182 protein-coding genes and 2 tRNA genes (1 of these 184 running past the window's edge) are annotated in these 203,064 nt (G+C 59.6%); 98 read left to right on the plus strand and 86 right to left on the minus strand.

What is annotated here, in order from left to right:
• A protein-coding gene (locus ACW55A_RS15065; protein ID WP_122583368.1) for a hypothetical protein crosses the window boundary here: on the minus strand, window positions 1-196 show its start. The gene continues 215 nt to the left of window position 1, outside the view; only the first 196 of its 411 coding nucleotides appear in the window; the start codon lies at window positions 194-196; the stop codon falls past the left edge of the window.
• 598 nt (window positions 197-794) lie between these two features.
• A tRNA-Thr gene (locus ACW55A_RS15070) sits at window positions 795-870 on the minus strand.
• Between the two features lie 77 nt (window positions 871-947).
• Here ACW55A_RS15070 and ACW55A_RS15075 point away from each other — a divergent pair.
• The 3 genes from ACW55A_RS15075 (at window position 948) to ACW55A_RS15085 (ending at window position 3,410) form a co-directional block, all read left to right on the plus strand.
• Entirely contained in the window at window positions 948-1,217 is a 270-nt protein-coding gene (locus ACW55A_RS15075; protein ID WP_419178207.1) for a hypothetical protein, read from the plus strand.
• 410 nt (window positions 1,218-1,627) lie between these two features.
• The gene (locus ACW55A_RS15080; protein ID WP_498811408.1) at window positions 1,628-2,653 is read left to right on the plus strand and encodes a DnaJ domain-containing protein; all 1,026 of its coding nucleotides are present in this window, start codon (window positions 1,628-1,630) and stop codon (window positions 2,651-2,653) included.
• A 430-nt stretch (window positions 2,654-3,083) separates the two neighbouring features.
• Entirely contained in the window at window positions 3,084-3,410 is a 327-nt protein-coding gene (locus ACW55A_RS15085; protein WP_455808553.1) for a DUF6124 family protein, read from the plus strand.
• A gap of 295 nt (window positions 3,411-3,705) precedes the next feature.
• Here the strand turns inward: ACW55A_RS15085 and ACW55A_RS15090 are convergent, their stop codons facing one another.
• From ACW55A_RS15090 to ACW55A_RS15110, 5 genes are all read right to left on the minus strand, one after another.
• Window positions 3,706-4,923, minus strand: coding sequence for a methyltransferase (locus tag ACW55A_RS15090; protein ID WP_498811409.1), 1,218 nt, complete (start codon window positions 4,921-4,923; stop codon window positions 3,706-3,708).
• Between the two features lie 55 nt (window positions 4,924-4,978).
• On the minus strand, window positions 4,979-5,668 hold the full coding sequence (locus tag ACW55A_RS15095; protein ID WP_003372237.1) for an ABC transporter permease: 690 nt from the start codon (window positions 5,666-5,668) through the stop codon (window positions 4,979-4,981).
• A complete protein-coding gene (locus tag ACW55A_RS15100) occupies window positions 5,665-6,360 on the minus strand; it encodes an ABC transporter permease (protein WP_003434735.1) in 696 nt (231 codons plus the stop codon). The genes ACW55A_RS15095 and ACW55A_RS15100 overlap by 4 nt, the downstream gene beginning before the upstream one ends.
• Window positions 6,361-6,426: 66 nt before the next feature.
• Window positions 6,427-7,191, minus strand: coding sequence for an ABC transporter substrate-binding protein (locus ACW55A_RS15105; RefSeq protein WP_498811410.1), 765 nt, complete (start codon window positions 7,189-7,191; stop codon window positions 6,427-6,429).
• 13 nt (window positions 7,192-7,204) lie between these two features.
• Entirely contained in the window at window positions 7,205-7,978 is a 774-nt protein-coding gene (locus ACW55A_RS15110; RefSeq protein WP_003318317.1) for an ABC transporter ATP-binding protein, read from the minus strand.
• Window positions 7,979-8,502: 524 nt separating this feature from the next.
• On the opposite strand from ACW55A_RS15110, the gene gabP reads away from it, so the two are divergent.
• Entirely contained in the window at window positions 8,503-9,894 is a 1,392-nt protein-coding gene (gabP, locus tag ACW55A_RS15115) for a GABA permease (protein ID WP_248688171.1), read from the plus strand.
• Between the two features lie 57 nt (window positions 9,895-9,951).
• On the opposite strand, the gene ACW55A_RS15120 is transcribed toward gabP, so the two are convergent.
• The 8 genes from ACW55A_RS15120 to ACW55A_RS15155 all read right to left on the minus strand — a co-directional run bounded on the left by ACW55A_RS15120 (window position 9,952) and on the right by ACW55A_RS15155 (window position 17,648).
• A complete protein-coding gene (locus ACW55A_RS15120) occupies window positions 9,952-10,437 on the minus strand; it encodes a hypothetical protein (protein WP_003342242.1) in 486 nt (161 codons plus the stop codon).
• Window positions 10,438-10,580: 143 nt separating this feature from the next.
• Window positions 10,581-11,927 (minus strand): methyl-accepting chemotaxis protein, encoded by a 1,347-nt coding sequence (locus ACW55A_RS15125; protein ID WP_003434729.1) that lies wholly within the window; start codon window positions 11,925-11,927, stop codon window positions 10,581-10,583.
• Window positions 11,928-12,238: 311 nt separating this feature from the next.
• Window positions 12,239-12,517, minus strand: coding sequence for a hypothetical protein (locus tag ACW55A_RS15130; protein WP_498811411.1), 279 nt, complete (start codon window positions 12,515-12,517; stop codon window positions 12,239-12,241).
• Between the two features lie 180 nt (window positions 12,518-12,697).
• Entirely contained in the window at window positions 12,698-13,141 is a 444-nt protein-coding gene (locus ACW55A_RS15135; protein WP_498811412.1) for a helix-turn-helix domain-containing protein, read from the minus strand.
• A gap of 674 nt (window positions 13,142-13,815) precedes the next feature.
• Window positions 13,816-13,891 (minus strand) — tRNA-Phe (locus ACW55A_RS15140).
• 101 nt (window positions 13,892-13,992) lie between these two features.
• The gene (locus ACW55A_RS15145) at window positions 13,993-14,265 is read right to left on the minus strand and encodes an oxidative damage protection protein (protein WP_002555777.1); all 273 of its coding nucleotides are present in this window, start codon (window positions 14,263-14,265) and stop codon (window positions 13,993-13,995) included.
• A complete protein-coding gene (gene mutY / locus ACW55A_RS15150) occupies window positions 14,262-15,329 on the minus strand; it encodes an A/G-specific adenine glycosylase (protein ID WP_455808557.1) in 1,068 nt (355 codons plus the stop codon). The genes ACW55A_RS15145 and mutY overlap by 4 nt, the downstream gene beginning before the upstream one ends.
• 93 nt (window positions 15,330-15,422) lie before the next feature.
• A complete protein-coding gene (locus ACW55A_RS15155) occupies window positions 15,423-17,648 on the minus strand; it encodes an AsmA family protein (RefSeq protein WP_455808558.1) in 2,226 nt (741 codons plus the stop codon).
• A 497-nt stretch (window positions 17,649-18,145) separates the two neighbouring features.
• On the opposite strand from ACW55A_RS15155, the gene ACW55A_RS15160 reads away from it, so the two are divergent.
• The 8 genes from ACW55A_RS15160 to ACW55A_RS15195 all read left to right on the plus strand — a co-directional run bounded on the left by ACW55A_RS15160 (window position 18,146) and on the right by ACW55A_RS15195 (window position 25,369).
• Entirely contained in the window at window positions 18,146-19,807 is a 1,662-nt protein-coding gene (locus ACW55A_RS15160) for an OFA family MFS transporter (protein ID WP_032609691.1), read from the plus strand.
• A 216-nt stretch (window positions 19,808-20,023) separates the two neighbouring features.
• Complete coding sequence (locus ACW55A_RS15165; protein WP_003434710.1) at window positions 20,024-21,223, plus strand: amino acid aminotransferase; 1,200 nt, start codon at window positions 20,024-20,026, stop codon at window positions 21,221-21,223.
• A gap of 93 nt (window positions 21,224-21,316) precedes the next feature.
• Entirely contained in the window at window positions 21,317-21,910 is a 594-nt protein-coding gene (gene hisB, locus ACW55A_RS15170; protein ID WP_002551454.1) for an imidazoleglycerol-phosphate dehydratase HisB, read from the plus strand.
• Entirely contained in the window at window positions 21,910-22,548 is a 639-nt protein-coding gene (gene hisH / locus ACW55A_RS15175; protein WP_003434704.1) for an imidazole glycerol phosphate synthase subunit HisH, read from the plus strand. Before hisB ends, hisH begins: the two co-directional genes overlap by 1 nt.
• 4 nt (window positions 22,549-22,552) lie before the next feature.
• Entirely contained in the window at window positions 22,553-22,813 is a 261-nt protein-coding gene (locus ACW55A_RS15180; protein ID WP_003342219.1) for a DUF2164 domain-containing protein, read from the plus strand.
• An 87-nt stretch (window positions 22,814-22,900) separates the two neighbouring features.
• A complete protein-coding gene (hisA, locus tag ACW55A_RS15185) occupies window positions 22,901-23,638 on the plus strand; it encodes a 1-(5-phosphoribosyl)-5-[(5-phosphoribosylamino)methylideneamino]imidazole-4-carboxamide isomerase (protein ID WP_003372206.1) in 738 nt (245 codons plus the stop codon).
• Between the two features lie 19 nt (window positions 23,639-23,657).
• Window positions 23,658-24,428, plus strand: a complete 771-nt coding sequence (gene hisF, locus ACW55A_RS15190) for an imidazole glycerol phosphate synthase subunit HisF (protein WP_498811413.1) — start codon at window positions 23,658-23,660, stop codon at window positions 24,426-24,428.
• A 185-nt stretch (window positions 24,429-24,613) separates the two neighbouring features.
• Entirely contained in the window at window positions 24,614-25,369 is a 756-nt protein-coding gene (locus ACW55A_RS15195) for a substrate-binding periplasmic protein (protein WP_003372204.1), read from the plus strand.
• Window positions 25,370-25,478: 109 nt separating this feature from the next.
• Here the strand turns inward: ACW55A_RS15195 and ACW55A_RS15200 are convergent, their stop codons facing one another.
• The 5 genes from ACW55A_RS15200 to gpmI all read right to left on the minus strand — a co-directional run bounded on the left by ACW55A_RS15200 (window position 25,479) and on the right by gpmI (window position 30,895).
• The gene (locus tag ACW55A_RS15200; RefSeq protein WP_498811414.1) at window positions 25,479-25,607 is read right to left on the minus strand and encodes a hypothetical protein; all 129 of its coding nucleotides are present in this window, start codon (window positions 25,605-25,607) and stop codon (window positions 25,479-25,481) included.
• Window positions 25,608-25,726: 119 nt separating this feature from the next.
• Window positions 25,727-26,509: a divergent polysaccharide deacetylase family protein gene (locus tag ACW55A_RS15205; protein WP_003434694.1), complete on the minus strand. Its 783-nt coding sequence runs from the start codon at window positions 26,507-26,509 to the stop codon at window positions 25,727-25,729.
• A gap of 3 nt (window positions 26,510-26,512) precedes the next feature.
• Entirely contained in the window at window positions 26,513-27,850 is a 1,338-nt protein-coding gene (locus tag ACW55A_RS15210) for a S41 family peptidase (RefSeq protein WP_455808559.1), read from the minus strand.
• 33 nt (window positions 27,851-27,883) lie between these two features.
• On the minus strand, window positions 27,884-29,209 hold the full coding sequence (locus tag ACW55A_RS15215) for a murein hydrolase activator EnvC family protein (protein ID WP_044310203.1): 1,326 nt from the start codon (window positions 29,207-29,209) through the stop codon (window positions 27,884-27,886).
• A 153-nt stretch (window positions 29,210-29,362) separates the two neighbouring features.
• Complete coding sequence (gene gpmI / locus ACW55A_RS15220; protein WP_498811415.1) at window positions 29,363-30,895, minus strand: 2,3-bisphosphoglycerate-independent phosphoglycerate mutase; 1,533 nt, start codon at window positions 30,893-30,895, stop codon at window positions 29,363-29,365.
• Between the two features lie 156 nt (window positions 30,896-31,051).
• Between gpmI and ACW55A_RS15225 the strand changes: the two genes are divergently transcribed.
• Genes ACW55A_RS15225 through secB form a run of 3 tightly spaced genes read left to right on the plus strand, consistent with a single transcriptional unit; the run spans window position 31,052 to window position 32,248 of the window.
• Complete coding sequence (locus ACW55A_RS15225; protein WP_003318290.1) at window positions 31,052-31,465, plus strand: rhodanese-like domain-containing protein; 414 nt, start codon at window positions 31,052-31,054, stop codon at window positions 31,463-31,465.
• Between the two features lie 2 nt (window positions 31,466-31,467).
• The gene (gene grxC / locus ACW55A_RS15230; RefSeq protein ID WP_002551467.1) at window positions 31,468-31,719 is read left to right on the plus strand and encodes a glutaredoxin 3; all 252 of its coding nucleotides are present in this window, start codon (window positions 31,468-31,470) and stop codon (window positions 31,717-31,719) included.
• Window positions 31,720-31,759: 40 nt separating this feature from the next.
• The gene (gene secB / locus ACW55A_RS15235; RefSeq protein ID WP_003372189.1) at window positions 31,760-32,248 is read left to right on the plus strand and encodes a protein-export chaperone SecB; all 489 of its coding nucleotides are present in this window, start codon (window positions 31,760-31,762) and stop codon (window positions 32,246-32,248) included.
• A 270-nt stretch (window positions 32,249-32,518) separates the two neighbouring features.
• Here secB and trmL read toward each other — a convergent pair whose 3' ends face one another.
• Complete coding sequence (gene trmL / locus ACW55A_RS15240; protein WP_002551469.1) at window positions 32,519-32,974, minus strand: tRNA (uridine(34)/cytosine(34)/5-carboxymethylaminomethyluridine(34)-2'-O)-methyltransferase TrmL; 456 nt, start codon at window positions 32,972-32,974, stop codon at window positions 32,519-32,521.
• Between trmL and ACW55A_RS15245 the strand changes: the two genes are divergently transcribed.
• The 7 genes from ACW55A_RS15245 (at window position 32,973) to ACW55A_RS15275 (ending at window position 39,792) form a co-directional block, all read left to right on the plus strand.
• Window positions 32,973-33,413: a hypothetical protein gene (locus ACW55A_RS15245; protein WP_003372188.1), complete on the plus strand. Its 441-nt coding sequence runs from the start codon at window positions 32,973-32,975 to the stop codon at window positions 33,411-33,413. The two genes, trmL and ACW55A_RS15245, sit on opposite strands and share 2 nt — an antisense overlap.
• A gap of 1,019 nt (window positions 33,414-34,432) precedes the next feature.
• Window positions 34,433-35,791, plus strand: coding sequence for an OprD family porin (locus tag ACW55A_RS15250; RefSeq protein WP_044310201.1), 1,359 nt, complete (start codon window positions 34,433-34,435; stop codon window positions 35,789-35,791).
• A 169-nt stretch (window positions 35,792-35,960) separates the two neighbouring features.
• Window positions 35,961-36,599 carry a peroxiredoxin gene (locus ACW55A_RS15255; RefSeq protein ID WP_455808561.1) on the plus strand — a complete coding sequence of 213 codons (639 nt, stop codon included), beginning with the start codon at window positions 35,961-35,963 and terminating at the stop codon, window positions 36,597-36,599.
• 350 nt (window positions 36,600-36,949) lie between these two features.
• Complete coding sequence (locus ACW55A_RS15260; protein WP_498811416.1) at window positions 36,950-37,915, plus strand: sulfonate ABC transporter substrate-binding protein; 966 nt, start codon at window positions 36,950-36,952, stop codon at window positions 37,913-37,915.
• A 28-nt stretch (window positions 37,916-37,943) separates the two neighbouring features.
• Window positions 37,944-38,741, plus strand: coding sequence for an aliphatic sulfonate ABC transporter permease SsuC (gene ssuC / locus ACW55A_RS15265; RefSeq protein WP_003413534.1), 798 nt, complete (start codon window positions 37,944-37,946; stop codon window positions 38,739-38,741).
• The gene (gene ssuB / locus ACW55A_RS15270) at window positions 38,738-39,550 is read left to right on the plus strand and encodes an aliphatic sulfonates ABC transporter ATP-binding protein (RefSeq protein WP_455808563.1); all 813 of its coding nucleotides are present in this window, start codon (window positions 38,738-38,740) and stop codon (window positions 39,548-39,550) included. The genes ssuC and ssuB overlap by 4 nt, the downstream gene beginning before the upstream one ends.
• 26 nt (window positions 39,551-39,576) lie before the next feature.
• Window positions 39,577-39,792, plus strand: a complete 216-nt coding sequence (locus ACW55A_RS15275) for a TOBE domain-containing protein (RefSeq protein WP_002555770.1) — start codon at window positions 39,577-39,579, stop codon at window positions 39,790-39,792.
• A 513-nt stretch (window positions 39,793-40,305) separates the two neighbouring features.
• Here the strand turns inward: ACW55A_RS15275 and ACW55A_RS15280 are convergent.
• Together ACW55A_RS15280 and ACW55A_RS15285 are read right to left on the minus strand one after the other, a co-directional pair.
• Window positions 40,306-40,938 (minus strand): TetR/AcrR family transcriptional regulator, encoded by a 633-nt coding sequence (locus ACW55A_RS15280; RefSeq protein WP_455808564.1) that lies wholly within the window; start codon window positions 40,936-40,938, stop codon window positions 40,306-40,308.
• Window positions 40,939-41,100: 162 nt separating this feature from the next.
• Window positions 41,101-42,477 carry a glutamine synthetase family protein gene (locus ACW55A_RS15285; RefSeq protein ID WP_003413528.1) on the minus strand — a complete coding sequence of 459 codons (1,377 nt, stop codon included), beginning with the start codon at window positions 42,475-42,477 and terminating at the stop codon, window positions 41,101-41,103.
• A 594-nt stretch (window positions 42,478-43,071) separates the two neighbouring features.
• On the opposite strand from ACW55A_RS15285, the gene ACW55A_RS15290 reads away from it, so the two are divergent.
• From ACW55A_RS15290 to ACW55A_RS15320, 7 genes are all read left to right on the plus strand, one after another.
• Window positions 43,072-44,430, plus strand: a complete 1,359-nt coding sequence (locus ACW55A_RS15290; RefSeq protein WP_002555767.1) for a glutamine synthetase family protein — start codon at window positions 43,072-43,074, stop codon at window positions 44,428-44,430.
• A gap of 68 nt (window positions 44,431-44,498) precedes the next feature.
• A complete protein-coding gene (locus tag ACW55A_RS15295; protein WP_054081343.1) occupies window positions 44,499-45,863 on the plus strand; it encodes an aspartate aminotransferase family protein in 1,365 nt (454 codons plus the stop codon).
• A gap of 141 nt (window positions 45,864-46,004) precedes the next feature.
• Window positions 46,005-47,102, plus strand: a complete 1,098-nt coding sequence (locus tag ACW55A_RS15300) for a polyamine ABC transporter substrate-binding protein (protein ID WP_003382101.1) — start codon at window positions 46,005-46,007, stop codon at window positions 47,100-47,102.
• A gap of 171 nt (window positions 47,103-47,273) precedes the next feature.
• Entirely contained in the window at window positions 47,274-48,368 is a 1,095-nt protein-coding gene (locus ACW55A_RS15305) for a polyamine ABC transporter substrate-binding protein (protein WP_003372164.1), read from the plus strand.
• 55 nt (window positions 48,369-48,423) lie between these two features.
• Window positions 48,424-49,566 (plus strand): polyamine ABC transporter ATP-binding protein, encoded by a 1,143-nt coding sequence (gene potA / locus ACW55A_RS15310; RefSeq protein WP_003372162.1) that lies wholly within the window; start codon window positions 48,424-48,426, stop codon window positions 49,564-49,566.
• A complete protein-coding gene (locus ACW55A_RS15315; RefSeq protein ID WP_003372160.1) occupies window positions 49,563-50,483 on the plus strand; it encodes an ABC transporter permease subunit in 921 nt (306 codons plus the stop codon). The genes potA and ACW55A_RS15315 overlap by 4 nt, the downstream gene beginning before the upstream one ends.
• Window positions 50,480-51,361 carry an ABC transporter permease subunit gene (locus ACW55A_RS15320; protein ID WP_003318275.1) on the plus strand — a complete coding sequence of 294 codons (882 nt, stop codon included), beginning with the start codon at window positions 50,480-50,482 and terminating at the stop codon, window positions 51,359-51,361. The genes ACW55A_RS15315 and ACW55A_RS15320 overlap by 4 nt, the downstream gene beginning before the upstream one ends.
• 343 nt (window positions 51,362-51,704) lie before the next feature.
• Here ACW55A_RS15320 and ACW55A_RS15325 read toward each other — a convergent pair whose 3' ends face one another.
• Window positions 51,705-54,092, minus strand: coding sequence for a penicillin acylase family protein (locus tag ACW55A_RS15325; RefSeq protein ID WP_058416235.1), 2,388 nt, complete (start codon window positions 54,090-54,092; stop codon window positions 51,705-51,707).
• Between the two features lie 270 nt (window positions 54,093-54,362).
• Here ACW55A_RS15325 and bipL point away from each other — a divergent pair, with 270 nt between their 5' ends.
• Window positions 54,363-55,304: a phospholipase BipL gene (bipL, locus tag ACW55A_RS15330; RefSeq protein WP_003372156.1), complete on the plus strand. Its 942-nt coding sequence runs from the start codon at window positions 54,363-54,365 to the stop codon at window positions 55,302-55,304.
• Here bipL and ACW55A_RS15335 read toward each other — a convergent pair.
• Complete coding sequence (locus ACW55A_RS15335) at window positions 55,301-55,492, minus strand: hypothetical protein (protein WP_003372153.1); 192 nt, start codon at window positions 55,490-55,492, stop codon at window positions 55,301-55,303. The two genes, bipL and ACW55A_RS15335, sit on opposite strands and share 4 nt — an antisense overlap.
• A gap of 51 nt (window positions 55,493-55,543) precedes the next feature.
• The gene (locus ACW55A_RS15340; RefSeq protein ID WP_003372151.1) at window positions 55,544-56,302 is read right to left on the minus strand and encodes a DUF2059 domain-containing protein; all 759 of its coding nucleotides are present in this window, start codon (window positions 56,300-56,302) and stop codon (window positions 55,544-55,546) included.
• A gap of 150 nt (window positions 56,303-56,452) precedes the next feature.
• Between ACW55A_RS15340 and ACW55A_RS15345 the strand changes: the two genes are divergently transcribed.
• Both ACW55A_RS15345 and ACW55A_RS15350 read left to right on the plus strand, forming a co-directional pair.
• Entirely contained in the window at window positions 56,453-57,079 is a 627-nt protein-coding gene (locus tag ACW55A_RS15345) for a 2OG-Fe(II) oxygenase (protein WP_498811417.1), read from the plus strand.
• Window positions 57,080-57,216: 137 nt separating this feature from the next.
• Window positions 57,217-57,654, plus strand: coding sequence for a DUF4399 domain-containing protein (locus ACW55A_RS15350; protein ID WP_011269266.1), 438 nt, complete (start codon window positions 57,217-57,219; stop codon window positions 57,652-57,654).
• A 210-nt stretch (window positions 57,655-57,864) separates the two neighbouring features.
• Here the strand turns inward: ACW55A_RS15350 and serA are convergent, their stop codons facing one another.
• Window positions 57,865-59,094: a phosphoglycerate dehydrogenase gene (gene serA / locus ACW55A_RS15355; RefSeq protein WP_002555754.1), complete on the minus strand. Its 1,230-nt coding sequence runs from the start codon at window positions 59,092-59,094 to the stop codon at window positions 57,865-57,867.
• 160 nt (window positions 59,095-59,254) lie between these two features.
• On the opposite strand from serA, the gene ACW55A_RS15360 reads away from it, so the two are divergent.
• The 4 genes from ACW55A_RS15360 (at window position 59,255) to ACW55A_RS15375 (ending at window position 63,522) form a co-directional block, all read left to right on the plus strand.
• Window positions 59,255-60,649 (plus strand): D-2-hydroxyglutarate dehydrogenase, encoded by a 1,395-nt coding sequence (locus ACW55A_RS15360; protein ID WP_074807141.1) that lies wholly within the window; start codon window positions 59,255-59,257, stop codon window positions 60,647-60,649.
• Window positions 60,650-60,697: 48 nt separating this feature from the next.
• A complete protein-coding gene (locus ACW55A_RS15365; protein WP_002555752.1) occupies window positions 60,698-61,363 on the plus strand; it encodes a fumarylacetoacetate hydrolase family protein in 666 nt (221 codons plus the stop codon).
• A 182-nt stretch (window positions 61,364-61,545) separates the two neighbouring features.
• Window positions 61,546-62,490, plus strand: coding sequence for an SdiA-regulated domain-containing protein (locus tag ACW55A_RS15370; protein WP_003372142.1), 945 nt, complete (start codon window positions 61,546-61,548; stop codon window positions 62,488-62,490).
• Window positions 62,491-62,616: 126 nt separating this feature from the next.
• Window positions 62,617-63,522: an SdiA-regulated domain-containing protein gene (locus ACW55A_RS15375; RefSeq protein WP_183132784.1), complete on the plus strand. Its 906-nt coding sequence runs from the start codon at window positions 62,617-62,619 to the stop codon at window positions 63,520-63,522.
• 45 nt (window positions 63,523-63,567) lie between these two features.
• On the opposite strand, the gene rpiA is transcribed toward ACW55A_RS15375, so the two are convergent.
• Complete coding sequence (rpiA, locus tag ACW55A_RS15380) at window positions 63,568-64,239, minus strand: ribose-5-phosphate isomerase RpiA (RefSeq protein WP_455808566.1); 672 nt, start codon at window positions 64,237-64,239, stop codon at window positions 63,568-63,570.
• Between the two features lie 109 nt (window positions 64,240-64,348).
• Here rpiA and ilvA point away from each other — a divergent pair, with 109 nt between their 5' ends.
• On the plus strand, window positions 64,349-65,914 hold the full coding sequence (ilvA, locus tag ACW55A_RS15385) for a threonine ammonia-lyase, biosynthetic (protein WP_498811418.1): 1,566 nt from the start codon (window positions 64,349-64,351) through the stop codon (window positions 65,912-65,914).
• A 286-nt stretch (window positions 65,915-66,200) separates the two neighbouring features.
• Window positions 66,201-66,629, plus strand: coding sequence for a DUF2269 family protein (locus tag ACW55A_RS15390; RefSeq protein ID WP_003343869.1), 429 nt, complete (start codon window positions 66,201-66,203; stop codon window positions 66,627-66,629).
• A gap of 13 nt (window positions 66,630-66,642) precedes the next feature.
• Here ACW55A_RS15390 and ACW55A_RS15395 read toward each other — a convergent pair whose 3' ends face one another.
• Complete coding sequence (locus tag ACW55A_RS15395; protein ID WP_455808567.1) at window positions 66,643-67,299, minus strand: histidinol-phosphatase; 657 nt, start codon at window positions 67,297-67,299, stop codon at window positions 66,643-66,645.
• 142 nt (window positions 67,300-67,441) lie between these two features.
• Here ACW55A_RS15395 and ACW55A_RS15400 point away from each other — a divergent pair, with 142 nt between their 5' ends.
• From ACW55A_RS15400 to ACW55A_RS15425, 6 genes are all read left to right on the plus strand, one after another.
• Window positions 67,442-67,921 (plus strand): RNA pyrophosphohydrolase, encoded by a 480-nt coding sequence (locus ACW55A_RS15400; protein ID WP_002555745.1) that lies wholly within the window; start codon window positions 67,442-67,444, stop codon window positions 67,919-67,921.
• Window positions 67,922-67,942: 21 nt separating this feature from the next.
• Window positions 67,943-70,222, plus strand: coding sequence for a phosphoenolpyruvate--protein phosphotransferase (gene ptsP, locus ACW55A_RS15405; RefSeq protein WP_002555744.1), 2,280 nt, complete (start codon window positions 67,943-67,945; stop codon window positions 70,220-70,222).
• 631 nt (window positions 70,223-70,853) lie between these two features.
• A complete protein-coding gene (lgt, locus tag ACW55A_RS15410) occupies window positions 70,854-71,666 on the plus strand; it encodes a prolipoprotein diacylglyceryl transferase (protein ID WP_003432384.1) in 813 nt (270 codons plus the stop codon).
• 52 nt (window positions 71,667-71,718) lie between these two features.
• Window positions 71,719-72,690 (plus strand): thymidylate synthase, encoded by a 972-nt coding sequence (locus ACW55A_RS15415; protein ID WP_455808568.1) that lies wholly within the window; start codon window positions 71,719-71,721, stop codon window positions 72,688-72,690.
• A 76-nt stretch (window positions 72,691-72,766) separates the two neighbouring features.
• Window positions 72,767-72,964, plus strand: coding sequence for a hypothetical protein (locus ACW55A_RS15420; RefSeq protein WP_003343866.1), 198 nt, complete (start codon window positions 72,767-72,769; stop codon window positions 72,962-72,964).
• Window positions 72,965-72,967: 3 nt separating this feature from the next.
• Window positions 72,968-73,864 (plus strand): hypothetical protein, encoded by an 897-nt coding sequence (locus ACW55A_RS15425; RefSeq protein ID WP_455808569.1) that lies wholly within the window; start codon window positions 72,968-72,970, stop codon window positions 73,862-73,864.
• Window positions 73,865-73,885: 21 nt separating this feature from the next.
• On the opposite strand, the gene cadR is transcribed toward ACW55A_RS15425, so the two are convergent.
• Window positions 73,886-74,332, minus strand: coding sequence for a Cd(II)/Pb(II)-responsive transcriptional regulator (cadR, locus tag ACW55A_RS15430; protein WP_010434512.1), 447 nt, complete (start codon window positions 74,330-74,332; stop codon window positions 73,886-73,888).
• An 86-nt stretch (window positions 74,333-74,418) separates the two neighbouring features.
• Here cadR and ACW55A_RS15435 point away from each other — a divergent pair, with 86 nt between their 5' ends.
• Window positions 74,419-76,677 (plus strand): heavy metal translocating P-type ATPase, encoded by a 2,259-nt coding sequence (locus tag ACW55A_RS15435; RefSeq protein ID WP_498811419.1) that lies wholly within the window; start codon window positions 74,419-74,421, stop codon window positions 76,675-76,677.
• A 157-nt stretch (window positions 76,678-76,834) separates the two neighbouring features.
• On the opposite strand, the gene hutG is transcribed toward ACW55A_RS15435, so the two are convergent.
• The 9 genes from hutG to hutU all read right to left on the minus strand — a co-directional run bounded on the left by hutG (window position 76,835) and on the right by hutU (window position 88,034).
• On the minus strand, window positions 76,835-77,635 hold the full coding sequence (gene hutG / locus ACW55A_RS15440; protein ID WP_455808571.1) for an N-formylglutamate deformylase: 801 nt from the start codon (window positions 77,633-77,635) through the stop codon (window positions 76,835-76,837).
• An 11-nt stretch (window positions 77,636-77,646) separates the two neighbouring features.
• Entirely contained in the window at window positions 77,647-78,852 is a 1,206-nt protein-coding gene (hutI, locus tag ACW55A_RS15445) for an imidazolonepropionase (protein WP_455808572.1), read from the minus strand.
• A gap of 15 nt (window positions 78,853-78,867) precedes the next feature.
• Window positions 78,868-80,244, minus strand: coding sequence for an amino acid permease (locus ACW55A_RS15450; RefSeq protein WP_003432387.1), 1,377 nt, complete (start codon window positions 80,242-80,244; stop codon window positions 78,868-78,870).
• A gap of 102 nt (window positions 80,245-80,346) precedes the next feature.
• Window positions 80,347-81,894, minus strand: coding sequence for a histidine ammonia-lyase (hutH, locus tag ACW55A_RS15455; RefSeq protein ID WP_103736221.1), 1,548 nt, complete (start codon window positions 81,892-81,894; stop codon window positions 80,347-80,349).
• Window positions 81,895-81,948: 54 nt separating this feature from the next.
• Window positions 81,949-83,490 carry an HAL/PAL/TAL family ammonia-lyase gene (locus ACW55A_RS15460; RefSeq protein ID WP_065348863.1) on the minus strand — a complete coding sequence of 514 codons (1,542 nt, stop codon included), beginning with the start codon at window positions 83,488-83,490 and terminating at the stop codon, window positions 81,949-81,951.
• 12 nt (window positions 83,491-83,502) lie between these two features.
• Window positions 83,503-84,333, minus strand: coding sequence for a quaternary amine ABC transporter ATP-binding protein (locus ACW55A_RS15465; protein ID WP_003432397.1), 831 nt, complete (start codon window positions 84,331-84,333; stop codon window positions 83,503-83,505).
• A complete protein-coding gene (locus ACW55A_RS15470) occupies window positions 84,330-85,181 on the minus strand; it encodes an ABC transporter permease (RefSeq protein ID WP_003343849.1) in 852 nt (283 codons plus the stop codon). Before ACW55A_RS15470 ends, ACW55A_RS15465 begins: the two co-directional genes overlap by 4 nt.
• Before the next feature lie 73 nt (window positions 85,182-85,254).
• Window positions 85,255-86,223, minus strand: a complete 969-nt coding sequence (locus tag ACW55A_RS15475; RefSeq protein ID WP_003432399.1) for an ABC transporter substrate-binding protein — start codon at window positions 86,221-86,223, stop codon at window positions 85,255-85,257.
• 113 nt (window positions 86,224-86,336) lie between these two features.
• A complete protein-coding gene (gene hutU / locus ACW55A_RS15480) occupies window positions 86,337-88,034 on the minus strand; it encodes a urocanate hydratase (protein ID WP_455808574.1) in 1,698 nt (565 codons plus the stop codon).
• A gap of 612 nt (window positions 88,035-88,646) precedes the next feature.
• Here hutU and betT point away from each other — a divergent pair.
• Complete coding sequence (gene betT, locus ACW55A_RS15485; RefSeq protein WP_044310459.1) at window positions 88,647-90,641, plus strand: choline transporter BetT; 1,995 nt, start codon at window positions 88,647-88,649, stop codon at window positions 90,639-90,641.
• 69 nt (window positions 90,642-90,710) lie between these two features.
• Here the strand turns inward: betT and ACW55A_RS15490 are convergent, their stop codons facing one another.
• Complete coding sequence (locus tag ACW55A_RS15490) at window positions 90,711-91,757, minus strand: LacI family DNA-binding transcriptional regulator (protein WP_455808575.1); 1,047 nt, start codon at window positions 91,755-91,757, stop codon at window positions 90,711-90,713.
• A 219-nt stretch (window positions 91,758-91,976) separates the two neighbouring features.
• On the opposite strand from ACW55A_RS15490, the gene ACW55A_RS15495 reads away from it, so the two are divergent.
• From ACW55A_RS15495 to mgrA, 4 genes are all read left to right on the plus strand, one after another.
• Window positions 91,977-94,244: a TonB-dependent receptor gene (locus ACW55A_RS15495; RefSeq protein ID WP_498811420.1), complete on the plus strand. Its 2,268-nt coding sequence runs from the start codon at window positions 91,977-91,979 to the stop codon at window positions 94,242-94,244.
• Between the two features lie 34 nt (window positions 94,245-94,278).
• Entirely contained in the window at window positions 94,279-95,604 is a 1,326-nt protein-coding gene (locus ACW55A_RS15500) for an LLM class flavin-dependent oxidoreductase (protein ID WP_455808577.1), read from the plus strand.
• A gap of 90 nt (window positions 95,605-95,694) precedes the next feature.
• On the plus strand, window positions 95,695-96,630 hold the full coding sequence (locus tag ACW55A_RS15505) for a sulfonate ABC transporter substrate-binding protein (protein WP_226439824.1): 936 nt from the start codon (window positions 95,695-95,697) through the stop codon (window positions 96,628-96,630).
• Window positions 96,631-96,711: 81 nt separating this feature from the next.
• A complete protein-coding gene (gene mgrA / locus ACW55A_RS15510; protein WP_003372090.1) occupies window positions 96,712-97,749 on the plus strand; it encodes an L-glyceraldehyde 3-phosphate reductase in 1,038 nt (345 codons plus the stop codon).
• 182 nt (window positions 97,750-97,931) lie between these two features.
• Here mgrA and ntrC read toward each other — a convergent pair whose 3' ends face one another.
• On the minus strand, window positions 97,932-99,368 hold the full coding sequence (gene ntrC / locus ACW55A_RS15515; protein WP_003413458.1) for a nitrogen regulation protein NR(I): 1,437 nt from the start codon (window positions 99,366-99,368) through the stop codon (window positions 97,932-97,934).
• Complete coding sequence (gene glnL, locus ACW55A_RS15520; RefSeq protein WP_002555720.1) at window positions 99,365-100,450, minus strand: nitrogen regulation protein NR(II); 1,086 nt, start codon at window positions 100,448-100,450, stop codon at window positions 99,365-99,367. Before glnL ends, ntrC begins: the two co-directional genes overlap by 4 nt.
• Before the next feature lie 39 nt (window positions 100,451-100,489).
• Here glnL and ACW55A_RS15525 point away from each other — a divergent pair, with 39 nt between their 5' ends.
• Window positions 100,490-100,699, plus strand: coding sequence for a hypothetical protein (locus ACW55A_RS15525; protein WP_455808580.1), 210 nt, complete (start codon window positions 100,490-100,492; stop codon window positions 100,697-100,699).
• A gap of 33 nt (window positions 100,700-100,732) precedes the next feature.
• On the opposite strand, the gene ACW55A_RS15530 is transcribed toward ACW55A_RS15525, so the two are convergent.
• The 4 genes from ACW55A_RS15530 to glnA all read right to left on the minus strand — a co-directional run bounded on the left by ACW55A_RS15530 (window position 100,733) and on the right by glnA (window position 104,103).
• Complete coding sequence (locus ACW55A_RS15530; protein WP_044310463.1) at window positions 100,733-101,350, minus strand: DUF4124 domain-containing protein; 618 nt, start codon at window positions 101,348-101,350, stop codon at window positions 100,733-100,735.
• 11 nt (window positions 101,351-101,361) lie between these two features.
• The gene (locus ACW55A_RS15535; RefSeq protein WP_455808581.1) at window positions 101,362-101,898 is read right to left on the minus strand and encodes a DUF4124 domain-containing protein; all 537 of its coding nucleotides are present in this window, start codon (window positions 101,896-101,898) and stop codon (window positions 101,362-101,364) included.
• 77 nt (window positions 101,899-101,975) lie between these two features.
• Window positions 101,976-102,533: a chorismate mutase gene (locus ACW55A_RS15540; protein ID WP_096128555.1), complete on the minus strand. Its 558-nt coding sequence runs from the start codon at window positions 102,531-102,533 to the stop codon at window positions 101,976-101,978.
• Between the two features lie 163 nt (window positions 102,534-102,696).
• On the minus strand, window positions 102,697-104,103 hold the full coding sequence (glnA, locus tag ACW55A_RS15545) for a glutamate--ammonia ligase (RefSeq protein ID WP_003372080.1): 1,407 nt from the start codon (window positions 104,101-104,103) through the stop codon (window positions 102,697-102,699).
• Between the two features lie 335 nt (window positions 104,104-104,438).
• Here glnA and thiI point away from each other — a divergent pair, with 335 nt between their 5' ends.
• Together thiI and typA are read left to right on the plus strand one after the other, a co-directional pair.
• Window positions 104,439-105,893 carry a tRNA uracil 4-sulfurtransferase ThiI gene (gene thiI / locus ACW55A_RS15550; protein WP_455808583.1) on the plus strand — a complete coding sequence of 485 codons (1,455 nt, stop codon included), beginning with the start codon at window positions 104,439-104,441 and terminating at the stop codon, window positions 105,891-105,893.
• 143 nt (window positions 105,894-106,036) lie between these two features.
• Window positions 106,037-107,857 (plus strand): translational GTPase TypA, encoded by a 1,821-nt coding sequence (typA, locus tag ACW55A_RS15555; protein WP_002555714.1) that lies wholly within the window; start codon window positions 106,037-106,039, stop codon window positions 107,855-107,857.
• Between the two features lie 78 nt (window positions 107,858-107,935).
• On the opposite strand, the gene ACW55A_RS15560 is transcribed toward typA, so the two are convergent.
• The 3 genes from ACW55A_RS15560 to ACW55A_RS15570 form a co-directional block, all read right to left on the minus strand.
• Window positions 107,936-108,778: a DeoR/GlpR family DNA-binding transcription regulator gene (locus tag ACW55A_RS15560; protein WP_455808584.1), complete on the minus strand. Its 843-nt coding sequence runs from the start codon at window positions 108,776-108,778 to the stop codon at window positions 107,936-107,938.
• A 130-nt stretch (window positions 108,779-108,908) separates the two neighbouring features.
• Complete coding sequence (locus tag ACW55A_RS15565; protein ID WP_455808585.1) at window positions 108,909-109,682, minus strand: L-iditol 2-dehydrogenase; 774 nt, start codon at window positions 109,680-109,682, stop codon at window positions 108,909-108,911.
• A gap of 39 nt (window positions 109,683-109,721) precedes the next feature.
• A complete protein-coding gene (locus ACW55A_RS15570) occupies window positions 109,722-111,038 on the minus strand; it encodes an ABC transporter substrate-binding protein (protein WP_498811421.1) in 1,317 nt (438 codons plus the stop codon).
• 261 nt (window positions 111,039-111,299) lie between these two features.
• Here ACW55A_RS15570 and ACW55A_RS15575 point away from each other — a divergent pair, with 261 nt between their 5' ends.
• Window positions 111,300-112,199: a helix-turn-helix domain-containing protein gene (locus ACW55A_RS15575; RefSeq protein ID WP_498811422.1), complete on the plus strand. Its 900-nt coding sequence runs from the start codon at window positions 111,300-111,302 to the stop codon at window positions 112,197-112,199.
• Here the strand turns inward: ACW55A_RS15575 and ACW55A_RS15580 are convergent, their stop codons facing one another.
• Together ACW55A_RS15580 and ACW55A_RS15585 are read right to left on the minus strand one after the other, a co-directional pair.
• Complete coding sequence (locus ACW55A_RS15580) at window positions 112,200-113,459, minus strand: cation:proton antiporter (protein ID WP_024663423.1); 1,260 nt, start codon at window positions 113,457-113,459, stop codon at window positions 112,200-112,202.
• Between the two features lie 279 nt (window positions 113,460-113,738).
• On the minus strand, window positions 113,739-114,068 hold the full coding sequence (locus ACW55A_RS15585; protein WP_003372061.1) for a DUF2790 domain-containing protein: 330 nt from the start codon (window positions 114,066-114,068) through the stop codon (window positions 113,739-113,741).
• Window positions 114,069-114,292: 224 nt separating this feature from the next.
• Between ACW55A_RS15585 and ACW55A_RS15590 the strand changes: the two genes are divergently transcribed.
• Both ACW55A_RS15590 and ACW55A_RS15595 read left to right on the plus strand, forming a co-directional pair.
• Complete coding sequence (locus tag ACW55A_RS15590) at window positions 114,293-114,511, plus strand: hypothetical protein (RefSeq protein WP_498811423.1); 219 nt, start codon at window positions 114,293-114,295, stop codon at window positions 114,509-114,511.
• Between the two features lie 455 nt (window positions 114,512-114,966).
• Window positions 114,967-116,292, plus strand: a complete 1,326-nt coding sequence (locus tag ACW55A_RS15595) for an OprD family porin (RefSeq protein WP_058397126.1) — start codon at window positions 114,967-114,969, stop codon at window positions 116,290-116,292.
• Window positions 116,293-116,531: 239 nt separating this feature from the next.
• Here the strand turns inward: ACW55A_RS15595 and ACW55A_RS15600 are convergent, their stop codons facing one another.
• From ACW55A_RS15600 to ACW55A_RS15630, 7 genes are all read right to left on the minus strand, one after another.
• Window positions 116,532-116,903, minus strand: a complete 372-nt coding sequence (locus ACW55A_RS15600; RefSeq protein WP_455808588.1) for a hypothetical protein — start codon at window positions 116,901-116,903, stop codon at window positions 116,532-116,534.
• Window positions 116,904-117,224: 321 nt separating this feature from the next.
• Complete coding sequence (locus ACW55A_RS15605) at window positions 117,225-117,497, minus strand: hypothetical protein (protein WP_058409197.1); 273 nt, start codon at window positions 117,495-117,497, stop codon at window positions 117,225-117,227.
• 10 nt (window positions 117,498-117,507) lie between these two features.
• Window positions 117,508-121,749 carry an RHS repeat-associated core domain-containing protein gene (locus ACW55A_RS15610; protein ID WP_498811424.1) on the minus strand — a complete coding sequence of 1,414 codons (4,242 nt, stop codon included), beginning with the start codon at window positions 121,747-121,749 and terminating at the stop codon, window positions 117,508-117,510.
• Window positions 121,750-121,861: 112 nt separating this feature from the next.
• On the minus strand, window positions 121,862-122,449 hold the full coding sequence (locus ACW55A_RS15615; protein ID WP_455808590.1) for a hypothetical protein: 588 nt from the start codon (window positions 122,447-122,449) through the stop codon (window positions 121,862-121,864).
• 290 nt (window positions 122,450-122,739) lie between these two features.
• The gene (locus tag ACW55A_RS15620) at window positions 122,740-125,904 is read right to left on the minus strand and encodes a CusA/CzcA family heavy metal efflux RND transporter (RefSeq protein ID WP_498811425.1); all 3,165 of its coding nucleotides are present in this window, start codon (window positions 125,902-125,904) and stop codon (window positions 122,740-122,742) included.
• Window positions 125,905-125,928: 24 nt separating this feature from the next.
• The gene (locus ACW55A_RS15625; protein ID WP_455808592.1) at window positions 125,929-127,182 is read right to left on the minus strand and encodes an efflux RND transporter periplasmic adaptor subunit; all 1,254 of its coding nucleotides are present in this window, start codon (window positions 127,180-127,182) and stop codon (window positions 125,929-125,931) included.
• Window positions 127,183-127,249: 67 nt separating this feature from the next.
• Window positions 127,250-128,476 carry a TolC family protein gene (locus ACW55A_RS15630; RefSeq protein ID WP_498811426.1) on the minus strand — a complete coding sequence of 409 codons (1,227 nt, stop codon included), beginning with the start codon at window positions 128,474-128,476 and terminating at the stop codon, window positions 127,250-127,252.
• A gap of 258 nt (window positions 128,477-128,734) precedes the next feature.
• On the opposite strand from ACW55A_RS15630, the gene ACW55A_RS15635 reads away from it, so the two are divergent.
• The 3 genes from ACW55A_RS15635 to ACW55A_RS15645 all read left to right on the plus strand — a co-directional run bounded on the left by ACW55A_RS15635 (window position 128,735) and on the right by ACW55A_RS15645 (window position 131,313).
• On the plus strand, window positions 128,735-129,409 hold the full coding sequence (locus tag ACW55A_RS15635; protein WP_003372647.1) for a heavy metal response regulator transcription factor: 675 nt from the start codon (window positions 128,735-128,737) through the stop codon (window positions 129,407-129,409).
• Window positions 129,406-130,797: a heavy metal sensor histidine kinase gene (locus tag ACW55A_RS15640; protein WP_003432467.1), complete on the plus strand. Its 1,392-nt coding sequence runs from the start codon at window positions 129,406-129,408 to the stop codon at window positions 130,795-130,797. Before ACW55A_RS15635 ends, ACW55A_RS15640 begins: the two co-directional genes overlap by 4 nt.
• A 114-nt stretch (window positions 130,798-130,911) precedes the next feature.
• Entirely contained in the window at window positions 130,912-131,313 is a 402-nt protein-coding gene (locus ACW55A_RS15645) for an MAPEG family protein (protein ID WP_003432473.1), read from the plus strand.
• A gap of 46 nt (window positions 131,314-131,359) precedes the next feature.
• Here the strand turns inward: ACW55A_RS15645 and ACW55A_RS15650 are convergent, their stop codons facing one another.
• From ACW55A_RS15650 to ACW55A_RS15665, 4 genes are all read right to left on the minus strand, one after another.
• Window positions 131,360-131,770 (minus strand): DUF1090 domain-containing protein, encoded by a 411-nt coding sequence (locus tag ACW55A_RS15650; RefSeq protein WP_003432477.1) that lies wholly within the window; start codon window positions 131,768-131,770, stop codon window positions 131,360-131,362.
• A 40-nt stretch (window positions 131,771-131,810) separates the two neighbouring features.
• Entirely contained in the window at window positions 131,811-133,496 is a 1,686-nt protein-coding gene (ligB, locus tag ACW55A_RS15655) for an NAD-dependent DNA ligase LigB (RefSeq protein WP_498811427.1), read from the minus strand.
• A gap of 553 nt (window positions 133,497-134,049) precedes the next feature.
• The gene (gene metK / locus ACW55A_RS15660) at window positions 134,050-135,240 is read right to left on the minus strand and encodes a methionine adenosyltransferase (protein WP_003372639.1); all 1,191 of its coding nucleotides are present in this window, start codon (window positions 135,238-135,240) and stop codon (window positions 134,050-134,052) included.
• A 20-nt stretch (window positions 135,241-135,260) separates the two neighbouring features.
• Window positions 135,261-136,256, minus strand: a complete 996-nt coding sequence (locus tag ACW55A_RS15665; protein ID WP_080479932.1) for an ArsR/SmtB family transcription factor — start codon at window positions 136,254-136,256, stop codon at window positions 135,261-135,263.
• A 258-nt stretch (window positions 136,257-136,514) separates the two neighbouring features.
• Between ACW55A_RS15665 and tkt the strand changes: the two genes are divergently transcribed.
• From tkt to fba, 7 genes are all read left to right on the plus strand, one after another.
• A complete protein-coding gene (gene tkt, locus ACW55A_RS15670; protein WP_003372635.1) occupies window positions 136,515-138,512 on the plus strand; it encodes a transketolase in 1,998 nt (665 codons plus the stop codon).
• 186 nt (window positions 138,513-138,698) lie between these two features.
• Window positions 138,699-139,742: an erythrose-4-phosphate dehydrogenase gene (gene epd, locus ACW55A_RS15675; protein WP_003411999.1), complete on the plus strand. Its 1,044-nt coding sequence runs from the start codon at window positions 138,699-138,701 to the stop codon at window positions 139,740-139,742.
• Window positions 139,743-139,764: 22 nt separating this feature from the next.
• Window positions 139,765-140,928: a phosphoglycerate kinase gene (locus ACW55A_RS15680; RefSeq protein ID WP_003372628.1), complete on the plus strand. Its 1,164-nt coding sequence runs from the start codon at window positions 139,765-139,767 to the stop codon at window positions 140,926-140,928.
• Between the two features lie 27 nt (window positions 140,929-140,955).
• Window positions 140,956-141,186: a lipoprotein gene (locus tag ACW55A_RS15685; RefSeq protein ID WP_003316354.1), complete on the plus strand. Its 231-nt coding sequence runs from the start codon at window positions 140,956-140,958 to the stop codon at window positions 141,184-141,186.
• A gap of 84 nt (window positions 141,187-141,270) precedes the next feature.
• Window positions 141,271-141,468, plus strand: a complete 198-nt coding sequence (locus tag ACW55A_RS15690; protein WP_003372626.1) for a hypothetical protein — start codon at window positions 141,271-141,273, stop codon at window positions 141,466-141,468.
• 52 nt (window positions 141,469-141,520) lie between these two features.
• Window positions 141,521-141,847 (plus strand): MliC family protein, encoded by a 327-nt coding sequence (locus ACW55A_RS15695; RefSeq protein ID WP_003320832.1) that lies wholly within the window; start codon window positions 141,521-141,523, stop codon window positions 141,845-141,847.
• Between the two features lie 113 nt (window positions 141,848-141,960).
• Window positions 141,961-143,025, plus strand: coding sequence for a class II fructose-bisphosphate aldolase (gene fba / locus ACW55A_RS15700; protein WP_003372623.1), 1,065 nt, complete (start codon window positions 141,961-141,963; stop codon window positions 143,023-143,025).
• Between the two features lie 201 nt (window positions 143,026-143,226).
• Here fba and ACW55A_RS15705 read toward each other — a convergent pair whose 3' ends face one another.
• Window positions 143,227-143,646 (minus strand): DUF3010 family protein, encoded by a 420-nt coding sequence (locus tag ACW55A_RS15705; protein WP_003372607.1) that lies wholly within the window; start codon window positions 143,644-143,646, stop codon window positions 143,227-143,229.
• A 55-nt stretch (window positions 143,647-143,701) separates the two neighbouring features.
• Window positions 143,702-144,112, minus strand: coding sequence for a lysozyme inhibitor LprI family protein (locus ACW55A_RS15710; protein ID WP_003405168.1), 411 nt, complete (start codon window positions 144,110-144,112; stop codon window positions 143,702-143,704).
• Window positions 144,113-144,340: 228 nt separating this feature from the next.
• Between ACW55A_RS15710 and ACW55A_RS15715 the strand changes: the two genes are divergently transcribed.
• The 6 genes from ACW55A_RS15715 (at window position 144,341) to etfB (ending at window position 152,134) form a co-directional block, all read left to right on the plus strand.
• Window positions 144,341-145,318, plus strand: a complete 978-nt coding sequence (locus tag ACW55A_RS15715) for a dipeptidase (RefSeq protein ID WP_498811428.1) — start codon at window positions 144,341-144,343, stop codon at window positions 145,316-145,318.
• Between the two features lie 84 nt (window positions 145,319-145,402).
• Complete coding sequence (locus ACW55A_RS15720; protein ID WP_003432482.1) at window positions 145,403-145,933, plus strand: DUF5943 domain-containing protein; 531 nt, start codon at window positions 145,403-145,405, stop codon at window positions 145,931-145,933.
• Window positions 145,934-145,948: 15 nt separating this feature from the next.
• On the plus strand, window positions 145,949-148,009 hold the full coding sequence (dgcA, locus tag ACW55A_RS15725) for a dimethylglycine demethylation protein DgcA (protein ID WP_003432483.1): 2,061 nt from the start codon (window positions 145,949-145,951) through the stop codon (window positions 148,007-148,009).
• Between the two features lie 156 nt (window positions 148,010-148,165).
• Complete coding sequence (gene dgcB / locus ACW55A_RS15730) at window positions 148,166-150,127, plus strand: dimethylglycine demethylation protein DgcB (protein WP_455808595.1); 1,962 nt, start codon at window positions 148,166-148,168, stop codon at window positions 150,125-150,127.
• Window positions 150,127-151,347 carry an electron transfer flavoprotein subunit alpha gene (gene etfA, locus ACW55A_RS15735; RefSeq protein ID WP_455808596.1) on the plus strand — a complete coding sequence of 407 codons (1,221 nt, stop codon included), beginning with the start codon at window positions 150,127-150,129 and terminating at the stop codon, window positions 151,345-151,347. The genes dgcB and etfA overlap by 1 nt, the downstream gene beginning before the upstream one ends.
• Window positions 151,337-152,134 carry an electron transfer flavoprotein subunit beta gene (gene etfB, locus ACW55A_RS15740; protein WP_455808619.1) on the plus strand — a complete coding sequence of 266 codons (798 nt, stop codon included), beginning with the start codon at window positions 151,337-151,339 and terminating at the stop codon, window positions 152,132-152,134. The genes etfA and etfB overlap by 11 nt, the downstream gene beginning before the upstream one ends.
• A gap of 2 nt (window positions 152,135-152,136) precedes the next feature.
• Here the strand turns inward: etfB and ACW55A_RS15745 are convergent, their stop codons facing one another.
• The 3 genes from ACW55A_RS15745 to gbca all read right to left on the minus strand — a co-directional run bounded on the left by ACW55A_RS15745 (window position 152,137) and on the right by gbca (window position 156,881).
• Complete coding sequence (locus ACW55A_RS15745) at window positions 152,137-152,328, minus strand: hypothetical protein (protein ID WP_455808598.1); 192 nt, start codon at window positions 152,326-152,328, stop codon at window positions 152,137-152,139.
• Between the two features lie 668 nt (window positions 152,329-152,996).
• Window positions 152,997-155,402, minus strand: coding sequence for a fibronectin type III domain-containing protein (locus tag ACW55A_RS15750; RefSeq protein WP_498811429.1), 2,406 nt, complete (start codon window positions 155,400-155,402; stop codon window positions 152,997-152,999).
• A gap of 180 nt (window positions 155,403-155,582) precedes the next feature.
• The gene (gbca, locus tag ACW55A_RS15755) at window positions 155,583-156,881 is read right to left on the minus strand and encodes a glycine betaine monooxygenase oxygenase subunit (protein WP_003432500.1); all 1,299 of its coding nucleotides are present in this window, start codon (window positions 156,879-156,881) and stop codon (window positions 155,583-155,585) included.
• Window positions 156,882-157,190: 309 nt separating this feature from the next.
• Here gbca and gbcB point away from each other — a divergent pair, with 309 nt between their 5' ends.
• Window positions 157,191-158,291 (plus strand): glycine betaine monooxygenase reductase subunit, encoded by a 1,101-nt coding sequence (gbcB, locus tag ACW55A_RS15760; RefSeq protein ID WP_003372583.1) that lies wholly within the window; start codon window positions 157,191-157,193, stop codon window positions 158,289-158,291.
• Window positions 158,292-158,382: 91 nt separating this feature from the next.
• On the opposite strand, the gene ACW55A_RS15765 is transcribed toward gbcB, so the two are convergent.
• Window positions 158,383-158,649: a hypothetical protein gene (locus tag ACW55A_RS15765; protein WP_248672716.1), complete on the minus strand. Its 267-nt coding sequence runs from the start codon at window positions 158,647-158,649 to the stop codon at window positions 158,383-158,385.
• Window positions 158,650-158,768: 119 nt separating this feature from the next.
• The gene (locus ACW55A_RS15770; RefSeq protein WP_455808602.1) at window positions 158,769-158,999 is read right to left on the minus strand and encodes a DUF6124 family protein; all 231 of its coding nucleotides are present in this window, start codon (window positions 158,997-158,999) and stop codon (window positions 158,769-158,771) included.
• A 379-nt stretch (window positions 159,000-159,378) separates the two neighbouring features.
• Here ACW55A_RS15770 and ACW55A_RS15775 point away from each other — a divergent pair, with 379 nt between their 5' ends.
• Window positions 159,379-160,215: a 23S rRNA (adenine(2030)-N(6))-methyltransferase RlmJ gene (locus ACW55A_RS15775; RefSeq protein ID WP_003432503.1), complete on the plus strand. Its 837-nt coding sequence runs from the start codon at window positions 159,379-159,381 to the stop codon at window positions 160,213-160,215.
• 281 nt (window positions 160,216-160,496) lie between these two features.
• Here the strand turns inward: ACW55A_RS15775 and msrA are convergent, their stop codons facing one another.
• The 6 genes from msrA to ACW55A_RS15805 form a co-directional block, all read right to left on the minus strand.
• Window positions 160,497-161,144 (minus strand): peptide-methionine (S)-S-oxide reductase MsrA, encoded by a 648-nt coding sequence (msrA, locus tag ACW55A_RS15780; protein WP_003432504.1) that lies wholly within the window; start codon window positions 161,142-161,144, stop codon window positions 160,497-160,499.
• Window positions 161,145-161,293: 149 nt separating this feature from the next.
• Window positions 161,294-163,987: a bifunctional diguanylate cyclase/phosphodiesterase gene (locus ACW55A_RS15785; protein ID WP_003372574.1), complete on the minus strand. Its 2,694-nt coding sequence runs from the start codon at window positions 163,985-163,987 to the stop codon at window positions 161,294-161,296.
• A 250-nt stretch (window positions 163,988-164,237) separates the two neighbouring features.
• Entirely contained in the window at window positions 164,238-165,650 is a 1,413-nt protein-coding gene (gene mdtD, locus ACW55A_RS15790) for a multidrug transporter subunit MdtD (protein ID WP_455808603.1), read from the minus strand.
• 9 nt (window positions 165,651-165,659) lie between these two features.
• Window positions 165,660-166,985 carry a TldD/PmbA family protein gene (locus ACW55A_RS15795; RefSeq protein WP_096108285.1) on the minus strand — a complete coding sequence of 442 codons (1,326 nt, stop codon included), beginning with the start codon at window positions 166,983-166,985 and terminating at the stop codon, window positions 165,660-165,662.
• Window positions 166,985-168,427 carry a TldD/PmbA family protein gene (locus ACW55A_RS15800; protein ID WP_455808605.1) on the minus strand — a complete coding sequence of 481 codons (1,443 nt, stop codon included), beginning with the start codon at window positions 168,425-168,427 and terminating at the stop codon, window positions 166,985-166,987. Before ACW55A_RS15800 ends, ACW55A_RS15795 begins: the two co-directional genes overlap by 1 nt.
• A 125-nt stretch (window positions 168,428-168,552) precedes the next feature.
• Window positions 168,553-169,593 carry a threonine aldolase family protein gene (locus tag ACW55A_RS15805; RefSeq protein WP_498811430.1) on the minus strand — a complete coding sequence of 347 codons (1,041 nt, stop codon included), beginning with the start codon at window positions 169,591-169,593 and terminating at the stop codon, window positions 168,553-168,555.
• Between the two features lie 99 nt (window positions 169,594-169,692).
• On the opposite strand from ACW55A_RS15805, the gene ACW55A_RS15810 reads away from it, so the two are divergent.
• Entirely contained in the window at window positions 169,693-170,439 is a 747-nt protein-coding gene (locus tag ACW55A_RS15810; protein WP_455808607.1) for a TraX family protein, read from the plus strand.
• A gap of 82 nt (window positions 170,440-170,521) precedes the next feature.
• Here the strand turns inward: ACW55A_RS15810 and ACW55A_RS15815 are convergent, their stop codons facing one another.
• A complete protein-coding gene (locus tag ACW55A_RS15815; RefSeq protein WP_003372549.1) occupies window positions 170,522-171,718 on the minus strand; it encodes a class I SAM-dependent rRNA methyltransferase in 1,197 nt (398 codons plus the stop codon).
• A gap of 85 nt (window positions 171,719-171,803) precedes the next feature.
• Window positions 171,804-172,343, minus strand: coding sequence for a type 1 glutamine amidotransferase domain-containing protein (locus tag ACW55A_RS15820; RefSeq protein WP_032612331.1), 540 nt, complete (start codon window positions 172,341-172,343; stop codon window positions 171,804-171,806).
• Between the two features lie 184 nt (window positions 172,344-172,527).
• Here ACW55A_RS15820 and ACW55A_RS15825 point away from each other — a divergent pair, with 184 nt between their 5' ends.
• From ACW55A_RS15825 to ACW55A_RS15835, 3 genes are all read left to right on the plus strand, one after another.
• Window positions 172,528-173,394, plus strand: coding sequence for an HDOD domain-containing protein (locus tag ACW55A_RS15825; RefSeq protein WP_003372547.1), 867 nt, complete (start codon window positions 172,528-172,530; stop codon window positions 173,392-173,394).
• A gap of 45 nt (window positions 173,395-173,439) precedes the next feature.
• Window positions 173,440-174,252 carry a bifunctional DNA-formamidopyrimidine glycosylase/DNA-(apurinic or apyrimidinic site) lyase gene (gene mutM, locus ACW55A_RS15830; protein ID WP_003372546.1) on the plus strand — a complete coding sequence of 271 codons (813 nt, stop codon included), beginning with the start codon at window positions 173,440-173,442 and terminating at the stop codon, window positions 174,250-174,252.
• Between the two features lie 97 nt (window positions 174,253-174,349).
• Complete coding sequence (locus tag ACW55A_RS15835) at window positions 174,350-174,688, plus strand: hypothetical protein (RefSeq protein ID WP_003372544.1); 339 nt, start codon at window positions 174,350-174,352, stop codon at window positions 174,686-174,688.
• Between the two features lie 8 nt (window positions 174,689-174,696).
• Here the strand turns inward: ACW55A_RS15835 and ACW55A_RS15840 are convergent, their stop codons facing one another.
• Together ACW55A_RS15840 and coaD are read right to left on the minus strand one after the other, a co-directional pair.
• Window positions 174,697-174,948, minus strand: coding sequence for a YfhL family 4Fe-4S dicluster ferredoxin (locus ACW55A_RS15840; protein WP_065348897.1), 252 nt, complete (start codon window positions 174,946-174,948; stop codon window positions 174,697-174,699).
• Window positions 174,949-175,046: 98 nt separating this feature from the next.
• Window positions 175,047-175,526, minus strand: a complete 480-nt coding sequence (coaD, locus tag ACW55A_RS15845) for a pantetheine-phosphate adenylyltransferase (RefSeq protein WP_003348749.1) — start codon at window positions 175,524-175,526, stop codon at window positions 175,047-175,049.
• 367 nt (window positions 175,527-175,893) lie between these two features.
• On the opposite strand from coaD, the gene ACW55A_RS15850 reads away from it, so the two are divergent.
• Together ACW55A_RS15850 and ACW55A_RS15855 are read left to right on the plus strand one after the other, a co-directional pair.
• Complete coding sequence (locus ACW55A_RS15850; protein WP_498811431.1) at window positions 175,894-176,556, plus strand: TetR/AcrR family transcriptional regulator; 663 nt, start codon at window positions 175,894-175,896, stop codon at window positions 176,554-176,556.
• Between the two features lie 54 nt (window positions 176,557-176,610).
• A complete protein-coding gene (locus tag ACW55A_RS15855) occupies window positions 176,611-177,468 on the plus strand; it encodes a sulfurtransferase (protein WP_003432512.1) in 858 nt (285 codons plus the stop codon).
• Window positions 177,469-177,475: 7 nt separating this feature from the next.
• On the opposite strand, the gene ACW55A_RS15860 is transcribed toward ACW55A_RS15855, so the two are convergent.
• The 4 genes from ACW55A_RS15860 to ACW55A_RS15875 form a co-directional block, all read right to left on the minus strand.
• The gene (locus tag ACW55A_RS15860) at window positions 177,476-178,510 is read right to left on the minus strand and encodes a hydrolase (RefSeq protein WP_024663703.1); all 1,035 of its coding nucleotides are present in this window, start codon (window positions 178,508-178,510) and stop codon (window positions 177,476-177,478) included.
• 296 nt (window positions 178,511-178,806) lie between these two features.
• Window positions 178,807-179,397, minus strand: coding sequence for a 16S rRNA (guanine(966)-N(2))-methyltransferase RsmD (rsmD, locus tag ACW55A_RS15865; protein ID WP_065348899.1), 591 nt, complete (start codon window positions 179,395-179,397; stop codon window positions 178,807-178,809).
• The gene (locus ACW55A_RS15870) at window positions 179,397-180,887 is read right to left on the minus strand and encodes a M16 family metallopeptidase (protein ID WP_498811432.1); all 1,491 of its coding nucleotides are present in this window, start codon (window positions 180,885-180,887) and stop codon (window positions 179,397-179,399) included. Before ACW55A_RS15870 ends, rsmD begins: the two co-directional genes overlap by 1 nt.
• Window positions 180,884-182,236 (minus strand): M16 family metallopeptidase, encoded by a 1,353-nt coding sequence (locus ACW55A_RS15875; protein WP_498811433.1) that lies wholly within the window; start codon window positions 182,234-182,236, stop codon window positions 180,884-180,886. The genes ACW55A_RS15870 and ACW55A_RS15875 overlap by 4 nt, the downstream gene beginning before the upstream one ends.
• Window positions 182,237-182,492: 256 nt before the next feature.
• Between ACW55A_RS15875 and ftsY the strand changes: the two genes are divergently transcribed.
• The 4 genes from ftsY (at window position 182,493) to rpoH (ending at window position 186,670) form a co-directional block, all read left to right on the plus strand.
• Window positions 182,493-183,998 carry a signal recognition particle-docking protein FtsY gene (ftsY, locus tag ACW55A_RS15880; RefSeq protein ID WP_498811434.1) on the plus strand — a complete coding sequence of 502 codons (1,506 nt, stop codon included), beginning with the start codon at window positions 182,493-182,495 and terminating at the stop codon, window positions 183,996-183,998.
• Window positions 183,995-184,666, plus strand: coding sequence for a cell division ATP-binding protein FtsE (ftsE, locus tag ACW55A_RS15885; protein WP_002555631.1), 672 nt, complete (start codon window positions 183,995-183,997; stop codon window positions 184,664-184,666). The genes ftsY and ftsE overlap by 4 nt, the downstream gene beginning before the upstream one ends.
• The gene (ftsX, locus tag ACW55A_RS15890; protein WP_003372518.1) at window positions 184,663-185,697 is read left to right on the plus strand and encodes a permease-like cell division protein FtsX; all 1,035 of its coding nucleotides are present in this window, start codon (window positions 184,663-184,665) and stop codon (window positions 185,695-185,697) included. The genes ftsE and ftsX overlap by 4 nt, the downstream gene beginning before the upstream one ends.
• A 118-nt stretch (window positions 185,698-185,815) precedes the next feature.
• Window positions 185,816-186,670, plus strand: a complete 855-nt coding sequence (rpoH, locus tag ACW55A_RS15895) for an RNA polymerase sigma factor RpoH (RefSeq protein ID WP_002555629.1) — start codon at window positions 185,816-185,818, stop codon at window positions 186,668-186,670.
• A 135-nt stretch (window positions 186,671-186,805) separates the two neighbouring features.
• Here rpoH and mtgA read toward each other — a convergent pair whose 3' ends face one another.
• Window positions 186,806-187,585: a biosynthetic peptidoglycan transglycosylase gene (gene mtgA, locus ACW55A_RS15900; RefSeq protein WP_499140454.1), complete on the minus strand. Its 780-nt coding sequence runs from the start codon at window positions 187,583-187,585 to the stop codon at window positions 186,806-186,808.
• Between the two features lie 11 nt (window positions 187,586-187,596).
• Between mtgA and ACW55A_RS15905 the strand changes: the two genes are divergently transcribed.
• The 4 genes from ACW55A_RS15905 to trmB all read left to right on the plus strand — a co-directional run bounded on the left by ACW55A_RS15905 (window position 187,597) and on the right by trmB (window position 189,883).
• Window positions 187,597-187,977 carry a DUF423 domain-containing protein gene (locus ACW55A_RS15905; RefSeq protein WP_024661886.1) on the plus strand — a complete coding sequence of 127 codons (381 nt, stop codon included), beginning with the start codon at window positions 187,597-187,599 and terminating at the stop codon, window positions 187,975-187,977.
• Between the two features lie 114 nt (window positions 187,978-188,091).
• On the plus strand, window positions 188,092-188,292 hold the full coding sequence (gene thiS, locus ACW55A_RS15910) for a sulfur carrier protein ThiS (RefSeq protein ID WP_003372514.1): 201 nt from the start codon (window positions 188,092-188,094) through the stop codon (window positions 188,290-188,292).
• 51 nt (window positions 188,293-188,343) lie between these two features.
• The gene (locus tag ACW55A_RS15915; protein WP_003304387.1) at window positions 188,344-189,138 is read left to right on the plus strand and encodes a thiazole synthase; all 795 of its coding nucleotides are present in this window, start codon (window positions 188,344-188,346) and stop codon (window positions 189,136-189,138) included.
• A 10-nt stretch (window positions 189,139-189,148) separates the two neighbouring features.
• Window positions 189,149-189,883, plus strand: a complete 735-nt coding sequence (gene trmB / locus ACW55A_RS15920) for a tRNA (guanosine(46)-N7)-methyltransferase TrmB (RefSeq protein WP_498811435.1) — start codon at window positions 189,149-189,151, stop codon at window positions 189,881-189,883.
• Window positions 189,884-189,924: 41 nt separating this feature from the next.
• Here trmB and ACW55A_RS15925 read toward each other — a convergent pair whose 3' ends face one another.
• Window positions 189,925-190,983 carry an HAD family hydrolase gene (locus tag ACW55A_RS15925; RefSeq protein WP_024661887.1) on the minus strand — a complete coding sequence of 353 codons (1,059 nt, stop codon included), beginning with the start codon at window positions 190,981-190,983 and terminating at the stop codon, window positions 189,925-189,927.
• Between the two features lie 190 nt (window positions 190,984-191,173).
• Window positions 191,174-191,686, minus strand: a complete 513-nt coding sequence (locus ACW55A_RS15930) for a dihydrofolate reductase (RefSeq protein ID WP_455808612.1) — start codon at window positions 191,684-191,686, stop codon at window positions 191,174-191,176.
• Between the two features lie 109 nt (window positions 191,687-191,795).
• Between ACW55A_RS15930 and ACW55A_RS15935 the strand changes: the two genes are divergently transcribed.
• The 10 genes from ACW55A_RS15935 to ACW55A_RS15980 all read left to right on the plus strand — a co-directional run bounded on the left by ACW55A_RS15935 (window position 191,796) and on the right by ACW55A_RS15980 (window position 202,798).
• A complete protein-coding gene (locus tag ACW55A_RS15935) occupies window positions 191,796-193,175 on the plus strand; it encodes a DUF2868 domain-containing protein (RefSeq protein ID WP_046720099.1) in 1,380 nt (459 codons plus the stop codon).
• Window positions 193,168-194,556: a DUF3482 domain-containing protein gene (locus ACW55A_RS15940; protein WP_455808613.1), complete on the plus strand. Its 1,389-nt coding sequence runs from the start codon at window positions 193,168-193,170 to the stop codon at window positions 194,554-194,556. Before ACW55A_RS15935 ends, ACW55A_RS15940 begins: the two co-directional genes overlap by 8 nt.
• A 306-nt stretch (window positions 194,557-194,862) precedes the next feature.
• Window positions 194,863-195,456 (plus strand): transcriptional regulator BetI, encoded by a 594-nt coding sequence (gene betI / locus ACW55A_RS15945; protein WP_455808614.1) that lies wholly within the window; start codon window positions 194,863-194,865, stop codon window positions 195,454-195,456.
• A gap of 103 nt (window positions 195,457-195,559) precedes the next feature.
• Complete coding sequence (gene betB, locus ACW55A_RS15950; protein WP_498811436.1) at window positions 195,560-197,032, plus strand: betaine-aldehyde dehydrogenase; 1,473 nt, start codon at window positions 195,560-195,562, stop codon at window positions 197,030-197,032.
• 140 nt (window positions 197,033-197,172) lie between these two features.
• On the plus strand, window positions 197,173-198,879 hold the full coding sequence (gene betA, locus ACW55A_RS15955) for a choline dehydrogenase (RefSeq protein WP_024661877.1): 1,707 nt from the start codon (window positions 197,173-197,175) through the stop codon (window positions 198,877-198,879).
• A gap of 287 nt (window positions 198,880-199,166) precedes the next feature.
• On the plus strand, window positions 199,167-199,685 hold the full coding sequence (locus ACW55A_RS15960) for an RNA polymerase sigma factor (RefSeq protein WP_003372500.1): 519 nt from the start codon (window positions 199,167-199,169) through the stop codon (window positions 199,683-199,685).
• On the plus strand, window positions 199,682-200,665 hold the full coding sequence (locus ACW55A_RS15965) for a FecR domain-containing protein (RefSeq protein ID WP_455808615.1): 984 nt from the start codon (window positions 199,682-199,684) through the stop codon (window positions 200,663-200,665). The genes ACW55A_RS15960 and ACW55A_RS15965 overlap by 4 nt, the downstream gene beginning before the upstream one ends.
• A 121-nt stretch (window positions 200,666-200,786) precedes the next feature.
• Complete coding sequence (locus ACW55A_RS15970) at window positions 200,787-201,920, plus strand: PepSY-associated TM helix domain-containing protein (RefSeq protein WP_455808616.1); 1,134 nt, start codon at window positions 200,787-200,789, stop codon at window positions 201,918-201,920.
• Window positions 201,917-202,099, plus strand: a complete 183-nt coding sequence (locus ACW55A_RS15975; RefSeq protein ID WP_002555613.1) for a hypothetical protein — start codon at window positions 201,917-201,919, stop codon at window positions 202,097-202,099. Before ACW55A_RS15970 ends, ACW55A_RS15975 begins: the two co-directional genes overlap by 4 nt.
• Window positions 202,100-202,168: 69 nt before the next feature.
• Complete coding sequence (locus ACW55A_RS15980) at window positions 202,169-202,798, plus strand: glutathione S-transferase family protein (protein WP_024661874.1); 630 nt, start codon at window positions 202,169-202,171, stop codon at window positions 202,796-202,798.
• Window positions 202,799-203,064: the final 266 nt, after the last annotated feature.

Raw genomic sequence — 203,064 nt, forward strand, 5'->3', positions numbered from 1 at the left:
TCGCACAGCAAACCCTCTCTGGATCGATGCGGAGCATGTCCAATACCCCATCTATGTATCCGCGCAGATATTCGCCACGGTTGAACAGCACCAAGCTCGCGGGTCCCTCCTGATAATCCCAGTGAACCTCCCATTGACCACCCTTCTTGATCATCTCGATTTGTGGAATAGGGGCGCGGGTACTGGGCTTCGGCATGGTTTCTCCGGTCAGCGATGTGAGGCGAGGATGGTTTTGAGGGTGTTTCCAGGTGGGCTACTGAAAACCTTTTTCCGGGATACCCCCTCCTGACGCGTAAGCGGTGTAAGTGAGCGAGAAAAAGCCCTGTAACCCCCGTAACCATTGAGGATCCTCACTTACAGTCGAGTCGTCAAAAAGTGTAAGCGAAAGAAAGGATCAAAAAATATCCTTTAAAAACAGTAGGTTACAGAGTCGCTCACTTACAGTCACAAACTGTTCTGTGCTTACGCCTTTCTGACAGTCTACTTACGGTTAGGTATTTTCACTAAGCGATTGATTTATAAGGATTTTATAGAGATTAAAAATCTCACTTACACTTCTGACGCACTTTTTAGGTATGCACCGGAAAATTTTTCCCCGTGTGTAGGGTGTGTGGCAGACATGTGCGCACACATCCTCGTGAGGCTCAATTTTTGAGGCTATCACTACCTGTAACTGGTCGAATTCAGGATGCCCGCTGGCCCTGGGAAGCGTCGTTCTGGACGGCTTATTACGTGCGTTGTTACGTGCGGGACAAAAAACAAGGGCCTGCATCGCTGCAAGCCCTTGATTTATATGGTGCCGGCACCAGGAGTCGAACCCGGGACCTACTGATTACAAGTCAGTTGCTCTACCAACTGAGCTATACCGGCGTAATGGGCTGCGAGTATATAGAGTCTGATGCGCTTGTAAAGCCTAGCTGTCTGATTCAGTTGAAAAAAATCGACCATTGGCGCTTCAGGTCGGATGTGGGCAGGTGGTGGTGCAGGACGTTTCTGTTGGTTTGGACGGATTGGTCTGTGTGGCAGGGCGGATGGCGTTGAATTCGGGCGTTGATTTTGCCGCTGGCGCACACGGCTTTTGCATCATGGAACGCTGGATTTTTCACCTGGCCTTGCAAACCGATATGTCTAGCCTTGATGGCTATCTGGCGCTCAAGAAGGCACCCATCCGCCCCCGCCATTTTCGGGCAGTTGCGGGGCAGGAGGGCTTTGCATAGGCTTGTTCTCAACGGCCCAGGCTACTGAGTCAGCAGCAAGGGTCGTTAGCTTTTCAGCCAGGCAGATAAAGGACTATCTGATGAGTGATGCGATGGATCGTAACCAGGTTTGGGGTGTTGTTTGCCGCAGGCTGGTCATTCGCTGAAGAGTTGTTGAAGGATATTTGCAGGTGCGCCTGGCCTGTTGGCTTTGCGCAGGGTGGGCTGAGGATGGCTGTCTGAATCGCATGAATGTGCGTCTGGATGCCGACGAAGGCTTCATCGATGTTTCAAGAAATGCCCGGATCCTCTGGATTCGGGCATTTTCTTGTGCGCTGGTTGCTGTTGCGTCGGATTTGCACTGGAGCTACCGGCTTTTTGGCCGATACAGCTGTATCGAAAATGGCAGTCGGCCATGGACAGCAAGTGCAATGCAGAGAACGCCTACGCATTACGAGCTGCTGAGTGTCGCTCGCGATGCCTCTCCTGAGCAGATCAAGAAGGCTTATCGCAAGCTGGCGCAGAAGCTGCACCCTGACAGGAATCCAGATCCTTACGCCTCGGAGATGATGGGCGTCGTCAACGCGTCTCACGATGTGCTGGCTGACCCTTCGCGGCGTGCGGCTTATGATGCGCAGCTCGCTGCCAACGAGCACAAGGCGCGTATGGACGCTGCGCGCCGCAAGCAGGCGCATGCAGCCCGTGGGCAGGCGGTGCATGTGTATGCGGCCACTTCTGCAGCCACTGCTGCTGCGCCGTCTCAGGCGGCTCGTGCGGGGCCGGCGCCCAAGTCTTCTTCCTATGCTTCTGCATCCCCTTCCGGTGACAAGCGTCGTCGCAGTGCGTGGCGTTGGGCGCTGTTGTTTGTGGTGTTCTGCGCGGGTGGCGCATGGATGGGCTACGACCCGGGTGCAGGCAAGTCGTTTGTGCCGTCCGAGCCTGCGCCGGTTGCGCAGACGTGGGTCAAGCCGGCGCCTGTCATGCCTGCCGCGCCGGTTGAGGAGCCTGTAGCGAGCCCAGCCAAGCCGGTGGATGCGGCGGCGTCCGAATGTGGCGTGCCGGCGCTTGATCCGATGGGCGCGCCGTGGCCGGACAAGGCGGGCTATGTGAAGGACATGCCGGTGCTCAAGGACAACGGCTGGTCGCAGATCACTGTGGATAACTCGGCAGGCGAGTCGGCGGTGTATGCCAAGGTCACGGATGCGGTGGGGCGCAGGGCGTTTCGGCATGCGTTTGTGCCGGCCGGGGCGGTGTTTGTGTTCGCCAAGATGGACCCGGGGCTGTACCTGCTCAAGTACAAGATGATGAGCACGGGCTGTGCGTTTGCGTCGGGGCGGATTTTGCTGGAGGAGACGCCGATGGGCAGTCAGATCAAGTCCAGTGCCTATAAGCTGACGTTGAGCAAGCTGCAGAACCGCAGTGTGCCGTTTGCGCGGCTGAAGGATGATCAGTTTTAGTAGTGAGTCATGACAGGAATGCGGCGCTGCGTATTCAGTCTTCGCGAGCAAGCTCGCTCCCACGGGTTCTGCGCACGTGGGTTGAGATCATGTTTTGCAACGCTTTCAGGCCGGTTTTTGCAGGCATCGTCTCTTTCTTTTGAAGGACATTTCCGAGAGAATCCCCGACCGCTTGCGCCCCTCTGTCTGGGCTTCTAATCTCCGCCCCGTCGCTGCCCATCAGCGATCGGGTTTAGTCGCCCGGATTTGAGTTAAGGCGTATCGCGTCGCTGTTTTGTTCAGGTCTTCTTCCTGCACTCTATGGCGGCTGTGCGTGAGGGCACCTTCGGGTGCGCCGGTCTTAGCTCCCGGTCGACTAACCTTCGCACAGCTGCCACCTCACTCGTTTAGTCGCGACCCAGTGGCAGTTCCATTGAGGAGAGAGCTAAGCATGGTCAAAGTAACCCCCGATCCGCCCAACAAACCGTCCAGCATCGCACCGGTCTTCGACAAGGCTGTGGTCAAGCGCGCCATGGAGTGTTACCTGCCAATCTCCCGACCGGCCAAGGAACCCCACGACAGCAAGTTCGACTTCATCAGCCTGGAAGCCACCCTGGTGCACGCGCTGGATTTTCTGCGCTGCGCATCGGCCACCGCTCACGAACTCGGCGATGAGCTGACCGGTTCGCAACGCGATCTGGCGTTCGCTTCCATGCACATGCTGGAAATGGCCAAGGTCATGGTCGAGCGCTTGCTGGAGTGTGTCGAAGAGGTCTGAAATCTTACGCCGGACAGCTCGTGCACAGGCGTCTGCGTGTGCACGATTGGGCCGCGCAAAACGCTTGCGCCAGAGCCTTTACCAAATCTTTATGCACAATTTGCTGATAAAGATTTGCGCAGTCGGGTAATTGTGTGCAGTCGGGTGCATTGAGCCGCAAGGCATTGTTTTTGCGGGTTACGGGAAGGATTGCGGAAAAAAATAAGGGGCTTCAGTAACTGGCGCGCCAAGCTTTAACGCACTCATCCACATTTTCATCAACAGACTTATCCACAGGTTGCTCAATCGATTTACGTCACGATTTTCGAGCCAGAATCAGCAGGTTGCGCGGTGTAATCCGGCTGTCACAGAAAGTGCCAACGCTCACGCTGTAACCCTGCTCACGCACATACATCGCTCTGTCCAGCACCAGCCACATCTCCAGCGGACGCCGAAACAGATCGCGGACCAGTTCCAGGTTGCGCACTTCGGCCAGTCTTTTCCAGCCAGCGGCCTCCAGCGCAGACCAGTCCTGTTGACCCGGTGCAGGCAGATGCTTGAGTTTTGCCAGATGGTTGCAGTAGTCCGCGTAGGACGCATCCAGCCAGGACGTTGGCAGCGACGGTGTGGGCAAGTAGTCATCGATGCCGCGCAGGCGGCGCTGCAGCAGGTCGAAGCCCAGGCGACGGGCCATCGAGATGTCGCGTTGACGGCGTACGCGCGCGCCGGCTGTCACGGTTTCACTGAGTGGCAGACCCAGCTCGTCTCGCGACAGCTTCAGGCCGGACGCCTTGCCCTCGCTGGACAGCGCCTGATAAAGGTCGTGCCGGGTGCGGTTATAGCAGCACGGCGCAATCGCCATGTGCCGACAGCCCGTCTGGCTGGCCAGCTCCATCAACTGAATGTGCAGGTCGCCGCAGGCATGCAGCGCCACAGGCGTGTGTTCGGGTTGCAGGTAGCGCCATGTGTCGTCAGCCATGACATCCTGCTGCACATGCCTGGCATCGATGCCTTGCCGCGTGCTCAGGGCCAGGCCTGCTTCGATCAGTGCCGGATCGTGCTCCAGGCAGGTCAGACGCTGGCCGGGCCCGGTCAGGCGGCGCCCTAGATGGCCTTTGCCAGCGCACCAGTCCAGCCAGTGAGTTGTGCTGTCACGCATGTCCAGATGGCTGGCGAAGGCTTCGATCTGCTGCCACTTGCGCCCCGGCACATCGACGCTCATGCGCGCCTCGACCGGCTGCAGAGCGTGCACGGGCAGTTCTGCGACGTGGCTCAGCGCTACGGCTTCGGCGGCCAGTTGCTTGAACGGGAAGGGCGCGTCGAGGTGTTCCGGGTGATTGTGCGCGGCCTCGGCCTGTTCCAGCGTGCGTTGCCGCAGCCAGTGCGCGAGGTCAGGGTATTTGTCTTCCCATGGCAGGGTCAGGTGCGTGAACGGCTTGGGTCGCCACAAGGCCTGATGCGCGAACAGGAAGCTGTCCAGCGCACCAAAGTGGCTGCCGAGGTGTTCATCCTGCAAGCGAGGTTCAGAGGGCATGGTGGCGGCCTCGTGTGGCAAGGTGCTGACTGGATCGACGCCAGCACCTTTCATATCAGCGACCCTGGCTTGCGTCTACACGCAATAGTTTTTCCAGCAGCCGGAAGCCCTGCACCAGCACGAAGGTCATGACCAGGTAGAACATGCCGGCGGCGAAGAAGATTTCCACCGGCAGGTAGGTGCGGGCGATGATCGTGCGCGCCATGCCGGTCAGTTCCAGCAGGGTGACGGTGCTGGCCAGCGCACTGGCCTTGAGCATCAGGATCACTTCGTTGCTGTAGGCCGGCAGGCCGATGCGTGCTGCGCGTGGCAGGACGATGTAGAACAGCGCCTTCCATTTCGACATGCCCAGCGCCCGTGCCGCTTCGATTTCACCTGGCGGCACCGCCTGCATGGCGCCACGCAGGATTTCGGCGATGTAGGCGGCGGTGTGCAGGGTCATGGTCACCACGGCACACCAGAACGGGTCGCGCAGGTATGGCCACAACGCACTCTGGCGCACCGACTCGAACTGCGCCAGCCCGTAATAGACCAGAAACAGTTGCACCAGCAGCGGCGTGCCGCGGAAGAAAAAGATGTAGGCGTAGGGCAGGGCGCGCACCGGCCAGTGGCGCGATGCACGGGCAATGCCCATCGGGATGGCGAGGATCAGCCCGGCGATGACGGCAATCGCCACCAGCTCCAGGGTCAAGGTTGCGCCCTGTGCCAGGCGGGGCAGCCACTTGATGATGACTTCCCAGTTCATGACGCGCTCCTCAGAAAGCCGCGACTGGCGCGCTTCTCAAGGAAGTACATGCCGGCCATGGCCAGCACGGTCAGGCCCAGGTACATGAAGGCTGCGACCATATAGAAGGTGAACGCTTGCTTGGTGAAGCCCACGGCGATCTGCGCGTGGCGCATGATTTCTTCCAGGCCGATCACCGAGACCAGCGCGGTGTCTTTCATCAGAATCATGAACAGGTTGCCCAGGCCGGGCAGGGCGATGCGCCACATCTGCGGCAGGACCAGTTTGAAGAGGATGCGCGAGCGTGACATGCCCAGCGCCAGCCCGGCTTCACGATGGCCTTTGGGGATGGCCAGAATCGCGCCGCGAAACACTTCGGTCGCGTAGGCACCGAAGCAAATGCCCAGGGCGATGACCCCGGCAGCAAAGGCGCTCAGGGCCAGGTCAGGAATGTCGAACAGGTTGCCCAGAGCGCGCATGCCGTTGACGGTGCCGAAGTAAATCAGCAACACCCAAAGCAGTTCGGGAATGCCGCGTACCAGGGTCGAGTAGGTACTGCCCAGCCATTGCAGCGGCTTGTAGGGCGAGGTCTTGGCCAAGGCGCCGAGCAGTCCGAGTATCAGCCCCAGGCACAGGGCCGAGAGTGCAAGCTGGACCGTCATCAGCGCGCCAGCCGCAAGGGCCGGGCCGAATCCGTGGAGATCAATGTTCATGGGCAGGCTTTGTCAGGGCCGGTCGCCGCGCTTCGACAGGAAGCGGCGGCGACGCGGTCAGGTGAATCAGAGGATGCTGAAAGGGAAATACTTGTCGTTGATCTTCTTGTAGGTGCCGTCAGCGATGATTTCTTTCAGGGCCGCGTTCAAGCGCTCGCGCAGGGCGTCGTCACCCTTGCGCACGGCGATGCCGATCTTGTCGTCTTCAACGACAGGCTCGCCCTTGAACTCGAAGTTCTGACCCGCTTCGCTTTTCAGCCACTCGAAGCTGACGTATTTGTCGGCCAGCATGGCGTCGACGCGACCGGAGGACAGGTCGAGGAAGGCGTTTTCCTGAGTGTCATAGAGCTTGGCGTCCATGATCCCGAGCTTGTCTTCCAGCCAGGTGGCGGCCAGTGTCGAGCGCTGTGCACCCACTGACTTGCCGGCAAGGCTTTCTTTGGCTTTTTCAGTGCTCGATACGTCGACCGAGGAGGTTTTCGGCGCGATGAATTGCAGCTTGTTCGAGTAATACGGGTTGGTGAAATCGACCACCTGCTTGCGTTCTTCGGTGATCGACAGCGACGAGATCAGGAAGTCGAACTTGTTGGCCATCAACGCCGGGATGATGCCGTCCCAGTCTGACGTCACCGCTTCGCACTCGACCTTCATCCTGGCGCACAGGGCCTGGCCGATTTCATAGTCGAAGCCCACCACCTGGCCACTCGCGTCCTTGTTGTTGAACGGCGGGTAGGCACCTTCGATGCCCATTTTCATTGTTTCAGCAAAGGCACTGCCGCTGAAGGCAAGGGTGGCCGCTGCGATCAGCAAGATCTTTTTGTACGACTGCATGGGTGTTGCTCCGTTAGCGGTGACTCGACATGAATTGTTTGCACCTTGCCGACAGCGGGTTTTCGAACACTTGCTGCGGTGTGCCCTGTTCTTCGACCATTCCCTGATGCAAAAACACCACTTCACTTGATACCTGACGTGCAAAATTCATTTCGTGGGTCACCAGCAGCATGGTCCGGCCTTCTTCAGCCAGTGCGCGGATGACGCCGAGTACTTCCTGAACCATCTCCGGGTCGAGGGCCGAGGTCGGCTCGTCGAACAGGATAACCTTTGGTTGCATGGCCAGCGTACGCGCAATGGCGGCGCGTTGCTGCTGTCCGCCGGAAAGTTGCGCGGGGTAGGCATGGCGCTTGTCGGCGATACCGACCTTGGCCAGCAACTCTTCAGCCACCGCAATGGCCTCGGCCTTGCTCTGACCGAGCACGCGACGCGGAGCTTCGATGATGTTATCGAGCACGCTCATGTGCGGCCACAGGTTGAAATTCTGGAACACGAAGCCGATCTGGCTGCGCAAGCGATTGATCTGCCGGTTATCGGCGGCAATCAGGTCGCCGTTGCGCGCGGCCTTGAGCTTCAATTCTTCGCCGGCCACCAGAATCTGGCCCTGATGCGGGTTTTCCAGCAGGTTGATGCAGCGCAGCAACGTGGACTTGCCGGAACCGGAGGAGCCGAGGATCGATATGACGTCGCCGTCGCGAGCCGTCAGCGAGATGCCTTTGAGCACCTCAAGCTGATCGTAGCGCTTGTGCAGGTTGCGGATTTCCAGGGCGGGCGTGGCCTCGGCCATGTGGGGTCCTCATTGAAGTGTGCGCGCTGCTGCCAGCGAACGCCAAGCTAGCACAGCGTTTAAAGGACAACCATCGACGTCTGGCGTCCAGCGTGGAGGCGCTCGACGGGTTGTCTCATCCGGGCAGCGGACGGTCGCAAGAAGGCAAGCATGATGCCCTGTAAAACAGGGGCGTGCGCGAAAAAGGCGCGATGTTGCCAGCTTTGGCCTGGTGTTGGAAGTAGCATTTGCTGAGCGGCGGTCTGATTTCTGCACCATGTTTGCGCTTGGAAGAAGGTTTGGGGCATTTTTGGTGCGTGCATGTAGACGAATCTGAGGCGTTTGGTAACAAATCCTACAGACAGCTAAGAAAAGCCATCGTCTTGCATGCTTCACGGTTCAAGCCACAGGCCTCGTATTCTCTAAGCGACGTCGTTTTCGAAATATTTTGGCGCAATTCTTGCGTCAAATATAAAGAACGGCACCGTAGGTTTCTTTTTACGTAACGCTCCGGTGTGCCTCGCTCGTCTTGCACAGGTGGTTTTATGAGCAGTACCGCTAACTCTTCCGAGCTCGAACAAGGGCTGAAACCTCGACACATTACGATGCTGTCGATTGCTGGCGTGATTGGCGCCGGTTTGTTCGTCGGCTCCGGCCACGCGATTGCCGAAGCCGGCCCTGCCGTGCTGCTGGCGTATGCCGCTGCGGGTACGCTGGTGGTGCTGGTGATGCGCATGCTGGCTGAAATGGCCGTTGCCTCGCCTGACACCGGTTCGTTTTCAACCTATGCCGACCGCGCTATCGGTCACTGGGCCGGTTTCACTATAGGCTGGTTGTACTGGTGGTTCTGGGTGCTGGTGATTCCACTGGAGGCCAACGCTGCTGCAACCATCCTGCACGCCTGGTTCCCCAACATCGCGATCTGGATGTTCACGCTGGTCATCACGCTGGTGTTGACGGCGACCAACCTGTTCAGCGTGAAGAACTACGGTGAATTCGAGTTCTGGTTCGCGCTGATCAAGGTCGTGGCGATCATTGCGTTCGTGGTGCTGGGTGTTGCGGCGATCTTCGGTCTGCTGCCCACCAGCGACGTCAGCGGTGTCAGCCATCTGTTCGACACCGGCGGCTTCCTGCCCAACGGTATGGGCGCAGTGCTGGCAGCGATGCTGACCACCATGTTCTCGTTCATGGGCACCGAGATCGTGACCATCGCAGCGGCCGAGTCCAAGAACCCTGGCAAGCAGATCACCAAGGCCACCAACTCGGTGATCTGGCGGATCTTCCTGTTCTATCTGGTTTCGATCTTCATCGTGGTGTCGCTGGTGCCGTGGAACGACCCGCGCCTGGCCGAGGTGGGTTCTTATCAGACCGTGCTCGATGCAATGGGCATTCCGAACGCCAAGTTGATTGTTGACCTGGTGGTATTGGTTGCTGTGACCAGCTGCCTGAACTCGGCCCTGTACACCGCTTCGCGCATGCTGTTCTCGCTGGGCAAGCGCGGCGATGCACCTGCCGTGTCGAAGCGCACCAGCAAGGGCGGTACGCCTCACTGGGCGGTGCTCATGTCGACTGCGGCGGCTTTCCTGACCGTGTTCGCCAACTACATCGCGCCTGCGGCCGTATTCGATTTCCTGCTCGCCAGCTCCGGTGCCATCGCACTGCTGGTGTATCTGGTGATCGCGGTGTCGCAGCTGCGTATGCGCCAGAAGCGCATTGCTGCAGGCGAGGCCATCGACTTCAAGATGTGGCTGTTCCCATGGCTGACCTGGGCTGTGATCGCGTTCATCGTCGCGGTGCTGACCATCATGCTGCTGCAGGAAGAGCATCGCCTCGAAATCATCGCCACCGGCGTACTCAGCCTGTTGGTGATCGGCGCTGGCCTGATCGTATCGCGTCGCCGCAAGGCCGGTCGCGTGGGCGCTGCTGCGCTGGGTTGATCGCGCCCCTTAGCGGATGATGCTCGTGCCAATATCATGCATTGGCACGAGCTTGCATCAGCGTGCGGCTCTGGTGTCTCTCTTCATCAGCAGGTCGGACGCCAGCGTGTAATCCTTCTGGAAGGCAGGGCTTTCGATCCACTCGATTGCACTGTCTTCGTCCTCATCGTGGTACATCGCGCGGTACACGATAAGCAGGCCCATCATGAAGTCCGTGGCCGGGTCTTCGTCCTCCTCGGAAATCACCAGTGCCAGCACCGGGTATTGCAGGAAGACGACGCACAGCGCGAGCTGGCTGATGGCCTCCGCTTGCTTCATGGCCGTGAACAGGTCGTCGTAGTCAGCCGGGTCAAAACCGTTCTCGACAATGTCGCTGAAGTCGAAGGTATTGAGGTCGAGTTCGACGTCATCGAACGGCTGGTTGACCAGTGCCGAGGCAAACACCGGATGAACCAGGCTGGTTGCAGCCTTGCCCGAGCGGTTCTGCTTGGCCTTGATCTTTGCGCGCTTGGCACGTTTTTGCTGCTTGTCTGGCGAGGCCATGAGCGGTCCTTTGGCTGGCGTGAGGTGCAATGGCCGCTATTGAAGCGCAGACGAGCCCGATAACCAAGGTTTGTGCGGTAATTGGTGGGCGATAAAAAACCCGCAGCGCGCGGGTTTTTGATTTGCGGGGTGTTACCGACGCGTCACCGTTTGCCCGGCTTTGCGAACGCTTCGGCTTCATCCATGCGGTTGGCGAACATGCTGACGGCTTCGACCGCATCGCTTGCGCCATCGCGGATCTGCACGATGACCTGCCCGGCCTGGTCTGCCAGTATCACACCGCGAATGGCTCCTTCCTGAGTCGCGCCCATGCTTGCCACGGCTTCGCGTGTTTCGGCGAGGATCTTGCCAATCATTTCGGCAATCTCGGTGGTCGAGCCGCTGGTACGTCCCGCCAGTTGCCTGACTTCGTCGGCCACCACGGCAAACCCGCGGCCCTGGTCACCCGCCCGAGCCGCCTCGATGGCTGCGTTGAGCGCCAACAGGTTGGTCTGATCGGCAATGCCGCGAATGGTGTTGACGATGGCGGTGATCTGCTCGGAGCGATCACCCAGCTGACTCACCAGCTTCGCCGATGCACCGATGTTTTCGGAGATCTGGCGCATCTCCCGCGCCGTGTCCTGAATGACCAGGGTTCCCTGTTCGGCCACTTTCTCGGTTTCTGCCGAGATATGGTAAGCGCGCGATGCACCGTGTGCGTCCGCTTCCTGTTTTTCAACGCGGTGGGTGATGTCGCTGGCGAACTTGACGATTTTGTAGAGTTTGCCGTCGACATCAAAAACCGGGTTGTACGTCGCTTCCAGCCAGACAACCCGACCCTGTTTGCCGATGCGTTTGAACTGGTCGCCGATGAACTCGCCGTGGTTCAGCTTGCGCCAGAACTCGGCGTACTCCGGGCTGTTGACCAGTGCCGGCTCGCAGAAGGTTCGGTGGTGTTTACCCTTGATCTCGTTCAGCGCATAGCCCATGACGTTCAGGAAGTTGTTGTTGGCCGTAATCACATTGCCGTTGGGCTCGAATTCGCAGATAGCCATCGCGCGGTCTACCGCTGCCAGCTTGCTGTTGGTTTCGTTCTCCAGCATCACGCGTGCGGTGACATCCAAGGCGTACTTGACCACCTTGACGACGTTGCCCTGCGCGTCAACGACCGGGTTGTAGCTGGCTTCAAGCCAGACGCTGTGACCGTTCTTGCCAACGCGCTTGAAGGTGCCGGAGATAAATTTCCCGGCCTTCAGGGATGCCCAGAGGTCAGCATACTCGCGGCTGCGGAGCATCTCCGGTTCGCAGAAGTCGCGATGCGTCTTGCTTGCCAGCTCTTCGGCGCGATAGCCCATCGCCGCAAGGAAGTTATCGTTGGCCCGGAGGATCTTGCCATCGAGGCTCAGCTCGACCACCGCCATCGACTTTTCCAGCGCGCTTGTCAGTCCGTTGAGTCCATCTACCTGGGCCTTCATGGCCGTCAGCTCAGCTTTGTTCTTATTTCCGAACATAACGTGCCCCTCGGTGTGTTTGCGGACCTACTGTGATGAGGCTATCGACTCGAAAGGCTGCAGCATGAATGCGCATCGCAACAATTGAAAAAATAAATCAAGTATTTTTTGGCGCCAGAGACGCGCGCGGAGCTGATTTGTCGACAAAAGCATGCGGCAATGAGTGCGGGACTGGCGCGCAGAGGGGCTGCTCGCCAAATTCCGGACAAAGAAAAGCCCGCGATGGGGGAGCGGGCTTAAGGATTCACACTTGGGAGCAGCTCTACAATGACGCGGCCGCTGTGAAAACTTTGTGAAGAGTTTTCACTGTTTTACTTTTTTTCAGGCTGAATGGTGTTGGTCACTTCGGAGGTCGGCACGAAGGTCTTCGACTCTTCGGCAGCCGCTTCCTTGGACTCGGCTTTATCCTTGGCCGCTACGGTGTTCTCTTTGGCCGCTTCGTTCACTTTGTCCTGAGCAGACTCCATCTTCTCCTGGGATTTCTCCTGATGCGCCTGAGCGTCCTGTGCCTTCTGTTCGGATTTGCTGTCGCAGGCAGCCAGACCCAGAGTGGCGGCGAGGATGAGGGCGGAGGCAGTTAACTTGAGCACGGAATTTTCCTTGTGGAAGCAAATGTATGGCTTCGAGGGTGGGCGGGGAAAATTAGTTCAATGGGATGGGGGCGGCAGGGCTCTGGATGGCGGGTATGAGTAGCAGAAGGCTGTTGTGATCTTCTGAAGTGTTGCCTTGAACGGCACCTTTACATGCCGCCAGACTAATCACCCTGTGAGTCAAGCGACTTTCAGCTCGGACTCTTTCCACTGTGTTCCGTCCAATTCGAACGCGGCTCCTTCGTGGGGTTGTGCATTTCGTTCGAAGATGATCGGACCAAAATTGGCGTGGATATAGGCAGCGTAAAAAGCCCTCATGGCAACGTCAGCTGGTCCCGGTATTTCTTGAGATTCGCGCTTTTCCCAGTTGGCAATGTTCTGCACATCGACCCGGAAAATGGCTGCAGCCTCCTCCTGAATGAGATCCTGCTCCTTTCTCAAAAAGCGAAACTGACGCCCGGTCATTGGCGTTTTCTGGCCAATGATATCCACAGCTATCGCTCGATGAAGTCCGTCGATATCTTCGATCTTCACACCTTCGCCGTATGGCGTTTCGAGGATCGTATAACCATTTTTCAAGAAGATGCCGTCCAGTCCACTGCCTTTATATTTGTACATTTTCATACCTCCCACACCGTAATTGCGAAAAGCTCGTCAGGCTCAGGACTTGGATTGACGGCTACTACCATGCAGACAACATCTCTCGGCGCGAGCTCGCTCATCCGGAACTCGAAGTTGCCATGCTTCTCGCTGTACGTAGGCCCTCGGATGATTGCTCCTCGACGCAGGCATCTCAGGGCCTCCGTGGCGGTTATGCCGCGCTCATAGAGGCGATCCAGGCAATGCTCGCGAAAAACGACTTTGGAGGAGTCTCTTGCCAGGACATGAACAAGATCCTCAAGTTGCTGCTTGCTCCACAAGGGCTGCCTGTTTTTCAGGCTACCTATAATCCTTATAGGTGACACCATAGTAGGGTGTCGTCCTTGCGTCGTAAATAATGATTATTTTCCGCTTGAGGCGTCGCGCTTGGAGCCTTTGGAATTAGCGGGTTTTGGTTTGCCGAGGCTTGGCTACCTTGTCACGCGCCGCGAAATGCGGGCAAGCGAATAAGCCGGATGGCGGCCGACGTGCGGCGCAGGAAGAGTCGACACGTGCATTAGTCTGATTCTACTGGTCTCTTCTGCGCGCGCAGGGTGCAGACACGTCTGTCATTCAAAAAACCAGACAACAAAAAGCCCGCACGAGGCGGGCTTCTTGTGTGTTTTCAGGTGTGCTTGGCATCACCTGAAAACGAAAGGTGGTGCCCAGAGACGGAATCGAACCGCCGACACGGGGATTTTCAATCCCCTGCTCTACCGACTGAGCTATCTGGGCAACGGGGCGCATTAGACGTGTTTTTCAGGAGGTCGTCAAGCGTGTTTTTTAAAAAATTTGAATTATTACCGACGCTTACGACCTTCACTGCGTGAAACGCTTTATTTTTCGGGGGGAACGTAGCCTTCGGCCTGGGCGTATTCTTCGCCGGAGAGAAACTTGTCCATCTCGGTCTGGAGGAATTTACGGTCTTCGGCGTTCATCATGTTCAGGCGACGCTCGTTGATCAGCAGGGTCTGGTGTTTCTGCCAGTCGGCCCAGGCTTTCTGCGAGACGTGGTTGAAGATGTCCTCGCCCTTGGCGCCCGGATACGGGGCGCGTTCCAGGCCGGGCAGTTCTTCTTTGTATTTGCGGCACATTACGGTGCGGGTCATGACGACTCTCCTGCGTTCAATACGTCGGCTGCGCGTTTGAGCAGCTTTTTCACCGGGGCGGCAAGGCCCAGGCGTGGCGGGGTGGCGAGGTTATACCAGAGCCAGTCGGCCTCGGCCACGTGATCGGTGGACTCCTGGACCTTGACCAGCCAGGGTTCGATGCTCAACTGGAAGTGGCTGAAAGTGTGGATCAGCCCCGGCAGTTCATGGTGCTCGCCCAGTTGCAGCGCGTGTTGGGTGGCCAGGTGCTGAAGGTCATCGAAGTCATCCAGTTCCGGCAGGCTCCACAGACCGCCCCACAAGCCGCTGGAAGGGCGACGATAAAGCAGGATCGCGCCGTCTTCGTTGGCGAGCATCGGCATGAGTGTGCGTTTCTGCGGCACGGTCTTGCGCGGCTTGGGGATCGGGTAGCGCGTTTCCAGGCCTAGCATGTGCGCCTCACAACTGCGCTCCAGCGGGCAGAGCAGGCAGCTCGGTTTGCTGCGGGTGCAGAGTGTGGCCCCCAGGTCCATCATCGCCTGGGTGTAGTTGTTGACCCGGCGGCGCGGCGTGAAGCGTTCAGCGGTGGCCCACAGCTGCTTGGCCACCTTCGGTTCGCCAGGGTAGCCCTCTTGCGCGGTGAAACGCGCCAGCACGCGTTTGACGTTGCCATCGAGGATCGGCGCGCGAATGCCCATGCTCAGGCTGGCAATCGCGCCAGCGGTGGACAGGCCGATGCCGGGCAGCAGAATGAGTTTTTCGACATCGCGGGGAAACTCGCCGCCATGGTCGGCGACCACGATTTTTGCCGTTTTCTGCAGGTTGCGGGCGCGGGTGTAGTAACCCAGCCCGGTCCACAGGTGCAGCACTTCGTCCTCGGGCGCGTCGGCCAGCGCCTGCACGGTCGGCAGGGCCTCCATGAAGCGGTCGAAGTAATTCAGAACGGTGCTGACCTGGGTCTGCTGCAGCATGATTTCCGACACCCAGACCCGGTACGGCGTGATGTCTTGTTGCCAGGGCAGGTCATGTCGGCCATGACGGTCGTACCAGTCCAGCACGGCGCTGGAGAATTGTTCGGGTTGCATGGCCTGGAGGGCTCTCGTCTGGATATGAGTGGTGATATGAACGGTCGTGCCAGCGGAGCGCCGCGAGGGCGCTCCTGAGCAGTTCACGTTGCCCTAGCGCTTGAACAGTCCCTTGAGGGCGTCCTTGAGCTCGGGGCTGACCTTGTCACCGAGTTTGTCGTTCAGCTTGTCCTCGAGCTTCTCGCTGATCCGGTCGCCCGCCAGTTTCGCAGCGATCTGGCCGACACCTTCCTTGTCCAGACGGCAAGCCTTGGCGCCCAGTTCCAGCGGGCCGCGGCACTGCACCGGCCACTCGATGCCGACAAAGCGCGGATTGATCTCGCAGGCCGGGTCCGGCATATCGCTCTTGTCGCCTTCGACGATGATGCCGACGCGGTAATTCATGCCCAGTACGCGCAGGTCGACGTCGCCGTTACCGTTGACGGCCATGCCCGGCGTACGAACCTTGAGGTCCGGATTGCTGGCCACGCCGTTGCGTACCACCAGATTGCCGTTGAGCTGCTGGAAAGGGGTGTCCTTGGCGCGCGGTTCGCCGCTAAGCGTCTTGCGGTTGAGGATCGAAATACCCTTGCACAGCTGCTGCTCCAGGTTGGCATTGACCAGTACGCCGTTATTGAGCGCAAAACTGGCGGTGCCGTTCAGGCTGTCGATCAGGGCTTTTTCGCTGTTGCCTGTGCCGGTCAGGTTGCTGTCGAGGTTCAGCAGGCCACGCACTGGCGGCGTCTGGCCCTGGCTTTCCAGAATGCGTTCGACCGGTACTTTGGCAATGCGCGTCTGCACCGTGGCCACAGGCGTGTCCGGACGCGCATCCAGATTGCCCTTGACCTCGAAGTTGCCGTTGTACAGGTCGCCACTCAGCGTATCGACCTTGATAAGGCCACCGTTGGCCTGGGTCTTGAACGCTGCGTTGTCGATGGGCAGTTTGTTCAGGGTCAGTTTGCCGAAGCTCAGGTCAGCCTCGACATCCAGCGTACGCAAGCGCTCCAGCGGCAGCAGCCTGGCAGTGCTCCAGGCGGCCTTGGTCGGTTGTTCGGGCAGCGGTGAATCACCCGCAGCAGCGGCGGCTTCACCGGACTGAACCTCGGATTTGCGCGCGGCCTTGGCACCTTTGCTTTCTTCGCTCTCAGCCGGACGATAGCGGTCGGCGTCGAAGGTATCGCCCTTGAGCTTGACACGCAGCGCCTGTTTGGCGAAGTCGTCCACGGCGATGCGACCCGTGAAGGTGCTGTCGTCGACTTTCAGGTTTAGGTTTTCCAGCGCAATGCTGGTAGGCGTACCCGCCAGGCGCGTGACCATTTCAACCTTGCTCAGCGCACCCTCGGACATGGCTGGCAACGGCTGACCGATGTTCTCGAAGAACGCGCGCAGATCGAGCTGGGCAATGGACAGGCCGCCGCTGATCTGTGGCGTTTTGTCCAGATCGCGGGCACGCAGTTCGCCGAGTGCACGCAACTGGTTGGCCGAGACTTTGAGGCTGTTCCATTCAGCGATATTGGCGGCCAGGTCAACGAGCAACTGGCCCTGCGCCGAAAAGGTCACGGTCTTGCCTTGCAGCGGCTCGCCGGCGACTTCACCGGACAGGCGCATGTCTTCGAATTGATAACGCTTGAGCACGCGGTCCATGCGCAGCTCGCCGACCAGCTCGGTCTTGGCGCGCACGACGGGCTGGTTGGTGCTTAGAAAGGCCGTCAGTTTGATCGGGATATCGGACGCTTCACGAATCGGCCCGGTACTCAGCTGAATGCTCTCGGCCATGAAGGTCCTGCCTTTTCGGGCATCGCTGTAATCCACGCGGGCGTTGTTGACGGTCAGGCTGTCGATATCCAGGCGGATCGGCTGGGAAGGGCGATCCGTTTTGGGCGCGTCCGGAGCCGGGGCAGGTGTTGTCTCGCCAGATGTTTCAGTGCTTGCCACGGCAGGCTTGCCGATGTCTTCCCAGTTGCCATGACCGTTTTCATCGCGGTGCAGGGTCAGGTTCAGGCCTTCGACGCGAATGTCGCTCATCTGTACCTGGCGACGAAGCAATGGCAGGACGCGTACGGACAGGCCGAGCATCTGCACATCGGCGAACGGCTGATCGGGAGCGGTCAGGGTGGCGACATGGGCGTCGTGCAATTCCAGGCCGAGCCAGGGAAACAGGCTCCAGCCGATATCGCCGTTGAGCGTCAGCTCGACGTTGGCCTTGTCGCGTGCCAGCTGGCGAATCTCGTCTTTGTAGTCGTTGGGATCAAACAGGTGGGTCAGGGCGAAGCCGAGAGCCACGATGATCAGCAACAACCCGAGAATAAACAGCCCCAGGATTTTGCCGAACGCTTTCATGGGCGAGTCCTTGTGTCGATGTTCAAAAATAGCCCACGAGTATACCGCTCTGACGAGCCTGTCGGGCTGCGGATACCGTTATTGCTGTCCGGCCTCCGGTTCAAGACGCTGGCACCGTGCGCCACTACGCCTGAGAGCAGATGAAAAATGTGCGTCGCCTCGTCTCGATATATCTTCCGAATCTTCGCGCACCGGCCGAATAGCCACACAGGTGCGCGCCCAACTAAGCCCAAAGCAGCTTTTCGATAATGCTTAATTGGTTGCATCTATGGCTCGATAGAGCACGTGGATTAACGTGTGAAAATAGATAATAAAAAGCATGTAGCGAGATGCTTATTTGCCATCAGACAGTGATAGTCTCCGTTTTTGCTGGCTAGGGTGCGTCTTTTTGTCACGTATCCGGATAACCTGCCGATAAAACAGACATGGCCGCTCGGCACTGAGTCTGTGGCGGACCAGCGGACCATCTGCGAGCTTCACACATTGGGGTAATTATAATGAGCACAAGCACAGCCTTGGGCGGCGCAGCCGTTCAACCTGCGTTCTTGTCCAAAGAGCGCATTATCGCCAAGCCAGGTTTCAACCGTTGGCTTGTTCCACCTGCAGCACTGGCCATCCATCTTTGTATCGGTATGGCTTACGGCTTCTCGGTATTCTGGTTGCCGCTGTCGAAGGCTATCGGTGTTACGGCACCTGTCGCTTGCGCACCGGACATGGGTTTTTTCGCGCAGATGTTCGCGTCGACCTGTGACTGGCAGATCTCCATGCTGGGCTGGATCTACACGCTGTTTTTCATCTTCCTGGGTTGCTCGGCTGCCATTTGGGGTGGCTGGCTGGAGCACGCAGGTCCACGCAAGGCGGGTGTGGTTTCGGCACTTTGCTGGTGTGGTGGCTTGCTGATTTCCGCACTGGGCATTTATACGCACCAGATCTGGCTGATGTGGCTGGGGTCGGGCGTGATCGGCGGTATCGGTCTGGGGTTGGGCTATATCTCCCCGGTGTCGACCCTGATCAAGTGGTTCCCGGACAAGCGCGGCATGGCGACCGGCATGGCGATCATGGGCTTTGGCGGCGGCGCGATGGTGGGTGCACCGCTGGCTACGGCTCTGATGGGTCACTTCGCTTCGGCTGAAAGCGTGGGCGTATGGCAGAGCTTCGTGGTGATGGCGGTGATTTACTTCATCTTCATGATCGGCGGTGCACTGGGCTACCGCGTTCCGCCAACTGGCTGGAAGCCTGAGGGCTGGACTGCTCCGGCTGCCAAGGCCAAGAACTCGATGATCACCAACCGTCACGTGCACGTCAGCGTGGCCTGGAAGACACCGCAGTTCCGTCTGGTCTGGCTGGTGCTGTGCCTGAACGTATCGGCCGGTATCGGCATCCTGGGCATGGCTTCGCCGCTGCTGCAGGAAGTCTTCGCTGGCAAACTGCTGGGCGTCGACCTGACCTTCAGCCAGCTCAATGCTGACCAACTGAAAGCCATTGCTGCGATCGCGGCCGGCTTCACGGGTCTGTTGAGTCTGTTCAACATCGGCGGTCGTTTCTTCTGGGCTTCGTGCTCGGACTTCATCGGTCGCAAGGCAACCTACTTCGTATTCTTCGCACTGGGCTTCCTGCTTTATGCGTCGGTTCCGACCCTGAGCCATATGGGTAGCATCGCGCTGTTCGTGGCCGCGTTCTGCATCGTGCTGTCGATGTACGGTGGCGGTTTTGCCACAGTTCCGGCTTATCTGGCTGACCTGTTCGGTACGCAGATGGTCGGCGCGATCCACGGTCGTCTGCTGACTGCCTGGGCTGCGGCCGGTGTGCTCGGCCCGGTATTGGTCAACTACCTGCGTGAGTACCAACTCGCCCACGGTGTTGCACGTGCCGATGCCTATGACATCACCTTGTACATCCTCTCGGGTCTGCTGGTGCTGGGCTTTATCTGCAACCTGCTGATTCGTCCGGTTGCCGACAAGTACTTCATGACCGACGCCGAGCTGGCGGCTGAACAAGCCATCGGTCACGACAAGGGTGCCAACGCCACGACTTCGCTGGAGTGGAAAGCATCCGCAGGCAGCAAGCCGCTGGTCATCGCCGCCTGGCTGGCCGTAGGCATCCCGCTGGCGTGGGGCGTCTGGATTACCCTGCAAAAAACCGCAGTGCTGTTCCACTAAAAGCCTGCCGGTAACAGAAAAGCGCTTGCACCTCGGTGCAGGCGCTTTTTTTTGCCTGGGTTTTTGGTGCGCTGCGCTTTTGATCATCGCGTCCGGATTTTATTCGTCGCGATAGTCATATTCAGTTGACCCTATGTACTCGATGCACTGCCCGTTCCGGTGCATACGCTGCTACATTAGTCAGCCCTGATTTTATTGCCTGAAGGAGTTGTTTGCATGCTAGCCCACGTGGAGTCATACGCCGGTGATCCGATCCTTTCGCTGATGGAGACCTTTGGCAAGGACTCGCGTGCGGACAAGGTCAATCTGAGCATCGGTCTGTATTACGACGCACAGGGCCGCATTCCGCAATTGGCCTGTGTAGCAACGGCGCAACAACAACTGGCCGAAGGCGAGCAGGCAGCGTCCGTGTACCTGCCGATGGAAGGCCTGGCGGCGTATCGGCAGGCGGTGCAAACCCTGTTGTTCGGTGCCGATCACCCGCTGGTTCAGGCAGGCCGTGTGGCCACCATTCAAACCGTGGGCGGCTCGGGGGCACTCAAGATAGGTGCCGATTTCCTCAAGTATGCGTTTCCGGACTCGCAGGTCTGGGTCAGCGACCCGACCTGGGAAAACCATAACGCGCTGTTCGGCGGGGCGGGCTTCAAGGTCAACGCGTACCCGTACTTCGATGCCCAGACGGGTGGCGTGAGGTTCGAGGCCATGCTCGACACGGTGCAGGGGCTGCCGGCGCAGAGCATCCTCCTGCTGCACCCGTGCTGCCATAACCCGACCGGTGCCGATCTGACGGTGGCGCAATGGGACCGCCTGATCGAAGTGATCAAGGATCGTCAGCTCATTGCGTTCCTGGATATCGCCTATCAGGGTTTCGGCAAAGGCATGGACGAAGACGCCTATGCCATCCGGGCGATGGCCAACGCAGGTATCACAACGCTGGTCAGTAACTCGTTCTCGAAAATCTTCTCGCTGTATGGCGAGCGGGTAGGCGGGCTGTCGGTGGTCTGTGAAGACGCGGCCTCCGCTGCCAACGTATTCGGCCAGCTCAAGGCGACCGTGCGCCGCAACTACTCCAGCCCGCCTGCACATGGCGCGTTTCTGGTGTCGAAAGTGCTCAACACACCGCACTTGCGCGAGCAGTGGCTGGGCGAAGTCGAGGCCATGCGCCTGCGTATCATCGACATGCGCACGCGTCTGGTCGAGGTGCTGGCGCAGAAGGTCTCCGGCCACGATTTCAGCTTTATCCTCAGGCAGAACGGGATGTTCAGCTACACCGGTCTGACCCCGCAGCAAGTCGATGAACTGAAAGATGTTCACGGCATTTACATGCTGCGCAGTGGTCGGGTATGCATGGCCGGTTTGAATGAAGGGAATATCGACAAGGTATGTAACGCAATCGCGAGCCTCTTCGCCCGTTAAATACCCTGCTGGTCGTCTGTTTGCTTCATGGCGGGCGCTTCTGGGCCTATAATGCTCGCCTTTTTTTCGCCCAATGATTTTGCGGAGCTGGTGATGGCCGAACGTAAGGCGTACGTCGAGCGCAATACTCTGGAAACCCAGATCAAAGCCTCGATCAACCTGGATGGTACCGGAAAGGCCCGATTCGATATCGGCGTGCCTTTTCTTGAGCACATGCTCGACCAGATCGCCCGGCACGGGCTGATCGATCTGGACATCGAATGCAAGGGTGACCTGGCAATCGACGACCACCACACGGTGGAAGACGTCGGCATCACCGTGGGCCAGGCGTTCAGCCAGGCGATCGGCGACAAGAAGGGCATTCGTCGTTACGGCCACGCCTACGTGCCGCTCGACGAAGCGCTGTCGCGCGTGGTCATCGATTTCTCCGGGCGTCCGGGTCTGCAGATGCATGTGCCGTACACCCGCGCCACTGTAGGCGGCTTCGACGTGGACCTCTTTCAGGAGTTCTTCCAGGGCTTCGTTAACCACGCGAACGTGACGCTGCACATCGACAACCTGCGTGGCACCAACACTCACCACCAGATCGAGACCGTGTTCAAGGCTTTCGGTCGTGCGCTGCGCATGGCGGTCGAGCTGGATGAGCGTATGGCCGGACAGATGCCATCGACCAAGGGTGTGCTCTGATGCAGACAGTTGCGGTCATCGATTACGGCATGGGCAATCTGCACTCTGTCGCCAAGGCGCTGGAGCATGTGGGCGCAGGCCGTGTGCTGATTACCAGTGACGCCAAGGTGATTCGCGAAGCCGACCGCATCGTTTTTCCGGGTGTGGGCGCGATTCGCGACTGCATGGCCGAGATTCGCCGTCTGGGCTTTGATTCGCTGGTCAGGGAAGTCAGCCAGGACCGTCCGTTTCTGGGGATCTGCGTCGGTATGCAGGCGTTGCTCGACAGCAGCGAGGAGAACGGCGGTGTGGACTGCATCGGCATGTTTCCCGGCCAGGTAAAGTTTTTCGGCAAGGACCTGCACGAAGAGGGCGAGCACCTGAAAGTGCCGCACATGGGCTGGAACCAGGTCGCTCAGGCGGTGGATCACCCGCTGTGGCATGACATTCCTGATCAGGCGCGTTTCTACTTCGTGCACAGTTTCTATATCGATGCCGCCAATCAGCGTCAGGTGGTCGGACGTGGTCACTACGGCCTCGATTTCGCCGCTGCGCTGGCCGACGGTTCGCGTTTTGCGGTGCAATTCCACCCTGAAAAGAGCCACACCCACGGCCTGCAGTTGCTGCAGAACTTCGCCGCCTGGGATGGTCGCTGGTAAGCGCATGAGCAAAGCCAAGGGCAAGCCACCGATTCTGACCCTCTCGCCCGAGCACGAGCAACAGGCGATCGACAAGCTCAAGCGCCTGTTCGCAGAGCGCTTCGAGCTGGATCTGGGCTCGTTCGAAGTGGCTGAAGTCCTCGAGCTGTTCACGCGCGAGATTGCCCCGCACTACTACAATCGCGCCATTTTCGATGTTCAGCAGCAGCTCAAGGAGCGCTTCGAGAGCATCGAAAGTGACTTGTGGGCACTCGAAAAAAATTAGCTAGAAAGCAGCTGCACGCATCAAGCAGCAAGAATGGGTGAGTGCGCATCGTTGCAGCTTGCCGCTCTTTTTGACCAAGGAAAAAGCATGCTGATTATCCCCGCTATCGATCTCAAGGACGGCGCCTGCGTCCGTCTGCGTCAGGGCCGGATGGAAGATTCCACGGTGTTCTCCGATGACCCGGTGGCCATGGCCGCCAAGTGGGTCGAGGGTGGTTGCCGCCGTCTGCATCTGGTCGATCTGAACGGTGCGTTCGAAGGTCAGCCGGTCAATGGTGATGTGGTCACGGCCATCGCCCGACGCTACCCGAACCTGCCGATCCAGATCGGTGGTGGCATCCGTTCGCTGGAAACCATCGAGCATTACGTCAAGGCGGGCGTGAGCTACGTCATCATCGGCACCAAGGCCGTCAAAGAGCCCGAGTTCGTGGCCGAAGCCTGCCGTGCGTTCCCCGGCAAGGTGATTGTCGGTCTGGATGCCAAGGACGGTTTCGTCGCCACCGACGGCTGGGCTGAAGTCAGCTCGGTGCAGGTCATTGATCTGGCCAAGCGTTTCGAAGCCGATGGCGTGTCGGCCATTGTCTACACCGACATCGCCAAAGACGGCATGATGCAGGGCTGTAACATCCCGTTCACCGCGGCATTGGCGGCTGCCACGCGGATCCCGGTGATCGCCTCGGGTGGTATCCATAACCTGGGCGACATCCAGGCGCTGCTGAATGCGAAGGCTCCGGGCATCATCGGCGCGATCACCGGCCGTGCGATTTACGAAGGCACGCTGGATGTGGCCGAAGCTCAGGCGCTCTGCGACCGCGAACAACGCTGAACAGCTGGAGATTGACCCTGTGGCCCTAGCCAAACGCATCATCCCTTGCCTGGACGTCGACAACGGTCGAGTGGTCAAGGGCGTCAAGTTCGAGAACATCCGGGACGCAGGCGATCCGGTGGAAATCGCTCGTCGTTACGATGAGCAGGGCGCCGACGAAATCACCTTCCTCGACATCACCGCCAGCGTCGATGGCCGCGACACTACGCTGCATACCGTCGAGCGCATGGCCAGTCAGGTGTTCATCCCGCTGACCGTTGGTGGCGGCGTGCGCACCGTGCAGGACATCCGCAACCTGCTCAACGCCGGTGCCGACAAGGTCTCGATCAACACGGCCGCGGTGTTCAACCCCGAGTTCGTCGGTGAGGCCGCCGCGCGTTTCGGGTCGCAGTGCATCGTGGTTGCTATCGACGCCAAGAAGGTCTCCGGTCCGGGCGAAACCCCGCGCTGGGAAATCTTCACCCACGGCGGGCGCAAACCCACCGGGCTGGACGCGGTGCTCTGGGCGAAAAAGATGGAAGACCTGGGCGCTGGCGAGATCCTGCTGACCAGCATGGACCAGGACGGCATGAAAAACGGCTTCGACCTGGGCGTCACGCGCGCTATCAGCGATGCGCTGGGTATTCCGGTGATTGCTTCGGGTGGCGTCGGCAACCTCGAGCACCTGGCTGCCGGTGTCATCGAGGGCCACGCCAGCGCTGTGCTGGCGGCGAGTATCTTCCACTTTGGCGAATACACGGTCCTTGAAGCCAAGGCCTACATGGCCAGCCGCGGGATTGTCGTGCGCTGAGTCACGGCGCATGAAAGCGGGCGCCGCTTGTTTCAGGCCAAGGGTTTGAAACAGCCGGCGCTCGCTTTGTTTCAGCCCTGTGGCATTCGAATATTGCCTGTAAGCGACATCGCCGGACAGCGCGCTAGACAGTGCGCCGGGTTCACGGCACTCTGCATGCGTCGTTCACGATCGAGTGCCGGAACATGTTCAAACGCCTATTGCTTGCACTGATCGGGATCGGTGTCTTGTCGAGTGAAGGTGTCCGGGCCAGCGAGTCGACGCCTTATTCCATGGTGTTGCTGACCGAGAACTTTCCGCCGTTCAACATGGCGGTCGACGGCAAGAATTTCGCCCAGGAAAACAACATTGACGGTATCGCCGCCGAAGTGGTGCGCGAGATGTTCAAGCGCGCCAATATCGGCTACAGCATGACGCTGCGCTTTCCGTGGGACCGAGTCTACAAACTGGCCCTGGAAAAGCCCGGTTACGGCGTGTTTTCCACCACCCGCCTGCCCGAACGTGAAAACCTCTTCAAATGGGTCGGCCCGGTAGGTTCCTACGACTGGATCATGTTGGCGCGCGGCGACAGCCCGATCACCTTGACGTCGCTGGAGCAGGCCAGGGATTACCGCATCGGGGCCTACAAGGGCGATGCCATTGGCGAGCGCCTTAGAACCATGGGCTTGAACCCGATCCTGATGTTGCGTGACCGCGACAACGTGAAAAAACTCGCCAACGGCCAGATCGACCTGTGGGCGGTAGGCGATCCGGTTGGCCGCTATCTGGCGAAGCTGGAAGGCGTCACCGGCTTCAAGACAGCGCTGCGATTCAACAGCGCCGAACTTTACCTGGCGGTCAACAAGAGCACGCCTGACGAGGTCGTCAGACGCCTGCAAAAGGCCCTCGATCAGATGCGCGCTGAAGGCTGGGTCGATGCCGTCAAGGCGCGCTATCAGTAACCGCTCAGCCCGCTGCGGGCGCGTCAGGCGGGCTGTCGACGCTTCGGCTATCGATCAGCGTTGCCGTGCAGTTTGACCCTGACCTGCTGTTGATACGGCCGACGCCGTTTCAGTGGTCGCGCGAGCCGTCGGCGTTGAGCAGGGCTATCGAAGGTGCGAGAGTCATCAGCCCTTCGCCCCCGTCATCATGGTCGGTTTCATCATCAATCCCTGATAAATGTGTCTTGGCCTCCGTCATTGAGGCACCTTCCTTTAAGTCGGAATTGACACGTTCATCAAGGCTGAGACGCTGGTGGACACGGAAAGCAGATTTGCCGGACCTGGCGTATGGAAAGTGCTGACGTGGAAGAGGTGCGATCAGCGATAAATCCCATTCTTGCCATGCGCCGCACTCGCCTGATTGCCGCGTTCGCCGATCATGCTGCGCAGGTCGATCCATTCGACGCCTTGTGCCTTGAGGTTGGGCAGTTCGCGCTCCAGTACATCCAGCGTGACAGGGTAGGGGTGGCCGATAACCACGGCCGAGCCATATTTGCGGGCGATTTTTATCGCGGTCTGCAATTGGCGGGTGATGGCTTCTGCGGTGCGTTCGTCGTCCAGGAATACGTCACGCGAGACGCTGGCCAGCCCGATACGCTGCGCTTCGGCGGCGGCCACGGTTTTCGCGCTGGTGCGGCTGTCTACGAAAAACAGGTGACGACGCTGTAGCTCGGCCATCAGCCAGGTCATGGCGACCGGCTCGGCGGTCATCCGGCTGCCCATGTGGTTGTTGATACCGGCTGCATACGGCACCTTCAGCAGGGCAGCATTGAGACGGCTTTCCAGCTCAGGCAGTGGCAGTTCGGGGTGCCAGGCGTAAGGGCCGGTCGCGGGGTCCATGGGCATGTGCAGCATGACCGTTTTGCCTGCGCGATGGGCCTGGCGGGCAAACTCGGTGGCGTGCGGGGTGTCGGGCATGATCGCCAGAGTAACCGGGCCGGGAAGCGCCAGTGTGCGGCTGTCGCGCTGCGGATTCTGGCCCAGGTCGTCGATGATCAGGCTCAGGTAGGCCTTGGGCGGTTTGCCGCTGCTCTCTGCCGGCGCTGCATGGGCAGCGCCAGTGATCGAGAGGGTCAGCAGCAACAGAGCGAGAAAGCGCATCCGTCAATTGCCGCGGGTGATACTCAGCCCCTTCAGCAGGCTGAGCGCCTGGCTGAGCTGGAAGTCGTCATCCTGCGGACGCGCCTTGGCAGCTGCGCCACCCTTGACGGTCGGTTTGTCCGCGCCGCCGTTGCCATTGCCGAGGTGACCCAGCAGGTCGGCTTCCTTGTAGTTCTCGCCGTCTGCTTCGCTGGTGACCTTGGCCCGACGTACCACGATGTCCGGGTTGATGCCCTGGGCCTGGATCGAGCGGCCGTTCGGCGTGTAGTACAGCGCGGTGGTGATCTTCAGGGCGCGATCGTTGTTCAGCGGCAGAACGGTCTGCACCGAGCCTTTGCCGAAGGTGTCAGTGCCCATCAGGATGCCGCGTTTCTGGTCTTGCAGGGCGCCGGCAACGATTTCCGATGCCGAGGCGCTGCCGCCGTTGATCAGTACTACCAGAGGCACGCCTTCGCTGGCGTCTGCCGGGTCTGCCGAGAAGCGCAATTCGGAGTTGGCGATGCGGCCTTTGGTGTAGACGATCAGGCCCTTGGTGAGGAAGTGATCCGCCACCTGCACCGCCGATTGCAGCACGCCGCCGGGGTTGTTGCGCAGGTCGAGAATCAGGCCGCTCATCTTCTTGCCGTTGTCCTTGCGGAGTTTGGCCAGTGCCTTGCCGACTTCGTCACCAGTCTTGACCTGGAACTGGGTGATGCGGATGTAGCCGTAGCCATTTTCCAGCATCTGCGCCTTGACGCTCTTGACCTGAATGGTCGCCCGCGCCAGGGTCACGTCAAACGGCGTACCGCCATCGCGGACCAGCGTCAGGGTGATCTTTTCACCGATCTTGCCGCGCATCTTGTCGACCGCTTCCTGCATGTTCTGGCCCTGGGTTGGCGTACCGTTGATCTTCACGATCAGGTCGCCTGCTTCGATGCCAGCCTTGGAAGCCGGTGTGTCGTCGATGGGCGAAACCACCTTGACAAAACCGTCCTCGACGCCGACTTCGATGCCCAGCCCACCGAACTCGCCGCTGGTGCTTTCCTGCAGCTCCTGGAAATCTTCCGGGCCAAGATAGGCGGAGTGCGGATCAAGATTGCTGAGCATGCCCTTGATGGCGTTCTCCAGCAGGGTCTTGTCGTCGACCGGCTCCACGTAGGCCGCCTTGACCCGGTCCATGACCTCGGCAAAGGTGCGCAACTCGTCGAGCGGCAGCGGTGGCTTTGCGGTGGTATTGGTTTTGGCGGGCGAGACTGCTGCAGGCGTGGCTGGCGCGGTCTTTTCGGCAGCTTGCGCCAGCGGCGCGCCGATAACGATGGCAATTGCCAGGGCCAGCGAGGTGAGGCGGGACAAATGCAGCATGTCTAACGAACTCCTACAGATATTGACGCCGACTTATCCTTGAGTGCGGCACCATTGGGCCGGATCGCTGGGGCGACCCTGCTGACGAATAGCAAAGTACAACGCTGCCGTGTCCTGACCGCCACTATTGCCGACCGTGGAAATCGCTTCACCGGCTTTTACAATGTCACCTGCCGACTTGAGCAGGCTCTGGTTGTGCCCGTAAAGGGTCAGATAACCGTTGCCATGGTCGAGAATGACCAGAAGCCCGGCACCGCGCAACCAGTCGGCGAACACCACTCGTCCGCCATGCACGGCACGTACCTGGCTTCCGGCTGCGGCGCTGATCATGACGCCGTCCCATTTGGTCCGTTCGTCATCACCGCGGGCTTCACCGAAACGCGCAAGCAGTCGACCATCGATAGGCCATGGAAGTTTTCCCCTGGCCTCTGCAAAAGGTCCGCCGTAGGAAACTCCGGCACTGGAAACGACTGCGCCGGGGGCTTTGACCGGGCGACGCGGTGCCGGTTCATCATCGCTTTTACTGCTGCTGTTGCTGCTGTTATTGCGGGCGACGGCTTCAGCTTCGCGCTGACGCTTTTCTTCCGCCTCGCGGGCTGCAACCAGCGCCTTCTGGCGAGCTTCTTCGGCTTCACGTGCCTGGCGAGCCAGGGTTTCTTCGATGGTCTTGAGGACTTTGGCCAGGTCGGCCTGATCCTGCTGACGGGCCTGCAGTTTCTGATCGCGGGCCTTGTAGTCCTGATTCAACTTGGCCAGCGCCTGTTGACGTTCCTGGCGAACCTTGGCCAGCTCTTCGCTCTGGCTGTCCAGGTTGCTTTTCTGCACCAGCAGTTGGGCCTGTTGCAGGTCGATGTCTTTTTCGACATTGGCCAGCTGGCGCAGGGTTTCATTGAAATTGCGTAGCTGCTCCAGGCGCGCCTGGCTCAGGTAATCGTAATACGTGAGGGTTCGGGCGAACTTCTCGGGGTGTTGCTGGTTGAGCAGCAGCTTGAGGTACTCCTGGCGGCCACTCTGGTAGGCGGCGCGGGCCTGGATGGCAATCAGGCGTTGCTGTTCAACACGGGCGCTGTTCAGTTTCTTTTTTTCACTGTCGAGCTTTTGCAGCTCGGTTTCCGTCTTTTTTAGTTCCTTTTGCAGGACCTCGACCTGCTTTTCCAACTTGCCCATTTCGGTTTCAGTGGTGCGCAGGTCCTTCTGGACGCCTGCACGTTCTTCCTGAAGCTTGCCCAGGACTTTTTGCAGCTCCGCCACATCCTGACGCGCAGCATCTATCTGTTTTTGGGTTTGCACACGCTCGTCTTCGGCAAACGCCGGATTGAGCAGGCAGATCAGAGCAAGGGCAATCAAGGCGCGAAGCATGTGGGTGGGCGATACCGAGGAATTGTGAGAAAAAATGTCAGGCCTAGTATGCCCGCCATGCGCTGCAAAAAAAACGCCTCGCAACCACTGCTTTGAGGCCTGAAACATAAAAAACCGGCCTTGCCTGATGGCTAAAGGCCGGTTTTGACCGGGTTACTCGTTCACAAGAATCGAGTGACCGCTCATTTCCTGCGGTTTCTCCATGCCCAGCAGATGCAGCATGGTCGGCGCGACATCGGCCAGAACGCCGCCTTGGCGAACTTTCAGCTGACGTTTGCCCACATAAACGAACGGTACCGGCTCGGAGGTGTGCGCGGTGTGCGCCTGGCCGGTGTGGTCGTCAGTCATTTGCTCGACGTTGCCGTGGTCAGCGGTGATAAGCGCTTCACCACCGACTTTTTCCAGCGCCTCGGTGATGCGCCCGACACACACGTCCAGGCATTCCACAGCCTTGATCGCGGCTTCCATGATCCCGCTGTGGCCAACCATGTCGCCGTTGGCGTAGTTGACGACGATCACGTCATAACGCTGATGTTCGATGGCATCGACAATTTTGTCGGTCACTTCCGGTGCGCTCATCTCAGGCTGCAGGTCGTAGGTGGCGACTTTCGGCGACGGGATCAGAATGCGCTCTTCACCCGGGAACGGTTCTTCACGGCCGCCGGAGAAGAAGAACGTGACGTGGGCGTATTTCTCGGTTTCGGCGATACGCAGCTGGGTCTTGCCGTTGGCCGCCAGGTACTCGCCCAGCACGTTTTTCAGGCTGCCTGCAGCAAAAGCGGACGGCGCAGGAATGCTGGCCGCGTATTGGGTCAGCATCACATAGTTGACCTTCGGCTGGCGGGCGCGCTCGAAGTCCTTGAAATCGTCTTCGACGAACACACGAGTCAGTTCACGGGCGCGGTCGGCGCGGAAGTTCATGAACACCACCGCATCGCCATCTTCCACGCGGGCGGCTCCGCCAATACGCGTGGCTTTGACGAACTCGTCGTTCTCGTCGCGTGCGTAGGCGGCTTCGAGCCCGGCAACGGCGCTGTCTGCGTGGAATTCGGCGGCACTGTCGACGATCAGGTTATAGGCAGACGAAACCCGGTCCCAGCGGTTGTCACGGTCCATGGCGAAGTAGCGGCCGACGATCGTGGCGGTACGGCCCTTGCCCAGGCGGGCGAAGGTTGCGTCCATTAGCTCGAGGGATTTCTTCGCGCTGCGCGGTGGCGTGTCGCGGCCATCAAGGAAGGCATGCAGGTAGATTTTTTCTGCACCGCGTTTGACCGCCAGTTCAGCCATCGCAACCAGATGATCCTGGTGGCTGTGCACGCCACCATCGGACAGCAGGCCCATGATGTGCACGGCCTTGCCGGCGCTGACGGCTTTATCCACGGCGGCGCAAATGGTCGGGTTTTCGAAGAACTCGCCATCGCGAATCGCTTTGGTCACCCGAGTGAAGTCCTGATACACCACACGCCCGGCCCCCAGGTTCATGTGCCCGACCTCGGAGTTGCCCATCTGCCCGTCCGGCAGACCGACATCCATGCCCGACCCGGAAATCAGGCCATTGGGCATGGTTTGGTAGAGACGATCCATGACCGGCATCTTCGCGGCCAGAATGGCATTGCCCTTGTGGCTTTCGCTGTGTCCGAAGCCATCCAGGATGATAAGAACCAGAGGTTTTGGCGTGGCAGTCATAGAACCCACTCGATGCTGATTGGATAAAGAGATGAACAAAGTACAAGGGAACGGCATTTTAAGGACAAGTTCAAACGGCGTCACTGCCGTACGGACTTTGGCCGACCTTGGCTGCTGTGTATACTGGCCGACATTTTAACGCCCTGGAACCTACTGATGGTTGCTCACCTGCTTGAATTTGCCACTAACCACTATTTGATCACCGGTGCCTTCGTCATTCTGCTGGGACTGCTGATTGCTTACGAAATGAGCAAGGGCGGCGCCAGCCTGAGCACTCGCGAGCTGACCGCACTGGTCAACAGCGATCAGGGCGTGGTCATCGACGTGCGCTCGAAAAAGGATTACACCGCAGGGCATATCGTCGGCTCCCTGAATTTCCCACAGGACAAGGTACTGACCCGTACCGCCGAACTGGAGAAATACAAGGACAAGACGTTGATCATAGTCGATGCAATGGGGCAGCATGCTGGCACCACCGCCCGCGAGCTGCTCAAGTCCGGCTTCAAGGCGGCCAAGCTGTCCGGCGGCATTTCCAGCTGGCGCGGCGATAACCTTCCTCTGGTGAAGTGAACATGGCTCAAGTCATCGTCTATTCCAGCGACTACTGCCCGTATTGCATACGTGCCAAACAGCTTCTGCAGAGCAAGAGCGTGGCCTTCGAGGAAATCCGGGTCGACGGCAAGCCGCAGCTGCGTGCCGAAATGACCAAGAAGGCCGGTCGTACTTCCGTACCGCAAATCTGGATCGGCTCGACCCACGTGGGCGGCTGCGATGACCTGTTTGCTCTGGAGCGTGCCGGCAAGCTCGATGCGCTGCTGGCCTGATATCCCTTAATCTTTCAGCCTAATCTGACAAGGATCCGAGATGACCGATCAACCGAACAACGACGCCGTTGCCAACGAAGAAAACGGCCCACAATTTTCCCTGCAGCGTATCTACGTTCGCGACCTGTCGTTCGAAGCGCCAAAAAGCCCGGCGATCTTCCGCCAGGAGTGGACGCCGACCGTCAGCCTTGACCTCAACACCCGTCAGAAGCAGCTGGAAGGCGATTTCTACGAAGTCGTGCTGACCCTGTCCGTGACCGTCAACAACGGCGACGAAGTTGCCTTCATCGTTGAAGTGCAACAGGCCGGTATCTTCCTGATCAAGGGCCTGGACGACGGCGCAATGAGCCACACCCTCGGCGCATTCTGCCCGAACATCCTGTTCCCTTACGCTCGCGAAGCCATCGACAACCTGGTCGTACGTGGCTCGTTCCCTGCGCTGATGCTGGCTCCGGTGAACTTCGACGCCTTGTACGCGCAAGAACTGCAACGCATGCAGGAAGCTGGCGAAACGCCGACTGTTCAGTAAGCGTTACCGCTGCAAAAAAAGCGCCTTTCGGGGCGCTTTTTTGTGTCTGTTCAAGAATGGCGGCTGGGCCAAATGGATGCTTTTTATCGCGAAGGAAACCGACGAAGTCGGGCCGGAAACAGGAGCGAAGGACTTTGCTCACTTTGGTCCCTCAAAGTGAGTCGCCGAGGGGCGAAAAGGTGACCTGAGTCGAGCCTGAATCTCACTGAATCGCAGAACCGCTATGTGATGCGGAGCATCAGTCTGATTAAGCAAATGCCACACTTAGGCCTAAGCAAATCCGTGCTGACGCCATGCCTCATAGACGGCCACGGCCACTGTATTGGACAGGTTCAGGCTGCGGCAGCCTTCACGCATGGGCAGTCGCAGGCGATGCTCGCTGCTCAGCGAGTCAAGAATATCGGCGGGCAGGCCACGGCTTTCCGGACCGAACAGAAAGGCATCGCCTGGCTCGAAGCTCGCATCATGAAAAGGCCGCGAGCCTTTGGTGGTGAAGGCAAACAACCTCGGGTTGCCGATCTTCTCCAGGCAGCTTGCCAGGTCAGCATGTGTCTGCAGCGTGGCATACTCGTGATAATCGAGCCCGGCACGGCGCAGGCGCTTGTCGTCCAGCTCGAAACCCAAGGGTTCGATCAAATGCAGGGTGCAGCCACTGTTGGCGCATAGCCTGATGACATTGCCGGTATTCGGCGGAATTTCTGGTTGAAAAAGGATGACGTGAAACATGCACGGCTCCGAACGAAAGGACGGGATGCATTCTACCCTTGAAGAGGACCCGAGACCGAAGCTATGGCCGCGTGTTCTTGGTTCCATGGCGATTGTCGGGTTTACCGTGGGCACGATTATCGGCCGTCTGCAGCAGCCTGACCCGGTTGAACTGGAGCAGATCGAAGAATTGCCTGCCGGTCTGGCGCTCTGGTTCAACGAAGAACCGAAGTATCGCGGCGCGACGGTGGATGGTGCCGTGGTACTCAACGTCGATGCGTCAGGACAGCCGTGGACGGGCCAACTGAGGTTCGACAATAGGGTTGCGCGCTGGAAGGTGGAACGGGGAGAGAAGGGGTTGGTGCTGACGCTCCTGGCAGCCCGTCCACTTCATGGCGACTGGCGCACTGAGAAGGTGGACGGGCGCTGGAGACTGGAGGTCAGTCTCCGGGAGGAATAAAAGAGGGGAATCCCCGGCCTGCCTGTACCAAGGTCCCCAAAACTGGTGATGTAATACCTATTGCAGGGGGCGTGCCAGTTTTCAAATCGTTTCAGAAAAAACGCATCCGCGTGTGAGACGGGTCCTCTCTGTGTGATGCCATGCTTTATTTGTGCGGCGCATAACTCTTTGAATTATAAATATTTATACATGTTCTTCGAGTGCCGAAGGTGATTTGGCTATAGAACGGAGCCGTAGTGCAGCGTCGCTCATCCCTCGTAACGTAGTACATGTTCCAGCCTTCCGGTTTTCAGGAGTGCACTCAATTTGCGCACCACGAGGGTGCAAAAACCATACTGATGCACTCATTCATTCGAACTCGATGATGGACCGTCCCAGTCTCATGCATAAATGAGCCGTTTGCGCATTGGCCAATCGGCTGGCTGTTACAGCGCCCGACACCAGAATTGCCTTTTTGTTCACGTGGGCTACAGTGAAGGACAGCTCGGAAGGCCGAAAAACGCTTGAAAATGGCCCCAAAAAGCAAAGTAAAAAAAAAATTTTGTGCTTGAACGAGGTGCGCCGTCAAAGTGATGACAACTGTCACATTAACTGACTAATCTCCCCGAAGTTCCCGTAATACAAGGCTTTCGCCAGTTTTGCATCTGTACTCTACTGGCGGAGATCGAGACCGGTGAAGGTGCATTTTTCCGGTCGGGCGCACGAAAATGATAGATCTGACGAACGGTACCAAAATAAGTTTTGGGAAATGGGTAGTTAGGTCGATACACTCCGTGACGTCTTTGCTGACACGAGTTGTGACATATGACTGGATGTTCTCAAGATTCCAGCGATGGTTTCTTCAGCGCATAAGGGTATTGCACCAACGTGTTGTCATCGACAAAAGCGGTCTAGTCAAAAGTCAGGGCGAACAGAATCCATTGATCTCGGATCGGGACTGTCGCCTATCGCTAATCCGTGGGTCAGGGCCAAGCCCGGCACCATGGATATAAAAAATTAGATTCACGAGGAGCGTAGTAATGAAGAAGTCCACCCTGGCTTTGGCCGTCACCGTTGGTGTATTGGCTCAGCAGGCCAGCGCAGCTGGTTTCCTGGAAGACAGTAAAGCGTCCGTCAGTTCTCGTACCCTGTATTTTGACAACGATTTCCGCGAAGGCACTACCCACAACAACCGTGAGACGGCCACTGGCCTGAAATTCGACTACCTGTCGGGCTTCACTCAAGGTACTGTCGGTTTTGGTCTGGACGTCCAGGGCTTGGTCGGTGTTCACCTTGATGGCGGCCGTGGCAACCACGCTCCTGCAGCGAACGGCGGCATTCTGCCTACCGACAGCGACGGTTCTGCTGTCAGCGAATGGAGCCGTCTGGGCGCCAACGGCAAGGTACGCTTCTCGAAAACCGAGCTGAAAGTCGGTAACGCATTGGCACCTAACCTGCCAATTCTGGTCAGCAACGATGGTCGTCTTCTGCCTCAGGCTTTCCAGGGCGGCATCCTGACTTCCAAGGATCTGGACAACGTCACCTTCACTGCCGGTCAGCTGAACAAATCCATCGGCCGTGCTTCGAGCAACTGGACTGACCTGTCCATTGCCGGCGCTTCCGAGACTGCCGATCAGTTCCGCTTCGCCGGTGCTGACTGGAAAGTCACCAAAGACCTGACCCTGCAGTACTACTACGCTAATCTGGAAGACTTCTACAAGCAGCACTTCCTCGGTTTGGTACACGTTTACCAAATCGACGCCAACCAGTCCTTCAAGACTGACCTGCGTTATTTCAACAGCAGCTCTGACGGCAAAAACAGCGACGCAGCAACCGGCTACCGTTTCAACAACAACAACGGTTATGCCAAGAACGCTGGCGAAGTGGATAACTCCACCTGGTCCGCCATGTTTACCTACGCCCTGGGCGGCCATGCGTTCATGGTTGGCCATCAGCAGATTGGCGATGACGGCGGCATGGTTTTCCTGAACCAAGGCAACGTCACCAAGAACGGCACCAGCACTTCGAGTCTTGAAGGCAACGGCGGTTCGAGCTTCTACCTGTTCACTGACTCGATGATCAACGGCTTCAACCGCGCGGGTGAAAACACCACGTTCGGTCAGTACTCGTACGACTTCGCCAAGGTGGGTGTTCCAGGCCTGAAAGCAGCCATCGCTTACCTGCACGCAGACGACATTCGTGATCGCACTACCGGTAAAGAAGAATACTCCGAGTGGGAAACCGACATGCGCGTTGACTACGTGATCCAGAGCGGTCCGATGAAAGGTTTTGGCACCACCCTGCGTCACGGTACTTACCGTGCGGATGGCGACCTGAACAACTCGACCAACACCGATCAAACCCGTCTGATCTTCAACTACACCTACAACTTCATGTAAGTGTATTGATGCTCAAAGAGACCCCGCCCCGTGCGGGGTTTCTTTTGTCTGTTTTTTGATATTCCTGACAGGTCTATAAGGCGCATTATTTATTCTTTTTAACTTTCCTCGACAGGGCGCACAGTAGTGCTATACCAAGGCCTACCTGATAAAGACAAGGAGCAACACCATGACACTGCGACTTGGCGACATCGCCCCTGACTTCGAGCAGGAATCCAGCGAGGGTCGTATCCGATTTCATGAATGGCTCGGCAACAGCTGGGGTGTGTTGTTTTCTCATCCGGCTGACTTCACGCCGGTGTGCACCACAGAACTGGGTTTCACTGCCAAACTGAAAGACGAGTTCGCCAAGCGCGGCGTGAAAGCTATTGCGCTGTCGGTGGACCCGGTCGATTCGCACATCAAGTGGATCGACGACATCAACACCACACAAAACACGCAGGTCAATTTCCCGATTCTGGCCGATGCCGACCGCAAGGTCTCCGACCTGTACGACCTGATTCATCCCAATGCCAACGACACACTGACTGTGCGCTCGCTGTTCGTGATCGATCCGAACAAGAAGGTGCGTCTGACGATCACCTATCCGGCCAGCACCGGGCGTAACTTCCACGAGATTCTGCGCGTTATCGACTCTCTGCAATTGACCGACAACTACAAGGTCGCCACGCCCGCCAACTGGGTGGACGGTGATGACGTAGTGATCGTGCCGTCGATCAAGGATGAAGCCGAGATCAAGCAACGCTTTCCCAAGGGCTATAAGGCAGTCACGCCCTATCTGCGCCTGACACCACAGCCAAACCGCTGATTTTCGATCTACCAAGCGTGGGGTTATTCGGGCCGATTTATCGGCCCTTTTTTATTGTTCCCTGCCGCTTGCTGCGTCGCTGGATCAACCGCGGACGCAGAGCATGGGCACGATAGCTGAGATTATCGTTCCTCACGCTCCAGCCTGGGAATGCAGGTCGTGACGCTCTGCGTCACAGGTCCGCAACGCGCAGGCAACGGCACTTTCCTTATATTCATTTATGGAATAACTAAATGAATAAATAAGATTTATAGATATAAAAAAGGGCTGTTAATGTCGTGCCTATTCCCACCTTGCTCGTCCCTCACCGGTCGAGCAGGGGATCACCCCAAATAGGTAAAGGAGCGCATATGCGCACTGTCATTTTGCGTCGAAGCCTTGTCGCGCTGTTTGCTGCTGCGGTCGTTCTTGGTGCGGTCACTCAGGCCCAGGCGGAAGATCTGCGCATCGGTTACCAGAAGTACGGCACGCTGGTGCTGCTCAAGGCCAAGGGCTCGCTGGAAAAGCGTCTGGCCGAGCAGGGCGTTAAAGTCCAGTGGACCGAGTTCCCCGGTGGCCCTCAGCTGCTTGAAGGCCTGAACGTCGGCTCCATCGACTTCGGCGTCACCGGCGAAACGCCGCCGGTCTTCGCTCAGGCCGCAGGCGCGGATCTGCTGTATGTAGCCTATGAGCCGCCAGCACCGACCAGTGAAGCCATCCTGGTCCCCAAAGACTCCCCGATCACCTCGGTCAAAGACCTGAAGGGCAAGAAAGTCGTCCTCAATAAAGGCTCGAACGTCCATTATCTGCTGGTCAAGGCACTGGAAGATGCCGGCCTGAAATACACCGATATCCAGACCGTCTTCCTGCCTCCGGCCGATGCGCGTGCCGCTTTCGAGCGCGGCAGCGTGGATGCCTGGGTCATCTGGGACCCTTACCAGGCCGCAGCTGAAAAGCAATTGCAGGCGCGGACCTTGAAAGACGGCACCGGCATTGTCGACAACCATCAGTTCTATCTCGCCACCAAGCCATACGCGCAGAAAAACCCCAAGGTCATTCAGGCCCTGATCGAGGAGGTCCGTGCGGTGGGCGAATGGTCCAAGGCCAATCCCGATGAAGTGACCCAACAGGTCGCACCGTTGCTGGGGCTGCCGGCCGACATCACCCTGACCTCGGTAAAGCGTCAGGGCTACGGCGCGCAGTTCCTGACCCCGCCGGTGGTGGCGGCACAGCAGAAAATCGCTGACACCTTCTACCAGCTCAAGCTGATTCCAAAGCCGCTCAGTATTGCTGATGTGGTCTGGACACCCCCTGCTGCTGTTGCTCAAGCACAGTGATCGTCAGGCCCTTCGAGGAGACAACTCCATGAGCCTCAGTGCTTCGCAACGCATCGTTCACCGACTGGCGCCTTGGGCTCTTCCAGTCCTGTTGTTGGCAGTCTGGCAGCTGTCGGTCAGCGCCGGCTGGTTATCCACACGCATTCTGCCCGCACCCAGCGCGGTCATCGAAGCGGGCATAAACCTGGTCGCCAGCGGCGAAATCTGGACGCATCTGGCGATCAGCGGCTGGCGCGCCGGGATCGGATTCGCCATTGGCGGCGGCATCGGTCTGGCGCTGGGCTTCATTACCGGCCTGAGCAAATGGGGCGAGCGTCTGCTGGACAGCTCGGTGCAGATGATCCGTAACGTGCCGCACCTGGCGCTGATTCCGCTGGTCATTCTGTGGTTCGGCATTGATGAGACCGCCAAGATATTCCTGGTCGCGCTGGGCACCCTGTTCCCGATTTATCTGAACACCTACCACGGCATCCGCAACATCGATCCGGCACTGGTAGAAATGTCCCGCAGCTATGGCCTGTCAGGTTTCAGCCTGTTCCGTCATGTGATCCTGCCGGGCGCCATGCCTTCGATTCTGGTCGGCGTGCGCTTTGCGCTGGGCTTCATGTGGCTGACGCTGATCGTGGCGGAAACCATTTCTGCCAGCTCCGGCATCGGCTACCTGGCGATGAATGCGCGGGAGTTTCTGCAAACCGACGTCGTGGTGCTGGCCATCGTGTTGTACGCCGTACTCGGCAAGCTGGCCGATCTGGCAGCGCGAGGCCTGGAACGTGTCTGCCTGCGCTGGCACCCGGCCTATCAAGTGAGCAAAGGCGGTGCCGCATGACCAGTCTGAAACAGCAACCTCCACACTTGCTGCGTGGCATCCCGCTGGCAGTACGCAAGCTGAAAAAAGCGTTCGGTGCCCGTGAAGTGCTCAAGGACATCGACCTGCACATCCCTGCCGGTCAGTTCGTCGCCATCGTCGGCCGCAGCGGTTGTGGCAAAAGCACACTGTTGCGTCTGCTCGCCGGCCTCGACAAACCAACGCAAGGCCAGCTGCTTGCCGGCTCTGCACCATTGGACGATGCCCGCGAAGACACGCGATTGATGTTTCAGGAAGCGCGCTTGCTGCCCTGGAAAAAGATCATCGACAACGTCGGCCTCGGGTTGAGCGGCGACTGGCGGGCGCAGGCCCTTGAAGCGCTTGAGGCCGTCGGCCTCGCCGAGCGCGCCAATGAATGGCCTGCCGCATTGTCCGGCGGTCAGAAGCAGCGCGTTGCCTTGGCTCGTGCACTGATTCACAAGCCGCGTCTGCTGTTGCTCGACGAGCCGTTGGGCGCGCTGGATGCCCTGACCCGGATCGAAATGCAGCAACTGATCGAAAAGCTGTGGGGCCAGTATGGTTTCACGGTGCTGCTGGTAACCCACGACGTCAGCGAGGCCGTGGCCATTGCCGACCGGGTGATCCTGATCGAAGAGGGGCAGATCGGTCTCGATCTGCTGGTCGACCTGCCACGTCCGCGTGTTCGTGGTTCGCACCGCCTTGCGGCGCTGGAGGCTGAAGTGCTCAACCGTGTGCTGGCCCTGCCGGGTTCGACACCTGACCCGGAACCGTTTTCGCCACTGCCTACGCAATTGCGCTGGGCAAATTAACCCTGATACCCAAAGGAAGACATGCCATGACTATTAAAGCCATCAACGTTCGCAATCAGTTCAAAGGCACCATCAAGGAAATCGTCCACGGCGACGTACTGTCGGAAATCGACGTACAGACCGCATCGGGTGTCGTGACCTCGGTCATCACCACCCGCTCGGTCAAGGAGCTGGAGCTGGTCGTCGGCAGCGAAGTTATCGCCTTCGTGAAGTCCACTGAAGTCTCCATCGCCAAGCTGTAAACGATGGGCAAAAAACACCCTGGACGGTCCTGACCCTCCGGGGTTTTTTGCTTTTTACCTAGCAGTTATGTGAGGTAGCGACGTAGCGGTTTTGCCGGATGCTGACAGCTGGCTCTATTTGAAGAAACTGCCATGACCTCTTCAACCCAGTAAAGCATCTTCATCGAGGCCGAGTAAAAGACGAGGAGGGCATCAAATAGGCTTTGCCAGAAGAGATCCTGTCGTGAGGAGTGCACGCCAAAAATATTATGCTGCACTTAAAGCTGCCGGTATTAAAAAGCCTAAGCCTGACAGTCCTATTTATATTAATGGCACGCTAGAAACTGAAGCTTTCGCTGCAAGAATTAAGTATTTTCAAGAGAAGATAAATTATAGGTCCAGGATTGAAGGTACTGATAATTAGAATTCAACCACCTATGCTGATCAGGTCGCGGCATTGAAGCGAGAAAAAAGGGACCAGGCTAAGTATCTACAGAACCCGAGAGAAAAAATAAATCCACTCGGTCGTAATTCTCAATCTGCCCTCTTCACCAAAAACACCGGCAAATACAACCCCAGATAAGCATCAAATACCCGCATCCCTTCCTCGGCCATGCGTGGTGTGATCTCGTCATGCAACTGCACCGACCGCGCATACACGCGATCCCCCAGTTCCATGGCCAGCGCAAACACGTCTACATCGTCCGGCAGTGCGGGCAACTGGAAGTGGCGGTCAAACACTTCAAGCATCAAGTGCCCCAGCTCAATATCGTGCTGGCGGTCGGCCTGGTTGATTTCGGTCAGGCCGTGCTGGGCAAGGATCAATTGGCGGGCGGCGGCGTCGGCGTTGTAGATGGCCAGCATGCGCAGTTCGACGATGCGTGACAGGTCGCGCCAGGTGGCGAGCTGGTCGTGATCGATGGGGGCCTGCAGCGACGCGCGAAAGGCGGCGTGGATGTCGGCGGTCAGTGCTTCAAGCAGTGCAGGGACGCTGGCGAAGAAGTGGTACACCGACGAGGGCGGAATGCCGGCGCGCTCGGCGACGCTGTAAATCGACAGGCTGGCCACTCCTTGTTCGGCAAGCAGCGTGCGCGCGGCGTCGAGAATCGAATCGATTCTGGCCTGGCTGCGTGCTTGAGGTTTGCGAGGCGTGGCGGCGCGTGTCATGGGCGTGGCTCTTGGTTGGGCTGCAGGCATTGTAAGGGATTCTGACGGGATGAATCGCTGTCGTCGCCAAACGATCATCGCTCCCACGCTGGAAGGGGGGCACACCAAACAAAAACGCCGCAAGGCTCAAAGCCTGCGGCGTCTTGTACTACTCGGCCTCAATCAGACCGTATGCAGATACCAGTTGTACTCGAGGTCGGAGATGGAGTGTTCGAACTCTTCCAGCTCGCTCTCCTTACAGGCCACGAAGATGTCGATGTATTTCGGGTCGATGTACTTGGCCATCACCGGGTTGTCGTCCAGCTCGCGCAGTGCATCACGCAGGTTGTTCGGCAGGCTTTGTTCATGCTGCTCGTAGGAGTTGCCTTCTACCGGGGCGCCAGGCTCGACCTTGTTGACCAGGCCGTGGTGCACGCCCGCCAGGACCGAAGCCATCACCAGATACGGGTTGGCATCGGCACCGGCAACGCGGTGTTCGATACGTACCGCGTCGGCGGTGCCGGTCGGTACGCGAACGGCGACGGTACGGTTGTCCAGACCCCAGGTCGGCGAGTTGGGCACATAGAACTGCGCACCGAACCGGCGATACGAGTTGACGTTCGGGCACAGGAAAGCCATTTGTGCCGGCAGGGTCTCGAGCACACCGCCGATTGCATGACGCAATGCGGCGTTCTGCTCGGGATCCTCGCTGGTGAAGATGTTCTTGCCATCGCGATCCAGGATCGAGATGTGAACGTGCAGACCATTACCCGCCTGACCCGGATAGGGCTTGGCCATGAAGGTCGTGTCCATCTCGTGATCGTAGGCGATGTTCTTGATCAGGCGCTTGAGCAATACGGCGTAATCGCACGCCTTGATCGCGTCGGCGACGTGGTGCAGGTTGACTTCGAACTGGGCTGGGGCGCTTTCCTTGACAATGGCGTCGGCAGGAATGCCTTGTTCCTTCGCACCTTCGAGGATGTCCTGAAGGCAGTCGACGTATTCGTCGAGGTCGTCGATCAGGTAGACCTGTGTCGAGTGCGGGCGTTTGCCGGAAATAGGCGAGCGGGGCGGTTGTGGGCGACCGTTCACGTTCTCCTGATCGATCAGGTAGAACTCCAGCTCGAACGCTGCGCAGATGGTCAGGCCCATTTCGTCGAATTTGGCGACGACCTGGCGCAATACCTCACGCGGGTCGGCGAAAAACGGGTCGCCTTCGAGTTCGTGCATGGTCATCAGCAACTGCGCGGTAGGGCGCTTTTGCCATGGCTCGTTGCACAGGGTGTCAGGGATGGGATAACAGATTCGGTCAGCATCACCGATGTCCAGGCCCAGGCCGGTGCTTTCCACCGTGGAGCCATTGATATCCAGAGCAAATAAAGAGGCAGGCAGATTGATGCCCTTCTCGTAAACCTTATGGAGGCTGGTGCGTTCGATGCGTTTGCCACGCACCACACCATTCATATCTGCAATCAGAAGGTCAACGTACAGAACCTCAGGATGTTCCTTAAGGAACGCGTTCGCTTCGTTAAGCTGAACGGCACGCGGGGGTACCGACATGATGCAACACCTTTGTTGTTAAAAATATCAATCATCAATGATTGCGGATCTCAGTCAATCCGAAAGCCATGATGAAGTCAATAGAGCCTTTTTTTGCCCTAAAACTGCGCCATATGGCCTTTTTTGCCGCTATTTAGGGCGTTTTATTCCGTTTCTGACCGCTGTTAAATACGAGCTAGAGCGGCCTGTCTTCTATTTTTAACGGGTTGTTGTATAAAAAAATGAACGAGGCTAAGCTCGATCGCAACCCAGTAGAGCAACAATAGCGGGGGTCCTATGCTTCACCTTTCCCTGGTCGACACGCGACTATCAAGTCCGTACAGCGCTCATCATGCCTGTGATATCGGTGCTCGTGGTGGGTTGCCACACTTTGCGACACCCCTAAACGGCTATCGAAGCCAGTCTGCTCTACTCTCAGCGCTGGACATTACCACTATAACGGCGTCGTCAGTGTGACCGCTGCCGTCTGGAAATCCGGCCCCGCAGCTGTCACCTTACCCCTAATCGGCGTCTGCCGAAACGAGTTGTACATCATGACGCCGATGCGTCTGGAACGCCTGATCACGATCAGGACAATAAAACCCTGAGGTATTTATGAGTACCAACCTCGACCAGCTCACCGATTGGTTGAAAGAACACAAGATTACCGAAGTCGAATGCATGATGTCCGACCTCACCGGGATTACGCGCGGCAAGATCTCGCCGACCAACAAGTTCATCGCTGAAAAAGGCATGCGCCTGCCTGAAAGCGTGCTGTTGCAGACGGTGACCGGCGACTACGTAGAAGACGATATCTACTACGAGCTGCTGGACCCGGCTGACATCGACATGATCTGCCGTCCCGACCAGAACGCGGTGTATCTGGTGCCTTGGGCGGTCGAGCCCACTGCGCAGGTGATTCACGACACCTACGACAAGCAGGGCAACCCCATCGAGCTGTCGCCGCGCAATGTGTTGAAGAAGGTCCTCAAGCTTTACGCCGATCAGGGCTGGCAGCCAATCGTGGCGCCGGAGATGGAGTTCTACCTGACCAAGCGTAGCGACGACCCGGACTATCCGCTACAGCCACCGATCGGGCGCTCCGGGCGACCGGAAACCGGGCGTCAGTCGTTCTCGATCGAAGCAGCCAACGAATTCGATCCGCTGTTCGAAGACGTCTATGACTGGTGCGAACTGCAGAACCTGGATCTGGACACGCTGATCCACGAAGACGGCACGGCGCAGATGGAAATCAACTTCCGTCACGGTGATGCCTTGTCGCTGGCCGACCAGATTCTGGTGTTCAAGCGCACCATGCGCGAAGCCGCCCTCAAGCACGACGTCGCGGCGACCTTCATGGCCAAGCCGATGACCGGCGAGCCAGGCAGTGCGATGCACTTGCACCAGAGCATCATCGACATCGAGACCGGCAAGAATATCTTCTCCAATGAGGACGGGACCATGAGCGAGCTGTTTCTGAACCACGTCGGTGGTCTGCAGAAGTTCATCCCCGAGCTGTTGCCGCTGTTCGCACCCAACGTCAACTCGTTCCGGCGCTTTCTGCCCGACACTTCGGCGCCAGTGAACGTCGAGTGGGGCGAAGAGAATCGCACCGTCGGCCTGCGTGTGCCGGACGCCGTACCGCAGAACCGTCGCGTGGAAAACCGTTTGCCGGGTGCCGATGCCAACCCTTATCTGGCCATCGCCGCCAGTCTGCTGTGCGGCTTCATCGGCATGGTCGAAGGCATCAATCCGAGCGCACCGGTGGTTGGGCGGGGTTACGAGCGGCGTAATCTGCGTCTGCCGTTGACCATCGAAGACGCGCTGGAGCGTATGGAAAACAGCAAGACCATCGAAAAATACCTGGGCAAGAAATTCATCATCGGTTACGTCGCGGTCAAGCGCGCCGAGCATGAAAACTTCAAGCGCGTGATCAGTTCGTGGGAGCGGGAATTCCTGCTTTTCGCCGTCTGATCACGCAGAGCGCCGCTGCGATTGATGCGCGGCGCTCTGCCAACTGACCTGATCAAAGGAAGTGCTGCATGAGTGCCAACAACCCGCAAACCCTCGAATGGCAGGCCCTGAGCAGCGAGCATCACCTGGCACCGTTCAGCGACTACAAACAATTGAAAGAGAAAGGCCCGCGCATCATCACCCGTGCCGAAGGCGTTTATCTGTGGGACAGCGAGGGCCACAAGATCCTCGATGGCATGTCCGGCCTGTGGTGTGTGGCCATCGGTTATGGCCGCGAAGAACTGGCCGACGCAGCCAGCAAACAAATGCGCGAGCTGCCGTACTACAACCTGTTTTTCCAGACCGCCCACCCGCCCGTGCTGGAGTTGGCCAAGGCCATTTCCGAGATTGCACCGCAGGGCATGAACCATGTGTTCTTCACCGGTTCTGGCTCTGAAGGCAATGACACGATGCTGCGCATGGTTCGTCATTACTGGGCGCTGAAAGGCCAGCCGAACAAGAAAACCATCATCAGCCGCGTCAATGGCTACCACGGCTCCACCGTCGCCGGTGCCAGCCTGGGAGGCATGACGTACATGCACGAGCAGGGCGACCTGCCGATTCCGGGGGTGGTGCACATTCCCCAGCCATACTGGTTCGGCGAAGGCGGCGACATGACGCCGGACGAGTTCGGTATCTGGGCTGCCGAGCAACTGGAAAAGAAAATTCTCGAACTGGGCGTCGAGAACGTCGGTGCGTTCATTGCCGAGCCGATCCAGGGCGCAGGCGGTGTGATCGTCCCGCCCGATTCCTACTGGCCGAAGATCAAGGAAATCCTTTCCCGCTACGACATCCTGTTCGCCGCCGATGAGGTGATTTGTGGTTTCGGGCGTACCAGTGAGTGGTTCGGTAGCGATTTCTACGGCCTCAAGCCGGACATGATGACCATCGCCAAAGGCCTGACCTCCGGTTATGTACCGATGGGCGGCCTGATCGTGCGCGATGAAATCGTCGCGGTGCTCAATGAGGGCGGCGATTTCAATCATGGCTTTACCTACTCCGGGCACCCGGTGGCTGCTGCGGTGGCGCTGGAGAACATCCGTATCCTGCGCGAAGAAAAGATCGTCGAACGGGTCAGGTCGGAAACGGCACCGTATTTGCAAAAGCGTTTGCGTGAGTTGAGCGATCATCCGCTGGTGGGCGAAGTCCGGGGTGTCGGTTTGCTGGGGGCCATCGAGCTGGTGAAGGACAAGACCACCCGCGAGCGCTATACCGACAAGGGCGCGGGAATGATCTGTCGAACCTTCTGCTTCGACAATGGCCTGATCATGCGGGCTGTGGGCGATACCATGATCATTGCGCCACCGCTGGTGATCAGTTTTGCGCAAATCGATGAGCTGGTCGAGAAGGCGCGCAAATGCCTGGATCTGACGCTGGCGGTGTTGCAGGGCTGAAAACGCAAAAAAAGCGTCGATTCAAGCGCAATGTGCATTGTTTGAGGGGCTTCGGCTTGAAAGCCTGCCCAGGAAGTTGCCAGACTAATGGCTACACGCCGCTAACTGACGGTCAGTGATAAAAATACATTGGAGCTACGCATGAAAAAATTTGGCAAGACCCTTCTCGCGCTGTCCCTGATGGGCGTTGTGGCCACTGCTGCGCAGGCCGATGACAAAGTGCTGCACGTCTATAACTGGTCCGATTACATCGCGCCGGACACCGTTGCCAAATTCGAGAAAGAATCGGGCATCAAGGTGGTCTACGACGTTTTCGACAGCAACGAGACGCTTGAAGCCAAATTGCTTGCTGGCAAATCCGGCTATGACATCGTCGTGCCGTCCAACAACTTCCTGGCCAAGCAAATCAAGGCCGGCGTTTATCAGGAGCTGGACAAGTCCAAGCTGCCGAACTGGAAGAACCTCAACGAATCGCTGCTCAAGGCCGTGTCGGTCAGCGATCCGGACAACAAGCACGCATTCCCGTACATGTGGGGTTCGATCGGTATCGGCATCAACCCGGACAAGGTCAAGGCTGCGCTGGGCGCCGATGCGCCGGTCAATTCCTGGGACCTGCTGTTCAAGCCGGAGAACGCTGCCAAGCTGAAGTCGTGCGGCATCAGCTTCCTCGATTCGCCGACCGAAATGCTGCCGATTGCCTTGCATTACCTGGGCTACCCGACCGATTCTCAGGACAAGAAGCAGCTCGCCGAAGCTGAAGCGCTGTTCATGAAGATTCGTCCATCGATTGGCTATTTCCACTCGTCCAAGTACATCTCGGACCTGGCCAATGGCAACATCTGCGTCGCAGTCGGCTATTCGGGTGATATCTACCAGGCCAAATCCCGCGCTGCCGAAGCCGGTGGCAAGGTGAAGGTTGCCTACAACATTCCGAAAGAAGGCGCCGGCAGCTTCTATGACATGGTCGCCATTCCCAAGGATGCCGAAAACGTCGAGGGTGCCTACAAGTTCATGACCTTCCTGATGAAGCCGGAAATCATGGCCGAGATCACCAACGCCGTACGCTTCCCGAACGGTAACGCGGCGGCTACGGCGCTGGTCGACAAGGAAATCACCAGTGACCCTGGCGTTTATCCACCTGCCGACGTACAGGCCAAACTGTATGCAATCGCTGACCTGCCTGCAGCTACGCAGCGGATCATGACCCGCAGCTGGACCAAGATAAAATCAGGTAAATAAGCCTGTCATCAAACCTGTGGATGCTGCGTAGCCTCGGCCGCGCAGCAGCCAGCAGACAGGAATATTGCCTAAACCTTTGCTGGTTGGGCTCATAGACGGTAAGTTGCGCGCCGGTTTGGTTTTCCGGACGCCCTCCGGCGCTCAGGCCCCTCTGTTAAAAGGACTCATTCTTTGTCTATTTCTATTCTTTCCAAAGCCTTGCTGGCGGCTGCCGGGCTGACACTGTCGATCAGTGCCCAGGCTGAGTCCACCGTGCATATTTATAACTGGTCCGATTACATCGGCAAGACCACCCTGGCGGACTTCGAAGCCGCTACCGGCGTCAAGCCGATGTATGACGTGTTCGACTCCAACGAAACCCTGGAAGCCAAGCTGCTCGCCGGACGCACAGGTTATGACGTGGTGGTGCCGTCCAATCACTTCCTCGGTAAGCAGATCAAGGCCGGTGCGTTCCAGAAGCTCGACAAGTCGCTGCTGCCCAATTACAAGAATCTCGACCCGGCGCTGCTCAAGCGTCTGGAGAAGAACGATCCGGGCAACCAGTACGCCGTGCCGTACCTGTGGGGGACCAACGGCATCGGTTACAACGTCGAAAAGGTCAAGGCCGTGTTGGGCGTCGACAAGATCGACTCCTGGGCCGTGCTGTTTGAGCCGGAGAACATCAAGAAGCTCTCCAGCTGTGGCGTAGCGTTTCTCGACTCCGCCGATGAGATGTTGCCTGCGGTGCTCAACTACATGGGGCTGGACCCCAACAGCACCAAGGAAGCTGATTACAAGAAGGCCGAAGCCAAGCTGCTGGCGATTCGTCCTTACGTGACCTATTTCCACTCGTCCAAATACATCACCGACCTGGCTAACGGCGACATCTGCGTCGCCGCAGGTTTTTCGGGGGATGTGTTCCAGGCCAAATCCCGGGCTGAAGAAGCGGGCAAGGGCGTGAAGATCGCCTACAGCATCCCGAAAGAGGGCGGTAACCTGTGGTTCGACATGCTGGCGATCCCGGCGGACTCGAAAAACATCAAGGAAGCCAGTGCCTTCATCAACTACATGCTCGACCCCAAGGTGATCGCCAAGGTCAGCGATGAAGTCGGTTACGCCAACCCCAATCCCGCCTCCGGCGAGTTCATGGACCAGAGCATCCGTACCGATGAAGCGGTTTATCCGCCTCAGGAAGTGCTGGACCGCCTGTTCGTGAACAGCGAGTTGCCACCCAAGGTGCAACGTCTGATGACCCGCAGCTGGACCAAGGTCAAGTCGGGCAAATAAAAATCCAGCACCCGGCCATATGGGCCGGGTTGCCTACCTGTTGGGAGTTTCACCCATGGCAGTTGCCTCCGGCGCCTACAAGAAAGCCATCGAAGGCGGTCAGCAACCCAAAGAGGTGCTGGTCAGGATCGATCGGGTCACGAAGAAGTTCGACGAGACGGTCGCGGTGGACGATGTGTCCCTGCAGATCAACAAGGGCGAGATCTTCGCCCTGCTTGGCGGCTCTGGCTCCGGCAAATCGACACTGCTGCGCATGCTGGCCGGGTTCGAACGGCCAACCGAAGGCCGTATCTATCTCGACGGTGTCGACATCACCGACATGCCGCCGTACGAACGCCCGATCAACATGATGTTCCAGTCCTATGCGCTGTTCCCGCACATGACCGTGGCGGACAACATCGCCTTCGGCCTGAAGCAGGACAAGCTGGGCAAGCCGGAAATCGAAGCCCGCGTGGCGGAGATGCTCAAGCTGGTACAGATGACCCAGTACGCCAAGCGCAAGCCGCATCAGCTGTCCGGCGGTCAGCGTCAGCGTGTGGCCCTGGCCCGTTCGCTGGCCAAAAAGCCCAAGCTTTTGCTGCTCGACGAGCCGATGGGCGCGCTGGACAAGAAACTGCGTTCGCAGATGCAACTGGAACTGGTAGAGATCATCGAGCGCGTCGGCGTGACTTGTGTGATGGTGACTCACGATCAGGAAGAGGCCATGACCATGGCCGAGCGCATCGCGATCATGCACCTGGGCTGGATCGCGCAGATCGGCAGCCCGATCGACATCTACGAAACCCCGACCAGCCGTCTGGTCTGCGAATTCATCGGCAGCGTCAACCTGTTCGAAGGTGACGTGATCGAAGACATGGAAGCCCACGCGCTGATCCGCAGTCCCGAGCTGGAGCGCAATATCTATGTTGGCCACGGCGTCAGTACGTCGGTGGAAGACAAGCACATCACCTACGCACTGCGCCCTGAGAAGCTGCTGATCACCACCGAGCAGCCAGGCTTCGAATACAACTGGTCGCGCGGCAAGGTCCACGACATCGCCTACCTGGGCGGTCATTCGGTGTTCTACGTCGAGCTGCCGGGCGGCAAACTGGTGCAGTCGTTCGTCGCCAACGCCGAGCGTCAGGGCGCACGGCCTACCTGGGGCGATGAAGTCTACGTGTGGTGGGAAGACGACAGCGGCGTGGTACTGCGCTCATGAAAATCCGCAAGATCAAGCGCGCGTTCGAGCGCATAAAGCCCAACGGGCGGCAGATGGTCATCGGCGTGCCGTTTCTCTGGCTGTTCCTGTTCTTTGCCCTGCCGTTTCTGATCGTGCTCAAGATCAGCTTCGCCGAGGCCGACGTCGCGATCCCGCCGTACACCGAAATCTTCAGCTACGCCGACGAAAAGCTGCAGATGGTCCTCAACTTCGCCAACTACACCTTGCTCAGTGGCGATGACCTGTACGTTTCGGCCTATCTGGGCTCGCTGAAGATGGCCTTCATCAGCACCTTGCTGTGCCTGCTGATCGGCTATCCGATGGCCTATGCCATCGCCAGCGCGCGCAAGGACCTGCAAACCGTGCTGTTGCTGCTGATCATGATGCCGACCTGGACGGCGATCCTGATCCGCGTCTACGCCTGGATGGGCATCCTAAGCAACAACGGGCTGCTCAATGCATTCCTGATGTGGCTTGGGCTGATCGACGCGCCGTTGCAGATCCTCAACACCAACCTGGCGGTGTACATCGGCGTGGTCTATTCCTACCTGCCGTTCATGATCCTGCCGCTGTACGCCAACCTTGTGAAGCACGACACCAGCCTGCTGGAAGCCGCGTCCGACCTGGGTTCGAGCACCTTCAACAGTTTCTGGAAAATCACCGTACCGCTGTCCAAGAACGGTGTGATCGCCGGCTGCATGCTGGTATTCATTCCGGTGGTCGGCGAGTTCGTGATTCCCGAGCTGCTCGGCGGTCCGGAAACCCTGATGATCGGCCGCGTGCTGTGGCAGGAATTCTTCAACAACCGTGACTGGCCGGTGGCTTCGGCGCTGGCGGTCATCATGCTGCTGGTGCTGATCGTGCCCATTATCCTGTTCAACCGCAGTCAGGCCAAAGAACTGGAGGGCAAGGCATGAACCGCTTTCGATTCTCGAACCTGATGCTGGTTCTGGGTTTGCTGTTCATCTATGCGCCGATGGTGATTCTGGTCATCTACTCGTTCAACGCCTCGCAACTGGTGACGGTCTGGGGCGGCTGGTCGGTGAAGTGGTACGTCGGCCTGCTGGACAACTCGCAACTGATGGGCTCGGTGATGCGCTCGCTGGAAATCGCCTGCTACACCGCCGTTGCTGCGGTGGCGCTGGGAACGATGGCTGCGTTTGTGCTGACCCGCATCAGCCGCTTCAAGGGCCGCACGTTCTTTGGCGGGCTGGTTACAGCTCCCCTGGTCATGCCGGAAGTGATCACCGGTCTGTCGCTGTTGCTGCTTTTCGTGGCCATGGCGCAATTGATCGGCTGGCCGCAGGAGCGCGGCATCATGACCATCTGGATCGCGCACACGACGTTCTGTGCGGCCTATGTGGCGGTGGTGGTATCGGCGCGCCTGCGTGAGCTGGACCTGTCGATCGAAGAGGCTGCAATGGACCTGGGTGCCCGTCCGTGGAAAGTGTTCTTGCTGATCACCATCCCGATGATCGCGCCATCGCTGGCAGCCGGAGGCATGATGTCCTTCGCGCTGTCGCTGGACGACCTGGTGCTCGCCAGCTTCGTCTCTGGGCCCGGCTCGACGACCTTGCCGATGGAAGTGTTCTCTGCCGTGCGTCTGGGCGTGAAGCCTGAAATCAACGCCGTGGCGAGCCTGATCCTGCTGGCCGTGTCACTGGCAACCTTTCTGGTCTGGTTCTTCACCCGCCGCGCCGAAAACAACCGCAAGCGTGCGATCCAGCAAGCTATCGAGGAAAGCGCGGCAGATGCCTGGAAGCAGCCTGATCCGAGGCGAGCTCCGGCTGCGTGAAGACCTTATCGTGCCCGGAGGGCGTGGGAGCGAGCTTGCTCGCGAACTGCCGGGTACCGGCAGCAACTAGCTATCTCGGTTTATCGCTCCCACGCTCCAGCGTGGGAGCGCAGCTCTGGACGCTCTGCGTCCGATCTTGATAGCGCGGTGCTACGCAGACTTGTGACGCGGAGCGTCACGAAAGGCATGCCAACGCAGAGCATTGGCACGATAGTCAAACCCGGTTGTGCCTGATGTACCGTACGTGAAGGTTTCACTGTCGGTTCCGACAGCTCGCGAGCAAGCTCGCTCCCACGCCCTCCGGGCAGAAGCCCCGTTTCCGGACTCGGCGCAAAGCGTGTCGCTAGGCCCCCGGCACCAGCCGCAAAACCCCTTCCGTATGCTCGGCCACGTCCTTCTCGCTGAAGCGCTGCGGCAGGTACTCGCCGTTCACGAAAGCCTTGGCCTGATCCGAGTAGTGCTTGTCGAACGGCACGCCGCTTTGTCCCACCGGATTTATCCCCAGGCTGTGCGCCGGGTCGGCGAAGTCGATCAGGCGGCGGGTCGAGGGGCCGTAGCCGACTGGCCACGGGGCAGGACGGATGCTCGATGACAGGTTGTTCGGCACCTCATGAGTGCCCGGCGCGGCATACGGGCCGACGTTAAAGATCATGTCCAGCGGCTTCTGCGAACCCAGCGGGTGGCCTTGGGTCAAGGTATGCGCCTTGCCCCACACCCATTCATCCGGGTTAGTGCCATACAGCGACCTCAAGTGCGAAACAGTGGCGCGCCAGGCCACCTTGACGGTGTTGGCACGGCTTTCTTCGTGGGGTGAATTGCGATTGTTCCACCACGGCGAGTCGGCATCGGCGGCCAGGCGCGGCAGCGCAGCGTCCAGGACGCGGGTCGACAGCAGGGTTTCAAACATCGCGTCGCCCAGTTCGTCGTGAAAGGTCTCTTCAGTCAGGTCGAACAGGAACTGATTGAACAGCGTGGCACCCACCGAATTGACCGGGTAATCACCTTTCCAACTGGCCAGTCGCTCCACGAGTGCCAGTTCGTCCGGGTCGCTGACAGCGCTGCGCAGTACCGGAATCAATGGCCTGAGAATACTCGGTGCATAGTCGGTCTGCGTGCCCAGTTGCAGCGCCTTGCTGGCGGCCAAGTCCCATTTGATGCTGGAGTCACTGAGTTGCCGGTTCAGCGCCTGGCCGCGTTCGGCCGGGTTGTAGTAGCCGGGAATCGGCATGCCGGTCGGCGACTGCGGCTGGAAGTTGGCCGACACGATGTAGCCACGCGCCGGGTTTTCTTCGTGCGGGTTGGCGCTGAACGGGTAAAAGCCGAGCTTATCGGCCTGTGCCGTGCTGCCGTCCAGAATGAAACTGGGGTTGACGCCCTGCGGACGGATCGGCAGTTGCGCCGCCGCCCACCAGCCGATATCGCCTTTGGCGTTGGCCCAGACGATATTGAGGCCCGGCGACTGAATCTTCTCGGCCGCGCTACGCATCTTGTCCAGCGTATCGGCGCGGTTGGTCTCATAGAAACCGTCCAGCACCGGGTTGGCGGATGCCAGAAACGACCACCACATCGCGATTGGCGTCTGGCCGGCGTTCTTGCCCATCACGTTGTTGACGATCGGTCCGTGCGGCGATTCGAGCAGCGTCAGTGTGACCGGGGCCTGGCCCTTGACGGTGATTTGCTGCTCGGTGCGTTTCATGTCCACCCATTGCCCGTGGTACCAGACCTGATTCGGGTTGTCCGGGTTGGTCTTCTCGGCGATCAGATCCACGTCGTCGTTCTGAAACATGGTCAGGCTCCAGCCGAAATCCATGTTATGGCCCAGCAGCGCGAACGGGTTGAGCGCCGGAAAGTGCCCGTACAGTTCGAAACCCGGTGCCGATAGCTGCGCTTCGTACCATATCGAAGGCACCGAGAAGCGGATGTGCGGGTCGCCCGCGAGAATCGGCTTGCCGCTTTGCGTGCGGCTGCCGGAAATCACCCAGGCGTTGCTACCCTCGAATTGCGGCAGGCCAGCATCTTCAAGCGTCTTGTGACTCAACTGCGCCAGTTGATTCAGACCCTTCCAGTCGGCGTCGGCCAGTGCCGGTTTCGAGTCGAGCATGCCGTCCGGGTGCCAGTCCAGGTCGAAGACTTTCAAGTACTCCGGGCCGAGCTGGTCGCGGACGTAGGTCAGCAGTGGCTCGGTTCTGAACGCCGCAGCAAAACTGTAAGCCAGATAGCCGGCGATGCTGACCGTGTCTTCTGTGGTGAACGGTCGTCTGGGAATGCCCAGCGCGTCGAACTCCATCGGCCTTGCGTGGGTATCCTGATACTGGTTGATGCCGTCGATGTAGGCTTCCAGCGCTTTCCAGGTGGGGGTGTTCTTGTCCTGGTGTGCGACATACGCATCCGCATGTTCACGAATGCGCAGGCTGCGAAACAGCTTGTCGGTCTCGAGCAGATTCGGCCCCAGTACTTCTGCCAGCTCACCGCGTGCCAGGCGACGCAGCATTTCCATCTGGAACAGCCGGTCCTGAGCATGGGCATAGCCGAGCGCGCGGTAAAGGTCGGCTTCGTTCTCGGCGCGGATGTGCGGCACGCCACGCTCGTCGTAGCGCAGGGTGACGGGGGCCTGAAGACGGCTCATGGCGATCTCGCCGTCACGTACCGGCAGTTTGCTATTTACGTACCAGCCCGCGCCACCCGCAAGCAGGGCGAAGATGATGGCTAGAATGAAGAGGCTGCGTTTCATCCGGTTTCTCTGTAAATGGCGTAGGCGGGAATTAAGACTATCGTTGTGACGCGGTTGATTCGATGAAACCCGACACAAGAGCCCGTTCGAAACGGCTTCAGGGCGAATTCGGGCAGGTGAGCTCGCGAGCATCGCCCAGTGTGCAGACAGCAATGTGCACGTTCAATGACAGATGTCTGCGATTACAGCCGCTTAGCTTGCCATGCCGGGGCAGACAGAAGAATATCGTTACACAACTTTACGAGTCATTTGTTGAAATCTGGAAACCACATGTCCGTCACGTTCGACCCCGATAACCTGCGTGCCAGCCTGCTGCCGCTGAGCGTTATTGATCCGCTTTCCATGGAGGGGCTGGCCTATCAGCGCTTCTACGGTCTTGCCGGACTGTGTGGCGAAAACGTCATACGCAGCTGGCTGGGGCGCCTCGATGTGGCGGGCTATGAGGTGGTCGGGCAAGTCTGGCTGCCTGACAATCCGGTCGCCACGCTGTTTCTGTTTCACGGCTTCTATGACCACATGGGCCTGTACCGGCATGTGATCGAGTGGGCTCTGGAGCAAGGCTTTGCCGTGATCGCCTGCGACCTGCCGGGGCATGGTCTGTCGAGCGGCAGTCGCGCCTGTATCAATGACTTCGCCGAATACCAACTGGTGTTGCAACGCCTGCTGCTCGAAGCCGAAGGCCTTGGCCTGCCACATCCCTGGCACCTGTGCGGACAAAGCATGGGCGGTGCCATCGTGACGGATCACCTGCTTCATCAGGGGGCAGACTCGCCCGCGCAGGGTGAGGTGATCCTGCTGGCACCGCTGGTCAGGCCGCGTGCCTGGGGCTGGTCGCGTCTGAGTTATCACCTGCTCAAACCTTTCGTGAAGGGCATTGCCCGCCGTTTCACCGAAAACTCCAATGCACCCGCGTTCCTGCCTTTTCTGATGGCCGATCCGTTACAGCCGCTGCGACTGCCCACGGCTTGGGTCGGCGCGCTGGCGCAATGGATCGTGCGTGTTGAAAGCGCGCCGCGCAGCCTGCGCAGCCCGCTGATCATTCAGGGTGAGGCGGACATGACGGTCGATTGGTCGCATAATCTGGCGATTCTGAAAGACAAATTCAGCCAGCCGCAGATTCTGATGCTCGGGCATGCCCGGCATCATCTGGCCAACGAAACGCCAGAGCTGCGGGCTCGGTACTTTGATTTTCTGAAAGGGCGACTTCGTTAGACTTTTTCAGCCTTGCCGGCCTGCAGCGCCTTGACCTGTCGGCGCAGGCGATAGTTTTCAAGGGCCAGTACGACGAGCATCAGCGCCCCAAACACGGCAAAGGCGTCCTGCCCCAGAGAACTCCAGAACAGCCAGGAGAAAAAGGCCATTACGATACCGGTGGCGAGCAAAGCCAATGAGTCTTTCATACGCTGGTGTCCATTCCTTTGACCTCAGGCGCTTGAAGGCCTGAACGGTTTTTACTGTCCGGGATTCAGGCTCGACGCACTCTGTCCGACCGCCAGACCGGCACGAATCGCGGCAAGAGCGGCCTGGTAATAGGCTTTGCCTTCCGGCGACTCGGCGAAGGTCGAGAATTCTTCGAGCTCAGGGTCCGACAGGTCGCGATAGACGTAAAGCAGCGTGTTGTTCAGGTCAGCACTCATCTGCGCCATCAGGCGCTCGCGCTGGCCTTCGAGCATGCCTTGCGCCTGTCCTCCGCCCAGCAGGCCGGGGATCATCTGGCTCAGGCTGTCGGCGGCAACGCCTGCGATGGCAAGACTGACTTCCGCGCCGGCCTCTCTGGCAGGCAGTGCCTGGGCCAGATGGCCGATCAACAACTGACGGGTCGCGTCCGCTTCGATATGCGGCAGCCCCTGGGCATGTTTGGCCAACTGATCGGCGCGGGTGGCGGTCAGCTCGGCATTGACGATCTTGCGGCCCAGCGGTGACTGGAAAAACTGCAGTGACGGGGCAGGGTCCTTGAGGCTTTCACGCAGGCGCTTCGACGCGCGCTGGTCCATGGCTTGGGGGGCGAAACGCTGATTGCTGTTGTTGACCAGCGCTTGATAAACCGCAGGCGGCAGGTTGTTGCTGTAACGCTGTTGGGCAGCCTTGAGGGCATCGTTGAAATGCGCGCGCTGTTCCGGCCAGCCTGCAGACTTGTACAACTGATCGTAGCTGTCTGCCCAGGCAGGTGAGGTGCAGAACATCAACAGCAAAACAAACAAACGACGCATTGGGGACTCCTGTCGGCAGGCCGCTATTCTCCCGGTGTTAGCGTGGATTTGTCGAGTTATGAGTGCCTTCGGTGAATGAAATCTCATGCGTTTGATACCGCATGTATAAGCCTCTGTCCGATTTCAGGGCTTATGGATACTATGCACGCCATGCGCATACCCTCTGACCACCCACTGCTGTTACGAATCGTCGACGATCTGGCCGCCAACGGCTGGTCGCAGCAGAATATTTTCCTGCCCGAAGCTCTGACTCTGGAACTTGAGCAAGAGTGCCGCAAACGTGCAGCCGAAGGCGAGCTCGAGCCTGCCGCGATCGGCAAGGGAACCGCGCTGGAAATACGCGAGGGTATTCGTGGCGACCGCATTCAGTGGCTCGAGCCGGGGCAGGTGCAGTGCTGCGACCACTATCTTGAGCTGATGGACAGTTTGCGTCAGGCGCTCAATCGCGGCCTTTTCCTCGGCCTGGAAGATTACGAAAGCCATTTTGCGCTGTATCCGCCGGGTGCCCGCTACCTCAGGCATGTGGACCGATTCCGCGATGACGACAGGCGCATGGTGTCGGCGGTGCTCTACCTCAACAACGCCTGGCTGCCCGAGCACGGCGGTCAGTTGCGCATGTACCTCAAGGACGAGGTGGCTTACGACGTTCAGCCTACGGGCGGCTGTCTGGTGGTCTTTCTGTCCGGCGAAATTCCCCATGAAGTCATGCCCGCCAGTCGTGATCGTCTGTCACTGACGGGGTGGTTCAGACGCCGGGGCAACGAGCTGTTCCAGTGACCTGCGGCTGCGTTCATGAAAACAGTTTCATCAATGCGATGAGCCATTGGGCCTGACTGCGGTCTATCGTGAGCACTCCTGAACCGACGGATTCGTCGTGTGAGGGTCGACTTACGTCAACTGCAGCCGGAGCAATCATGAAATCCTTATTTTCTGGAACGATGGTCGCCGGACTGCTGCTCAGCGCATCCATGCTGGCCAGCGCCGCCGATATACCCCGCACCGCAGCCCCTGAAGGCGCCGAGGTGTACATCATCTCGCCCAAGGACGGTGAAACGGTCACCTCACCGTTCAAGGTGCAATTCGGCCTCAAGGGCATGGGCGTCGCGCCTGCGGGTGTCGATGTGCCCGAGACCGGTCACCATCACCTGCTGATCGACGTGAAGGACCAGCCGGCGATGAATGCACCCCTGCCGGTCAGCGACAACATCCGCCACTTCGGCAAGGGCCAGACCGAAACCGAAATCAACCTGCCGCCGGGCCAGCACACCCTGCAATTGCTGATGGGCGACAAAGGCCACATGCCGCTGAACCCTTCGGTCGAGTCGAAGAAGATCACCATCAATGTGAAGTAGGGCTGTCAGTGCTTGTGTGACGCAGAGCGTCACGAACGGCATTCCCACGCTGGAGCGTGAGGAACGATCGGTGTCCGGAAGAACACTGATCGTGCCCATGCTCCGCGTGGGTATGCAGTTCCGGACGCTCTGCGTCCTGTCTTGAGTGGGGCGGTGTAGCGCGGGGAATTACAGGATGCGTGCCCACACGGGGTGGGCACGGCGATCAGATCAGAACAAAACGCGGCTGCGGATGGTGCCTTTGATCTGTTGCAGCTTGGCCTGGGCGAGGTCGGAGTATTCGGCGTCGACGTCGATGACCACGTAGCCGACTTTCTCGTTGGTCTGCAGGAACTGACCGGAGATATTGATACCGTTTTCGGCGAAGACCTTGTTGATCTCGCTGAGCACGCCCGGGATGTTTTCGTGGATGTGCAGCAGGCGGTGCTTGCCAGGGTGCGCAGGCAGGGCCACTTCCGGGAAGTTGACCGAGGATACCGACGTACCGTTGTCGCTGTACTTGACCAGCTTTTCCGCCACCTCGAGACCGATGTTGGCCTGCGCTTCGGCTGTGGAACCACCGATGTGCGGCGTCAGGATCACGTTGTCCAGACCGCGCAGCGGGCTTTCGAAGATGTCGTCGTTCGAGCGCGGCTCGACCGGGAACACGTCGATGGCGGCGCCGATCAGGTGCTTGTCCTTTATGGCGTCAGCCAGTGCGTCCAGCTCGACCACCGTGCCACGCGCGGCGTTGATCAGGATGCTGCCCTTCTTCATCGCGCGGATTTCTTTTTCGCCGATCATCCACTGGGTTTCCGAGGTTTCCGGAACGTGCAGGGTGACGATATCGGACATGCCCAGCAGCTCGTTCAGGCTCGACACCTGAGTGGCGTTGCCCAGCGGCAGTTTGGTCAGCGTGTCGTAGAAGTACACCTGCATGCCCAGACCTTCAGCCAGCACCGACAGCTGCGTACCGATCGAGCCGTAACCGATGATGCCCAGCTTCTTGCCACGGATCTCGAAGGAGTTGGCCGCGCTCTTGATCCAGCCGCCACGGTGGCAGGAAGCGTTCTTCTCGGGGATACCGCGCAGCAGCAGGATGGCTTCGGCCAATACCAGTTCGGCGACCGAACGGGTATTGGAGTAGGGCGCATTGAATACTGCGATACCGCGCTCGCGCGCCGCGTTCAGGTCAACCTGGTTGGTACCGATGCAGAAGCAGCCGACCGCAACCAGTTTCTTGGCGCAATCGAACAGCTCTTCGGTCAACTGAGTACGGGAGCGGATACCGATGAAATGGGCGTCGGCGATCTTTTCTTTCAGTTCGGCTTCCGGCAGAGACTTGGTGTGGTACTCGATGCTGGTGTAACCGGCTGCCTTGAGGACGTCGACAGCGGATTGGTGGACGCCTTCGAGAAGAAGGAACTTGATCTTGCTCTTGTCGAGGGAAGTCTTGCTCATCTGCGTAAACCTGTGTCCCGAAGAAAATTGGCAGGGGGTGGCCGGATCGGCTCTGGGCACGACTCGCGGGGGGCGTATGCTAGCATATGAGCCCCGCGAAACCTCATCCCGAACGTGAACCGTTCTCAGGATGCCCATGAATCGTTCGAGAGTTGATTCAATGACCGATCGCGTTTTGATTGATGAGCTGCAGACCCTGGTTGACCCCGGCAAGGTACTCACCGATGCCGGTTCTCTGGAAACTTACGGCAAGGACTGGACCAAGCAGTTCACCCCTGCGCCATTGGCCATCGTATTCCCCAAGACCACCGAACAGGTGCAGGCCATCGTACGCTGGGCCAATGAGCGGCTCGTGGCGCTGGTGCCTTCGGGTGGACGCACCGGGCTTTCGGCGGCCGCGGTGGCTGCCAACGGTGAAGTGGTCGTCTCGTTCGATTACATGAACCAGGTGCTGGATCTGAATCTCACCGACCGCACGGCGGTCTGTCAGCCTGGCGTGATCACCCGGCAATTACAGGCGCTGGCTGAAGAGAGCGGCCTTTATTATCCGGTCGACTTCGCTTCTTCGGGCTCCAGCCAGATCGGCGGCAATATCGGCACCAATGCGGGCGGTATCAAGGTCATTCGCTACGGCATGACGCGCAATTGGGTCGCCGGCCTCAAGGTGGTCACCGGCAAGGGCGACCTGCTGGAGCTGAACAAGGACCTGATCAAGAACGCCACCGGCTACGATTTGCGCCAGTTGTTCATCGGTGCCGAAGGTACGCTGGGCTTTGTCGTCGAAGCGACCATGCGCCTCGACCGGGCGCCGAAGAACCTCACAGCGATGGTGCTGGGCACCTCGGACTTCAAATCGATCATGCCGGTGCTGCATGCCTTTCACGGCAAGCTCGACCTGACCGCCTTCGAATTCTTCTCGGACAAATCCTTCGCCCGGGTCATGGCGCGCGGTGATGTGCCGTCGCCTTTCGACACGCCATGCCCGTTCTATGTGTTGCTGGAGTTCGAAGCGACCACCGACGACCTGGCCGATCAGGCCCTGGCGACCTTCGAGCACTGCGTCGAGCAGGGTTGGGTGCTGGACGGCGTGATGAGCCAGAGCGAACAGCAATTACGCAACCTGTGGAAGCTACGCGAGTACATCTCCGAAACCATCTCGCACTTCACACCGTACAAAAACGATATCTCGGTCACTGTCTCGAAAGTGCCAGAGTTTCTGGCTGAAATCGACGCGATCGTTGCCGAACACTACCCAGACTTCGAAGTGCTCTGGTACGGCCACATTGGCGACGGCAACCTGCACCTGAACATCCTCAAGCCCGAGGGCCTCGACAAGGACGAGTTCTTCGTCAAATGTGCCCGGGTCAACAAGTGGGTGTTCGAGACCGTCGAAAAGTACAACGGCTCGATTTCGGCCGAGCATGGCGTCGGGATGACCAAACGTGACTATTTAACGTACAGTCGCTCGCCGGTCGAAATCGAATACATGAAGGCGTTGAAAGCGGTGTTCGATCCCAACGGGATCATGAATCCCGGCAAAATCTTCGCCGTTTGATCCGTCGCAACAATAAGCAGGCTGCCTCTTACAGCCTCAGGAGACGTCATGAGCTACCAGCACAAATATGTCGATGGCACCAACATTCACTTCCCGCTGGGTAAAGTGGTCTGCATTGGGCGTAACTACGCCGAACACGCCAAGGAACTGGGCAACGCGGTGCCTACCGAGCCGCTGCTGTTCATGAAACCCGGCAGCGCGGTGGTTGCGCTGGAGGGTGGCTTCACTATCCCGGCAGACCGCGGTTCGGTGCATTACGAAGCCGAGATCGTGGTGTTGATCGGCAAGCCCCTGAGCAAGAACCCTTCGCGCGAAGAAGTGCTGGACGCGATCAGCGGCTTTGCGCCCGGCCTGGACCTGACGTTGCGTGATGTCCAGTCGCGTCTGCGTGAGAAAGGCCTGCCGTGGGAGCTGGCCAAGTGTTTCGACGGCGCTGCGGTGATTCCGCCGTTCGTGCCCGCCGAGACCTTCCCTGACCTGGAGGACATCGGTATCCGCCTGACCCTCAATGGCAAGGTGGTTCAAGACGGCAACAGCAACATGATGCTCAACCCGATCGTGCCGATGATCCAGCACATGGCAGCCAACTTCTCGCTGCAGGCCGGCGACCTGATCATGACCGGCACGCCTGCCGGTGTCGGGCCGTTCGAAGCCGGCGACCAGATCGCGCTGGAACTGGTCGGGCAGACGCCGTTCGAGAGCGTCGTCAGGTAATCCGACAGCATCTTCAAGCTGCACCCAAAGCCACGCGGGATCACTCCCGGGTGGCTTTTGTTTGTGGAGTGACTGATAGTTCAGCCGATTTTGCGTTTTTTTCACGCCTGTTCTGGATAATCCGGCCGTCCCTGCAAGGGCACCACGTCGTCATGAAGTCTCATTTGCTCAGGAACACATGAATGGCCAGTACTGCCGCAACGCCGCCTCGTAACAAAAAACGCTTCGCTTACTTACGCAACATGCGCTGGTATTCGTGGTTGTTAGTGGTTGCCTTGCTGGGCTATGGGCTGGCCTTCATCATGCATTGGGATGATCGCGCGCTGCTCTGGTTTCAGGAGCGGTTCGAGAGCAAGGCAGGTCGTCACGCCAGTATCTGGCTGCCGGACTACCATGTGGATATCGACGCAAAGGTGCTGCCGGGCATGGAAAAGGACGAGGCGTCCGACCTGTCCTATAACCCGGTGACCAAAACGCTGTTTGCGGTCATGGGCAAAAATGCGTTTCTGGTGGAGCTGACGCTCACGGGCGATGTACTGCGCAAGATCCCGCTGGTGGGCTGGAGCAATCCGGAAGGTGTTGCCGTCATGAACGATGGCCTGATTGCGATCACTGACGAGCGCCAGCACAAGCTGACCATCGTTAAAGTGAACGCCGACACCACCACCCTGAACATCGCGGATTTCCCCCAGTACGAACTGGGCAAGTCTGCCAACCAGAACAAGGGCTTCGAAGGTATCGCCTGGGACCCACAGCGTCAGCAGCTGATACTGGGCGAGGAGCGACCTCCCGCGCTGTACACCTGGAAAAGTGATGGCAGTGACGTGCTGAAAGGCGATAAGCAACCGCTGTCGAGTCGCTCGCTGGACATGCGCAATCTGTCGTCATTGAGCATCGACCCGCGCACCGGCCACATGCTCGCGCTGTCTGCCGATTCGCACTTGTTGCTGGAAGTCGACGAGCAAGGCGAGCAGGTAAGCTTCATGACCCTGCTGGGCGGCATGAACGGTTTGAAGGACACAATTCCGCGCGCAGAAGGCGTGGCCCTTGATGAGGCCGGTACGCTGTACATGGTCAGCGAACCGAACCTGTTCTATTCGTTTCACCGGGCGCTTCACAAGCACTGAGCCAGGACGGCAACTACACAGGTCGCCGATACACATTCGGCAAAAATATAGCACCATGCCATTAAGCTTGCTTTCAGGATGGCATGGTATCAATCCCGTCCGCTCAATCTGTCCGAGTCACCCTTCATGCGTCGCTCTACTCGCTCTTTAGTCCTGCTTCTGGCCCTTGTACCCCTGATCGTTGTGTTCGTGATCGCCAATCAGCGATACCGCTATGTTGAAAGTGCCCTGTTCGACTGGCAGGTGTTCTGGCAGTCCGACTCGCTTCAGTCCATTGGCCTGGATCAGTACCGCGTCGTCACCGAAGCACAGGTGATCGACGGGCTGCAGGATGATGTCTCGGGCCTGAGCTACGACCCGGACCGCAAGAGCCTGTTTACGGTGACCAACCAGAACCCCGAACTGGTCGAGCTGAGCCTGGACGGTCGTGTGCTGCGGCGCATTCCGCTGGTCGGGTTCGGTGATGCCGAGGCTGTCGAATACATCAGCCCGGGCACTTATGTGATCAGCGATGAGCGCCGGCTCCGGCTGATTCAGATTCACGTCGATGACAACACCAAAAGTCTGGACGCCGCCCAGGCAGAACAATTGACGCTGGGCATCACCGCCAGTGGCAACAAGGGCTATGAAGGGCTGGCCTATGATTCGGTCGGCAAGCGCCTGTTTGTCGCCCGCGAGCGTGATCCGGTGCAGATCATCGAAGTGCGCGGCTTTCCCAGGACCAACTCCGAGGCTCCCGGCAATCTGCAGGTCATCTCCAACAGCAAGCGCGATGGCCGACTGTCGGTTCGTGACCTCTCCAGCCTGCAATTCGATGAAACCAGCGGCCATTTGCTGGCGTTGTCCGATGAGTCGAAGCGCATTCTTGAACTCGACACCAGCGGTCATCCGATTGGCAGCGGCTCGCTGGCAAAAGGGGCGATGGGGTTGAGCAAGGACGTGCCGCAGGCTGAAGGGATGGCTATGGACGCAGAGGGCGCGTTGTATCTGGTGAGCGAGCCGAACCTGTTTTACGTGTTCCGCAAGCCTTGAGCCTGTGAGGGTCATGCCCACCTTGCGTGGGCACGACCGGTTTTATCAGCGCGTCAGGGTTTTCACGCCTTCGGTGGTGCCCAGCAGCAACAGGTCGGCCGGACGGGCGGCGAACAGGCCATTGGTGACCACGCCGACGATGGCGTTGATCTGAGCTTCCAGCTCCACCGGATTGGTGATGCTCATGTTGTGCACATCAATGATGATATTGCCGTTGTCGGTTAGAACACCTTCGCGATAAACCGGGTCGCCGCCCAGTTTCACCAGTTGTCGCGCAACGTGGCTGCGGGCCATCGGAATGACTTCGACCGGCAGCGGGAAAGCACCCAGCACTGGCACCAGCTTGCTGCCGTCGGCGATGCAGATGAAGGTCTTGGCCACGGCCGCGACGATTTTCTCGCGAGTCAGTGCCGCGCCGCCGCCCTTGATCAGGTTCAGGTGCTCGTCGCTTTCGTCGGCTCCGTCGACATAGAACTCCAGGTCGCTGACCGTGTTCAGCTCATAGACCGGAATGCCATGCGCCTTCAGGCGCGCCGCAGTGGCTTCCGAGCTGGCGACGGCGCCGTCAAAGGCGGCCTTGTGCTTTGCCAGTGCGTCGATGAAGCAATTGGCCGTGGAGCCGGTGCCGACGCCCACAATGCTTTTGTCATCGAGCTTCGGAAGGATGAAGTCGACAGCTGCCTGAGCGACTGCCTGTTTGAGTTGATCCTGGGTCATGCGGGCTCCACGGTGCCGATGTAGGTAGAAGAGGGGGATGCAAAAAAGGCCCGCATTATAGCGGCGACTGCGCCGCAAAGCCCTGTCATTCGTATGGTCGTCTTTCGGTGTGCAGAGTAGACTTCCCGACCTTGCCCGCTTCGTCAGTGATGCCACCCCGATGCTTGAACAGTACGTCAAGAAAATCCTCACCTCCCGCGTCTACGACGTTGCCATCGAAACGCCGCTGCAAGGCGCTCGCCAGCTGTCCGAACGGCTGGGCAATCAGGTGCTGCTCAAGCGCGAAGACCTGCAGCCGGTGTTCTCGTTCAAGATTCGCGGCGCGTACAACAAGCTCGCGCAATTGCCCGCAGAGCAGACTGCACGGGGCGTGGTGACGGCATCGGCGGGCAATCATGCCCAGGGCCTGGCGCTGGCGGCACGCGAGTTGGGGATCAAGGCGACCATCGTCATGCCGCGCACCACGCCGGAGATCAAGGTCGAAGGTGTGCGCTCGCGGGGTGCCACCGTGGTGCTGCACGGCGATTCCTTCCCGGAAGCGCTGGCCCACTCGCTGAAGCTGGTCGATGAGCAGGGCTTCGTCTACATCCATCCGTATGACGACCCCGACACCATCGCCGGGCAAGGCACCGTGGCGATGGAGATCCTTCGTCAGCAACCGGGCCAACTGGATGCGATCTTTGTTCCTGTCGGGGGCGGCGGTCTGATTGCCGGTATCGCGGCCTACGTGAAATACCTGCGCCCGGAGATCAAGGTGATCGGCGTCGAGCCGGACGACTCCAACTGCCTGCAAGCGGCGATGGCCGCCGGGGAGCGCGTGGTGCTGAGCCAGGTCGGGCTGTTTGCCGATGGCGTGGCGGTCGCGCAGATCGGCCACCACACCTTCGAAGTGTGCCGCCATTATGTCGATGAAGTGATCACCGTCAGCACCGACGAGATCTGCGCGGCGATCAAGGACATCTACGACGATACGCGCTCGATCACCGAGCCCTCCGGCGCGCTGGGCGTGGCCGGGATCAAGAAATATGTCGAGCAGCGCGGCGTCAGCGGCCAGACGCTGGTGGCGATTGATTCAGGGGCCAACGTCAACTTCGACCGCTTGCGTCACGTGGCCGAGCGCGCCGAACTGGGCGAAGGCCGCGAGGCGATCATTGCGGTGACCATCCCCGAACAACCGGGCAGCTTCAAGGCGTTCTGCGAGGCCATCGGCAAACGGCAGATCACCGAATTCAACTACCGCTATCACACTGATCGCGAGGCGCACATCTTTGTCGGCGTGCAGACCCATCCCGAGAACGACCCACGCAGCGCCCTGATCGCCAGCCTGACCGACCAGGGCTTCCCGGTGCTGGACCTGACCGACAACGAACTGGCCAAACTGCATATTCGCCACATGGTTGGCGGGCATGCCGAGCGGGTCAATGATGAAGTGGTGCTGCGCTTCGAGTTCCCGGAGCGACCGGGCGCGCTGTTCAACTTCCTCAACCGTCTGGGCGGCCGCTGGACCATCTCCATGTTCCACTACCGCAACCACGGCGCTGCTGACGGCCGCGTGGTTGCCGGGCTGGTGGTGCCGGAGGAAGAGCGGCATCTGGTGGGTGCTGCGCTGGATGAGATTGGTTACCCGTATTGGGACGAGAGCGAGAACCCGGCGTACAGGCTGTTTCTGGGCTGAGGCCCTGGATATTTCTCCTTTCTCACGCTCCGTCACAAGAGGACGCGGAGCGTCCAGACCGGCATGCCCACGCGGAGCATGGGCACGATAGTGTTCTCCCTGACGACTATCGTTCCTCACGCTCCAGCGTGGGAATGCAGTTCACGACGCTCTGCGTCGCAAGAGGACGCGGAGCGTCCAGACCGGCTTGCCCACGTGGAGCACGGGCGCGATAGCGCTTAAGGCACGGCTCTTGTGTCCACACTGCTAAACTCACCCAAGCCCGATTCCAGAGGAACACCGCGTCATGGAACCCATCACCACCCTTAATACCCTGCACATCGTCGCCATCGCGTTGTTGCTGATCAGCGCGCTGGTGTTGGCCAGCGGGGTGGTCAAGGTGCGTCTTGAAGGCGACACGACCGTGCAGAATCGCCTGCTCAAGCGGCCATTGCTGTTTTTCTGGGTGTTGATGGCCGTTTGCCTGGCGACGCTGCCGTTCAGTGGCTGGTGGCTGGTGCATTTGAAAGGCCTGTCACTGGGCCAGACCTGGGTGCTGGGCAGCAGCGTGCTTTACACCCTGGGGCTGTGCAGTTGGGTCTGGCTGGTGGCCAGGCTCAACCGCTTGCGTCTTGGTGCCAAAGGTGGCAAGCGTGGCTTCACCTTGGCGCTGACGGTGATCAGCGTTGTGTGCTTTGTGGCAATGGCCGGTCTGACGGGCTTCAAACCGGCCTGAGTATTGCCAGCACTCAGTGACGCAGGGTAATTACCTGCCAGCCGCGTCGCTCGGCTTCGGCACGCAATTTATCGTCCGGATCGACCGCGACCGGGTTGGCCACCTGCTCCAGCAGAGGCAGGTCGTTCATCGAGTCACTGTAGAAATAGCTGCCCTCGAGGCTGAACGCGTTGTCTTCCAGCCACTGGTTGAGGCGTGTCACCTTGCCTTCACGGAAGCAGGGCACACCCGTGGTACGACCGGTATAGCGTCCATCCACCATTTCGCACTCGGTCGCCAGCAGGGTATCGATGCCCAGCTGCGCCACGATAGGTGCTGTCACAAAGCGGTTGGTTGCGGTGATCACCACCAGCTTGTCGCCAGCCTCTCGGTGTCTGGCGATCAATTCCAGCGCCTTGGGCAGCATCATCGGTTCGATGCAGTCGCGCATGAACTCGCGATGCCACTGCTCAAGTTGCGCCATGTCAGTGTTGCCCAGAATCTCCAGGGTAAAATTCAGGTAGTCGGTCATGTTCAGCGTGCCGGCCAGGTAATCCTGATAGAACTCGTCGTTGCGGGTCTTGTAGGTCGCGGCATCAAGGATCCCGCGCCGGCACAGGTAATCGCCCCAGGCGTGATCGCTGTCGCCGCCCAGAAGGGTGTTGTCGAGGTCGAATAAAGCCAGGCGCATAGGGTTACTCGCTGAAATAGTTGAAAAAAGAGCCCCAGAATACGAGGTTTTCACAAGTCTTCACATAAGGTGATAAGCCTCGTTGCTGGTTTGATCGCCTTTGTGGAACAATGCGGCGACATGCGTTTGCGAGGTTGTTGCCGTGATCGACCCCGATGGTTTCCGTCCTAATGTCGGGATTATTCTGACAAACGATGCTGGTCAGGTCCTATGGGCTCGGCGTATTAACCAGGATGCCTGGCAGTTTCCTCAAGGGGGTATCAACCCGCAGGAGACGCCGGAAGACGCGCTTTATCGCGAATTGAATGAAGAAGTCGGTCTGGAACGACATGATGTGCAAATACTTGCCTGCACTCGGGGCTGGTTGCGCTATCGTCTGCCGCAAAGACTGGTCCGTACCCACAGCCAGCCGCTGTGTATCGGCCAGAAGCAAAAATGGTTTCTCCTGCGCCTGATCTCCAACGAGCAGCGGGTGCGGATGGATTTGACCGGTAAACCGGAGTTCGATGGCTGGCGCTGGGTCAGTTATTGGTATCCGTTAGGCCAGGTGGTGACATTCAAGCGCGAGGTGTATCGACGCGCACTCAAAGAGCTTGCCCCGCGCCTCTTATCGCGCGACTGACACGGAGTTCGACCCCGAGCCATGCTCAATACGCTGCGCAAGATCGTCCAGGAAGTTAACTCCGCCAAGGATCTCAAGGCGGCGTTGGGCATTATTGTGTTGCGCGTCAAGGAGGCCATGGGCAGCCAGGTCTGCTCGGTCTACCTGCTCGATGCCGAGGTCAACCGCTTTGTCCTGATGGCTTCCGAAGGCCTCAACAAGCGCTCCATCGGCAAAGTCAGCATGGCGCCGAATGAAGGCCTGGTCGGCCTGGTCGGTACGCGCGAAGAACCGCTGAATCTCGAAAACGCCGCAGATCACCCTCGTTATCGCTACTTCGCCGAGACCGGTGAGGAACGCTACGCCTCGTTCCTGGGCGCGCCGATCATCCACCACCGGCGCGTGGTTGGCGTGTTGGTCATCCAGCAAAAGGAGCGCCGTCAGTTCGACGAGGGCGAAGAAGCCTTCCTGGTCACCATGAGCGCGCAACTGGCGGGCGTTATCGCGCATGCCGAAGCGACCGGCTCGATCCGCGGTCTGGGTCGTCAGGGCAAGGGCATTCAGGAAGCCAAGTTCGTGGGTGTGGCCGGTTCGCCGGGTGCTGCGGTCGGTGTCGCCGTGGTCATGCTGCCGCCTGCCGATCTGGAAGTGGTCCCCGACAAGACCGTCACTGACATCGCCGCTGAACTGGCGCTGTTCCAGAACGCGCTGGAAGGCGTACGCAATGACATGCGCACCCTGTCAGCCAAACTGGCCACCCAGTTGCGTCCCGAAGAGCGGGCGCTGTTCGATGTCTACCTGATGATGCTCGACGACGCCTCGCTGGGCAGCGAAGTGACCGACGTCATCAAGACCGGCCAATGGGCGCAGGGTGCCTTGCGCTCGGTGGTCAGTGAGCACGTCAAACGTTTCGAGCTGATGGACGATGCCTACCTGCGCGAGCGGGCGTCGGACGTCAAGGACCTGGGCCGCCGTCTGCTGGCTTACCTCCAGGAGGCGCGACAACAGGCGCTGGTCTATCCCGATAACACGATTCTGGTCAGCGAGGAGCTGACCCCGGCCATGCTCGGCGAAGTGCCGGAAGGCAAATTGGTCGGCCTGGTGTCGGTTCAGGGTTCCGGCAACTCCCACGTCGCGATTCTGGCGCGGGCCATGGGCATTCCCACGGTCATGGGCCTTGTGGACTTCCCTTACTCCAAGGTCGATGGCATCGATCTGGTGGTCGACGGCTATCATGGCGAAGTCTTCACCAACCCCAGCGAAATCATGCGCAAGCAGTTCGGTAAGGTGGTGGAGGAGGAGCGTCAGCTCTCCCAGGGCCTGGATGCCCTGCGCGAACTGCCTTGCGTCACTCTCGACGGGCATCGCATGCCGCTGTGGGTCAACACCGGTCTGCTGGCCGACGTGGCGCGTGCGCAACAGCGTGGCGCCGAAGGGGTGGGCCTGTACCGCACCGAAGTACCGTTCATGATCAACCAGCGCTTCCCGAGTGAAAAGGAACAGCTGGCGATCTACCGCGAGCAACTGGCCGCCTTCCATCCACTGCCGGTGACCATGCGTAGCCTGGACATCGGTGGCGACAAGTCGCTGTCCTACTTCCCGATCAAGGAAGACAACCCGTTCCTCGGCTGGCGCGGTATTCGCGTCACCCTCGACCACCCGGAAATTTTCCTGGTCCAGACCCGCGCCATGCTCAAGGCCAGCGAGGGCCTGAATAACCTGCGCATTCTATTGCCGATGATCTCCAGCACCCACGAAGTGGAAGAAGCGCTGCACCTGATCCACCGCGCCTGGGGCGAGGTGCGCGACGAAGGCACCGACGTGCCCATGCCGCCGGTGGGCGTGATGATCGAAGTGCCAGCCGCGGTCTACCAGACCCGCGATCTGGCGCGTCAGGTGGACTTCCTCTCGGTCGGCTCCAACGACCTGACTCAATACCTGCTCGCGGTCGACCGCAACAACCCGCGCGTGGCCGATCTCTATGATTACTTGCACCCGGCAGTGCTTCAGGCGCTGCAAAGCGTGGTGCGTGATGCCCACGCCGAGGGCAAGCCGGTGAGCATCTGCGGCGAAATGGCGGGTGACCCGGCAGCAGCGGTACTGTTGATGGCGATGGGCTTCGACAGCCTGTCGATGAACGCCACCAACCTGCCGAAAGTGAAGTGGATGCTGCGCCAGATCAACCTCAGCAAGGCCAAGGAACTGCTGGCGCAACTGATGACCAACGATAACCCGCAAGTCATCAGCAGTTCTCTGCAACTGGCGCTGAAAAACCTCGGCCTGTCGCGGATGATCAACCCCAGCTCGGTCAAAGGGCACTAAGCGCTACCAATGCTTTCGTGAGCAAGCTCACTCCCACAAGGGGGACACATGCACCTGTGGGGCGGGCCTGTCGACGTTCACTTGTTCGCGAAGAGGCCGGTACAGACTCCGGGGAATGGCGCGTTTGGGCTACCGCCTTCGTGAGCAAGCTCACTCCCACAGGGGTACACATGCACCTTTGGGGCGGGCCGGTCGATGTTCGCTTGTTCGCCAAGAGGCCGGTACAGACTCCGGGAAATGGCGCGTTTGGGCTACTGCCTTCGTGAGCAAGCTCACTTCCACAGGGGGTACACACTGCCCCGTAGGAGCGAACTTGTTCGCGAAGAGGCCGGCATGATTGCCGAAAATGCATTGTCTGAATCACCATCTTCGCGAACACGCCAAGCCTTGCCCGGTTCGCTCCTGCGCCCTGGGGGCAGAAGCCTGTAAGGCACGTATTCAGTGCTCTCCAAGACCTGTCTATAACGCTGTGCTCGGAAGCGCTAAGCGTACGGCTGGACACACCAGGCGTATCTTTTTTCATTTCGTTCAGGCGGCTTCCATCGGTCGCCGCTAGAGCATCCTGCTGGGCTCCGGTAACATGCGCGCCTGATTCAGTCGCTCGCAAGGGCGTTCCAATTGAGGAGTCGCAATGCTGCCTTACCCGCAGATTGACCCGGTAGCCGTCGCTATCGGCCCGCTGCAAATTCACTGGTACGGTTTGATGTACCTGGTCGGTATCGGCGGCGCCTGGCTGCTTGCGTCGCGTCGCCTGAACAAGTTCGACCCGACCTGGACCAAGGAAAAACTCTCCGACCTGATTTTCTGGCTGGCCATGGGCGTGATTGTCGGCGGGCGGCTGGGCTACGTGCTGTTCTACGATCTTTCGGCCTACATCGCCAACCCGCTGCTGATCTTCGAAGTCTGGAAGGGTGGTATGGCGTTCCACGGCGGCTTTGTCGGCGTGATGATCGCGGCCTGGTGGTTTGGCAAGCGCAACGGCAAAAGCTTCTTCCAGCTGATGGACTTCGTTGCTCCGCTGGTGCCGATCGGCCTGGGTGCCGGGCGTATCGGCAACTTCATCAATGCCGAGCTGTGGGGCAAGCCGACCGACGTGCCGTGGGCGATGGTTTTCCCGCCGTTCAGCGACCCTGCGCAACTGGCGCGTCATCCTTCGCAGCTGTATCAGTTCGCGTTGGAAGGCGTTGCGCTGTTCATCATCCTCAATCTGTACGCCCGCAAACCGCGTCCAACCATGGCCGTTTCCGGCATGTTTGCGCTGTTTTACGGGATCTTCCGCTTTGTGGTCGAGTTCGTCCGCGTTCCTGACGCCCAGTTGGGCTACCTGGCGTGGGGCTGGGTGACCATGGGCCAGATCCTCAGTCTGCCGATGATCATTGCCGGTCTGTTCCTGATCTGGCTGGCCTACAAGCGCGAACCGTCTGCCAGCAAGGCAGCGGCTTAATACCGAAACGCCGGGTGTCAGCACCCGGCGCGTTCAACAAGGCAGGTGATTTATGAAGCAATATCTGGAACTGGTCGCTCATGTGATCAAGCACGGGACCTTGCAAGCCAACCGTACCGGCGTGAACACCATCAGCTTTCCGGGTGCGATGCTGCGTTATGACTTGCAGGAAGGTTTTCCGGCGATCACCACACGGCGCATGGCCTTCAAATCGGCCATCGGCGAGATGGTTGGCTTTCTGCGTGGCGTAAACAACGCCGCCGAATTCCGCGAACTGGGCTGCAAGGTCTGGGATCAGAACGCCAACGAAAACGCTCAGTGGCTGAACAATCCGTTCCGCAAGGGCGAGGACGATCTGGGCGAAATCTATGGCGTGCAATGGCGCAAGTGGCCAGCCTACAAGCGTATCGATGCCGGCAATGTCGCGGCCATCGAACTGGCGCTGGGCCAGGGGTATCGTCAGATTGCCGAATCCGAAGAAGACGGTCAGTCGTTCGTGGTCCTGTACAAGGCCATCGACCAGATTCGCCAGTGCGTCGACACCATCATCAACGACCCAGGCAGCCGCCGCATCCTGTTCCACGGCTGGAACTGCGCACAGCTCGATGAAATGGCCCTGCCGCCGTGCCACCTGCTGTACCAACTGCACCCGAACCCGCAGACCCGCGAAATCTCGCTGACGCTGTACATCCGCTCCAACGACCTGGGCCTCGGCACGCCGTTCAACCTGACCGAAGGCGCCGCGCTGCTGAGCCTGATCGGCCGCCTGACCGGCTACACGCCGCGCTGGTTCACCTACTTCATCGGCGACGCCCACGTTTACGAAAACCATCTGGACATGCTCAACGAACAGATGACCCGCGAGCCGTACCCGATGCCGAAACTGGTCATCTCCGAGCGTGTACCCGAGTTTGCCAAGACCGGTGTGTACCAGCCTGAATGGCTGGAACTGATCGAGCCTTCGGACTTCGCCCTGGAAGGCTACCAGCACCACCCGGCAATGACGGCGCCGATGGCGGTTTGAGTCCGTACGAGAGCGAATTGAGCGTTGTGCTATAGTTTTGGCGTAAGTCCCCTGACCCTGTTCAATGGAATCGACTATGTTTTTCAATCGGATTGGACATCGTAGTGATACGAAGAAGGCTGAAGACGCGGCCCTCATGCAGGCAATCAAGAGCATCGACACTCTTGTGGTAAGGGGTGGTCGCATGTCCATGGACGCCAAAGAAATCGAAGGTTTGGTTCGCTCCTCCCGCGATAAGGCTAAAAAACTGGTCACTCCGCAAGCCGAATCCTGATAAATGGCTTTTTTACTTCTGCTGCCACTACTCGTCAGCGGCTTTTTGGTGTGCCTGAAGGATCCCACCGTTTATTGCAGGCTGCATCGCTATGAAGGCCAGATGCTTTACTTGCTGGTGGGGCGGTATGGTATCTACTGTTTTTTAGCGGCCATGTTTGTTACCGCAGCCCTTGCAGGCCTGTTCTCGCATGATTGGGGTGTGTTTTGCCCAAAATGGGCCCAAACGATGGACGCGACCTCGCCAGTCTGTTTTGCCGTGAACACCGATTTCATGGGCGCTTTAGGTCAAATGGGGCAGGACTTCGACATCACTGGCAGGAATTTTAGCCAAGTGGGCGTGTTCCTTGCCCTGTCGGGTTTACTGACCTTGGCGATGCCAAGCCTCGCAGCTTTTCTTACTGTCAGGATTCTCAAGTGGCAACTGGGCGCGGGTAAAAAAGAAGAAATTGCGGTCTATCTGCTGGGTGAGTCTGTAGATCACAGCCCTATCTGCTCGACGCTTTTCGATGCATTTGTCGACAAGGAAGAAGTGATGATCACGATGGCGGATCGAAAGGTCTACGTCGGTTACATCATGGATGTCGGAGCCCCTACCGAAGTGACGGGTGTGAATCAGGAAATTTTGCTTATCCCGACCGTCAGTGGCTATCGGGACAAGGACACCCTGAAAGTGGTGTACACGACCGATTACCCAAGTGATACACCGCTCAGGCCTATTGGTTTTCGGCAAGAAAATATTGTCTCGATCAGCATCTTCAGCGATGAGGTGCGTGAAGCGTTCAAGCGCGCAGATTCTGAGCGGGCCGGTGAAGAGTCAGCGAAAGAGAAAGCTGCCAAGGATCAGCTCGTCAAGGCGATCACTGAGCTTGTGGCGGTGGTGCAGGCCGCGCAGCGCTGAACCATAGGTCTCAAACCCCTCTCAATGCCCATGACTCCTCCCCACATGTGAAGGCTCGCCCTCTGGCGCTGCCACAGCCCCCGTCACTTCCAGCCTCTCCAGTATCGCGCAATGTTCTGTCGTGCCATCGCTGCAGCGGCGGCGCAGGTCGAGCAGTTGTTCCTGGAGCGCTTGCAGGCTTGCGACGCGGGCGTTGACGTGTTCGATGTGTTCGTCGATCAGAGCGTTGACGTTTTCGCACTGGTCCTGCGGGCTGTCGCGCAGGTTGAGCAGGTTGCGGATTTCTTCGAGGGTCATGTCCAGGCTGCGACAATTGCGGATGAACGACAGGCGCTCCATGTGCGCCTGGGTATACAGCCGGTAATTGCCGTCACTGCGGGCGGGGGCGGGCAGCAGGCCTTCGCGCTCGTAATAACGGATGGTTTCGACCTGGGTGTCGGTCAGTTTTGCCAGTTCGCCGATTTTCATGTGGACTCATCTCGTTTGAGTGCTTGACCCTATAGTGGCTACAGGGTGTTCACTTGGCAACAAGCAGAATCCTGGAGCCACAACGAATGGGCACGACGATCAAGAATTCCCCCGCACATGACCACGATCACGACCATGATCACGGCGAGCACGCGCACGAGCAGAAGCCCGTGGAGCATGCCCATTCGTGCTGCTCCAGCGATGCACAGCCCGCTGTAGTGACCTTTGGCGAAGCGTCTGCAGCGGGTGGTCGTCTGAGCAGCTTCCGTATCGAGGCGATGGATTGCCCCACCGAGCAGACGCTGATCCAGAACAAGCTGGGCAAGCTGGCCGGTGTGCAGAAGCTGGAATTCAACCTGATCAACCGCATGCTGGGGGTCTGGCACGACCTGCCGTCCACCGACCCGATTCGTGAGGCTATCAGTTCACTGGGCATGCAGGCCGAGCCGGTCGAGGAAGGTGCAGCATCTGCCGAACCGGTGCCGGTGGTGAAGAAACACTGGTGGCCGCTGGTGTTGTCCGGCGTTGCGGCGCTGGGCGCAGAAGTGGTCCATTTTGCTTCACTCGGCCCGACCTGGGTGGTTGCTTTGCTGGCGCTGGTGTCGATCTTCAGTTGCGGGCTGACGACCTACAAGAAGGGCTGGATCGCACTCAAGAACTTCAACCTGAACATCAATGCGCTGATGAGCATCGCGGTGACCGGCGCCATTCTGATCGGTCAGTGGCCGGAAGCGGCAATGGTGATGTTCCTGTTTACCATCGCCGAGTTGATCGAAGCCAAGTCACTGGACCGCGCGCGCAATGCGATCAGTGGCCTGATGCAACTGACGCCTGAGCTTGCCACCGTCAAGCAGGCGGATGGCAGCTGGCAGGAAATCGAAGCCAAAAACGTCGAACTGGAGGCTATCGTCCGGATCAAGCCGGGCGAGCGTGTCGGGCTCGACGGTGAAGTGGTGTCCGGCAGCTCGACGATCGATCAGGCATCGATTACCGGTGAAAGCCTGCCGGTGGAAAAGACTGTCGGCGACAAGGTTTTCGCGGGCACCATCAACCAGGCCGGTTCGCTGGAGTATCGCGTCACCGCCGCCGCAAACAACTCGACGCTGGCGCGCATCATTCATGCGGTAGAAGCGGCTCAGGGTTCGCGTGCGCCGACCCAGCGCTTTGTCGACAGCTTTTCGCGCATTTATACGCCGGTGGTGTTCGTCGTTGCGTTGGCATTGGCGTTGGTCGCGCCGCTGTTCTTCGGCGGCGAATGGTATGACTGGATCTACCGGGCGCTGGTGCTGCTGGTGGTGGCCTGCCCATGTGCGCTGGTGATTTCCACGCCGGTGACCATCGTCAGCGGTCTGGCAGCGGCGGCGCGCAAGGGGATTTTGATCAAGGGTGGCGTTTATCTGGAAATAGGCGAGAAGCTCGATTACCTGGCCCTGGATAAAACCGGCACGCTGACCCACGGCAAGCCGGTGCAGACTGATTATGTGCCATTGAACCCTGCTGTTGCCGACAGTGCCCCGGTGATTGCCGCGAGCCTTGCCGGGCGTTCAGATCACCCGGTTTCCCAGGCGATTGCCAAGGCCGCCGATGGCAGCCTGACGCTGCATGAAGTCAGCGCGTTCGAGGCGCTGGGTGGGCGGGGTGTGAAAGGCGAGATCAACGGCCAGATGTATCACCTGGGCAACCATCGCCTGGTGGAGGAGCTGGGCCTGTGTTCGCCGGAGCTGGAAGCCAGGCTCGATGTGCTGGAAATGCAGGGCAAGACCGTGGTGCTGTTGCTCGATGCCTCTGGCCCGATCGCGCTGTTTGCCGTCGCCGATACGGTGAAGGAGACCAGCCGTGAAGCCATTGCCCAGTTGCACGAGCTGGGCATCAAGACGGTCATGCTGACCGGTGATAACCCGCACACCGCCAAGGCGATTGCCGATCAGGTAGGCATCGATGAAGCGCAGGGTAATCTGCTGCCTGCCGACAAGCTCAGTGCGATCGAGGCGCTTTACGGCCGTAATCACCGGGTAGGCATGGTGGGCGATGGTATCAATGATGCGCCTGCGCTGGCCCGTGCGGAGATCGGTTTCGCGATGGCCGCTGCAGGCACCGATACGGCCATCGAGACAGCAGATGTCGCCCTGATGGACGATGATCTGCGCAAGATTCCAACATTCATTGCGCTTTCACGCCGAACATCGGCGGTGCTGAAACAGAACATCGTGCTGGCCATTGTGACCAAGGTGCTGTTCATCGGCATCACCTTCGCGGGCCTGGCGACCATGTGGATGGCGGTGTTTGCCGACATGGGCGTGAGCCTGCTTGTGGTGTTCAACGGTTTGCGCTTGCTCAAGAAGTGATCAGTCGGCAACGTTGAAGGGCGGACGCGGAGCGTCCGGAACGGCATTCCCACGCGGAGCATGGGAACGATAATCGTGGCCACCGGTTCCGACCACTGGCTATCGCTCCCACGCTCCGCGTGGTAGCGCCTTTCTGGACGCTCGGCGTCCGCCTTCATCAGCCAAGGCGCTCCTGCCCCCAGGCGATGAAGGTTTCCAGCAGTGGCTTGAGCACGGCGCGGGTCGGCTCGGCCAGGTCCGGGCGGTAGTGGAAGGGCACGAATTCGTCCATGTAGGTGCTTTGCGCCAGCTCCAGCTGTACCGCGTGGATGTTGTTGGCCGGGTTGCCGTAGTGGCGGGTGATGTGGCCGCCCTTGAAGCGCCCGTTCAACACATGGCTGTAGTCCTTGGCCGCTGCGCAGACCTGCTCCAGTCGGCTGGCCAGTTCCGGGTCGCAGCTCAGACCATTGAAGGTGCCCAGGTTGAAGTCCGGCAGGCGGCCGTCGAACAGGTGCGGGATGTGGCCGCGAATCGAGTGGGCGTCGAACAGCAGCGCATAGCCGAACTCGTCACGCATGCGCTGCAGTTCCTGCTCCAGCGTCTGGTGATACGGCGTCCAGATCTGTTGCAGATACCGCGCTCGTTCCTCGGCGCTGGGCGTCTGGCCGTCCTTGAACAGTGGCACGCCATCGAACAGGATCGACGGAAACAGGCCGGTGGTCGCACCGGCGTACATGGGCTTGTCGTCAGACGGCCTGTTGAGGTCGATGACAAAGCGCGAGTATTCGGCGGCCAGGGTGCTGGCGCCCATTTCAGCGGCGAAGTCATACAAACGCGGAATGTGCCAGTCGGTATCCGGCAGGCTCAAGGCTTCGTCCACCAGCGCGGCTTCGACCACCGGGGTCAGTTTCAGACCGGCATGCGGCATGCTGATCAGCAGCGGAATACGGCCATGCTTGAATGTCAGAACGTTATCCACAGGGCTCTCCTTCAGATCGATGATTCGACGCCGTGGCGCACGATACGTTTGTCCAGATCGCCGCCCAGCCAGTAGGCCAGATCAGCCGGCCGTTCAATGTTCCAGGCGATGAAATCCGCCACCTTGCCGACCTCCAGCGAGCCGTGGGTCGCGCTCATGCCCAACGCCCTGGCGGCATTGAACGTCACCCCCGCCAGTGCTTCTTCGGGCGTCATGCGAAACAGCGTGCAGGCCATGTTCAGCATCAGGCGCAATGACAGGCCCGGCGAGGTGCCAGGGTTGAGGTCTGTGGAAATCGCAATTGGCACGCCGTGCTTGCGCAGCGCGTCCATCGGCGGCAGTTGCGTTTCACGCAGGAAGTAAAACGCCCCCGGTAGCAGCACCGCGACGGTTCCGGCAGCCGCCATGGCGATGGCGTCGTCCTCGGTCATGAACTCCAGATGATCCGCCGACAGCGCCTTGTAGCGCGCGGCCAGGCTCGATCCACCCAATGACGACAGCTGCTCGGCATGCAGTTTGACCGGCAGTGCCAACTGCCCTGCGGTGATAAACACCTGCTCGACCTGCGCAGGTGAAAACGCCAGGTATTCACAGAAAGCATCCACCGCATCGACCAGCCCTTCGGCTGCCAGCGCCGGGAGCATGTCGTTGCAGATGTGGTTGATGTAATCGTCGGCGCGATCGGCGTATTCCGGTGGCAGCGCATGGGCGGCCAGGCAGGTGGCACGCACGGTAACTGACTGGGTGTTGCCCAGACGACGAATCACCCGCAGGATCTTGCGCTCGTTTTCCAGGTCCAGCCCGTAGCCCGACTTCATCTCGACGGTCGTGACGCCGTCCTTGAGCAAGTGCCGCAAGCGGCGCTCGGCACTGGCGTACAGCTCATCTTCACTGGCGGCGCGAGTCGCACGCACCGTGCTGGCAATACCGCCGCCCGCTGCCGCTATTTCTGCGTAGCTGACGCCCTGCAGACGCTGTTCGAACTCGCCGCTGCGGTTGCCGCCGAACACCGTATGGGTGTGACAGTCGATCAGGCCGGGCGTGACCCATGCACCGCCCAGATCGATGCAGTTGTCATGTTCCGGCTCGGCCAGCTCGGCCTGAGGCCCGATCCACTCGATGAGCGCTCCGGAGGTCACGATGGCGGCATGCTCGATGATCGAGTATTTGCCGTGCGCCATGCTTGCGATGTGACAGTTTTTCCAGAGCGTTTTCATTCCAGGCCTCGTTGATCAATGAGTGTTGTTGAGCGCCTTGGGCTTGACCCACACAGCGTAGGCGATGAGCAGCAGCACGATCCAGATTGCGCCGACGATCAAGGCTGCACGGTTGTCCGGGAAATAGCCCAGCACGCCGAAGATGAACAGCATGAAGGCGATGGCGGCCGCAGGCCCGTAAGGCCAGAACGGCACGGCGAATTTCAGCTGTGCCGCTTCCTCGCGGTGCATCGAGCGGCGCATGGCGACCTGCGTCAGCAGAATCATCAGCCAGACCCACACGGTGGCGAAGGTGGCCAGCGACGCGATCAGCAGGAACACATCCTTGGGGATCAGGTAGTTGAGCAGCACGCCGCCCAGCAATGCGATGCCCATGACCAGCACGGTCATCCACGGCACGCCATGGCGTGAAACGCGGGCAAAACTGGCGGGCGCCTGACCATCACGGGCCAGGCCATACATCATGCGGCCTGCGCCGAAGATGTCGCTGTTGATGGCCGATACGGCCGCCGAGATCACCACGATGTTGAGGATGGTCGCCGCCGAAGCGATACCCAGGTTGTCGAAAATCTGCACGAACGGGCTGCCCTGCGTGCCGATCTGCGGCCACGGGTAGATGCACATCAGCACAAACAGTGTCAGCACGTAGAACAGCAGAATGCGCAGCGGTACGGCATTGATCGCCTGCGGCAGGCTGCGTTGCGGGTCCTTCGCTTCGCCTGCGGTAATGCCGATGATTTCAATACCGCCGAAGGCAAACATCACCACCGCGAACGAGGCGATCAGACCGGTGACACCGTTGGGCATGAAGCCGCCGTGTGCCCACAGGTTGCTGATGCCGATTTCGGTGCCGCTGGTCGAGCTGCCGATACCGAAGATCATGATGCCGAAGCCTGCAACGATCATCGCCACGATGGCGCTGACCTTGAGGATCGACAGCCAGAACTCGGTTTCACCAAAGACTTTTACGTTGCACAGGTTGAGCGCGCCGATCAGAAAGACGATGCCCAGCACCCAGATCCAGCGGGGTACTTCCGGAAACCAGAAGCCCATGTAGATGCCGAATGCGGTCACGTCGGCGAGGCAGACGATGATCATTTCGAACGCGTAGGTCCAGCCGAGCACGAAGCCGGCCAGCGGGCCCATGTAGCGCGTGGCGTAATGGCTGAACGAACCGGACACCGGGTCGTGGACCGCCATTTCGCCGAGCGCGCGCATCACCATGTACACCGCCGCGCCGCCGATCAGGTACGCCAGCAGTACGGCAGGCCCGGCCTGTTGAATCGCCGAGGCCGAGCCGTAGAACAACCCTGTGCCGATGGCAGAGCCCAGGGCCATGAAGCGGATGTGGCGGGCGGATAACCCGCGTTTCAAACCATCTTGTGACGTCATTTCAGGTCCATTTCATTACAGGTATGGCAAAAGCCGCGAGAACGCCTGCATCCGGCCTCCCGCAGCGATGACCAAAGCGAGCCCTGCCAGGCTCGCGGTGCATCACAGACTGGGTAGCAGACGTGCAGGAACCAACGGGTTCAGGCAAGTGGAGGACAACAGCTGACTGGCAGCTTCGATGTCCGGTGCAAAAAAGCGGTCCTTTTCATAGAACGGGACCTTGCTGCGCAACAGGCTGCGGGCTTGCTCCAGCTTCGGAGAGGTTTTCAGACCCTCACGCAAGTCCAGACCCTGGCAGGCAGCCAACCATTCTACGGCAAGAATCCCGCGAACGTTTTCTGCCATTTCCCATAAGCGCTTGCCGGCGGCCGGGGCCATCGACACATGGTCTTCCTGATTGGCCGAGGTCGGCAGGCTGTCGACACTGTGCGGATGGGCCAATGCCTTGTTTTCACTGGCCAGCGCGGCGGCGGTCACCTGCGCGATCATGAACCCGGAATTGACGCCGCCGTTGGCCACCAGGAAGGGCGGCAGCTGCGACATGTGCTTGTCCATCATCAGCGAAATGCGACGTTCGCTGAGCGAGCCGATCTCGGCAATGGCCAGCGCGAGGTTGTCCGCCGCCATGGCGACCGGCTCGGCGTGAAAATTACCACCGGATATGACGTCGTTCTCGGCGGCGAACACCAGCGGGTTGTCGGACACCGCGTTGGCTTCGATTTCCAGCACCTCGGCGGCCTGACGCAGTTGGGTCAGACACGCGCCCATGACCTGTGGCTGGCAGCGCAACGAGTAGGGGTCCTGAACCTTGTCGCAGTTGCGGTGCGACTCGGACACGCCGCTGCTTTCGCCCAGCAGGTCACGGTAGCAGGCTGCCGCGTCGATCTGCCCGCGCTGACCGCGTGCGGCATGAATGCGCGCGTCGAAGGGCGAGCGCGAGCCGAGCACGGCTTCAACCGTCAGCGAGCCGCAGGTCAGGGCTGCAGCGAACAGGTCTTCGCCTTCGAACAGGCCGCGCAATGCGTAGGCGGTAGACACTTGCGTACCGTTGAGCAGTGCCAGCCCTTCCTTGGCTGCCAGGGTCAGCGGTTGCAGCCCGGCAGCCGCCAGCGCATCGACGCCGTTCAGCCATTCGCCCTTGTAGCGCGCCTTGCCTTCGCCCAGCAGCACCAGCGACATGTGCGCCAGCGGTGCAAGGTCGCCGGAAGCACCGACCGAGCCCTTGAGCGGAATATGCGGGTAGACCTCGGCATTGATCAGCGCAATCAGGGCGTCGATGACCACTCGCCGAATGCCCGAGAAGCCGCGGCTCAGGCTGTTGACCTTGAGCACCATGATCAGACGCACCAGCTCATCGCTGATCGGCTGACCGACACCGGCCGCATGCGACAGCACCAGCGAACGCTGCAGGTTTTCCAGGTCTTCGCTGGCAATCCGCGTCGAAGCCAGCAGACCGAACCCGGTGTTGATGCCGTAGGCGGTGCGGTTCTCGGCCAGAATGCGCTCGACACAGGCGACGCTGTCGTCGATCTGCTGGTCTGCGCTGCTGTCCAGCGTCAGGCTGACCGGCTGCAGATAAATACCGCGCAGTTGCGCCAGGGTCAGTTTGCCGGGGATCAGGTTCAGCGTCTTGGCAGATAAGGTGGTCACGATGCTGCTACTCCTTGATGAATGTCAGCGACGGCTGGTGGCCATACGCTGTTTTTATAGGCCTGCCGCGTTGTTACGGCAGTGCTGGAAAATCCTTTCCAGCGACGCTTCGTCTTTGATCAGGGCCGCGCTGCTGGCGATGTCCGGAGCCAGCCAGCGGTCTTCGTCGTAGGCCGGGATGCGCTCGCGCAGCAGTCGCCACGCGGCACCGGTGCCCACGCCAAAACCCTGTGTCTTGAGAAATTCGAATGCCTGGGCCGCGAGCAAATACTCGATGGCCAGAATCTGCGTGGTATTGCCCAGCACCTTGTGCAGCTTGAGCGCGGCGCTGGTGCCCAGGCTCAGGTGATCCTCCTGCAGGCCGGAGGTCACGTAGTTGTCGACCACAGCCGGCTGCGCCATCTGGCGGTTTTCCGCGCACAGCGAAGCGGCGACGTACTGGACGATCATCATTCCCGAGTTGACCCCCGGCTGGGTGACCAGAAACGCCGGCAGGCCGCTGACCATCGGGTTGATCAGGCGGTCCAGGCGCCGTTCGGCGATCGAGCCCAGCTCGGCCATCGCCATGCACAGCAGGTCTGCCGCCATGGCCACCGACTGGCCGTGTGGATTGGCCTGGGACACCACTCGGAAAGCGTCGGGCGTGCCGAGCAGCAGCGGGTTATCGGTGACTGAATTGAGCTCGATCTCGACCTGGCGAGTGGCGTGAGCCAACTGGTCGCGGGTGGCGCCATGCACCTGGGGAATCGAACGAATACTCAGCGCATCCTGGGTCCGAATGCCTTCGCTGCTGGCGAGCACTTCGCTGCCTGCCAGTAACGTGCGCAGGTTCTTGCCCACCTGTTGCATGCCCGGATGCGGCTTGAGGGCGAGGATGCTTGCATCGAACGCGTCCAGCTGGCCGCGCAGGGCTTCGAAGCTCATCGCGCCGATCACGTCGGCCCACTGGCTCAGACGCTCGGCGTCGGCGATGGCCAGACAGCTCAGGCCGGTCATGCACGGTGTGCCGTTGACCAGGCACAATCCGTCCTTGGCGCCGAGGATGACCGGAGCCAGACCTTCTTCGTTCAAGGCCTGCTCAGCCGGGACGATCTGCCCGCGATAGCTGACCTGGCCGATGCCCAGCAACGCGACGCCGACGTGCGCCATGTGCGTCAGGTAACCCACCGAGCCCTGCGCCGGTACTTGCGGCGTGATGCCCCGGTTGAGCAGGGCCAGTAGCGCTTCGACCACTTGCCGGTGAATGCCGGACTTGCCCTGACTGTAGTTGAGAATCGCGGCGCAGATGATTGCGCGGGTCTGCTCGTCGGCCAGTGGCGCACCGACGCCGCAGGCATGGCTGAGCAGGGTATTGCGCGACAGGCGACTGAGCTGTTCGCCTTGCAGTGACACATTGCACAGCGCGCCGAGCCCGGTGTTCACGCCATAGGCGCGCTCGCCGCTGACGACGATGCGCTGCACGATGGCCTGAGCGTTGTCGATCCGTGCCCAGGCAGCATCCGACAGGACCAGTCTTGCGCCATGCCGGGCCACGGCGACCACGTCCTGCCAGCCTGCAGGTGCTTCACCGATGACGATCTGTTCTGCTCGCGACATCTGCAACGGTCCTTAAAGGGTGGCTACGCGACGCTGAACGAAACGATCCACGTAATCGTCGGCGGGCGAGTGGAGAATTTCTTTCGGCGTACCGACCTGAATCAATCGACCATCCTTGAGGATCGCGATGCGATTGCCGATGCGCACGGCCTCGTCCAGATCGTGGGTAATGAACACGATGGTCTTGTGCAGGCTGGCTTGCAGCTCCAGCAACTGGTCCTGCATCTCGGCGCGGATCAACGGGTCGAGGGCGCTGAATGCTTCGTCCATCAGAATGATGTCGGTGTCGGCCGCCAGCGCGCGGGCCAGACCCACACGCTGACGCATGCCGCCAGAAAGCTGGTGCGGGTATTTGTTCTCATAGCCCTTGAGGCCTACGGTGGTGATCCAGTGCAGCGCGCGTTCCTGACACAGCGCCTTGCTCTCGCCACGCACGGTCAGGCCGTAGGCCACGTTGGCCAGCACGGTCTTGTGCGGCAGCAGGCCGAAGCTCTGGAACACCATGCTGATCTTGTGCCGGCGGAATTGGCGCAAGGCCTCCATGTCGTAACGCAGGATGTCTTCGCCATCGACCAGAATCTCGCCGCTGGTGGGGTCGATCAGCCGGTTGAAATGACGCACCAGCGTCGATTTTCCCGAGCCGGAGAGGCCCATGATGACGAAGATTTCGCCGCTGCCGATCGACAGCGACAGGTCGTTGACCCCGACCACACAGCCGGTCTGGGCCAGCACCTGGTCCTTGCTCTGGTTTTGCCTGATCAACTCCAGCGCTTCTTTCGAGCGGTTGCCGAAGATCTTGAATACGTTTTTGACGACGATTTTGTTCGGTTCCACGCTGCTCATTTGTGCGCCTCATGCCGTGGGCGGCCATAGGCCTGCGTGATACGGTCGATGACGACCGCCAGAATGACAATGGCCAGGCCCGCTTCCAGCCCGCGCCCGACGTTGAGGGTCTGAATGCCCACCAGCACGTCTTCGCCAAGCCCGCGTGCGCCGATCATCGAGGCGATCACCACCATCGACAGCGCCATCATGGTGGTCTGGTTGATACCGGCCATGATGCTCGGCATCGCCAGCGGCAGTTGCACGCCGAACAGTTGCTGCCAGCGATTGGCGCCGAACGCGTTGATGGCTTCCATCACTTCACCATCCACCTGACGAATGCCCAGATCGGTCAGACGAATCAGCGGCGGTGCGGCGTAAATTACGGTGGCGAAGATCGCCGGCACCTTGCCCAGACCGAACAGCATCAGCACCGGGATCAGGTACACGAAGCTGGGCATGGTCTGCATGATGTCCAGCAGCGGCATCAGCACCGAGCGCAGCCGATTGCTGCGTGCCGAGAGGATGCCCAGCGGAATGCCGATCAGCACCGCGATGATCGTGGCGACCAGCATCAGCGCCAGCGTCTGCATCAGCTTGTCCCACAACCCGACCGCACCGACCAGAAACAGCAGGCCGACGATGACCAGCGTCGTGACGATCTTGCGTGTCGCGTGCCAGGCAATACCGCCGACGATCATCAGCATCAGCCACCACGGCGCCATGCGCAGCAGGCCTTCGAGGTTGACAATGGCCCATAGCAGGGTGTCGGAAATGTGCCGGAACACATCGCCGTACTGCGTGACCAGTGAGTCGACGCCATCGTTGACCCAGTTGGCGATCGAGAAAGTGAAGCTTTCAGGAAACATAAGCGGCTCTCAAATGAGGTGTGTCGGGTCAACGACGGGGCTGTCGAACCTTACAGTCCGACAGCCCGGTCGTTTACAACGAAGCGTCCACCTTCTTCGCGGCGTCTTCGCTGACCCATTTGTGCCAGACTTCGGGGTGCTCTTTCAGGAAAATCTTCGCCAGCTTCGGCGATTCGATGCGTTCCTTGGCCATGCGCCCCAGGTTCTGGTTGAGCAGGTCGATAGGCAGGTTGACCTTTTCCAGGATGGCGACCAGTTCAGGGGCCTCATCGTGGAACACTTTGGACACGCCGACCTTGATATCGATCGTCTTGTTGACCCCGGCTTTCTCTTCCAGACGCACCAGGTCTACCTGACCCATGAGCGGCGTGGGTGACCAATAGTAGGCCAGGATCGGTTCGCCACGTTTGTAGCTGGAGAGAATCGCCGCATCCAGCGCCGGGCCGGTGCCCGGGCGGAAGTTGGTGTATTTGCTTTCCAGGCCGTAGCTCTTGAGCATTTCGCTGTTTTCCAATTCACAGGTCCAACCCGCCGGGCAGTTGTAGAAACGCCCTTTGGATGGCTCTTCCTGATCCTTGAACACGGCTGAATACTGGGCCAGATCGCTGATGGATTTCAGGTTGGGTGCCTTGGCTTCCAGCTTGCGTTTGGCATCGCCTTCGATCACATAGCGCGGCACGTACCAGCCTTCCACTGCGCCGACGATCGGCGCGCCGACACCAACCACTTTCCCGGCAGCGGCGGCCTTGTTCCAGACCTCGCTGCGACCGACCCATTCTTCGGCAAAGATCTGGATATCGTTGGTGCCCAGGGCGTTTTCCATGGCGATGGAATTGCCGGGCAGGGCGTCAACCGTGCAGCCGTAACCCTTGTCCAGAACGACCTGCAGAATGTCGGTCAGCAGCATCGCGCTTTCCCAGTTAAGACCGGCGAATTTCACCGGCTTGCCTGATTCGCACCAGCCGGCAGCCTGACTTGCGCCTGCGCTGGCGAGCAGGCCAGCGGATACCAGGGTGGTCAGCAGGGCCTTTTTCATATTCATTGTCGATGCTCCTAAGCCTGAAATGGATGACGGCAGCTTCAAGTAGGCATCCGGCCCGTGGGCATGCTCATGCCCGTCCCCGACGTGTGCCGGCCTGATGGCCGGCAACGTTGTCAACGTCCGATCATTGGCAGGTTCAAGCCCTGCTCTTTGGCACAATCGATAGCGATGTCGTAACCGGCATCGGCATGACGCATCACCCCGGTGGCCGGGTCGTTGTGCAATACGCGGGCGATACGCTCGGCGGCTTTATCCGTACCGTCGCAGACGATCACCATGCCGGAATGCTGCGAGAAGCCCATGCCGACGCCTCCACCGTGGTGCAGCGAGACCCAGGTCGCACCGCTGGCGGTATTGAGCAGGGCATTGAGCAGCGGCCAGTCGGAGACGGCATCGGAGCCATCGCGCATGGATTCGGTCTCGCGGTTGGGGCTGGCGACCGAGCCGGAGTCCAGGTGGTCGCGGCCGATTACCACCGGTGCCGACAACTCGCCACTGCGGACCATTTCGTTGAAGGCCAGGCCCAGCTTGGCGCGCTGGCCCAGACCGACCCAGCAGATACGCGCTGGCAAGCCCTGAAAGCTGATTCGCTCGCGGGCCATGTCCAGCCAGTTGTGCAGGTGCTCGTCATCCGGGATCAGCTCTTTGACCTTGGCGTCGGTCTTGTAGATGTCCTGCGGATCGCCCGACAGCGCGGCCCAGCGGAACGGCCCGATGCCACGGCAGAACAGCGGACGGATGTAGGCGGGCACGAAACCCGGGAAATCGAAGGCATTGGTGACGCCGACTTCCTTGGCCATCTGGCGAATGTTGTTGCCATAGTCGAAGGTCGGAATGCCGGCTTGCTGGAAGGCGAGCATGGCTTCGACGTGTTCGGCCATCGATTGCTTGGCCGCCTTGACCACACTGGCCGGCTCGCTGACCGAGCGGGCACGGTACTCGTCCCAGGTCCAGCCTTTGGGCAGGTAGCCATTGAGCGGGTCGTGGGCGCTTGTCTGGTCGGTGACCATGTCCGGGCGCACACCGCGACGGACCATTTCCGGCAGGATGTCCGCCGCGTTGCCACACAGGGCGATGGAGATGGCTTTGCCTTCGGCCGTGTATTTCGCGATACGCGCCAGTGCGTCATCGAGATCAGCGGCCTGTTCGTCGACGTAGCGGGTCTTGATGCGGAAATCGATACGGCTCTGCTGGCATTCGATGTTCAGCGAGCAGGCCCCGGCCAGTGTCGCGGCCAGCGGCTGCGCGCCACCCATGCCGCCCAAACCTGCGGTCAACACCCAGCGGCCCTTGAGGTTGCCGTCATAGTGCTGGCGACCGGCTTCGACGAAGGTTTCGTAAGTGCCTTGCACGATGCCCTGGCTGCCGATGTAGATCCAACTGCCGGCGGTCATCTGGCCATACATGGCCAGGCCCTTGGCATCCAGTTCGTTGAAGTGCTCCCAGCTGGCCCAGTGCGGCACCAGGTTGGAGTTGGCGATCAATACGCGCGGGGCGTTGCTGTGGGTCTTGAACACGCCGACCGGCTTGCCGGACTGCACCAGCAGGGTTTCATCATCGTTGAGCTGAGTGAGGCTTTCGACGATCTTGTCGTAGCACTCCCAGTTGCGTGCGGCACGACCGATGCCACCGTAAACCACCAGTTCATTGGGGTTTTCGGCGACTTCCGGGTCGAGGTTGTTCATCAACATGCGCAGCGGTGCTTCGGTCAGCCAGCTCTTGGCGGTCAGTTGAGTACCGCGTGCAGCCCGTACTACACCTTCGCGATGGCGGGTCCAGTCCTGCTTAAGGTCTTGATTATTCTCGGTCACAAAAAAATCCTCGGCGATCAATTCGAACCAGCCCGATGAAGGGCGAGCAGCGCCTGGCGAAGCAGGCCTATTCAGTTGGGTAGAAGACAGAGTGTTCAGCCTGTCTCTACTTGTACATACAAGCATATGCAATCAAAAGACCAACTTTGTGCTGTCGCTGTTTTTTGCCCATCGAATCTATCTGCAGGGCTATATTTATGCGGGCCTGGTGCTTTTGATCAGCAAAGGGGCATTTCTCCGAAAAGGGCTGGACGTTGTTACCTGAATGACTTTTTGCGCAGTTTTGGGGCAACAGGTAACAGATTGGTGCGGGGAATGTGTGCGCCGCATTCGGGCCGGGAATGAACTGCCGCTGGGTGTTTGCAAGCAGCGCATTTGGCGGGCTGCAAATGGCCTCTTTAGCATGGGAACGAACCCCCTCAAGCATGCGTCATACCCAGGCCTGAGCCAGCATTCACCGGCCTGCGATTAGGTCTCGCGGGTGTTTTCGTGTTTAAATTGAACGCTCGTTCAAGTTAAACCGGTGGTTCGCTGCCCGCTCACAACAGGAGGCTTACCCTTGCCGTATCCGCTTTTTGCAGTTGGTTTTATCAGTCCGGAGGCACTCAACCGATGAGTTCTGCGAGTTCCTCTTCAAGCGGCATGGTTCGCATGAATGCTCCAGTGTTCTATTTCGCTGCGAGTTTTATTCTGATTTTCGGCATCGTCGTGATCGCGTTCCCGCAAGCCAGCGGCGAATGGCTGCTGGCGGCGCAAAACTGGGCGGCCAACACGGTCGGCTGGTACTACATGATGGTCATGACCCTGTACCTGGTCTTCGTGGTGGTCACCGCCTTGTCGGGCTTCGGCAAGATCAAGCTCGGTGCCGACCACGACGAACCCGAGTTCAGTTACCTGTCATGGGCCGGGATGCTGTTTGCCGCCGGCATCAGCATTACGCTGTTCTTTTTCTGCGTTTCAGAACCCCTGACGCACCTGCTGCAACCGCCGCAGGGCGAGGGTGGTACCGCAGAAGCAGCACGCCAGGGCATGCAGTTGCTGTTTCTGCACTGGGGGCTGCATGGCTGGGGCGTGTTTGCCTTCGTCGGGATGGCGCTGGCCTATTTCGCCTATCGGCACAACCTGCCGCTGGCCCTGCGTTCGGCGCTGTATCCGCTGATCGGCAAACGCATCAACGGCCCTATCGGCTATGCGGTCGATGGTTTCGGCATCATTGCGACCATCTTCGGCCTCGGCGCAGACATGGGCTTCGGGGTGCTGCACCTCAACTCCGGTCTGGATTACCTGTTTGGCGTGGCGCACACCCACTGGATTCAGGTCGGACTGATCACCCTGATGATGGGCGCGGCGATTCTGGTGGCGATCGCAGGTGTCGACAAAGGCGTGCGCGTCATGTCCGACATCAACATGCTGCTGGCCTGTGCGTTGCTGTTGTTCGTGCTGTTCGCCGGCCCGACTCAGCACTTGCTCAACACGCTGGTGCAGAACATCGGTGACTATCTGGGTGCACTGCCGAGCAAGAGTTTCGACGTGTATGCCTACAACGAGCCGAGTGACTGGCTGGGCGGCTGGACGGTGTTCTATTGGGCCTGGTGGATTGCCTGGGCGCCGTTCGTGGGCCTGTTCATTGCGCGTATCTCGCGTGGCCGGACCATCCGTGAGTTCGTCTTCGGTGTGTTGCTGATCCCGCTGGGCTTCACCCTGGCGTGGATGTCGATCTTCGGTAACAGCGCCATCGATCAAGTGCTCAACCATGGCATGACTGCGCTGGGTCAGTCGGCTATCGACGATCCGTCGATGACCCTGTACCTGCTGCTGGAAACCTATCCGTGGAGCAAGACGGTCATTGCGGTCACGGTGTTCATCAGCTTTGTGTTCTTCGTGACGTCGGCCGATTCGGGCACTGTGGTGCTGTCGACACTGTCAGCCAAAGGCGGCAACCCTGACGAAGACGGTCCGAAATGGCTGCGGGTGTTCTGGGGTGTGGCCACGGCGCTGATCACCAGTGGCCTGTTGTTCTCGGGCAGTATCGATGCGCTGAAGTCGGCTGTGGTACTGACCTCGCTGCCGTTCTCGCTGATTCTGCTGCTGATGATGTGGGGCCTGCACAAAGCGTTCGTCATGGAATCCCAGCGCCAGATTGCGCAACTGTATTCGTTGGCGCCAGTGTCCGGTTCAAGGCGCGGCGGGTGGCGTCAGCGCCTGAGCCAAGCTGTGCATTACCCGTCGCGAGACGAGGTGTACCGTTTCCTCGATCAGACCGTGCGTCCGGCGATTGAAGAAGTGACGGCGGTGTTCGTCGAAAAGGGTTTGAACGTGGTCAACGTGCCCGACCCGTCCAACGACTCGGTGACCCTGGAAATCGGTCACGGCGAAGAACGTCCGTTCATTTACCAGGTGCAGATGAAAGGCTTCTTCACGCCTTCGTTCGCTCGTGGCGGCATGGGCTCCAAGCAATTGAACAACCGCCGCTACTACCGCGCCGAAGTTCACTTGAGCGAGGGCAGTCAGGACTACGACCTGGTGGGCTACACAAAGGAACAGGTCATCAACGACGTGCTCGATCAGTACGAGCGGCATATGCAGTTTCTGCATCTGGTGCGGTGATCGGGCCGTGGGGGGCGGTTACAACTATCGTCCCTCACGCTCCCGCTTAGGCTTGAGAGTACGGCAGGCTCACGTACTCTCCCGCTCTACCAATCTGCATTCCAGCAGGTTCAGGCGTTGTATCTCTCCCTCTACCGGTAACACTCCGAGGCTTTCAAGCACCCGCGTGGCGGCCATTACGCCGATCTGCAGTGCGGGCGGTTTGATGGTGGTCAGGCTGGGCAGCATCATTTCTGCGAAGGCGTAGTCGCCAAAACCCATCACGGCGCAATCCTGCGGAATGCTCAGGCCTGCGCGCTGGCTGGCGAGCAGGGCGCCGGCTGCAAGGTTGTCGTTGGCGAAGAAGATCGCGTCAGGGCGGTGCTCTTGGTTCATCAGGGTGTCCATCGCCTGTTTGCCTGCCTCGAATGGCGCTCGGTCCGCGTCCGGGACGAAGACCCACGGCGTGATACCGAGCCCTTCCAGAGTCGCAGCGTAGCCGTCGCGGCGCTCCAGTGCGCTGAAGTCGCCCGCGATGCTGTTCTGTACGAACGCGATTCGCCGGTAGCCCTTGTCATGCAGATAATGGGCTGCCATGACGCCGACGTCGTAGTGCGAAAAGCCGATCTGGATCGGACTGCGGTCGGGTTGATGGTCCCAGGTTTCGATCACCGGAACATCGGTCTGCTCGATCATTTTCTCGGTAGCAGGGCTGTGAAAGCGACTGGTCAGCACCAGTGCCGCCGGTGACCAGCCCAGAAATGCCCGTACCGCGCTTTCTTCCTGCTCGGCGGAAAAGTAGCTGGAGGCCAGCAGCAACTGAAAACCGTGCCGGCTCAGGGTGTCACTGAAGCCCTGAATGGTATTGGCAAAGATCGGCCCGGAGATGTTGGGAATCACCATCGCCACCACCCGGCTGCGTGCTGACGCCAGGCCGCCAGCAACCAGATTGGGCACGTAACCCAGTGCATTGACCGTGCTCGCAATCCGCTCGCGCAGTTCGGGCGATACCTGTTCCGGCTGATTGAAATAGCGCGATACGGTAATGGCCGACACCCCCGCCTGACGCGCCACGGCAGTGATCGTCACCCGGCCTGCGCCTCGGCGTTTACGTGTCAGGGGTTTCTCGTCGGCCATGCTCGATCACTTCGCATAAAAGTAAAAAGAATATAAAACTAATTTTTCAGTATTGGACGGTCTATCTAGCATTTCCCGATACTGGCGATGTTAGCGCTAACAAAGATGGTTTGTCTGCTACTCGCCACCGCGAATGCCCGGACCCGGTTTAGTCAGCACGTATAGGCGCCAGTGCGCATCGCACTGTCGGATCAGGGCATATTTCAGGTAGGCACGCAGATGCACACAACAGCTGGGGATGGCGTCAGACACACGCTTCTGGCGCAGGCGATCGATCAGGTTCATGCGGCGCGGGGGCGTCGTTGTGGGTGGTTACTGATGGGGCTGACGGCATTGCCGTGTGTTCCGGCCATGGCAGAGACAGCGGCAGGGCTGAATACAGAAACGGTAGCGCTGGAATCGGTGACCGTGACCGCCACACGCCGTGAAGAATCGCTGCAAAAAGTACCGGTTGCCGTGTCCGTGATCGAGGGCGAACAACTGGAGCGCGATAACCGTAATGGCGTGGCCAGTATTGTGCAGCAGGTGCCGTCGTTGAATTTCCGCACCGGGGCTTCCAACAAGGACACTTCGCTGTTCGTTCGCGGTGTCGGCACCATTTCCACCTCGCCAGGCGTCGAACCGACCGTGGCAACCGTGATCGACGGCGTGGTGTATGCCCGTCCGGGTCAGGCCACGCTGGACTTGCTCGACCTGGAACGCATCGAAGTGCTGCGCGGCCCGCAAGGTACGCTGTTCGGCAAGAACGCTTCGGCGGGCGTGCTGAACGTCACCACCAAGGCACCGACCGAAGAGACTCACGGTTACATCGATCAGTCGTATTACAGCGGCAACGAAAGCCGCACCCGTTTCGGTATTGGCGGCAGCCTGATTCCGCAGACCCTCAAAGGCTCGATCACGACGTTGTTCGGTAGCTATGACGGCAATGTCGATAACAAGCTCAATGGTCAGGAAGTCAACGGTTACAACCGCAAGGGTGCACGCGGCAAGCTGGAATTCACGCCCAATGACGACATCACCTTCACCCTCGCAGCGGACTACATGCAGTCCCATGACGACGCGCCCAACGGCGTGGTAACCAAGGCGCTGACCCCGTCCTTCGCCAGTGCCCTGGCGCCGGTACGTGCCGACAGCGATAACCGCAATGTCGTCAGCGATTACCGCAGCCATGTCGATGACGTCAACAAAGGCCTGTCCGGTCAGCTCGACTGGCAACTGGGCGACTACACCCTGACCTCCATCACCGCCTGGCGCGGCTGGGACAACACGCAGTATCAGGACGGCGACCGGCTTGGCACCATCACCTCCGCATTCCCCGGCACTGAAGACAAGGGCGATCTTGAGTTCAACCAGTATTCACAGGAGCTGCGTCTGGCGTCGCCGAAAGGCCAGTTCGTCGAATACGTGGGCGGGCTGTTTTACATGCACGGCAAGAGCGACGAGACCTATCAGCGCACGCTGATCACACCGACGACTCAGGATCGCGGCATCGCCGACTACAGCACCACCACCGACAGTTATTCGGTGTTCGGCGAAACCACGTTCAATTTCACCCCGGACTTCCGTGCGATTGCCGGGGCACGCTGGACCCACGACGATCTGGAATACGATCATCGCCGCGTCTCGACATCGGCTACGACCGTCAGCGGCATTCAGCCAGCGACCAGCAGTTCCGGGTCGGTGGACGAAGACGGCAAGTCCGGGCGTCTCGGTTTGCAATACGACCTGAGCGACAGTGTGATGACCTACATCACTTACTCGCGCGGTTACAAAGGTCCGGCCTACAACGTGTTCTTCAACATGCAGCCGCGTGACACCGAGGCCCTCAAGCCGGAAACCTCGAACACCTGGGAGGTCGGCCTCAAGGCCACCACCTGGAATAATCGCCTGACCACCAACCTGGCGGTGTTCCACAGCGAATACGACAACTATCAGGCGAACTTCTTCGACAGTGTTGCCGGACAGGTCGTGACGCGCCTGATCAACGCCGGCAGTGTCAGCACCGAAGGCGTCGAGCTGGATTACGCCCTGCAAGCCACGCGAAACCTGAAACTCTCCGGCGCGCTGTCCTACACCAGAGCACGCATCGACAGCTTTGCCTGCCCGGCCGGTGCGGCGGCGTCCTGCAACGTCGACGGCAAAACCCTGCCGTACAGCCCGGACTGGAAAAGCTACGTGCGCGCCGACTACACCCTCCCGCTGGACAACGGCCTGGATATCGAACTGGGCACCGATTACAGCTGGCAGAGCGAAGTGCAGTACGACATCAGCCAGAACCCGGACACCAAACAGGGCGCTTACGGCATCTGGAACGCCAGCGTGGCACTGGCTGATTACAACAGTGGCTGGCGTGTGGCATTGCTGGGCAAGAACCTGGCTGACAAGTCCTATTCGCCAATGCTGGCGACCGGGGGCAACTACGTTTACCAATCCGTGCCGCGTGATGATGAACGTTATTTCGGTGTGCAGTTACGCAAGGATTTTTGAGCCGAGACACCAGGCAACACGTAAGGAGTGAGGTATGAGCACGACTGCTCGACAGATGAAGCTGGGCGCTTTCCTGATGGCCACCGGGCATCATGTCGCTGCCTGGCGGCACCCGGATGTGCCTGCGGATGCAGGGCTGGATTTCAAGCATTACCGGCACGTGGCCAGGGTTGCGGAGGCGGCAAAATTCGATGCACTGTTCGTCGCCGACAGCGTGGCTGCCGCGACCGGTGATATCGCCAGCCGCATGGCACGCTCCGATCATTTCGAACCGCTGACCCTGCTCTCGGCACTCAGTGCGGTGACTGAGCATATCGGTCTGATCGCGACGGCAACCACCACCTACAACGAGCCGTATCACGTAGCCCGCAAGTTCGCCTCGCTGGATCATCTCTCCGGTGGGCGAGCGGGCTGGAATCTGGTGACTTCGGATGCCGCCGCCGAAGCGCAGAACTTCGGTCGCGCCGAGCATGTGGGGCATGCCGAGCGCTATAGCCGCGCACGAGAGTTTCATCAGGTGGTGACCGGCCTTTGGGACAGCTGGGCAGACGATGCCTTCACCCGCGACAAGGCCAGCGGCGAGTATTACAACCCGGCCAGGCTGCATGTGCTCGATCACCAGGGCGAGCACTTCAGCGTCAAAGGCCCGCTGAACGTGGCACGTTCGCCGCAAGGACAACCGGTGGTGGTGCAGGCTGGTTCCTCGGAAGTCGGGCGTGACCTGGCGGCGCAGACGGCGGAAGTGGTGTTCACCGCGCAGACCTCGCTGGCCAGCGCCCAGGCGTTTTATGCGGACATCAAAGGCCGTCTGAGTGCTTACGGGCGTGACGTCGATTCGCTGAAAATCATGCCCGGCGTGTTCATCGTCGTGGCCGAAACCGAAGCCTTGGCGAAAGCTAAATTCGAGTCGTTTCAGGCGCTGGTCGAGCCTCAGGTCGGGGTCGCTCTGCTGGGCCGCATGCTGGGCAATTTCGACCTGTCGGGTTACCCGCTGGATGGCCCGTTGCCAGAGCTGCCACTGACCGACAGCGGCCAGCGCAGCCGGCAGAAACTGCTCACCGAACTGGCCGATCAGGAAAACCTGACCCTGGCGCAACTGGGGCGGCGGATTGCCGGCGGGCGAGGGCATTACAGCCTGATCGGTACGCCTGAGCAGATTGCCGATGAGCTGCAACGCTGGTTCGAGCAAGGCGCGGCGGATGGCTTCAATGTGCTGGTGCCGCATCTGCCGGGTGGTCTGGAAGATGTCGCGCAGTTGCTGGTGCCGGAGTTGCAGCGGCGCGGGCTGTTTCGTACCGAGTATGAGGGCACGACCTTGCGTGAAAACCTGGGCTTGCAACGGCCTGCTTACAAATTTTGATCGTTGCCGCATGCAAGTCCTGATGAGCGCAGCAAGCGGGCTTCGGCCAGAATCAGAGGCAGATTTTTATACAGAATTAAGGGATCACTCATGAAACCATTCACGTTTATCGCCGCCATTCTGGCTTTCAGCGGCCTGTTCGGGACAGCTGCTGCCGTCGAGCCCGACACCCTCCGCATCGGCTACCAGAAGGGCTCTGTCACGCTGGTGCTGGCCAAGGAACACGGCTTGCTGGAAAAGCGTTTTCCCGAGAAACAAATCAAATGGATCGAGTTTCCGGCCGGGCCGCAGATGCTGGAGGCGCTGAACATTGGCAGCCTGGACATCGCCTCCACCGGCGACATTCCGCCGATTTTCGCCCAGGTCGCAGGTGCCGACCTGGTCTACATTGGTGCCGAGCCACCCAAGCCGCAGGTGGAAACCCTGTTGGTGCGCAACGAAAGCCCGGTGCACAGCGTCGCAGAATTGAAAGGCCGCAAGGTCGCGCTGCAGAAAGGCTCCAGCTCGCATAACGTGGTGCTGCGTTTGCTCAACAAAGCAGGCCTGACCTTCAAGGATATTCAGCCAATCTATCTGACCCCTGCCGATGCCCGCGCTGCCTTTGAAAACGGCAGTGTCGATGCCTGGGCGATCTGGGACCCTTACTACTCCATCGCTATGAGCGAAGGCCACACTCGCCTGCTGGCCAACGGCGAGGGGCTTGGATTGTCCGGGCCGTTCTATACCGCACGGCGGGCGTTTGCCGAGGAAAATGCAGCGCTCGTGCAGCAGGTGCTCGATGAACTGACAGTTGCCGATGGGCTGTCGCGCTCGCAGCGTGCCGAGAGTATTCAGATACTGGCGCGCAGCATGGGCTTGTCCGAAGCGGTCATGACTCAGTATCTTGACCATCGGCCTGTATCACCCAGCCTGCCGATCACGCCGGAGATCGTAAGTGCGCAGCAGGCGACCGCTGATCTGTTTTACGACAACCACTTGATACCTAAGCGGGTCGACATTCAGCAGGTTGTCTGGCAAAAGCCATGATTCCGGCGTTGCGAACAGGCGTCGCCTGTTCGCAAACGCAATCAAGACGCCTCGAATATCCCCCAGACAAGAGAGGATTCAATGACCTACATCGCTGCCGAAAATCGTTACGAAGACATGCCTTATCGCCGTACCGGCCGCAGCGGGCTGGTGCTTCCGGCACTGTCTTTGGGCTTGTGGCACAACTTCGGTGACAGCACGCCGATCGACACCCAGCGCGCCATGCTGCGCACGGCGTTCGATCTGGGCATCAACCATTTCGACCTGGCCAACAACTATGGCCCGCCGTACGGCAGCGCCGAGATCAACTTCGGCCGTCTGCTGCGCGAAGACTTCAAGCACTACCGTGATGAACTGATCATCTCCAGCAAGGCTGGCTGGGACATGTGGCCGGGCCCATACGGACAGGGCGGTGGTTCACGTAAATACGTGCTCGCCAGCCTCGACCAGAGCCTGCAGCGCATGGGGCTCGATTACGTCGACATCTTCTATTCCCACCGTTTCGACCCGGACACTCCGCTGGAAGAGACCGCCAGCGCGCTGGCCACCGCGGTTCAGCAGGGCAAGGCGCTGTATATCGGTATCTCATCCTATTCCGGGGCCAAGACCCGTGAAATCGCGGCGTTGCTCAAAGAGTGGAAAGTGCCGTTGCTGATCCACCAGCCGGCCTACAACCTGCTCAATCGCTGGGTCGAGAAAGACTTGCTCGACGCGACTGAAGAGCTGGGCGCGGGCGTGATCGCCTTTACCGCGTTGGCCCAGGGGTTGCTGTCGGACAAATACCTGAACGGTGTGCCCAAGGATGCGCGGGTCAATCGTCCGGGTGGCGGCTCGCTGCAGGCTTCGCACCTGTCCGAGCAGAACATCGCCCACGTGCGTGCGCTCAACGAAATCGCCCAGCGTCGCGGTCAGAGCCTGGCACAAATGGCCCTGGCCTGGACGCTGCGCGATCCGCGCGTGACCTCTGCGTTGATCGGTGCGAGCCGTCCGGAGCAGATTGTCGAAAACGTCGGCGCGCTGAAGAACCTCGCGTTCAGTCCCGAAGAACTGACCGAGATCGACAGCTTTGCGGTGGAAGGCGGAATCAACCTGTGGGAAAAACCATCACTGGCTGAGTGATGCGGTGCTGAGCTGAGCTGAGCGTTACACGCAATTCCTGAGATGACTATCTTTCCCACGCTCCGCGTGGGAATGCAGTTCTGGACGCTCTGCGTCCTGCCTTGAATAGTAGGCGCGGCGCAGAGTGTTTCGAAATGCATGCCAATGCGGAGCATTGGCACTAATGACCATCATATAACCACTCAGCCCTCATCGGCCTCGTCGTCATCCCCGCCATCGATCTTCATGCCCAGTTCCTTGATCTTGCGGGTCAGGGTGTTGCGGCCCCAGCCCAGCAGTACGGCGGCGTCGCGGCGGCGACCGGCGGTGTGCTTGAGGGCGGTTTCGATCATGATCCGCTCGAAGGTCGGCACGGCGCTGTCCAGCAGGCTGGACTGACCACGAGACAAGGCCTGATCGGCCCACTGGCGCAGCGCCTGTTCCCAGTTGGTGACCGGCGCGGCGTCCTGCGGCAGGCTCAGCAGTTCCGGTGGCAGGTCGCTGATGTGCACTTCACGACCCGACGCCATGACCGTGATCCAGCGGCAGGTGTTTTCCAGCTGACGCACGTTGCCAGGCCACGGCAGATGCTTGAGGTATTCCTCGGTCTCGGCCTTGAGCAGCTTGGGTTCGACCGCCAGTTCCTGAGCCGCGCGGCTGAGGAAGTGCTTGGCCAGGGTCGGGATGTCTTCACGACGGTCCGACATGCGCGGAATGTGGATACGGATCACGTTCAGGCGGTGGAACAAGTCCTCGCGGAACTTGCCGGCCTGTACCAGGGTTTCGAGGTTCTGGTGTGTCGCGGCAATGATGCGCACGTCGACCTTGACCGGCGTGTGCCCGCCTACCCGGTAGAACTCGCCATCGGCCAGCACGCGCAGCAGACGGGTCTGGGTGTCGGCCGGCATGTCACCGATTTCATCGAGAAACAGCGTGCCGCCGTCGGCCTGTTCGAAGCGTCCACGACGCAGGTTGGCCGCGCCGGTGAACGCGCCTTTTTCATGCCCGAACAGTTCGGACTCCATCAGGTCCTTGGGGATCGCCGCCATGTTCAGCGCAATGAACGGCGAGGCCGAACGCGGGCTGTGGCGATGCAATGCATGAGCGACCAATTCCTTGCCGGTTCCCGACTCACCGTTGATCAACACCGTGATGTTGGAGTGACTCAGACGGCCGATGGCGCGAAACACTTCCTGCATCGCTGGCGCTTCGCCAATGATTTCAGGGGTGCGGGTCAGTGTCGGTGCAACGTCCAGGCCCTGTTGTTCCTGAGCGTGCTGATTGGCGCGCTTGACCAACGAGACGGCTTCATCGACGTCGAATGGCTTGGGCAGGTACTCGAACGCACCACCCTGATAAGACGCCACGGCACTGTCCAGGTCCGAATGGGCGGTCATGATGATCACCGGCAGACGCGGATGCTGCTCGCGAATCCGCGCCAGCAGGTCCAGGCCACTGGCACCCGGCATGCGGATGTCGGAAATGATCACGTCGGGTTGCTGACGGGCCAGACGGCTCATCACCCCGTCGGCGCTGTCGAAGCTTTGCGTGGTCATGCCTTCCTGTTGCAAGGCCTTTTCCAGTACCCAGCGGATAGAACGATCGTCGTCTACGATCCAGACAGTTTCACTACGGCTCATGTCGAAGCTGCTCCTTGTTCCAGCGGCAGGAAGATCGAGAATGTGGTGTGGCCGGGATGGCTGTCACACTCGATCAGACCCTGGTGCTGGCTGATGATGTTCTGGGTAATGGCAAGACCTAATCCCGTACCGTCCGGGCGGCCACTGACCATGGGGTAGAAAATGGTTTCCTGAAGTTCGGCCGGAATACCGGGGCCGTTGTCGATGATTTCGATCTTGCTCACCAGTCGATGGCGAACGTGGCCGATGGTGAACTGGCGCATGGCGCGGGTGCGCAGGGTGATCCGGCCAAGGCGCAATTCGTTCTGGCCGCTGATGGCCTGCATGGCATTGCGCACGATATTGAGCACGGCCTGGATCATTTGCTCGCGGTCGATCAACACGTCGGGAATGCTCGGGTCATAGTCGCGCACCAAGGTGATGCAGCCCTGGCTTTCGGCCTCGACCAGGCTGCACACACGCTCTAGCACTTCATGCACATTGGTCATGGCCAGCGATGGCAGCTTGTTGGAGCCGAGCATGCGGTCGACCAGATTACGCAGGCGGTCGGCCTCTTCGATAATGACGTTGGTGTAGTCCTTGAGGCTTTCTTCAGGCAGCTCGCGGGCCAGCAATTGTGCGGCCCCGCGAATGCCGCCCAGCGGATTCTTGATTTCGTGAGCCAGGCCACGCACCAGCATCTTGGTGGTTTCCTGCTTGGACAGCTGGGCCTCTTCCTTGGTAATGCGCAACAACCGGTCACGCGGGTGTACTTCAAGCAACAGCAGGGTATCGCCCTTGCTGAGGATAGGCGTCACCGCATAGTCGACAGTCAGGGTCTGACCGGTCAGTGCAGTGAGCATCGCTTCGCGCTTGGTGAAAGGATGAGCCTGTTCGACTGCCTGACGCAGCGAACTCAATGCTTCGGCCGACTCGGTGAACAGCTCGCTGATGAATTGCCCATGGCTACGCTGCCCGCTGATGGCCAGCAGCATTTCCGCTGCCGGGTTCATGTACTCAAGTCGCAGGTCGGCGTTGAGCAGAATGGTGGCAGTGGTCAGGTTATCCAGTAACAGTCTGTGCAGCGCATCGCTGATAGTCATGAATCGTGTTGACCTCTTTTGGCACATTGCAGTCGCGCCATGCTGGTGCTGGCTGGTCTGCGCCAGCAGGAGCAAAGCCACCAATACGGTGCTGTGTCAGTGAAGTTGCAAAAAACAAACCAAGGCTCCGAAAAGAAGCGTTTTATCTGCAAAGTCGGGCCGTTTTTGCAAAGCGTGCCCGCATACGGCGCTACCCGGCCGGGCTTCCTGAACCAGATTGGGCTGTATTGTTACGCAGGCAGTCATTGAGCGCACCAAAAAGGTGCTGGCGTTTTGGCGAGATCAGAAGAAGGGCAGGATGCTGCTTTTGGGCTCGGGCTTGTCCTTGAGCGGACACTCCGGCCGCACACCGTAGTCATCCTCCTTGCAGGGGTGAGTCGCGCGCTTTTGCGCCAGGGAAATGCGCTGCACGTGAAAGGGCTGGTTCGGTGTTTTTTCCAGCACACGGCCAAGTTCGTCGAAAATCTCTACCGACAGTTGATGCGTGCCACGATCGACATTGCTCAACGGGAACACCGGGCTGCGGCCGGCCTGGCCGACGGCAACACCATCCAGTAGCAATCGATAGCTGTGCCCCTCCTGTAACACCGGTTCGCTGGTGACGGTAACGATCAGGTCGCCACTGGGATTGACCAGGGTGGCGTCCGGTTCGGGCACCAGAATTCTCAGCAATTGGTAATGAAACATCGGCTTTATTGCAGGTTTGGCAGGGTGGGCCTTCAAGGTCCGGGTCGGCGGCGTGCCGGTCATGTTGTTGCTGGGCGCGATGTCGACGCGGGTGGCGTTCTTGCGCGGCTGGTCGGTAAACACCCGATTACCCTGCGCGTCGATGTAGGTATAGACGTCGGCCGCTGCGGGCAGCGTCAACAGCAGCAACAGGCAGGTCAGCAGACGGCGCATCGTGTGTCTGCTCATGGCTTGCCGAGGTGTACGCGCTGTACGGTCAGGGTGATGGTTTCACTCTGCTGAATGATCCGCTCGCCGTCTTTCACGACCACCGCGAAGCTGTGTTCGCCGCGATCTACGTTGACCACTTGAAAGCGCGGCAGGTTGGAGGGCTGCCCGTACAGGTTGCCGTCCAGCAGCAGTTGCAGGCTGTGAGTCGGTTGCAGACGCGGCTGGATCTTCACCCCGATGATGAACGTGCCATTGTTGGCGCGTAACGCTTCGTCGGTGGGCAGGTCGGTGAGTTCCAGTACGTCATAGGCCGTTTGCGGATGCGAGGGTGGTGCGACAGGGGCTGGTTGCGGCGCACTGTTGACGACCGGTCTGGAAGGCGTCTGCGTTTCTATGCTGTTGAGTGGCGGCAACTCGACCACTTCGGTCTTGGCCCCGTTGGGCGGCTGGTTGCTGAACGCGGTGTTACCGTTCGCATCGGTGTACTTATAGATCTGCGCCAGCGCGGGCAGGCTGATCAACAGCAGCAGGCAAATCAGACTTTGACGCATGATACTCTCGACAGCAGGGCAAGATTGGCCGTCAGCATAGAACACATCGCCCTATGCTGCGCTATCTGCCTGATGTGTCAGAGTTTCGCAGGGCAAAGGTCGGCAGTGGCCAGTACCAGCGCCTGATCGTGAATCGGGTTGGTCTGATAACGCTTCAGCGCCGCATCCAGTTGCATCTGGCAGGTTTCCGCCTTGCGCAGTGGCTGGAAGTCCGCGTAGGCCTGGAGCAGTTGGGTCTGCAGGCGATCCAGCTTCGGACGGATGTCATCGACCAGGCTGAGCCTGACTGTGTCGGGCGCTTTGCCTGCCGCGTGCCACTGGGCGAGCAGGGCGTTCTGCACCTGTTTATTGGCTTCGATCTGGGCGCGGAACAGACGTTGAACATCATCGGGGTTGAGCTTGAACTCGGCAGCGCGGGCCTGGGCTGCGTTGATCACTTGCAGCTCGCGCGGCGGGTCCTCGACGGCCTTGCCGCTGTCCCACTTGCTCAGGGCAACTTGATCGGCGATGGTCAGGCGCTCGCTGATCGCTTGCAGCAGAGGTTCAAGTGCAGAAGGCTTCTGCTCGGCAGTGAAGGCGAAACAGGTAGACATGAACGTCATTGTCAGCAGGGAAGTGGCCAGGATAAGGCGCATGGCAGTTCCATCTCGGTTCGGTGGGGAGATGCAGATTTAACTCCAGGCGACCGGGCAGAGCCAGCGTTGCGGGGTGAACAAAAGTTCACGCGGTAAACTCCGGGCAAAAAAAGACCTCCCGAAGGAGGTCTCCTGTTACGCCATCAACGCTGGCGTGGCTGGATCAGCAGCTGTAGTACAGCTCGTATTCCAGTGGGTGTACGAAGGTGCGAACCTTGATTTCTTCTTCGCTTTTCAGCTCGATGTAGGCATCGATGAAGTCGTCGCTGAAAACGCCGCCCTTGGTCAGGAACGCGCGGCCCTTGTCCAGTTCTTCCAGGGCTTCTTTCAGGCTGCCGCAAACTTGTGGGATCTCTTTGGCCTCTTCAGGCGGCAGGTCATACAGGTTTTTGTCAGCTGCGTCGCCAGGGTGGATCTTGTTCTGGATGCCGTCCAGGCCAGCCATCAACAGGGCAGCGAATGCCAGGTACGGGTTGGCCGCTGGATCCGGGAAGCGTGCTTCGATACGACGGCCGCGCGGGCTGGAGACGTAAGGAATACGAATCGACGCGGAACGGTTACGGGCCGAGTAGGCCAGCATGACCGGTGCTTCGAAGCCCGGGACCAGACGCTTGTAGGAGTTGGTCGACGGGTTGGTGAAGCCGTTCAGAGCCTTGCCGTGCTTGATGATGCCGCCGATGAAGTACAGGGCGGTATCGGACAGACCGGCATAGCCTTCGCCTGCGAAGGTGTTCTTGCCATCCTTGGAGATGGACATGTGTACGTGCATACCCGAACCGTTGTCACCGTACAGTGGCTTGGGCATGAAAGTAGCGGTACGGCCGTAAGCGTCGGCAACGTTGTGTACGCAGTACTTGAGGGTCTGAACTTCGTCAGCCTTCTTGACCAGCGTGTTGAATTTCACGCCGATTTCGTTCTGGCCGGCAGTTGCCACTTCGTGGTGGTGAACTTCCACGACCTGGCCCATTTCTTCCAGAGCGTTGCACATTGCGGTGCGGATTTCGTGGTCGTGGTCGACCGGTGGCAGCGGGAAGTAACCACCTTTGACGCCCGGACGGTGGCCCTTGTTGCCGCCATCGACGTCGCCGTCGGTCATCCAGGAAGCCTGTTCGGAGAAGATCTTGAACATGGAACCGGAGATGTCGGACTTGAACTTCACTTCGTCGAAGATGAAGAACTCTGGCTCCGGACCTACGAATACGGTGTCGCCGATACCGGTGGACTTCAGGTATTCCTCGGCACGGTGGGCAATGGCGCGCGGGTCGCGGTCGTAGCCTTGCATGGTCGAAGGTTCGATGACGTCGCACACCAGAACCAGGGTTGGCTCTTCGGTGAACGGGTCGAGCAGGGCGGTTTCGTCATCCGGCAGGAGAATCATGTCGGACGCTTCGATGCCTTTCCAGCCAGCTATGGAGGAACCGTCGAACATTTTGCCGACTTCGAAGAAATCGTCTTCCAGTGCATCGCGCGCAGGCATGGTGACGTGCTGCTGCTTGCCCTTGGTGTCTGTGAAGCGCAGATCAATCCATTTAACGTCATGATCTTTGATGAGTTGAACCGACTTCGACATGGTGTCCTCCGGGTGGCTAGAGACCGACTTGATAGAGTTGTGGTCCCTTGAATTTGGGTGATGCCGGCGCAAATACTCTGCCAAGGCAACCTGCCTCACAAGGGAGCAATTTGCATGCCAGTGCCCCGTGTTGGGTTTTTTGCCTCAAACGCTGGTTTTCAGGGGGCGAAAACGCACCGCGCAGGAAAAAACGCACCTTTATGGCGCTGCAATTTGGTGTGTCGACTCTTTTTGGTGCGTCGGTGATTGCGTGTACGATAACTGGTTAAACCTTGAGCAATTTCCGCTATAATCCGCGCCCCCCTTTTTTGGTCGGCACCTCACGCTCCGTTTCCATGAAACTAATCGTTAAAGTTTTCCCAGAAATCACCATCAAAAGCCCGCCGGTGCGCAAGAAGTTCATCCGGCAACTGGGCAAGAACATTCGTACCGTGCTCCGTGAACTGGACGCGGACATTGTCGTGGGTGGCGTATGGGACAACCTTGAGGTCGAAACCCGGCTGACCGACCCCAAAGTGCTGCAGGGCATCAGGGAGCGGCTGAGCTGCATGCCAGGCATCGCCAACTTTCTGCAAGTCGCCGAGTACCCGCTGGGCGATCTGGATGACGTGGTTGCGAAGTGCAAACTGCACTACGCCGACCTGTTGCCTGGCAAGATGTTTTCAGTGCGCTGCAAGCGCGCCGGCCGACACGACTTCAGCTCCATGGACGTCGAGAAATACGTCGGCAGCAAGTTGCGCATGCAGTGCGGCGCGGCCGGAATCGAGCTGAAAAAGCCCGATCTGGTGGTGCGCATGGAAATTCGCGACCAACGGTTGTTTGTCGTTCATGACCAACATCAGGGCATGGGCGGTTACCCGCTGGGCGCGCTGGAGCAGACCCTGGTATTGATGTCCGGCGGGTTCGATTCGACCGTTGCGGCCTACCAGATCATGCGCCGCGGTCTGATGGCGCACTTCTGCTTCTTCAATCTCGGCGGAAGAGCCCATGAACTGGGCGTGATGGAAGTCGCGCACTTCATCTGGAAGAAGTACGGCAGTTCTCAGCGCGTGCTGTTCGTCAGCGTACCGTTCGAGGAAGTTCTCGGAGAAATTCTGCAGAAAGTCGATAACAGTCATATGGGTGTAGTTTTGAAGCGTATGATGTTACGCGCTGCATCCGCCGTGGCCGATAGTCTTGAAATCGATGTGCTGGTGACCGGCGAAGCGATTTCCCAGGTTGCCAGCCAGACGCTGCCCAACCTGTCGCTGATTGACGCGGCGACCGACAAGCTGGTCCTGCGGCCGCTGGTTGCCACCCACAAGCAGGACATCGTGGACCTGGCGACTGAAATCGGTACTGCTGATTTCGCCCGGCACATGCCTGAATATTGCGGGGTGATTTCGGTCAACCCCAAGACCAACGCCAAGCGAAATCGCGTTGAGTACGAAGAAAAACAGTTCGACATGGCGATTCTCGAGCAGGCGCTCGAACGCGCGAAGCTGGTTTCGATCGATCGGGTCATCGACGATCTGAGCCGCAATGTCGATATAGAAGAAGTCAGCCAGGCGCTGGCCGGTCAGGTGATCCTCGACATCCGTCACCCGGATGCCCAGGAAGACCAGCCGTTGCAGGTGCCTGGCGTGGAGATACAGACGTTGCCGTTCTACGCATTGAACAGCCGTTTCAAGGCACTGGATGACACGCGCCAGTACCTGCTGTATTGCGACAAAGGCGTCATGAGTCGCCTGCATGCCCACCATTTGCTCAGTGAGGGACATGCCAATGTGCGCGTATATCGACCGAGCTAAGTGCCCGGGGCTGTTTGCCTGTGGCTTGCGTCACCGGCCCCCCGACACCAGTCGTCATGCCGTAACGGCTTTTGCCGACTCGAAATAGTTAATCGCTGCCTTTAAACAGTCAGCAGACCGAATCCTCTGATCGAGATACACAAGTGATCGAAAATCTACGCAACATCGCCATCATCGCCCACGTTGACCATGGTAAGACCACCCTGGTAGACAAACTCCTGCGCCAGTCCGGCACCCTTGAGCGCAACGAGCTCAACGACGAGCGCGTGATGGACTCCAACGACCAGGAAAAAGAGCGCGGTATTACCATTCTCGCGAAGAACACCGCGATCAACTGGAATGGCTACCACATCAACATCGTGGACACCCCGGGCCACGCCGACTTCGGTGGTGAAGTAGAGCGCGTGATGTCGATGGTCGACTCCGTACTGCTGCTGGTCGACGCCCAGGACGGCCCTATGCCGCAAACCCGTTTCGTGACCAAGAAGGCATTCGAAGCCGGCCTGCGTCCAATCGTGGTCATCAACAAGGTTGACCGTCCAGGCGCGCGCCCGGACTGGGTTCTGGACCAGATCTTCGACCTGTTCGACAACCTGGGTGCCACCGAAGAACAGCTGGACTTCAAAGTCGTCTACGCCTCGGCCCTGAACGGCATTGCCGGTCTGGAACACACCGATATGGCTGAAGACATGACTCCGCTGTACCAGTCGATCGTCGATCACGTTCCTGCGCCAAAAGTTGACCGTGACGGTCCTTTCCAGATGCAGATCTCGGCTCTGGACTACAACAGCTTCCTGGGCGTCATCGGTGTTGGCCGTATCGCTCGCGGTCGCGTCAAGCCAAACACTCCGGTTGTTGCCATCGATGCCGAAGGCAAGAAGCGTAACGGCCGTATCCTGAAGCTGATGGGTCACCACGGTCTGCACCGTGTGGACGTTGAAGAAGCAGCTGCCGGCGACATCGTCTGCATCAGCGGCTTCGACCAGCTGTTCATCTCCGACACCCTGTGCGACCCACTGAATGTCGAAGCGATGAAGCCGCTGACCGTTGACGAACCTACCGTTTCGATGACCTTCCAGGTTAACGATTCGCCGTTCTGCGGTAAGGAAGGCAAGTTCGTCACCAGCCGTAACATCAAGGAACGTCTGGACAAGGAACTGCTGTACAACGTTGCCCTGCGCGTTGAAGAAGGCGACACCGCCGACAAGTTCAAGGTCTCCGGCCGTGGTGAGCTGCACCTCTCGGTACTGATCGAAACCATGCGTCGCGAAGGCTTCGAAATGGGTGTTGGTCGTCCGGAAGTGATCATCCGTCGTGTAGGCGACGTGAAGCACGAACCGTACGAAAACGTGACCATCGACCTGCCGGAAGAATCCCAGGGCGCGATCATGGAGCAAATGGGTCTGCGTAAGGGCGACCTGACCAACATGGTTCCGGATGGCAAGGGCCGTGTTCGCCTCGAGTACAACATCCCGGCCCGTGGCCTGATCGGTTTCCGTAACGAGTTCCTGACCCTCACTTCCGGTGCAGGCATCCTGACCTCGATCTTCGACCGTTACGACGTGATGAAGTCCGGCGACATGTCCGGCCGTCAGAACGGCGTTCTGGTTTCGGTTGAAACCGGCAAGGCACTGACCTACTCCCTGGAAACTCTGCAGGCGCGCGGCAAGCTGTTCGTCGAGCACGGTCAGGAAATCTACGGTGGTCAGATCGTTGGTCTGAACAGCCGCGACAACGACCTGGGTGTGAACCCTACCAAAGGCAAGAAGCTCGACAACATGCGTGCTTCGGGCAAAGACGAAACCATCGCCCTGGTTCCACCTGTCAAGTTCACCCTTGAGCAGGCTCTGGAATTCATCCAGGACGACGAGCTGTGCGAAGTAACGCCGAAGTCCATCCGTCTTCGCAAGAAGATCCTGGACGAAAGCGAGCGTACCCGCGCTGCCAAGAAAGCCAAGGCTTGATACTTAGCCCGCGCTGAATAAAAAACCCCGGTCGAGAGACCGGGGTTTTTTTTGACCTGCTGATCATCGCAATGAGGTTCAGGACTTGATATCGAGGGCCTGACGTTTGCCCGCCACGGGTGCCAGCAACAGTTCGATACGCTGCTTGCGAATCCCGTCGGCAGCCGCTTCGGCCAGGGCTGCGTCGGTGATGATGGTGTCGAACTGCTCGAGCCCGGCCACCTTGTACATGCCGAAGGTGCCGTATTTGGAGCTGGTGGTGATCAGCACGGTTTGCGAGGCGGACTGCATGGCGGCCTGCTTGACCTCGACCTTCAGCGCCGACGGTGTGGTGGTGCCGCGTTGCAGGTCCCACGAGCTGGTGGACATGAAGGCCACATCGGTCGCCAGCTGGCGCAAGGTCGCCGCTGCCAGGCCGCCGACGCTGGAGCGGTTCGGATGATCGAGCAGCCCGCCGGTATGAATCACATCCACATGCGCAGCATCGGCCAGCGCGTTGACCACGCCGAAATCATTGGTGACCACAGTCATGCCCGACAGCGCGATGATATGCGGGACGATTTCGAGTGTGCTGGTGCCTGCGTCCAGATAGATCGTCATGTCCGGGTGCAACAAGCCCGCTGCGAGCCGCGCCATACCCTGCTTGTGCGGCAACTCCACCACGGCCTTGGACTGGTGGCTGGGCTCGCTGTGGACCTGGCTGGCGATACGCACGCCCCCGGTGACCGAGTAGGCGCGACCTTCCTGCTCCAGCTGGGCGATGTCGCGGCGGATGGTCATGTGCGAGCAATCGAACATCTCCATCAACTGATGCACGCTGAGCACCTGATGCTTGCGCAACTGACGCAGCATCAGCTCCCGGCGCTGGTCAGGGATCATAGGTGTACCGCCGGAAATGGCGATCTCCTCTTCAGTGGACATTCGTACTCCTGTACATCAATGAGCCGCCTCAGGCAGCAGGCGGTCCGCGCATCTTAGCCAATCGCTTCGGCAATGGAAGCAGTTGCAGGCTTTTTTGCGCGGTTCGGCTCATCTTTACTCCCGTCGCACTTCAGCTCATCCAGTTGCCACCGTCGACGTTATAGGTCTGGGCTACGACGTATTCGCTGTCCGCTGAAGCCAGGAAAATGGCCATGCCGGTCAAATCGTCCGCTGTGCCCATGCGCCCGAAAGGCACTTGTTCGCCCACCAGCCTTTTCTTCTCGCCCAGCGGGCGGTTTTCATAGCGGGCGAACATCGCATCCACGCCATCCCAGTGTTCGCCATCGACCACGCCCGGTGCGATGGCGTTGACGTTGATGCCATGCTTGATGAGGTCCAGTCCTGCCGATTGGGTCAGGCTGATCACCGCAGCCTTGGTCGCGCAGTACACCGCCACCAGCGCCTCGCCACGCCGACCAGCCTGGCTGGCCATATTGATGATCTTGCCGCCGTGCCCCTGGGCAATCATTTGCCTGGCTGCTGCCTGCAAAGTGAACAGGGTGCCCGCGACGTTGATCGAAAACAGCCGTTCGTAACTGTCGCGGGTGATATCGACAATTGGTGCCAGATCAAACAGCGCGGCGTTGTTGATCAGGATATCCAGCTTGCCGGTCTGTGCGACCACAGCGGCGATGGCCTGATTGATGGACGCCTGGTCCGTCACGTCCATGCTGACCGCGTAGGCGTTCGGTCCCAGCTCGTTCGCCGTGGCCTGTGCGCGCTGCAGATCGATATCGGCAATCGCTACGCGCGCACCTTCGTAAATGTACGCCTGCGCAAACGCCCGCCCGATGCCTCGCGCCGATCCGGTGATCAGCGCGCTTTTACCTTCAAGTCGTTTCATGGGTTCATCGTCCGTTCAATACAGTTGAGGGCTGGCGCTCTACTTCGGGTAGCCGGCACGTTTCATCTCGCGCTCGGTCACCGTCTGCGCGGCTGTGAGCGCTTGTTCAGTGGTGGTTTGCCCGGTCACGGCGGCAGAGAACAGCTTGCCGACCGAGGTGCCGATGGCCTGAAACTCGGGAATGGTCACGTACTGGATACCAACGTAGGGCACAGGCTTGGCCGAGGGGTGCGCCGGGTCGGCGTGTTGCATCATTTGCAGCGTGACCTTGGCGAACGGCGCAGCTTTCAGGTAAGCCTCGCTGTAGGTGGAGGCGCGGGTGCCAGGCGGCACGTTGCTGATGCCGTCCGTCTCGGCGACCAGCTGGATATACGCCTTGGACGTCGCCCAGGTGATGAACGCCTTGGCCGCATCCTTGTGCTTGGAGGTGGTCGGTATCGCCAGCGACCAGGCGTAAAGCCATGATGAACCCTTGTCAGTCACTTCAACCGGCGCAGGTGCAAAGCCGACGCTGTCGACCACTTTGCTCTGTTCCTTGTCCGTCGTGAAGGAGCCGGCCACGCTGGCGTCGACCCACAAGGCGCATTTGCCGCTGTTGAACAGCGCGAGGGTTTCGTTGAAGCCGTTGCTCGACACGCCCGGCGCGCCATAGTTTTTCAGGGTGTTGACGTAGAAATTCGCAGCCTTGCTCCATTCCGGGCTGGTCAATTGCGGTTTCCATTGCTCATCGAACCAGCGCGCGCCGAATGCATTGGCCATGGTACTGAGCAAAGCGATGTTCTCGCCCCAACCGGCCTTGCCGCGCAGGCACATGCCGTAAACGCCCTTGTCGGGCTGATGCAGCTTCGCGGCGAGGTCGCCCAGCTGCGTCCAGGTCGGGTGTTCGGGCATGCTCAAGCCTGCCTGCTTGAACAAATCGGTGCGGTAATAAGTGATGGTGCTTTCGCCGTAAAAGGGCAGGGCATAGAGCGTGTCCTTGACTGACAAGCCTTGGCGCACCGAGGGAAAGATATCCTCCAGATCGTAGTCCGGCGCAAGATCGGTGATTGGCTCCAGCCACTGTTTGGCGCCCCATAATGGGGTCTCGTAGGTGCCGATGGTCAACACGTCGAACTGGCCGCCCTGCGTGGCGATGTCGGTGGTCAGGCGTTGGCGCAAAACATTTTCTTCGAGCACTACCCAGTTGAGCTTGATGTCGGGATGCTGCTGCTCAAAGGTTTTCGACAGGCGCTGCATGCGGATCATGTCGCCGTTGTTCACCGTGGCGATGGTCACGGTTTCGGCAGCCTGGACGGTCAGGTTGAAAAGGGCGGCGGACACGCCTGCGGACAGGAAAAGCGTTTTCCGAATGTTCATCGTAGTGCTCTCCACCCCGCGCCTTGTCTGGCGGGAGTCATTGTTTTTGTTGTTGGCCACGGTTGAGTCACCCTGGTGGACGGCTTGATTACAGCAGCCCTCAGGGGGCTGAACAAACGCAGCGCGGATGATCGACTGATACTTTTTTAACCGGCCGCGCTCCGGCTGTCCGAAAGCAAAAAAGTATCAGTGCCGGTTTGAACGCGAGGGGGTATGTTCAAACGTCAACAGCGCATTCATAACGATAAAAAGGGGCATCCCGTGCCTGACAGCCGAGCCGCCTTGCTCGAGCAGCGCCCTGCCGAGCTTGAGGTTATTCTCCCGCAGCCCCACCACTGCTTTCGCTGGTACGAGCATGACTATCCCTACGCACTGGCGCGCTGGAACCATCATCCGGAATTCGAAATTCATCTGATCCGCCAGGGCAGCGGCAAGCTGGTGGCCGGGGATTACATCGGTGAGTTCGCGGCAGGGCATGTGGCCCTGATCGGCCCGGATCTGCCGCATGACTGGATCGGCGATCTGGCCCCCGGTGAGCATCTGCCTGGGCGGGACGTGGTTCTGCAGTTTGATGGTGCCGCGTTGCTGGCCTTGCGCGGCACGCTGCCGGAGATAGGCGATTTGCAGCGTCTGTTCGAGCAGGCGCGACGTGGCCTTGAGTTCAGCGGTGCAGCAGCGGTGCAGGCCGCGCGCCTGCTTGAACAGATCGGCCCGGCTCAGGGGTTGGAGCGGCTGATTCTGTTCCTGCAACTGGTCAACACGCTGATGAAAGCGCCTGCGCAGGAGGTTCGTCTGCTGGCCAGCACCTGGTATGCACCGACCCTGGATGCGCGCAGCTCCGAACGGATCAACAAGGCGTTCGACTATCTGCTGACCGAATTGACCTGCGATATTCGCCTGTCCGTCATCGCGCAGCGGCTGGACATGAGCGATCCGGGTTTTTCACGCTTCTTCAAGCGCACCACGGGCCATTGTTTTATCGACCTGATGCGCAAACTGCGGGTCCAACGGGCTTGCCGGTTGCTGCTGCACAGCGAGATGTCGGTGTCGGACATCTGCTTTGAAGTCGGCTATGCCAATCTGTCCAACTTCAACCGGCACTTCCGCGTGGAAATGCAGCAGACGCCCAGTGAATACCGGCGCGCCGCTGCATCGGCCTGATCAATGCTCTGCCGGTTCTTTCGCCTGCGGGGCACGGGTAACGGCATTCACCAGCTTGCCGATGGTCAGGCCCTGCAGAAGGATCGACAGCAACACCACGATATAGGTGATGCTCAGCAGCAGATCGCGTTCCGGCCCGGTCGGCAGCGCCAGCGCCAAGGCGACCGAGACACCGCCGCGCAGGCCGCCCCAGGTGAGGATGCGGATCGTGCCATGCGGCACCTTGCGCCAGCGACGCAGGAGCAGGATGGCCGGGGCCACGGTGACGAAGCGCGACAGCAGAATCGCCGCTGCCAGCAGGCTGGCCGCAATCAGGTGCTGCCACGAGAACGGCAACAGCAACAACTCCATGCCGATCAGCGCGAATAGCAGCGCGTTGAGCATGTCATCCAGCAACTCCCAGAAACCGTCCATGTAACGACGGGTCATGTCGTTCATCGCCAGATTACGTCCCAGATTGCCGATGATCAGGCCGGCCACGACCATCGCGATAGGACCGGACACATGCAGTTCAGACGCCATCGCCGAGCCGCCGATCACCAGCGCCAGCGTGAGCATGACCTCGATCTGATACTGCTCGATGCTCTTGATCATCAGGTAAACGGCGTAACCGATCAGGCCGCCGAACAGCACACCGCCCACCGCTTCGTGGGCGAACAGCAGAGCCGTTTCGCCCACCGTAGGCGTTTCGCCCAGCTGCGCAATACCCAGCAGCACGGTGAACACCACCACCGCCGTGCCATCGTTGAACAGGCTTTCACCAACGATGGTGGTTTTCAGCGGTTTGGAGGCGTTGGCGGTACGCAACACACCGAGCACCGCAATCGGATCGGTAGGCGAGATCAGTGCACCAAACAGCAGGCAGTACAACGGGCTGACGTGCCAGCCGAACAGGGCAAAGATCCAGTAGGCCAGTGCGCCGATCACAGTGGTGGCAATCAGCACCCCGAAAGTCGCCAACAGGCCGATGGGCCAACGGTAGCTCCTCAAATCGCCAAGGTTGACGTGCAGCGCCCCGGCGAACAGCAGGAAGGACAGCATCCAGTTCATCAGCAGGTCGCCGAAGTCGATCTGACCGATCAATTGTTGAACGCGATCTTCCAGGCCGGGATAGCCCAGAAAGCTCAGACCCTGCAACAGCAACGAGAACATCAGCGCAGTGACCATCACGCCAATGGTGGGGGGTAGACCGATGAAACGGTAGTTCACGTAGGTCAGCAGCGCAGTGAGGCAGATAAAACCAGCAGCGAGTTCAAGCATCCGTCATTCCAGAGTCCGTAAGTGCAGTGTCTCGATCACCGTAACCGAGCCTGTGTTTGATGGACTGGATCTACGTCCAGACACATCTCGACACGCCACAGTGGGGTTTGCGTTGACCACGCAAAGGCGGTGATGTTGCAAAAAATGCTGGAATCACCCAGCGAAGCTGGATTTGAGACGGGAGAGGCAGGGCATTGCAGACACAAAAAAGTCAGCCCGAATGACGGTCCGGGCTGACGGGGGATGTAACGCTGAGTGGCCTTCCTGGCAGGACCAGAATCATTGGCTGTTTCTGCATCCGCCGAGGACCTGATACTGAACCGTGTTCAGCTTGCCTTTGGAGTCTTCGTAAGTCATCAGCTTTGGCATCACGCTACAGGTTTGCAGATCCGGGGATTTGCGGACCAGCTTGGCAATGTCCAGCTTCATGCCGTAGGTGTACTCCTTGATCTCCGGCATTGGCTTGTTATGGATGGCGGCATACTTCTGCACGCTGGCCTGGTGCTCCTTGATCACCGTAGTGGCTTTGACTTCATCAGAGGTGTAGGCGAAAGCACTGATGGGCGAAAGGATGACCAGAGCAAGTAACAACGATTTGGCTGTGCGCATTTTCTTTTGTCTCCGTTTGAATGTGGCTTAACCCTAACCAATGCGCACTAACCGGAAGGTTGCTGAAACATTACAAATCGGTCATCTCGAAGATGTCAGCTTCCTAACAGTATTGTCATTGTTCGCTCACCTTCCTGTTAGCTCCCCCTCCGTAAGCTTGTTTCATCCCTGACGAGCGCCGAGCGCTGCGCAGGTCCGACATTCAACCGATAAAGGTAACGATGATGAAACTGGTCAAATCGATGGTCTTCGCAGTAGCTGCCTTGTCCGCCAGCGCAGCCTTTGCCGACGACGGTAACGAGTACGCAAGCACAGCGGCTGACAAGATGCGTCTTGCACAGGAACTGCGCTTCAAGGAACAGAACAGCAGCAATAAAGCCGAGCGCTACGTCAATACAGACGACAACGCCAAGACCGAGCGGTCGACCAAGTCCGAAGGCTGATGCCTTTGATGCCCGACCCGCTGCACCCCCATTCGCCCTTTGTAGCAGCTCCCTGCTCCTTTGGTCGGGGCGAATCTTTAAGCGTCCTTCGGGGCGCTTTTTTTATTCCCGTATCTACACAAATCGTTATCACGCCCGTGCTCCAGCGCCCGTGGGAGCGAGCTTGCTCGCGAAAAGGCCGGTACAGCCGCCAGAAGGAGTGCACTTGAACCAGGGAATGCCGTTCTGGACGCTCTGCGTCCTATCTTGAATGTTGGCTTGTGTTGGTCAAAGCGTGAGTCATTTTTATTGAATAGACACACGCTGCAGCGCACTTCCTTTCATATTTGTAATCCCGCTGTCACCCCGCCGTTATCTTCGCCACTTCAAGATGGTGCCCCACTGGCAGCTCTCGTACCTATAAAAAGAGCCAGGTCGACATGTTTATAACAATCTGCCGATTAGACGGAGCGCACATGACTCAACTTAAAACACTATCACTGGCCCTGTGCTCGACCCTTGCCGGTGTCGCACCGGCTGCGGTATTCGCCGAAGAACAGAAAGAAGGCTTCATCGAAGGCAGCACGCTGACGGTACTCAACCGCAACTTCTACATGAACCGCGACCACCGCAACGGCGAATCCAGCCCTACCGGCAATGGTTACTCCGAAGCGTGGGCGCAAGGCATCATCGGGCGATTCCAGTCAGGTTTCACTCAAGGCACCTTCGGCGTCGGGGTCGATGCATTTGCCATGATCGGCATCAAGCTCGACACCGGTGACGGACGCAACGGCGGCCGCAGCGCATTCGACGTGCTGCCGGTCGATGGGGAAGGCCGCGCCCGCGACGAATACACCAAGGTAGGTGGCTCGCTGAAGGCCAGAGCCTTCGACACCGTCGTCAACGTGGGCGATGTGTTTCCCTCCACCCCCGTGGTTGCCTTCGGCGACTCCCGCCTGCTGCCCGAGAGCTTTCGCGGCGTTACCGCCGTCAACAACAGCATCAGCGGCCTGACCCTGCAAGGCGGTCGCCTGCATGCCATGAGCCAGCCCGTTTCCAGCAACCTGCGCGACGGTTTCGTCACCTTCTACGGCGGTGCCGTGGACTCTCCATGGGTTGCCTACTTCGGCGGTGACTATCAGGCCACCGACAGGCTGAGCCTTGGCCTCTACACCAGCCGACTCAAAGACGCCTGGGATCAGAAATACGCTTCAGCGTCCTACGTACTGCCGCTCTCTGACGACCTGTCGCTGACCAGCAGCCTGAACTACTACAACGCCACCGACGAAGGCAAAAAGCTGCTCGGCGAATTCGACAACGACATCTGGAGTGCAAAAGTCGCCCTCCAATACGGCGCACACACCCTGTCGCTTTCGCACCAGCGCAACGAAGGTGATGACGATTTCGACTACCTCAGGCAGTCCGACTCCATCTACCTGGCCAACTCCATCCAGTACAGCGACTTCAACTCACCCAAGGAGCGCTCGTGGATGGTCACCTACAACCTCGACATGTCCACCTTCGGCGTACCCGGCCTGTCATTCATGACCCGCTACGGCAAAGGCACCGACGCCGACTACTCCAACGCCAACAGCACCTACATGCGCCGCGACGCACAAGGCAACCCGCTGACCGATCAGAAACGCTGGGAGCGCGATATCGAAGCGAAATACATCGTGCAGACCGGATCACTCAAAGACCTGTCGCTGCGCGTGCGTCAGGCAACGACTCGGGCCACGGCGTTTGAATCGGACCTGGATGAGGTGAGGGTGATTGTGGAGTATCCGTTGAGTGTGCTTTGAGGGGGGTGATTGAGTGAGGCGTCCTTTGGGGCGCTTTTTTTGATGAGGCGTGAATATTTTCACAGTCCCGATCTTATACGCTATATAGGAAGGGCATGCGCTGCGGAATTATGTCGCCCATCCTTGGCTAATGTTTTTGCAAATGATGAAGCCCGCATTTGAAAAGCTTGATGTTTTGGTTGTTGTGAGTATCCTGATGTTTAAGTTCCGTTATAAGTTTTAGTTGTTGAGGCCGGTTTCTATCGTAATGACATGCAGCCGTCAATTTCAAAGCTTTCAGAGTTTATTATAAAAATTACGAGATGATTTTCTACTTTCAAGGGGACCCAGCTTCGCAACGCCTCATCCTTTGAACTTTCAAGCGATGCTGCACATAGGTCTGCGCCATTAAGCTGGCGCCCTTGGGCTGCCAGGTTGTTGGCTCTGAATTCTATAATTGATTTTAGCGTGTTTTTGTTTTGATCATCATAGACAGATACTTCTGGAGCTAGCAGAAAGGAAATATCAGATATCTTTGATTTGCTGATTAATTCGCGTGTGATGGGATCGCATAGATTCGAAGAAACGTACGATTTGAAGTCGACTTTTTCTATGATGTCTTTAGCGTTCATTTGGATTGAATGCCTTAATTTCACGATTGATTTGCTTTAAGTAGTAATCTACTTGCTCTCTAATCCTAGCCGCAAAAAGCTCCTGTGGCCAATTTTTTCAAAGCTTGGGTGCACATTTACATGCGTTAGAAAACATACCGAATGGGCTACTCTTATGTAACCAACATTTCCATATACTGCCCCTGAAACCTCAGGTTCTGCTCGACCTCGTTCACCAGTATATTTCCTTACCTGCCTCAGGCAGTATCGCATTGATAAGTTAGTGGTCAGCATTTCTCTTGTAGGTGATTACAGGTAACAGAGTTATTCAAGCTGGAAAAATTAAATGTGATGGTTGATATATTTTTGTAGTTGTTTTTGAGCAAAGTCCATTTGCTCAACTAGAGGGTTTTCATAATCGCTGTAGATTTCTAGGTATTCTCTTGGTGAGCTTTTAATTAGGTTCTCTGTTAAGCAATCCTTTAATAGATCTCTTAGAGTGTTCTCATAGCTTCTTATTATTGCGTGCAGATAAGATTCTCCGCGCATCAGTTCGACATTTCTCAAGTCGACCAATATGCTTTTTATTAATGGCTCTAGCTCGTTCTTGCTCATTTCTTCCCTCCTAGGGAGTTCTAATTGTTTTAATACCCACGATCCAAGATTCTGGCCAGTTTTGTGGCATCAGAATTTGATCAGCCCCACCTTTAAATATCGTGCCTGACTTCGTTACTTGCGGCGCTACTGAGCCGATATTTAAAATTGTGCCTTTAGGTATCAGTATTTTTGCCTCGAACTGTCGCGTATTTTTCCATTCTGGTAATAACGCAGCGTCCAGCTTTGCCTGTATTCGGCTTGATGCCGGAGATGTGGAAACAAAGCCTCCGCTTGCTTTTGCATTTCCACCAAATACACGGTACACATAGATATCTTGTGTAGTGACTACAGTCTTATATTTACCATTTGTAAACGATTCTGCAACCCAGCTAGGCAAATTTGCCTTTTCGACTGAAGAGTATTTTCCTTTGAGACTTTCACAGCTCAAACCAAAGGGATCGACCCAGCTGGTAGAGCTTGGGGCATAGCTATAAAGATTCAGACCCCCACTCAACCAAATCGGATCCTGCGTTATAAACCGCCCGATCTCAGGATCGTAATACCGAAACGTGTTGTAGTGAAGCCCCGTCTCCACATCGAAATACTGACCCTGAAACCTCAGGTTCTGCTCGACCTCGTTCACCACCAGCTTCTCAATCGCCCCCCACGGCCGATACTTGGCCTGCCAGACGATCTGCCCTTCGGCGTCGGTCATCTCCAGTGGCGTACCAATCTGATCGGTGTGGAAGTAGTAGACCTTGTTCTCTACCTCGCCCTCTTTCTCATCAACACGGGCCAAAGGCGCATAGCTGCCGGGTTCGTAGAGGTACAGGCTGCTCTGCCCAGGACTTTCTTCACGCAACAGCCGCAATCCCTGCCAGAGAAAGCGCTTCTGGTCGGTCTTACCCTTGATCTCCCACTGTTTGCCAACGCGCCTGCCCAAGCTGTCGTACTGGTAGTTGCTGGTGCTTTCCACCTGACTGTTGGCCATGGTCTCGGTTTTGACCAGGCGGTTTTCGCAGTCGTAGGTGAAGGTCTGCCAACGCACGATGCCGACGATTTTCTCGACCAGGTTGCCCCACGCGTCGTACTTGTATTCGTGGTTGCTCCACTTTTTGAGGCGGTTGTCTTTGACGCGGTCGAAGCGGCTGGTGTTGAAGTTCAGGCGGTTGCCGGCAGCGTCGTAGCGGAATTCTTCGCCGTCGAAGCGTTTTTCGGGGTTGTGTTCAAGCAGGCGACCGTTGGCTTCGTATTCGTAGGTGACTTCGCCACGCAGTTTGTCGAGGGTGCGGCTCAGTTCGCCGGCCGGGTCGTATTCGTAACGGCGGTGGAGCGGGTTGTAGGCGTGCTCGATGTAGCGTTCTGGCTTTATGAGCGGGTTCTGGATCTGTGACAGTTTTTCAGCGGGCAGTGTGGTTGCGTACTGCCAGGCCTTGCGCCCCAGTGCGTCATAGCCGAAGCAACTGGTGAGTTTGCCCTGCGTGCGATAGATCTCGCGGTGCAGGTCGTCGCGCTCCATGTCGCTGATCAGTTGGCCATCGAGGTTCAGTTGATGCAGGTGACCGCTGCCGTAGTACAGGTGATTCAGGTGCTGGCCAGTGGGAAGGGTCAGTGTGGTCAGGTTGCTGAGCGGATCGTAGTCGTAGGCCAGCGCGCCCTGGGGCGACGATTCCTGTGTCACGCGGCCCAGAATGTCGTAAGCGAATTCCAGTTTTTCAGCCGTGACACCGATCTTTCTGCCGCCGTCAGTGGGCGTGCGCTGAATGGACAGCAGGCGGTCGCTGTCGTCGTAGGTGAAATCCTGACGGGCGTCGTCGTTGAGTCTGGCCAGCAAGCGGCCAATCGGGTCGCGCTCGAAATGCGTACAGCGCTGTGGTCGTTCACCTTTCTCGCTGTAGCCGATTTCCTCGACCTGAGTCAGGTTTCCGCCGAGGTTGTAGCTGAAACGGCGGGTCAGTTGGTCGATTCGCTTTTCTTCGATCAGCCGGTCGGAGTCGTCGTAGGCGAACGTGTAGGTGGCGTCGTTTTCATTGATTAGCGCGGCAAGGCGCAGGGCTTTGTCGTACTGGTAGCCTACGATAAAACCCTTGGGGTCCTGGCGTCTGATCGGCAGGCCACGGGCGTTGCGTGCCAGATGCGTGGTCTGGTCCTTGCCGTTGGTGTGCGTGAGCACCTGGCCGTGGGCGTTGTAGGTGAAGCTCTCGCGGGTGCCGTCCGGATGGTTGATGCTCAGCACTTCGCCGCCGGGTTTGCGTTCCAGTGTGGTGGTGTTGTTCAGGGCATCAGTGACGGCGACCAGTTGATCGCGCTCGTCGTAACGGTACCAGGTGCTCTTGCCCGAGCAGTCCTGAAAGCGCTCGACCTGCGCCAGGTTGTTCCACCAAAGGTATTTGGATTTGTAGGTCGCATCGATGATGGTGTGTGGCAGGCCATCTTCGCTGTTGAGGTATTCGGTCTTTTGACCCAGCGCGTCGATCTCGGCAACCAGATTGCCTTTCGAATCGTAGCGGGCCGTCCAGATGGCGCCGTCAGGGTAAGCGATCTGTTTGACCAGTGTGGTCTTGTAGTGATGCTGATAACGGGTGGTTCGGCCCAGCGGGTCGGTTTCTGCGGTCAGACGTGACAGATCGTCGTATTCGAAGCTCAGTTGATTGCCGTCAGGCAGCGTCAGACCGGTGATATTGCCAGTGTTGTCCAGCGCGATACGGTACTGCTCACCGCCGAAATCAGTGCTGGCGATGACGCGACGGTCCTTGTTGTAGGTCACCTCGGCGCGACGCCCCAGCACATCGGTTACGCGCGTCTGGCGCGCCTCGAAATCATAATCGAAATGAAAGTGCTCGCCGTCGCTGGTCCAGTGCTCGACCACGCGCGGCTTGCCGTCGAGAACTTCCCAGCGGTATTCGCAACTGAGCCCCAGCGCATTGGCGTGGCGGGTCATCAGGCCGTCGGTGTAGCTGAAGTTGCGCACCGAGTCGCCATTGCGGTTGTACACACTGTTCAACTGGCCATTGTTGTCGTAGCCATAGCGCACCAGTGTCTCGACGGCCTGGTCGCCGACGATTCGCTTGACGGTGCTCAGGCGGTTGGTCACCTCGTCGTAGTGCAGGTGCACGCGATGCCCGCCGGTGGAGCAAATGTCGGTCAGAACGCCGTCTTCGCTGCGTACGAAATGCAGAAAATGACCGAGGGCGTTTTCGACGCGTTGCAGGGGAACTGGCTGGTTGTCGTCGGGTACTTCACCGAAGTAGTAAAAGACGTTATCCAGTGTTTGCAGCAGGTAATGACCACCCTCGGTACGCACCAGGTACAGCTGTTCCTGTGCGTTGTAGATGCGCTGGTTGTAGTCCAGTGTCACGAAGGGCACGCTGCGGCCCTGATTGTCGCTGAGGTACAGAAAGCTGCCCTTGCGTCGCAGGCTTTGTTCCCAGGGCAGCACCCAGCCCTTGCCCAGCGCGCTGTCGACATCAAGGTCGCTGGCGTAGAAGCGTGTCCACTCGATCGGCATCAGGCCGGGCAGGCTGAAATCGGACTCGTCGATCAGCAGTTTGCGTCCGGTGGTGGTGTCGACCGGGTTGCCGTGCAGGCCGCCCAGCACTTTTTCGGCCACGGGGGCGACGCCGAAGCGAAAAATGGCGTCCCCGAGAAAGACACCGCCCATGAACTGCAGCGCGCAAGGGCCTGCCGCTTTCAGACCGGCCTGCATGCCCAGCTTGGCAATGCTGAGCACGGCCTTGGCGCCGCCGGCCACGACCAACAGAATGTCCACGGTGTAGCGGGCCATCGCCGAGACTTCGTCGTCCACCGGCAGGTAGCGTTGGGTACCGCCGCCGATGAAGACGTTGGGCGAGCCGGTGCCTATCTTCGCGCCGCAGGTCAGCTTGTCGCCCTTGCGCGCAGCGGGCTGGCCGTTGATGAAGACGTTGCTGGAGCCTTCGGCCACCTTGACGATCGGCGAGTGCTTGTCACACACGGCGGTGCTTTCGATGGCAAAGGCAGCAGGGCGGCCATTGATGAACACGTTGGGCGAGGCAGATTCGATCTGCCCCGCGGGAGAGCTGAAGGCGCTGCCGATACTTTCCCCGATACTGGCGATGGCATTACCGGCCAGGCCGACTGCCATGGCCAGTAAAAAACCGCCGAACCCGCACGTGGCGAAGGTGAGCGAGACATACGCCACTGCCGCGATGCCCACGATCGCTCCGAGCACAAAGCCCGCCATTGCACCGGTGTGTTCGATCTCATCCAGTAACCGCGCTGCCTCGAACATCGCCGTTACTCCTGCGGGCTGCGAGTAGTTGAGGTGCGATCACCTGGCGTGACGCTGATATTCTGCAACGGATAGTCCATTAAAGCGTGTCCTGTCAGCGATGAAATAGAGTTCAGGGGGCGGTCAGGCCTTCAAGCATGCTGTCAAAATCCAGCAACCAGGTTTTCAGCGCGGGCTTTTCGGAGTCAATCACGCAGCCCACGCTCAGCCATTGGCGTTCGTTGTGATCGGCACACGGCACGATGGAACCGATCAGGCGTCCATGCCGCTCTTCAAGGCCTGCGCGAAAATGAAAATCCAGCGCCAGCGCTGCATTGCCCGCCAACAGCGTTTCGTAGTGGCGAATGACCTGGACTTCGCCATGCAGTGGCTGCAGCGCCTTGACGGCTTCGGCGAACGCTTCGGCAAGCGTTGCCTCTTCAGGCACATCGCGACGCTGAATGGAGACGACGACAGGCTCTCCGCCCACTTGAACGGTGGCTTCAATCGCGTTGCACTGGAAACCTTCCGGAAAGCCGAAGTGGAACCCGCCGAAATTGAAACTGCAGGGCGCGTCGAGCAACGGCCTTGGAACCGGGGTGAGCGCTTCGACACGTTCAAGTGCCTGCTGCGCGGCAGCATGTTCGGCTGCCTCACGCGCCAGGGCTTCGTCAGCCAGTCGGCGCTCGGAGATGCGGTCGTAGAGACTGGTGCGCGTCATATGGCCGGAACCTTGTTCGTCAACATCTACATGTCCTTATGCAGGGCGGCCCCAGTGGCTGCCATTTGCAAGTTGACGATAAGTACTTGCACGGGTGGTTTGTATCTCCAGCGGTTACCCGCTGGCCCGGAAGTGTCTGAAAGTCCCGTGTGAAGAAGACTACGGACACAGTCTACTGTCGAAGGCTGAATCGTTTGACCTTTTCCCAAATGAAAGTTCAGTGTGGGCCGTGCAAAGCTCCAGAGGGCTCTGCCCTGAGCCTTCCGGGGTTTAAATAGTTGTTTGAAACCCTATTTAAGCGACTTGAGTTCCTCCTCATCCTCCCGCCGATGCGCCCACTGATACAACGCCGGCAACACCAGCAACGTCAGCGCTGTCGACGACAGAATCCCGCCAATCACCACCGTCGCCAGTGGTCGCTGCACTTCGGCGCCAGTCCCGGTGGCGAGTGCCATGGGGATGAAGCCAAGGGAGGCGACCAGTGCGGTCATCAGCACTGGGCGCAGGCGGGTGAGGGCACCTTCGTTGATGGCGTTGTGCAGCGAGTGGCCTTGTTCGCGCAGGCTGCGGATGAAGGCGATCATCACCAGGCCGTTCAGCACCGCCACACCCGACAGGGCGATGAAGCCCACGCCTGCGGAGATCGACAGCGGAATGTCGCGCAGCCAAAGGGCCATGACGCCGCCGGTGAGGGCGAACGGGATGCCGGTGAACACCAGAAGGCCGTCCTTGAGGTTGTTGAACATCATGAACAGCAGCGCCAGTACCAGCAGCAGCGCCACCGGCACGACGATCTGCAGGCGTTTGGCGGCCGATTGCAGTTGTTCGAACTGCCCGCCCCAACTGGTCCAGTAGCCGGCCGGGATCTGCACGCCGTTGTCGATGGTGGTGCCCGCTTCTTCGACAAACGAGCCGAGGTCGCGGCCGCGCACGTTGGCGCTGACGATGACCACACGTTTGCCGTTCTCGCGGCTGATCTGGTTCGGCCCGAGCACCAGGTCGAGGCTGGCGACCTGAGACAGGGAGATAAAGCTGATCTGCTGGTTACCCGCACTGCTGCCAGTAACTGCAGGCACCGGAATGAGCAGGCTGGAAAGCCCGTCCACATCGGTTCGCAGTTGCTCGGAGAGGCGTACCACCATGTCGAAGCGGCGGTCGCCCTCATACAGCGTGCCCGCCTGACGACCGCCCAGCGCAATGGCGATGGCGTCCTGCACGTCGGCCACGTTGAGGCCATAACGCGCGGCCTTGTCGCGGTCGATGTTGATGGTCAACACCGGCAGCCCGGTGGTCTGCTCGACTTTGACTTCCGAAGCACCCGGCACTTTTTGCAGGGTGGCGGCGATTTTTGCGGCGGTCTGGTTCAGCACGTTCATGTCGTCGCCGAAGACCTTTACCGCGACATCGCTACGCACCCCCGAAACCAGTTCGTTGAAACGCAACTGGATAGGCTGTGACAGTTCGTAGTTGCTGCCCGGCACACTGGCGGCGGCCTTTTGCAGGTCGGCTATCAGTGCCTCGCGGGGCTTGTCCGGGTCCGGCCATTCACGTTGCGGCTTGAGCATCACGTAGCTGTCAGAGATGTTGGGCGGCATCGGGTCGGCGGCGATCTCGGCGGTGCCGGTGCGTGCGAACACGCGCTGCACTTCCGGGACCTTGTCGATGATGGCTTTTTCCAGACGCTGCTGCATGTCCACCGACTGGGTCAGGCTGGTGCCGGGCACACGCAGCGCCTGCAAGGCGAAGTCGCCTTCGCTCAGGCTGGGGATGAACTCGCTGCCCATGCGGCTGGCGGTGAAGCCGGACAACACGATCAGCACCAAGGCCATGCCGAACGCTATTGAGCGATGCCCCAGTACCCAGCTCAGTATCGGCGCGTAGCGCTGGCGAGCGGTGCGCATCACCAGGCCTTCTTCTTCATTGACCTTGCCGGTGACGAACATGGCGATGGCGGCAGGCACGAAGGTCACCGAGAGGATCATGGCACCGAGCAGGGCGATGACCACAGTGAACGCCATCGGGTGGAACATTTTGCCTTCCACACCGGTGAGGGCGAAGATCGGCAGGTACACGACCATGATGATCAACTGACCGAAAATCAGCGGCCGACGCGCTTCTCTGGCGGCGGCGAAAACCTCATGGAAACGCTCGCTGCGGGTCAGCATGCGACGGTGCTTTTGCTGGGCATGCGCCAGCCTGCGGATGGCGTTTTCGACGATCACCACCGCACCATCGACAATGATGCCGAAGTCCAGCGCACCCAGGCTCATCAGGTTGGCGCTGACCTTGTTGGTGAACATGCCGGTGAAGGTGAACAGCATGGCCAGCGGAATCACCATGGCGGTGATCAGCGCAGCACGGATGTTGCCGAGGAACAGAAACAGAATCACGATGACCAGAATCGCGCCTTCGATCAGGTTCTTTTTCACTGTTGCGATGGCTTTTTCGACCAGGTTGGTGCGGTCGTAAACCGTTACCGCTTCGACGCCTTCGGGCAGTGTGCGATTGATGTCGGCGAGCTTGGCGGCCACGGCCTGCGATACCGTCCGGCTGTTTTCACCGATCAGCATGAACACGGTGCCGAGCACCACTTCGCGGCCATTTTCGGTGGCTGCGCCGGAGCGCATTTCCTTGCCGATGCCGACCTCGGCCACGCTGCTGATTCTGATCGGCGTGCCCTGCACGTTGGCAATGACGATGTTGGCGATGTCATCCACGGTGCCCAGTTGACCCGGTGCGCGAATCAGTAATTGCTCGCCGCCGCGTTCTATATAGCCTGCGCCGACGTTGGCGTTGTTGCGCTCCAGCGCTGCCACCAGATCGTTCAGCGTCAGCTTGTAAGCGGCTAGTTTTTTCGGATCAGGCGCGATCTGGTACTGCCTGGCGAAACCGCCGATGGTGTTGATCTCGGCCACGCCCAGTACGTTGCGTAATTGCGGCTTGATGATCCAGTCCTGAATCACCCGCAGGTCGGTCGGCGTGTACGGCGTGCCGTCCTCCTTCAGCGCGCCCTCGCGGGCTTCGACTGTCCACAGGAAGATCTCGCCGAGGCCGGTGGAGATCGGCCCCATCATCGCATCGACGCCTTCCGGCAACTGGTCCTTGGCAATCTGCAGACGCTCGCCCACCAACTGCCTGGCAAAGAACAGGTCAGTGCCGTCTTCGAAAATCACCGTGACCTGCGACAGGCCCGAGCGCGACAGCGAGCGCGTCTGTTGCAGGCCGGGCAGGCCCGCCATGTTGGTCTCGATGGCGAAGGTGATGCGCTGCTCGGTTTCCAGCGGCGAGAAGCCGGGCGCAGAGGTGTTGATCTGCACCTGTACGTTGGTGATGTCGGGGACCGCATCGATGGGCAGTTTCTGGTAACTGGCGATGCCCAGCCCAGCCATGAGCAGCACAGCAAGCATCACGACGATGCGCTGTTCAATCGCGAATTGAATCAACCGTTCAAACATGGAGGTGTACTCGTGTGACGCAGATCAATGGGCGTGCTCGGCGGAGCCTTTGCCCAGCTCCGACTTGAGGATGAAACTGCCGGCGGTGGCCACTTGTGTGCCGGCCGCCAGGCCCTTGACGATTTCCACGTGGCCACCATCGCGGCGGCCAAGTGTCACCGGCGTCAGTTGAAACCCTTCAGCGTTGCGCACGAAGACCGAGGGTTTGTCCTCGACCGACTGGATCGCCGTTTCGGGAAGACTGACCGCCACACTGGCCTGCTCGGCGGCCACTTCCACCGAAACGAACAGGCCGGGACGCCACGCGCCCTGCGGGTTGGCCAGTGTCACGCGCACGGCCGCAGCGCGGGTCTGCTCGCCCAGCAGGCTGCCGACGTAGCCGACTCGTCCTTCGACCCGGGCATTCAGGTCGGGCGCACTGACGATGACCGGACGACCGACCACCACCTTGTCCAGATCCCTGGGCGCTACGCCGAAGGTGGCCCAGACACGCGACAGGTCGGACAGCGTGAAGGCATTGCTCGCTTCGCTGACCATCTCGCCGATGCCGAGGTGTTTCTCCACGACTATGGCGTCAAATGGCGCGATCAATTCGTAGCGATTGCCCGCGGATGGGTTCAGGCTGGCACCGATGGCGCTGATCTTCTGCCGCGCGTTGGCCAGGTTGATGTCGGCTTCCTGAAAGTCCTGACGGGCCTGCAAGTAATCCTGCTCGGCCGAGATTCTGTCTTCCCAGAGCTTCTTTTCGCGTTGCAAGGTCAGGCGCGCCAGTTCCTGACGTCGTTGTGCAGCGTTCAATTCGCTGCGTTGATCGGAAATCTGCTGGCTGGCAATCACCGCCAGCACCTGGCCCTTCTTCACCGATTGACCCAGATCGACCTTCACCGCTTCGACCACGCCGCTGACCCGCGGCACGACATGCGCAGTGCGGTCTTCATCGAAGCGGATTTCACCGGGGAAGGTCACGGTCGTGCTCATCTGCCGGGGTTCTGCGGTGGCCAGCTCGATGCCTGCCGCCTTGATCTGCTCGGCAGTCAGCTCGATGTGTCCCTCTTCCTCTTCGTGAGAAGCTTCCGAGGCTGCGGCGTCCGGTTTTTTCGCCTCGTCGGCGTGGCCTGGCTCTTCAGCATGGCCCTGCCCGGATTCATGCGCGTGCTCATCGGCTGACGGTTCTGGTCCGGCTGCGAACGGCAGCCTCTGCGGGTTCAGGGTCAGACTGCCCAGACCAATGATGACCACCACCGCCAGCGCGATGGCAATGCTTCGTTTGTTGTTCATGAAGGCTCCCGGCGATCAGGTGCGTGCAGCACTTTTGGATACGCTCGATACAGGCGGAAAAGGAAAGTCAGGGGTTGAGGCTGAAACGGTTGAGATCACCGTGGATTCGCTCGATGGCGACTCTGGCCTCGGTAGCTGTGGCCAGCGATTCGAGGTATTGGCTGCGCGCCGAGATCAGCGTTCGTTGCGCGTCCAGCACTTCGAGAAAGCCGAACTTGCCCATCTCGAAACCGCGCGTTGCCGTGTCGACGGCACGTTGCGCGGCGGGCAGGATCACGCGGTCGAAGGACTCGACTTCCTGCGCGGCGGTGTTCCATTGATCGAGGGCGGACTGCGTCTGGGTGCGCAGCTTCAGTTCGACGGCGTTACGCAGGTCGCGCGACTGATCGGCACGGCGTGATGCCGCGAGCACGTTGCCTTGGTTCCGGTCGAATAGCGGGAGCGGCATCGACAGGCCCACGACGTTGACCCGCTCGCGCTCTTCGCGGCTGTACTGGCTGCCAACGCTGACGGTCAGGTCCGGGATGCGCTTGGCGCGCTCCGACCCCAGCGCGGCTTCGCGCTGCTCGATCTGGGTCTGCGCCAGGCGCAGCTCGGCGGACTGATTGAGGGCGGTCAGTAGCTTTGCGCCCGGTGGCAGCTTGCCTGGCGACAGGTCGCTGTAGTCCAGACGTTCGAAAGAGGCGACCGGCGAACCGGTGGCGCGCGCCAGTTCCCGGTTACTGCTGATTTTCAAGGTCTCGGCGCGGCGTACCAGCAGGTCGGTTTCGGCCAGTTGTACCTGGGCGCGAGTGGCTTCCACCGGTGACACCTTGCCTGCCCGAACACGCCCCTCGGCAACCTGCAGGCCGCGTTCGGCCAGTGTTCTGGACTGGCGCGCCAGGTCCAGACCTGCCTGCGCCCGCGCCGCTGCGTAGAACGCCTGAACCACTTCGGCCCGCAGTTCGTTGCCGCGACGCTCCAGCTCCAGCCGGGCGGCGTCCTGGCCCTTGCTGGCGGCTTCGATGCGTGCTCCGCGCTTGCCGCCCAGTTCCAGTGCCTGGCTGAGCATCACGGTGGTGGTGCTGGTCTCGCGGCGGGTGTCTTCCACTTCCCATGACACGGTCGGGTTGGGGATCAGCCCGGCCTGCTGTCGATCGCCTTCGGCGACGCCGATCTCCCACTGGGCTGCAGCAAGTTCCGGGTTACGGGCGAAGGCTGCCTCCAGTGCCTGAGCCAGGCTGATGCCTTGGGCTGCGGCGATGCCAGGGGCAACAAGCGGTAACAACACCAGGCACAGTGCGGCGACTCTCATAGCGCACTCCCTGCCAATCGATCTGTACGCTGAGCGCGCACGTTATTCTCCAGTCGCATGACTCACCCCATCGAAAGCAAAAAACAAACAGGCACCAGGGCGCTGAAGTTGGCTGAGGGGACTGTATGCAACCGGAGTTATCAGGGGGATTGCTGCAAAATTACGATTTTGTTATCCAGCGGGATGGGCATTTCTTTTCAGTACACTGCACGGCATCGTCATTCATCGTTCATCGTTCATCAAACAGGAAGCCTGGTTATGCGAATCCTTGTCGTCGAGGACGAGCCAAAAACTGCCGAATACATGCATCAGGGGCTGACCGAAAGCGGCTATATCGTCGATATCGCTGCAACCGGCCTCGATGGTCTCTATCTCGCGCAGCATCAGGCTTACGATGTGGTGATACTGGACGTGAACCTGCCGGAGATGGACGGCTGGGAGGTGTTGAGCCGTCTGAGGAAGACCGTCAGTACGCGCATCATGATGGTCACTGCACGAGGCCGTCTCGAAGAGAAGGTCAAGGGCCTGGAAATGGGCGCCGATGATTACCTGGTCAAGCCATTCGAGTTTCCCGAGTTACTGGCACGGGTCCGCACGCTGATGCGCCGCAGCGAGCAGACCACCACGTCCAAGGTGTTGCAGGTCGGCGATCTGGAGCTGGATCAGGGGCGCCACAGGGCATTTCGTGGCAGCCAGCGCATCGACCTGACGACCAAGGAGTTCGCGCTGCTGCACCTGTTGATGCGGCACAGCGGCGAAGTCATGTCGCGCACCCAGATCATTTCTCTGGTCTGGGACATGAACTTCGATTGCGACACCAATGTGGTGGAGGTGTCGATCCGCCGTCTGCGGGCGAAGATCGACGATCCGTTCGAGACCAAGCTGATTCACACGCTGCGTGGCGTCGGTTACGTACTGGAAGTGCGTGAATGAAGCTGACCCGTCTCTCGACACGCCTCGGATTGACGGTCGCGGCGCTCATCGGGTGTCTGGTGCTGGTCATGGAAATGCTTGCCTACACAGCCATTTCCCGTCAGCTCGATATACGTGCCGAAGACAGTTTGAGCGAGAAGTTCAGGCAGATCGAACACAGCATGAGCGAGGGGTTTCTGGGCATTGAGGACATCGTCCAGTACCCGCACACGCTGCGTGACCAGATCGTCGGGCATGACAGCTTCTCGCTGACCATTCTCGACGCGGGCAACCCTCGGCAAGAGCTGATGAGCGTTGGTAACGTAGAGGGGCGAAATCTGCCGGTTCCCGATACCGATGCGCTGCCGCCAGGCTTTCAGGAACTGAAATCTGCCCAGGGCCACAAGATTCTGCTGGGTTACAGGGCCGTACGCCTCAAGACCGGTCAGGACGTGCTGGTCAGGCTGTCCATGGACAGGGAAAGCGACACCGCGCTGCTGCACGCTTACGTCAGATCGACCTGCATGGCCTTGCCGGTGATTCTGTTGCTGGTCGGCTTTGGCGTCTGGTGGGTGGTGCGTCGCGGGCTCAGGCCGCTGCGGGCATTCAGGAAAGTCACCGCGCTGATCTCGGCCCGCGACCTGTCTCATCGCATGAAAGTGAAGGGCCTGCCTGACGAGTTGCGCGACCTGGCACATGCCGTCAACTTCATGCTGCACAGGCTGGACGGCGATGTGCAGCAATTGGCGCAGTTCTCGGACGACCTCGCGCATGAGCTGCGCTCGCCGATGAACAACCTGATGGGGCGGGCGCAGGTCACGCTGTCCAGACCGCGCCCGTCGGAGGAATACAAACAGGCGCTGGAATCCTGCAGCGAAGAGCTGGAGCGCATGTCGCGCATGATCAGTCAGATGCTGTTTCTGGCCAGCGTCAGCCAGCCCTCAGCGCCATTGCCGGTCGAGGTCATCGACCTTCGCGAGGAGGCAGACAAGGTCGCCGAACTGTTCTCCTCCTCGGCGGAGGATCGCGACATCACCCTGCAGGTTCATGGGCACGCCAGGGCGACCGGGGACAGGCTGATGATTCAGCGAGCGATTTCCAATCTGCTGTCCAACGCCATTCGCCATGGTCTGTCCGGCAGCGTCATTACCCTTACGCTTGCCACGCACGAAGATGAAGTGTCACTGGCGGTGCGCAATGCGGGGGATGGCATTGATGCCGAACACCTGCCGCGCCTGTTCGATCGTTTCTATCGGGTGCATGTCAGCCGCGCGCGACAGCAGGGCGGGACCGGGCTTGGGCTGGCGATTGTGCGCTCCATCATGAGCCTGCATGAAGGGCAGGTGACGGTGCAGAGCGAGCCGGGCCAATTCACCACGTTCAGCCTGATCTTTCCTAAACTGGTGTAATGCGTCAGGTTGGTGGTCGTTCTTCAAGAACCTTTCGCTGACCCCCTGCTCATAGTGTGTGAGCGGGTATTGCCCGGATGCTTCAGATGAAGCTGAACCTATAAGGATGGACGTATGACAGTTGCTTTCTGGTGCGTGCTGGTCGCGATCCTGCTGCCGATTATGTGTGCCGGTATCGCCAAGTTCGGCAGCGGCAAATTCGGCAGTGGGCATAATCATGATCCGCGTGCCTTTCTCGACAAGCTGGAGGGGTTCCCGCGCCGCGCGCATGCTGCCCAGTTGAACAGCTTTGAAGTGACCCCGGCGTTTGCCGCAGCGGTGATCATTGCGCACATTGCCGGTAACGCGCAGTTGGTGACCATTGATGTGCTGGCGGTACTGTTTATCACCAGTCGCCTGCTGTACATCATTTTCTACCTGGCCGATCTGGCCGCACTGCGCTCGCTTGTCTGGCTGGTGGGCATGGGCCTGATCATCGCGTTGTTCGGGGTATCGGCTTTCCCGGCCGTGTCCTGACAGGCTGTTCGCGACGCTGCCGATCATGCGCAGCGTCGCGACCTGATCAATCGTCTGGCTGGACTTTCTCGAGTTCGGTCTGGGCTTCCTGCAATTCCTTGCGCGAATCGGCGAGCTTGTCCTTGCGCTTGTTGATCTTCTCCGGATCGCCCTTTTCCATGGCCTTGTTCAGGTCGGTCTGACGGCGGCTGACTTCCTGCTTGGCGTCGAGCACCTTTTGCTTGCGCTGTTTGATCAATGACGTTTCGGTGCAGTTGGCGTTGACCTCGGCGAGTGCCTTTTCAAGGCCGGCCTGTTCTGCCTTGTTGCCCTCGGTCTTGGCATCCTGAATCTTGCTGCTGATCTCCTGGCTTTTGATCTGGCATTCGGACGGCACCGGGGCCTGAGCGTCTGCGAACACGGTTGTGGCGAGCAGCGTGCAACTGGTGAAAAGAATCAGTGGTGATAAAAACTGCATATGAACTCCGTTTGAATACGGACAGAAAAATGAACGTCCGCTACTTAAAACCTGAAATGCTCTGTGCCTGCAATTGCTGGCTCAGTGCCTGTACCTGCGGGGCCTGAAAAAAAGCCCTGAGCCTGGCTGCGCGACCAGGACCGATGCCTGGCTCTGCTTGCCATTGCTCCACACTGCGTTCAGCCAGCTCGTGCCAGTTGTCGGGCAGTCTGGCGCCTCCGGTGGGCGGCAGTCCGATGGCCTTGAGCCATGTCTGAAACGGCCGTTCGCGTGCGGTCTGCAGGCTGTTGAGCAGTTTAGCGCTACTGCGTTCAGCGAAGCCGGGAATGTTAGCAAGCTCAGCATGATTCAGGGTCATCCAATCGAGTAAGCCCATGATTTGGCCGTTCTCGATAAGCGTGTTCCAGGTCCCTGGACCCACGCCGGGCAACGCCAGGCCTTTCTTGCCGCTGAGCCATGCCAGTCTGGCGCGGAACTGGCTTTCACAGCCCGGTGTGGCTTGCCAGCAGCTCAGTTCATGAAAGTCTTCGGCTCGCGGAATGATTATGTCGGCTCGTTCGGCAGCACGGGCCACCACGCCGTCGAGTCGTGGGATCGTCAACCCGGCCAGGCTCACGGCGATCTGATCGCCAGGCCTGATATCCAGTGTTTGCCAGCGCTGCAGCGAGCCCGTGCTGATGCGGCTGACGGTACGGTCATCGAGGCGTACCGGGGTGAGCTCCAGCAACGGCGTAATTCTGCCGCTGCGGCCGATCTTGAAGTTGACCTTGCGCACCTCGGCCAGCGCCTGGGCGTAGGGATGTTTCCAGGCGGCGATCCAGTAAGGCGCACTGGCTTGCCAGCGTTGAGCAGGTGGACGTTGGCCTTGACGCATGATCACGCCATCGGTGGCGAACGGCAGGGGATTGCGATACCAATGCTCGCGCCAGCGTGCGGCCTTGGCGTAGTTTTCCAGTGGGTGCGAATAGGCCGCGCTGTCCTCAAAACCCATGGCTTGCAGGCCTGCGAGACGTTGCGCCATATCGCCAGGGCCGTTCGGCCAGTCCCAGACGAACAGCCCGATGGTGTCGGCCTGCTGCGGGCTGATCGTCTGCCGCGCCAGCAATCCCGCGACCTTGCTGCGCGCGTTGACGCTGCCGGATGCTGACTGAATATGGTCGTCCAGACGCCAGTACAACTCGCCTTGTAATATTGCGGAGTCAGCCTGGGGCAGTTGCTGAGGAATGGCCTTGATCAGTCGCGCCTGCGAGGTCCAGTCCTGCCCCTTGCGCCCATCACCACGACTGATCGCCTGCACAAGCTGGCCGTTTTCGTAGACCAGGGTGACGGCTACGCCATCGACCTTGGGTTGAATCCATAGATCGTTGCGGCCCTTGAGCCAGTCCTTGACGCTGCTTTCGTCGGCCAGCTTGTTGACGCCCGTGTGCGCAACGGGATGAGGCAACGGGCCGACTGCTGTCTTTAGCGGATCGGCCTCGGGGGTGGAAACGGCAAAGCACGAGCGCCACAGGTTCAGCTTCTGCCGCGCCTGATCGTAGAGCTCGTCCGGAATGGGCGAAATGCCCTGGCGGTGGTAGCTGTCGTCCCACGCAGCCATCTGCTGTTGCAAGTTTGTGACCTCGCTGCGCGCCTTGGCTGCAGACCAGTCAGGGCATTGACTGGCATGGCCGAGGCCGGGCAGAAGAAACACAAGAGCGAACGTCATCAGGCGACTGGTGGGCAGCATCGAAGCATCCTTGCTTTAGGAATGGGCTCGATGAGGCTAGTCGTTGTCGTGTGGTGAAGGGGCAGGGCTTGGTTACCGGGTTTTGCGATGGAGCAGGGCGGTATGTCCACGCGGAGTGCTCAGTGACTGAACCGGCGTCTTCGTGAGCAAGCTCACACGCCCTTCAGGCAGAAGCGCAGAGCATCGGGCACGATAGTTGAGGTTATCGTTCCTCACGCTCCAGCGTGGGAACGCAGTTCTCGACGCTCTGCGTCGTCAAGAGGACGCGGAGCGTCCAGAAAGGCATACGACGCAGAGCGCCGCACGATAGTCGCGACTGTACCGGCGTCTTCGTGAGCAAGCTCACACGCCCTTCAGGCAGAAGCGCAGATCATCGGGCACGATAGTTGAGGTTATCGTTCCTCACGCTCCCGCGTGGGAATGCCTTGGGTGACGCTCTGCGTCACAAGTCTGCGGCGCGCCGCAATTTCTTGATCGGACTCGGACCGTCCATATCTCCAGACGAAAAAAAGCCCCGAAACGACCAGGTCGTCCGGGGCTTTTTTCTGGGTTTTTACAGGCCGGCAGCTGCGCGCAGGGCGTCGGCGCGGTCGGTTTTTTCCCAGGTGAAGGCGGTGAAGGTGTCATCGCCAACGGTCATTTCGACCGGGATACGACCGAAGTGGCCGTAGGCTGCAGTGGCCTGGTACATCGGGTGCAGCAGGTCGAGCATGGTGGTGATTGCGTAAGGACGCAGGTCGAAGTTGTCGCGGACCAGTTTGATGATCTTGTCATCGGACAGCTTGCCGGTGCCGAACGTGTTCAGCGAGATCGAAGTCGGTTGAGCGACGCCGATGGCGTAGGACACCTGGATCTCGCAACGCTCGGCCAGGCCGGCAGCGACGATGTTCTTGGCCACGTAACGACCGGCGTAGGCGGCCGAGCGGTCAACCTTCGATGGGTCCTTGCCGGAGAAAGCGCCGCCGCCGTGACGGGCCATGCCGCCGTAGGTGTCGACGATGATCTTGCGGCCGGTCAGGCCACAGTCGCCTACCGGGCCACCGATGATGAAGTTGCCGGTCGGGTTGATGTGGAACTGGGTGTCCTTGTGCAGCAGGTGCGCAGGGATGACGTGCTTGACGATCAGCTCCATCACGCCTTCGCGCAGGTCCTTGTACGACACATCCGGGTTGTGCTGGGTCGACAACACGATAGCGTCAACGCCGACCACCTTGCCGTTTTCGTAACGGCAGGTAACCTGGGATTTGGCATCCGGGCGCAGCCACGGCAGCAGGCCGGATTTACGCGCTTCGGCCTGACGCTGCACCAGCTGGTGGGAGAAGGTGATCGGCGCTGGCATCAGCACGTCGGTCTCGTTGCTGGCGTAGCCGAACATCAGGCCCTGGTCGCCAGCGCCCTGATCTTCAGGTTTGCTGCGGTCAACGCCCTGGGCGATGTCTACCGACTGCTTGCCGATGATGTTCATCACGCCGCAGGTCGCGCCGTCGAAACCGACGTCGGAGCTGTTGTAGCCGATGTCGAGGATGACGTTACGCACGATGTCTTCCAGATCGACCCAGGCCGAAGTCGACACTTCGCCAGCGATGATCGCCACACCGGTCTTGACCAGTGTTTCGCACGCTACACGGGCGTATTTGTCTTCAGCGATGATGGCGTCCAGAACCGCGTCGGAAATCTGGTCGGCGATCTTGTCCGGATGCCCTTCGGACACGGACTCGGAGGTGAAAAGTGAGTATTCGCTCATCTCTACGGGTTTCCTTCATTTTACCGATGGTGAGTGTCGCCAGCCGGTCGCTGAAAATGGCGAACCTGGATCTGGAAACCATTACGTAAGCCTACATAGAGGCTTTCCCCGGGAACTAGCCCCGCAGCGATGGCCCAACGGGCCAGGTCTTCCTGCTCGAAACCTAACCAGAGATCGCCACAGGCCTCCCTGGCCCAACTCTGGTCATGACTACACAATTCTGTTACCAGCAGGCTACCGCCGGGTTTTACATGTTCGGCCAGTTGCCTCAAGGCTTCGGCCGGTACCGCGAAATGATGCAGCACCATGTTGAGGACGACGCAATCGGCACTGACTTTAGCGTCGGTCAGTGCATCGGCCAGCCTCAGCTCAACGTTAGCCAGCGCCTTGCGCTCGCAGACGCTACGCGCCAGGTCCAGCATCACCGGGCTGTTGTCCATCGCGATGACCTGACCGAAGCGCCGCGCCAGCTCAGGGAGGAAGCCGCCGTCACCGGGGCCTACTTCCAGAGCGGTTGCCTGCGCACCAAAGCTCAGTTTGTCGAGCAGGGTCAGCAGGCTTTCGCTGTACTGCGCCAAACCGGCGATCAGGTCCTGCTGGGCGCGAAACTTTTCTGCGGTACGGGCGAAAAAATCCTGACTGGCCAGTGCCCGTTGCCGATGCACCAGGCCGATACGGCTCTGTACGTCGTCCGGCAAGTCCAGCGTATCCACTTCGTCGAGCAACGCCGCATGCAGCCTGCCACCCGGCAGTTCGGTGTGGGGCAGGGCGCGCCGGTAGAAAATCGCGTTGCCTTCACGCCGTGTCGCGACCAGATCAGCCTGCGCCAGCACCTTGAGGTGATGGCTCATGCCGGACTGGCCGATAGCGAAAATCTGCGCCAGTTCCAGCACGCCGAACGAGTCGTTGGTCAGCACACGCAGCACGTTCAGCCGCAAGGGATCGCCGCCGGCCTTGCACAATGCAGAGAGGTCGTCGCATGCATCGTGGCGAATGGCAGGTACACGCAGGTTCATAGCTGCGCAGTCTAGAGAGCGATCCGGAGTGTCGCAAGGGCAATATCAAAAAGTTTTGATATTGCTGGATGGATGGCGCCGGTCAGGCGTTGTGAACTTGTCGTGCAGGCGGGTGATCCAGTCTTTGCGTGGCAAATAATGTCCGCAACCCCGGAAAAAAGCCTATGGTCGTCTATCTGTGATTGCCCCCGGCCTGTCCGTGAGGGAAAATGACCTTCTTTTTCTCAATCCTATTTCTTAATTCCCAGGAGATCAGCGATGCCAAGCCGTCGTGAGCGTGCCAACGCTATTCGTGCCCTCAGCATGGATGCCGTGCAAAAAGCCAACAGCGGCCATCCGGGTGCCCCCATGGGCATGGCGGATATCGCCGAGGTTCTTTGGCGCGATTATCTGAAGCACAACCCGGCAAACCCTGCGTTTGCCGACCGTGACCGTTTCATCATGTCCAACGGCCACGGCTCGATGCTGGTCTACTCGTTGCTGCACCTGACCGGCTACGACCTGTCCATCGACGACCTGAAAAACTTCCGTCAATTGCACAGCCGCACTCCGGGTCACCCGGAATACGGTTACACGCCTGGCGTCGAGACCACCACCGGTCCGCTGGGTCAGGGCTTTGCCAACGCCGTCGGTTTCGCTGCTGCCGAGAAGACCCTCGCCGCACAGTTCAACCGTCCAGGCCACTCCATCGTCGATCACCATACCTACGTGTTCATGGGCGATGGCTGCATGATGGAAGGTATTTCCCACGAAGCGGCGTCGCTGGCCGGCACGTTGCAGCTGAACAAGCTGATCGCGTTCTACGACGACAACGGCATCTCCATCGATGGTGAAGTGGAAGGCTGGTTCACCGACGATACGCCTAAGCGTTTCGAGTCGTACGGCTGGTTGGTGATCCGCAATGTCGACGGTCATGACCCTGAAGAAATCAAGACAGCCATCGAAACCGCTCGCAAGAGCGACCAGCCAACGCTGATCTGCTGCAAGACCACCATCGGTTTCGGTTCGCCGAACAAGCAGGGCAAGGAAGAGTCCCACGGTGCGCCACTGGGTGCTGACGAAATCGCCCTGACCCGTGCCGCGCTGAAGTGGAATCACGGTCCTTTCGAAATCCCGGCTGATATCTATGCCGAGTGGAACGCGAAGGAAAAAGGTCTGGCGGCCGAAGCCGAGTGGGACCAGCGCTTTGCTGCCTATTCCGCCGCGTTCCCGGAGCTGGCCAACGACTTCATTCGTCGCATGAGTGGGCAATTGCCTGCAGATTTCGCTGAAAAATCAGCGGCTTATGTCGCTGAAGTCAACGCCAAGGGCGAAACCATCGCCAGCCGCAAGGCCAGCCAGAACGCACTGGGGGCACTCGGCCCGTTGCTGCCTGAAATTCTGGGTGGTTCGGCTGACCTTGCCGGATCCAACCTGACCATCTGGAAAGGCTGCAAGAGCATCACCGGCGAAGACCCTAACGGCAACTACCTGCATTACGGTGTTCGCGAGTTCGGTATGGGCGCCATGATGAACGGCATCGCCCTGCACGGCGGCTTCGTGCCTTACGGCGCAACCTTCCTGATCTTCATGGAATATGCTCGCAACGCGGTGCGTATGGCCTCGTTGATGAAGAAGCGCGTGATCTACGTATTCACTCACGACTCCATCGGTCTGGGCGAAGACGGCCCGACTCACCAGCCGATCGAGCAATTGACCAGCCTGCGTACCACGCCGAACCTGGACACCTGGCGTCCTGCGGATGCCGTGGAGTCGGCCGTGGCATGGAAACACGCTATCGAGCGTGACGATGGCCCGTCGGCACTGATCTTCTCCCGTCAGAACCTGACTCATCAGGCGCGTGACGAGAAGCAACTGTCCTACATCGCGCGTGGCGGTTACGTACTGCGTGATTGCGCTGCCGAGCCTGAGCTGATCCTGATCGCGACCGGTTCGGAAGTCGGTCTGGCTGTCCAGGCTTACGACAAGCTGACCGAACAGGGCCGCAACGTGCGCGTGGTGTCCATGCCATGCACCAGCATTTTCGAAGCTCAGGATGCTGCTTACAAGCAGGCGGTGCTGCCGTTGCAGGTCAGCGCGCGTATTGCCATCGAAGCGGCTCACGCCGACTACTGGTACAAATACGTAGGTCTGGAAGGGCGCGTGATCGGCATGACTACCTTCGGCGAGTCGGCCCCTGCGCCAGCGCTGTTCGAAGAGTTCGGGTTCACGCTGGAAAACGTCCTGAGCACTGCTGAAGAGCTGCTCGAAGACTGATCAGCTATGTGATGTTGATGTTGTGGGAGCGACCGGGGCGGCGATCCGCCTTGCTCGCGAAGGAAGCGCCTCGGTGAGTCAGGCAAACCGGGTGCTCCCATTCGCGAGCAAAGCGGATCGCCGCCCCTGTTGCTCCCACAGGTTTTATCGTTTACGCAATCAGATCCAGCCCCTGGCGAAAATTTCATGCCCCAGCCCCGCCCTTACAAAGTTGCTCTGAACGGTTACGGCCGTATTGGTCGTTGCGTTGTTCGCGCGCTGTGCGAGCGAGGGGCCAAGGCCGGGTTTGAAGTGGTTGCCATCAACGATCTGGCCGACATGGCCAGTCTTGAATACCTCACGCGCTTTGACTCCACACACGGCCGGTTTCCCGGCGAAGTGCGGGTCGAAGGGCAATACCTGCACATCAATGACCACCGGATCAAGGTCCTGCGCAGTGCGACGCCCGAAGGCATCGACTGGGCCGGTCTGGAAGTCGATCTGGTGCTTGAGTGTTCCGGTGTCTACAACACTCGCGAAGATGGCCAGCGCTTTCTGGAGGCCGGTGCGCCGCGGGTGCTGTTTTCCCAGCCGATGGCCAGCGAACGGGATGTCGATGCCACCGTGGTGTTCGGCATCAATCAGCACAAGCTGACTGGCCGCGAGCTGCTGGTCTCGGCCGCGTCGTGCACCACCAACTGCAGCGTGCCGCTGCTGCGCTTGCTGGATCAGGCCATCGGCCTGGAATACATGACCATTACCACCATCCATTCGGCGATGAACGATCAACCGGTGATCGACGCTTATCATCACGAGGATCTGCGCCGTACGCGGTCGGCTTTCCAGTCGATCATTCCGGTGTCCACCGGTCTGGCGCGAGGAATCGAACGGCTGCTTCCGGAACTTGCCGGCCGAATTCAGGCCAAAGCTGTTCGCGTGCCGACGGTGAATGTGTCCTGTCTGGACATTACGTTGCAGATGTCGCGAGACACCGATGCCGTGGAGATCAACCGTATCCTGCGTGAGGCCGCCACCAGCGGTCCGCTCAAGGGACTGCTGGCCTACACGGAATTGCCGCACGCCAGTTGCGATTTCAACCATGACCCGCATTCGGCCATTGTCGATGCGAGTCAGACCCGCGTTTCCGGACCCCGGCTGGTCAATCTGCTGGCCTGGTTCGACAACGAGTGGGGCTTTGCCAATCGAATGCTCGACGTCGCCGATCACTTTCTGCGCGTCGCTGACCAATAACAGTAAAAAAACAGGAATGCTCATGACCGTCTTGAAGATGACCGACCTCGATCTGCAAGGTAAACGTGTACTGATTCGCGAAGACCTCAACGTCCCGGTAAAGGACGGCGTAGTCAGCAGTGATGCACGTATCCTCGCTTCGCTGCCGACCATCAGGCTGGCGTTGGAGAAGGGCGCGGCCGTCATGGTCTGCTCACACCTTGGCCGCCCGACAGAGGGTGAGTTTTCTGCCGAGAACAGCCTCAAGCCGGTTGCCGACTACCTGAGCAAGGCGCTGGGTCGTGACGTTCCGCTGGTTGCCGATTACCTGGAAGGGGTCGACGTGAAAGCGGGTGATGTCGTCCTGTTCGAGAACGTTCGCTTCAACAAGGGCGAGAAAAAGAACGCCGACGAGCTGGCGCAGCAATACGCAGCACTGTGCGACGTGTTCGTGATGGATGCCTTTGGCACCGCCCACCGTGCCGAGGGTTCTACTCACGGCGTGGCAAAATTCGCCAAGGTGGCAGCGGCAGGTCCGTTGCTGGCCGCCGAGCTTGAAGCACTGGGCAAGGCCCTGGGCGCTCCGGCCCAGCCGATGACCGCCATCGTGGCGGGCTCCAAGGTCTCCACCAAGCTGGACGTACTCAACAGCCTGAGCGGCATCTGCAATCAGTTGATCGTCGGCGGCGGCATTGCCAACACCTTTCTGGCTGCGGCCGGTCACAAGGTCGGTAAATCGTTGTACGAACCTGACCTGCTCGACACCGCTCGTGCCATCGCCGCCAAGGTCAGCGTGCCATTGCCGACGGACGTGGTGGTTGCCAAGGAGTTCGCCGAGAGCGCTGCCGCTACTGTCAAACTGATCGCTGACGTCGCCGATGACGATATGATTCTCGATATTGGCCCGCAAACTGCTGCGCATTTCGCCGAATTACTGAAATCTTCCGGCACTATCCTGTGGAACGGTCCGGTCGGCGTTTTTGAGTTCGATCAGTTCGGCGAAGGCACCAAAACGCTGGCCAAGGCCATCGCTGAAAGCCAGGCGTTCTCCATCGCGGGCGGTGGCGACACGCTGGCGGCCATCGACAAGTATGGTGTGGCAGAACAGATTTCCTACATTTCGACCGGTGGCGGTGCGTTCCTCGAGTTCGTGGAAGGCAAGGTTCTGCCTGCGGTGGAAATGCTCGAACAACGCGCCAAGGCTTGAGTGAAAGCCTTGGACAAGGAGTGGTCAATGGTCAGGGCGTTACCGTGGTTTCTCATCGCAGGTTTACTGGCCGGTTGCGCGGGCAAGCCTGCGGCTGAAGAGGTGGAGAGCGACTCCCCGACCCAACCGCTCCAGCTAAGCTGCTATCAGGCGGGCTGGCAGGCAGAAACGGTGCCGGTGGTCTACAAGCGCGGCGGCCCCGAGGTGTGGGATCGTTACGAATTCATGCCGCGGACAGGCAATGTAGGGTGTCTGTGAGCCAGGTCTGAAACCCGTTGGCAACATTGACGGGCTTCAGCGGTCTTTAAAGGGTGGATATTTTTCCGGGAAAGGAGTTTCGCCATGAAGATCGCTGCCCTGGCTCTGATGAGCTGCATTGTACTGGCTGGTTGTACCGGTTCTGGCTCGCGTGCCAAGACCTGTCAGATATTCAGCCCGGCCGCCGTGAATGTGCCCACGACTGAAAACAGTCAACGGGTTGAGGCACATGTCACCGGTGAGCCGGCCGATGACCGAAAACAGGAACAGAACTGCCCCTGACAGTTGAAACGAACGGCACACGCCGCGTTTCGCAGGGCAGCCAGGAGACGTAATGAAAGGCGTGATTGCCCTCGGGGTGTTGGCAGTGCTTGGCGGTTGTTCGAGCATGAGTTCACCGCAGCAGAATGACCCTTGGAATCGCTGGGTATGTGACAGCAATGCAGAGGTCAACTGGCGCTACATCGACTCGGCCAAAAAGGAAGTCGATGTTCGTCTGAATCAAAGCGATCAGGTGTTCAGGCTCAAGGCTGAACCCGGCGCTGCCAGCGGTACGCTGTACAGCAACAATGTGTTGGCATTCGTCAACAAGGGTAGCGAGGGCCTGATCTATTGGGACGCTACCAACGATCTGATCGGTCGCGGCTGCAAGGCCAGATAAGTCGGATCTCGGGCACACACGCGCGGCCTTGTGGCTGAGCTTATAACTTGAATGGCAGCCGCCACTACGGCAGGCTTGCTCGACTAACGACCCTACCGGGAGAGACACAGACAATGGCACTTATCAGCATGCGCCAGATGTTGGACCACGCAGCCGAATTCGGCTACGGCGTTCCAGCTTTCAACGTAAACAACCTGGAACAGATGCGCGCCATTATGGAAGCGGCCGACAAGACCGACTCCCCGGTGATCGTCCAGGCTTCTGCCGGTGCCCGCAAATACGCCGGTGCGCCGTTCCTGCGTCACCTGATCCTCGCCGCGATCGAAGAATTCCCGCACATCCCGGTGGTCATGCACCAGGACCACGGTACCAGCCCTGACATCTGCCAGCGCTCGATCCAGCTGGGCTTCAGCTCGGTGATGATGGACGGCTCGCTACGTGAAGACGGCAAGTCCCCGGCTGATTACGACTATAACGTCGACGTGACCCGTCGCGTTGTTTCCTTCGCTCACGCCTGCGGCGTTTCCGTGGAAGGCGAGCTGGGCGTGCTGGGCTCGCTGGAAACCGGCATGGCTGGTGAAGAAGACGGCGTGGGTGCGGAAGGCGTTCTGGATCACAGCCAGATGCTGACCGACCCGGAAGAAGCCGCTGACTTCGTCAAGCGCACTCAGGTCGATGCCCTGGCCATCGCCATCGGCACCAGCCACGGCGCTTACAAGTTCACCAAGCCGCCTACCGGCGACATCCTGGCGATCGAGCGCATCAAAGAGATCCACAAGCGCATCCCTAACACTCACCTGGTGATGCACGGTTCTTCGTCCGTTCCACAGGAATGGCTGAAAATCATCAACGAGTTCGGCGGCGACATCAAAGAAACCTACGGTGTGCCGGTCGAAGAAATCGTTGAAGGCATCAAGCACGGCGTGCGCAAGGTCAACATCGATACTGACCTGCGTCTGGCATCGACCGGTGCGATCCGCGAATTCATGGCCAAAAACCCGAGCGAGTTCGACCCGCGCAAGTACCTGGCCAAGACTGTTGTGGCCATGCGTGACGTATGTATCGCCCGTTATGAAGCATTCGGCACCGCTGGCAACGCCTCGAAGATCAAGCCGATCTCCCTGGACGCCATGTTCGAACGCTACGCGCGTGGCGAGCTGGATGCCAAGGTCAACTGAGTTGATTGAGCATTGAAGAAACCCGCAGAAATGCGGGTTTTTTTATGTCGGGTCAAAAGTAACTGCGCGGCGAATGAATGTGACGCGGAGCGTCACGAACTGCATTCCCACGCAGAAGCGTGAGGAACGATAATCCCCGCTATCGTGCGACGCTCTGCGTCGCATGCCGTTCTGGACGCTCTGCGTCCTCTCTCGAAAGGCTTAAACGCTCTTCATCACACCCGCACACGCCGCCTTGTACGCTTCGTGCTGATACTTGTTCAGGGTGTCGGGCAGGGCGAAGGTGTGTTTCTTGTTCTGCGCATTGACGGTCTGCGGCGATATGAGCACCACGTTGCAATCAGACATCAGTTGAAAGATGGTTTCGATCTTGAAGGTGGTCGGCCCGCCAGCGAATTCGCCTTTCTTGCTGCGCTTCTTGATAACCACATGGCTGATGCCGTTTTCACGCACGAAACCGGCGAGTTGCGTGGAGAAGGCTTTGACGTTGGCGGCCTCGTCATCGTCCTCCAGCGCAAGCTTCTTGGTGGCGAGCGGCAAGTGCTCGATGCCGCCATTACGTCGAGTGGCGAGGGCGAAGATAGCTTCGCTGCCTTTGATTTCTACACCGCAAATAATCATGAGAAAACCTGATGAGCTCGTTCATATAAAGAGGCAGGTTATCTCATCGTAGACGTTATTCCTGCGCTATCGACTCCAGATACTCCGAGCGCTCGTCACTCATGCGCGCAATGCAGTCGTTTTCGCTGATAGTGAAGGCTTTGCTGCCTGCTGCAGAAGGGAAGACCTCAACCGCGCAGTCGGCGTCACGCAGCTTCTCCCAGGCTTGCTGGGCGGTCTTGAGTTTGCTGGTAAAGTCGTTGAACTGCGTCTTGTTGGCGACGAACTGCGACTGAACGCGCTTGAGCAGGTTGTCGAAGTTTTCCTTGAGCAACTGTTCGGCAGTGGTGCGGCTGTAGGCCGAGCATTCCAGGGTCTGCTTGTCGTCCTCGACACCGTCGCAGGGCGACGCGTCCGGATTCTGGGCGGCGTGTACGCCTGTCACGGCCGTCGTCATAAGGGCCAGGGTCAGCAAAAACGTTTTCATCGAGTCGCTCCGATCCATTGATAGGCTCGATTCTGTCTCAAGCGTGAGACATTGAACAGGTTTACGACATCGCCCGACGACTCGCCGTCCCCCTTTGTCGCATCTTGACGCTTTCGGCAAACCCCCTGTCGTTTTTGCACCCGGTTCCCCTGACCCTCCGGCATATGCTGACCCCATTAGCGCCGACAGCCGATTCGGCGCACCGCAATCAAAAAAGGGGACAGCCTGATGAGCCCAGCCGAATTACACGCCGACAGCATCGTTATTGACGGGCTGATCATCGCCAAGTGGAACCGCGAGCTGTTCGAAGACATGCGCAAGGGAGGCCTGACCATGGCCAACTGCACCGTGTCGGTGTGGGAGGGCTTTCAGGCGACCATCAACAGCATCTGCACCAGCCAGAAACTGATGCGCGAAAACAGCGACCTGGTCATGCCGGTGCATACCACAGCCGACATCCGCAAGGCCAAGGAACTGGGCAAGACCGGCATTCTGTTCGGCTTCCAGAACGCACACGCCTATGAAGACCAGATCGGCTACGTCGAGATCTTCAAGAAGCTCGGCGTCGGCATCGTGCAGATGTGCTACAACACCCAGAATCTGGTGGGCACGGGCTGCTACGAGCGCGATGGCGGGCTGTCGGGTTTCGGTCGTGAGATCGTCGCTGAAATGAACCGTGTCGGGGTGATGTGCGACCTGTCCCACGTCGGCTCGAAAACCTCGGAAGAAGTCATTCTCGAATCGAAAAAGCCGGTCTGCTACTCCCACTGTCTGCCCTCCAGCCTCAAGGAACACCCGCGCAACAAGTCCGACGCCGAACTGAAGTTCATCGCCGATCATGGCGGTTTTGTCGGCGTGACCATGTTCGCGCCGTTCCTGGCCAAGGGCATCGAGTCGACCATTGACGATTACGCCGAAGCCATCGAATACGTCATGAACATCGTCGGCGAAGACGCCATCGGCATTGGCACTGACTTCACTCAGGGTCACGGCCAGGAGTTTTTCGAGTACCTGACCCACGACAAGGGCTACGCCCGCCGCCTGACCAACTTCGGCAAGATCATCAACCCGCTGGGCATCCGCACCGTTGGCGAGTTTCCCAATCTGACTGAAACGCTGCTCAAGCGCGGTCACTCCGAACGCGTGGTGCGCAAGATCATGGGCGAGAACTGGGTCAACGTTCTGGCCGACGTCTGGGGCGAGTAACCCGCCCGCCATACCTTATCGAATTGAACCCCCACGGCCCTTCGAGCGGTGGGTGTAGCCCGAATCATCTGGAGTTTGACCGCCATGGCTAAAATCGCCCCGCAACTGCCCATCGAAGTCGACAGCGAAACCGGCGTCTGGACCTCCGATGCGTTGCCGATGCTGTACGTGCCCCGGCACTTTTTCGTCAACAACCACATGGGCATCGAAGAAGTGCTGGGCGCCGATGCCTACGCCGACATCCTCTACAAGGCGGGTTACAAATCCGCCTGGCACTGGTGCGAAAAGGAAGCCGAATGCCACGGCCTGGAAGGCGTTGCGGTGTTCGAGCACTACATGAAGCGTCTGTCGCAGCGTGGCTGGGGCCTGTTCAAGATCCAGGACATCGACGTCGAGAAAGGCACTGCCAGTGTGAAGCTGGAGCACTCCTGTTTCGTGTACGTCTACGGCAAGGTCGGGCGCAAGGTCGATTACATGTTCACCGGCTGGTTCGCCGGGGCCATGGATCAGATCCTCGCTGCCAGTGGCAGCGCTGTGCGTACGGTTGCCGAGCAGGTTTACGGTGGTTCCGAAGACGGTCATGACGACGGTCTGTTTGTCGTCAAGCCGCTGTAAATCGAGGATCGGGTTATGGCTTTCGAAGCGATGTTCCAGCCGATCCAGATCGGCAAGCTCACCATCCGCAATCGCGTGCTGAGCACTGCGCACGCCGAGGTCTACGCCACCGATGGCGGCATGACCACGGATCGTTACGTGAAGTACTACGAGGAAAAAGCCAAGGGCGGCATCGGCCTGGCCATTTGTGGCGGCTCTTCAAGCGTGGCCATCGACAGCCCGCAAGGCTGGTGGAAATCGGTCAACCTGGCAACCGACAGAATCATCCCGCACTTCCAGAACCTTGCCGACGCCATGCACAAGCATGGCGCCAAGATCATGATCCAGATTACCCACATGGGCCGTCGCTCGCGCTGGGATGGCGATCACTGGCCGACCCTGATGTCGCCGTCGGGCATTCGCGAGCCGGTACATCGGGCAACCTGCAAAACCATCGAGCCCGAGGAAATCTGGCGGGTGATCGGCAACTACGCCAGTGCTGCGGCGCGTGCCAAGGCCGGTGGTCTGGATGGCGTCGAGTTGTCGGCGGTGCATCAGCACATGATCGACCAGTTCTGGAGCCCGCGGGTCAACAAGCGCACCGATGAATGGGGTGGCAGTTTCGAGAACCGCATGCGCTTCGGCCTGGAAGTGATCAAGGCGGTGCGCAAGGAAGTCGGCCCCGACTTCTGCGTAGGGTTGCGCATCTGTGGCGACGAGTTTCATCCCGATGGCCTAAGCCACGAGGACATGAAACAGATCGCCAAGTATTACGACGACACCGGCATGATCGATTTCATCGGCGTGGTGGGCTCGGGCTGTGACACCCACAACACCCTGGCGAACGTTATTCCGAACATGAGTTACCCACCGGAGCCGTTCCTGCACCTGGCGGCCGGGATCAAGGAAGTGGTCAAGGCCCCGGTGCTGCACGCGCAGAACATCAAGGACCCGAACCAGGCAACGCGAATTCTGGAAGGTGGCTATGTCGATATGGTCGGCATGACCCGCGCGCACATTGCCGACCCGCACCTGATCGCCAAGATCAAGATGGGCCAGATCGACCAGATCAAGCAGTGCGTCGGTGCCAACTACTGCATCGATCGCCAGTATCAAGGGCTGGATGTGCTGTGCATCCAGAACGCCGCCACGTCCCGCGAATACATGGGCGTGCCGCACATCATCGAGAAATCCGCCGGACCCAGGCGCAAGGTCGTGGTGGTCGGTGCCGGTCCTGCCGGGATGGAAGCCGCACGGGTCTCTGCCGAACGCGGACATGATGTGACCCTGTTCGAGAAAAAGGACTTCATCGGCGGGCAGATCACCACCGCATCGAAGGCACCGCAACGCGACCAGATCGCTGGCATCACGCGCTGGTTCCAGCTGGAGCTGGCGCGCCTGAAAGTCGACCTGCGTCTGGGCACCGCAGCGGATGCGGCAACCATTCTCGATCTGCGGCCCGACATCGTGGTGCTCGCGGTCGGCGGTCACCCGTTTCTTGAGCAGAACGAACACTGGGGGGCGGCTGAAGGCCTGGTGGTCAGCAGTTGGGATGTGCTGGACGGCAAGGTGGCGCCCGGCAAGAACGTGCTGGTCTACGACACCATCTGCGAGTTCACCGGCATGTCGGTGGCCGATTTTCTGGCCGACAAGGGCTGCCAGGTCGAAATCGTCACCGATGACATCAAGCCGGGCGTGGCGATTGGCGGAACCTCGTTCCCGACCTACTACCGCAGCATGTACCCCAAGGAAGTGATCATGACCGGCGACATGATGCTGGAAAAGGTCTATCGCGAGGGCGACAAGCTGGTGGCGGTGCTGGAAAACGAATACACCGGCGCCAAGGAAGAGCGGGTCGTCGATCAGGTGGTGGTGGAAAACGGCGTGCGTCCCGACGAAGCGATCTACTACGCGCTCAAGGAAGGCTCGCGCAACAAGGGCCAGATCGATATCGATGCGCTGTTCGCCATTCAGCCACAGCCATCGTTGAGCCAGCCGGGTGACGGTTATCTGCTGTTTCGTATCGGCGATTGCGTGGCGCAGCGTAATACCCACGCGGCGATCTATGACGGCTTGCGGCTGTGCAAGGACTTTTAAGGCTCGCCTGTCTTTGATTCCGGCCGCAGGCCGTGGGAGCGAACGGGTTCGCGAATGCGATAGATCAGCCGACATGCGGGTTGTCTGATCCACGGTTTTTGCGAATCAACGAAGCGTCACCCGGACTGCAAGACCGCTTGGTACCTGGAGCTTCAGATGCTAGACACCCTTCTTCCGATCCTGCTGTTCAGCGCCCTGGCCCTTGCGGCGCTGGGCGCCTGGAGGCGGGCAACCCTGTGGCGCAACGGTCGGTCGTCGAAAGTCGATTGGCTGGGTGGTCTGCTGGCCATGCCCAAGCGGTACATGGTCGATCTGCATCACGTGGTCGCGCGTGACAAATACATCGCCAACACCCACGTGGCCACAGCGGGCGGAGCGGTGGCCTCGATTGTGCTGGCGATTCTGGTGCACGGTTTCGGTGTGCATAACCGCGTGCTTGGTTACGCACTGCTGTTGATGACGGCGGTGATGTTCGTCGGTGCGGTGTTTGTCTATCGTCGTCGTCTCAATCCGCCTGCGCGTCTGTCGAAAGGCCCGTGGATGCGCCTGCCGAAAAGCCTCATGGCGTTTTCCGCGAGCTTCTTTCTGGTCTCGTTGCCAGTGGCGGGCATTCTTCCCGAGCACTTCGGCGGATGGGTACTGGTCGCTGTTCTCGGGCTGGGCGTGCTGTGGGGCGTAAGCGAACTGTTTTTCGGCATGACCTGGGGCGGGCCGATGAAGCACGCCTTCGCCGGGGCGCTGCACCTGGCCTGGCACCGGCGTGCCGAGCGTTTTGGTGGTGGACGTTCCACGGGCCTGAAACCTTTGGACCTGAACGATCGAACCGCACCGCTGGGCGTGGAGAAACCTCAGGACTTCACTTGGAACCAACTGCTGGGCTTCGACGCCTGCGTGCAGTGCGGCAAGTGCGAAGCGGCCTGCCCGGCGTTTGCCGCAGGCCAGCCACTCAACCCTAAAAAGCTGATTCAGGACATGGTGGTCGGCCTTGTCGGGGGCACCGACGCAAAATTTGCCGGCAGTCCCTATCCATCGCTGGACGGCAAAGGCAAGCCACTGGGCGAGCATGGTGGTAATCCGCATCAGCCCATCGTCAACGGGCTGGTGGACGCCGAAACGCTGTGGTCCTGCACCACGTGCCGAGCCTGTGTCGAAGAGTGCCCGATGATGATCGAGCACGTCGATGCCATCGTCGACATGCGCCGCCACCTGACCCTCGAAAAGGGCGCTACGCCGAACAAGGGCGCCGAGGTGCTGGACAACCTGATCGCCACCGACAACCCCGGCGGGTTTGCACCGGGCGGGCGAATGAACTGGGCGGCCGATCTGAACCTGACATTGCTCAGCGAGAAAAAAACCGTAGATGTGCTGTTCTGGGTCGGTGATGGCGCGTTCGACATGCGTAATCAACGCACCCTGCGCGCGTTCGTCAAAGTCCTCAAGGCGGCCGGGGTGGATTTCGCCGTGCTGGGCCTCGAAGAACGCGACAGCGGTGATGTGGCCAGGCGGTTGGGTGATGAAGCGACCTTCCAGATGCTCGCCCTACGCAACATTCAGACCCTGTCCCGTTACGATTTCAAACGTATCGTGACCTGCGACCCACACAGCTTTCATGTGCTGAAAAACGAATATGGCGCTTTTGGCGGTGACTATCAGGTGCAGCATCACAGCACCTTCATGGCCGAGCTGGTGCGCAGCGGCGCCCTGACGCTGGGCCAGCACAAAGGCGCCAGCGTGACTTATCACGATCCGTGTTACCTGGGGCGTTACAACGGTGAATACGAGGCGCCGCGTGAAGTGCTGCGTGCACTGGGTATAGAAATCAGGGAAATGCATCGCTCGGGCTTTCGTTCCCGCTGCTGTGGCGGTGGTGGCGGCGCGCCGATCACCGATATCCCCGGCAAACAGCGGATTCCTGACATGCGCATGGACGACATTCGTGAGACGGCTGCCGAGCTGGTTGCGGTAGGTTGTCCACAGTGCACAGCCATGCTCGAAGGCGTTGTCGAGCCGCGACCACTGATCAAGGACATTGCCGAACTGGTCGCCGATGCGCTGATTGAGGAAGTTATCCCCAACACGCCAGCGCCTGCCAAACGTGAACCCGCGGAGGTGCTCTGATGAGTGACATTATCCGCCGTGATCCGCGCGCCGAGTGGATTGCCCGCAATCGACTGCACCCATTGCATGCGGCCATGCAGCCGGCGCAGAGCCGCTGGATGGGGCCGAACGGCCTGATGCGCAAGAACGTGCACGGCCTGGGTTTTATCGGTCCCAACGGCATCAAGCGTATCGACCGCAGCGGCGCTCAGCAGGGCGGCACGGTTAAGCGTTCGGCCGCTGCCGATGTGCAGTTGCCGCTGCATACCATCGTCGAGCCAGCGTTCCATATCACGGTGGTGCCCGATATGGTCGGCGGCCGCCTGAGCAGCCACGACCGCGACTTGCTGGGGCTGGCGCGTCAGCTGGCGGGGGCCGACGGTGCCGTGCTGGCGGTGGTGTTCGGCGAACACAAGGAAACTGCTTTCGACGTTGCTGGCGTGGATCGGTTATTAGTTATCGATGGTGCCGGGTTCGACGGTTATTCACCGGAACAGCGCGTGCAGGGTTTGCGAGCTGTGGATAACCAGTTCAACCCGCGCCACTGGCTGCTGCCGGACAGCCGCACCGGCGGTGGCGAACTGGGAAGACGTTTTGCCGCCAGCATCGGCGAGCGACCTGCAACGCGGGTCTGGCAGGTCAAGGACCAGCTGTGCATAAGTCGCGCAGGTGCCGGTCGCGAAGACCTGGTTCGGCCTCTGGCCCGTCTGATTCTGGCCGCTGTAGAGTGCGCTGAACCGGTCAGCGATACCCGTCACGAGGTAGTGCCTGTCGAGTTGTCCACAGGCGTGGCGCGCAGTCTGCCGCGGATAGAGGACCTGGGAGCGGTTGCCGTCGATCCCGGAGCTATCCCCATGGCTGAAGCCGAATTCATTCTGTCTGGCGGCAATGGTGTCAAAGACTGGGACCTGTTTCATCAGGCCGCTTCGGCACTCGGGGCCACCGAAGGGGCGTCGCGGGTCGCAGTGGACGATGGTTTCATGGGCCGCGAGCGGCAGGTAGGCGCGAGTGGCACTTGGGTGACCGCAAGGGTGTATGTCGCCGTCGGTATTTCCGGGGCCATCCAGCATCTGCAGGGTATCGGCGCCTGTGACAAGGTCATTGCGATCAATCTGGATGCGGGGTGCGACATGGTCAAGCGTGCAGATCTATCGGTCATCGGCGAGAGCGCCGAAGTACTTACGGCACTGATCGCCGCAGTCGAAGCCTGGCGCAGCGGAGGTAAGCGTGATGCAGCCTGATGTGTCTGTGGATAAGCATGCGGTACAGATCATCAGTCTGGTGTCCATCGGGGCGCACCCGACATCAGGTCGTGCGCGCCGCGCCGAACAGGATGCGCGGGCCGTCGAGCTTGGTTTGCAGCTGGCTGGGGATAACTTGCAGGTACTGCACGCCGGCAATGCCGAAGAACCGGCGCTGCGCGCTTACCTTGGCATGGGGCTCAACGAGCTGCATGTGCTGGAGCAACCCGAGGGCGCCGATGCGCTGGTTGCGTTGACTGACTACCTCCGGGATTCTGCCGCGCAGGTGGTGTTGGCCGGCAGTCAGGCTGAAACCGGTGAAGGGTCGGGGATGCTGCCCTTTCTGTTGGCCGAAAGGCTGGGCTGGCCACTGGTGACCGGTCTGGCTGAAGTCGAGTCGTTGAACAACGGCACCGCACTGGTGTTGCAGGCTCTGCCTCGCGGCCAGCGTCGCCGGCTGAAGGTTCGTCTGCCGTTTCTGGCCACTGTGGATAACGCCGCTCCCAAACCTCGACAGAGCGCATTCGGACCCGCACAGCGTGGCACGCTGGACACCGAAAGCGTTCAGGTAGTGGCCGATGAGTTGTTGACGGATCAAGCGCTGCAGCCAGCCAGACCGCGGCCCAAACGCTTGAAGGTCATCAAAGCCAAGAGCGGCGCTGATCGCATGAAAGCCGCCACTGCCAAGGCCAGTGGCGGCGGGGGCCAGGTGCTCAAGGGGCTGCGCCCTGAAGAGGGAGCAGCCGCGATTCTGAAGCTGTTGATCGATGAGGGCGTCGTAAAGTAAGGCTAAGGTCTTGTGCTGCCCTCTTTGGTGGGCGGTTTGCCTTTCTGCTCGGAGAGAGGCTGGAAGTAGGCATACGAAATACTCCCGTCCAGATCACCGCCATTGCTGACCTCGACTTTGACATCCGCGTTTTCGTAACGGCGGTTGAAACTCGAAATGGTGGTGGGTAGCAAAATGGCTCGTTCGAACGTCACGCCTGTACGGCCTTGACCAATATTCTTTTCGGGAAGACTTACGCACAATCCCTGTGCGTGTGCCTGTGGATAATGTGTTCGTGAACGTCTGAAGGGCTTGTAGAACGTGGCTTTTGGAGTGGTGCTCAAAAAACGATCAATCTAACTCTTTATTTTCATTGCATTTTTTTGTGGATAAATGCGCGCTGCCATCTGCCAGCCACTGGGTTTGCCCACAATCTCTGTGCGCGTGCCTGTGGACAAGTTGTTTGTGATTGCCTGCAGGCCTTGTAAATAAAGGCTTTGGAGGTTTTGTATTAAAAATGATCAAAGCAGGGTTTTGCGTGCAGCGTTCGTTCATTCGGGTGGTTTTTCAGCCATTTTATACGTTGTCCACAGCAGGCCGTGTGATTGGGACGAAGTTGTACCCAAAGTCTGTTGGCGTTTCTGTGGATAAGGTGTTCGTGCTCGTCTGTAGCCCAATGAAATTAAGCTCTACAGAGATTTGGTTAAAAAACATACAGGCTCTGTGACTTAGGTGTTCCATGGTAAGTCGTTGTTGTCCTGACTATTTCCAGGCCCATGAAAAAACGACTTATCCATAAACGCTTTTTGGGCGCTGTGGATAAGTCGTTCATTTATGACATCGTCACCGTCTGTTTACGAGCCAGAGCCGGTACGCATGAGGCTCACTGCCATTCTTTGGGCCAGTCGCGGAAACCTCTGCCGCCTGCTTGCTCGGTCCAGGGCGCCCATAACGTCGGCACGGTGCCCGGCGCCCAGTCTGGTTGTGAATGGTGAGAATTGATGCAGATGTAAGAGGCACCCGCATGCATCACCTTATTCCCCTTCACGTAGTCAGTATCATCGTCCCATTCAGGCAATGCGTCGCTGGTCGAGGCCTGCACAACGTTGCTGGGCCCAGACAGTTCTAGATCTTTATCGCGTGCACCGACCAGATACTGATAGGTCTTGCCTGGGGTCAGGCCTCTGACGGTATAGGTCAGTATGGTTGAATCGACGGTCACAGCAGGCGCGTCGAAACTGTAGACACGGTAGACGTCAACGGCAGTACCCCCGGCAGGTGCATCCCATGCCAGTGAAACACTGGTGGTGGTCTCACCTGTCTGACGCAAGTTGCCCGGTGGCGCAGGTCGATCATTGGACGCCTCGGAGTCTGTAGTGGCCAGAAGTTTTTCAGAGGGTCCTGAGCTGTTACCCATACTGTCGGTCGCGACGATGTGATAATCATAAAGGCGGCTTTGCAGAAGGCCTTCGTCGGTGAAGGGAGGAGCTTTGCCCTCGCCTATCGAAACACCCTTGCGGAACAGCTCATAGTGAAACGGACCGCTGGCATCCGTCGAAACACTCCAGTCCAGCGTTATCGATGTGGTGGTCCGCCCGGTTGCCCTGAAGTCGACAGGTAATGAAGGTTTATAGGGTTCCGAATCGGTTGTGACTTCTATCAGGTTGCTGACCTCTGACCATTGAAGTTCTTCGTCTCTTGCCACAACGCGGTATTTATACGTACGGCCCGGGGTGAGTTCTTCATCGGTAAACGCATACGTTTCACCGCTGAGCGCTGTAGTAGGCCAGCCGTCCCGGTCAATTTGATACCTGTTGATTGGGCTATCGCTGGTAGACGCTGTCCATGTCAGCGACACACTTTTATCGGTGACGCCTGACAGGCTCAAGACCGGTGTTGTCGGTTTCGCACCACCGCCGCTCCCTGCCTGGGTACTCACGCTGATCGCTGTGGAGAATGCCGAGGTGTTGTCCATGACATCAATGGCACGTACCTGGTAGCTGTAAGTGGTGCCGGGCTGAAGGCCGGTATCTTCAAAGTCAGGACGGCTCACCGTAAAGAAGAGAGTGCCGTTACGGAGCACTTCATATTTCAGAACCGGGTTCGTGCCTTCCGAAAGCGACCAGGCCAGTTTCACCGACGTTGGGGTTTGCTCGGTTGATCTGAGGTCAGTGGGTACTGAAGGCTTGTCCGGTACGGGCGTTTCACCACTGGTGAGATAACCGTAGCGGTTCACGAACTCCCAGCTGTATTCCTTGCCATCCTTGTCTTTCCCGGCATCCCAGTTGACCGACCAGGTCATCAGCCCGCGGATCGAATTGCCGGCGTCTTCCAGCTCTTGCAGTGCATCCTTGACGTCCTGCGGATCAACCACGTAACCGGTGGCGGCGGCGTCATTGTTGGTCGGTAGACCAATGGCCAGCCTGTCGGCCGGAATTTTAGTGAAGCCACGCGTACCGTGGATCAAGCTGTCGGTCAGGTAGTAAAGAAACTCTTTCTTATGGGCGTCGTTGTTTTGAGTGACCCACAGGTTCAGCTCATCGACCCATATGCCATCGCCGCCCTGGTTGTAATACTGAGGCGCGATAAAGTCATAGATGTCTTCCAGCGCATTGATGTAAGCAAGGTAGGCACCGCCGGATCTCAGGGAGTCGAGAAAGGTTACAAATTCTTTCAGAAAAGGAAAATACGTCGTGATCTCTTTCAATATCGGCAGTTTTTTGCTGGCCCTCAGGTAGGGGAACTCGGGGGCCATACTGATAATGAAGTGCTTTCCTTCTGTCTCGTAATGTTCGCGCACCATCCTCAACGCAGCGGGTAATACGGTCCGGTTATCGGCAAAGGTAATAGCAGCTTGTTCAAGGTCGATATCCAGGCCGTCAAAGCCATAGGTTTCAACCAGACGAATAATTTCATAGGCCAGTGCATCTTCCTGACCGGTATATAGCTCAATATGCGCGTCAGCCCCGCCAAGAGAAATCAGCACCGCACGTCCTTGTGCATTCAGTGCTGCCACTTGGGTGCGAAACGCAGCATCGCTCAGGTTATAAGGCTTGAATGTAGGAATGCCGGCACCTTTCATGAAGGCCACGGCCACGACGTTATACGCCTCGGGTATGTCGGTCAGCGCCATCTCTTTGAACAGGCCTTGCTGGTAACCTTGACCGGGTTCGGAAGGCCAGTTATGCCAGAACCCCATGAGAATATTTTTGCCTCTTATGTCCGGCATGGCCGAGGCTGCATCGACTGTTTTATTTTTATATTGATTAATGTTTTTTGGGGTGAGCATGGTCCGTGTCTCCGTCCGTTGGATTGACTGCAACGGGAGTTGATCACGAAAGATTTTTTTGGGTAACTGTCAGAAATGACGGTATCGGCGCGAGGGTTTTTGTGTCGGCGTGGTCAGTTCAGACTCACTTCGTGAATGAAGTGAGTCTGACTTGATGGGTCGCGTTGGCGGGGGCAATCTCTATTCGTGATTCACCGCCACACCCTTCAAATACGGCGCAGGTTCTGCGCCAAGGTTTTCCAGCATGCGCGAGCTGTACCAGTCGACGAAGTTGACCACGCCGAACTCATAGGTTTTCGAATAAGGGCCGGGTTGATAGGCGCTGGAGTTGATGCCGCGCTGATTTTCTTCGGCAAGACGACGGTCCTGATCATTGGTGGCGTCCCAGACCTGGCGCATACGCTCGACGTCGTAATCCACGCCTTCGACCGCATCCTTGTGGACAATCCACTTGGTCGTCACCATGGTTTCCTGCGCGCTGATCGGCCACACCGTGAAGACGATGATGTGATCGCCCATGCAGTGGTTCCAGGAATGCGGCAAATGCAGAATACGCATCGAGCCCAGGTCAGGGTTCTGAATGCGGCCCATCAGTTTCTTGCAGCCGACCTTGCCGTCCATGGTCATCGACACGGTGCCTTTGAGCAGCGGCATGCGCACGATACGGTTACGCAGGCCGAAACTGGCGTGGGCGTACGGGATTTTCTCGGCGTCCCACGCAGCAGCAGACGCGGCCACATGATCCTTGAAGGCCTGATCGGCACGCGGGTCGGTGACGTCGTCCCATTCCAGCAACGTCTTGAGCAATTCAGGGTGCGAGCCGCCACAGTGATAGCACTCGCGGTTGTTTTCCAGCACCAGCTTCCAGTTGGCCTTTTCCATCAAGGTGGTTTGCACGGCCACCTTGGTATTCTCCATGTCATACGGTTCCATGTAGTGCCGCAGCGTCGACAGGAACTCGTCAATGGCAGGCGGGTTTTCCGCGAGGCTGATGAAAATGTAGCCACCTGCGGTCTTGACGTGCACCGGCTTGAGGCCGAACTGCTTCATGTCGAAGTCGTCGCCCATTTCAGTGCCCGCATACAGCAGACGACCGTCCAGCTCATAGGTCCACTGGTGATAGTGGCAAACCAGTTTGGCGACTTTGCCTTTCTCGGCAGTACACAGGCGCGAGCCGCGATGGCGGCATACGTTGTGGAATGCGTTGACGACACCGTCCGGGCCGCGCACGACCAGGATCGGGTTCTTGCCGATCTGCAGCGTCAGGTAATTGCCCTTGGTCGGGATTTCGCACGTCATCCCGGCAATCAGCCACTCCTTGTGAAAGATTTCCTGCATGTCGATTTCAAACAGTCGCTCATCACTGTAGAAAGGCTGCGGCAGCGAGTACGTGCGCTCGCGATTCTGCAGCATCTCGGCAGTGGCCTTGCGTGCAGGTTCCAGCGGATCGCCCAGGCTCAAGGTTGCGGTGACGTCCATCGATTAAATCCCTCATGACCGCGGCATGGGCGGCCTGCGAATGTGGCTGATACGGGTGTGATCGCGTTTCACGCATGACGATAGATCAGTCGACCATGCTTATGACCCTTGGTGGCGAGTGTGGAGCCGGGCGCGCAGCGAACCTTATCCATGGGCGACATGGCCGCATCCGTTCCCGACGCGACAGGCCTTGTTGCACGGGGCTGGTCGCGGTAAGTACGTGAATGTCGTTGATAGGTAAATGGCCGTCTCGCGCGTTACGCAGAATCCGCAGCATGAGAGGCCGACAGTCGGCCGTGGAGATCGAGTATGTCCCAAAGTTTCCTGAGCCCGGTCACGACCCAGACATGGGCCAACGGGCGTCACCTGGTACGTGTCGTCAAAGTCATCCAGGAAACCTGGGACGTGCGCACGTTCTGCTTCATGGCCGACCAGCCGATCATGTTCTTCTTCAAGCCGGGCCAGTTCGTGACCCTGGAGCTGGAGATCGACGGCCTGCCGATCATGCGCTCTTACACCATCTCCAGCTCGCCGTCGGTGCCGTACAGTTTTTCGATCACCGTCAAACGCGTGCCGGGCGGCAAGGTTTCCAATTACCTGCATGACACGCTGATTGAAGGACAGGAGCTGGCGGTACACGGGCCGGTCGGGCTGTTCAACGCCATCGACTTCCCGAACCCGAAGATTCTCTACCTCAGCGGCGGGGTCGGCATCACGCCGGTGATGTCCATGGCGCGCTGGTTCTACGACACCAACGCCAACGTCGACATGGTCTTCGTGCACAGCGCGCGTTCACCGAAAGACATCATCTACCACCGCGAGCTGGAGCACATGGCCTCGCGGATCGACAATTTCAGCCTGCACCTGGTCTGTGAAAAGCATGGTCTGGGCGAGCCGTGGGCCGGTTATCGCGGCTACCTGAACCAGAAAATGCTCGAGCTGATGGCCCCGGACTTCATGGACCGTGAGGTGTTCTGTTGCGGACCGACGCCGTACATGACAGCGGTCAAGCGTCTGTTGCAGGAGAACGGCTTCAACATGGCGCAATACCATGAAGAGTCGTTCGGTGCGACGCCGCCCGAGGCCAGGGCAGATGCCGTCGAGCAGGCCGAAATCGCCGCCGACGCGCCCGACATCGACATCGCCGACCTGCATCAGGTGGAATTCACCGACACTGGCAAGAGCATCCGCGTCGGGCCGGGCGAAACCGTGCATGCCGCCGCCGCCAAACTCGGCCTGATGATCCCCAAAGCCTGCGGCATGGGCATCTGCGGAACCTGCAAGGTCATGAAACTGAGCGGTGAAGTCGAGATGGAGCACAACGGCGGCATTACCGACGAAGATGTTGCAGAGGGGTACATTCTGTCCTGCTGCAGCGTGCCGAAGGGCGATGTGCGGATTGAGTACTGAGCACGCCTGAAACTGTGTGGCGCAAAGGGTCACGAACGGCATACCCACACGGAGCATGGGTACGATAGACGTTCTTGAGGGCGCCCACCGGCTAAGATCCAATGTGACTCTGCTTATAAGCCGCCAGCGCGGGCAGCAGTTGCTGGTCGATGGCCTGGCGCACGGCGGGGAGGAGGGTGGCGCTGCCGGTCAGAAGTTGTTCTACCAGACGTCGCAAGGCGGTCGCGCGTTCGGCGTTGAGGCCGCAGACGGCGTTTGCGCAGGCTTGTTCAGCGGTTGCGCCGCCGGGGGCTTCGAAGCCCAGGGCTCTGAGCTGGCCGAGCAGGTCTTCCTGGTCAATCAAATCCGCGTGCATCATGACGTCTGTTCCTTTGATCGGGCTTGTTCCGATTCTGGAAGGACAACCGCCTGCGGGCAACCCCTGCCTGTCGTGCGTGGCAGGATTGGCTACAAGTGTGTCGTTTTCAGTTCATGCGGTCAGTCGGTTTGCAGGTTGTCTATGGTTCTGTCGACCATGACCTTGGCCATTTCCACCAAGTGCATGATCGAAAGCGTCATGTCGCGCTGGGTGCCGGTCATGCTGTCGCTGAATTCACAGGCGCTGGTGGCGGCGCAGCGCAGCAGGTCGCTGGCATGCATCAGAGCGTCTTCCTGGCTGGCGTTGGCGCTGACGGTGAAGAGGGGCGGATCGGGGACGATTTTTAGCATGTGAGACTCCTAATCAATAACTGGAAGGTCGTCACTTCGGCTACTAATCGAAGGTGGCGGCCGCACGCAGGTAGTAGCCCGGTGATTAGGAACCGGTGCATCCGAAGACGCCCCACGCACGGCCACCATAAAGATGCAGGCCGTAAACAAGCGCCTTGCACAAGGTGGCGCATTGCGCCTAATCACATCGAGGGCTACTAATCCTCACCGCTGAATATGCAGCGACGGGCGCAGAGTAGAGATCGAAACAGGCAGGCACAAGGGGCCGGGAGTTTCTCGGAAATTTCCTTCAAGTGAAAGAGACCAGTCCCGCAAATTCGTTACAAATTCTTGTTCATTGCTCAGGTTTGCTAAACTGCGCAGCTTGCCAGGAGCTGCCATGAATTACCGTCACGCCTACCATGCCGGCAACCACGCCGACGTCTTCAAACACCTGACCCTGACTCGCCTGATCGCCCTGATGGCGCGCAAGGAGCAGCCGTTCGCCTATCTCGACACCCACGCCGGGCTCGGCCTGTACGACCTCAAAGGCGATCAGGCCACGCGCACTGGAGAATGGCTGGAGGGTATCGGCCGTCTGTGGAACGCCACGGACCTGCCTGCGCTGGCGTCCGACTATCTGCAAGTGCTGCACGACATGAACCCGGATGGCGAGCTGCGCTACTACCCCGGTTCGCCGGAGCTGGCCCGCCGCCTGACCCGCGAGCGCGAGCGTGTGCTGCTCAACGAGAAGCACCCCGAAGACGGGCGTCTGCTCAAGGAGAACATGAAAGGCGACCGCCGTGTGGCGGTGCATCTTGGGGAAGGCTGGCATGTCCCGCGCGCCTTGCTGCCCGTGGCGGAAAAGCGTGCCGTCATGCTCATCGACCCGCCATTCGAGCAACTCGATGAAATGAAGCGTTGCGCGGTTGCGCTCAAGGAAGCCATCGGGCGCATGCGTCAGACAGTGGCGGCGATCTGGTACCCGATCAAGGATACCCGCCTGCTGCGCCGCTTCTATCAGGACCTGGCAGAAACCGGCGCGCCCAAGCTGTTGCGCGTTGAACTGTTCGTCCATCCGCTGGACACACCGGCCAGCCTCAACGGTTCAGGCCTGGCCATCGCCAACCCGCCTTGGGGTCTGGAAGAAGAATTGCGCGAGCTGATGCCGTACCTCGCCCAGAAACTGGGCCAGACCCAGGGCGGCTGGAAGATGGACTGGTTGATTGCGGAGTAGGCTTGCCTGCATCCATCACTGCGTGCCCATGCGGAGCACTCAGCGTTGTACACAGATCCTGGCAAGCCCAGAAAACTGTGTAGGGCATGTAGGTGCGTACCGTGCAACGCTTCGCTGGTTCGCGATCTGCCGTGAACCGGCAGCAAAACCGCCTGCCTCGGTGCATCAGATACAGCCGAGTTGGCCGGTTTTGGGGCCGCTTCGCAGCCCATCGCGGACAAGTCCGCTCCTACGCCCTCCGGGCAGAAGCCCGTTTCCTGACGCCCCGGCAGGGGCGTGTCTCAAGCCGGCATGCACACACCCGTGCCGCCCAGCCCGCAGTAGCCCTGTGGGTTCTTGGCCAGGTATTGCTGGTGGTAGGCTTCGGCAAAGTAAACCGTCGGTGCCTGCTCGATTTCGGTGGTGATGCTGCCCAGACCGGCCTTGTTCAGTTCCGCCTGGAAGGTCTCTGCACTGGCTTTGGCGGCGTCGAGCTGCTCGGGAGTGGTGCAGTAGATCACCGAACGGTACTGAGTGCCGATGTCATTGCCCTGACGCATGCCTTGAGTCGGGTTGTGTACTTCCCAGAACACTTTGAGCAGGTCTTCGTAGCTGATTTTTGCTGGCTCGTAGACCACCAGTACCACTTCGGTGTGGCCGGTCAGCCCGGAGCAGACTTCTTCGTAAGTCGGGTTCGGAGTAAACCCGCCTGCGTAGCCGGCGACAGTGCTCACCACACCGTCCTGTTGCCACAGACGACGTTCTGCGCCCCAGAAGCAACCCATGCCGAAGATGGCGAATTCGACATTGCTCGAAAACGGCCCCAACAGCGGATTGCCGTTGACGAAGTGGGTTTCCGGAAGCGCCATTGGTGTTTCACGACCCGGCAGTGCTTGTTCGGCGGTAGGCAGTACGTTTTTGTTCACTAGAATTTCCGAGCGCAAAGTCATGAACCATATCCTCTCGTGTGGAGATCGGCAGCGGGGCCAGGACAGATGATCAATACAAATACATAGGTCCCGTTACACGCAGAAACAAGTGCTGCCGTGCAATAACAGGCGGACAGTGTGCCCGAGAGAGCGGGGTGCAGGGAAGGTTGTCAGGCGGATGGGCGACGAGGATAGCGCTTCAGCTTCTCTATCAGCTCTTCGCCGGGGATAGGTCTGTCGAACAGATAGCCCTGGCCGACATCGCAGCGATGGCGCCGCAGAAAGGCCAGCTGAGCCGCGGTTTCAATGCCTTCGGCAACCACTTTGAGCTTGAGGTTGTGAGCCATCGCGATGACCGCCGAGGTGATTTCCATGTCGTCTTCATCATCCGGAATATCGCGGATGAAGCTGCGATCGATCTTGATCACATCGATGGGGAATTTCTTCAGGTAACTGAACGACGAGTAACCGGTCCCGAAGTCATCCATGGCCAGTGACAGGCCGAGTTTCTTCAGCGAGTCCAGTTGCTGGCGGGTGTCTTCTGTCGCTTCCAGCAACAGGCCCTCGGTCAGCTCCAGTTCCAGCAGGGAGGGGTCAAGCTCTTCTTCTTTGAGGATGGCGGCAATCGATGACACCAGTTCCGGGTCGGAAAACTGCTTGGGGGATACATTGATGGCTACCTGCAGGTTGCCGAACCCCGCAGCGGTCAGGTCCTTGCTCATGCGGCAGGACTGACGCGCGACCCATTTGCCGATGGGGATGATCAGACCGGTCTCTTCGGCCACGCTGATGAACTGGTCCGGTCGGATCATGCCTTTTTCAGGATGATTCCAACGCAACAGCGCCTCCATGCCCAGCAGACGACCCGTCAGCAGGCACAGCTTGGGCTGATAGAACACCTCGAGCTCGTTCTGGGTCAGGGCGCGGCGCAGGTTGTTTTCCACGAACAGCTTGTAACTGGCCTCGGCATTCAATGCTTCGGTAAACACCTGAACCTGATGTTTGCCGTTGGCTTTGGCCTTGTGCAGGGCCAGACCTGCGTTTTTCATCAGGGTCTGCGGGTCACGACCGTGCAGCGGCGCGCAGGCAAGACCCACCGAGCCGGTGACGCTGATCAGCTGATTGTCGACGAACATCGGCTTGTCCAGCGTGGCCAGCACTTGTGTGGCGGTGGCCTGTCCGGCTTCCTGATCGGTGTTGTCGATCAGTACGGCAAATTCGTTACTGGCAAAGCGCGCCAATACATCGGACGGGCTCAAGGTGTTGCGCAGGCGCCGCGCCAGGCTGATCAACAGTTTGTCACCGGTCTGGTGGCCGAGGCTGTCGTTGATGCGCTTGAAGTTATCGATGTCGACCAGCAACAGGCTCATCGGCGTATCGGTGTCGCGGGCAAAGCGTTCGTCCAGATTGCGGATAAAGGCCGGACGGTTGCCCAGATTGGTGAGGTTGTCGGTGTACGCCAGGCGCTCGATGCGCTGCTGGGCCAGCTTGCTCTGGGTGATGTCTTCGTAGATGCCGATATAGTGCGTCAGCTCACGATTGTCGCCATACACCTTGGAAATCGACAGCTGGCCCCAGTAGGGTTCGAGGTTCTTGCGCCGGCTTTTGAACTCGCCCTGCCAGCTGTTGCTGTTGGTCAGGCTGGAGTTGGCTTCCAGCAGCAACTGGTTGAGGTTTTCCAGTGCGGGCAATTCCGACAACTTGTGCCCGGAGACTTCCTCCGAGCTGTACTGGGTGATCGCCGTGAAACTCGGGTTTACGTACTCGACCACGCCATTGCAGTTGACCAGCAGAAAGGCGTTGGCGCTTTGTTCGACCGCGCGCTGGAACAGGTGCAGCGCGTTGGTCGCGGCGCGACGGTTATGGTTGTTGATGACCTGCGCAAACTGGTCAGCCAGTTCGCCGGCGAAGGCGATCTCGTCGGACTGCCACTCGCGTGTCGTGCCGGACTCTTCCAGACACAGCACGCCGATCACCTGCCCGTCGATACGAATACTGGCATCGAGCACCGCTCTGGTTTCTCCAGGATTCAGGCTTTTGGCCATTTCGCAGGTGCGTGGGTCAGTCTGGATATTGCTGGCGTCGATCGCCCGGCTGGTATTCAGCGCTTGCAGGTAGGTGGGGTAAGGGCTGATATCCACCGGCGTGCGAGACTGGTAGTCGCCGGTTTCACGGCTGTAGTCGGTGATCGGCTCAAGGCGTTTGTCGTTGAGGTTCCAGATACTGACATGGTCGACATCGTAGATATCACAAGCACTTTTGGTGATCAGCTCTGCCGCTTCGAGCAAGGTATTGGCCGTGGTGTAGCGGTGTCGGGTCAGGCGCAGGATCAGGTCCTGCTGGGCGCGCACGCGTTCCAGGTGGGCAAACTGGTCGCGCTGGGCGCGCTGGTTGAGTTCCAGGGCAATCTGCAGTCGCAGGTTGCGGGTTTCCAGATCGGAGTCCGTGACAGGTTCGCCAGTCGTGACAAGGTCTTCGACGATCAGAAAGTAACCACGTAACAGATGCCGGTTGTGCTGTTTGTACGCTTCGCCGATTTCCAGCAGGCCAAGGGGGCCTTTGGGGCTGTGAAGGGTGTAGCGGATCAGGTAATTCGGGGAAGAGGCCAGTTGCAGCTGGATGTCATCGTGCAGTTGATAACGTGCTTCCGGCTCCATGAGGCTGGCATAAGGGGATCCAATCAAGGCGCAAAGGTCAACAGCTGCCAGCCCGAACTGCCTTTCGCAATTCGGATCGAGAAACAATAGCGCCCAATTGGCTTCATTCAGCCGCTCGAAACGCAGCATGCCCAGGCGCGAAGGCACTGGCAATTGCGTCACTACCTCGGCTGCGGATCTACCGGCAGCATCGGTTTGGCTTTTCATGAACAAACTCGCTTCCGGAATACTAGTCGCGACGGGGATAAACCCCACTTTCGCGTAAGGCAAGGTTGCATCATGCGGCCCATGCTTACAAGAGACCACAGTGGCTTAGTGCTATAAAAGTGTCGGCCGGTTGTCCAGGTTCTTCAATGTATCTGGTCGGATACTCAATTTCGTTGTTTTTTCGGGTAAAACCCCTGTTTTCCAGGGGAATTCGCTTTGCAGATTTGCTCCAGTTGCGGGCTGTTGTCAATCAGGCTTTTGCCATCCTGGGCTCCTTTGCCGGCAATTGCAGGAAAATACCTGCCGCAAACATGGCCAGCACCCCGACACTCAGGAATGTCAGCTGAAATGCCCCCAGCATGCTGCTGACCTCGCCGGTGGTAACTTCTTCGCTGAACCCCCCGAGCAAGGCTGCTGCGCTTGCCACGCCAAGACTCAGCGACAGCTGTGCCACCACCGAAAGCAGGCTGTTGCCACTCGCTGCACTGGCATCGTCCAGATCGATCAGGGTGACCGTATTCATGGCCGTGAATTGCAAGGAGTTGACGGCGCCGAGCAGTCCCAGATGGGCCAGCAACACCCAGTATGGGGTTTGCACATCCACCAACGCCAGGCTGGCCAGGAGGATGCCCAGCAGCAGTGTGTTGCCGGTCAGAATCATGCGGTAGCCCAGCCGCTCGATCAGCCAGCGGGCGATGGTCTTGGCGAACATGCCAGCGGCCGCCAGCGGCAACATGCTCATGCCTGCCTGAGACGGCGAATACCCCAGCGCCACCTGCAGCAGCAACGGCACCAGAAACGGCAGGGCACCGCTGCCCAGGCGGGCGAACAGGTTGCCCATGATGCCGACCGCAAACGTCCGGGTACGGAACAGTGAAGGGGCAAACAATGGCGATTCGATGTGCCCGGCACGCAGCCAATACGCTGCCAGACAGCCCATTCCGGCAAACAGCAACAGCACCACGCGCATGTGCGGCAGGTGCAACTCGCCCAGGCCCTCTAGGGCAATGGTGATCAATACCATCGCCGCGCCAAACAGGATGAAGCCGACGCCGTCAAACCGCGTTCGACCGCCTCCCGGAAGATCAGGGATGAAGTGTTTGACGGCGTAGCAACCGAGGATGCCGACAGGAATGTTGATCAGGAAAATCCAGTGCCAGCTCAGGTACTCGACCATCCAGCCGCCAAGCGTCGGGCCCAGCAACGGACCCAAAAGGCCCGGCACGGTAATAAAGCCCATGATCCGCACCAGCTCCGATCGCGGATAGGCGCGCAATACGATCAGGCGCCCGATGGGCAGCATCAGCGCGCCCCCCAGCCCCTGAATCACCCGGGCGGCTACCAGCACGTTCAGTGACCAGGACAGCGCGCACAGCAATGATCCGAAACTGAACAGTAGGATGGCGCTGAAGAAGATGCGCTTGATCCCGAACCGGTCGGCGATCCAGCCCGAAGCCGGGATCAGCAGCGCAATGGTCAGCATGTAGGCGATGACCACCGACTGCATGCGCAGCGGGTCTTCCGCCAGTGAACGGGCCATGGACGGCAAGGCGGTGTTGAGAATCGTGCCGTCCAGGCTTTGCATGAAGAATGCGATGGCGATGACCCAAGGCATCCAGCGCAGGGTCTTTTCGTCCATGATCGGCGCTGCTGAGTTCGGCATAGGCTCCTGCTATAGCGTGAGGGTGAGTCGGCTGATCAATGCGCCCGGCAACTGGATTGAACCGGTCTGGCGCTGACTGTAGGTGCTCGATTGGAGAATCAGTTCCCTTTCTTTGGTCAAGTCCTCCAGTGCGCTGCCCAGCAGGCTGTAGGCGCTGTCATCGAAGCGCATGGTGCTCACCGGCGCGACGATCTTGCCCTCTTCGACCCAGAACGTTGCGAAGCGTGTCATTCCGGTAAGGCGCCCAGCGGCGCGGTCGGAGAAGTTCAGGTACCAGAGGTTACTGATGTAAAGCCCGGTGCCGAGCCTGGCGAGGATCTGATCCAGCTCCAGCGAACCGCCGGCAATGCTCAACGCGCTTGGTCCCTCGCCATAATCCGCGCCGTTGGCAGGCAGGTCGTATTCGGCTGCGCTGCTCGAATCCACCAGCCGATCGCGGGCTTGCCCGTCGACGATCAGTTTCAGGTCCTTGCGCGGGTAGCCTTCCCGTGAAAACGCTGGTGAAAGCGAACCGCTGACTTTTTCGTCGAAGTTGACCAACGGGCTGAAAGGCGTCTCGCCGTCATACAGCCTTTGCAACGGGCTGCGTTTACTGGCCAGCGACTGCGCGGAAAATCCGCCCCAGGTGAGCATGCCGATGACTTCGTCCAGAGCCGCTGGCGCCAGATACGCGCGGTATTGTCCGGGCTTGAGCGCATGCAGCGGGCGGCCGAGAAATTCGAGCTGTTCGCGGGCTTGCTGAAAACGCTGCGCGAAGGCTTCGTCGCTCCAGTCGTGACCCGCGTAGTTGGCTTTCACTGCCTGGCCGTTTTCGTGAAACAGACTCCAGTCGAAATTGAAGCTGTTGGCCTGGTGCCAGCCCTGCGCCCCCCACGAACTGGCGAAGCCGCGGTACAGCGGGCCTGCCGCATAGAAACCTACCAGGTCCAGATCGCCTGCCAGTTCGCTGATCTGCTCGACGACCCGGGCGCTGTCCGGCAGCGGCAAATCTTGAACGTTACTGCTTTGCCAGGCATTGGTATTCGGCAACAGATAGGGATCCTTGGCCAGCGACGGCAGTGTTTCGCGCAGTTGTTGCAGGGCGTCGACAAGGCGCTGCTGGTCGGTCTCGGCGTCGCCGGACAGTGTCAGCTCGAGATTGGCATGCCGGCCGTCATCGATCAGTTTGAACGTGGCGATGACCTGCTGGACGCTCCCGGCCTGTCGAACCTGGCCGTGGTTGAACCGGATGAAGTCAGACGCCTCGGCGTCGTAGGCCAGAGTGAAGTGTTCCGTCGGGCTGATGGCAGCCTTGAGCACGGCGACCAGCGCCTCGAACTGCTGTTGGTGCGACATCAGGCATCTCCTCCAAACACATCGACATTGGCAAACACACACGCCGGAGAGGCATGGCCTACACGGATCACCTGGTTGGGTTCGCCCTTGCCGCAGTTCGGCGTGCCCAGCACTTTGAACGTGCTGGCATCACCCACTGCGCTGAGGTTTTTCCAGAATTGCGCGGAGATTGCCCGGTAATTGGGGTTCTTCACCACGCCCTTGAGCTCGCCGTTCTCGATCAACTGGCCCCATTCGCAGCCGAACTGGAATTTGTTGCGTGCGTCATCGATGGACCAGGAGCGATTGCTCGACATCAGGATGCCGTGCTCGATGTTACCGACCAGACTGTCCAGCGACTGGTCACCCGGTTCGATATTCAGGTTGGCCATGCGGTCGATGGGGGCACGGTTCCAGCTGGAGGCGCGGCTGTTGGCGACGCCTGCCAGGCCGCTGCGGTATTGCGACAGGGCACCGCCGAGCGGGCGCTGCAGCAGGCCGTCACGAATCAGGAACTGCTTGCTGGCTGACGTGCCATCGTCATCATGCGCGTAGCTGGCCAGTTGCTCGGGAATCTCCGGGTCGAAGGTCACGTTCAGCAGGCTGGAACCGTATTGCAGGGTGCCGAAGTCAGTCGTTTTGACGAAACTGGTGCCTGCGTAATTGCGCTCGTCACCTAGAATCCGGTCCAGCTCCAGGGGATGGCCGATGGACTCGTGAATCTGCAGGACCATCTGATCGGGCATCAGCAGCAGGTCGCGTGGGCCTGATGGCGTGTTGGGGGCGAGGATCAACTGCAACGCTTCGTCGGCGACGTTGGCGGCAGACCCGATCAGGCCACAACTGCTCAGCACTTCGATGCCACCTTGCTGGCCGAAGTTATGCCCGCCCAGGGTGCGCGTCTGGCTGTCGCGACCGTCGTAGGCCGTCACGCTCATGCCGGGAAACACAAAGCGCTGCGCCTGACGCAATTGCGCGCCCGCGCTGTTGAGGTAGATTTGCTCGACGGTTTCCAGGTCCAGTATGGCCTGCCAGTTGACCAGGCGTTCGTCTGCCGGGACCGCGCTGCACTCGGCCATCAGCAGGCCGATGCAATCGCTCAGCGGTGGAAAGGCTTGATCCATGTTTGGCGACAGGTAGTCAGCCTTGGCGCTCGAGACAGCTTGATCGCTCAGGTCCAGCAGCGCATGCGGTGCCAGACGGCGGGCCAGCGTTTCGGCCTGCTGCAAGGCAGCCTGCAAACCCTTCAGGGAGATGTCGTTGGTAGCGGCGTAGGCTTCAACACCATTCAGGCGCACGGTCAGCATGGCGCCCTCGTCGCTGATCAGTGACGGCGGCTCGGCCACATTCTTGCGCACGCACAGGCGTTGGCCGGTGCGGTGCACGTAACGTATGGAAAAAAATTGCGCTTCACTCTGCAGGGCAGCGAAATGCTGCTTGAGCCGGGCGGAGAAATCGAACATGCAGACAAGCTCCTTCTTGAGGGTGGTCAGTGAAGTCCGGGCGGCCTTTTGAGCCGATTGCCGTTAAGGGGGAGATTACCCCCCACGATTGCCAAGCTGCACCTGCAAGCTTTGAGCCAGACGCTTCAGCCCTGCATCACCAGCTTGATATCGGCGGCCAGTTCACGCACGCGCTCTTCTTCGGTGTCCCACGAGCACATGAAACGTGCGCCGCCGTTGCCGATGAAGGTGTAGAAACGCCAGCCACGAGCGGTCAGTGCAGCAATGGCCGGCTCCGACAGTTGCAGGAACACGCCATTGGCCTGCACCGGGAACATCAGCTCCACGCCAGGAATGTCCTTGACCAGTTCGGCGAGCAGTTGCGCGCAGCGGTTGGCATGGCGGGCGTGTTTGAGCCAGGCGTCGTTTTCCAGCAGGCCGACCCACGGTGCAGACAGGAAGCGCATTTTCGACGCCAGTTGCCCGGCCTGCTTGCAGCGATAATCGAAGTCTTCAGCCAGATCATGGTCGAAAAACAGAATGGCTTCGCCCACTGCCATACCGTTTTTGGTGCCGCCGAAGCACAACACGTCAACGCCGGACTTCCAGGTCAGTTCAGCCGGGGACGCCTCCAGAAAGGCGCAGGCATTGGAGAAACGGGCACCGTCCATGTGCAGATGCAGGCCCAGTTCCTTGCAGGTCGCGCTGATCGCCTTGAGTTCTTCCGGCTGATAGACGCCACCTACCTCGGTGGCCTGGGTCAGGGTCACGACGCGCGGCTTGGGGTAGTGAATGTCCTGACGCTTGAGCGCCACTTCACGAATCGATTCCGGGGTCAGCTTGCCGCTTGCGCTGCGGGCTGTCAGCAGTTTGGAGCCGTTGGAGAAAAACTCCGGCGCACCGCATTCATCGGTTTCGACGTGAGCCGTTTCCGAACAGATGACACTGTGGTAACTCTGGCACAGCGATGACAGCGCCAGCGAGTTGGCCGCCGTGCCGTTGAAGGCGAAAAATACTTCGCAGTCGGTTTCGAACAGTCGGCGGAAATCATCCGAAGCGCGTGCAGTCCATTGATCGTCACCATAAGCGCGTTGATGGCCCTTGTTCGCCTGCTCCATGGCCGCCCAGGCTTCAGGGCAGATACCGGAATAGTTGTCGCTGGCGAACTGTTGGCTTTGGTCTGTCATGGCCGATTCCTTATGGGCGATTATGGTGCGCACTGTAGCGACAATATAAGGTTCGGTCATGTGTTGGCTGCATGACGCAATTCCTCATTCAGGAGCAATATGGATCTTTCCAACCCGCCTTTTCTGCCCGGACGCAACAAGGCGCTGGACCTGCTCAAGTGGCTGGCGATGTTGAGTATGGTGCTTGACCACCTTCGCTATGTGGGCTGGTCAGTCGATTTTCTATACGTGCCGGGGCGTTTTGCCTTTCCCTGGTTCTGCCTGGCAATCGCTGTGAATCTTTCCCGGCGCAGCGCAGCCATCGTGGCCCCGCGGGTGCAATGGCGTTATCTGGGCTGGCTGCTGGTGTTTGCCGGGCTGGCGGAGATCCCGTATCGGCTGTTCATGGCTGACGCCACAGTGCTGAATGTAATGCCGACGCTGCTACTGGGGCTGGTGATCGCTCAGGGCTGGCAGCATCGCAATCCGACGACCCGAGTGATGGCCCTTGTCGCACTGCTGCTGACGGCGATCTTCCAGAAATACCTGATGTTTGGCTTTGCCGGTGTATTGCTGCCGCTGGTCTTTGTGCTGGTGCTGGAAAGAAGGCTTTGGTATGCGATATTTCCGGCGGTCTTTTGTCTGGCGGGTAATGCCTGGTCGCAGATGTTTGCCGGTGCGAGCTGGGGCGATCCGATTTCCATCGGTTCGATACTCACCTGCGTGTTGGCGCCTGTACTGGGCATCGCGCTGCTGCGGACAAAGCCCGGGTTCGCAGTGATCCCTATGCGGCGCTGGGCCTATGCGATCTACCCGCTGCACTTTCTGCTGTTGCTGGGCGTGCGAATGGTGGTGGGCAGGGTTTGATCGGGAGGACGCAGAGCGTCCGGAAAGGCATGCCAACGCAGAGCATTGGCATGAGAGTTAACGGGGTTCAGGCGCTTTGGTATCAGCTGTTGGGCAGCAACCGGCAGGTGATGCTCTTGATGTAGCGCGTTTCGGCAATGGCCGGGTGTACCGGATGGTCCGGGCCCTGGCCGCCGCGCTCGAGCAGCTGGATGTTGCGGTCCAGATGGCGGGCGCTGGTCAGGAGGATGTTCTGCAGGTCGTCTTCCGGCAGGTGCATCGAGCACGACGCGCTGACCAGAATGCCGTCCTTGCTGAGCAGGCGCATGGCTTGCTCATTCAGGCGGCGGTAGGCGCCTTCGCCGTTTTTCATGTCTTTCTTGCGTTTGATGAATGCAGGCGGGTCGGCGACGATTACGTCGAAACGCTCTTCTGCGGCTTTCAGTTCCTTGAGCGCTTCGAAGACATCGCCTTCGATGCAGGTCATCTTTTCGGCAAAACCGTTCAGGGCTGCGTTGCGCTCCACGCCATCGAGGGCGAAGGACGACGCGTCGACGCAGGTGACGTCGCTGGCACCGAAAGCCGCTGCCTGAATGCCCCAGCCGCCGATGTAGCTGTACAGGTCCAGCACACGCTTGCCTTTGACATAAGGGGCGATGCGCGCGCGGTTCATGCGGTGGTCATAGAACCAGCCGGTTTTTTGCCCGGCCATGACCGGTGCTTCGAACTTCACGCCGTTCTCTTCCAGCGCAACCCATTCCGGCACCAGACCGAAAACGGTTTCGACGTAACGATTCAGGCCTTCCGCATCGCGAGCCGCCGAATCGTTCTTGAACAGAATGCCGCTTGGCTTGATGACCTGAACCAACGCCGCAATGATGTCTTCCTTGTGGTTTTCCATCGTGGCCGAGGCCAGTTGAACGACCAGAATGTCACCAAAACGATCGACTACCAGACCCGGCAGCAGGTCGGAGTCGCCGTAGGTCAAACGGTAGAAAGGCTTGTCGAACAGGCGTTCACGCAGCGACAGCGCAACGTTGAGGCGATGGACGAGCAGCGACTTGTCGAGCGGCAGCTTGATGTCGCGGGACAGCAGGCGTGCGCAGATCAGGTTGTTGGGGCTCATGGCGACGATGCCCAGCGGCTTGCCGCCCGCAGCTTCGAGGATGGCCTGATCACCGGCTGCAAAACCATGCAGTGGAGTGGCGGCTACATCGATCTCGTTGCTGTAGACCCACAGATGACCGGCGCGCAAGCGGCGGTCGGCGTTGGCTTTGAGGCGCAAGCTAGGCAGGGACATGACGTCGCTCCTGAAAAAAGAGCGGGATTATAGCGCGTCATCCCGGCGCTGGGCCGGGATGACTGCAATTAACTGACGGAATCTGTCAGGCAGACAGCGCTTCGATCAGTTTGCTGTTGAAGGCGGGGATATCATCGGGCTGGCGGCTGCTGATCAGTTTGCCGTCGGTGACGACTTCCTGATCGACCCATTTTGCGCCCGCGTTGACCAGGTCATCTTTCAGCGTCTTGAAGCTGGTCAGGGTTTTGCCTTTTACCAGGCCGGCCGAGATCAACAGCCAGCTGCCATGGCAGATAACCGCTACCGGCTTGCCCGAGGCTTCGATGTCCTTGACGATCTTTTGCGCGTCGCTGTCTATGCGGATGGTGTCGGAGTTCTGCACACCGCCCGGCAGTACCACGCCATGATAGTCACTGGCGTTGGCAGCCTTGAACGTGCCGTCGATCTTGAAGTCATCGGCAGGTTTGTCGTGATTCCAGCCTTTGACCTTGCCCTCTTCAGCGGAAAGGATTTCCACGGTGGCACCTGCTTGCTCCAGCGCTTCTTTCGGACCGGTCAATTCAACCTGTTCGAAACCGTCGGTTACAAGAATTGCTATGCGTTTGCCAGTCAATGCTTTAGACATGGGATCCTCCAGTGTCGGGCTTAAGAGTAGCGTCTGGCAGGCCTTTTTGAAGCCGCCGTTTACGCCGTTAACACAACGTCCGAAGCTTCGTATAAGGCAAAGTTCCGAGAATATCTTCGTCTCGGGTGATGGACCGTTTCTCCGCAAGGGGTCAGAATCCAGTCATCAAGGTGAGTGAATTCCTATGTCCGAAGAGCTAAGCCCAGAACAGATCCAGCAAGCGTTGCAGGGCATCAGTGTGCCTCCGCAGCCGCAAATCATGGTGGATCTGCAGATGGAGCAATACATGCCCGATCCGGACCTGGGAGCGATTGCACGATTGATCGCTCAGGATCCCGGGTTGTCCGGGGCGCTGTTGAAGATCGTCAACTCTCCACACTACGGCCTGTCCAACAAGATTGCCTCGATCGACAAGGCGGTAAACCTGCTGGGCAGTCGGACTGTGATCAACCTGATCAACGCGCAGTCGATCAGGGGCGAGATGACCGATGAAACCATCGTCGCGCTCAACCGTTTCTGGGATACGGCGCAGGATGTCGCGATGACCAGTCTGACCCTGGCCAAGCGCATTGGCTCGCAGACGGTGGACGAATCCTATGCCCTGGGCCTGTTTCACGACTGCGGCATACCGCTGATGCTCAAGCGTTTTCCCAACTACATGCCGGTGCTGGAAGAGGCCTACGCCAACGCGGGGCCCGATTGCCGCATCGTCGATACCGAAAACAGCGCCTTCGACACCAACCATTCGGTCGTCGGCTATTACACGGCCAAATCCTGGCGTCTGCCTGCACACGTTACCGACGCGATTGCCAATCATCACAACGCATTGGCGATTTTCCTGGACGATACCAGTCGCAATGCCACGCTCAAGAACCTCCTGGCTCCGCTGAAAATGGCCGAGCATATCTGCCAGTCCTATCGGGTGCTGGGCAATCAGGACGAGGATCACGAGTGGGAATGCATCGGTGCGCTGGTGCTGGACTACGTGGGCCTGTCCGAATATGACTTTGAATACCTGAGGGAAAGCATCCGCGAGCTGGGCGCGCGCTGATCCGGCGCCGCCCCGGCCTGTCCTTTCTGCACGACCGAGTTGTCCATGCCTGAATTACCTGAAGTCGAAACCACCCGTCGTGGCATTGCGCCGCATCTTGAAGGTCAGCGCGTCAGCCGCGTGATCGTGCGCGACAGCCGCTTGCGCTGGCCCATTCCCGAGGATCTGGACGTTCGCCTGTCCGGCCAGCGTATCGTGCAGGTGGATCGACGCGCCAAGTACCTGCTGATCCAGGCCGAGGTGGGCACCCTGATCAGTCACCTGGGTATGTCCGGGAATCTGCGTCTGGTCGAAGCCGGGCTTCCGGCGCTCAAACATGAGCACGTCGACATCGAACTGGAGTCCGGGCTGGCCTTGCGTTACACCGACCCGCGTCGTTTTGGCGCGATGCTCTGGAGTCTCGACCCGCACAACCATGAACTGTTGATCCGCCTGGGGCCGGAGCCGCTGACCGATCTTTTCGATGGCGAGCGTCTTTACGAGCGCTCGCGTGGCAAGTCGATCGCGGTCAAGCCGTTCGTCATGGACAACGCCGTTGTGGTCGGGGTGGGCAATATCTATGCGACCGAAGCGCTGTTCGCCGCCGGCATCGACCCGCGCCGCGAAGCGGGCAGTGTGTCCCGCGCGCGTTACCTGAAGCTGGCCATCGAGATCAAACGCATTCTGGCCTACGCTATAGAACGTGGCGGCACCACCCTGCGTGACTTCATCGGCGGTGACGGCAAGCCTGGGTATTTCCAGCAGGAATTGTTTGCGTATGGTCGTGGCGGTCAGCCATGCAAGGTGTGCGGTACGACGCTGCGTGAAGTCAAACTCGGCCAGCGCGCCAGCGTGTATTGCCCGAAATGTCAGCGCTGAAATACAGATGATAGGGGCTCTGGGCCATTTGCTTAACCCACAGCCCTGTTTATAGTGATGGCACCTTAATTATTTGCGACGCCTGAAGGATCAAGCCATGAGCCCGTTTCGTATTCTCGCTGCCGCACTGGCGTTGTTCATCGGCCTGCAGGCGCTGCCAGCGGTGGCCGCCGATGTCACCACAGGCAGCGGCGATCCGGTCTACACCATCCAGAACCCACCTGCGTTTGCCATGATCGGTGACCTTCTGATTGCCCGACCCTTGTTGATCGCGGCCACCGTTATCGGTACAGGACTGTTCGTGATCGCTGCGCCTTTTGCGGCGGCAGGCGGCAACCTTGGGGCAACAGGCAAGGCGCTGGTGGTGGATCCGGGCAAGGCAGCCTTCGTTCGTTGTCTGGGTTGTACGGGCGACGGGTACGGCAAGCAGCAGTGAAGGCGTAATCAAGCCTTGCTGGTGATGAGCCGGTACTTGTCCATCAACTGCTCTTTGCTCTCGACGTGATTCTCATCCAGAGGGATGCAGTCGACCGGGCAAACCTGCTGACATTGAGGCTCGTCGTAGTGACCGACGCATTCGGTGCACAGGTTCGGATTGATCACGTAGATCTCCTCGCCTTGTGAAATCGCCTCGTTTGGGCACTCGGGTTCGCAGACGTCGCAATTGATGCAATCGTCAGTGATGATAAGGGACATGAATTGCTCCTGCCGCAGCCGACGCCGGGGCACATTAAAACCAATGCGGCGAATTGTGCCGCATTAGGCTTCGGGATGCACCTTCACATGCAGCGAGTCTAGCGCTTGAAGCGCTCGGTCAGCGCCTGCGCCACTGCAGGATGAACGAATTTGGTGATATCACCGCCCAACGCGGCGATTTCACGCACTAACGTCGAGGATATGAACGAGTAGCGCTCCGAGGGCGTCAGGAACAGGCTTTCGACGTCCGGTGCCAGCTGGCGATTCATATTGGCCAACTGAAACTCGTATTCGAAGTCCGATACGGCACGAAGTCCGCGCAGAAAGACGTTGGCATTCTGCTCCTTGGCAAAATGCGCCAGCAGGGTCGAAAAACCGACCACCTCCACATTGGGCAAGTGCTTGGTGACTTCGCGGGCCAGCTCGACGCGTTGCTCCAGAGGGAACAGCGGGTTTTTCTTCGGGCTGGCGGCAACCGCAATGACCACTTGGTCGAACAGGCGCGAGGCGCGCTCGACCAAATCTCCATGGCCCTTGGTAATCGGGTCGAAGGTGCCTGGGTACAACACTCGGTTCATCGCGTCGTCCTGGTCGGAGTCCGTTGTGGGACTCGGATGGTATCGCAGCCTTCCCGATGGGCCAAGCTGCGCGGCAGGTATCAAACGTCGTATTGCGCCGATTATCGGCCATGTTTATGTTGAAATCCCTGATTTTGGGGCTATTTAGCGCAGTCACAGCGGCTGGTCGGCCGATGAAAAACTTTGTAAGACGGACACTGATTGACGAGCGGGATGTCATCCGGATTTTCGATCCGTCCGGTCTTGGCCCGGGCGGGTGTGCCTGCGTCGACGTGACACCCTTATCGCCGCGATTCTGCCACCATCGCAGTATCAGCCTGCGCTAAGATTGCCATCACCTGATCAGCAAAGAGTGGCCTGGCCCAGCATGGCACCGCGTACCAAAACCCGTGAACGAATCGTGCAAACCAGTCTGGAACTGTTCAATCAGCAGGGCGAGCGTTGCGTGACCACCAATCACATCGCTGCGCACATGGAAATCTCGCCCGGCAATCTCTATTACCACTTTCCCAACAAGCAGGCGATCATCGCCGAACTGTTCTCCGAGTACGAGATGCTGATCGGCAGTTTCCTGACTCTGCCAGCCGACCGTGCGCCGACCATTGAGGATAAGCGCGATTACTTCCTGGCGATTATCGACGCCATGTGGCGCTACCGTTTTCTGCACCGTGATCCTGAGCACCTGCTGACCTCGGATGAGGAGTTGGCGCGGCGTTATCGGCGTTTTTCGTACCGCTGTCTGATGCAGGCGATGACCATCTACCGGGGATTCATCAAGGCGGGCATCCTGAAGATGGATGAGTCGCAGATCGAGTGGACCAGTCTTAACACCTGGATCGTCCTGACGTCGTGGGTGCGTTTTCTGTGCACCAATCGGGAAAACTCCACGCAGATCAACCAATCGGCTATTCGACGTGGCGTCTATCAGGTACTTATGCTCGAATCTGTTTTTGTCGCACCTCAGGCTCGCGAAGCGTTCGATGCCCTGTGCAAGACGTTTCACGCGTCACTGCCCGAGGTTCTGATGTGAATTCCAGGACCGACGAGCAGCCAGCTTGTCGGTTCTCTGCCACAGGAGTGTGTCATGTCCATCGCGCAACTGATCAACCCTGAGCAACTGGCTGAACGCCAGAAAACTCCAGGCCTGGTGATTCTCGATTGCCGCTACGCGCTTGAAGATTCCGACTACGGTCAACGCAGTTACGCCCAGGGGCGTATCGAGGGCGCGTCTTTTGCCGATCTGAAGCGCGACCTCAGCGGGCCTGCTATCAAAGGCAAGACCGGACGTCATCCACTGCCCGATCCCGCCGCTTTGCTGCAATGCTTTCAGGCTTGGGGCATCAACGCCGACAGCGATGTTGTGCTGTATGACGATGGGCCGGGAATGTATGCCGCGCGGGCCTGGTGGTTGCTGGCCTGGATGGGCAAGCGCGAGGGCGTCTACCTGCTCGATGGCGGGCTGAAGGCCTGGCACGCTGCGGGGCTGCCGTTGAGCCTGGATGCGCCGAATCGTGAGCCCGGTCATTTCAGCGGCGAGCCGAACATGTCCATGGTGCTCAGCGGCAGTCGCTTGCAGGGTCGTCTGGGACGCCCGGAAATGACCCTGATCGATGCCCGTGCCGAAGCCCGCTTTCGAGGCGACGTAGAACCTCTGGATCCGGTTGCCGGGCATATTCCCGGTGCGCAGTGTGCAGCCTGTACTGACAACCTCGGTCCCGATGGACGCTTTTTGCCGCCCGAACAGCTCAGGCAGCGTTTCGCTGAAAAGCTGCAGGGCCGCCCGCCGGAGAGCCTGGTGTCCTATTGCGGTTCAGGTGTCACCGCCTGCCACAACCTGTTCGCCCTGTGTCTGGCCGGCTATCCGCTGGCAACGCTGTATGCGGGATCGTGGAGTGAATGGATCACCGATCCTGAACGGGAAATCGCCACGGGCGCCGATTGATTCGTTATCAACTGGTGGGCGAGCCGTCGCGCGCCTGGGCGGCGCATAGCCACAGCGGGATGCGGCGTTCGAGGTAGTAACGCGGATTACGAAGCGAGCCTTCGACGAAGCCGACATGCCCGCCTTTGGTGTGCAGTTCGAATTCGGTGCAGGACGACAGCTCGCTGGGTTCGGGCAGGCTGTGAGGGAATACGAATGGGTCGTCGCTGGACTGGATGATCAGCGTCGGCGTCTGAATCTGGCCCAGGTAGTAGCGGCTGGACGCTCTGCGGTAATAGTCCGTGGCATCGGTAAACCCATGCAACGGCGCAGTCACCCGGCCATCGAAGTCCCAGAAGGTGCGCATGTTCTCCAGTGAGCCCAGCGCGGCGAGTTCGGCCAGGCCCTCGCTGATGCCTTCATGCTGGAACCGATGCTGCTTGTCACGGATATAAGCCAGCATTTCGCGCATGAAGTGCCGCTGATAAACCCGCGAGAAGCCTTGGCCGATACGGTTGGCGCATTCGTCCAGACGGAACGGCACGGACACCGCCACGGCGCCCCGTAAATCGCTGTTGGCGCCGGATTCTCCGAGGTACTTGAGCAACACATTGCCGCCCAGCGAATACCCCACCGCATAAATCGGAGCCAATGGCCGCAGCGAGCGCAAATGAGCGATCACTTCGGCCAGGTCCTCGCTCGCGCCTGAGTGATAACTGCGCGACAGCAAGTTGGGTTCTCCCGAGCAACCGCGCCAGTTCAACGCCACACTCGGCCAGCCCTGCGCTGCCATGGCCTTTTGCAGGCCGGCAACATAGGGCGAGTTGGACGACCCGGTGAGGCCGTGCAGTACCAGCACCAAGGGTTTACCGGACTCATCCGGGCCATGCCAGTCCATGTCCAGAAAGTCCCCGTCCTGCAACCACAACCGCTCGCGCGTACGCGCCAGCAGCGTCGGCTTGCGCAGCAGCGGCCCCCAAAGCGTCTGCAAATGCGGATTGCCCATGCCGACGGCCGGGACGAATGGATTGGCATGGGACAGAAAGGTAGGGCGTGTGGACACGTGCTTGCTCAACGATCGGTGCAGTGACTGAAGCTGTACGTTGCCACTAAGTGGTCCGGGATGTAAGTGGCTTGACGGTGTCGTTGCGTATAGGAATGCGTTTCGTGACGCTCTGCATCGCAAAAGAGTACGCACAGCGTCCAGAACGGCATGCGACGCGGAGCGTCGCACGATAGTCGAGGTTATCGTTCCGCACGCTCCAGCGTGGGAATGCCTTTCACGACGCTCTGCGTCGTCAACAGGACGCGGAACGTTCAGAGCTGCATGCCAAACGCGGAGCATTGGTTCGTGAGCTGTCAGCCCTGGCTCCGCTGCCACAACGCGTAATACACCTGACCAGCCTTTTTCTCGCGGTGCAATCGCCAGCTGCCCGGCAAGCCGGTGGTCGATGGCGGTGTTTCGCTTTCCGTGTAAATCCAGGCGGTGTCGGCCAGCCAGCCGTGGCTTTCCAGCAGGTTGCAGGCTGAAGCCAGCAGGCCCTGATGGAAGGGCGGGTCGAGGAACACCACGTCAAAGGGCGAGGCGGTGGCGGTTTCCAGGTGGCGCAGGGCGTCGGTCTGGGAGACCTGACCGCTGCTGCAGTTCAGCGCATCGAGGTTCTGGCGCAGGCTGGCGATGGCTGCCGCGTTGCTGTCCAGGGCCAGGCCCATGCTGGCGCCACGCGACAAGGCTTCGAAATACAGCGCGCCGCTGCCCGTGAAAACGTCCAGCACCCGGGCACCGGCGATGTAGGGTGCCAGCCAGTTGAACAGGGTTTCGCGCACGCGATCAGGTGTCGGGCGCAGGCCGGGGGCGTCGGGGAAGGTCAGGCGGCGGCTGCCCCATTCTCCGCCGATGATACGAAGCTGACCCAGGCCGTTGTGGCCCTTCGGACGTGGATTGGCCATCAGTGTTCCGGGACCCCTGCAGGTTGGCGGACGGGTTTGTCGGTCGGCGCCGGCAAGGGTTTTTGCTCGACGGTCGGACCCACCGTGACGATGACCATCTTGTCAGCGCTGAGGTGTTTGCTCATTGCCGCTTTCACCTGTTCGACGGTCACGTTCTGCGCGGCGGCCATGTAGTCCTCGAGGTAGGTCAACGGCAGGTTGTAGAAACCGATGGCACCCAACTGGCCCACGATGGCCGAATTGCTGGCTGCAGTCAGCGGGAAGCTGCCGGTCAGTTCGCGCTTCACATCGTCGACTTCTTTCTGGGTCGGACCGGTGGCGAGGAAGTCGCGAACGATGTCCTGCACCAGCTTGAGGGTGTTTTCGCTCATTTCCGCACGCGTCTGCAGGCCGATCATGAATGGCCCCGCCACCTGCATGGCAGTGAAGCCGGAAGACACGCCGTAGGTCAGGCCGCGTTTTTCCCGCACTTCGGTCATCAGTCGGCTGCCGAAGCCGCCACCGCCCAATACCGAGTTACCCACGGTCAGTGCCGCGTAGTCCGGATCGTTACAGTCGATGCCCAACTGCGCGAGCATCAGGTGCGTCTGGTTGGAGGCAAATTCGATGTGCGTGGTGCCTGCCTTGGGCTCGACCGGGTCAGCGACCTTGGCCAGCGCCGGGCCTTTGGGCAACGAGGCAGATACCTGTGCCGCGATGGCCTGCGCGTCGTCTCGCGACAGGTCTCCGACCAGAGCAATCACTGCATTGCCCGCTGCATAGCCTTTGGCGTGGAACGCCTTGAGCTGAGCGAGAGTGATGGCGTTGACGCTCTTGGCGTCGCCTTCGCTCGGGTGAGCGTAGGGGTGATCACCGTACAGACGATTGAACAGTTCCTTGCTGGCGATAGCGCCAGGGTTCTGTTTCTGAGTCTCGAAGCTGGCGATCAACTGGTTCTTGATTCGGGCCAGAGAATCGGCAGGGAAGGTGGGCTTGCCCACGACCTCACTGAACAGCTTCAGGGCCGGATCGCGCTTGTCCGCAGCACTCAGGCTGCGCAACGAAACCACCGCCATGTCACGGTAGGACCCGTTGCTGAAGTCGGCGCCCAGGCCTTCGAAGCCCTGGGCGATCGCGTTGACGTCCTTGCCTTTGATGCCCTCGTTGAGCATGGCGTTGGTCAGCAGGGCAATACCGGGGGATTTCTGGTCCTGGCTGCTACCGGCGGCGAACGTCAGGCGCATGTCGAACATGGGCAATTCGCGGGATTCCACGAACAGCACCCGGGCGCCCTCGGCGGTATTCCAGGTCTGGATATTCAGGGCGCGACGGGCCGGAGCCTTGCCGTCCAGTTCCTTGAGGGTCTGCAGGTTGCTGCCCAGCGCGGGAGCGGCCTGGCCCTGCTCGGCAGGCGCGTCGTCGGCCAGGGCTGGCGGTGCAACAAAGGCACCGAGCGAACCGGCCAGGATCAGGCCAAGCAGCGCATGACGTGGAGCATTGCGCGTGATCATTTGGCTTTCTCCTCAGGCAGAACGTGCGCAACGCTGAGGCGCTCACGGGTGAAATAGGTGTTGGCAGCTTTCTGGATGTCTTGCGGGGTTACGCTTTGCAGCGCCTCCAGTTCATTGTCCATCAGCTTCCAGGACAGGCCGACGGTTTCCAGCTCTCCGATCATGGTCGCCTGGCTGGTGATCGAGTCGCGCTCGTAGACCACACCGGCAATGACCTGAGCCCGGACACGCTCCAGCTCCTCGGCGGACGGTGCCTTGGTTTTCAGCTCATCGAGCAGGCGCCAGATCCCGGCTTCCACATCGGCCAGGGTTTTCTTCTTCTGCAGGTTGGGTGTGGCGCTGATCATGAACAGGCTGTCGCCGCGAGCGAACGCGTCGTAACGCGACGAGGCACCGGAGACCAACTCTTCGCCACGTTCCAGGCGCGAGGAAATGCGTGCGCTGTAGCCACCGTCGAGCAGCGCTGCGATCAGACGCAGGGCGTTCGCCAAGCGGGGATCTTCAGCGGTTGCGACACTCGGTACGTTGAAACCGTAGATCAGACTCGGCAACTGGGTTTTGACGTGCAGGGTGATCTTGCGCTCGCCTGGCTCGGCCAGTTCCAGTGGTTTTTTCGAAGGCGGTACATCGCGGCGCGGGATCGATCCGAAGAAGCGCTCTGCCAGGGCTTTGACTTCGTCCGGCTGCACATCACCGACGACCACCAGCGTGGCGTTGTTCGGCGCATACCAGGATTCGTACCAGTGGCGCAGTTCTTCGACCTTCATGCGCTCCAGGTCCGCCATCCAGCCGATGGTCGGCGTGTGATAGCCGCTGGCAGGGTAGGCCATTGCCTTGAAGCGCTCGAACGCCTTGCCCATTGGCTGGTCGTCGGTACGCAGGCGACGCTCTTCCTTGATGACCTCAATCTCGCGGCTGAATTCGTCGGCGGGCAATTTCAGGGTTGCCATGCGATCGGCTTCCAGTTCCAGCGCGACGTTCAGGCGGTCGCGCGCCAGCACCTGGTAATAGGCGGTGTAGTCGTCGCTGGTGAACGCGTTCTCTTCAGCGCCCAGATCGCGGAGAATCAGCGAGGACTCGCCCGGCCCGGTTTTGCTGCTGCCTTTGAACATCATGTGTTCAAGTGCGTGGGACAGACCGGTCTGGCCCGGCGTTTCGTAGCTGGAGCCGACCTTGTACCAGATCTGCGATACCACCACAGGAGCGCGGTGGTCTTCGCGAACAATAACCTTCAGGCCATTGTCGAGGGTGAATTCGTGAGTCGGTTGCGGATCAGCAGCCAATGCTGTCAAAGGCAGACAAATTGTGCTGAGCAGCAGGCCTGCGGCGCGGCGGGCTAGAGCATTCATTCGTAGTTTGAACCTGTAGGACGGCCCGCTTGAACTTAGCGTCGGCGGGCGCGGGGGTGTTAGGATACTGATCCGTTTGCTTCAGAGACAGCCTTCACTGGCCGATTGCGAGTGAAACCTGTCTGAAACGCAGGTAAAGGTAGCTGCACACGCGGCCGATGAGTGAACAAGAAGTCCTAAACGCAGTCTGTTTTGCATGTCAGAATTTTTCCGGGTCGCCCTCTGGCGCCCCGCAACCTTGAGATAGCCGTCCTCCATGTTTGGTTCCAACGACGACAAGAAGACCCCAGCCGAGGCTGGAGAGAAGAAAGGCCTGTTCGGATGGCTGCGCAAGAAGCCGCAGCAAACCGAGTCGAAGCCAGCAGAATCATCCCCGACGCAACCCGACCCGATCGCCGATCAGGTTGCAGCGACGCCGCAGGTTGAGCCTCATGTTGCCTCGCAATCGGTGTCTGAAGTCACCGTCGAAGCGGCTGAGCCTGCCTCGCAACGTCATGTCGAGCCCGGTGCTCCGTCGCCCCAGCCCTGGCTGACCTTGCCGGTGACTGAAGAGCCGGTGGCATTGAGTGACGAGCGAGAGCCGCATGTCACGCCGGCCATCCCTGAACAGAACCATGCCCCTGTTGCGCCCGAACCGCGGGAGCCTGAACCCGTCATAGCGGAGCCGGTGGCGGATATCGTGCCGCTCGCGATGCCTGAGCCGGTTCTGGTTCAACCTGTTGCAGAGCCTGAGCCAGTGCTCGCGCAGGTAATGCCGCAACCTGTTCAGTCTGCTGCGCAAGCGGTTGCAGTGGCGGCGCCCGCACCGACACCTGAGCCAGAAACCGGCAAGGTCGGCTTCTTTGCGCGTCTCAAGCAGGGCCTGTCGAAGACCAGTGCCAGCATCGGCGAAGGCATGGCCAGCCTGTTTCTGGGCAAGAAGGCCATCGATGATGATCTGCTGGAAGAAATCGAAACCCGCCTGCTGACCGCCGATGTCGGCGTTGAGGCCACCTCGGTCATCATCAAGAGCCTGACTCAGAAGGTCGCGCGCAAGCAGTTGACCGACGCCCAAGCGTTGTACACCTCGTTGCAGGGCGAACTGGCTGCGATGCTCAAGCCTGTCGAGCAACCGCTGGTGATCAAGGCCGAGCACAAGCCGTTCGTGATTCTGGTGGTCGGCGTCAATGGCGCGGGCAAGACCACCACCATCGGCAAGCTGGCCAAGAAGCTGCAATTGGAAGGCAAGAAGGTCATGCTGGCGGCGGGCGACACGTTCCGCGCTGCAGCCGTCGAGCAATTGCAGGTCTGGGGTGAGCGTAATCACATACCGGTCATCGCTCAGCACACCGGTGCCGACTCGGCTTCTGTCATCTTCGATTCCGTGCAGGCTGCCAAGGCTCGTGGCATCGACGTGCTGATCGCCGACACCGCCGGACGTCTGCACACCAAGGACAATCTGATGGAGGAGTTGAAGAAGGTTCGCCGCGTGATCGGCAAGCTGGACGCAGATGCCCCTCACGAAGTCCTGCTGGTCCTCGATGCAGGCACCGGGCAGAACGCTATCAATCAGGCCAAGCAATTCAACCAGACCGTCACGCTGACCGGGCTGGCGCTGACCAAGCTGGACGGCACCGCCAAGGGCGGCGTGATTTTCGCTTTGGCCAAGCAGTTCGGCTTGCCGATTCGCTATATCGGCGTTGGTGAAGGTATCGATGATCTGCGTACCTTCGAGGCCGAACCCTTTGTTCAGGCACTGTTTGCGGAGCGGGAGCGTCCATGATTCGATTCGAGCAGGTCGGTAAGCGCTACCCGAATGGACATGTCGGGTTGCATGAACTGAGCTTTCGAGTACGTCGCGGCGAGTTTTTGTTCGTCACCGGCCATTCCGGTGCCGGCAAAAGCACGCTGCTGCGCCTGTTGCTGGCCATGGAGCGTCCGACCACCGGCAAACTGATGCTGGCCGGTCAGGACCTTGGGCAAATCAGCAACGCACAAATCCCGTTTCTGCGTCGTCAGATCGGCGTGGTATTCCAGAATCACCAGTTGCTGTTCGATCGCACGGTGTTCAATAACATTGCGTTGCCCTTGCAGATTCTCGGCCTGTCCAAGCCCGAGATCGCCAAGCGGGTCGATTCGGCGCTTGAGCGGGTAGCGTTGTCCGACAAGGCCGAGTTGTACCCGGGTGATCTCTCTACCGGTCAGCAACAGCGTGTCGGCATTGCCCGCGCCATTGTTCACCGTCCGGCCCTGCTGCTCGCCGATGAACCGACCGGTAACCTCGACCCACGGCTGGCGGCGGAGATCATGGGTGTGTTTGAAGATATCAACCGACTGGGGACCAGCGTGCTGATTGCCAGTCACGACCTGGCATTGATCGCCCGCATGCGTCATCGCATGCTGACCCTGCAGCGCGGTCGTCTGATCGGTGACGGGGAGGCCGGAGTATGAGTGCCACACGCAGCCCCAAGGTTTCAGAGCGCGTCGCGCCAAAAGCGGCCGATCCGCTACCGCCGAAACAGAAAAAGCAGCGCCACGACCACGATGACGATGGCCCTGATTTCAGTGCGCTGATGTCCGCCTGGCTGGAAAGCCATCGTTCCAGTCTACTGGACAGCCTGCGGCGCCTGGGCAAACAGCCGATTGGCAGCTTTTTTACGTGTCTGGTGATGGCGATTGCCTTGAGTCTGCCGATGGGCTTGTCGTTGCTGCTGAGCAATGTCGAGCGTCTGGGTGGTTCATGGCAGCGCGCGGCGCAGATTTCGATTTATCTGAATCTGGATGCCAGTACTGCCGATGGCACGCGCCTGCGCGATGAAATCAAGGCGATGCCCGGTGTGGCAGATGCCGAGTACATCAGCAGCGAACAGGCATTGGGGGAGTTCAAGCAGCAGTCCGGGTTGGGCGAGGCGCTCAAGGAATTGCCAGAGAACCCGCTTCCGGGCGTGGTGCTGGTGACGCCGGACGAAGTGGACAAACCTGCGCTGGAAGCCTTGCGTACGCGACTCGCCGGATTACCTAAAGTAGAACAGGCGCAACTGGACCTGGTCTGGGTAGAAAGGCTGGCCGCGATCCTCAAACTGGGTGACCGTTTCGTTTTCGGCTTGACGGTTCTGCTGGTCTCGGCTTTGCTGTTAGTAATTGGTAACACAATTCGTCTACACATTGAAAACCGCCGCATCGAAATCGAAGTGATCAAGCTGGTGGGCGGTACCGACAGCTACGTGCGCAGGCCTTTCCTTTATATGGGCGCGCTGTACGGCTTCGGGGCGGGTATCCTGTCCTGGGGCGTTCTGGCTTATGGCCTGAACTGGCTGAACGGCGCGGTTGTCGGACTGGCAGGTCTCTATGGAAGTGACTTTGCGCTGGCCGGTGTGCCGATGGGTGATGGTCTTTCCCTCTTGCTTGGAGCGGTTCTGTTAGGGTATATCGGTGCCTGGATTGCGGTGGCCCGACATCTTCGTGAACTGGCGCCCCGGTAGAGCCACATTATTGTTTCACCAGACTGGCCTCTGAATATCAAGGAACTTGGTTAGCGGTTCCGGGTCAATCTGGCTAATGCTGAACTGCACATAACCTGTGCGCTGGAGGTTTTTTCGTATGACCACTTCTTTGCAACCTGCTTATGCTCTAGTCCCGGGTGCGAACCTTGAGGCCTACGTGCACACGGTCAACAGCATTCCTTTGCTGACGCCCGAGCAGGAGCGTGAACTGGCTGAGAGTCTCTACTATGAGCAGGATCTGGACGCGGCCCGTCAAATGGTTCTCGCCCACCTGCGATTCGTCGTGCACATCGCGCGCAGTTATTCGGGTTACGGTCTGGCTCAGGCCGACCTGATCCAGGAAGGTAACGTCGGTCTGATGAAGGCCGTGAAGCGTTTCAATCCGGAAATGGGCGTGCGTCTGGTGTCCTTCGCCGTGCACTGGATCAAGGCTGAAATTCACGAGTTCATCCTGCGTAACTGGCGCATCGTCAAGGTCGCCACGACCAAGGCGCAGCGCAAGCTGTTCTTCAACCTGCGCAGCCAGAAGAAGCGTCTGGCCTGGCTGAACAACGATGAAGTGCATCGCGTCGCTGAAAGCCTGGGCGTCGAGCCGCGTGAAGTGCGTGAGATGGAAAGCCGTCTGACGGGCCATGACATGGCCTTCGACCCGGCAGCCGAGGCGGATGACGACAGCGCGTTCCAGTCGCCAGCCAATTATCTGGAAGACCACCGCTACGACCCGGCGCGTCAACTGGAAGACTCCGATTGGACCGACAACTCCACCGCCAATCTGCATCAGGCGTTGGACGTGCTGGACGAACGCAGCCGCGACATCCTCTACCAGCGCTGGCTGGCAGAAGAAAAAGCCACGCTGCACGACCTGGCGCAGAAGTACAACGTTTCTGCAGAGCGTATTCGTCAGCTGGAAAAAAGCGCGATGAACAAGCTCAAGACGTCGATTGCCGCGTAAGGCTACCTAGCAACGAAAAACGCCCCGAGACAATCGGGGCGTTTTTGTTTGTGTATCAGCTATCGTGCGACGCTCTGCATCGGCATGCCGTTCTGGACGCTCTGCCGTCCTCTTCTCCGAACTAGCGCCAGCCCATCACCAGCGACGACTGCTGTTCAACCCCTGCAAATACTCATCCCCACCCAATTGACGCATTTGCTGACGAATCCAGCCCGCGCGGCGGGAGACATAGCTGCTCGGGTGGCTGGCGCTCCACTGGCGCGGGTTGGGCAGGACGGCGGCGAGGTAGCTGGCCTGCTGGGCGGAAAGCGCGCTGGCGTTGGTGCGGAAGTGATGTTGCGCCGCAGCCTGGGCGCCGAATACACCTTCGTCCCACTCGACACTGTTGAGGTACACCTCGAGGATGCGCTCCTTGGACCAGAGCAGCTCGATCAGCATGGTGAACCAGGCTTCCAGCCCCTTGCGCAGGTAGCTGCGGCCGGACCACAGAAACAGGTTTTTCGACACCTGCTGGCTGAGCGTGCTGGCACCGCGTATCGAGCCGCCGCGCTCGTTGTGCAGGATGGCCGCTTGAATGGCGTCGACGTCGAAACCCCAATGCTCGGCAAACTTCTGGTCTTCGCCGGCAATGACCGCAATTTTCAGGTCGTCGGAGATTTTGTCCCACGGTTCCCAGTCGCGTTGCAGGTCGATAGGCTCGCCATCGACCCAGGATTCGACTTTGCGCTCGACCATCAGCGCACTGCCCGGTGGCGGCACCCAGCGCAAAACCAGAACCACGAGAACACTGCCTGCGGCGAACCACAGCAGGGCTTTGACGATACGACGAAGAATAGACTGCAGCATAGAGATGGCTTGGCCGAACCCGTTGAGCGGGCCATTATACAGACCGTGCGCCTTTCGACGATTTTTCACTGGAGTTCCTGATGCTTCGTAGCTTTTTGATGCTGGCCGCTTTCTTCGGCTTCACCGGTGTCGCCCTGGGCGCATTTGCTGCCCACGGTCTCAAGGAACGCCTGAGTGCCGAGTATCTGGCGGTGTTCCACACCGGTGTGCTTTATCAGCTGATTCACGCGCTGGCCCTGCTCGGCGTGGCGATCCTGGCAACGCACATCCCCGGGCGCCTGATCACCTGGGCCGGATTCTCCTTCGCGGTCGGTATCCTGCTGTTTTCCGGCAGCCTCTACGCGCTGACCCTGACCGGTTTCAGCAAGCTGGGCATCATCACGCCGTTCGGTGGGCTGTCATTTCTGTTCGGCTGGTCGATGCTCGGTCTGGCGGCCTGGAGGCTGGGCTCGCCTCCTTGAGCGCCTGCTCCCCGGAAAGCAGGCCGTGCTTGAGACGAATGGCGTGGCTTTGCCTTGGTCATACCGGCTGATCGGGCTAGAATGCTGGCCCCCTAAAATGATGGCTGCTTTCGCATGCACATTCAGTTGAACGGCGAACCCTTTGAATTGCCCGATGGCGAAACCGTCGCGGCATTGCTGACCCGTCTGGACCTTGCAGGGCGCCGGGTCGCGGTGGAACTGAACCTGGATATCGTGCCGCGCAGTCAACATGCGGCGACCGTCCTGAGTGAAGGCGATCAGGTCGAAGTGGTTCATGCCATTGGCGGTGGCTAGTTCGCAATCCGCACTGCGCCCAACCCAATCTGCACGTTATGAGGATTTCCGATGAGCAATGTTCGCAGCGACAAGCCCTTCGTCCTGGCCGGTCGGACTTTCGAGTCGCGCCTGCTGGTAGGCACCGGCAAGTACATCGATATGGAACAGACCCGTCTGGCCATCGAAGCCTCGGGCGCCGAGATCGTGACCGTTGCCGTGCGCCGTACCAACCTGGGCCAGAATCCCGGCGAGCCGAACCTGCTGGACGTGCTGCCGCCTGATCGCTACACCATATTGCCGAACACCGCTGGCTGCTTCGATGCGACCGAGGCCGTGCGCACCTGCCGCCTGTCCCGCGAACTGCTCGACGGCCGCAATCTGGTCAAGCTCGAAGTGCTGGCCGACCAGAAAACCCTGTTCCCGAATGTGATCGAAACCCTCAAGGCCGCCGAGATCCTGGTCAAGGACGGTTTCGACGTGATGGTCTACACCAGTGATGACCCGATCATCGCCCGTCAGCTGGCCGAAATCGGCTGTATCGCGATCATGCCGCTGGCCGGCCTGATCGGCAGCGGTCTGGGTATCTGCAACCCGTACAACCTGCAGATCATTCTTGAAGAAACCAAAGTGCCGGTGCTGGTCGATGCCGGTGTCGGTACTGCCTCCGATGCCACCATCGCGATGGAACTGGGCTGTGAAGCCGTATTGATGAACTCGGCCATCGCCCATGCCCAGCAGCCGGTGATGATGGCCGAAGCCATGAAGCACGCCGTAATTGCCGGTCGTCTGGCCTACCTGGCCGGGCGCATGCCACGAAAACTCTATGCCAGCGCGTCTTCGCCGCTGGATGGCCTGATCAAGTAAGAGCCCGTTGATGACTGATTCGCACGTTTCGCACCCAGAGTCGCCTGCTGTCGAAGAAGGCGAAGAGCGCCCGCACCGCCGCATCAAGAGTTTTGTGATGCGTGCCGGCCGCATGACCGAAGGTCAGCAGCGCGGCCTCGATCAAGGCCTCCCGCTGTATGGCCTGTCGCTGACCGACACGCCTGTTGATTTCGATCAGGTATTCGGTCGCTCTGCGCCGCGTACGCTGGAAATCGGCTTCGGCATGGGCCACTCGCTGCTGGAAATGGCCGCTGCGGCTCCCGAGCACGACTTCATCGGTGTCGAGGTGCACTCTCCAGGCGTAGGCGCATTGCTCAACGGCGTACTCACCCAGGGGCTGACCAATGTGCGCGTCTACGATTGCGACGCCATTGAAGTGCTGAACCGCTGCGTTGCGGACAACAGCCTGGATCGACTGATGCTGTTCTTCCCGGACCCGTGGCACAAGAGTCGTCACCACAAGCGCCGCATCGTGCAGCCTGAATTCGCCGCACTGGTGCGCAGCAAGCTGAAGGCAGGCGGCGTGTTCCACATGGCCACTGATTGGGGCCCGTACGCGGAATACATGCTGGAAGTGATGAGCGTGGCGCCCGGTTATCGCAACCAGGCCGAAGACAACCAGTACGTTTCGCGCCCTGCGGAACGGCCGATCACCAAGTTCGAGCGCCGTGGCGAGAAGCTCGGACACGGCGTCTGGGATCTGAAGTTCGAGAAAGTCGACTGACCGGCATTGCGGGTTGCTGACAACCCGCAATGTCGTGTCGCTTACTGAATCTCGTCCGGCTTGACGATCACCCAGTTCTTGTCCGCCGTGACCGGCAGCTTCTCCTTGGCCTGAGCTTCGGCATTGTCCTTGATCATGCCGTTCAGCTGGGTCATGTACTTGTCCTTGCGGTTGATCCACAAGTGCACGCCGCCCTTGCTCACGTCGACGCTGTGAAACAGCATGTAGCCGTCGCTGGTCGGGGTATCGCCGCCGACCAGGACCGGTTTTTTCCACTGGTCGATGTAGGTCAGAATGGCCGCCTGCTTGCCCGCCATCCAGGTTGCCGGTGTCCACAGGTATGGCGTCAGCTCCAGACCCATGTTGCTTTTCGGATCGTATTTGCCCGCTGTGATCTGCTTGCGTGCCGTGGTCAGCTCGCCTGTCTTGCGGTCCTTGAGCAGCGTGCTCACGCCGATCACATTCTGCGGTTTGACGTTGTAGCCGTACTTCGGATCGGCAGCGACCATGCGTACCAGCTCTTCGGACGCCGCGGTCATCACATACACCTCGATGCCGTTTTCCATCAGCTTGTTGTACAGCTCGGTCTGCCCGGTGAATACCCGCGGCGGCTCGACATTGAGCTGCTTGACGGTATCGCCTTCGTAGTAGGTCGCAGGGATCGGCTTTTTCAGGGCCATCAGCTCATCGACATAGCCTTTGAGCTCCTGAAGCGTAAAGCCGGAAAACACCTGCGCGACCCACGGGTAGCAGACCATGTCGTCTATTTCGCAAAGACGATAGTAGTAGCTGAACAGGCTTTCCTTGTGCTCGGCGGTGTCTTTGAAGGGGATCAGCTTGAGCGAGGGGTCGAGTTTTTCGCGGGTGATCAGGCCTTTGTTTTCCATGTACGGCAGCAGCGACTCTTCGAGGTCGAAGCGGTAGCTGGTGTTGTCCATGTCGAAGACGGCGTAATTGCCCTTGTTGGCATTCGCCGCAATCATCGCGTCGAGCGCCTTGGCGGCAGGCTCGGGCCAATGCTTCAATTCGGTGGCCGCGATAGCCTGGCTGGCAAGCCCGAAGCAGACGGCAGCAGCCAACAGTTTTGGCACGAGTTTCATAGGCGATTTCCCCTTGTCGAAAAAACGAAGGGGCAGACCGTAACAAATTATTGTGAAGGCAAAAGTACGTCAGCGACCCGAAAAAGGCCAAATGACGCCGTTTGCCCCTTTATTTGCGACAGTGAAACCAAAAACGACACTTTTGTTGCAGTTTTTCGTCAGCGGCCGCAATTGCTCCAGAAATTGCTGATCAGACGCGTTCCCACACTTCGAAGTTGTAGGCAGGCTTGTCATCGACGGCGGCGTTTTCGATGTTGGATACCAGCGCCCACTGCGCCGTATCGAATTCAGGAAACCACGCGTCGCCATCAGGGCTCAGTGCCACGCGAGTCAGGTACAGGCGATCCGCCTCGGGAAGGCCCTGGGCATAAAGCTGCGCGCCGCCGATCAGCATCACCTCGTCGACGCCCTGTTCCTGCGCCCACTGCTCGGCGCGCACGACGGCGGCGTCCAGCGAAGCGAAGACTTCCGCGCCTTCAAGCTGCAGATCAGTCTGGCGGCTGACCACCAGGTTGAGGCGGCCAGGCAGCGTGCGACCCAACGAATCCCAGGTCTTGCGGCCCATGATGATCGGCTTGCCGAGCGTCGTTGCCTTGAAGTATTTGAAATCCCCCGGCAAATGCCAGGGCATGGAATTGTCGACGCCAATCACTCGGTTTTCACCAAGGGCGGCAATCAGGCTGAGGGGGAGATGAGTTTTCATGCCGCGAGGATATCAGAGGTCGCAGGGCAGGCGAATGAACTGACATGCGCCGTGCTCAGTCCCATGACTGCGGTTATGCTCACCGCTGAATTCAATCAAGAGACACTGTGTGACTGCACTGACCCCCCTCGATACCCTCTGGCTGACCGAAGCTGTGCGCCTGCGTGAACAGCAGGCGGGCGTGCTGGATGATCAGGAAGCCAATCGCCGTGCCCGCGCTGCCGGCGGCGACCTGACTGCGCGCATTACCCACCGCGCCCTCGGCCTGGCGCAGCGCGACGGCATGCTTGGCGCACTGCACCACTGGAAGCAGGGCGCACGGCTGGCGTTGATTGCGCTGGCGGTGCTCTCGGTGATCAGTGGCGCGGGCCTGGCGTTCGCTGCAATGGGCGACGGGCAGGCAGCGGTCAATGTGTTCTGGGCGCTGGGCAGCCTGCTGGGGCTGAACCTTGTGCTGTTGCTGACCTGGGCGCTGGGCCTGATCTTCGCCGGGCGCAGTAACACCGGGCTGGGCCGAGTGTGGCTGTGGCTGAGCGAAAAACTCGCCCGTGACGCCCAGGCCGCGCAGCTTGCCCCCGCGCTGGTTTTGCTGCTGCAACGCCAGCGCCTGAACCGCTGGGCGCTGGGGCTGGTGGTTCACAGCCTGTGGCTGCTGGCGTTACTCACTGCGCTGGTGTTGCTGTTGATGCTGATGGCGACCCGACGCTACGGGTTTGTCTGGGAAACCACCATTCTGAGCAGCGACACGTTCGTCAGCCTCACCCAGACGCTCAGTACGATCCCGGCGTGGCTGGGGTTCAGTGTGCCGGACGAAACCATGATTCGTGCCAGCGGCAATGGCGCGTTGAGTATCGAGAATGCGCGTCAGGCCTGGGCGGCATGGCTGGTCGGTGTGCTGTTGGTGTACGGCATCGTGCCGCGTCTTTTGCTGGCCGGGTTCTGCCTGTGGCGCTGGAAGCAGGGCAGGGCAGCGCTGCGCCTTGATCTGGATTTGCCCGAATACCTTGAATTGCGTGAGCGCCTGATGCCCAGCAGCGAGCGCCTGGGTGTCAACGATGCCGAGCCTGCCGCACTGCATCAGGTGCAGTCCGGCGCAGGGGCGAGCGAAAGCGACGGCGCGTTGCTGGTGGCCATCGAGCTGGATGATCAGCAGGTCTGGCCGCCAGCGCTGCCGTCGGGTGTTGCTGATGCAGGTGTTCTCGACAGCCGTGAGTCGCGCCACAAGCTGCTGGAGCAACTGACCCAGTATCCGCCTGCGCGCATAGTGATCGCCTGCGACCCGCGCCGCTCGCCGGACCGTGGCAGTCTGGCGTTGATCGCCGAACTGGCACGCTGCGCCGGTGCAGCGCGTATCTGGCTGCTGCCCGCGCCTGCCGGGCAGAGGCTTGACCCCGAGCGCCTTGGCGACTGGCATGTCGCGCTGGATCAGTTGCAGTTGCCACACGCCGACAGTGCGCCCTTGAACTGGCTGGAGACAGGCCATGACTGAAGCAGACAGCACTCGTGCGATCAAGCTGGCGGTGGTCGGTCATACCAACGTCGGCAAGACCTCGCTGCTGCGTACCCTGACCGGTGATGTCAGCTTTGGCGAAGTGTCCCATCGCCCCAGCACGACTCGTCATGTCGAAGGCGCGCGCCTTTCTGTGGACGGCGAGGCCTTGGTCGAGCTGTACGACACGCCTGGCCTGGAAGACGCTATCGCACTGCTCGATTATCTGGAGCGCCTGGACCGTCCCGGCGAGCGTCTGGACGGACCGGCGCGACTGGCGCGCTTTCTGGAGGGCAGCGAGGCACGCCAGCGTTTTGAGCAGGAGGCCAAAGTCATGCGCCAGTTGCTCGGCTCGGACGCTGGGCTGTATGTGATCGATGCACGCGAACCGGTACTCGCCAAGTACCGTGATGAGCTGGCGGTGCTGGCCAGTTGTGGCAAGCCACTGCTGCCGGTGCTGAATTTCGTCAGTGCACAGCAACACCGCGAGCCGGAGTGGCGCGAAGCGCTTTCACGCCTGGGGCTGCATGCACTGGTGCGCTTCGACAGCGTCGCACCGCCGGAAGACGGCGGTCGACGTCTCTATGAAAGCCTGGCGCTTCTGCTGGAAAGCGCGCGGCCGCGGCTCGAGCGTTTGATTGAGGATCAGGAAAAACAGCGCACGGCCAAACGTCACAGCGCTGCTCGCCTGATCGCCGAACTGCTGGTTGATTGTGCTGCATGCCGGCGTAGCGTCGAGACCACTGCCGAGCAGGAGCAGCAGGCTGTGGAAGCGTTGCGCAAGGCGGTTCGCCAGCGCGAACAGCAATGTGTCGAGGCGCTGCTCAAGCTGTATGCGTTTCGCAAGGATGATGTGTCCAGCAGCGATTTGCCGTTGATGGACGGTCGTTGGGGCGATGATCTGTTCAACCCGGAAACCCTGAAGTTGATGGGCGTGCGCGTTGGCGGCGGGGTGGCGGCTGGCGCTGCGGCCGGGGCAGGGGTCGACCTGATGGTCGGCGGCGTAACGCTTGGCGCGGCGGCTTTGGTCGGCGCGATTGCTGGTGGTGCGTTATCCACGGCGCGCAGCTACGGAGGCCGGTTGCTCGGCAAGTTCAAGGGGCGCAGAGAACTGACCGTCGATGATGCGGTACTGCGCCTGCTCGCCCTGCGTCAGCGCCACTTGCTGCTGGCGCTGGGTGTCAGGGGCCACGCGGCTCTGCACAGCATCGAACTGACCACACCGCAGGACAAGACCTGGCGCAAAGGCAAAATCCCCGAGCCCCTGAACCGCGCCCGCGCCCACCCGCAATGGTCCACACTCAACCCGCACGCCAAACCGAATCAGGCGGAGCGGCAGGAAGCGATTGATCAACTGGCGGATGTGGTTTTGCAGGATTGACTGTTCCAGCGCTGAAGACCGGACGCGGAGCGTCGCACGATAGTTGAGGATGAAGCTGAGCACGATAGTTGAGATATCGTTCCTCACGCTCCAGCGTGGGAATGCAGTGGGTGACGCTCCGCGTCACGAATCTGCGCCTTGACGCATCCTCCAGAACCCCCGCATTCAGGCGCTTTTCAGCTTGCCGTTTACCGGCGAAAACCCGCCGATTATTTTTTATTGATTGATCGTTCAATAAAAAATCTTTAGACTGGTCTCACCGTTTTGGTACAACGATCACTGCAGACACCCGGGAGAATCGCGCCAATGCCCAAGGTCGGAATGCAACCCATCCGCCGCCAACAGTTGATCCAGGCCACGCTGACTGCGGTCGATCAGGTCGGTATGGGCGATGCCAGCATTGCGCTGATTGCGCGACTGGCAGGCGTGTCCAACGGCATCATCAGTCACTATTTTCAGGACAAGAACGGCCTGATCGCCGCCACGATGCGGCATCTGATGAACGCCTTGATCCAGAACGTCCGCGAACGCCGTCAGGCGCTGACCGAGGACAGCCCCAGGGGTCACCTGCAAGTGATCATCGAAGGCAACTTCGACGCCAGTCAGGTCAGCGGCCCGGCCATGAAAACCTGGCTGGCCTTCTGGGCGACCAGCATGCATCACCCTTCGCTGCACCGATTGCAGCGTATCAACGACCACCGTTTGTATTCGAACCTGTGCTGTCAGTTCCGCCGCACCTTGCCACTGGAACAGGCACGCAGCGCCGCCCGCGGGCTGGCAGCCCTGATAGACGGGTTGTGGCTGAGAGGCGCGCTGTCAGGCGATGCATTCGACACCGAGCAAGCGCAACGGATCGCTTACGAGTACATGGATTTCCAATTGGCGAAATCGGCGAGCTGAAGCTTTCGAAGCCCCTTACCGAACGACTGTAAAAGCCTGTTGCCGAACGAACCCGGCACACTGAAATCAGTCATCGCCCCCCCACTGAATTTGCGAGGACTTTATGGCCCGTTTTGAACTGCAGAAACTTTACATCGATGGCGGTTATGTCGATGCCAGCAACCCTGAAACCTTCGACGCCATCAATCCGGCGAACGGCGAAGTCCTGGCGCAGATCCAGCGCGCCGGCAAGGACGATGTCGAGCGCGCCGTCGTCGCCGCCGAAAAGGGCCAGAAAATCTGGGCCGCCATGACCGCCGTCGAGCGTTCGCGCATCCTGCGCCGTGCCGTCGACATCCTGCGTGAGCGCAACGATGAACTGGCCGCTCTGGAAACGCTGGACACCGGCAAGGCCATCTCCGAAACCCGCTACGTGGACATCGTGACCGGTGCCGACGTGCTGGAATACTACGCCGGTCTTGTACCCGCCATCGAAGGTGAGCAGATTCCGCTGCGCGACTCTTCATTCGTGTACACCCGCCGCGAGCCGCTGGGTGTAGTGGCCGGTATCGGCGCCTGGAACTACCCGATCCAGATCGCACTGTGGAAATCCGCCCCGGCGCTGGCCGCGGGTAACGCGATGATCTTCAAGCCGAGTGAAGTCACTTCGCTGACCACCCTGAAGCTGGCAGAAATCTACACCGAAGCGGGCGTACCGAGCGGCGTATTCAACGTGCTGACCGGCAGCGGCCGTGAAGTCGGTACCTGGATCACCGAGCACCCGCGCATCGAGAAAGTCTCCTTCACCGGCGGCACCGACACTGGCAAGAAAGTCATGGCCAGCGCCTCGAGCTCGTCGCTCAAGGAAGTGACCATGGAACTGGGCGGCAAATCACCGCTGATCGTGTTCGACGATGCCGATCTGGACCGTGCGGCCGATATCGCGATGATGGCCAACTTTTACAGTTCCGGTCAGGTCTGCACCAACGGCACCCGCGTGTTCGTGCCGAACGCTCTGAAAGCCGAGTTCGAAGCGAAAATCCTCGAGCGTGTGAAGCGCATCCGCGCCGGCAACCCGGAAGACGAAACTATCAATTTCGGCCCGCTGGTCAGCTTCGAGCACATGGAAAGCGTGCTGGGTTATATCGCCAAGGGCAAAGAGCAGGGCGCACGTCTGTTGTGCGGCGGCGATCGCCTGACCGGCGGTGTGTTCGACAAGGGCGCGTTCGTTGCGCCGACCGTGTTCACCGACTGCACCGACGAGATGACCATCGTGCGTGAAGAAATCTTCGGCCCGGTGATGAGCATCCTCGGTTTCGACACCGAAGACGAAGTGGTACGCCGCGCCAACGACACCGACTTCGGTCTGGCCGCAGGCATTGTGACCCGCGACCTGAACCGCGCCCACCGCGTGATTCATCTGCTGGAAGCCGGTATCTGCTGGATCAACGCCTGGGGCGAGTCGGCGGCACAAATGCCGGTCGGCGGCTACAAGCAGTCGGGCGTCGGTCGTGAGAACGGCATCAGCTCGCTGGCCCAGTACACGCGCATCAAGTCGGTACAAATCGAACTGGGCGATTACGCCTCGGTTTTCTAAACACGGTTTCAGTGGCACGCGGCAGGCCTCAAGCAGACGCACTCAAAAGCTGCCTGCCGCACCCCATTTTCACGAGTATCGCCTCGCTGCTTCTGCTTGCGGCCAAGGCTTGAAACTCGCAGCTCTATGAGGGAGCCTCTATGACGACTCAATCCGAATACGACTACATCATCATTGGTGCCGGCTCGGCCGGTAACACCCTGGCAGCCCGTCTCACCGAAGACGCAGGCGTCACCGTTCTGCTGCTCGAAGCCGGTGGCCCGGACTACCGGCTGGATTTCCGCACCCAGATGCCTGCCGCCCTGGCATTTCCGCTGCAGGGCCGTCGCTACAACTGGGCCTACGAGACCGAGCCAGAGCCGCACATGAACAACCGCCGCATGGAATGCGGCCGCGGTAAAGGCCTGGGCGGCTCATCGCTGATCAACGGCATGTGCTACATCCGCGGCAACGCGATGGACTACGACGGCTGGGCCAAGGAGCCGGGTCTCGAAGACTGGAGCTACCTCGACTGCCTGCCGTACTTCCGCAAGGCCGAAACCCGCGACATCGGCCCGAACGACTACCACGGTGGTGAAGGTCCGGTCAGCGTGACCACGCCCAAGGCGGGCAACAATCCGCTGTTCCACGCGATGGTCGAGGCGGGCGTGCAAGCCGGTTTCCCGCGCACTGACGACCTCAACGGTTATCAGCAGGAAGGTTTCGGTCCGATGGACCGCACCGTGACGCCTAACGGTCGTCGCGCCAGTACCGCCCGTGGTTATCTGGACGAGGCCAAGAAGCGCTCGACCCTGACCATCGTCACTCACGCGCTGACCGATCGCATTCTGTTCGAAGGCAAGCGTGCCGTCGGCGTGGCGTACCTGGTAGGTGACAGCGACACCCGCATCCAGGCCCGTGCCCGCAAGGAAGTGCTGCTGTGTGGCGGCGCGATCGCTTCGCCACAGATTCTCCAGCGTTCCGGCGTCGGCCCGGCCGAAGTGCTGAACAAGCTGGATATTCCGGTGGTTCATGACCTGCCGGGCGTTGGCCAGAACCTTCAGGATCACCTGGAGATGTACCTGCAGTACGCCTGCACCCAGCCTGTGTCGCTGTACCCTTCGCTGAAGTGGTGGAACCAGCCTGCCATCGGTGCCGAGTGGATGTTCCTCGGTACAGGTATCGGTGCGAGCAACCAGTTTGAAGCCGGTGGTTTCATTCGCTCCAGTGAAGCGTTCGAATGGCCTAACATTCAGTACCACTTCCTGCCGGTCGCGATTAACTACAACGGCACCAAGGGCGTTCAGGAACACGGTTTCCAGGCTCACGTCGGCTCCATGCGTTCGCCGAGCCGTGGCCGCGTGCAGGTCAAATCCAAAGACCCGCGCGAGTACCCGAGCATCCTGTTCAACTACATGGCCAGCGAGCAGGACTGGCAGGAGTTTCGCGATGGCATCCGCCTGACGCGCGAGATCATGCAGCAGCCGGCACTGGACCCGTACCGTGGCCGCGAAATCAGCCCCGGCATCGACGTGCAGTCTGATGAGGCACTGGACCAGTTCGTGCGTGAGCATGCCGAGACGGCTTATCACCCGTCCTGCTCGTGCAAGATGGGCACCGACGAAATGGCGGTTGTCGATGGTCAGGGTCGCGTGCATGGCCTGCAAGGCCTGCGTGTGGTCGATGCCTCGATCATGCCGATCATCACCACCGGTAACCTGAATGCACCGACGATCATGATCGCCGAGAAAATCGCCGACAAGATCCGTGGTCGCCAGCCGCTGCCACGCAGCACGGCCGACTACTTCGTCGCAGGCGACAAGCCGGCACGCGGCAAGCCGCTGCGCGAGATCAGCCACCAGGCCTGATCTAACGCCCAGGCGTCCTCCCGGGACGCCTGTCGTTGTGCACGCTCCAGCGTGAATGTATTTCACACTGGAGCATCGGCACGATAGTTACAGGATTCTTGTTCCTCACGCTTCAGCGTGAGACTGCATTTCCCGACGCTCCGCTTCGCAATGTGCGCTGAGCATGGGTACGAGCGCCCACTCGATTCAGACCCGCCTCCCGACAGACGCGAATTGCCACTACCCCTCCGCTCTGCCACAATCGCGAATGATTCTCTTTAGTTAGAACTTTCTCATCGAGGCCATTCGTGTCGTCAGTCCCAAGCACTCATAGCGAGATCGTTGGTGCGCTGTATCGCGATCATCGCGGTTGGCTGCTGGCCTGGCTCAGACGCAATGTCGCCTGCCCGCAACGTGCTCAGGATTTGAGTCAGGACACGTTTGTGCGCTTGCTGGGGCGCCATGAATTGCTCACGCCCAGAGAACCGCGTGCTTTCCTGGCAACCGTCGCCAAAGGCTTGATGTTCGATCACTTCCGACGCGCTGCGCTGGAGCAGGCCTATCTTGGGGAGTTGATGCAGGTGCCCGAGGCCGAGCAGCCCTCTCCGGAAGAGCAGATGCTGATTCTGGAAGACCTCAAGGCGATCGACAGCATGCTCGGCACACTGTCCAGCAAGGCACGGGCAGCCTTTCTGTACAGTCGCCTCGACGGCATGAGTCACGCTGAGATTGCCGAGAGGCTGGGCGTTTCGGTCTCGCGCGTCAGGCAATACCTGGCTCAGGCCATGCGTCAGTGCTACGTGGCACTTTACGGTGAGCCGACGTGAACGCCAGACCGGTCTCTGCCCGCGTGCTCGATGCGGCCATCCAGTGGCAACTGAACATGGACAGCAACGACGGCAATGACGCCGAACTGGCGCGCTGGCTGGCTGCCGATGAAGAGCATGCCCGGGCCTGGAGCCAGTTGGGCATGGTCAATCAGCGCTTTGCTTTGCCCGCAGGTCCGGCACGCAAGGCATTGCATCAGTCACCGGGAGCCCTGCGACACAGTTTGCGCAAGCTCGGTGGCGGTCTGGCCGGGGTGTTCATGGCCTTGGGTCTGGCATTGTTCGTCGGCGACCGCTATCTGCCGATAGATTACTGGCTTGCCGACCAGCGCACCGCCACCGGTGAACAGCGTGACGTGCGTTTGGCGGACAACACCCTGATTCGCCTCAACACCCACAGCGCAATCGATGTGCGCTTCGATGCGCAGCAACGTCGGGTCCTTCTGCAGGACGGTGAAATACTGGTGCAGACCGGCGATCATGACGACCCGCGGCCCTTCATCGTCGAGACGGCGGATGGAAAGATGCGCGCTCTGGGAACGCGTTTTCTGGTCCGACGCGAGTCCGATGGAACACGACTCAGCGTGTTGCAATCGGCGGTTGTCGCCCACCCGCGCAATGCTTCCGGTGAACAGGTTCTGCGCGAGGGCCAACAGGTGCTGCTGACCCGCAACGGACTGGGCCCGTTGCTTGGCATACCTTCCGGTGTCGACGCCTGGACGCGCGGCATGCTGGTGGTGGACAACGCGCGGCTGGCGGACATGCTCGCTGAACTGGGGCGTTACCGGGCAGGACATCTGGGCGTCGACCCGAAGGTGGCTGATCTGCGGGTTACCGGTACCTTCCCGTTGAAAGACACTGACCTGGCGCTCAAGGCGCTGCTGCCGACCTTGCCTGTGCAGATAGAACAACACACGGCGTGGTGGGTGTCCGTGCTGCCCAGGGATCAACAGCCCGGTAATCCTCCGGCAAAACTCTGAAACATACCCGTTCATGCAGACAGCGGATCGCCCTGACACTTTTTCGGTTTCGAGCGGCTTAGTCTTACAAGTCATTTCGGGGACGTGCTTAGCGTTGCGTCTCTTCGTCTGTGGATAAACCATGAAAAGCCAAACCGTGCGCCGCTGGTCCATCGTGCATACCTGGAGCAGCCTGATGTGCACCCTGTTCCTGTTGATGCTGGCTGTCACCGGCCTGCCGCTGATCTTTCATCATGAAATCGATCATCTGCTCGGCGACGCCCCGCATTACCGGGAGATGCCTGCCGACACACCACGCCTGGATCTGGAGCAACTGGCCAGGGCAGCCGAAGCGCATCGCCCCGGTGAGGTGATGCAGTATTTCGGCTGGGACGACGAAGACCCCAATGGCGTAATGGCAATCACCGCTGCAACCGCCGGCACCGAGCCCAATTCCTCGCACACCTTCGCCCTCGATGCGCGCACCGGTGAGGCGCTGGAGATGCCTTCTGCCAACGGCGGCTTCATGATGGTCATGCTGCGCCTGCATGTAGACATGTACGCCAACCTGCCCGGCAAATTGCTGCTGGCGTTCATGGGCTTGCTGTTTGTGGTGGCGATCGTTTCCGGGACCGTGTTGTATGCGCCGTTCATGCGCAAGCTGGAGTTCGGCCAGGTGCGGGTCAATAAATCCAGGCGTACGCGTTGGCTGGACCTGCACAACCTGATCGGCGTAGTGACATTGACCTGGGCGCTGGTGGTCGGCGTGACGGGGGTAATCAGCGCCTGTGCCGATCTGCTGATTGCCTCCTGGCGCAATGATGCGCTAGCGACCATGATCGCCCCTTACAAGGACGCGCCGCCATTGACCCAGCGCTCCCCGGCGACTCGATTGCTGGAAATTGCCGAATCCGCTGCGCCGGGCATGCAGGCCGATTTCATCGCTTTCCCCGGCACGCGCTTCTCCAGCGAGCATCATTACGCGGTGTTCCTCAAAGGCAATACACACCTGACTGCGCACCTCGCCACACCGGTGCTGATCGACGCGCAGACCCTGCAAGTCACCGCCGTGGTCGAACGTCCCTGGTATATGGACGCACTGGGCATGTCGCAACCTCTGCATTTCGGTGATTACGGCGGCATGCCGATGAAGATTCTCTGGGCAGTGCTGGACGTGCTGACCATCATCGTACTCGGCAGCGGCGTCTACCTGTGGTGGGTGAGGCGTCGTGCCGCGCGCTCGGTGAGCATGGTTCGGGCTCAGGTGGCGCAATGAGTTCCAGGCCATCGCGATTCTGGAGGACCTTTGCGATACCCGCCGTGATAGCGCTGCTTATCGGCGTCGGCTTGTTCGCCGCGCTGCTGGGCGATGGCTGGTGGGATACGCTGGCGTGGCTGGGCATGGGGACGGCTGCCCTGTTGAGCATCAAGGGCTTGCTGGTGCGGCGCGGCTGATTGAAACGCTGATTGCAGACGCGTCACAGGCTGACTAGTCTAGGACCCTGTCTCATTCGAGGAATACCCATGTCAGCGCCCACGATGACGTTGTACTTCAACGCGGCTTCACCCTTCGCCCGCAAGGTGATGGTGATGCTGCATGAAACCGCTCAGCTCGATCGCGTCGAGTTGCAGACCACAGTGCTGACGCCGGTCAGCCCGTCTGCCGAGCTCAATGAAGACAACCCGGCCGGCAAACTTCCCGCGCTAAGGCTGGCTGACGGCAACGTCATTCACGACAGCCGGGTGATTCTTGATTATCTCGACCACCAGCACGTGGGCCTGCCACTGATCCCCCGGGAAGGCTCGGCACGCTGGAGGCGCCTGACCCTGGCTTCGCTGGCCGATGCGGTGTTGGATGCAGCGGTAATGATCCGCTACGAAACTGCCTTGCGTCCGCAGGAAAAACACTGGAATCAGTGGCTGGACAACCAGCAGCAGAAGATTGAGCGCTCGCTGCATTACTTCGAAAGCGACGCGGTCACCGAGCTCAGCACGTCCTTCGATGTCGCATCGATCAGCGTCGCCGCTGCACTTGGATATCTGGATTTCCGCCAGCCGGATCTGAACTGGCGCAGCACTTATCCGCGACTGGCCGCCTGGTATCTGGACGTCAGTCAACGCCCGTCGATGATCGCGACCCAGCCGCCGGTCTGAGTCAATCTGCGTCGCGACTCACGCTCATAACGGCCTACCCACGCGGAGCATGGGCACGATGGTGTTCTCGCGTGCGGCTATCGTTCCTCACGCTCCAGCGTGGGAATACCGTGGGTGACGCTCCGCGTCACAGATCTGCGCCGCGCCGCACATTCCGGATAGGACGCGGAGCGTCCAGAAATGCATACCCACGCGGAGCATGGGCACGATAGTTACAAGGTGATCGTTCCTCACGCTCCAGCGTGGGAATGCCGTGGGTGACGCTC

This window comes from Plantibacter cousiniae (nom. nud.) (assembly GCF_977070315.1).

Bases quoted from the DNA above. Each gene is read 5' to 3' on its own strand.
- ACW55A_RS15080 (WP_498811408.1), top strand. From the start codon at position 1,628: ATGCAGAGAACGCCTACGCATTACGAGCTGCTGAGTGTCGCTCGCGAT.
- ACW55A_RS15085 (WP_455808553.1), top strand. From the start codon at position 3,084: ATGGTCAAAGTAACCCCCGATCCGCCCAACAAACCGTCCAGCATCGCA.
- ACW55A_RS15090 (WP_498811409.1), bottom strand. From the start codon at position 4,923: ATGCCCTCTGAACCTCGCTTGCAGGATGAACACCTCGGCAGCCACTTT.
- ACW55A_RS15095 (WP_003372237.1), bottom strand. From the start codon at position 5,668: ATGAACTGGGAAGTCATCATCAAGTGGCTGCCCCGCCTGGCACAGGGC.
- ACW55A_RS15100 (WP_003434735.1), bottom strand. From the start codon at position 6,360: ATGAACATTGATCTCCACGGATTCGGCCCGGCCCTTGCGGCTGGCGCG.
- ACW55A_RS15105 (WP_498811410.1), bottom strand. From the start codon at position 7,191: ATGCAGTCGTACAAAAAGATCTTGCTGATCGCAGCGGCCACCCTTGCC.
- ACW55A_RS15110 (WP_003318317.1), bottom strand. From the start codon at position 7,978: ATGGCCGAGGCCACGCCCGCCCTGGAAATCCGCAACCTGCACAAGCGC.
- gabP (WP_248688171.1), top strand. From the start codon at position 8,503: ATGAGCAGTACCGCTAACTCTTCCGAGCTCGAACAAGGGCTGAAACCT.
- ACW55A_RS15120 (WP_003342242.1), bottom strand. From the start codon at position 10,437: ATGGCCTCGCCAGACAAGCAGCAAAAACGTGCCAAGCGCGCAAAGATC.
- ACW55A_RS15125 (WP_003434729.1), bottom strand. From the start codon at position 11,927: ATGTTCGGAAATAAGAACAAAGCTGAGCTGACGGCCATGAAGGCCCAG.
- ACW55A_RS15135 (WP_498811412.1), bottom strand. From the start codon at position 13,141: ATGAAAATGTACAAATATAAAGGCAGTGGACTGGACGGCATCTTCTTG.
- ACW55A_RS15145 (WP_002555777.1), bottom strand. From the start codon at position 14,265: ATGACCCGCACCGTAATGTGCCGCAAATACAAAGAAGAACTGCCCGGC.
- mutY (WP_455808557.1), bottom strand. From the start codon at position 15,329: ATGCAACCCGAACAATTCTCCAGCGCCGTGCTGGACTGGTACGACCGT.
- ACW55A_RS15155 (WP_455808558.1), bottom strand. From the start codon at position 17,648: ATGAAAGCGTTCGGCAAAATCCTGGGGCTGTTTATTCTCGGGTTGTTG.
- ACW55A_RS15160 (WP_032609691.1), top strand. From the start codon at position 18,146: ATGAGCACAAGCACAGCCTTGGGCGGCGCAGCCGTTCAACCTGCGTTC.
- ACW55A_RS15165 (WP_003434710.1), top strand. From the start codon at position 20,024: ATGCTAGCCCACGTGGAGTCATACGCCGGTGATCCGATCCTTTCGCTG.
- hisB (WP_002551454.1), top strand. From the start codon at position 21,317: ATGGCCGAACGTAAGGCGTACGTCGAGCGCAATACTCTGGAAACCCAG.
- hisH (WP_003434704.1), top strand. From the start codon at position 21,910: ATGCAGACAGTTGCGGTCATCGATTACGGCATGGGCAATCTGCACTCT.
- ACW55A_RS15180 (WP_003342219.1), top strand. From the start codon at position 22,553: ATGAGCAAAGCCAAGGGCAAGCCACCGATTCTGACCCTCTCGCCCGAG.
- hisA (WP_003372206.1), top strand. From the start codon at position 22,901: ATGCTGATTATCCCCGCTATCGATCTCAAGGACGGCGCCTGCGTCCGT.
- ACW55A_RS15195 (WP_003372204.1), top strand. From the start codon at position 24,614: ATGTTCAAACGCCTATTGCTTGCACTGATCGGGATCGGTGTCTTGTCG.
- ACW55A_RS15200 (WP_498811414.1), bottom strand. From the start codon at position 25,607: ATGACGGAGGCCAAGACACATTTATCAGGGATTGATGATGAAACCGAC.
- ACW55A_RS15205 (WP_003434694.1), bottom strand. From the start codon at position 26,509: ATGCGCTTTCTCGCTCTGTTGCTGCTGACCCTCTCGATCACTGGCGCT.
- ACW55A_RS15210 (WP_455808559.1), bottom strand. From the start codon at position 27,850: ATGCTGCATTTGTCCCGCCTCACCTCGCTGGCCCTGGCAATTGCCATC.
- ACW55A_RS15215 (WP_044310203.1), bottom strand. From the start codon at position 29,209: ATGCTTCGCGCCTTGATTGCCCTTGCTCTGATCTGCCTGCTCAATCCG.
- gpmI (WP_498811415.1), bottom strand. From the start codon at position 30,895: ATGACTGCCACGCCAAAACCTCTGGTTCTTATCATCCTGGATGGCTTC.
- ACW55A_RS15225 (WP_003318290.1), top strand. From the start codon at position 31,052: ATGGTTGCTCACCTGCTTGAATTTGCCACTAACCACTATTTGATCACC.
- grxC (WP_002551467.1), top strand. From the start codon at position 31,468: ATGGCTCAAGTCATCGTCTATTCCAGCGACTACTGCCCGTATTGCATA.
- secB (WP_003372189.1), top strand. From the start codon at position 31,760: ATGACCGATCAACCGAACAACGACGCCGTTGCCAACGAAGAAAACGGC.
- ACW55A_RS15245 (WP_003372188.1), top strand. From the start codon at position 32,973: ATGCACGGCTCCGAACGAAAGGACGGGATGCATTCTACCCTTGAAGAG.
- trmL (WP_002551469.1), bottom strand. From the start codon at position 32,974: ATGTTTCACGTCATCCTTTTTCAACCAGAAATTCCGCCGAATACCGGC.
- ACW55A_RS15250 (WP_044310201.1), top strand. From the start codon at position 34,433: ATGAAGAAGTCCACCCTGGCTTTGGCCGTCACCGTTGGTGTATTGGCT.
- ACW55A_RS15255 (WP_455808561.1), top strand. From the start codon at position 35,961: ATGACACTGCGACTTGGCGACATCGCCCCTGACTTCGAGCAGGAATCC.
- ACW55A_RS15260 (WP_498811416.1), top strand. From the start codon at position 36,950: ATGCGCACTGTCATTTTGCGTCGAAGCCTTGTCGCGCTGTTTGCTGCT.
- ssuC (WP_003413534.1), top strand. From the start codon at position 37,944: ATGAGCCTCAGTGCTTCGCAACGCATCGTTCACCGACTGGCGCCTTGG.
- ssuB (WP_455808563.1), top strand. From the start codon at position 38,738: ATGACCAGTCTGAAACAGCAACCTCCACACTTGCTGCGTGGCATCCCG.
- ACW55A_RS15275 (WP_002555770.1), top strand. From the start codon at position 39,577: ATGACTATTAAAGCCATCAACGTTCGCAATCAGTTCAAAGGCACCATC.
- ACW55A_RS15280 (WP_455808564.1), bottom strand. From the start codon at position 40,938: ATGACACGCGCCGCCACGCCTCGCAAACCTCAAGCACGCAGCCAGGCC.
- ACW55A_RS15285 (WP_003413528.1), bottom strand. From the start codon at position 42,477: ATGTCGGTACCCCCGCGTGCCGTTCAGCTTAACGAAGCGAACGCGTTC.
- ACW55A_RS15290 (WP_002555767.1), top strand. From the start codon at position 43,072: ATGAGTACCAACCTCGACCAGCTCACCGATTGGTTGAAAGAACACAAG.
- ACW55A_RS15295 (WP_054081343.1), top strand. From the start codon at position 44,499: ATGAGTGCCAACAACCCGCAAACCCTCGAATGGCAGGCCCTGAGCAGC.
- ACW55A_RS15300 (WP_003382101.1), top strand. From the start codon at position 46,005: ATGAAAAAATTTGGCAAGACCCTTCTCGCGCTGTCCCTGATGGGCGTT.
- potA (WP_003372162.1), top strand. From the start codon at position 48,424: ATGGCAGTTGCCTCCGGCGCCTACAAGAAAGCCATCGAAGGCGGTCAG.
- ACW55A_RS15315 (WP_003372160.1), top strand. From the start codon at position 49,563: ATGAAAATCCGCAAGATCAAGCGCGCGTTCGAGCGCATAAAGCCCAAC.
- ACW55A_RS15320 (WP_003318275.1), top strand. From the start codon at position 50,480: ATGAACCGCTTTCGATTCTCGAACCTGATGCTGGTTCTGGGTTTGCTG.
- ACW55A_RS15325 (WP_058416235.1), bottom strand. From the start codon at position 54,092: ATGAAACGCAGCCTCTTCATTCTAGCCATCATCTTCGCCCTGCTTGCG.
- bipL (WP_003372156.1), top strand. From the start codon at position 54,363: ATGTCCGTCACGTTCGACCCCGATAACCTGCGTGCCAGCCTGCTGCCG.
- ACW55A_RS15335 (WP_003372153.1), bottom strand. From the start codon at position 55,492: ATGAAAGACTCATTGGCTTTGCTCGCCACCGGTATCGTAATGGCCTTT.
- ACW55A_RS15340 (WP_003372151.1), bottom strand. From the start codon at position 56,302: ATGCGTCGTTTGTTTGTTTTGCTGTTGATGTTCTGCACCTCACCTGCC.
- ACW55A_RS15345 (WP_498811417.1), top strand. From the start codon at position 56,453: ATGCGCATACCCTCTGACCACCCACTGCTGTTACGAATCGTCGACGAT.
- ACW55A_RS15350 (WP_011269266.1), top strand. From the start codon at position 57,217: ATGAAATCCTTATTTTCTGGAACGATGGTCGCCGGACTGCTGCTCAGC.
- serA (WP_002555754.1), bottom strand. From the start codon at position 59,094: ATGAGCAAGACTTCCCTCGACAAGAGCAAGATCAAGTTCCTTCTTCTC.
- ACW55A_RS15360 (WP_074807141.1), top strand. From the start codon at position 59,255: ATGACCGATCGCGTTTTGATTGATGAGCTGCAGACCCTGGTTGACCCC.
- ACW55A_RS15365 (WP_002555752.1), top strand. From the start codon at position 60,698: ATGAGCTACCAGCACAAATATGTCGATGGCACCAACATTCACTTCCCG.
- ACW55A_RS15370 (WP_003372142.1), top strand. From the start codon at position 61,546: ATGGCCAGTACTGCCGCAACGCCGCCTCGTAACAAAAAACGCTTCGCT.
- ACW55A_RS15375 (WP_183132784.1), top strand. From the start codon at position 62,617: ATGCGTCGCTCTACTCGCTCTTTAGTCCTGCTTCTGGCCCTTGTACCC.
- rpiA (WP_455808566.1), bottom strand. From the start codon at position 64,239: ATGACCCAGGATCAACTCAAACAGGCAGTCGCTCAGGCAGCTGTCGAC.
- ACW55A_RS15390 (WP_003343869.1), top strand. From the start codon at position 66,201: ATGGAACCCATCACCACCCTTAATACCCTGCACATCGTCGCCATCGCG.
- ACW55A_RS15395 (WP_455808567.1), bottom strand. From the start codon at position 67,299: ATGCGCCTGGCTTTATTCGACCTCGACAACACCCTTCTGGGCGGCGAC.
- ptsP (WP_002555744.1), top strand. From the start codon at position 67,943: ATGCTCAATACGCTGCGCAAGATCGTCCAGGAAGTTAACTCCGCCAAG.
- lgt (WP_003432384.1), top strand. From the start codon at position 70,854: ATGCTGCCTTACCCGCAGATTGACCCGGTAGCCGTCGCTATCGGCCCG.
- ACW55A_RS15415 (WP_455808568.1), top strand. From the start codon at position 71,719: ATGAAGCAATATCTGGAACTGGTCGCTCATGTGATCAAGCACGGGACC.
- ACW55A_RS15420 (WP_003343866.1), top strand. From the start codon at position 72,767: ATGTTTTTCAATCGGATTGGACATCGTAGTGATACGAAGAAGGCTGAA.
- ACW55A_RS15425 (WP_455808569.1), top strand. From the start codon at position 72,968: ATGGCTTTTTTACTTCTGCTGCCACTACTCGTCAGCGGCTTTTTGGTG.
- cadR (WP_010434512.1), bottom strand. From the start codon at position 74,332: ATGAAAATCGGCGAACTGGCAAAACTGACCGACACCCAGGTCGAAACC.
- ACW55A_RS15435 (WP_498811419.1), top strand. From the start codon at position 74,419: ATGGGCACGACGATCAAGAATTCCCCCGCACATGACCACGATCACGAC.
- hutI (WP_455808572.1), bottom strand. From the start codon at position 78,852: ATGAAAACGCTCTGGAAAAACTGTCACATCGCAAGCATGGCGCACGGC.
- ACW55A_RS15450 (WP_003432387.1), bottom strand. From the start codon at position 80,244: ATGACGTCACAAGATGGTTTGAAACGCGGGTTATCCGCCCGCCACATC.
- ACW55A_RS15460 (WP_065348863.1), bottom strand. From the start codon at position 83,490: ATGTCGCGAGCAGAACAGATCGTCATCGGTGAAGCACCTGCAGGCTGG.
- ACW55A_RS15465 (WP_003432397.1), bottom strand. From the start codon at position 84,333: ATGAGCAGCGTGGAACCGAACAAAATCGTCGTCAAAAACGTATTCAAG.
- ACW55A_RS15470 (WP_003343849.1), bottom strand. From the start codon at position 85,181: ATGTTTCCTGAAAGCTTCACTTTCTCGATCGCCAACTGGGTCAACGAT.
- ACW55A_RS15475 (WP_003432399.1), bottom strand. From the start codon at position 86,223: ATGAATATGAAAAAGGCCCTGCTGACCACCCTGGTATCCGCTGGCCTG.
- betT (WP_044310459.1), top strand. From the start codon at position 88,647: ATGAGTTCTGCGAGTTCCTCTTCAAGCGGCATGGTTCGCATGAATGCT.
- ACW55A_RS15490 (WP_455808575.1), bottom strand. From the start codon at position 91,757: ATGGCCGACGAGAAACCCCTGACACGTAAACGCCGAGGCGCAGGCCGG.
- ACW55A_RS15495 (WP_498811420.1), top strand. From the start codon at position 91,977: ATGCACACAACAGCTGGGGATGGCGTCAGACACACGCTTCTGGCGCAG.
- ACW55A_RS15500 (WP_455808577.1), top strand. From the start codon at position 94,279: ATGAGCACGACTGCTCGACAGATGAAGCTGGGCGCTTTCCTGATGGCC.
- ACW55A_RS15505 (WP_226439824.1), top strand. From the start codon at position 95,695: ATGAAACCATTCACGTTTATCGCCGCCATTCTGGCTTTCAGCGGCCTG.
- mgrA (WP_003372090.1), top strand. From the start codon at position 96,712: ATGACCTACATCGCTGCCGAAAATCGTTACGAAGACATGCCTTATCGC.
- ntrC (WP_003413458.1), bottom strand. From the start codon at position 99,368: ATGAGCCGTAGTGAAACTGTCTGGATCGTAGACGACGATCGTTCTATC.
- glnL (WP_002555720.1), bottom strand. From the start codon at position 100,450: ATGACTATCAGCGATGCGCTGCACAGACTGTTACTGGATAACCTGACC.
- ACW55A_RS15525 (WP_455808580.1), top strand. From the start codon at position 100,490: ATGCTGGTGCTGGCTGGTCTGCGCCAGCAGGAGCAAAGCCACCAATAC.
- ACW55A_RS15530 (WP_044310463.1), bottom strand. From the start codon at position 101,350: ATGCGCCGTCTGCTGACCTGCCTGTTGCTGCTGTTGACGCTGCCCGCA.
- ACW55A_RS15535 (WP_455808581.1), bottom strand. From the start codon at position 101,898: ATGCGTCAAAGTCTGATTTGCCTGCTGCTGTTGATCAGCCTGCCCGCG.
- ACW55A_RS15540 (WP_096128555.1), bottom strand. From the start codon at position 102,533: ATGCGCCTTATCCTGGCCACTTCCCTGCTGACAATGACGTTCATGTCT.
- glnA (WP_003372080.1), bottom strand. From the start codon at position 104,103: ATGTCGAAGTCGGTTCAACTCATCAAAGATCATGACGTTAAATGGATT.
- thiI (WP_455808583.1), top strand. From the start codon at position 104,439: ATGAAACTAATCGTTAAAGTTTTCCCAGAAATCACCATCAAAAGCCCG.
- ACW55A_RS15560 (WP_455808584.1), bottom strand. From the start codon at position 108,778: ATGTCCACTGAAGAGGAGATCGCCATTTCCGGCGGTACACCTATGATC.
- ACW55A_RS15565 (WP_455808585.1), bottom strand. From the start codon at position 109,682: ATGAAACGACTTGAAGGTAAAAGCGCGCTGATCACCGGATCGGCGCGA.
- ACW55A_RS15570 (WP_498811421.1), bottom strand. From the start codon at position 111,038: ATGAACATTCGGAAAACGCTTTTCCTGTCCGCAGGCGTGTCCGCCGCC.
- ACW55A_RS15580 (WP_024663423.1), bottom strand. From the start codon at position 113,459: ATGCTTGAACTCGCTGCTGGTTTTATCTGCCTCACTGCGCTGCTGACC.
- ACW55A_RS15585 (WP_003372061.1), bottom strand. From the start codon at position 114,068: ATGCGCACAGCCAAATCGTTGTTACTTGCTCTGGTCATCCTTTCGCCC.
- ACW55A_RS15590 (WP_498811423.1), top strand. From the start codon at position 114,293: ATGAAACTGGTCAAATCGATGGTCTTCGCAGTAGCTGCCTTGTCCGCC.
- ACW55A_RS15595 (WP_058397126.1), top strand. From the start codon at position 114,967: ATGACTCAACTTAAAACACTATCACTGGCCCTGTGCTCGACCCTTGCC.
- ACW55A_RS15600 (WP_455808588.1), bottom strand. From the start codon at position 116,903: ATGAACGCTAAAGACATCATAGAAAAAGTCGACTTCAAATCGTACGTT.
- ACW55A_RS15605 (WP_058409197.1), bottom strand. From the start codon at position 117,497: ATGAGCAAGAACGAGCTAGAGCCATTAATAAAAAGCATATTGGTCGAC.
- ACW55A_RS15610 (WP_498811424.1), bottom strand. From the start codon at position 121,749: ATGTTCGAGGCAGCGCGGTTACTGGATGAGATCGAACACACCGGTGCA.
- ACW55A_RS15615 (WP_455808590.1), bottom strand. From the start codon at position 122,449: ATGACGCGCACCAGTCTCTACGACCGCATCTCCGAGCGCCGACTGGCT.
- ACW55A_RS15620 (WP_498811425.1), bottom strand. From the start codon at position 125,904: ATGTTTGAACGGTTGATTCAATTCGCGATTGAACAGCGCATCGTCGTG.
- ACW55A_RS15625 (WP_455808592.1), bottom strand. From the start codon at position 127,182: ATGAACAACAAACGAAGCATTGCCATCGCGCTGGCGGTGGTGGTCATC.
- ACW55A_RS15630 (WP_498811426.1), bottom strand. From the start codon at position 128,476: ATGAGAGTCGCCGCACTGTGCCTGGTGTTGTTACCGCTTGTTGCCCCT.
- ACW55A_RS15635 (WP_003372647.1), top strand. From the start codon at position 128,735: ATGCGAATCCTTGTCGTCGAGGACGAGCCAAAAACTGCCGAATACATG.
- ACW55A_RS15640 (WP_003432467.1), top strand. From the start codon at position 129,406: ATGAAGCTGACCCGTCTCTCGACACGCCTCGGATTGACGGTCGCGGCG.
- ACW55A_RS15645 (WP_003432473.1), top strand. From the start codon at position 130,912: ATGACAGTTGCTTTCTGGTGCGTGCTGGTCGCGATCCTGCTGCCGATT.
- ACW55A_RS15650 (WP_003432477.1), bottom strand. From the start codon at position 131,770: ATGCAGTTTTTATCACCACTGATTCTTTTCACCAGTTGCACGCTGCTC.
- ligB (WP_498811427.1), bottom strand. From the start codon at position 133,496: ATGCTGCCCACCAGTCGCCTGATGACGTTCGCTCTTGTGTTTCTTCTG.
- metK (WP_003372639.1), bottom strand. From the start codon at position 135,240: ATGAGCGAATACTCACTTTTCACCTCCGAGTCCGTGTCCGAAGGGCAT.
- ACW55A_RS15665 (WP_080479932.1), bottom strand. From the start codon at position 136,256: ATGAACCTGCGTGTACCTGCCATTCGCCACGATGCATGCGACGACCTC.
- tkt (WP_003372635.1), top strand. From the start codon at position 136,515: ATGCCAAGCCGTCGTGAGCGTGCCAACGCTATTCGTGCCCTCAGCATG.
- epd (WP_003411999.1), top strand. From the start codon at position 138,699: ATGCCCCAGCCCCGCCCTTACAAAGTTGCTCTGAACGGTTACGGCCGT.
- ACW55A_RS15680 (WP_003372628.1), top strand. From the start codon at position 139,765: ATGACCGTCTTGAAGATGACCGACCTCGATCTGCAAGGTAAACGTGTA.
- ACW55A_RS15685 (WP_003316354.1), top strand. From the start codon at position 140,956: ATGGTCAGGGCGTTACCGTGGTTTCTCATCGCAGGTTTACTGGCCGGT.
- ACW55A_RS15690 (WP_003372626.1), top strand. From the start codon at position 141,271: ATGAAGATCGCTGCCCTGGCTCTGATGAGCTGCATTGTACTGGCTGGT.
- ACW55A_RS15695 (WP_003320832.1), top strand. From the start codon at position 141,521: ATGAAAGGCGTGATTGCCCTCGGGGTGTTGGCAGTGCTTGGCGGTTGT.
- fba (WP_003372623.1), top strand. From the start codon at position 141,961: ATGGCACTTATCAGCATGCGCCAGATGTTGGACCACGCAGCCGAATTC.
- ACW55A_RS15705 (WP_003372607.1), bottom strand. From the start codon at position 143,646: ATGATTATTTGCGGTGTAGAAATCAAAGGCAGCGAAGCTATCTTCGCC.
- ACW55A_RS15710 (WP_003405168.1), bottom strand. From the start codon at position 144,112: ATGAAAACGTTTTTGCTGACCCTGGCCCTTATGACGACGGCCGTGACA.
- ACW55A_RS15715 (WP_498811428.1), top strand. From the start codon at position 144,341: ATGAGCCCAGCCGAATTACACGCCGACAGCATCGTTATTGACGGGCTG.
- ACW55A_RS15720 (WP_003432482.1), top strand. From the start codon at position 145,403: ATGGCTAAAATCGCCCCGCAACTGCCCATCGAAGTCGACAGCGAAACC.
- dgcA (WP_003432483.1), top strand. From the start codon at position 145,949: ATGGCTTTCGAAGCGATGTTCCAGCCGATCCAGATCGGCAAGCTCACC.
- dgcB (WP_455808595.1), top strand. From the start codon at position 148,166: ATGCTAGACACCCTTCTTCCGATCCTGCTGTTCAGCGCCCTGGCCCTT.
- etfA (WP_455808596.1), top strand. From the start codon at position 150,127: ATGAGTGACATTATCCGCCGTGATCCGCGCGCCGAGTGGATTGCCCGC.
- etfB (WP_455808619.1), top strand. From the start codon at position 151,337: ATGCAGCCTGATGTGTCTGTGGATAAGCATGCGGTACAGATCATCAGT.
- ACW55A_RS15750 (WP_498811429.1), bottom strand. From the start codon at position 155,402: ATGCTCACCCCAAAAAACATTAATCAATATAAAAATAAAACAGTCGAT.
- gbca (WP_003432500.1), bottom strand. From the start codon at position 156,881: ATGGACGTCACCGCAACCTTGAGCCTGGGCGATCCGCTGGAACCTGCA.
- gbcB (WP_003372583.1), top strand. From the start codon at position 157,191: ATGTCCCAAAGTTTCCTGAGCCCGGTCACGACCCAGACATGGGCCAAC.
- ACW55A_RS15765 (WP_248672716.1), bottom strand. From the start codon at position 158,649: ATGATGCACGCGGATTTGATTGACCAGGAAGACCTGCTCGGCCAGCTC.
- ACW55A_RS15770 (WP_455808602.1), bottom strand. From the start codon at position 158,999: ATGCTAAAAATCGTCCCCGATCCGCCCCTCTTCACCGTCAGCGCCAAC.
- ACW55A_RS15775 (WP_003432503.1), top strand. From the start codon at position 159,379: ATGAATTACCGTCACGCCTACCATGCCGGCAACCACGCCGACGTCTTC.
- msrA (WP_003432504.1), bottom strand. From the start codon at position 161,144: ATGACTTTGCGCTCGGAAATTCTAGTGAACAAAAACGTACTGCCTACC.
- ACW55A_RS15785 (WP_003372574.1), bottom strand. From the start codon at position 163,987: ATGAAAAGCCAAACCGATGCTGCCGGTAGATCCGCAGCCGAGGTAGTG.
- mdtD (WP_455808603.1), bottom strand. From the start codon at position 165,650: ATGCCGAACTCAGCAGCGCCGATCATGGACGAAAAGACCCTGCGCTGG.
- ACW55A_RS15795 (WP_096108285.1), bottom strand. From the start codon at position 166,985: ATGTCGCACCAACAGCAGTTCGAGGCGCTGGTCGCCGTGCTCAAGGCT.
- ACW55A_RS15800 (WP_455808605.1), bottom strand. From the start codon at position 168,427: ATGTTCGATTTCTCCGCCCGGCTCAAGCAGCATTTCGCTGCCCTGCAG.
- ACW55A_RS15805 (WP_498811430.1), bottom strand. From the start codon at position 169,593: ATGACAGACCAAAGCCAACAGTTCGCCAGCGACAACTATTCCGGTATC.
- ACW55A_RS15810 (WP_455808607.1), top strand. From the start codon at position 169,693: ATGGATCTTTCCAACCCGCCTTTTCTGCCCGGACGCAACAAGGCGCTG.
- ACW55A_RS15815 (WP_003372549.1), bottom strand. From the start codon at position 171,718: ATGTCCCTGCCTAGCTTGCGCCTCAAAGCCAACGCCGACCGCCGCTTG.
- ACW55A_RS15820 (WP_032612331.1), bottom strand. From the start codon at position 172,343: ATGTCTAAAGCATTGACTGGCAAACGCATAGCAATTCTTGTAACCGAC.
- ACW55A_RS15825 (WP_003372547.1), top strand. From the start codon at position 172,528: ATGTCCGAAGAGCTAAGCCCAGAACAGATCCAGCAAGCGTTGCAGGGC.
- mutM (WP_003372546.1), top strand. From the start codon at position 173,440: ATGCCTGAATTACCTGAAGTCGAAACCACCCGTCGTGGCATTGCGCCG.
- ACW55A_RS15835 (WP_003372544.1), top strand. From the start codon at position 174,350: ATGAGCCCGTTTCGTATTCTCGCTGCCGCACTGGCGTTGTTCATCGGC.
- ACW55A_RS15840 (WP_065348897.1), bottom strand. From the start codon at position 174,948: ATGTCCCTTATCATCACTGACGATTGCATCAATTGCGACGTCTGCGAA.
- coaD (WP_003348749.1), bottom strand. From the start codon at position 175,526: ATGAACCGAGTGTTGTACCCAGGCACCTTCGACCCGATTACCAAGGGC.
- ACW55A_RS15850 (WP_498811431.1), top strand. From the start codon at position 175,894: ATGGCACCGCGTACCAAAACCCGTGAACGAATCGTGCAAACCAGTCTG.
- ACW55A_RS15855 (WP_003432512.1), top strand. From the start codon at position 176,611: ATGTCCATCGCGCAACTGATCAACCCTGAGCAACTGGCTGAACGCCAG.
- rsmD (WP_065348899.1), bottom strand. From the start codon at position 179,397: ATGGCCAATCCACGTCCGAAGGGCCACAACGGCCTGGGTCAGCTTCGT.
- ACW55A_RS15870 (WP_498811432.1), bottom strand. From the start codon at position 180,887: ATGATCACGCGCAATGCTCCACGTCATGCGCTGCTTGGCCTGATCCTG.
- ACW55A_RS15875 (WP_498811433.1), bottom strand. From the start codon at position 182,236: ATGAATGCTCTAGCCCGCCGCGCCGCAGGCCTGCTGCTCAGCACAATT.
- ftsY (WP_498811434.1), top strand. From the start codon at position 182,493: ATGTTTGGTTCCAACGACGACAAGAAGACCCCAGCCGAGGCTGGAGAG.
- ftsE (WP_002555631.1), top strand. From the start codon at position 183,995: ATGATTCGATTCGAGCAGGTCGGTAAGCGCTACCCGAATGGACATGTC.
- ftsX (WP_003372518.1), top strand. From the start codon at position 184,663: ATGAGTGCCACACGCAGCCCCAAGGTTTCAGAGCGCGTCGCGCCAAAA.
- rpoH (WP_002555629.1), top strand. From the start codon at position 185,816: ATGACCACTTCTTTGCAACCTGCTTATGCTCTAGTCCCGGGTGCGAAC.
- ACW55A_RS15905 (WP_024661886.1), top strand. From the start codon at position 187,597: ATGCTTCGTAGCTTTTTGATGCTGGCCGCTTTCTTCGGCTTCACCGGT.
- thiS (WP_003372514.1), top strand. From the start codon at position 188,092: ATGCACATTCAGTTGAACGGCGAACCCTTTGAATTGCCCGATGGCGAA.
- ACW55A_RS15915 (WP_003304387.1), top strand. From the start codon at position 188,344: ATGAGCAATGTTCGCAGCGACAAGCCCTTCGTCCTGGCCGGTCGGACT.
- trmB (WP_498811435.1), top strand. From the start codon at position 189,149: ATGACTGATTCGCACGTTTCGCACCCAGAGTCGCCTGCTGTCGAAGAA.
- ACW55A_RS15925 (WP_024661887.1), bottom strand. From the start codon at position 190,983: ATGAAACTCGTGCCAAAACTGTTGGCTGCTGCCGTCTGCTTCGGGCTT.
- ACW55A_RS15930 (WP_455808612.1), bottom strand. From the start codon at position 191,686: ATGAAAACTCATCTCCCCCTCAGCCTGATTGCCGCCCTTGGTGAAAAC.
- ACW55A_RS15940 (WP_455808613.1), top strand. From the start codon at position 193,168: ATGACTGAAGCAGACAGCACTCGTGCGATCAAGCTGGCGGTGGTCGGT.
- betI (WP_455808614.1), top strand. From the start codon at position 194,863: ATGCCCAAGGTCGGAATGCAACCCATCCGCCGCCAACAGTTGATCCAG.
- betB (WP_498811436.1), top strand. From the start codon at position 195,560: ATGGCCCGTTTTGAACTGCAGAAACTTTACATCGATGGCGGTTATGTC.
- betA (WP_024661877.1), top strand. From the start codon at position 197,173: ATGACGACTCAATCCGAATACGACTACATCATCATTGGTGCCGGCTCG.
- ACW55A_RS15970 (WP_455808616.1), top strand. From the start codon at position 200,787: ATGAAAAGCCAAACCGTGCGCCGCTGGTCCATCGTGCATACCTGGAGC.
- ACW55A_RS15975 (WP_002555613.1), top strand. From the start codon at position 201,917: ATGAGTTCCAGGCCATCGCGATTCTGGAGGACCTTTGCGATACCCGCC.
- ACW55A_RS15980 (WP_024661874.1), top strand. From the start codon at position 202,169: ATGTCAGCGCCCACGATGACGTTGTACTTCAACGCGGCTTCACCCTTC.